This window comes from Klebsiella sp. BIGb0399 (assembly GCF_003752615.1).
Taxonomy (GTDB): domain Bacteria; phylum Pseudomonadota; class Gammaproteobacteria; order Enterobacterales; family Enterobacteriaceae; genus Klebsiella; species Klebsiella lignicola.
Window position 1 is genome coordinate 158,675 of record NZ_RKHT01000005.1, and the last position, 230,686, is coordinate 389,360.

Genomic DNA, 230,686 nt, shown 5'->3' on the forward strand with positions numbered 1-230,686 from the left:
CAGTACTGCCTGCGACCGGAAATTGGCAAGGTGGAAATCGCGCCGTTCGCCTATATGCGCGGACGTACATTTGAAAATGCCGTGGTGATTCTGGACGAGGCCCAGAACGTGACGGCTGCGCAAATGAAAATGTTTTTGACCCGCCTCGGGGAGAACGTCACGGTCATCGTCAATGGCGACATTACCCAGTGTGATTTACCGTCTGGTGTGAAGTCTGGCCTGGTCGATGCGCTGGCACGTTTTGAGGAAGACGAGATGATCGGTGTCGTGCGCTTTACCGCCGATGATTGCGTCCGTTCGATGCTCTGCCAGCGAACGCTGAAAGCTTACTACTAGCGGCTAATTAGTGTGCAAAGCCCGGGGGCAGTCCAAACCCGGGCTTTGTTATTTTGCGGTCCGCGTGAACCATCTTTTGCTCAGTATCGTGGGTTAGCCAATGGCGCCCAGCGCATCGTCATTCCCCTGGCTTTTCGGCAACAGGAACAGAGTGGCGAAAATATCCAGCAGGTACAGCAGGGCCAGCAGGGTGATGGCGGCGGTAAATGACCAGTGGCTGACGAACAGACCGATCACCAGAGGACCAAAGCCACCGACGCCCCGACCGAGGTTAAACAGGACGTTCTGCGCCGTTGCGCGGACCTGCAGCGGGTAGGTATCCGAGATCAGCGCGCCGTAACCGCCGATCATCCCGTTGACGAACATACCCATTAACGCCCCGGTAAACAGCATAACGGTAGGGTCACGCAGTTGGGCGTAGATAATCACCATCACGACCGCACCGGCCTGATAAATCAGGAAGATTTTCCAGCGTGCGAAACGGTCCGCCAGCACGCCAAACAACCAGATGCCGAAGGTCATCCCTACCACGGTGACGGCGGTCCAAACGCCCGATTTGGTCAGCGAAAAACCAAAGTTCGACGACAGATAGCTCGGCATCCAGATCATCAGGCCGTAGTAACCAAAATTCTGTACCGAGCACAGAATAAAGATACCGAGACTGGCCTTCGAGGTGGCGCGATCGGAGAACAACATTTTGATTCGCGACGAGAATGAGAGCTGCTGGGTGGTATCGATATCTTTGGTAAACGCTTCCGGTTCGCCCATGCCGCGGCGGATGGCAAATGACACCAGCGCCGGCAGCAGGCCGACGAGGAACATCCCGCGCCAGCCGATAATATCCAGCAGCAGCGGGGTGATAAAGGCGGCCAGCAGAACGCCCAATTGCCAGCCGATGCCCACCCAGGCAGACGCCCGGTTGCGTTTGTGTGCCGGCCAGACTTCGGCGATCAGCGCCATGCCAATGCCGAATTCACCGCCTAACCCCATTCCCGCCAGCGTGCGATAGGCCAGCAGATCCCAGTAGCCCTGGGCGACGGCGCACAGGCCGGTAAAGACCGAGAACATCAGAATGGTGAAAGTCAGGACGCGAATACGGCCGAGACGATCGCTCAGGTGGCCGAAGATAATCCCGCCCAGCACCGCCCCGATCAGCGTCCAGGTCACCAGGGAGCCGGCCTGCGAGGTACTGAGGGCGAGTGAAACGCTGATGGCCGGTAACATAAAGCCGAGGATCAGCAGATCAAAGCCGTCCATTGCATAGCCGCTGATGGCGGCGACCATGGCTTTTGCCGGGGTAACGCCGCGTTTAGTTTGTGGAGAAGAGAACGTCATGTTCAGGCCTTTGGCAGTCAATTTGGCGGCAAGTATAGATTTGTCAACGAATGCGATCTACACGGCAAAGGGGGCGTTGCGGGCGGTGTGGATGGCATTAACTTTATGTTTTTATGGTTACGATGGTGTAAATGACTGGGTTTTTGTTTTAAGTATTAGTGGTCATGCTTAATGGGTAAATAGCGATGACGTAATATGCTGACGATAAAAAACGGCGATTGTCGGATTTTTGCTTCGCGGGGCTGGGGCTGCTGGTCACCCGGACGAGGCATACGGTCTGTCCAACTGGTGTTGGTAGCCCGGGCGAGGCATTTATGCCGACCCCCGGGAGAAACGCGCACCGTGCTGACAGGATGACTGGTGCAACAGCGAAGGTAGCCCGGGCGTGGCGTACAGTCTGTCCAACTGGTGTTAGTAGCCCGGGCGAGGCATTTATGCCGACCCCGGGAGAAACGCTCACCATGCTGACAGAATGACTGGTGCAACATGCGAAAAAAAGCCCGTGACTGCGTACGAGCTCTTCTTAAAATATGGCGGTGAGGGGGGGATTCGAACCCCCGATACGTTGCCGTATACACACTTTCCAGGCGTGCTCCTTCAGCCACTCGGACACCTCACCATATTGTTTCGCTGCTCACCTTGGGTGGGCAACGGGGCGCTACTATAGGGAGTTGCGCTAAAACGGTCAAGCAGTATTTATTCTTTCTTTACCGTTCGGTCAAGCAATGAACACTGCCCCACCGAAAACCGGCGGGGCAGTGATTTTAACGCAGAGAATCAAGCTGTTTGCCATGCTTTAACACTACGCTGGCAGGCCAGTAAGGTGCTGATGTCAGATCTGGCCGAAGCGCCCGCTGTTAAAATCGCTAACGGCTTCGGCGATCTGCTGCCGGGTATTCATCACAAACGGACCGTAACCCACAATGGGCTCCTGTAACGGCTCGCCGGCCAGCAGCAGCACTTTGGCATTCGTCGTTGCCTGGAGATGAATCGCTTCTCCCTGCTGGCTCAATACGACCAGCTGTCCTTCACGTGCCTGCTCGGCACCGTTGACCGCAATCTCACCTTCAAGGACCACTAATGCGCTGCTCCAGCCGTCAGGCTGACGGAGCGTAATGTCATGGCCCTGATTCAGCTGCATATCCCAGACGTTCAGCGGCGAGAAAGTATGCGCAGGACCAGACACTTCACCATAGCTGCCGGCGATAACCCGGATATTTCCCGCGCCGTCCGGCAGGGCGACGTCAGGGATAACATCCGCAGTAATGCTCTGATAGCCCGGATGAGCCATTTTGTCTTTGGCTGGCAGATTGACCCACAGCTGGATCATCTTCAGTTCGCCGCCGGTGCGGGTAAACTCCGCCGAATGAAACTCTTCATGCAGAATGCCGGCACCCGCGGTCATCCACTGCACATCGCCCGGGCCAATGACCCCACCTTTACCCGTCGAGTCACGGTGCTCAACTTCACCGGCATAGACGATGGTGACGGTTTCAAACCCACGGTGCGGATGTTCGCCAACCCCACGTCTGCCAGTTCCCGCCGGGAAGTGGTGCGGACCAGCATAGTCCAGCAGCAGGAACGGGCTTAACGGTTCGCCATGAGTCTGGTAAGAGAACAGCGAGCGGACCGGGAAGCCATCCCCCACCCAATGCTGGGCCGGTGCGGTGTAGACGCCTGTAATCTGTTTCATGGTGCTCTCCTGTGTTGCGATTTCTGATGACCATAAGCGTATATGCGCGGCCAATAAAGCGGTAGATAGCAAAAATAGCCTATACTGTTCTGAAAATGGAACAATGGAGGAAGGATGCTGGATCTCAATGACTTAGCCTGGTTTGTCCAGGTCGTCGATCATGAAGGATTCGCCGCGGCGGGCAGGGCGCTCGATCAGCCGAAATCAAAATTGAGCCGTCGGATCGCCCAGTTGGAAGAGCGGCTTGGCGTACGGCTGATTCATCGCACGACCCGCCAGTTCGTGGTCACCGAAGTGGGGCAGACTTTCTATCAGCACTGCAAAGCGATGCTGATAGAGGCCGAAGCGGCGCAGCAGGCGGTGGAGACGCTGCGTTCAGAACCTCGCGGCAGCGTCAAGCTCACCTGTCCGGTGACCTTACTCCATGCCCACGTCGGGCCGATGCTGGCGCGATTTATGCTGCGCTACCCCGGCGTCAATGTGCAGCTGGAGGCCACCAACCGGCGGGTGGACGTTGTCGGCGAAGGGATTGATGTGGCGATCCGCGTGCGTCCGCGCCCGTTTGACGATAGCGATCTGGTGATGCGGGTGCTGGCCGACCGCGGGCAACGGCTGGTCGCCAGCCCGGCGTGTATTGCGCGAATGGGGCGGCCGCAGGCGCCATCGCAACTGAGCACGTGGCCGGGACTGAGTCTCGATGCCGGAAAACATCAGCATAAATGGCAGCTGAGCGGACCCGAGGGGGCCAGGGCGGAAGTCTATTTTGCGCCGCGGATGGTCACGACGGATATGCTGGCATTGCGCGAAGCGGCGATAGCCGGCGTGGGGGTGGTACAGCTTCCTTTATTAATGGTGCGCGATCAGCTGGCGGCCGGGACGCTGGAGGTGGTGCTGGATGCGTGGCAGCCGCAGCGGGAAGTCATTCATGCGGTTTTTGCTTCGCGCCGTGGCCTGCTGCCGTCGGTAAGGGCGCTGGTGGATTTTCTCAGTGGGGAATATCAGCGGATGGAAGAGGACTGATGTTTCCGTGCCCGGTGGGGCACGGAAATGACCTCAATTAAAACGACATGGTGACCCCAGCGTAATAAGCACGGCCCGGTTCATTATAGGTAGAAGCACCTTCATTCTCGCGGTAAACACGTTTATCAAACAGGTTGTTGATACCGGCATTGGCGCGCAGACTTTTTGTGATGTCATAATTGAGGTTTAAACCGACGATGGAATAAGGACTAATCTCCTTCTGGGAAAGCCCATTATCGTTTTCAAGTTTGGTTTCGGCGTACTGGCGTGGTTTCTGGCGACCATATTGCGTCCAGTTAATGTCGGTACTCAGGTCCTGAGTCACTTGCCATTCCAGTTGGGAGTTGATGGTAAATTCCGGGATGACGGACAGCGGATTACCCGTTTTTTTGCTTTCAGAACGGAACATGTAGGTCGCGTTGGTGCGCCATTCCAGCGTATCGGCAATCAGAGGAATGGCCAGGTTACCCTCGAGCCCTTCAACGATGGCTTTACCGCCATTCTCCCACTGCAATACGTTATAGGTGCCATTGCTATAAATAGCAGACGTCCCTGACACGATTTTATTCTTATAATCATTGCGGAAGTAGGTAATACCGGCAGTGTAGCCTGCATGGCTGAATTCTATTCCAACTTCTTTGTTGACGCTAATTTCAGGATCGAGGTTATCGTTACCGAGTAAATAGCACTGGCTCAGACCAATCGGGCAGCCGTTGCCACGGGTGGACAGGAGATAGCCTGGCGTTGATTGATAAAGGTTGGGCGCTTTAAATGCGCGCGCGATACCGGCTTTTAAGACGAAATATTCGCCCAGCCCTTGCGACATATTCAGGCTGGGGCTCCAGTTAGCACCGAATTGATCGTGATAATCAAAGCGCAGGCCCGGAATAATCTCGGTGCTGTCGGTTGCCGCAATATTATCTTCGAAATAGAGCGAGCTGATGGTGGCGGAGTTTTTGCTGCTGCGTTGGGAAGGATCGCCTGAGCTACCTGGCAAATAAAAGTCTGTGTTTGCGGATTGCATGGAGGCGGGATCGTTGAGCTCATCGCGGTTCCATTCCGCCCCCAGGGTCACCGTTTGATCAACCAGCAGCTGCAGAGGGAAGTTTATTTCCCCGCCCGCGCGATAACTTTCCAGACGGCTGGTCGAATTCTCATCGCTATTAATCATGCCTTCGGTACTGCCGCCGGTACCTTCTTTTAAGCGCGTGTTATTGGTTTTTTCATAGTTAAAGTTAAGCCTGGACGTCCCCCAGTCCCAGATACCGTTATGAGTGATACCGTAGTTTTGACGGTATAAGCGGTTTGTTTCGCTGCCATATAACGATTCAACCAGACCGTTCGCGCTGCTATTACTATTGCTGTTTTGAGTATCACCAGCGTAGATATTTCCCTGACGGCTGTAGTCATAGGAGAAATCAACGATCTGGGTTGGCGTCACTTTCCAGGACAGTACACCGCTGATGTCTTTATTACGCACGCCTTCACGGCCCGCGGCATAGGAGCCGTTTTGTGCGGTATTGATGTCAAAGGCATCGGCATCGGTGCGGTTGAGGTTGCCGTACAGACGCATCGTCAGCGCGTCGCCTGCCAACGGGCCACTGAGGTTGAAGTTAGCGCGACGGGTGTCGCCTTCTTTGCTGTTTTCAGGCTGGTTGGTGTAGAGAGAGAGTGAACCGTGCCAATCGTTGGTAGGGCGCTTGGTGATGATATTCACCACACCACCGGCTGCACCTGAACCATAACGGGCGGCTGCCGGGCCACGAATCACTTCAATACGTTCCACCATTTCCGCCGGCACCCAGTTGGTATCGCCGCGAGAATCACGTTCGCCACGCCAGTTGTAGCGAACGGAGTTACGAGAACTCACCGGCACACCATCGATCAGCACCAGGGTGTTTTCCGGCCCCATGCCGCGAATATCGATTTGGCGGTTGTTACCGCGGCTGCCGCTGGCACCGTTGCCGGTCAGGTTGACGCCGGGCATTTTACGGATGATGTCAGAAAGATCGTTCACCGGAGGGCTTTTTTGAATGTCTTCTGCTGTGATAATCGAGACGCCTGGTTGCTGTTTTAGCTCCTGTTCAGCGGTGACCAGCATGACTTCATCATCAGCGAGATTTTCTGTCGGTTCGGCAGCCAAAGCAGGAGTGGACAGTAAGCTGGCAAAAAGCAGCGTTATCGGACGCTTTCTACCATAAAAAGTAACATTCATTTTCATTATCTCCATAATATGCAGGAATAAGGCGCAGATGCGGATGATAATGAGATTGATTATCATTGTATATTGCGTGCGGTGTTTCTCCTTTTTTTCTACATTGTTCGTCAATTTTTGGTTTTTGTGTAAGAGGATGTAAAAATTTGCCGCTGGGGATGTCGATGCTGAGAGGAATGTGATCTGGCGCGCTGTTATTCATAACACATTGATAAATATGGCTAGTAACACCTTTTAACAATGTGGTTGTTTTTTGTGCTCACGGTTTGGCTCTAAACGCAACTCCTGTGGCAGCGAAAAATAAGGAGAAATGGTGTTATTCGCAATACAAATATTTACATTCAATATCATCCGAAAATGCAATTTCAGACTATGCGAATGTCATCAGGCGATTCATTACATCAGCCGGTGTTGTAACGCTTTGTTAACAAATATTGCGTCATCTGCCAGAGAGTGGATGGCAGCGTGGGGATGCAACGGCGAGGGTAGCGATAGTAGCCCGGGTGAGGCATTTATGCCGACCCCCGGGAGAAGCGCACACCGTGCTGACAGGATGATGGGTGCAACAGCGATGGTAGCCCGGGCGTGGCGTACGGTCTGTCCAACTGATGTTAGTAGCCCGGGCGAGGCATTTATGCCGACCCCCGGGAGAAGCGCGCACCATGCTGACAGGATGGCAGGTGCAACATGCGAAAAAAAAGCCCGTACTTTCGTATGAGCTCTTCTTAAAATATGGCGGTGAGGGGGGGATTGACTCGCTTCGCTCGCCGTTACTCGGCCCATCCCTGGGCCTCGCCCCTTCGGGGCCAACGCAGGCGTTGTTCAAAAATGCTCCCGGCATTTTTGTGCGGGCAGCCCGCTCGCAGGCTCGCGGTCTGTCCAACTGGCGATGCCAGTTGTCGAACCCCGGTCGGGGCTTCTCATCCCCCCTGGTGGGTTGCAACATGCGAAAAAAAAGCCCGTACTTGCGTACGAGCTCTTCTTTGAAGATGGCGGTGAGGGGGGGATTCGAACCCCCGATACGTTGCCGTATACACACTTTCCAGGCGTGCTCCTTCAGCCACTCGGACACCTCACCATATTGTCGTTCCCGTTGCTGCTGGGAACGGGCGCTAATTTAGGGAAATACGTATCTCTCGTCAATCAACTTTTTCAAAAAAACGCGCGTTTAGCCAAACTTCGCGCAACTTGCGTTTTAAATGCGCGACAATCGATTTTTTTGTCACCACTCTCTTTTTACTCGATAGAAAAATGAAATTTGTTATGCTGACAAACCAATAGAAAACAACAAATAAAACACGACGCGTCAGCTATCAGGAGCCACGATGGACATTATTTATTATCACCCGACATTTGATACCGCTTACTGGATTGCAGAGCTGGAAAAACAGCTGCCAGGCGCGTGCGTCCGCGAATGGAAATCCGGCGACAACCAGCATGCCGATTACGCGCTGGTCTGGCACCCGCCGGTAGAAATGCTTAAAGGGCGGGATCTAAAAGCGGTCTTTGCCCTTGGGGCGGGTGTCGACTCGATCCTCAGTAAACTGCGCGAGCACCCGGAAATGCTGCCGATGTCGATCCCGCTTTTCCGCCTCGAAGACACCGGAATGGGTCAGCAGATGCAGGAGTACGCGGTCAGCCAGGTATTGCACTGGTTCCGTCGCTTTGATGACTATCAGGACTTAAAGCAACAAGCGCGCTGGCAACCGCTGGACGACTATCCGCGAGACACCTTTACTATCGGGATTATGGGTGCGGGCGTACTCGGTGCGAAAGTCGCCGAAGCGCTGCAGGTATGGGGCTTCCCGCTGCGTAGCTGGAGCCGCAGCCGCAAAGCCTGGCCGCAGGTGCAAAGTTTTGCCGGAGCAGAAGAACTAGGGGCGTTTCTCGGCGAAACGCGGGTGTTGATCAACCTGCTGCCGAACACGGCGGAAACCGCCGGGATTATTAACCAGCAGCTGTTGGCGCAGCTTCCGGATAACAGCTATGTTCTCAATCTGGCGCGTGGCGTTCACGTTGTTGAAGATGACCTGCTAGCGGCGCTGAATAGCGGCAAGCTCAAAGGGGCGATGCTGGATGTCTTTAGTCGTGAACCGTTACCGGCAACAAGCCCGCTGTGGGCGCACCCTCGGGTAGCCATGACCCCGCACGTGGCCGCGGTCACGCGTCCGCTGGAAGCCATTACCTATATTGCCGGCACCATCGGCCAACTGGAGCGGGGCGAAACGGTAAGCGGGCAGGTCGATCGTCAGCGCGGATACTAAGACATAACCCCGCTGCGGCGGGGTTTTTGCTAATCATAGGCCCTGATTCCTGCTATCCTTGCCACAAACAGAGAAGGAGAATGTGATGTATCCTGTTGACCTGCACATGCATACCGTCGCCAGTACCCACGCCTACAGTACCCTGCACGATTATATTGCTGAAGCAAAGCGCAAAGGGATCAAACTTTTCGCCATTACCGACCACGGTCCGGACATGGCCGACGCGCCGCACTACTGGCATTTCGTCAATATGCGCATCTGGCCGCGAATGGTGGACGGCGTCGGCATTTTGCGCGGCATTGAAGCCAACATTAAAAATACCCAAGGCGAAATTGACTGCACCGGGCCGATGCTGTCGTCGCTGGATCTGTTCATCGCCGGTTTTCATGAACCAGTGTTCCCGCCGCAGGATAAAGCGACCCATACTGAAGCGATGATTGCTACCATGGCCAGCGGCGCGGTACACATTATCAGCCATCCGGGTAACCCGAAATTCCCCGTCGATATCCCGGCCATCGCCGCGGCTGCGGCAAAATATCAGGTGGCGCTGGAAATCAATAACTCATCCTTTGTCTCCTCGCGCGTGGGCAGTGAAGATAACTGCCGGGCCATTGCCGCCGCGGTCCGCGATGCTGGCGGTTGGGTGGCGCTGGGATCTGATTCGCACACCGCCTTTACCCTCGGCGAATTTTCTGCGTGTCGTAAGATCCTTGATGAAGTGGGCTTCCCTGAGGATCGGATCCTTAACGTTTCTCCACGTCGGCTGCTGAATTTCCTTGAGTCTCGCGGGATGCCGGCAATCCCTGAATTTGCCGACCTTTAATGTGAATAACTGGAATAATTGAATGAACGAGTTTTCAATCCTCTGCCGCGTACTGGGCTCTTTGTACTATCGCCAACCTCAGGATCCGCTGCTGGTGCCGCTGTTTACCCTGATTCGTGAAGGGAAACTGGCGGCAAGCTGGCCGCTGGAACAGGATGAGCTGCTGGAACGCCTGCAAAAAAGCTGCGATGTACAACCGCTGGCCGCGGACTATAACGCACTGTTTGTCGGGGACGAATGCAGCGTTCCACCGTACCGCAGCGCCTGGGTTGAAGGGGCGAGTGAAGCCGAAGTGCGTGGTTTCCTGAGCGCTCACGGCATCCCGACCGGAGAAGGCAAAGCCGACCATATCGGTTCCCTGCTGCTGGCTGCCTCCTGGCTGGAAGATCACGCAACCGAAGACGAAAGCGAAGTCCTGGAAACCCTGTTCGCAGACTACATTCTGCCATGGTGCGGGACCTTCCTCGGGAAAGTCGAAGCCCATGCGGAGACGCCGTTCTGGCGCACCATGGCCCTGCTGACGCGCGAAGCGATCTCTGCGATGTGGGATGAGTTAGAAGAAGAAACTGAAGAGTAATATGTGATTTAAATCACATATTAATTGCAAGTGAAAATGGTTGCTTGCATATAACGTGCTTCAGATCTCATTTGAGCGGTGCGTATCTGGTATGATACGCGCCATGAACATACTTCTCGCAATTGCAATAACGACAGGCATTCTCTCCGGTCTCTGGGGATGGGTGGCGGTCGCGCTTGGCCTGCTGAGCTGGGCGGGTTTCCTGGGCTGCACGGCCTATTTCGCCTGCCCGCAGGGCGGTCTGAAAGGGCTGCTGATCTCCACCTCTACGGTGATGAGCGGGGTGGTGTGGGCGCTGGTCATTATCTACGGCAGCGCGCTGGCGCCGCATCTTGAGATCCTGGGCTATATGATGACCGGCGTTGTCGCCTTCCTGATGTGTATTCAGGCGCGCAAGCTGCTGCTCTCTTTTGTCCCCGGCACCTTTATTGGCGCTTGTGCCACCTTTGCCGGCAATGGTGACTGGCGAGTGGTGGTGCCTTCTCTGGCTCTGGGACTGGTCTTTGGCTACGCGATGAAAAATTGTGGGCTGTGGCTGGCTGCGCGAGCGCAGAAGAATAAAGCTCCTTTAGTGAATGAAACGCCCGACCGGGCGCGATCTTAACGACTCGCAATACCCAAACAGGACCTCAGGTCCTGTTTTGCTTTCTACACGTTTACCCCGTTTGCCGTGCGGTCAGTCCGCCTCATTCTCTTGCCGTGCTGCGCTGGTCGATTGCCCGTGGTCGTATACACAGACTTTCGTCCTGGGGACTATCGTGCCATATTAGCCACAATGCATTATGTAAAGACGTAAGCCGACAGGAGGCAAAATGACGGTTAAACCTGAGGTGATTCTCGGTGATATCACCACGCTGGAGGTCGATGTTATCGTCAATGCCGCTAACCCTTCACTGCTGGGTGGTGGGGGCGTCGATGGTGCCATTCATCGCGCTGCCGGGCCTGAACTTCTTGCCGCCTGCAAGGTGGTCCGCCAACAGCAAGGGGAGTGTCCCCCGGGCCACGCGGTGATTACTACGGCGGGTCAGCTGCCAGCCAGCGCGGTTATTCATGCGGTCGGGCCGGTCTGGCACGGAGGCGAACAGCATGAGGCGCAGATCCTCGCCGATGCTTACCGCAACAGCCTGCTGCTGGCATCAGCCAACAGCTATCGGTCGATTGCTTTCCCGGCGATCGGTACCGGGGTGTACGGTTATCCAAAACAGGCCGCGGCAGAAATTGCGGTGCAGACGGTGAATGCCTTTCTGGTCCGTTATAACCCGCTGGAGCGGGTCTTTTTCGTCTGCTTTGATGATGAAACCGCGGAGATTTACCGTCGGTTATTGCAGCCGCAGTAATCACGGCGAAAGGGGAGTGCCGCTCGTTCACTGCCAGATATAAGCAGGTGAACGAGCGGGCATGCGCATTGAGTTAGCTGGCAGAAACCTGCGGTTTAGCGGGTTTGGTCTGGAACTTCCCCGAGAAGAGAAAGCGTAGCAGGGGGATGCGCAGGTGAATTTCATACAGCACCACGGCAATACCCACCACAAAGATTAAGCCAGTCACAAAGCCGAGCGCGTTCGATTTTATCGCCGGGGCAATCCAGGCGCCGTAGAGCAGGGTCAGCGGATGGTGCACCAGATAAATGAACAGTGAGGCATTCACAAAATAGGTCACGCGTGCCGACTGAAAGTTCAGCAGGCGGTGGCCAAGCGAAAACACCACGTTGACCATCCACAGTCCCAGCACCATGGTGATGACATATTCGACTTCGTACATCCAGCCGTCACCGGAGCCATACTGCTGATTCAGGCGATAGGCAATAAAGCCCAGCAGAGCACCCGCGAAGCACCACGGCGATGGGGTGGTGAACATCGCTTTTAAGCGCGTATTGATAAACACCTGGGCGCCAAGAATAAAGAACGGCAGATAAAACAGGGTCTGCATAACGATAAAGTTAAACAGGCCATTGCTCAGCACCGGCGCGTAAACCACCAGCAGGGTGCGGCGGATCAGGGCGTAAAGCACGCCGAGCGCGAGGAAAATCATCGACAGCTGGCCTAATGTGACAGTGTCACCAAAAGTGTGACCATCCCCGGAACGACGGCCAGTCAGCCATTTAAACAGCACTACCCCAAGGGTTGTCAGGACCACCAGCACCAGCAAAAACCACAGGTGCGAGATCAATTCCCACGCCAGGGTATTAAACTTGTCATAGCCCGAAAGCGTATGCCAGTTGTCGGCCTTGCCGTTCACGTACTGCAACATGATGAACTGCGGGAGCGTCAGCAGCGGAATCGCCGTGAGCATCGGGATACCGACGCGTTCCACGCGCACTTTCCACCATTTTTTGAGCGGATAGCGCAGGAACAGCATGTAGGAGAAATAGCCGGAAATAACAAAGAAGACCTGCATGCGGAACGCATGGATAAAGTCGTTGAACAACGTCAGCCACCAGGACGGCTCGACGCTATTCACATGCCAGCTGTGGCTGGAGTAAATCAGCGATATATGAAAAGGGATCCCCAGCAGCATGAGCCATGCGCGGATGCTATCGAAGAAGTATTCACGTTGTGCTGGCGCGTTATTCATACAATATCACTACATTCTCAGACAATTCGTCTTATCACTCAAGGTGATAACGTTTAAATTCCCAGCAACCCTACATCAACTCAGGGTATCTGTCTCCAGGATAAGTACGCAAAGTACAAAAGTGGAGTTAACAGTCTGTTACCTGCACCGCTGAGATGAACAAAGCAGGGATTATGTTGTCGGATTGCCTGAATTACCATTAAAATAGATCGGATCGATTTAAGCACACAAAGGGGGAAGTGCTTACTTATATGAAACTTAAACCACAGATGATGAAAATGCGCTGGTTAAGCGCAGCCGTAATGTTGTCCCTGTGTACTTCATCTGCATGGGCGTTTAGCATTGATGACGTTGCAAAAGAGGCCAAAGCGTTAGCCGGGAAAGGCTATGAAGCCCCTAAGAGCAACCTGCCCTCCGTTTTCCGCGATATGAAATACGCGGACTATCAGCAAATTCAGTTTAATCACGACAAGGCTTACTGGAACAATCAAAAGACGCCGTTCAAGCTTGAGTTTTATCATCAGGGTATGTACTTCGACACGCCGGTGACCATCAATGAAGTCACCGTGAACAGCGTGCGTAAGATTAAATATAGCCCGGATTACTTCAATTTTGGCAGCGTCCAGCATGATAAAGATACGGTGAAAGACCTCGGCTTCGCCGGCTTCAAAGTACTGTACCCGATCAACAGCAAAGATAAGAACGACGAAATTGTCAGCATGCTCGGCGCCAGTTACTTCCGCGTTCTCGGTCAGGGCCAGGTGTATGGATTATCCGCTCGCGGTCTGGCTATCGATACCGCGCTGCCTTCCGGCGAAGAATTCCCGCGTTTCCGTGAGTTCTGGATTGAACGTCCAAAAGCTACGGATAAGCGCCTGACAATTTATGCACTGCTGGACTCTCCGCGAGCCACCGGCGCCTACCGCTTTGTGATCATGCCGGGCCGCGATACCGTGGTTGACGTGCAGTCCAAGGTGTATCTGCGCGACAAGGTTGGCAAACTGGGTGTGGCGCCGCTGACCAGTATGTTCCTGTTTGGCCCTAACCAGCCTTCTGCTGCGTCTAACTTCCGTCCGGAGCTGCACGATTCCAACGGTCTGTCGATTCTTGCCGGCAACGGCGAGTGGATCTGGCGTCCGCTGAATAATCCAAAACATCTGGCCGTCAGCAGCTATGCGATGGAAAACCCGCAGGGCTTTGGTCTGCTGCAGCGTGGCCGCCAGTTCTCCCGCTTTGAAGACCTCGACGATCGTTACGATCTCCGCCCGAGCGCGTGGATCACCCCGAAAGGCGACTGGGGCAAAGGGAAAATCGAGCTGGTTGAAATCCCGACCAATGACGAAACCAACGATAACATCGTGACCTACTGGACGCCGGATCAGCTGCCGGAACCGGGTAAAGAGATGAACTTCAAATACTCGATTACCTTCAGTCGCGATGAAGACAAATTGCATGCGCCGGATAACGCCTATGTGATGCAGACTCGCCGTTCCACCGGCGATGTGAAGCAGTCAAACCTGATCCGTCAGCCGGATGGCACCATTGCGTTTATCGTTGATTTCACCGGCGCTGACATGAAAAAAATGCCGTCAGACACGCCGGTAACGGCGCAGGCGAGCATCGGTGATAACGCGGAGATCGTTGAGAATACCGTGCGTTACAACCCGGTGACGAAGGGCTGGCGTATGGTTCTGCGCGTGAAAGTCAAAGATCCGAAGAAAACCACGGAAATGCGCGCTGCACTGGTCAATGCTGATCAGCCGCTGAGCGAAACCTGGAGCTATCAGCTGCCTGCCAATGAATAAGATAACGAAGTACATTGACGCATTGCCGCTGTCCGATGCTGAAAAAGCGGCGCTTCCGGATACCAGCCTGCAGGCGGTACACCAGGCGCTGGATGCGGAGCATCATACTTTTGCTCGTGAAGACGATTCCCCACTGGGGTCCGTTAAATCACGCCTGGAACACAGCTGGCCAGACTCCGTGGCCGCTGACCAGTTGATAAAAGATGATGAAGGCCGCACGCAGTTACAGGCAATGCCGAAAGCTAAGCGCTCCTCGATGTTCCCGGACCCGTGGCGCACCAACCCGGTGGGCCGCTTCTGGGATCGTCTGCGTGGCCGCGACGTGACCCCGCGCTATCTCTCTCGCCTGACCAAGGAAGAGCAGGAGAGCGAGCAGAAGTGGCGTACCGTCGGCACCCTTCGTCGTTACACTCTGCTGCTGCTGACTCTGGCGCAGACCGTCGTCGCGACCTGGTATATGAAAACCATTCTGCCGTATCAGGGCTGGGCGTTAATCAACCCGGCAGATATGGTCGGGCAGAACCTGTGGGTCTCCTTTATGCAGCTGTTGCCATACATGCTGCAAACCGGGATTCTGATCCTCTTCGCCGTGCTGTTCTGCTGGGTTTCGGCAGGCTTCTGGACGGCGTTGATGGGCTTCCTGCAGCTGCTGATGGGGCGAGATAAATACAGTATTTCCGCCTCTACCGTCGGTGATGAACCGCTGAATCCTGAGCACCGCACCGCGCTGATCATGCCGATCTGTAACGAAGACGTCGATCGCGTCTTCGCCGGGCTGCGAGCGACCTGGGAATCGGTGAAGGCCACGGGCCAACAGCAGCACTTTGACGTCTATATCCTCAGCGATAGCTACAACCCGGATATCTGTGTTGCTGAGCAGAAAGCGTGGATGGAACTGATTGCCGAAGTGCAGGGCGAAGGGCAGATTTTCTACCGCCGTCGTCGTCGTCGTGTGAAGCGTAAAAGCGGGAACATCGATGACTTCTGCCGCCGCTGGGGTAGCCAGTACAGCTACATGGTGGTGCTGGACGCTGACTCGGTGATGACCGGTGAGTGTCTGACCGGGCTGGTGCGTTTGATGGAAGCGAACCCGAATGCCGGGATCATCCAGTCCTCGCCGCGCGCCTCCGGAATGGACACCCTGTATGCGCGTTGCCAGCAGTTTGCGACTCGCGTCTACGGTCCGCTGTTTACCGCAGGGCTGCATTTCTGGCAGCTGGGTGAATCGCACTACTGGGGTCACAACGCCATTATCCGCGTGAAGCCGTTTATCGAGCACTGCGCGCTGGCGCCGTTGCCGGGCGAAGGCTCCTTTGCCGGGTCGATTCTGTCGCATGACTTCGTCGAAGCGGCGCTGATGCGTCGTGCCGGCTGGGGCGTGTGGATCGCTTACGATCTGCCGGGTTCTTATGAAGAGCTGCCGCCAAACCTGCTGGATGAACTGAAGCGTGACCGCCGCTGGTGTCACGGTAACCTGATGAACTTCCGCCTGTTCCTGGTGAAAGGTATGCACCCGGTACACCGTGCGGTGTTCCTGACCGGCGTGATGTCCTATCTGTCGGCGCCGCTGTGGTTCATGTTCCTTGCCCTGTCCACCGCGCTACAGGTCGTTCATGCGTTGACGGAGCCGCAGTACTTCCTGCAGCCGCGTCAGCTGTTCCCGGTCTGGCCGCAGTGGCGTCCGGAACTGGCGATTGCGCTGTTTGCCTCGACGATGGTGCTGCTGTTCCTGCCGAAACTGCTGAGTATTATTCTGGTGTGGTGCAAAGGCTCGAAAGAGTATGGCGGATTTTTCCGTGTGACCCTTTCTCTGCTGCTGGAAGTGCTGTTTTCCGTGCTGCTGGCGCCGGTGCGTATGCTGTTCCACACCGTGTTTGTGGTCAGCGCGTTCCTCGGCTGGGAAGTGGTCTGGAACTCTCCGCAGCGTGATGACGACTCCACGCCGTGGGGTGAAGCCTTCATGCGCCATGGTTCGCAGCTACTGCTGGGTCTGGTGTGGGCGGTTGGTATGGCCTGGCTGGATCTGCGTTTCCTGTTCTGGCTGGCACCGATTGTCTTCTCGCTGATCCTGTCGCCGTTTGTCTCGGTGATCTCCAGCCGGGCGACCGTGGGACTGCGTACCAAACGCTGGAAGCTGTTCCTGATCCCGGAAGAGTATTCGCCGCCGCAGGTGCTGAAAGATACCGATGCTTACCTGACCCTGAACCGTCAGCGTTCGCTGGATGATGGCTTTATGCATGCCGTGTTTAACCCATCGTTTAACGCGCTAGCGACAGCGATGGCAACGGCACGTCACCGTCACGGACATATTCTGGATATCGCCCGTGAGCGTCACGTTGAGCAGGCGTTGAACGAAACGCCGGATAAGCTCAATCGCGATCGCCGTCTGGTGTTGCTGAGCGACCCGGTCACTCTGTCTCGTCTACACTATCGCGTGTGGGCAGCACCGGAGAAATACTCTTCGTGGGTGAGCGCGTATCAGCAGACGACACTCAACCCGCTGGCGTTGAAGACCAAGTAAGCCGTTTGTTAAGGAAAAATACCGGCAATAGTGCCGGTATTTTTTTATCTGAGAATTGAGGGTAGAGATGAGAGTGTTACTGATTGTCGCCATGACGCTGCTGCTTAGCGGTTGCGGCAGCATTATTAGCCGTACGGTGCCAGGACAGGGGCACGGAAATCAGTATTACCCCGGCGTGCAATGGGACGTCCGTGATTCATCATGGCGCTATATCACCATTCTCGACCTGCCGTTTTCGCTGGTCTTCGATACGCTGCTGCTGCCACTGGATGCCAGTCACGGCCCGTATAACTGATCAGCGCTCGTCCCATTCGTCGGCGGCAGTCTGACCCTCTTCGGTGTCCAGAGAGGGTTCCAGCTGGAATTCGCCTTCGTCCCATTCATGCAGTGTATTCTCTTCCAGCCACTCCTGACGCAGTTCTATCTCGTCATAATCACCGTCAAACACGCTCTGCGCCGCCTCGCCGCTTAACATGGGCAGGCATTCACCTTCTTCATCTTCGTCGGCAAAAAATTCAGCCTGCCAGGCGATATCGCCATCCTGCAAAACGTACTTCTGAATATTCAACTGCTCAACGTTGGCACTCTCCTCGTCGCTATCCGGATTATTGACAAGGAACTCTTCACGGGCCGCATCGATAGCTTCTTCGAGCGTGGCGTAGAAAATCGAATCCTTTGGCATGGCTAACCCCCTAAGAAGAATGAAAAATGGACACGATTCAATCTATAGAAGGCAGTCAGCAATGCGTCAAGGGGATGGCCCCATGTTGAACTTAATTTACCGAACTGTCGCGGGTATCGGTACGTGGCGCCGAGTTATCGCGGTTGGGACGTCGCAAGCTGAAGGTGGAATAAAGAGCATTGAACAGCACCACGGCGGCCGTCACCAGGAATACCGAGCGGAAACCGTAGCTGGCGGAGACCGAGGCGCCGATCAACGGGCCGGTGACGTTGCCAATATCGCGGAACGACTGGTTATAACTGAAGATCCGCCCGGCGATCTGGCTGGTGGAGTTGTAGACCAGCAGCGTCTGCACCGCAGGCAGCAGCGCACCGTCGGCGGCACCCAGCAGGAAGCGCAATATCCCGAGCTGTAGCGGCGTCTGGACGAACGACATCGGGATCAGCAGCAGTACAGAGACCAGTAAAGCAACGATGAGGATTTTTTCCGGACCGATACGATCGCCGAGCTTGCCGAGCCTGGGCGCGCTGATCAGTGCCGCAACGCCGGGCACGGAGGCGATCATGCCGCTGATAAAGGCAATATTGCCAACATCTCCCGCCAGGTCACGCACGTAGAGCGTCAGAATCGGGGCAATTGACCCGGTGGCTACCTGAATAATCATGGTGGTCACGAACAGGCTGAGGACCAGCTTTGGGCTCTTCAGGGAGGAGAACACCGCTCGGGCGTTGAGCATCTCTTTTTTTGCCACCGGTACAAACTGTTCACGGATGAGCAGCAGCGTCAGGATAAAGCAGATGAGTAACACGCTGGCGGTGAGGAAAAAGACCATGCGCAGGCCCCAATGGTCAGCGAGAAATCCGCCCGCCAGTGGGCCGAGCAGGGCGCCACTGACTGCACCAGTTGAAAGCGTGCCCAGCGCCCAGCCGCTCTTCTGACGGGGAATTTGGGTGGCAATAAGCGCATTGGCATTCGGAATAAACCCGCCCAGCAGCCCCAGCAAGGCCCGCAGCACCATAAACTGCCAGATATTTTGCGCCAGCCCCATCAACATCATGACGATAGCCATCCCCAGGGCCGATCGCAGCAGCATGATTTTACGTCCTTTGCGGTCGGCCAGTCCGCCCCAGAAGGGGGACGCGACGGCTGAGAATAAGAACGTAATGCTGAACACTAACCCTGACCACATATTCAGGGCACTGTGGCCGGTGACGCCGAGCTGCTCGACATAGAGCGGGAGAAAGGGCATGACCAGGCTGAAGGCGGCGCCAGTCAAGAAACAGCCAAACCAGGTAACAGTGAGATTTCGCTTCCAGTTAATCGGGGTATCTGCAGACAACATAGGCTTCCGGTGGCCTGCGAGGCAGGTCAGAAAAGTGGAAATATGAGCCTGCTAATTATGCGCCTGAGAAATGATCATCGCAATAAAGGCGAGTGATTAAAAGCGGGGGAAAGGGGGGCTCCTCCGGCAGGCTGATGCCACCGGAGGGAGGGCAACTTAGTAGCGTGAAGGCATACCAGGCGGACGAGTTTTAAAGCGGCGATGCAGCCACATATACTGCTCCGGCGCCATCAGAATGCACTTTTCGACGATATGGTTCATCCACGCCGCGGTGGTTTCAGCGTCATCCAACGGTGGGTCGCATTCCGGCGGCAGGATAATCAGTTCATAACCCTGGCCATTGGGCTTGCGGCGCGGAACGAAAGGCACGATGCAGGCTTTCGACATTTTCGCCAGCATCCAGGTCCCGGAGGTGGTGGCGGCCTGGTCGACGGCGAAAAACGGTACAAAGACGCTGGCGGTAGGGCCGTAGTCGTGATCGGGGGCATACCAGATGACGTCACCTTTCTTCAGCGCACGGATCATGCCCTTCAGATCTTTACGGTCGATCATGTCTTTGTTGGAACGCAGGCGTCCCCAGGTTTGTAGCCAGTCGATGACCGGGTTGTCATTCGGCCGGTAGACGCCGATGCCGGGTTCATTCATGCCAAACATTCGGGCCCCCATTTCCAGGGTCAGAAAGTGGATGCCGATCAGCAGAATTCCGCGATGCTGGGCCTGTACCGCTCTGATATGCTCGACCCCGATAGAGTCGGTCCAGCGGGCGATACGGTGGGCCGGCCAGAACCAGGCCATCCCGGTTTCCATTAATCCCATGCCGACGGATTCAAAGTTTTGCACCACCATCTGGTGACGCTCTTCTTGCGTTTTGTCCGGGAAGCACAATTCCAGGTTGCGGTAGGCGATTTTAGCGCGACGTTTCATAAAGCGCAGTGCCATGCGGCCAATAGCGGTGCCAAGGCGGTAAATCAGCGGATAGGGCAGTTGGACAACCAACCACAGCAGACCAATACCTGACCACAGTGGCCAGTAACGCGGATGCAGCAACGCCACAGAGAATTTAGGTAAATGGGTCATCTCATACCTGTTCAAGTAAGCAACTCGTTCTATTATCGCATTATTTAGTGCATCAGCCAAAACGACTGTCCCAGGTGGCATTTATTGTTAAACGGCAACCCAGGGGCGTGAGGGAAATGTAGCGCAAAATGAGGGGATGTAAATTTTGGTTGTTTGCTATATGATGCCGGCCGTTTATTTTACTCATTTCCTATGCCGAGCAGGTACACCATGCCAGTGTTACACAACCGCATTTCAAATGAGACGTTAAAAGCGCAGATGTTAGCCGAGAGCGAACCGCGTACGACGATCTCGTTTTATAAATATTTCACCATCGTAGATCCGAAAGCGACGCGCGATGCACTGTGGATTGCCCTCACCCGATTAAACGTCTTTGGCCGCATCTATCTGGCCCATGAAGGGATCAACGCCCAAATTAGCGTGCCGGAAAGCCAGGTGAATGCCCTGCGTGAGTTTCTCTACGCCTTCGACCCGGCGCTGGATGGCCTGCGGATGAACATTGCCCTGGACGACGACGGTAAATCCTTCTGGGTACTGCGGCTGAAGGTCCGTGATCGCATCGTGGCGGATGGTATCGACGATCCGACGTTCGATGCCTCAGACGTGGGCGATTATCTGAAGGCCGCAGAAGTGAATGCGATGCTGGACGATCCTGACGCGGTCTTTATCGATATGCGGAACCACTACGAGTATGAAGTCGGTCATTTTGAGCAGGCGCTTGAAATTCCGGCGGACACCTTCCGCGATCAGCTGCCAAAAGCGGTTGAGATGATGCAGGACCATAAAGATAAAAAGATTGTGATGTACTGCACCGGCGGGATTCGCTGCGAAAAAGCCAGTGCCTGGATGAAGCATAACGGCTTCAGCAAAGTCTGGCATATCGAAGGCGGGATCATTGAATATGCACGCCGTGCCCGCGAGCAGGGGTTGCCGGTCCGTTTTATTGGCAAAAACTTTGTATTTGACGAACGTATGGGTGAGCGCATTTCCGATGATGTGATTGCGCACTGCCACCAGTGCGGCACGCCGTGCGACAGCCATACTAACTGCCTGAACGACGGCTGCCATCTGCTGTTTATCCAGTGCCCGAGCTGCGCCGAAAAATTTGCCGGCTGCTGTAGCGAGGCGTGCATGGAAGAGCATAAGCTCCCGGAAGAAGAGCAGCGTCAGCTGCGTGCCGGGCGGGAAAATGGCAACAAGATTTTCAATAAATCACGCGGTCGTCTGAATACCAAACTGGGGATCCCAGACCCTGACCTGTCAGAAAAACCATAACCAGATGAGATCGATGATCGCCAGCAGAAGCCACAGCGCGAGGTAAATCATAAAGTGCTCGCGGACGTTGTTGACCAGTAATTCATACAGGCGACGCATAATCTCTCTCGGTATTCCATGGCCTCTGTTGAGGCCGTTTTTTTATCTGTGATGTCCAGGCCGCGTCTACACGGCCTGAAAAGCCTGCAGTCTGACTAAAAGCGTGACAGTGAGAAGGGCGTCAGATCAAAGGCCGGCGTCTCTCCACGGGCAAACTGGGTGGCAATCTCACCCAATACCGGCGCAAATTTGAAACCGTGGCCGCTTAGCCCGCTAATCAGCAGGGTATCCGGGTGGCCGGGCAGGGTATCAATAATAAAATCTTCATCTACCGTATTGTCGTACGTGCAGGAAGCGCCGTGCAGGCAGCCGCCAATGCCGGGCAGGACATTTCGCAGGAAATTAAACGATTCAGAGCCATCGGTAGCCACGGCGCCAAACGGCGTACGCTCTTCCGGCGCGGAGATCGGCTGGCCGCCGTTGTGCTTGCCAATCTTCAGTTCATTATCTTCCGCCGGGAAACCATAGAACTGATCGCCGTTCGGCAGCTCGCCGGTAAAGGCCGGGAAGTTGTTTTTGCTGCTGTAGCGCCCGTCAGCCTGGAACCAGGCAAAGATTTTACGCACCGGCTGGATCGGCAGGTTGGGCAGCAGACGAGTCACCCAGGTCCCGGCGCTGACCAGCAGCTTTTTACCGTGGTAGGTGCCGTCAGCGGTCTCGATGGATACGCCATCTGCATGGTGATGGATGGCGGTTACCGGGCAGTTGAACAGCTGTGCGCAGCCGGCTTCACGCGCCAGGCGGATCCAGGTTTTGATCGCCAGCTCGCTGCGTAACACACCGGAGGCGGGTTCGAAGATGCCGCGGTAATCTTGCGGTACGCGAATTTCAGGCCAGCGGGCCATGATCGCCTGGGCATCGAGTTCCTCGGTTTCCAGCTGAAAGGTGCGGGCGCTGTGGGCGGCGTTAGCGAGGAACGTCGAGTCTGCCGGGCCCAGGTTAATGACCCCGGTGCGTTCGAACACCGCTTCGCCGCTGCTGGCGGCGAACTCATCCCACAATGTCTGGGCGCGCAGGACCAACGGGACATATCTTTCACCTTCGCCATAGGCGTGACGGATAAGGCGCGTATTACCGTGATGGCTGCCTTCCTGGTGCGGCGGCTGGTGCGCGTCGGTCATCAGCACGTTAAGTCCCGCCTGGCGGGCATAATAGCCAGCGGCAGCACCCGTTGAGCCGCTACCGATAATGATGAGGTCGTATTGCATGATATGTTCCGGTTTTTTGTTTTAATAAGCAGGGTAATTAACCGTCTGCACTTATACAAGCGCGAAAATAAATCAGGCACCCGACGGGTGCCTGTTTAGTGAGTGTATTTTGTGTGCGGCATAATCTTTAATGCCTGCGGTACTCGTTTGCCTGGTATTCACCTGATTCAATCTTGGCAATACCTGCTTCCAGAATAGAGATAAATTGACGTGCGACTTCCGTGGTGAGCCATAGCGTCTGGCCAATTTCAGCTTCGTGACTGCTTTCTTGAGTGGGGTTTTGGTAGTGCAGGCGCAACATCATGGCATCGTAGCTATCAACGGTGCTGATGTCCCATCCGACGAGGGGATGGGTCTGGATGACTTCATTATTCTTTTCCATCATAACCCCTTATTCACATGTTAAAAGACAACAATTCTCGAGGTTTAATGCATGTTTTTTGAAGCAAGTTAATTATATCAGGAGTTAAGAATAAACTCGAGAAATTAACGTAAACAGAGCGAACACTCCTCTGTTTGCCGCTTTTTTGCACAAATATAGTGTCGTGAAGGGTTATTTTTAAAGGAAATAATCATGAGAGGAATGAAAAGTCTGAATTTTACCGGGATAAAAAAAGCCGGGGCGACCCGGCAAAAAAAGCACAATGAGGGAGCAAATGTTATTTGCTGTACCTGTCACGCTTCAGACAACCTTGATACGAGCACGAGATTAACTCACGCTGAGCACGCGCGTGAAACACGTATGCGGCTTCAGGTTGCCGAAAGGGCATCAGGATATGTCATGGATAAACCAGTCATCGGCGCTTTCCCAGGTCTCTTGCAGGATTTCGCTTATCCGGTCTTTATCTTCTTTGAGGCCACCAATCACAGACAGATTGTTGCTGGCGGCAAAGCGCACGGTGACCTGGCTTGGGTTAGTCGGGAATTGTTGTTCAATGCGTCGGGAGAGTTCATTGTTTAGCGCTTCTAAGGCGCCGTTGGGTAAGGCTGTAGTTTTGGCGATAGACACTTCAATACGCATGATTGCCCCCTGTGTAATATACTGTTTATTTATACAGTATGCATTTGGCGTTTACAACAGGGGGCACCATTTTATTTTTTCATCGTCCAGCGCACGGTTTCACCGGCAAGGAACGGCACCAGCGTATCGCCCGAAAGCGCGATGCTCTCGACGACGGTGCTCTCTTCGCGCACCAGTTCAACGAAGGTCTCATTGACCGGCAGGCCGTAGAAGCGCGGGCCATTCAGCGAACAGAATGCCTCAAAGTGCTGCAGGGCATTCATCTCTTCAAATACCGTCGCGTAGCTGCCCAGAGCCGTCGGGGCATTGAAGCAACCGGCACAGCCGCAGCTGGCTTCTTTACGATGACGGGCGTGTGGCGCCGAATCCGTGCCGAGGAATGCGCGGGTAAAGCCGCTGGCGACCAGTTCACGCAGCGCCTGCTGGTGAATATTACGTTTCAGAATGGGCAGGCAGTAAAGATGCGGACGCACGCCGCCAACCAGCATGTGGTTACGGTTGAACATCAGGTGCTGCGGGGTAATGGTGGCGGCCAGCAGGTCATTACCATCCCGAACGTACTCGGCGGCGTCCTTGGTGGTGATGTGTTCAAACACCACTTTAAGACCCGGTAAGCGCTGGCGCAGAGGTTCCATCACCGTTTCGATAAAGCGCGCTTCGCGATCGAAGATATCGATCTCCGCGTGGGTCACTTCACCGTGAACCAGCAGCGGCATGCCCAGTTTCTCCATGCGCTCAAGCACCGGCATAATCGCATCGATGCTGGTGACGCCGTGGCTGGAGTTGGTGGTGGCATTGGCCGGGTAAAGCTTGGCTGCGGTGAACACGCCCGCGTGGAAGCCGCGCTCCAGCTCTGCCGGATCGAGCGTATCGGTGAGATAACAGGTCATCAGCGGCGTGAAATCGTGCCCGGCCGGTACCGCATCAAGGATGCGCTGGCGATAGCTGATGGCGGCCTCGACGGTGGTGACAGGCGGTACCAGATTCGGCATCACGATCGCCCGGCCATAAAACTCACTGGTGTAAGGCACGACGGTCTTCAGCATATCGTCATCGCGCAGATGAATATGCCAGTCGTCAGGGCGGCGGATTTTCAATACCTGGGGTTGTGCTGTCATGGAGAGCTCCGGCTAATAGGGTCAGTCATCAGGGCTGTTTTTGCCGGGCACTAAGGATAAGCGTAAACGTTTCCCTTTGCATCAATTTCTGTAAAAAAACGGGCGCTAATGCGCCCGGAGTGTTAATTGGTGAACGGGATGATAATTTCCCCAGGCTTCACTTCTATGCCTTTGGCGTATTTTTTCGCCAGCGCCTCGCCGGTGCTGGCATCTTCGCGCAGGACGTAGGCGGGTTGCTGGTTAAAGTAGCTGCGCAGAGATTGATTCAGATAGGGGATTAGCGTCTGCACCACGGACTGCAGCTTGTCGGGCGATACTTTGGCATCAACCACTTCCATCTCCTGCAGGAAGATAGCCCCTTTCTCTTTATTAAAGACCGGCAGCGCTTTCAGTTTCAGGTCGATGGTGGCCTTCTGGTTGCCAAACAATGAGTTCAGATCCAGATTGGCGATACCGCTCAGGGTGATTTTATTGGGTTCTTCACGGCCGATGGCGCTGGTCAGATTGTGTAATTCAATGTGTGCATCCGCCACGCCGGGCAGGCCGATATCCTTGGCGAAGTGGTTACGTTTCTGCAGCGCCTGGTTAATTTCCTGCTCGCTCACCGAGTACTGCGTGAGCTGATTACAGCCGCTCAGAAGGCCGCTAACCATGAGCGCGGCCACGATAAACATCTTTTTCATTGGTTTCCTTAACGGTCGTGCCATGCGCTTATCCTGACATAAAGCAGCATGGCCTGCCAGTGCCGAAAGGAACAGCAGAACAGGCTGAAAATGCACTTCAGCCTGAATGTTGGTCAGGTCCGGGGCTCCAGCATACCGGATGTGGAGCGTTTCTGGCTGAACTGCCACCACAAGGCAATGAAGGTAATAAAGCCGATAATCCCCAGCATCAACCACGGCAGTTCCGGTTGATTCAGCGCTTTTCCGGAGTCGAACAGCCAGCCGCCGCCGGCGTAGCCAAAGGCGCCGCCGAAGGCCAGACCCAGCCGGCTAAACCCCATATAGCTGCCGCGTGCGCGGGCGTCAGCCAGCGATGCGCCGAGGGTCTCACGAGCCGGCTCTGCGATGATCGAGCCAATATAGAACAGGCAAATCAGGGTAAACAGCTGTTGTAAATTGCTGGTCAGGCCAATCGGCAGCATGGCGGCGGTCATCACCAGCAATCCGGCCATCAGCCGGTGCTCCAGGCGAAAACGCTGTTCGCTCCAGCGGGCGATGGGGTAGAGCAGGGTCAGAGATATCGCCGCTTCAATGGCATACATCCATTTCACCGCGGTAGGCGAGCCGGCGATATCATTGACCATAATCGGCAGCATCAGCATCACCTGAACGGCCAGCATGTAGTAGCCGGTGAGCGTCAGCACGTAGGTCACAAAGCGTTTATCGCGCAGCACCCGGCCGAGCCCTTCGCGTACCGGCGTTTTCACCGTCGATAGTTTCCACGCCGGGAGATACCAGGCGTTGAAGGCGGCGCAGGCAATAAACATTGCCGCTCCCACGCTACACACCAGGCGGAAGTCGTATTGCAACAGCCAGCTGCCGAGCAGGGCGCCGATCACCGCCCCGGCGCTATCCTGCATCATCAGGATGGAGAAGAAGCGCCCGCGCTGATGCGGACGTACCAGCTTGACCACCAGCGCCGCACGCGGCGGATCGAACAGGGTGCCACCCAGGCCGGAGAGAATACAGGAGAGCCACAGCACCCACGGTTCATGGGCGACGGCCATCGCTGCGAAGCCGGCCGCGCGCATCAGCATGCCGGTGACGATCATCGGTTTGGCACCAAAGCGATCGGCGACCGCCCCGCCAAAAATGCCCAATCCCTGTTGGACTAACTGGCGCAGACCGAGGGCAATGCCGACCATCAACGCGGCCCAGCCCATCTGATCGACAAAGCGAATGGAAATGAGTGGAAAGACGACAAAAAAGCCAAGCACCACCAGCATGTTGTCGACTAACAGGAAATATTTACCCAGGTTCCTTGCCTGCGATACGCGGGACATTTCCCCTCCTGGGAAAATAAAGAGTTGCCCGGATAGTGTGCGGGGAAGCGGCAGACTTTCCCAGCTTCCCGGTGACAATATTTTTTTATCAAAATGCAAGATCGATAGAGTCTATTCATCGAAAAGTGGAGATGGTGCAGAAAATGGTATGTTGCTGTTTTCACACAATCGTTCAGGACAGGTATAGTGAAGGGAGCAGGGTAATCAGTCAGGGGAACAGGAGAAGGGAATGTTTGGCTATCGCAGTAACGTGCCAAAGGTGCGTTTGACGACGGACAGGCTGGTAGTGCGGCTGGTATACGATCGTGACGCCTGGCGTCTGGCCGATTATTACGCGGAGAATAAAGGGTTCTTAAAACCCTGGGAGCCAGTGCGCGATGACAGCCACTGCTACCCCTCTGGCTGGCAGGCGCGCTTGTCGATGATCTCTGAGTTTCACAAGCAGGGGACAGCCTTCTATTTTGCGCTGCTCGATCCGGAAGAAAAAGAGATCATCGGTGTGGCGAATTTTTCCAATGTGGTTCGCGGGTCATTTCATGCCTGCTACCTCGGCTACTCGATTGGCGAGAAATGGCAGGGGCAGGGGCTGATGTTTGAAGCATTGACCTCGGCGATTCGTTATATGCAGCGCACGCAGCATATCCATCGCATTATGGCCAACTACATGCCACATAATCAGCGCAGCGGCGGTTTACTGGCGCGTCTCGGTTTTGAAAAAGAGGGTTATGCCAAAAATTACCTGCTCATTGATGGGCAGTGGCGTGACCATGTACTGACGGCGTTAACGACACCGGACTGGACTCCGGGTCGCTAAGGAGAAAGCATGAAATATCAGTTAACCGCACATGAAGCGCGCGTTATTGGGTGTTTGCTGGAAAAGCAGGTGACCACGCCAGAGCAGTACCCGCTGTCGGTAAATGCGGTGGTGACCGCCTGTAATCAGAAAACCAACCGTGAACCGGTGATGTCGCTCAGTGAAAGTGACATTCAGGATCTGCTGGATACCTTAGTGAAACGCCACTATCTGCGCACGGTCAGCGGGTTTGGCAATCGAGTCACTAAATATGAACAGCGCTTCTGCAATTCTGAATTTGGCGATCTGAAGCTGACGTCGGCGGAAGTGGCGGTGGTCACAACGTTGTTGCTGCGCGGCGCACAAACGCCGGGCGAGCTGCGCAGCCGCGCCCAGCGGATGCATGACTTTAGCGATATGGCTGAAGTTGAAGGGGTGCTTGAGACGCTGGCCAACCGCGACGACGGCCCCTTCGTGGCGCGCCTGCCCCGTGAGCCAGGGAAGCGTGAATCCCGCTATATGCACCTGTTCTGTGACGACATGGACTCGCTGATTACCGCCGTGGAGGCCGTCTCGCCACCGGCGGACGATCTGGTCAGCAGAGTGGCGGCACTGGAAGATGAAGTGGCTGAACTCAAAGCCCGGCTGGACTCATTGCTGGCACATTTGGGAGATTAATCGTGACGACATTACGTGTTGGCGTGGTGGGGCTGGGAGGCATTGCGCAAAAGGCCTGGCTACCGGTGCTCGGCGCCGCGGATGGCTGGACGCTGCAGGCCGCCTGGTCGCCAGGCAAAGAAAAGGCGCTGCGTGTTTGCGATACCTGGCGGATCCCCTATGCGCAATCGCTGGAGCAGCTGGCGGCGCAGTGTGATGCGGTCTTTGTCCATACTTCGACGGCCTCACATTTTGAGGTGGTCAGCCGTCTGCTGAACGCCGGGGTGCACGTCTGTGTCGATAAACCGCTGGCCGATAAACTGAACGAGGCGGAGTCGCTAGTTGAGCTGGCCGCGCGTCGTAAGCTGACGCTGATGGTAGGGTTTAACCGCCGTTTCGCACCACTCTATCGCGAACTGAAAGCCCAACTGGGCAGCGGCGCGTCGTTGCGGATGGATAAACATCGCGCCGACAGCGTGGGCCACGATCTGCGTTTCACACTGCTGGATGATTATCTGCATGTGGTGGATACCGCGTTGTGGCTGGCGGGCGGCAACGCGCGCCTGAGCGGCGGTACACTGCAGACGACGGCCCAGGGTGAGATGCTCTATGCCGAGCACCATTTCAGCGCCGGACAGCTCGAAGTGACCACCAGCATGCACCGGCGTGCCGGCAGCCAGCGGGAGTGGGTGCAGGCCGTTACCGATGGCGGGCTGTATGAAGTCCGCGATATGCGTGAATGGCAGGAAGAGCGTGGGCAGGGTGTGGTGCAGCGCCCGGTGCCGGGCTGGCAGACCACGCTGGAGCAACGCGGTTTTGTCGGCTGCGCCCGGCATTTTATCGAATGCGTGCAAAATCAGACGGTTCCCGAAACCTCGGGCGAACAGGCTTTGCTGGCCCAGCGCATCGTTGAAAAACTCTGGCGCGAGGCGATGAGTGAATAATTGGTTGTAACAACTGGGAGTAGTAATTCATCACGAACCCGGTAGACTATCGCCACTTTCCAGCGCCCGCCATTGCGGGCGTTTTACTTCAGGGTTGTGGAATAACACGTTAATGAACCTATTAAAATCACTGGCGGCAGTCAGTTCGATGACGATGTTCTCGCGCGTTCTCGGGTTTGCGCGTGATGCGATCGTCGCCCGAATTTTTGGCGCCGGGATGGCGACGGATGCCTTTTTCGTGGCGTTCAAATTACCCAATTTACTGCGGCGTATTTTTGCAGAAGGGGCATTCTCTCAGGCATTTGTCCCGATTCTGGCGGAGTATAAGAGCAAGCAGGGCGAAGATGCGACCCGGGTGTTTGTGGCCTATGTTTCTGGCCTGCTGACGCTGGTGCTGGCGCTAGTGACCGTGCTGGGTATGCTGGCAGCGCCCTGGGTTATCACCGTGACCGCGCCGGGCTTTGCCGACAGTCCTGATAAATTTGCATTGACCACCCAACTACTGCGGATCACGTTCCCGTATATTCTGCTGATTTCGCTGGCCTCATTGGCCGGGGCGATCCTCAATACCTGGAACCGCTTCTCCGTTCCGGCGTTTGCTCCGACGTTCCTCAACGTCAGCATGATTGGCTTTGCGCTGTTCGCCGCCCCGTATTTCCATCCGCCAATGCTGGCGATGGCCTGGGCGGTGACCGTCGGCGGCGTGCTGCAGCTGGCCTATCAGCTGCCGCACCTGAAAAAAATCGGCATGCTGGTCCTGCCGCGTATCAGCCTCAAAGATGCGGGGGCGATACGAGTAGTAAAACAGATGGGGCCGGCGATCCTCGGCGTCTCTGTCAGCCAGATTTCTTTAATTATTAACACCATTTTTGCTTCATTCCTGGTGTCGGGCTCCGTGTCGTGGATGTATTACGCCGACCGTCTGATGGAGTTCCCGTCCGGAGTGCTGGGCGTGGCGCTAGGGACGATTCTGCTGCCGTCGCTGTCAAAAAGCTTCGCCAGCGGTAACCATGATGAGTATTGCCGCCTGATGGACTGGGGCCTGCGCCTGTGTTTCCTGCTGGCGTTGCCGAGCGCGGTGGCGCTGGGGATCCTCGCCAAGCCGTTGACCGTGGCGCTGTTCCAGTACGGGAAATTCAGCGCCTTTGATGCCGCGATGACCCAGCGCGCGCTGGTGGCTTATTCCGTCGGGCTGATGGGATTGATCGTGGTTAAGGTGCTGGCGCCGGGGTTCTACTCGCGTCAGGACATCAAAACCCCGGTGAAGATCGCCATCGTGACGCTGATAATGACCCAGGTGATGAACCTGATCTTTATCGGGCCGTTAAAGCATGCGGGTCTGTCGCTGTCTATCGGCCTGGCGGCCTGTCTTAACGCCGGTTTGCTCTACTGGCAGTTGCGTAAGCAGAAGATTTTCACCCCGCAGCCGGGCTGGTTCTCGTTCCTGCTGCGTCTGGTAGTGGCGGTGCTGGTGATGTCCGCGGCGCTGCTCGGCATGATGTATCTGATGCCTGAATGGTCGCTGGGGTCAATGCCGTACCGTCTGCTGCGTCTGATGGCGGTGGTGGTGGTGGGCGTGGTGGCTTATTTCGCCACCTTGCTGCTGCTGGGCTTCAGAATCAAAGAGTTTGCCCGACGCACCGCCTGAAACGATGCGTCAGAGTGAAAGAGACCCGTTCCGCTTTGCGGAGCGGGTTTTTTTATGGGTTTACCCGCTGAGCGGCAGCCAGACTGGCGCTTTCACGCAGGCGGATGGCGAGGGCGATGGCGCCGGTCACCACGGCCAGAATCACCACGCCGTTCCAGCCAGCCAGCACGTACAGCTTACTGCCAAGGACTGAACCGAGCGACATGCCGATAAATACGCCGGTGAACAGCAGGGCGTTCAGTCGGCCGCGGGCCTGTGGTTCCAGGCTGTACACCAGGTTCTGGTGCGCCACCAGGCTGGACTGCAGGCCAAGGTCAAAACCGATAGCCGAAAGCCCGATCAATATCAACTGGCCATGCGGCGGCAATGCCGGCATCAGGAGCATCAGGGCAAACGAGACGGTCACCAGCCCGGCACCCAGTTGGGTCACTCTGGCGGCGCCATATTTATCGGCCAGCCCGCCGGCCAGCGGTGCGGCTAACGCCCCGGCGGCCCCGGCGATACCGAATCCTCCGGCGACGGCGCTACCCATCTGATAATGTTCGAGCAGCATCACCGCCAGGGTTGACCAGAAGGCGCTAAAGGCGATAGATAAAAAGCCTTGAGCCACGGCGGCGCGACGCAGGGCGGGGTAGCGTCGCCAGAGGTGCGCCATCGATGCCATCAGTTGCGGATAGCTCAGGGTAGAGTGGATCGCAAAGCGGGGCAGAATGCGCCACATCAGCAACCCAATAAGCGCGATGCTTACCGCCGCGGCCTGATACATCACGCGCCAGCCGAACAGCGCCCCGACGAGGCCACTGACGGTCCTTGAGAGTAAAATCCCCAGCAGCAGGCCGGTCATCACCGTGCCAACCATTTTCCCCTGTTTTCCCGCCGGCGCGAGAATCGCCGCGGCCGGGACAATATCCTGCGCCATCGTGGCGGCCATACCGATCAGCAGGCTGACCACCAGCAGTGAGGTCAGTTGCCCCGTCAGGCTGCACAGCAGTAGCAATACCGCCAGCGCCGCGCTTTTCATCAGGATCAGCGTCCGTCGATCGTGACGGTCGCCGAGCGGCAGCAGGAACAGAATGCCCAGCGCGTAGCCCGCCTGAGTCAGGGTCGGGACCAGCCCCATCCCTTCAACGCTGAGATGCAGATTGGCTCCCATTAAGGGCAGCAGGGGCTGAGCGTAATAAATGGACGCGACGCTAAAGCCAGCGCCAAGGGCGAGTATGAAAATAATCCAGCCTGCCTCGCGGGAGGATAACGGCGTTGGAGTCATGATGAAGTCCTCGTAGATGAGATGGCGCTATTGTTCCCTGAATACGGCTGGCGCGGTAGATAGCGTGGTGGTAAAACGGTTATACGTAGAACGTATAGAGAAAAGACGATGAAAAAGTCGGAGCGTATAGATCGGATTGAACTGATGCGGACCTTTATTCGCATTGTTGAGGCTGGTTCGCTTTCCGCAGCGGCGCTACTGTTGGAGACGACTCAGGCGACGGTGAGCCGCCGCCTGCAGTCGCTGGAAGGGATGCTCGGCAGCAAGCTGATCCTGCGCACCACCCATGCGATGAAACTGACCGAAGATGGCGAGCGTTGCTACCAGCACGCGCGGCAGGTGATGGATGCGTGGCTGGCTCTGGAAGATGATTTGAGTATTGCGGACGACCGGCCGGTGGGCATCTTGCGGGTGCGAGCGCCTCATGCCTTCGGCCAGCAGCAGCTATTAGATCCGTTGGTCAGCTTTTTGCAACGTTATCCGCAACTGGCGGTGGAGTGGATGCTCAACGACAAAACCGTCGACTTCCTCAGTGACAATATCGATTGCGCGATTCGCGTGGGCGCGGAAGTTGACCCGGCGACGGTGTCGGTGTTGTTAGCAGAAGTCCCGCGCAGTCTGGTGGTTTCGCCCGCGCTGCTGGCGCGTTATCCGGCATTAACCCGGCCCGAGGATCTGTCACAGCTGCCGTGGGTTGCTATCAGCACGTTCTACCAGCATGAAGTGAAGCTGCAGCAGGAGGATGGCCAGGAACTGACGTTTGGCATTGTCCCCTGTCTGAGTACCGATAGCGTGTACGTGGCGCGCAATACCGCGCTGGCGGGGTTGGGGGTGGCAATCGTGTCTAGCTGGGCGGTGGCCGAGGATATTGCCGCCGGGCGGCTGGTTGAGCCGTTTGCCTCGTGGCGGGCGGCTTCACTGCCGGTACATCTGGTCTATCCGTGGGCACGTTATTATCCAACCCGCCTGCGGAAATTTCTCGATCTGATGCGGGAGGTGATGCCGCAGGTGGCCGGGATGAAACGGCCAGAAGGAGAATAATGGTAAATAAAATAGCCTGTAGGGTAGGCGCAAAAAAAAACCGGCCCGAAGGCCGGTTTTACAGGTGATGTCGCGCTTACTCGACAGGCTGTGGACGGGTTGGTTCCGCCGTTGCCTGGTGGGTCGCGCTGTGACCGCCTGCGGCACCTTTGCCACCGAAGTCAAAGGACGGGCGAACCCAGTCGCTGTGACGCGGTGCTTCTGGCTCATACGCCGGAGCCGGTGCGCGGGTCATCGGTGCCGTAGCATGGTGGTTGGCAACGCTCGCCACGGAGGCGACCGGCGCGGCTTTAACAACCGGGGCGGCTTCAACAACCGGGGCTGCTTCAACAACCGGAGCGGCTTCGACAACCGGAGCGGCTTCAACAACCGGAGCGGCTTCGACAACCGGAGCGGCTTCGACAACCGGAGCTTCTTCAACAACCGGGGCTGCTTCGACAACCGGAGCTGCTTCGACAACTGGAGTTGCTTCAACAACCGGAGTTGCTTCAACAACCGGGGCTGTTTCGACAACCGGGGCTGTTTCGACAACCGGGGCTGTTTCGACAACCGGGGCTGTTTCGACAACCGGAGTTGCTTCAACAACTGGGGCTGCTTCAACAACCGGAGCTGGTTCAACAACCGTGGCGGCTGCGACAGGGGCAATAGCCTCAGCAACGACTTCAGCAACCTGCTGCTCTTCCTGCTGATCCTGCGGACGAACCACCGGGTAGCGGATCCACACTTTACCTGAAGCCATTTCCGGGGATGCGCAGGCAACCGTCAGCGGCATGGCTGACTGGCTCGGGTAACGCTCATCGCGGTAACGACGACGACGCTGGCCGCTGACGCGCAGATGGCGCGGCGAACGACGTGAGCGGCGCGGCATCCCGTTGGATTCACGTGCTTCGTTGCTATCGTCATGCTCAGCGTGGTTTTCGACAACGGCTGGCAGGTCGACTTTCGCCAGAGCGGTGCGCGGAGCAGCGACTTCCGGTTGGGCAACGGCAGCGGTTTCAACAACCTGTTCAACCGTTTCAGCCGCAGCTGACTCGATGCGAACCTTCTGGGCTAACTGACGCGGTTTACGACGCGACAGGGTCTGAACACGCTCTTCCTGCTCGGTTTCCGGCTGAACAACCGGCTCGTCACGGGTTTGCGCTTTCGCTTCCTGGGATACCTGACGCTTATCGTCGTTACGACGACGGTTACGCTCGCGACGCGGTTGCTGCTCATCGCGGGTTTTGCCTTTATCAGCATCGTCGGCCGTCGCTACACGAGATTCACGCTGCTCGACGTTCTGCTGCGGTTTCTCGCGACGGTTACGGCGGTTTTCCTCGCGGGATTCACGCGGCTCACGACCTTCGCCATTTTCTGCGCGGTTGTCACGGTTATCGCGGTTGTCACGATTATCGCGGTTATCACGACGATCGTTGCGATCGCGGCGGTTGTTGGAACGCGGTTTACGGCGTTCCTGCTGACGTTCTGGTTTCTCTTCAGCTTTCTTCTCAACCTGCTGCGGTTCAGCCGGTTTGGCTTCTTCCGCGCCGGAGAAGATGTTTTTCAGGGCGCCGAAGAAACGCGAGAGCAGGCCAGGCTGAGCTGGTGCGGCAACGGTAGCAGACGCGGCGGCAGCTTTTGCAGCAACCGGAGCATCAACAGGCGCTGCTGGTTCTGGCGCTGGCGGGACGTCTGGCATCACGAAGGTCGCCAGGGCCGGTTGCTCAGGACGTTTACGCTCTGCCGGTTCTTCATCGGCTGGCAACGCCATCTCTTCTTCGTGCAGTTTCGGCAGCAGATAGCTCAGGGTTGAGGTCTCTTCGCCTTTACGGACGCGTAGAACAGAGTAGTGCGGCGTTTCCATCTGATCGTTCGGCACGATGATCACGCGAACGTCGCCCTGACGGGTTTCGATGGCGCTCACAGCGGCACGCTTTTCGTTCAGCAGGTAGGACGCAATCGGCACCGGCACGATAGCGTGAACTTCCTGGGTATTCTCTTTCAGCGCTTCTTCTTCAATCAGACGCAGGATAGAGAGCGACAGCGATTCGTTGTCACGCACGGTACCGGTACCGCTACAGCGCGGGCAGACGTGGTGGCTGGATTCACCCAGTGACGGGCTCAGACGCTGACGTGACATCTCCAGCAGACCGAAGCGGGAAATGTGGCTGATCTGAATGCGTGCACGGTCCTGGCGGACGGCTTCGCGCAGACGGTTTTCAACCGCACGCTGGTGGCGAACCGGGGTCATGTCGATAAAGTCGATAACGATCAGACCGCCAAGGTCACGCAGACGCAGCTGACGGGCAATCTCATCGGCCGCTTCCAGGTTGGTGTTAAACGCTGTCTCTTCGATGTCGCCGCCGCGGGTTGCGCGAGCGGAGTTGATATCGATAGCGGTCAATGCTTCGGTGCTGTCGATAACGATAGAGCCGCCGGAAGGCAGGCGCACTTCACGCTGGAAAGCGGATTCGATCTGCGATTCGATCTGGTAATGGCTGAACAGCGGGATTTCACCGGTGTACAGTTTAATTTTGCTGCTGAAATCCGGACGACCCAGCGCGGCAATGTGCTGGCGAGCCAGCTCAAGCACTTTCGGGTTATCGATCAGGATTTCGCCGATGTCCTGGCGCAGGTAGTCACGGAATGCGCGCACGATGACGTTGCTTTCCTGGTGGATCAGGAACGGCGCCGGGCGGCTTTCTGCGGCTTTCTGGATAGCTTCCCAGTGTTTCAGGCGGAAGCTCAGGTCCCACTGCAGGGCTTCGGCTGATTTGCCGACGCCTGCGGTACGTACGATAAGCCCCATCCCGTCTGGCAGCTCAAGGCTGGCCAGCGCTTCTTTCAGTTCAGTACGGTCATCACCCTCGATACGGCGTGAGATACCGCCAGCGCGTGGGTTATTCGGCATCAGAACCAGATAGCTTCCCGCCAGGCTGATAAAGGTAGTGAGCGCAGCACCTTTGTTGCCACGTTCTTCTTTATCTATCTGAACAATGACTTCCTGACCTTCACGCAGCACATCCTTTATGTTCGGACGACCATGAGAATTGTAATTGGCAGGGAAGTATTCGCGGGCGATTTCTTTGAGGGGGAGGAAACCATGACGCTCGGCACCGTAATCGACAAATGCCGCTTCAAGGCTAGGTTCAATACGGGTAATTTTGCCTTTGTAGATGTTCGCTTTTTTCTGTTCGTGCCCGGGGCTTTCGATATCCAGGTCGTACAGGCGCTGCCCATCAACAAGGGCGACGCGCAACTCTTCCTGCTGAGTTGCGTTGATTAACATTCTTTTCATCGTAACTTACTCATTATTCTTACATTGACGACTAAGCTGCGGGCAGAGTATTGCCTTGCCGGGGAAAACCGATGGCCTCGTGTCTGTTTCACGTCGCCAACCTCACGGTTGTCGCGCGCTTAAGAGGCGCAGAGTGTCGGTCGCCTGTATTTCAAACGGAAACACAGCGCAATTAGCAGGGGAACAGCCTGGGATGTATCACCAGAGAAGATTCCATTTATACGCGTCACTTTTCAGGTTGCTTCTGCGTCGGCTATGCTCGTTCACCCCTGCCACTGACGAGGTCAGTATCGGGGTTTCTCTTCTTTCGCCGCCTTGACGCATCCTGAATCACGTTGCGTATATCTCGTCGTCTTTCACGTTGCAGAGGTAGTGGCTTAACCCGCTCATCTCAATCAGTGGACTGAGAAGAGCACCCGGGAATACCCGGAGTCGACGCCTTCCTGCGACGTGAAATCCATAGAGGCCTGTACCGGTAAGGACTGCAACCCGCAGCCCGCTAACTGTCTGAAAGATCAATACGTCTTACGCCATTGCTGCGTGGATGATCGGTCAGACAAAATTGGTCATTCCGCTAATTTCTTGTTCTAACAAGATTCAACACGGAAAACAGCATCATTATTCCATTGCTAAGCTTGTTATAGCAAGTTGACTTTTACCTTTTATCACCCGGTTACTCACAGTTTTTTCACCAGCTCATTGAGATTGTTCTAATAACAAACAAAACGACGATGAAGCATCCACTCGAAACCGGATAATGATAAATATAAGCATATAAAAATGAGTGGCGCTAATGCGTCGGGCTATTTAGAATCGCGCACCATGAAAACTGAGACTCCAAGCGTAAAAATGATTGCCATTACCGCCGATGAAGCGGGGCAACGTATCGATAACTTTTTGCGTACGCAGCTGAAGGGCGTACCGAAGAGCATGATTTATCGCATCTTGCGTAAAGGCGAGGTGCGGGTGAATAAAAAACGCGTTAAGCCGGAATACAAACTGGAAGCGGGCGACGAGGTTCGGGTCCCACCGGTTCGGGTCGCCGAGCGTGAAGATGAAGCGATCTCTCCGCATCTGCAGAAGGTCGCCGCGTTGGCGGACGTGATTCTGTATGAAGATGATCATATTCTGGTGCTCAATAAGCCCTCCGGAACCGCGGTACACGGCGGCAGCGGTCTGAGCTTCGGCGTGATTGAAGGCCTGCGAGCCCTGCGCCCGGAAGCGCGCTTCCTTGAGCTGGTGCATCGCCTTGACCGCGATACCTCCGGGGTGCTGCTGGTGGCGAAGAAACGTTCTGCACTGCGTTCGCTGCATGAACAGCTGCGCGAAAAAGGCATGCAAAAAGATTACCTGGCGCTGGTGCGCGGGGAGTGGCAGTCGCACACCAAAGTGGTGCAGGCGCCGCTGTTGAAAAATATCCTGCAAAGCGGCGAACGTATTGTCCGCGTCAGCCAGGAAGGTAAGCCGTCAGAGACCCGCTTTAAGATTGAAGAGCGCTATACCCATGCGACGCTGGTACGCTGTAGCCCGGTGACCGGGCGTACCCACCAGATCCGTGTGCATACGCAGTACGCGGGCCACCCGATCGCCTTTGACGATCGCTATGGTGACCGTGAGTTCGATAAGCAGTTAGCGGGTACCGGCCTCAACCGTCTGTTCCTGCACGCCGCCGCGCTGAAATTTACCCATCCGGGAACGGGTGAGGAAATGCGCGTCGAGGCCCCGCTTGATGGCCAACTCAAGCGCTGTCTGCAGGTGCTGCGTAAAACCAAGTAATTCTCCCGGCGGGCCGTCGGTCCGCCGCTGCAGGCTACGGCGTCGTTTCGTTAAGACTAACGGCGACGCTCTTTTCTTTAATCGGTAAGTTCACCAGCGCCGCCAGCAGGGCCAGAGCGATATCCGCATACCATACCCAATCCAGATTACCGTTGTGCTCCATCGCCAGTCCGCCAAGCCAGGCACCGAAAAAAGCGCCAATCTGATGGCTGAACAGGGTGAAGCCAAACAGGGTCGCCAGATAGCGCGTGCCGAACAGCTTCCCGATGATCCCGGCGGTCGGCGGCACGGTCGCAAGCCAGGTAAAGCCAATCGCCGCGGCGAAAATATAAAAGTCGAGTACGCTTTTGTCGGAAACCAGGAACAGACCAATCAGCACCGCACGTGAGGCATACAGCACGGCGAGGATATATTTCATCGGAAAATGCTTGCCGAGATAGCCCGCGAAGATACTGCCGGCAATATTACATAGACCAATCAGCGACAGGCTGACCGCCGAGACCGAGGCTTCGTGCCCACACAGCGTGACTTCACCTGGGAGATGGGTAGTCAAAAAGGCTACATGGAAGCCGCAGGTGAGAAATCCGGTATGCAACAGCAGGTAGCTACGATTGCGAAACGCCGCATGGATCTGCTGCTTCAGCCCTGGTTCAGGTACGCTGGCGTATGAGGTATCGGCCTTTTTCACGCTATCCCGGCACAGCAACCACGAGGGGAACAGCGTCGCCAGCGCCGCCATCGCCAGAAAGATCAGCCCGGAAGCCATGCCGCGCAGGCTGACGATCAGCTGCACCAGCGGCGCAAAAATAAATTGCCCCATAGAGCCGCCGGCGTTAATCAGCCCGCTGGCCATCGAACCTTTATCGGTCGGCAAACGCCCGGCGACGATACCGATCAGGACGGAAAAGCTGCCTGCGGCCGCACCCGCCGGGCTGAGCAGGCCCTGGGCCAGGGTCAGCGAGGAGAAGGAGGTCGCCCACAGCGTCGCCAGCTGCCCGAGGGCTATCAGCAGAGCGCCGATCACCAACACACCCAGCGCGCCGCGTTTGTCGGCCCAGGCGCCAAACAGCGGCTGAAATGCGCCCCACATCAGTTGACCAATCGCCAGCGCCATACTGATTTCGGCGATATTCATGGTGGTTTCGCCCATCAGCGGATGGACGAACAGGCCGACGGTCTGACGAATGCCCATGGTGATGAGCAATATCAGGCTGGCGAGCGCAATAGGTAGCCACATCCTGGCGGCGGCAGGTTTTGCTGAAAGTGAGTCCACGATGAGTTTTGGTCGGCAAAGGGGGAATAAATGGAGAGTACTGGCAGCGCGCTGAAAAAGCTATGACGAAAAAGTGATGACCGGCAGCAGGGCCAGAGCGGCGACTCCGGCCCGAAAAAGGGAGGGACTAGCTTAACAGCGGGTTACAGCCTTCCCGACGCAGCATCTGGCACAGCGCAATCAGCGGCAGGCCCACGAGGGTATTGGGATCGCGCCCCTCAAGGCGTTCAAACAGCGTAATACCGAGTCCTTCACTTTTAAAACTTCCGGCACAGTGCAGCGGGTTCTCTTTGCGGACGTAATGGTCGATCTCCTGATCGCTTAAATGGCGAAAATGGACATCAAAGGGTTCACACTCGGTCTGTAAATGACCGTTCGCTGAATTATAGAGTGCCAGCCCGGTATAGAAGGTAACAATCGTCCCGCTCGCGGCACGCAGCTGGCGTCTGGCATTCTCCTCGGTGTGGGGTTTGCCGGTGATCTCACCGTCCAGAACGCAGACCTGGTCAGAGCCTATAATTAAGTGATTCGGGTAACGTGCGGCCAGAGCCTGGGCTTTCGCCTGTGCCAGACGAACCACCAGCTGGCGAGCAGGTTCGCCGGGATGTGGGGTTTCATCGACATCAGGCGCCGCGCAGTCAAACGGCATCGCCAGCTTTTCCATCAGCATGCGTCGCCAGGGCGATGTCGACGCCAGGATAATCTCAGACATATTTTTTCATCCACATATAGCGCTTCGAAGAGCATCATTTTAAACTATGGGCCGCAATGTGTGCGAATAAATGGCGAAAGGCAACCTGAGGCTGCCTTTTTCTTTGACTCTATGACATTACAAAGTTAATATGCGCGCCCTATGCAAAAGGTAAAATTACCCCTGACTCTTGATCCGGTCCGCACGGCTCAAAAACGCCTCGATTACGAAGGTATTTATGCCCGTGATCAGGTTGAACGTGTAGCCGATTCTGTAGTCAGCGTGGACAGCGATGTGGAATGCAGCATGTCGTTCGCTATTGATAATCAGCGCCTTGCCGTTATTACCGGTGATGCAAAGGTGTCAGTAACCCTCGAATGTCAGCGTTGCGGGAAACCGTTCCCCCGTCATGTCCACATAACGTATTGTTTCAGCCCGATCAAAAATGATGAGCAGGCTGAGGCACTCCCGGAAGCGTATGAGCCGATTGAGGTTAACGAATTCGGTGAAATCGACCTGCAAGCGATGGTCGAGGATGAAATCATTCTCTCCTTGCCTGTAGTTCCGGTGCATGATTCTGAACACTGTGAAGTGTCCGACGCGGACATGGTGTTTGGTGAACTGCCTGAAGAGGCACAAAAACCAAATCCATTTGCCGTATTAGCCAGCTTAAAGCATAAGTAATTGAGGAGTAAGGTCCATGGCCGTACAACAGAATAAACCAACCCGTTCCAAACGTGGCATGCGTCGTTCCCATGACGCTCTGACCGCAGTCACCAGCCTGTCTGTAGACAAAACTTCTGGTGAGAAACACCTGCGTCACCACATCACTGCCGACGGTTTCTACCGCGGTCGCAAGGTCATCGCTAAGTAATCACGCACTACTCCATGGATTTTCGTGACAAGAAAGCGCAAGCGACTTGTTGTGTAAAAGACAAAGAGTAAAAGCGTGATGAAGCTTAGCGAGGATATCCCCAGGCAACTGGGGAATAACCGAAGCGGGCAGCGACGATACCTTGACACGTCTAACCCTGGCGTTAGATGTCATGGGGGGCGATTTTGGCCCCACCGTGACAGTGCCTGCAGCACTGCAGGCACTGAACTCTAATTCGCAACTCACACTTCTTTTAGTCGGCGATCCCGACACCATCACGCCATTACTTGCCAAAGCTGATTTCGAACAACGTTCGCGACTGCAGGTCATCCCTGCGCAGTCAGTTATTGCTAGTGATGCGCGGCCCGCACAAGCGATCCGCAGCAGTCGCGGAAGCTCAATGCGCGTGGCGCTGGAGTTAGTAAAAGAAGGCCGGGCGCAAGCTTGTGTCAGCGCGGGGAATACCGGTGCGCTGATGGGATTGGCAAAATTATTACTCAAGCCCATTGAGGGGATTGAGCGTCCGGCGCTGGTGACGGTTCTGCCGCATCAGCAGAAGGGCAAAACGGTGGTGCTGGATTTAGGCGCCAACGTCGATTGTGATAGCACGATGCTGGTGCAGTTTGCAGTGATGGGGGCGGTGCTGGCAGAAGAAGTGGTCGGAATTGAGAATCCTCGCGTCGCGCTGCTGAATATCGGCGAAGAAGAGATGAAAGGGCTCAGCAGCATCCGCGATGCTGCCGCAGTGTTGAAAACGCTGCCGTCACTTAACTATATCGGCTATCTTGAAGCTAACGAATTATTGACGGGCAAAACCGATGTACTGGTTTGTGATGGATTCACGGGCAACGTCACATTAAAAACTATGGAAGGTGTTGTCAGAATGTTCCTTTCGCTGCTGAAATCGCAGGGTGAGGGCAAAAAACGGTCGTGGTGGCTGCTGTTATTGAAGCGTTGGTTACAAAAGAGCCTGGCCAGGCGATTCAGTCACCTCAACCCCGACCAGTATAATGGCGCCTGTCTGTTAGGATTGCGCGGTTCCGTGATTAAGAGTCATGGTGCTGCCAATCAGCGCGCCTTCAGCGTGGCGATAGAGCAGGCAGTGCAGGCGGTGCAGCGGCAGATTCCTCAGCGGATTGCCGCTCGCCTGGAATCTTTATACCCAGCTGGTTTTGAACTGCCCACGGGCGACAGCAACGGCAACTCCCGTCAGCAAAGCGGGACGAGCCTGCAAGACTGACGCACCAGCGGTTCGAACAAGGCGGGTATATTACCCTAGAGTGACTGAGCGTACATGTATACGAAGATTATTGGTACCGGCAGCTATCTGCCCGAGCAAGTGCGTACTAACGCCGACCTGGAGAAAATGGTAGATACGTCTGACGAGTGGATTGTCACCCGTACGGGTATCCGTGAACGTCGTATTGCTGCACCGAATGAAACCGTTGCTACGCTGGGTTTTGAAGCGGCAAAAAATGCGCTGGAGATGGCGGGCGTTTCGCCGGAGCAAATTGGTCTGATCATTGTTGCGACCACCTCCGGGACTCACGCGTTTCCAAGTTCAGCCTGTCAGATTCAGTCTATGCTGGGTATTAATGGTTGCCCGGCCTTCGACGTTGCAGCAGCCTGCGCAGGGTTTACCTATGCGCTGAGCATTGCCGATCAATATGTCAAAAACGGGTCAGTCGATTATGCGCTGGTGATTGGCGCTGACGTTCTGGCTCGTACCTGCGATCCAACCGATCGCGGGACGATCATCATCTTTGGTGATGGTGCGGGTGCCGTAGTGCTGGGCGCGTCTGAAGAGCCAGGCATTATCTCTACTCATCTGCATGCAGATGGTCGTTACGGCCAGTTGTTGACGCTGCCAAACGCCGATCGCGTGGATCCGGAAAACCCGATCTATCTGACCATGGCTGGCAACGAAGTATTTAAAGTGGCAGTGACCGAGCTGGCGCGCATTGTTGATGAGACGCTGGCAGCGAACAATCTCGAACGCTCCGCGCTGGACTGGCTGGTGCCGCATCAGGCGAACCTGCGCATCATCAGCGCGACGGCGAAAAAACTGGGAATGTCGATCGATAATGTGGTTGTGACGCTTGACCGTCACGGCAACACTTCTGCGGCTTCCGTTCCTTGTGCGCTGGATGAAGCGGTACGCGATGGCCGCATTCAACGTGGTCAGCTGATTCTGCTGGAAGCCTTTGGTGGCGGTTTCACCTGGGGTTCCGCGCTGGTTCGTTTTTAGTATAAGGATTTAGACATGACGCAATTTGCTTTTGTGTTCCCGGGACAGGGTTCTCAGACCGTCGGTATGTTGTCTGACATGGCAGCAACCTCTCCGGTTATTGAAGAGACATTTCGCGAAGCCTCTGCGGCGTTGGGCTACGATCTGTGGGCGCTGGTTCAGCAGGGCCCGGCAGAAGAACTGAACAAAACCTGGCAGACTCAGCCTGCACTGTTGACCGCTTCCGTGGCGCTGTATCGTGCCTGGCAGCAGCAGGGCGGCAAAGCCCCGGCACTGCTGGCTGGTCACAGCCTCGGTGAATACTCCGCGCTGGTTTGCGCCGGGGTGATTGATTTTGCTGATGCCGTGCGTCTGGTTGAGCTGCGCGGTAAATTCATGCAGGAAGCGGTACCGGAAGGCACCGGCGCGATGTCCGCCATTATCGGCCTTGACGATGCGTCCATTGCGAAAGCCTGTGAAGAGTCTGCTGAAGGGCAGGTGGTTTCTCCTGTAAACTTCAACTCTCCGGGTCAGGTGGTCATTGCCGGCAACAAAGAAGCCGTTGAGCGTGCTGGCGCTGCCTGTAAAGCGGCGGGCGCTAAACGTGCGCTGCCGCTGCCGGTGAGCGTGCCTTCCCACTGTGCGCTGATGAAACCAGCGGCAGAGAAACTGGCGCTTGAACTGCAGAAAATCACCTTCAACGCACCGGTTATTGCCGTTGTGAACAACGTTGATGTGAAATGTGAAACGGCACCTGATGCGATTCGTGACGCTTTGATTCGCCAGCTGTACAGCCCGGTTCAGTGGACCAAAACCGTTGAGTTTATGGCATCCCAGGGCGTAGAGCACCTGTATGAAGTCGGTCCGGGTAAAGTCCTCACCGGTCTGACTAAACGTATTGTTGACACCCTGACCGCTTCCGCGCTTAACGAGCCTGCAGCGATGTCTGCGGCGCTTGAGCAATAAAAGAGGAATACCATGAGTTTTGAAGGAAAAGTCGCGCTGGTTACCGGTGCAAGTCGCGGTATTGGCCGCGCAATCGCAGAGACCCTCGTCGCCCGTGGCGCGAAAGTGATTGGTACTGCCACCAGCGAGAGCGGTGCGCAGGCGATCAGCGATTATTTAGGTGCGAATGGTAAAGGTCTGCTGTTGAATGTGACCGATCCAGCATCTATCGAATCTGTTCTGGGAAATATTCGCGCAGAGTTTGGTGAAGTTGATATCCTGGTTAACAATGCCGGTATTACTCGTGATAACCTGTTAATGCGGATGAAAGATGACGAGTGGAACGATATTATCGAAACCAACCTGTCATCAGTTTTCCGTCTGTCAAAAGCAGTAATGCGCGCTATGATGAAAAAGCGTCATGGCCGCATTATTACTATCGGTTCTGTGGTCGGTACCATGGGAAATGCTGGTCAGGCCAACTACGCTGCGGCGAAAGCGGGTCTGATTGGTTTTAGTAAATCGCTGGCACGTGAAGTCGCGTCCCGCGGTATTACGGTTAACGTTGTTGCTCCGGGCTTTATTGAAACGGACATGACGCGTGCGCTGTCTGATGATCAGCGTGCGGGTATTCTGGCGCAAGTTCCGGCGGGTCGCCTCGGCGATGCAAAAGAAATCGCCAGTGCGGTTGCATTCTTAGCTTCTGACGAAGCAGGTTACATCTCTGGTGAAACCCTGCACGTCAACGGCGGAATGTACATGGTCTGACCGAGATTTGCACAAAACGTTCAGGAACCGCGCAGTCTGTGCGATCCCTCATACTGTTTTGTGCAAAATGATTTGCGTTCTGAGGGCAAACGGCCTCAAAATAGCGTAAAATCGTGGTAAGACCTGCCGGGATTTAGTTGCAAATTTTTCAACATTTTATACACTACGAAAACCATCGCGAAAGCGAGTTTTGATAGGAAATTTAAGAGTATGAGCACTATCGAAGAACGCGTTAAGAAAATTATCGGCGAACAGCTGGGCGTTAAGCAGGAAGAAGTTACCAACAATGCTTCCTTCGTTGAAGACCTGGGCGCTGATTCTCTTGACACCGTTGAGCTGGTAATGGCTCTGGAAGAAGAGTTTGATACTGAGATTCCGGACGAAGAAGCTGAGAAAATCACCACTGTTCAGGCTGCCATTGATTACATCAACGGTCACCAGGCGTAAGTGAACATCTCCAGGCGGTCATTCGACCGCCTGAGTTTTATCTTTTTGTCCCACAAGAATCTATTTTCCCTCCCTGGAGGACAACCGTGTCTAAGCGTCGTGTAGTTGTGACCGGACTGGGCATGTTGTCTCCTGTCGGCAATACCGTAGAGTCTACCTGGAAAGCTCTCCTTGCCGGTCAGAGTGGCATCAGCCTGATCGACCATTTCGATACTAGCGCCTATGCAACAAAATTTGCTGGCTTAGTAAAGGATTTTAACTGTGATGACATTATCTCGCGCAAAGAACAGCGCAAGATGGATGCCTTCATTCAATATGGAATTGTCGCTGGCGTTCAGGCCATGCAGGATTCTGGTCTTGAAGTAACGGAAGAGAACGCAACCCGCATCGGTGCCGCTATTGGTTCCGGTATTGGCGGCCTCGGCCTGATCGAAGAAAACCATAGTTCTTTAACGAATGGTGGCCCTCGTAAGATTAGCCCGTTCTTTGTACCGTCTACAATTGTTAACATGGTGGCCGGGCATCTGACCATCATGTTTGGTCTGCGTGGACCAAGTATCTCTATCGCGACAGCTTGTACTTCAGGCGTACACAACATTGGTCAGGCCGCGCGTATCATTGCGTATGGCGATGCTGACGCAATGGTGGCCGGTGGTGCAGAAAAAGCCAGTACCCCGCTTGGCGTGGGTGGCTTTGGTGCTGCACGTGCGCTCTCTACCCACAACGAAAACCCACAGGCTGCGAGCCGTCCGTGGGACAAAGATCGCGACGGTTTTGTACTGGGCGATGGCGCGGGTATGGTGGTGCTGGAAGAGTACGAGCACGCGAAAAAACGCGGCGCGAAAATCTACGCAGAAATCGTCGGCTTTGGCATGAGCAGCGATGCTTACCATATGACCTCTCCGCCGGAGAACGGCGCGGGTGCTGCGCTGGCGATGGTTAACGCTATCCGCGATGCCGGGATTGAAGCGGGTCAAATCGCTTACGTCAATGCACACGGTACCTCCACGCCGGCTGGCGATAAAGCAGAAGCGCAGGCTGTTAAGTCGGTCTTCGGTGATGCAGCAAGCCGCGTGATGGTCAGCTCAACCAAATCAATGACCGGGCACCTGCTGGGCGCCGCCGGGGCAGTAGAATCTATCTACTCCATTCTGGCGCTGCGCGATGGCGTGGTTCCGCCGACCATCAACCTGGATAATCCGGATGACGGTTGTGACCTGGACTTCGTGCCACACGAAGCGCGTCAGGTTGCCGGTATGGAATACACCCTGTGTAACTCCTTCGGTTTTGGTGGGACTAACGGGTCGCTGATCTTTAAAAAGGTCTAAGCGTCTGGCTTAACCCGCTGACTTCTCTCAGGCCTGCATTTTATGCAGGCCTTCTTTTTTCTTCAGCTTTCTCTGCTTGTCCCACGACATTCATCCTGAGACACTGACAGGCCATCGATAAGGAGCCGCTATGTTCTTGATTAATGGCATTGAACAGAACACCCTGGCCGCCAGTGACCGGGCCGTACAGTTTGGCGACGGCTGCTTTACCACCGCGCGTATTGCCGGGAATCAGGTACACATGCTGCCCGCTCATCTGCGACGTTTACAGCAGGCCTGTGAAAAACTGCTGATCCCCTACACGCAATGGCAAACGCTGGAAGCGGAAATGCAGCAACTCGCCCGTGCGCAGCAAAGCGGCGTGCTGAAAGTCATTCTGACCCGTGGTGCCGGCGGTCGCGGCTATAGCGGTACGGCATGCCAGGCGCCGACGCGTATTCTGAGCGTTTCGCCTTACCCGGCACACTATTCCCGCTGGCAAGAGACCGGCATTACCCTGGCGCTTAGCCCGATTCGGCTGGGACGTAACCCGGCGCTGGCCGGGCTGAAGCACCTGAACCGGCTGGAGCAGGTGCTGATCCGGTCTCATCTTGAGCAGACGGAAGCCGATGAGGCGCTGGTTCTTGACAGCGACGGGTGGCTTACGGAATGCTGTGCCGCGAATCTGTTCTGGCGCAAGGGGACGACGGTCTTTACGCCGCGCCTCGATCAGGCGGGGGTCGACGGCATTATGCGCCAACACTGTATGGCGCAGCTGGCACAATCTCCGTTTCGCGTTGTCGAAGTCACAGCGGAGCCCGATGCGTTGCGGGAGGCTGACGAAGTGCTGATTTGCAACGCGCTGATGCCGCTGGTACCGGTTCGCCGCTGGGACGACACATGTTGGTCCTCGCGAGAGCTTTATCATTTTTTAGCCCCACTGTGTGAGCTGTCTGGTTAGTCATGAAGAAAATGTTACGTTTTATCCTGTTGTTGGTAGTGGTGCTGGGCATCGCTGCTGGCGCGGGCATCTGGAAGGTTCGCCAGCTGGCGAGCAGCACGCTGTTGATTAAAGAAGAGACCATCTTCACCCTGGAGGCCGGCACCGGACGCATGGCGTTAGGGGAACAGCTCTATAGCGACAAGGTGATTAACCGACCACGCGTATTCCAGTGGTTGCTGCGCCTGGAGCCTGAACTATCCCACTTTAAAGCCGGTACTTACCGCCTCACGCCATCCATGACGGTGCGCGAGATGCTGCAGCTGTTGGGCAGCGGCAAAGAGGCGCAGTTCCCGCTGCGTTTCGTCGAGGGGATGCGGGTCAGCGACTATCTGCGCCAGCTTCGCGATGCGCCTTATGTCAAACATACGCTGGCCGACGACAGCTACGCGACGGTCGCCAAAGCGCTGGATCTTGAACATGCGGACTGGGTTGAAGGCTGGTTCTGGCCGGACACCTGGATGTATACCGCCAATACCAGCGATGTCGCGATCCTCAAACGTGCGCATCAGAAAATGGTTACTCAGGTCAATAAGGCCTGGGAAGGGCGGATGGATAATCTGCCGTACAAAGATCAGAATCAGCTGCTGACGATGGCATCGATCATTGAGAAAGAGACGGCGGTTGCGGAAGAGCGCGACCGCGTGGCGTCGGTGTTTATTAACCGTCTGCGGATTGGCATGCGGTTGCAGACCGACCCGACGGTGATCTACGGGATGGGTGAGAGCTATAATGGCAAGCTGAGCCGCAAAGATCTTGAAACGCCGACGCCTTACAATACCTATGTGATCGCCGGCATGCCGCCAGGGCCTATCGCCGCTCCGGGAGAGGCATCGCTGAACGCAGCGGCCCACCCGGCGAAGTCGCCGTATCTCTATTTTGTTGCCGATGGCAAAGGCGGGCATACGTTTAATACTAATCTGGCCAGCCACAACCGCTCGGTACAGGATTATCTGAAAGTACTTAAGGAAAAAAATGCGCAGTAATTATATTGTCATCGAGGGCCTGGAAGGCGCGGGAAAGACCACGGCACGCAATCTGGTCGTGGAGGCGCTGCAACAATCGGGCATCAGCGATCTGGTGTTTACCCGGGAACCGGGCGGGACCATTCTCGCTGAAAAACTGCGCAGCCTGGTACTGGATATCCAGTCAACCGGCGATGAAGTCATTAATAACAAAGCCGAAGTGCTGATGTTTTATGCCGCCCGCGTACAACTGGTGGAGACGGTGATTAAGCCAGCGCTGGCCAGTGGACAGTGGGTGATTGGCGACCGTCACGATCTGTCGACCCAGGCCTATCAGGGCGGTGGTCGTGGTATTGACCAGACCATGCTCGCCACTCTGCGTGACGCAGTACTGGGGGATTTCCGTCCGAACCTGACGCTGTACCTGGATGTGACGCCGGAAGTCGGGCTGAAACGCGCACGTGCCCGCGGCGACCTCGACCGTATTGAACAGGAGTCGCTGGATTTCTTCAACCGTACCCGGGCGCGTTATCTCGAGCTGGCGGCGCAGGACCCGACGATTCGTACCATTGACGCCACGCAGCCGCTGGACGCTGTCGCCCGTGATATCCACGCGCTCATCAGCCAGTGGGTGGCGGAGCAACGCGCATGAAATGGTACCCGTGGTTACGCCCGTCATTTGAGCAATTAGTCGCCAGCTATCAGGCTGGACGGGGTCACCATGCGTTACTGCTTCAGGCACTGCCTGGCATGGGAGGCGATGCGCTGATCTACGCGCTGTGTCGTTATCTGATGTGCCGACAGCCGGAAGGGAACAAAAGCTGCGGACATTGCCATAGCTGCCAGCTGATGCAGGCGGGCACGCACCCCGATTACTATACCCTCGCGCCGGAAAAGGGCAAAAGCGCCCTCGGGATCGACGCCGTGCGTGACGTCAACGAAAAGCTGTATGAGCGCTCGCGTCTGGGCGGCGCCAAGGTGGTGTGGATCGCTGACGCCGCGCAGTTAACCGATGCTGCGGCTAACGCCTTGTTAAAAACCCTGGAAGAGCCGCCGGAGAATACCTGGTTTTTCCTGGTCAGCCAGGAGCCTGCGCGCCTGCTGGCGACGCTGCGTAGCCGCTGTCGTCTGTATCACCTGATGCCGCCGGCGGAATCCTATGGGCTGGCGTGGCTGGAGCGTGAGGTGTCCTTGCCGCAGGAGGCGCTGCTTTCGGCACTGCGCCTGAGCGCCAATGCGCCCGCCGCCGCGCTGGATCTGCTGCAGGAGAGCCACTGGGCTGCCCGCCAGCAGCTGATCGCCGCCCTGGAAAATGTCTTAACCAGCGGCGACTGGCTGTCGCTGTTGTCTATCCTGAATCACGAACAGGCTGCAGTTCGTCTGCACTGGCTGGCATCGCTGCTGCTGGATGCACAAAAACGGCAACAGGGCATCACCCAGGTGAGCAACCCTGATGCCTGGGCGCTGGTCAACCAACTTGCCCGGACGCTGCCTGCCGCTCGTTTACAGGCCATTGCGCGCGATGTCAGTACCTGCCGCGATCGGCTGCTGAACGTCGTCGGCGTCAACCGCGAACTGCTGCTTACCGAGCGCCTTCTGCGCTGGGAACATTACCTGCAACCCGGGACGGTACTGCCCGTATCCCACCTCTGAGCGAGACATTATGTTTTTAGTCGACTCCCACTGCCATCTGGATGGTCTGGATTATCAAACGCTGCATAAAGACGTGGACGATGTGCTGGCAAAAGCCGCCGCGCGTGACGTGAAGTTTTTCCTCGCCGTGGCCACGACCCTGCCGGGCTACCGCGGCATGCGCGAGCTGGTCGGGCCGCGTGACAACGTGGTTTTCTCCTGTGGCGTTCACCCGCTTAATCAGGACGAGGAGTACGACGTCGACGAACTGCGTCAGCTGGCGGCGGAAGAGGGCGTTGTCGCGATGGGCGAAACCGGGCTGGATTATTTTTACACGCCGGAAACAAAACCCCGCCAGCAGGCCTCTTTCCGCGACCATATTCGCATTGGCCGCGAACTCAATAAACCGGTCATCGTTCATACCCGTGACGCCCGTGCCGATACCCTGGCTATTTTGCAGGAAGAAAAGGTGACGGATTGCGGTGGCGTACTACACTGTTTCACTGAGGACAGGGAGACCGCGGGTAAATTGCTGGATATGGGCTTCTATATCTCGTTTTCCGGCATCGTGACGTTCCGTAATGCCGAGCAGCTACGCGATGCTGCGCGCTATGTGCCGCTCGATCGCCTGCTGGTGGAAACCGATTCGCCGTACCTGGCGCCGGTTCCGCATCGTGGCAAAGAGAACCAGCCGGCCATGGTACGCGACGTTGCGGAGTACATGGCGGTGCTGAAGGGCGTTTCGCTCGAACAGCTGGCACAACAGACCACAGAGAACTTTGCCAGCCTGTTCCACATTGACCCCTCCCGGCTGTAACCTGTCGATCTTTCTATTATTTTAAGGCTCGTAATTAATACGCAAAGCGAGTAAAGTTCACCGCCACAAAACAGGCGGTGAATGGCTTTTTGCAACATCCAGATACAGCTTATGTAAGATGGTGTAAATTTTTCAGCGCTGACTGATTGAAACGTGATAGCCGTCAAACAATCTTTTCGGTAATTATTTTACTCTGTGTAATAAATAAAGGGCGCTTAGATGTCCTGTCCACGGCACGGTTCTCCCCCCGGGCCAATGCGTGAAAGCGTAAAAAAGTACCAAATACTCAGGAGCACTCTCAATTATGTTTAAGAATGCATTTGCTAACCTGCAGAAGGTCGGTAAATCGCTGATGCTGCCGGTTTCCGTACTGCCTATCGCAGGTATCCTGCTGGGCGTCGGTTCCGCAAACTTCAGCTGGCTGCCAGCCGTTGTTTCTCACGTCATGGCAGAAGCGGGCGGTTCAGTCTTCGCTAATATGCCGTTGATCTTCGCTATCGGTGTGGCGCTTGGCTTCACCAATAACGACGGCGTTTCTGCGCTGGCTTCCGTTGTGGCTTACGGCATCATGGTGAAAACCATGGCAGTCGTTGCACCGCTGGTTCTGCATTTACCTGCTGAAGAAATTGCGGCCAAACACCTGGCAGATACTGGTGTACTTGGCGGTATTATCTCTGGTGCTATTGCAGCCTACATGTTCAACCGCTTCTATCGCATCAAGCTGCCAGAGTATCTGGGCTTCTTCGCGGGCAAGCGTTTTGTTCCGATTATCTCCGGTCTGGCCGCTATTTTCACCGGCGTGATCCTCTCCTTCATTTGGCCACCGATCGGTAGTGCTATTCAGACCTTCTCTCAGTGGGCTGCGTATCAGAACCCGGTTGTGGCATTCGGTATCTACGGCTTCATCGAACGCTGCCTGGTACCGTTTGGTCTGCACCACATCTGGAACGTTCCTTTCCAGATGCAGATTGGTGAATACACCAACGCCGCAGGCCAGGTCTTCCACGGCGATATCCCGCGCTACATGGCAGGTGACCCGACTGCAGGTAAACTGTCTGGCGGCTTCCTGTTCAAAATGTACGGTCTGCCGGCTGCCGCTATCGCTATCTGGCACTCCGCTAAACCGGAAAACCGCGCGAAAGTGGGCGGTATCATGATCTCCGCAGCGCTGACCTCGTTCCTGACCGGTATCACCGAGCCGATCGAGTTCTCCTTCATGTTCGTTGCGCCGATCCTGTACATCATCCACGCAATTCTTGCAGGTCTGGCATTCCCGATCTGTATCCTGCTGGGTATGCGTGACGGCACATCGTTCTCGCACGGTCTGATCGACTTCATCGTTCTGTCCGGTAACAGCAGCAAACTGTGGCTGTTCCCAATCGTCGGTATCTGCTACGCCATCGTTTACTACGTTGTTTTCCGCGTGCTGATTAAAGCACTGGATCTGAAAACGCCGGGCCGTGAAGATTCGACTGAAGACAGCAAAGTCGGTGCGACCAGCGAAATGGCGCCAGCACTGATTGCCGCCTTCGGTGGTAAAGAAAACATTACTAACCTCGACGCATGTATTACCCGTCTGCGTGTCAGCGTTGCTGACGTAGCAAAAGTTGATCAGGCTGGCCTGAAAAAACTGGGTGCTGCAGGTGTGGTTGTTGCAGGTTCAGGTGTTCAGGCTATCTTCGGGACTAAATCCGATAACCTGAAAACTGAAATGGATGAGTACATCCGCAGCAACTAAGTGGTAATGTGGGGAGACTAAGGCAGCCGAATGGCTGCCTTTTTTATGTGTGCCGGGCATGTCCGACAGCTCGGGGGTGAAAGTCCCCTGTCCAGCCTGATGGTGGCGAAGGACTAGAGAAACGCAAGGGCGTCATCGTGAGGTGGGGTCTGAAGGAAGCGTGGAGCAAAACCATGACCTGACGAACAGAAACCTGATACAAGGCTCATCCGATCGGCAGAGCGAGCATATGATCGCGAAGGCCATAGCCATCAAGGGTCGTATGAGTAAATCAGGCAGGTGTGTGGTGAAGGCGGTCGGACTTACCCCGGGAGGTCTGTATAGCGTCCTGCATTCAGGACTGAGTGCATCGTGAGATGCGCTGATCGTTATGCAGAAGTCAGCAGAGGGCATAGTAGGGAAAACCCGAAGGCCCGAACAGTAATGAGCGGTGGATCCCACCAGAGGTTCTGAACGGTCATGCAGCAGAAAACGCAATGCGACCCCGATGAGAGCAGAAGGGGTGAAGCCCCGAGTCCTGCCCCGTCAGGGGCTGAAACCGCGCAGACACCGCAGGAACGGGAAAGCCCGTCGTCCGGGGATAGCCTTATGGAGGTTATCCTCAGCCAGGAAAATCTGAAACAGGCGCTGAAGAGAGTGAAAGCCAACAAAGGCGCGCCGGGTGTGGACGGAATAAGCGTGAGCGAACTTCCTGAGCATCTGAAACGTCAGTGGCCGGAACTTCGGAGCAGTCTGCTGGCTGGCAGATATAAGCCTCAGCCAGTCCGCAGGGTGGACATACCGAAACCCGGGGGAGGCACCCGACAACTGGGTATCCCGACGGTAACGGACAGGTTCATCCAGCAGGCGGTGATGCAGGTGCTGCAAAGCCAGTGGGATCCGACCTTCAGCGACAACAGCTATGGGTTCCGCCCCGGGAGGTCAGCACATCAGGCAGTGAAGCGGGCAAAGACGTATGTGGAAGAAGGCCGCCACTGGGTGGTGGACATTGATCTTGAAAAGTTCTTTGACCGGGTAAACCACGATGTGCTGATGAGCCGGGTGGCAAAGCGGATAAAGGATAAGCGGGTGCTACAGCTAGTCCGGGCCTTCCTGAATGCAGGAGTTATGCAGGCAGGTCTGGTCAGCCCGCAGACAGAAGGGACACCGCAGGGTGGTCCGCTGTCGCCGCTGCTGTCGAATGTGTTGCTGGATGAACTGGATCGCGAGCTTGAAAAGCGAGGTCTGAAGCATGTCCGCTACGCAGACGACAGCAATATCTACGTCAGAAGTGAAAGAGCCGGTAAACGAGTGAAGGAAAGCGTCACACTCTGGCTGGAGAAGAAGCTGAAACTGAAGGTAAACGAGCGGAAGAGCGCGGTGTCCCCACCGGGCGAACGTAAGTTTCTGGGTTACAGCATCAGCGCCGGCAAAGGGAGAGCGTGGGTTCTCATCGCTCCGGAATCGATGAGACGGGCGAAATCCTGCCTGAAAGGAATAACGGGGCGAAGCCGGGGTCGTAGTCTGGAACAGGTCATCGGCGAGCTCAGGTCGTATCTGACGGGATGGAGGAACTACTACAGTCTGAATGAGCTGCCGTCGCTGACGCGCAGCCTGCTGAGCTGGGTAAGAAGGAGACTGCGCAGTCTGCTGTGGAAACAGTGGAAGAAAGGACGAACGCGCTATAACGAGCTCAGAATAAGGGGTGTAAGTAAGGACCTTGCCGCCCAGACCGTAGGTAGCTGCCACAAGCAATGGCGGGTCAGTCAATCGCCAGCGTTGTGCATAGCCCTGCCAAATAAGTTGTTCAGAGAAATGGGCCTGCCAGATATATAAGACAGGCGACGATAAACATAGCTGAACCGCCGTATACGGACCCGTACGTACGGTGGTGTGGGAGGAGGCTGATCGTGAGATCAGCTCCTATCCCTATTGCCTGAAATAAAGTGGAGACCCGGGCGCGATGTCGGCCCGGGAGAGGGAAGGTTAGAAATCGTAGCTGGCTGACACCGAGACGTTCAACGGGGCGCCGTACACCAGGTAGGAGCCGACATAGTCGTAGTACTCTTTATCAAACAGGTTGTTGATATTCGCCTGCAGAGCAAAGTTTTTGGTCACCTGATAGCGGCTGAAGAGATTCACCAGGCCGTAGCTGCCTTGATCAATGTAATCCCGACCGTTTGGCCCGCCGCTCACATCATTCCAGATCTTGCTTTGCCAGTTAACCCCACCACCGACGGTCAGCTCCGGCATCATCGGCAACTGATAACGGGTGAACAGCTTCATGGTGGTGCGCGGCTGGTCAGAACTCACCGCATTACCGCTCTTGTCTTCGGCGACATAGCGGGTCGCGCCAAAGGTGAGCTGCCAGTTATCGGTCAGCGCGCCGTTCAACTCGAACTCCACCCCTTTACTGACCACGCCATCCAGCGACTCATAGATAGACTCGCCGCTCGGCAGGTAGGTATAGGTATTGTTGGCCACGTTATCCTGCTCGATGCGGAAGATAGCCAGCGAGGTGGTCAGGCGGGTGTTAAACCAGTCGGCTTTGACGCCAGCTTCGTAGCTTTTCCCGGTTGTCGGGTCGAGATAACGACCGTTGGCATCACGCTTATCCTGCGGCTGGAAAATCGAGGTGTAGCTCGCATAGGCCGACCAGGCGTCGTTGATGTCATACACCACGCCGGCATACGGGGTCACGTCATCTTTGGTGCTCTCGAGACGCGTCTGCGGCGAACCGGCAGGGTTATAACGAATGTTATAGCTGGTATAGCGGGCGCCAAGGATAAGGTGCAGCGGGTCGGCCAGCGAGAAGCGGGCCGAGGTATAGGCCGATGACTGACGAATGTCGTCCTTGCTGTATAGCTGCCAGTCGGTCCACTGCGGGTCGGCAATATTGCTGTTCCAGTTACGGAAGCTGCCGACATCAACCATCCCGTACAGCGAATCCGGGAGCGAGTTATCGTAGTGGTTGCGCTGACGGCTGAGGCTGCCGCCGATCATCATTTCGTGCTGGCGGCCAAACAGGTCAAAGCCCCCGCGCAGGAAGGCATCAACCGCGTCCTGTTTACGTTCGCCGCGGTTCCAGCCGCCGTATCCCACCATGCCATTTCCGGTGTCCTTATCCGGGTAACCGTACATGTACATCATTTTGGTATCGAAGTTTGTCTCGGTGTGCATACCGTTAATGTGCGCTTCCCAGCCGTTATCGAAGCGCTGGGTGAAGTTAGCGAACACCTTTTTGCTGTCTTTATCGGAGTATGCCCAGTTCGGCGCAACGGTATCGCTACGGTTGTAATGGGTTTTGCTGCCATCGCTATACCAGGTCGGCAGTCCGCCCCAGGTTGGGTCTTCGGTGGTGCTTTCCTGATACTCATAGCCCAGCGAAAGGGTGGTGCTGTCGGTGAGGTCGGCATCTACCACGCCGTAGAGGAATTTCTTGCGGTAGTGATAGTTGTCGACCCAGGAGTCGTTATCCTGGTAGCCGGCAATCATGCGTCCACGCACGTTGCCTGATTCGACCAGCGGCGCCTGCAGATCCAGCACATAGCGCTGCTTGTCCCAGCTGCCGTAGCTGGCGGAGACATTCCCTTTGAACTCACGGCTATCGGCGTGTTTACGCACCATATTGACGTAGGCCGATGGGTTTCCGGAGCCGCTCATCAGGCCGGTGGCGCCGCGCACCACTTCGATACGGTCATAAATCGCGGTATCGGTGGTGGTATCGCCAAAGTTCCATACTTCGCTGATGGAGGTCGGGAGGTCGTCGTAGGCGTAGTTACTGACAAAAAAACCGCGGGAATAAAAGACCGTACGGTCGCTATCCTGCACCTGCTGCGTGATCCCGGTGGTGTTGCTCAGCACCTGGCCGATGGTCTGCAGGTTTTGATCTTCCATGCGTTGCTGGCTGATGACGCTGACGGATTGCGGGATATCCCGCGGCACTAACAGCAGTTTGGTGCCGGTAGTGGTGGTTTTGACGCTGTAATCCTGCTGCTGCGCCTCAGCGCTGGTGTCCGCTGTGCCTTCTACAATAATAGTATCTTCAGTGTTGTCGGCGGCGGAACTGAGGGAGGGGTGCAGCGCCAGCGCAATGCCGACAGCCAGCAGGGAAGGCGCGAGGCGCCATTCCCCGGAATGGAGAGTGGGAGACATCATGAACCCTTAATCGAATGGTTATTGTTATGCGCCGGGGCTCTGCGGCCACGGTCATCGTTGTGTTAAAGCGCACTGCATTCTTAATGAATACAAATGAGAAATATACGCATTAGTATTTAATGTGTAAACAAGCGTAAGAAAAGTTCTCAACAACGCGCGTCAGCACGCCAGCTGAAAGGTCATCACCCACGATATGCTTAATCCGCCAGCAGCCAGCGGCGTTGTGGCATAAGAAAAAGCGCAATCAGGTTGAAAGAGAGGGAGTAACTCGCTCATACTCTTAGGCGAATCCTGTGCATCCGCGTTTATCTGCAGAGGCAGGCCAGAGCACGGTATAAAAATTTATAAGGAATCAGTCATGGCAGAAGAAACGATTTTTAGCAAAATCATTCGCCGGGAGATCCCGTCGGATATGGTTTATCAGGACGAACTGGTGACCGCATTTCGCGATATTTCCCCTCAGGCGCCAACCCACATTCTGATCATCCCCAATATCCTGATTCCGACCGTCAACGATGTGACCACTGAACATGAACTGGCGCTGGGCCGCATGATGACCGTTGCCGCGAAAATTGCGCGTGACGAGGGTCTGGCCGACGACGGCTATCGCCTGATCGTCAACTGCAACCGCCACGGTGGTCAGGAAGTTTACCATATCCACATGCACCTGCTGGGCGGTCGCCCGCTGGGTCCGATGCTGGCACACAAAGGTTAATCGATGCGCGCAGCTCATTTCGGCACACTTCTGGCGGCGGTACTCCTGGCCGGGTGCGGTTCACATGCGGAAATCCCGGTAGGTGAACAGCAGACGCTGGTGATGGAATCCAACGTGCTGGCGGCGGGTATCAGCGCCGATCCACCGTCGGTCACCGCGTCTGAGATTCAGGCCACCGCCACCTCCCGGCTGTTTAATGAACGGTCGGAGCCGATCGTCGTGCATTACCGCTTCTTCTGGTATGACGCACGAGGGCTGGAAATGCATCCGCTGGAGCCGGCTCGTAGCATCACGGTGCCAGCACGCTCTTCCGTCACCTTATACGGCAGCGCAAATCTTCTGGGGGCGCACAAAGCCCGCCTTTATCTTTATCTGTAAGGGGTAATTGTAATGATTAAAATGTGTCGCTATGCGTTAATCACAGCACTGGCGATATTCCTTGCTGGGTGCGTCGGGCAACGTCAAGAGCCTGCTCCCGTCGAGGAGGCGCAGCCGAAGCCTGAGCAACCCGCTCAGCCTCAGCCAACGGTTCCGACGGTACCGTCCGTGCCGACTATTCCTGAACAGCCGGGGCCGATTGAACACGAGCAGCAACCGGCACAGCCGGCACCGCGGGTGCGTCATTACGACTGGAATGCCGCAGTTCAACCGCTGGCGGCGCAAATGCTGCAGGCCGGTGGCGTCAATGCCGGAAGCATTCTGCTGGTCGACAGCGTGAATAACCGTACCAACGGTTCCCTCAACGCTGCCGACGCCACCAGCGCACTGCGCAATGCCCTGAGCGGCAATGGCAAATTTACCCTGGTCTCCGCGCAGCAACTGAACGTGGCAAAACAGCAGCTTGGTTTGTCGCCGCAGGATAGCCTTGGCAGCCGCAGTAAAGCGATGGGCATTGCCCGCACCGTCGGCGCGCAGTACGTGCTGTACTCTAACGCCACCGGCAACGTCAATTCGCCGGAGCTGAAAATGCAGCTGATGCTGGTGCAAACTGGCGAGATTATTTGGTCAGGTAAAGGTGCAGTTCAGCAACAATAAACTAACGCGCGACGAGGTACTGTCGCGCTATTTTCCCCGCTATTCACCTGTCGCCGACCCGGGCCAGCAAGGCCTGAGCGGCGGCAGTTGTATTATCAGCGATGGCGTCAAACGGCTGGTGCTTCGCCAGCCGCACGACCCTGAAGCCCCCGCCAGCGACTTCCTTCGTCAGTACCGCACGCTGTCTCGCCTGCCGGTGACCATCGTTCCTGCGCCGCGTTTTTATTCGCCGAACTGGATGGTGGTGGATTATTGCGCGGGCGAGATAAAAAGCGCGCTGCCGGGCAGTCCGCAGCTGGCAGGATTACTGTATCATCTACACCAGCAGCCGCGTCTGGGCTGGCGCATTGCGCTGGCGCCACTGCTTACGCGCTACTGGCAGCAGGGCGATAGCGCGCGGCGGACGCCATTATGGCTGCGCTGGCATCGACGTTTGCTGCGGCGCGGTGAGCCTCGTCCTCTGCGTCTGGCGCCGTTACATATGGACGTGCACGCCGGCAATATCGTCCACGCTGGAACGACCTTGCGGCTGATCGACTGGGAATATGCAGGCGATGGCGATATCGCGCTGGAGCTGGCGGCGGTATGGATCGCCCCTGAGGTGCATCGCCAGCTGGTGCGCGATTATGCCCGGCAGGCGCGTATTGATGAGCGCCAGCTGTGGCGACAGGTTCAACGTTGGCGCCCGTGGGTCATCTTATTGATGGCGGGCTGGTATGAGCGTCGTTGGCAGCAGACCGGCGACCGGCAATTTATCACGCTGGCAGATGAAACATGGTGTCAGTTAGACAAAGAATAAACGGATAAGAGAGGTCAGTGTGGGTCCGGTAATGTTGGATGTCGAAGGGTTTGAACTGGATGCAGAAGAGCGCGAGATTCTGGCGCATCCACTGGTAGGCGGCTTGATTTTGTTCACCCGCAACTACCACGATCCGGCGCAGCTGCGGGAACTGGTGCGCCAGATCCGCGAGGCTTCACGCAACCATCTGGTGGTCGCGGTCGATCAGGAAGGGGGCCGCGTTCAGCGCTTTCGTGAAGGCTTTACCCGTCTGCCTGCCGCGCAATCTTTTGCCGCACTGCTGGGGATGGAAGCCTGTGGCGCCCTGGCGGCCGAGGCCGGTTGGTTAATGGCCAGCGAAATGATTGCGATGGACATTGATATCAGCTTTGCGCCGGTGCTGGACGTCGGGCATATCAGCGCCGCCATTGGCGAGCGGTCCTATCATGAGGATCCGCAGAAAGCGTTGGCCATTGCCCGTCACTTTATTGACGGGATGCACGACGCGGGCATGAAAACCACCGGCAAACACTTCCCGGGACACGGCGCGGTGACCGCCGATTCCCATAAAGAGACGCCGCGTGACCCGCGCGCAGAAGCTGAGATCCGAGCTAAAGATATGGCGGTATTTCGCACCCTGGTGGCGGAAAACCGCCTCGATGCCATTATGCCGGCACACGTTATCTACAGCGACGTCGACCCTCGCCCGGCCAGCGGATCGGCACATTGGCTGAAGACGGTACTGCGCGGCGAGCTGGGGTTTGACGGGGTGATTTTCTCCGACGACCTGTCGATGGAAGGGGCGGCGATTATGGGCAGCTATGCTGAACGCGGGCAGGCTTCTCTGGATGCCGGTTGCGATATGATCCTGGTCTGCAATAATCGTAAGGGTGCGGTCAGCGTGCTGGATAACCTGTCGCCGATCAAAGCAGAGCGTGTTACGAAATTGTATCATAAAGGTTCATTTACCCGTCAGGAGTTAAGGGATTCTGCCCGTTGGAAGACGGTTAATGCGCAGCTGGAACAGCTCCACGCGCGTTGGCAAGAGGCGAAGTCTGCGTAATTGACCTGAAGTCTGGTGAGGATGCGATGATTATCTATTTACACGGTTTTGACTCAAACAGCCCCGGCAACCATGAAAAGGTGCTCCAGCTGCAGTTTATCGATCCCGATGTGCGCCTGATAAGTTACAGCACGCGGCACCCGAAACATGATATGCAGCATTTGTTAAAAGAGGTCGACAAAATGCTGCAGCTCAATACCGACGACCGGCCGCTGATTTGCGGTGTCGGGTTGGGCGGTTACTGGGCTGAGCGGATCGGCTTTCTGTGCGATATCCGTCAGGCGGTTTTCAACCCTAATCTGTTTCCGGCTGAAAACATGGAAGGCAAGATTGACCGGCCTGAAGAGTACGCGGATATCAGCACCAAATGCGTGAACAACTTCCGCGAAAAAAATCGCGACCGTTGCCTGGTGATCCTCTCTCGTCAGGATGAGGCGCTGGACAGCCAGCGTTCCGCCGACCTGCTGCATCACTACTATGAGATAATCTGGGATAACGAGCAGACTCATAAATTCAAAAATATCTCACCGCATCTGCAGCGTATAAAAGCCTTTAAGACCCTCGGTTGACCCCTCCCCACAACCCGTTGTATGACCATACAGCGGGTTTTTTTATGCCATTTTTATTGCCCGCTCAAAAAACATGCGGTAAAACTTGATGCATATCAATTTTGGTATGACCAATGACCCGTTCATGGTATTCTCAATATCGCTGAATGGTTTCACTGCTGTAACTTGTTGTTAAATAAGAGCTATTTTTATAACTTTTAATTAACAATTGGTTAATAATTTTAGGGGGTCTCGTGACTACACCATTGAAAAGAATCGTCATCGTAGGTGGCGGCGCTGGCGGGCTGGAACTGGCGACTCAGCTGGGGAGAAAGCTGGGACGTCATAAAAAAGCGAAAATCACGCTGGTCGATCGTAACCATAGCCATTTATGGAAGCCGTTGCTGCATGAAGTGGCGACCGGTTCACTCGATGAAGGTGTCGATGCGCTGAGCTACCTGGCTCATGCCCGCAATCACGGCTTCCAGTTCCAGCTGGGTTCGGTGGCGGATATCAATCGTGAAGCCAAAACCATTACCTTGTCGGAATTACGTGACGAGAAGGGCGATCTGCTGGTGGCGGAACGTAAGCTGCCGTATGACACCCTGGTGATGGCGCTGGGCAGTACCTCCAACGATTTCAACACTCCGGGCGTCAAAGAAAACTGCATTTTCCTTGATAACCCGCACCAGGCGCGTCGTTTCCATCAGGAAATGCTGAACCTGTTCCTGAAGTACTCCGCCAACCTGGGTGCTAACGGTAAAGTGAATATCGCTATCGTCGGCGGCGGGGCGACCGGCGTTGAGCTGTCTGCTGAGCTGCATAATGCGGTGAAACAGCTGCACAGCTACGGGTACAAAGGGCTGACCAACGAAGCGCTGAACGTGACGCTGGTGGAAGCCGGCGAGCGTATTCTGCCGGCGTTGCCGCCGCGTATTTCCGGCGCGGCGCATAGCGAACTGACCAAGCTTGGCGTGCGCGTGCTGACCAAAACCATGGTAACCAGCGCCGACGCCAACGGCCTGCACACCAAAGATGGCGAGTTTATCGATGCCGACCTGATGGTCTGGGCTGCGGGGATCAAAGCGCCTGATTTTATGAAAGAGATCGGCGGTCTGGAAACCAACCGTATTAACCAGCTGGTGGTGCAGTCAACCCTGCAGACCACGCTGGACCCGGACATCTATGCCATCGGCGACTGTGCCTCCTGCGAGCGCCCGGAAGGTGGATTCGTACCTCCACGTGCGCAGGCTGCGCATCAGATGGCTACCTGCGCGCTGAACAATATTCTGGCGCAGATGAAAGACAAGCCGCTGAAATCCTACGTCTATAAAGACCATGGTTCCCTGGTGTCGCTCTCCAACTATTCGACGGTCGGCAGCCTGATGGGTAACCTGATGCGCGGTTCGATGATGGTGGAAGGGCGTATCGCGCGCTTCGTCTACATCTCGCTGTACCGCATGCACCAGATTGCGCTGCACGGGTACTGCAAAACCGGGCTGATGATGCTGGTAGGGCGTATCAACCGTATTATTCGCCCGCGTCTGAAACTGCACTAATGTCCTGAAGTCTCAGCGTCCGGAGCAGGCCCACAGGTCTGTCCGGAGCGATAACCCGGCGAAGCGTCGATGCGCCGGGTTATTTCCAGAATATCCATCTGCTTTGCTCGCTATATCGTCTCAGATTCCTCTGAATCCCCGCTATTTGCCGCTGCTTCTCGCATTTTTCATCCGCTTTCTCATTTGCAAGGTTCCCTGCGCGATCGCAAAATTAGGGTTATCAGCAACAAGGGAGGATGTCCCGTGAATAAATCAATGTTGGCGGGTATAGGGATTGGCGTCGCTGCCGCGCTGGGCGTAGCAGCCGTCGCTGGTCTGAACGTGTTAGATCGCGGCCCGCAATATGCCCAGGTGGTTTCCAGCACCCCCATTAAAGAGACGGTGAAAACCCCGCGTCAGGAGTGTCGTAACGTCACCGTGACCCACCGTCGTCCGGTGCAGGATGAAAACCGCATTGCCGGTTCGGTGCTGGGCGCCGTGGCGGGTGGTGTCATCGGTCACCAGTTTGGTGGCGGTCGCGGTCGTAGCGTGGCGACCGTCGCGGGCGCGCTGGGTGGCGGCTATGCCGGCAACCAGATCCAGGGCGCGATGCAGGAAGGCGATACCTACACCACAACGCAGCAGCGCTGCAAAACGGTGTACGATAAGTCGGATAAAATGCTGGGTTACGACGTCACTTATAAAATTGGCGGTCAGCAGGGCAAAATCCGCATGGATCGCGATCCCGGCACGCAAATTCCGTTGGACAACAACGGCCAGTTAATTCTGAACAATAAAGCGTAAAAAAGATGCCATTCACCATAAGCCCCCCATCCGTTCAGGCTGGGGGGCTTTTTTTATCAGAAGCTCAGGGCGTAGTTCAGACCAAAGGTGCGTCCGCGTCCTTTGTACTCATACAGTGAACTGCTGCCGTAGGTCGGGCTATACAGCAGCGGCGCTCGTTGACCCCAGATGGTGACATAATCTTCATTCAGCAGGTTCTCAATGCTGAAGGTCAGCTTGCCCAGCGGCAGTTCATAACTGCCGATAAAGTCGACGGTATTGTAGCCATCCAGCTTGTTGCCGCTGGCATCACTCAGATCGAAGACCTGCTGAGTCTGTACGCGCAGTGACCACGGATCCGGCGCCCAGCCGACCCAGGCGGTGGCTTTCGATGGTGAGGCGAGGGTGACATCCCATTTCTGCCAGCTGCCGTCCGTCTTCACCTGTGATTTCAGGACGTTGAAGTTCGCTCCGGTACTCCAGTCGCTCTGCGGGAAGGCGTAGTCGACCGCGCCTTCCACCCCGTAAATGCGTCGCTTGTCAGACTGCACGTCGATGGTCATATCGGTGCGGTTAACGACGATGGTTTTGTCTGAGGTGGAATAATACGCCGCCAGCTGCGTGCGCAGGTTATCGCCGGTGTAGCGCCAGCCCAGCTCGTAGGAGTTGACCTTGATCCCCTGCAGCGGCGAGTCGCCGACGTTGACGCTCGACAGCAGCGGGTAGTTGCCGTTTACCGCCGCGCCATATTTACCGATGCCGTAGTATTTCCCCGGATCCGGAAGCTCGACCCCTTGCGAGAAATTAAACCAGGTCTGCTGGCGGTCGGTGAGGTGGGCAACAATCCCGGCGTTAAACAGGAAGTTATCGTAATCGGTTTTGCCGCCTGGAATGGCATCGGCCGAGTTGACTTTGCCGTTGGCCACGTCCTGCTGCTGGGCATAGCCGACAAAATCGTTGACCCGGTTCTCCGTCCACTGGTAGCGCACGCCGCCGCTCAGGGTGAAGATCTCATTGAGGTCATAACTGCTTTGCAGGAACGGCGCCAGGTTGGTGATGCTGTAGCCCGGATAGCGGCCGGTGGTGTAAATCGCGTCGTTGTGCAGGCCGCCGGATGCCATCGAGGTGTTAAGGTCGAAGAACATCTGGTTGGCGTTGAAGGTCTCGTGATCGGCATCCAGCCCCCAGGTCAGGTCCCAGCCGTCAAGCGGTTGGCTGTTGAGGGTGATTTTCGCCCCGTACTGATCGGTATCCTGTTTTGAGGAGGAGAAGCTGCTGACCTGGCCTTTGCTGAGGGTCGGGAAGGGGTAGAAGCTCAGCGACTCGTCGCGGTAGTAGATCTGGCTGACCAGGTTCTGGCCGTAGAAATCGGCGTCGGAGTATTGCAGGCTAATCAGATGACGTTCGGTACCGGGAACGCGGTCGGAGTCCAGCCCGTTGGTGGTGTAGGCCTTCCCGTCGCCGGTGACCGCCGACATATTTTTGCCAAGATAGAGGCCGTAATCGTCGCCCTGGCTTCTGTAGTATTGCGTCACCAGCTGCAGCTGGCGGTTTTCGTCGATGTTAATCGTCCCGGTGCCCATGACATCCAGGCGGTCAGAATGCTGCAGGCCGGTCTGGGTGTTATCGAGGATCAGCGCATCGTTGTTGCCGTCATACCAACCACCGAAGCGCTGATAGGCGACCGATAAACGCCCGGAAGCGTGATCGGTTCCGCCGCTGACCGCCGCCGCCACCCGTTCGTCATGGTCGTTGCTGTTGGCAAAACCGGTTTTACCGCCGAGCTCCAGATCCACCTGGCGCTCCTGCTGGCCTTTTTTGGTGACGATATTGATCAGGCCGCCGGTACTGCCGCCGCCGTACAGAGAGGTGGCGCCAGAAATCACTTCAATGTGTTCAATATTGAACGGGTCGATAGAATCCAACTGGCGGCTGTCGGTACGAGATGAATTAAGGCGCACGCCGTCAATCAGTACCACGATGGCCCGGCCACGCATGTTCATGCCGTAGTTGGTGCGTCCCTGGCTGCTGACGTCAATGCCGGGGATCAGTTGGGCCAGAACGTCTTTAAACTCCTTGCCGCCCTGCACCTGCTGTTCAATTTCCTGACCTTCGATAACCCAGGTGGTTTGCGCCATTTCGGCGACGGTGCGATGGGTTCGGTTGGCACTCACGATAATGTTTTCTTCATCGACCTGAGCGGCAAACGCGGGCAGGGCAGTAGCCAGCAGCAGTGGGTTAAGCACCCAGAGACGCGTGTTCATTCGCATTCCTTTTATGAGTAATTACAGCGTTGTTTTTGTTATTCCGGGGCAGACGCGCCGGTGGTTACAGACTGAAATATTTTGAAAAGCAAATGCGAATTTTGCACACATTGATTATCGTTATCAATATCATTTACAACAAAATAACGACTTAATAATATGAAAACATTAATAAAAATAAGGTTAAAGCTGGAGGGGAGAACGTGAAGGCCCGGTGGCGAGTGTCACCGGGTGGCAGCGCAGATTAGTGCTGAAGGATTTGCGGCCACAGCCGCAATGTGGTGTCGGCGATGCGCATCAGTTTCTCGAAGTCGGCGCCTTCGCGCGCGCTGATAGACATCCCTTGTAAAACGCAGTTTAAAAACTGCGCCAGCTGCTGGACGTCACCATTTTCCGCAAGCTCGCCGCGCAGCTGACGCTGCTGCAGAAACTGGGCCAGGGTCTGCTCCTGCTTCGCATGGCGCGATTTGATGGTGTTGGCGATATCGGTTGATGAGGCCGCCAGCGCCGCAGAGGTGTTGATCATAAAACAGCCCGCCGGCGTATCTTTGCTGGTAAAGCAGGTCGCGATGGCGGTGAAGTAGTCGCGCAACGCCTGGTCGACAGATTTATCCTCGTCAAACAGCACCGCTTCGTGCCGGGCGGCGAAACGCGAAATGTAACGGTCGAGTACCGCCAGGAATAACCCTTCTTTGTTGACGAACTCCGCATACAGCGTCGGCGCCTTTGCCCCGGTCGCTTCTACAAGATCGGCAAGAGAAGTTGCCTCGTAGCCGTGCTGCCAGAAAAGTGCCATGGCCTTATCCAGCGCCGCTTCCTTGTCGAACACTTTTGGTCGGCCACGGCTTTTTTTTGTGCAACTTTGAACGTCAGTTGTCATGGTGCCGCTGTACCTATGTTGGTTTGTTGAGTGGGCATTATAAAAATAAACGCCGCAACCTACCAGCGCCGAACCCGCAAAAATAAATAATTCATATATATATGAATTTTAAGTTGTTTATAAATAAATAAACGATCGTTATAAAAATGATTTGACGTGTGATATGGATCACATTAATATTTACCTATCGATCGTTAAGTTAATTCTTGCGACCCTACTAAAATCATCTGCATAGGTATAATAATCATGAAAACCATCAAAACTCTGACGCTGGCCGCTGTGCTGAGCTCTCTCTCTTTCGCCAGTTTTGCTGCTGTTGAAGTGCAATCCGCTCCAGCTAACCAACACAAAATTGGTACCGTTTCCGCGACCGCTGGCACCAACTTAGGTTCTCTGGAAGATCAGCTGGCACAAAAAGCGGAAGAAATGGGCGCTACCTCTTTCCGTATCACTTCCGTCACGGGCCCGAACACCCTGCACGGAACAGCTGTTATCTATAAATAAGTTTGTTTTACCCCTGTCATGCCACTGACAACACGCGAGCCTGACCCCTTTATCAGCTCGCGAGCAGTACGCTGTAAGATGTTCCTTGCTATGCCACAGACGTGAGGCGGTCTTCACCCCTTTATGAGACCGCTGCATGTCGACCTTTCGCGTTATCTTGTTTGTTAGATATCCATAAAAAAACCGCCTGTCAGGTTACCTGCAGGCGGTTTTTTTTATGTCGGTAATCCGACCGATTGCCCTTACATTGCTTGCTCGTGCGCCACATGGTGGCGGGTCACGTTAATCGGCATGCCTGAGCGCAGTTCCATGGCGTGGTTCATGACGTCCTGGTTGGTCGCTGGTGACTGCTTAAAGCTCTCCATTGTGCTGTTCAGAACGATCGGCAGGGTTTGCGGATCGTCATCCAGATGTTTGGACAGCGGTTGATGGATCTCCACCAGACGCGTGCCGTCCGGCTCAACGGAGGCCTTAATCGGCGTGTTGATGATGTTGACTCTGGTGCCCGGGGTAATCTTGTCAAACAGCGTTTTGATGTCATCATCGCGCAGACGGATGCAGCCGGAGCTGACGCGCATGCCAATACCAAAATCAGCATTGGTACCATGCAGCAAATAGACACCGCCGTAGGCCGCGAGGCGAATGGCGTGATGTCCCATCGGGTTTTCCGGCCCGGCAGGCACCACGGCAGGAAGATCTATTCCCATCGCTTTATAGCGGGCCCGAATGTTGGCGGTTGGCGTCCAGGTCGGGTTGGCGCGCTTGTCGGAAACGGTGGTGACCATGGTGGGCGTAATCGTATCGCCCCCCAGTTGGCCGATACCGATAGGGTAGACGGTAACCTCGTTTTTACCCGGCGGGTAATAATAGAGGCGCAGCTCGGCGAGATTGATCACCAGCCCTTCACGCGGCGCATCGGGTAACAGGGTCTGTAGCGGAATGGTCAGGACGCTCCCGGCCCGCGGCACAAAAGGGTCGACGCCAGGATTGGCCTGCAGCAAGGCCAGGAATCCGACGTTGTAGCGCTTGGCGATAGCCTCCAGTGAACCGCCGTTATTCTGCACGACGTGAAACTGGTTCTGCCCCACGACGCGGCTGCCCGCCGGCGGTAGCGGCCAGGTATTGGCGCGGGCGGGCAGCGCCATGACGACAGCGACGGCCATCGCTGCCAGCCAGAGAGATAAACGCGATACGGAAATAGTCATAATAAATAAGTGGTTATTTTTTATGCGGAAACAGACGGGAATTATCGCGTGGGTGAATGTGGGGAAACCCTGGTATATTGCAAAACATTTGTAAAGGTTGCCGGGGATGACAGAAACCGGCGGCCAAAGGGCAGGGATACGGTGCGCGTTACCGTATCCCTGAGGTGATTACGCTTATGCTGCGGCGTTCTCTTCGAGCTGGCGCATAAACTGACGTACCCACTCCATACGGGTTTTACGTTCGCCCAGGTCCTGCATAAACTTCAGGCGGGTCGGCCCGTCGAGGCGGAAATGCTGCGGCTGCTTCTGCAACAGGCCAATCAGCCATACCGGGTTGACGTTGTTCTTTTCATTGAACTCAATCACGCCGCCTTTCTCGTTGCCTTCCAGCTTACGGATACCGAGCTTCTGCGCCTGTTGTCGCAGGCGAGCGATGTCCAGCAGGTTTCTCGCCGCATCCGGCAGCAGGCCAAAACGATCGATCAGCTCGACTTTAATCTCTTCCAGATCGTGCTCATGCCTGGCGCTGGCAATCCGTTTGTAGAACGACAGGCGGGTATTGACGTCAGGAATAAAATCATCCGGCAGCAAGGCCGGCATCCGCAGCTCGACTTCGGTCTGCTGGCTGGTGAGATCCTCAAGGGAAGGCTCACGCCCGGCTTTCAGCGCATCGACGGCATTTTCCAGCAGCTCCATATACAGCGAGAAGCCGATGGTGGTCATCTGTCCGCTCTGATCTTCGCCCAGCAGTTCCCCGGCCCCGCGGATCTCGAGATCATGGGTGGCCAGTGCGAAGCCGGCCCCGAGATCTTCCAGCGAGGCGATGGCTTCGAGGCGCTTTTGCGCATCGGTGGTCATGGCTTTCGGATGCGGCGTTAGCAGCCAGGCATAGGCCTGGTGATGTGAACGCCCGACGCGCCCGCGCAGCTGGTGCAGCTGTGCCAGACCGAAGTGGTCAGCCCGCTCAATGATAATGGTGTTGGCGGTCGGGATATCGATCCCGGTTTCGATAATGGTGGTACACACCAGCACGTTGAACCGCTGGTGGTGGAAATCGTTCATGACGCGCTCCAGCTCGCGCTCGCGCATCTGTCCGTGACCAATGGCAATGCGCGCTTCCGGCACCAGCTCCGCCAGACGGTCGGCGGCTTTCTGGATGTTTTCCACGTCATTGTAGAGGTAGTACACCTGGCCGCCACGCAGCACTTCACGCAGGATAGCCTCGCGCACCACCAGCGAGTCGTACTCGCGCACGAAGGTCTTCACCGCCAGGCGACGGGCCGGCGGAGTGGCGATAATGGAAAGATCGCGCATTCCGCTCATCGCCATATTCAGGGTTCGCGGAATTGGCGTGGCGGTCAGGGTCAGGATATCGACATCGGCGCGCATGGCTTTGATGCGCTCCTTGTGACGGACCCCGAAGCGGTGCTCTTCATCGACGATCAGCAGCCCAAGATCGCGCAGTTTGACCTCATTTTGCAGCAGCTTGTGCGTTCCGATAAGAATATCGATTTTGCCTTCCGCCGCCTGCTCAAGGATCTGCGCCTGCTCTTTTGCGCTACGAAAACGCGATAGCATTTCGATGCGAACCGGCCAGTTGGCGAAACGGTCGCAGAAGTTATCGAAGTGCTGCTGAGCGAGCAGGGTGGTCGGCACCAGCACCGCGACCTGCTTGTGGTTCTCAACCGCCAGGAAGGCGGCGCGCATCGCCACTTCGGTTTTACCGAAGCCAACGTCGCCGCACACCAGGCGATCCATGGCCAGCGGCTGGCACATATCGCTGAGCACGGCGTTGATGGCCTGCGCCTGATCCGGAGTGGTTTCAAAGGGGAAACCGTCGCAAAACAGCTGATACTGTTCGCGATCGTGTTTGAAGGCAAAGCCGGATTTTGCGGCACGCTGGGCGTAGATATCGAGCAGTTCCGCTGCCACATCGCGGACTTTTTCCGCCGCTTTCTGTCGCGCACGGGTCCAGGCATCGCCGCCGAGTTTATGCAGCGGCGCGTTCTCTTCCGCGCCGCCCGCGTAACGGCTGATCAGGTGCAGAGAAGAGACGGGCACGTACAGCCTGGCATCATTGGCATAGATGAGCATCAGATACTCAGCGGTGATGCCGCCCGCCTCCAGGGTGGTCATTCCGGCATAGCGGCCTACGCCATGCTCGAGGTGCACCACCGGTTGGCCTTCATGCAGCTCTGCCAGGTTGCGGATTAAGGTATCGGGGTTGATGGTGCGCCGGGAATCCTGACGGCGACGCGCCACGCGCTCGCCCAGCAGGTCGCTTTCGCAAATCAGCGCCAGCGAATGTTGCCCATCGATAAACCCGTGCTCAGCCGCGCCAATCATCAGATAGCGGCCGTTGCCGCTCGCCTCTTCCAGCCGCAGAATATGTTTCGGGGCGATTTTGATGCGCGCCAGTACTTCACCGAGGGCTTCACGGCGGCCTTCACTTTCTACCGAGAAGATCACCGGGCCATCAAAAGATTCGAGGAAGCGGCGTAGATTATCCAGCGGCGCTTTGCTCTGCGCCTGGATGGAGAGGTCCGGCAGCGTCTGATAACCGAGGTTGGTGTTGGCGGCTTTTTCGGCCAGGCGCTCGGTTTTGAGCTGCACGCGCGGCCACTTTTTCAGCTCGCTGAACAGCTCATCGACCCGCAGCCACAGTAGTTCTGGCGGCAGCAACGGGCGCATAGGATCAACGCCGCGGCTCTCGAAGCGCGTGCGGGTTTCATTTTGAAAACGCTCGGCGCTGGCTTCCAGATCGCCGGTGTTGACCACCAGGGCGTTCGCCGGGAAGTAGCTAAACAGCGGCGGCAGCGGTTCATTGAAGAACAGCGGCTGCCAGTATTCGATCCCGGTCGGCAGCGTGCCTTTGCTGACCTGCTGATAGATGTGTTCGGCATCGCGTTTCACTTCAAAACGATCGCGCCACTGGCTGCGGAACAGCTCGATGGCGGTCTGATCGGTCGGGAATTCGTGGGCAGGCAGCAGATTGATGGCCTGCACTTCTTCCAGCGTGCGCTGGCTGTCGACGTCGAACAGGCGCAGGCTGTCAATTTCATCATCGAAGAAGTCGAGACGATAGGGCTGTTCGCTACCCATCGGGAACAGGTCAAGCAGGGCGCCGCGAGTAGCATACTCGCCGTGCTCCATCACCTGATCCACATGGCGGTAGCCGGCGCTGTCCAGCTGCGTACGCAGACCATCGCGCGACAGGCGCTGGCCTTTTTTCATCACCAGCGCATGCCCGTGCAGGAAGCTGTGCGGACAGACGCGCTGCATCAGGGTGCTGACCGGCACGATCAGCACGCCGCGTTGCATAGTGGGTAACTGGTAAAGGGTGGCGAGGCGGGAAGAGATAATATCCTGATGCGGCGAGAAGCTGTCGTACGGGAGGGTTTCCCAGTCCGCCAGGCCGATCACCATGCTGTCGGTAAACTGGCGGATTTCATCATTCAGACGCAGGGCATTTTGCATATCCGGGGCGACGAGTATCACCGGTCCGGCGTGGCGTTCGGCCATTTCCGCCACCAGAGTGGCGCAGGCCGCACCGGTTAATTCGCCGAGGTGCCGCTGATCGCCGGGCTTCACCGGCAGTGCGTATCGATAGTGTTGAGACATAGCTGTTATCAGGATCCCTTCGTGATTCGCTCTATGTGGATACCGTACATTCAATGATGATGATTATCCGTGATTGACCCGCATTCGCCAACCCGATTGACGGCAGGCGAGGGCATCCAGGGGAAAGATTCTGATAGATAAGCGCGGAGGAATCAAATATCCAGTTGATTTTTCATTGTTTTTTCTTCTCTCTGCGACAAAAACTTACCGTTTCAGTGATTTACGCGTTGGGTGATGACATATATACTCGTGCATCGGCTATCAGCAACCAGATGGATTACATGTACCAACCTGCCGCACTTTTTATTGGCCTGCGCTACATGCGCGGCCGTGCAGCCGACCGCTTCGGTCGTTTCGTCTCCTGGCTATCCACCATCGGCATCACGCTCGGTGTGATGGCGCTGGTCACCGTGCTATCGGTTATGAACGGCTTTGAGCGCGAGCTGCAGAACAACATTCTGGGGCTGATGCCGCAGGCCATCCTCAGCGCCCAACAGGGCTCGGTGAACCCTCAGCAACTGCCGGAAAGCGCTGTCAAATTACAGGGCGTAACCCGCGTGGCGCCGATCACCACCGGCGATGTGGTGCTGCAAAGCGCCCGCAGCGTCGCGGTGGGCGTGATGCTGGGTATCGACCCGGCACAAAAAGATCCGCTCACCCCGTTCCTCGTTAACGTCAAGCAAAGCGATCTCACCGCCGGGAAATATAACGTGATCCTCGGCGAACAACTGGCGGGCCAGCTCGGGGTAAATCGCGGCGATCAGATCCGCGTGATGGTGCCTTCTGCCAGCCAGTTTACGCCGATGGGACGGGTGCCCAGCCAGCGCCTGTTTAACGTCATCGGAACCTTCGCCGCCAATAGCGAAGTGGATGGCTACCAGATGCTGACCAATATCGACGATGCCTCGCGCCTGATGCGCTATCCGCTGGGGAATATTACCGGCTGGCGCCTGTGGCTCAGCCAGCCGCTGCAGGTCGATACCCTCAGTCAGCAGACGCTGCCGCAGGGAACCAAGTGGCAGGACTGGCGCGAGCGTAAAGGCGAGCTGTTCCAGGCCGTGCGCATGGAAAAAAATATGATGGGGCTGCTGCTGAGCCTGATCGTTGCCGTGGCGGCGTTTAACATCATCACCTCTTTAGGGATGATGGTGATGGAGAAACAAAGCGAAGTGGCGATCCTGCAAACGCTGGGGCTCACGCCGCGGCAGATCATGGTGGTCTTTATGGTCCAGGGCGCCAGCGCCGGGATCGTCGGCGCGCTACTGGGAGCGATCCTCGGCGTGCTGCTTGCCAGTCAGTTAAATAATTTAATGCCGGTGATCGGCGCGTTCCTGGATGGCGCGGCGCTGCCGGTGGCTATCGAACCGTTACAGGTCACGATTATCGCCCTGGTCGCCATGGTGCTGGCATTGTTGTCTACGTTGTATCCTTCCTGGCGCGCTGCCGCCACTCAACCCGCTGAGGCTTTACGTTATGAATAATATCCTGCTGCAATGCGACAACCTGTGCAAACGCTATCAGGAAGGCAACGTGCAAACGGACGTATTGCACAATGTCAGCTTCAGCATTAATGAAGGGGAGATGATGGCGATTGTCGGGACTTCGGGATCCGGCAAAAGTACCTTGCTGCATCTGCTCGGCGGGCTGGACACGCCAACCTCCGGCGACGTGGTGTTCTCCGGGCAGTCGATGAGCCAGCTTTCAGCCGCCGCCCGTGCCGACCTGCGTAACCGCGAGCTGGGCTTTATCTACCAGTTCCACCATCTGTTACCTGATTTCACCGCCCTCGAAAACGTGGCGATGCCGCTGCTGATCGGCAAACAGAAGGCTTCGGATATCGAGCGCCAGGCAAAAGCGATGCTGCACGCGGTAGGGCTCGAACACCGTAGCCACCACCGCCCGTCTGAGCTTTCCGGCGGCGAACGTCAGCGCGTGGCCATCGCCCGTGCGCTGGTGAACAAACCGCGTCTGGTGCTGGCGGATGAACCGACCGGTAACCTCGATGCGCGCAATGCTGACAGTATTTTCCAGCTGCTGGGAGAACTGAACGTTGCCCAGCGCACTGCGTTCCTGGTGGTGACCCACGATCTGCAACTGGCACAGCGTATGAACCGCCAGCTGGAGATGCGCGACGGGCGCCTGAACGCGGAACTGACCCTGATGGGGGCCAGGTAATGACTGCTCCGTTATCGTTATTGATTGCCCTGCGTTTTAGCCGCGGTCGGCGACGTGGCGGCATGGTGTCGCTGATTTCGGTGATTTCGACCATCGGCATTGCTCTCGGGGTGGCGGTATTAATCGTCGGCCTCAGCGCGATGAACGGCTTTGAACGTGAACTGAATAACCGCATTCTGGCGGTGGTGCCTCATGGCGAAATTGAGCCGGTCAAACAGCCCTGGACCAACTGGAACGAAGCGCTGGTGAAAGTTGAGAAGGTGAAGGGCATCGTGGCCGCCGCTCCTTACATCAACTTTACCGGGTTGGTGGAGAGCGGCAGCAACATGCGCGCGATCCAGGTGAAGGGCGTTGATCCACAACAGGAGAGCCGCCTGAGTTCGCTGCCGCAATATATCCAGAATAACGCCTGGGCCAGCTTTAAAGCCGGCGAGCAGCAGGTGATTCTGGGCAAAGGGGTTGCGGATGCGCTGCACGTGAAGCAGGGCGACTGGGTGTCGATTATGATCCCCAATTCCGACTCCGAACATCAGCTCCTGCAACCTAAACGCGTCCGTTTGCATGTGACCGGGATTTTGCAGTTAAGCGGTCAGCTCGATCACAGTTTTGCGATGATCCCGATGAGCGATGCCCAACAGTACCTGGATATGGGTAGCAGCGTCACCGGGATTGCGATTAAAGTCACCGATGTCTTCCACGCCAACACGCTGGTGCGTGACGCGGGGGAAGTGACCAACAGCTACGTTTACATCAAGAGCTGGATCGGGACGTACGGCTATATGTATCGTGATATTCAGATGATCCGCGCCATTATGTACCTTGCGATGGTGCTGGTGATCGGCGTGGCCTGCTTTAACATCGTCTCGACCCTGGTGATGGCGGTGAAAGATAAAAGCAGCGATATTGCGGTCCTGCGCACGCTGGGGGCCAAAGACGGCCTGATCCGCGCCATCTTTGTCTGGTATGGTTTACTTGCCGGTTCGGTCGGGAGCCTGATTGGGGTGGCGATCGGCGTGGTTGGCGCGCTGAAGCTGACATCGGTGATTAACGGGATCGAATATCTGATTGGGCACAAATTCCTGTCCGGCGACATCTATTTTATTGACTTCCTGCCGTCTGAACTGCACTGGCTGGACGTCGTTTACGTGCTGGTGACGGCACTGTTGCTGAGTTTGCTGGCCAGCTGGTATCCCGCCCGCCGCGCCAGCCGCATTGACCCGGCGAGGGTGCTGAGTGGCCAGTAATTTATCGTCATAACCGGCTTTGCTGGTTAACAAGAGGAATTGCTGAATGTACTACGGATTTGACATTGGCGGCAGCAAGATAGCACTGGGTGTCTTCGATCAAGAGCGGCGACTGCGTTGGGAAAAGCGCGTTGCCACACCAAAAACAGGTTATGAGGATTTTCAGCAGGCGGTGGAGTCGCTGGTACGTGAAGCGGACAGCCGTTTTGACTGTGAGGGAACGGTGGGCATTGGTATTCCGGGAATGCCGGAAACGGCGGACGGCACGCTGTACGCCGCCAACGTTCCCGCCGCCAGCGGCCAGCCGCTTCGTGCCGACCTCAGCGCTCGTCTCGGGCGCGAGGTTCGTCTGGACAACGACGCTAACTGTTTTGCCCTCTCAGAAGCCTGGGACGACGAGTTCACTCAATATCCGCTGGTGATGGGGCTGATCCTCGGCACCGGCGTTGGCGGTGGACTGGTACTCAACGGTAAATCGATTACCGGACATAGTTATATCACCGGCGAATTTGGCCATATCCGCCTGCCGGTTGATGCCCTCGAGGTGGTGGGGCGTGATTTCCCGCTCACCCGCTGCGGCTGCGGCCAACTGGGCTGCATTGAAAATTATCTTTCCGGCCGCGGTTTCGCCTGGCTGTATGAACACTTTTATCAACACAGCTTAACTTCCCCCGAGATCGTCGCCCAGTGGCAACAGGGCGAGGCGCGGGCGCGTGAGCATGTTGAGCGCTATCTTGACCTGCTGGCGGTCTGTCTGGGGAATATTTTAACCATTGTCGACCCGGATCTGCTGGTGCTTGGCGGTGGGTTGTCTAACTTTACAGCAATAAGCGAAGGGCTGGCGCAGCGCCTGCCGCGTCATTTACTGCCGGTTGCCAGGGTGCCGCGAATTGAACGCGCGCGTCATGGCGATGCTGGGGGTATGCGCGGTGCGGCCTTCCTTCATTTGACTCGTTAACCACAGGGGTAGCTATGTTGTCGCGCCGCTTACACCGATTGAGCCGTTTTCGCCGTAACAAACGTCGCTTGCGTGAACGTCTGCGCCAGCGGATTTTCTTTAAAGAGGATAAGACGGCGGTGGATACAATGGATAAACCTAAGGTTGTGGTGCTGACCGGCGCTGGGATTTCGGCGGAGTCCGGTATAAAAACCTTCCGTGCTGCCGATGGCTTGTGGGAAGAGCACCGGGTTGAAGATGTGGCGACGCCGGAAGGTTTCGCCCGTGACCCCGCGCTGGTGCAGGCGTTTTACAACGCCCGTCGCCGACAACTGCAAGGCCCCGATATTGTTCCAAATGCGGCGCATCAGGCGTTGGCGAAACTGGAATCGGCGTTGGGCGACAACTTCCTGCTGGTGACGCAGAACATTGATAACCTGCACGAACGCGCCGGGAATCAGCGGGTGATCCACATGCATGGTGAGTTACTCAAAGTCCGCTGTTCGTGGAGCGGGCAGGTGCTGGAGTGGACCGGGGACGTCACCGCAGAGGACAAGTGCCACTGCTGTCAGTTCCCGGCGCCGCTGCGCCCGCACGTGGTCTGGTTTGGCGAGATGCCGCTGGGGATGGATGACATCTACAGCGCGCTGGCCGATGCCGATATCTTTATTGCCATCGGCACCTCCGGGCATGTCTATCCGGCGGCCGGTTTCGTCCACGAAGCCCGTCTGCAGGGAGCGCATACGGTGGAGCTAAACCTTGAACCGAGCCAGGTGGGCAGCGAATTCGCTGAAAAACACTACGGGCTGGCGAGTGAAGTGGTTCCGGCATTTATTGAGCAACTGCTAAAGGATCTGTAAGCGCCGGGGCCTTACCCGATAATAAAAAGCGATTGCCTGGGTGGGCAATCGCTTTGATCCTGGCGTCGGGCGTGACGAGAATTAGTGACTCATGGCGTCTTTGGCCATTTTGTCTTTCGACATTGAATCTTTGGCCATACCGTCTTTGCTCATCGTGTCTTTATGCATGCTGTCCTTCGACATGCCATCTTTCTTCATCCCGTCTTTGGCCATGCCGTCCTTCGACATACACTCTTTTTTCATGCTGTCTTTGGTACAGTCATGGGACATTTTGCCCATACTGTCTTTCGCCATATTGTCCTTGGCCATATTGTCAGCCGCGTTGGCGCCGGCCATTCCAAACAGCAAAGCAGAGCACATCAGCAGGGTATTGAGCTTTTTCATTTCGTCATTCCTTCATGAGTGTATACGTTCTGGATCAATCACAGATGATGACCACAGTGAATTAGCTACCGCCGAACCAGTTATAGCCCTGGTCCTCCCAGTAACCGCCGGGGTAGCGATTGGTGATTTCAATAGCCAAAATATGTTTGGGGTTTTTATAGCCCAGCTTGGTAGGGATCCTTATCTTCATCGGGAAGCCATATTTGCGAGGCAAAATCTGACCGTCGTAGGTTAATGCCATCAGGGTCTGCGGGTGGAGGGCGGTTGCCATATCAATACTGGTGTAGTAATCATCCGCGCAGCGGAAGCTGACGTAGCTGGCATTCAGGTCCGCCCCGATCGTTTTGAGAAACAGGGCAAAGGGTACGCCGCCCCATTTACCAATGGCACTCCATCCTTCCACACAAATATGCCGCGTAACCTGGCTGACCTGCGCCATGTTATGCAGTTCGGCAAGGCTCCAGGCACGTTTATCGCTCACGCGCCCGGTGACTTCCAGACGATAATCGCTGCCATCGATCGTCGGCGCCTGATCCTCGCTATAAAACGCATTAAACGGGAAGGGGCGCGTTATCATGCTTTCGGGATATACCGGCGCGAGACCATCAGGGTTAAATAACCATTGTTGAACACGATCGTTAAATCGGGAAATACGGCTCAGGGTATTTTCGACCGAACTGTTATTACTGATGTCGCATCCGGTCAACATCATTAAACCGCCGAGGGTTAAGCCCTGTTTTAAAAAACGACGACGGCCTTCGGCAGACAGTTGTTTATTTATTTCCCGACTGGCGTCCTGGATAATGATGTTCTTATCGGCAGTCGGCAGTGATTTATCACGTTGGCTCATCAGAGACCTCTTATCGTCCACGGAGCATGGCGAGTAATGTTTTCGGTACTAACAGCACCATGATCAGATGAATCACCACAAAACCCACTAGCGCCGACATTGCCAGAAAATGGATAACGCGGGCGTTGTCATAACCGCCAAGTAATTCTCTCAGCAGGGGAAACTGCACAGATTTCCAGATAACCAGGCCAGATAGCGTCAGAATAATGCTATCGACCATCACGAACAGATAAGCCAGTTTCTGGACGTGGTTATATTGTCCGGCATGGTCATGGGCCAGCTTACCGCGCAGGGCCGAAAGTAAATCCTGCACCAGGCCTCGCGGCGACAGCGGCCAGAACTGGTGTGTTAATCGCCCGCTGCCGATATTCAGTGCCAAATACGCCAGGCCGTTCAACGCAAATAACCACATAGCGAAGAAATGCCATTGTAATGCCCCGCCGAGCCAGCCGCCGAGGGTAATAATATCCGGAATGTCGAAAGCAAATAGTGGCGATGCGTTATATATACGCCAGCCGCTGGTGACCATTATTAATATCGCGAGGGCATTCACCCAGTGACATATTCTTAACCATAAAGGATGAATGGTCGCGGGCTTAACCTGAAACGTTGGCGTGTTCATTGTTATATTCCCGGTCAGTGCGTTAAAAACAGTGTGGCTCAAAAGTGGTCCCCGATGTATCACAAAACCTTAAATTAATTGTGATAATTCCCGCCGGAAACTTATCCGCTGCCTGACCGGTTTCACCCGACCGGTTGCCAGTCGTAAGCTGTTGTAAAAAACCAGCTTCCATCACATTCCCCAGCGCCAGAGGGCAATTGTTGTGCGTCAACGCTAAATTTTGCACATCTCTTTTGGTCGGTTCTGCGGGTTGTTGCCAGATTTAGTGGTAGCCCAACACACAACATAATCAGCCAGTCGCGGAGTATCATTCATGCATCCATCGATGATGTATCAGGATTTAACGACCCGAGCGCTACTCGAACATGCCGCGCGCTATCACACCGATACCGGTATTGTCTCGGTCGGGACGTTAGCAGGACGGGAGTACAGCAGCTGGGGGCAGGTAGCGGAGAATGCGCGGCGTCTGGCCAGTGCCATGCAGCGCCTGGGGATAACGCAAGGTGCCCGCTGCGGCACGCTGGCGTGGAATAATCGCCGGCATCTGGAAATCTATTTTGGCGTCAGCGCCGGCGGGTGGGTGACGCACACTATCAACCCGCGTCTGTCCGTTGAGCATCTGGTGTTTATCATCAATGATGCTGCCGACGAGGTCCTGTTTTTCGACTATACCTTCCTGCCGCTGATCGCCGCGCTGCGTCCACACTTACCGACGGTGAAACATTTTGTTGTGCTGGAACCGCGCAACGAGGCGGCGCTTGCCACCGTGGACTCGCTGCTGTTCTTTGATGACCTGCTCGCCGAGGCGGACCCACAGTATCGCTGGCCCGATCTCAGCGAGCAGTCGCCCGCCTCGCTGTGCTACACCTCGGGAACGACGGGAAAGCCGAAAGGGGTGCTGAACACCCATCGTTCGCTGGTGCTGCATGCCCTCAGCGGCAATCAGCCAGATGCCGCCGGTATTTCGGCGCAGGATTCGCTGTTGCCGGTGGTGCCGATGTTCCACGTCAATGCCTGGGGAACGCCGTTTATCGCCGCCATGGTGGGGGCGCGACTGGTGCTGCCGGGGCCGAATCTTGATGGCGAAAGCCTGCTGCGGTTGCTGAGTGAAGAGCAGGTCAGCGTGGCGTTCGGCGTCCCGGTGATCTGGGCCGGCCTGCTGGCGGCGCTGCGCAAATCGGAGATTCGCTTGCCGCATTTTAAACGCTCTTTTGTTGGCGGCTCGGCTTTGCCGCCGTCGATGATTGAGGTGTTCCGCCGCGATTATGATATTGAGTTGATCCACGCCTGGGGCATGACGGAAACCTCGCCGATCGGCACGATCAACACGCCGTTAAGCAAACACAAGGCGTTGCCTCAGGCGGCGCAGGATAAGCTGGGTCACGGCCAGGGGCGGGCGATCTTTGGCATCGAGCTGCGGGTGGTGGATGTGGACGGCCAGCCGCTGCCCGACGACGGTGAGACTCAGGGATATTTGCAGGTGCGCGGCCACTGGGTGGTCGCCAGTTATTATGGCCGCCCGGAGAGCGCCATGACCCCGGACGGCTGGTTCGATACCGGCGATATTGGCACGATCAATCAAAATGGCTATCTGGTGATTCAGGATCGGGCGAAAGATATTATTAAGTCCGGCGGCGAGTGGATCTCCACGGTAGAGCTGGAGAACATTGCCATCGCTCACCCGGCGATTCGCAGCGCGGCGGCGATTGCGGCGCAGCATCCACGTTGGGATGAGCGGCCGGTAGTGCTGTGCGTCAGGGAGGAGGGCGGCGAGATCGAAGAGCATGAGCTGCTGGCCTGGTATCAGCAGCGAATACCGAAATGGCAGCTTCCGGACCGGATTCTGTTTATCGACAGCCTGCCGGTTAGCGCCACCGGTAAGGTACTGAAGAATCAGTTGCGTGCCGAGTTCGGTCAGATTCTGATGGGCGACGAAGCATAAATAAAAACGCCCCGGCGCTCAGGCCGGGGCGGCGTTGCGGCGGCGGATTAACGGCCCGCTTTCAGCTTCTGGTAATACTCTTCATACAGCGTGCTGGCGCTGCCGACATCATTCTGCCATTCGCCTTTGGCGATGGTTTCGGCATCTGGATACAGCGATTTGTCGTTGGCGACTTCCGGGCTCAGCATCTTGCGCGCCGCCAGGTTAGGCGTCGGGTAGCCGATGGTCTCCGCGACCTGTTTAGCCACTTCCGGGCGCAGCAGGAAGTTGATCAGCTTCAGCGCGCCGTCGACGTTTTTCGCATTGGCCGGAATAGCCAGGCTATCCATCCAGAAGATCCCGCCTTCTTTCGGCCAGACCACTTCCAGCGGCGTGCCGGCCTGACGAGCCACCCAGGCTGAGCCGTTCCACACCATCCCGAGATTCACTTCGCCTTCCATGTACGGGTTGGCCGGGTTATCGGAGTTGAACGCCGCGACGTTAGGCATCAGCTTTTTCAGCTCCTGGTAGGCCGCTTCAATCTCTTTCGGGTCGGTGGTGTTGCCGGAATAGCCCAGTTTGCGCAGGGCAATCTGGAACACTTCACGCGCATCATCGGTCAGCAGCAGGCTGCTTTTGTAATCCGGCTTCCACAGGTCGGCCCAGCTGGTAACGGTTTTCGGGTCGATGGCATCGCTGTTGACGCCAATAGCGGTGGCGCCCCAGATGTAGGGAATCGAGTAATCGTTGCCTGGATCGAACGGTTTATTGAGCATTTCAGGGTCGAGATTGCCGAAGTTGCTCAGCTTGCTCTTGTCGATCTTCTGCAGCATGCCCTCTTTACGCATCTTATCGACGAAGTAGGTGGACGGAACCACCAGGTCGTAAGCGCCGTCTTTGTAGGTTTTGAGCTTGGCATACATAGTTTCATTCGACTCGTAGGTCGAATAGATAACCTTGATCCCGGTCTCTTTGGTGAACTGCTCCAGCAGTCCCGGCGGCACGTATTCGGTCCAGTTGTAGAAGTAGAGCGTTTTGCTGTCATCGGCGTGCGCAGCACCCATTCCGAGCACCAGCGCCGCGGCGGCGAGCATTTTTTTCATTTCGATGTCCCCTGAGATTTCGTTTTATCACGAGCAACAATCTGGCTGGCAACGACCATAACCAGAGAAAGCAGTAACAGAATGGTCGCCAGCGCGTTCACCTCCGGTGAGACGCCCACTTTGACCATTGAGTAAATCTTAAGCGGCAGAATTTCATACCCCGGCCCGGTAACGAACGAAGAGACCACCACGTCATCCATCGACAGCGTAAAGCTGAGCAGCCAGCCCGCCGCCACCGCCGGCATCGCCAGCGGCAGAATGATTTTGCGCAGGATCGTCAGCTCACTGGCGCCGAGATCTTTCGCCGCTTCCAGCATCCGCACGTCAAAGCCTTTGAGGCGCGAATAGACCGTCACCACCACGAAAGGCAGGCAGAAGGTGATGTGCGAGAACAGCAGCGACCAGAAGCCAAGCTGAATGCCGATCAGCATAAACAGCACCAGCAGCGAGATCGCCATGACAATATCCGGCGACATCATCACCACAAACAGCATCCCGCTGACGAACGGCTTGCCGCGAAAGCGATAGCGATACAGCGCCACGGCGGTCAATGAGCCGATAAGCGTCGCAAAGGTCGCCGACAGCACCGCCATGGTCAGCGAATGCTGGGCCGCCTGCAACAGGCTATCGTTGTTCATCAGCAGGCCATACCATTTGCTGGTGAAGCCCTGCCAGTTGATGCCGAAACGCGAACTGTTAAACGAATTGACGATCAGAATAATGATCGGAATATAAAGATAAGCATAGATGGCGGTCATAAAGCCGCCGCGCAGCAGTCGACCGATCATTCGAGTTCCACCTTCTTATTCAACAGGCTTGCTGCCCGCCAGTAAACCAGCAGCATCAGGCCCATCACCAGGGTCAGCGTAATGCTGGTGGCGGCGCCAAACGGCCAGTCGCGAATATTCAGGAACTGGCTCTTAATGACGTTACCGATCAGCAGGTTCTTCGCGCCCCCCATCAGGTCTGAGACGTAGAACAGCCCCATTGCCGGCAGCATCACCAGCAGGCAGCCGGCAATAATGCCCGGCATGGTCAGCGGAATGATAATGCGGATAAAGGTTTGGAGCTTGCTGGCGCCGAGATCTTTCGCCGCTTCCAGCAGCGGGCGATCCAGCTTCTCAATGCTGGAGTAGAGCGGCATCACCATAAACGGCAGCAGAATGTAGACCAGGCCGATGATAACCGCCGACGGGGTGTACATGATGCGCAGCGGCGTATCGATGACCCCCAGCCACAGCAGGAACTCGTTGAGATAGCCTTTGGTACTGAGGAAGATTTTCAGCCCGTAGATGCGGATCAGTGAGTTGGTCCAGAACGGCACAATCAGCAGAAACAGCAGCAGCGGACGCACTTTCTCCGGCAGTCGGGCCAGAAACCAGGCGAAGGGATAGCCCAGCGCCAGGCAGGCCAGCGTCGCCAGCAGCGCCATATTCAGCGAGTGCAGCAGCACATCGTAATAGAGCGGATCCAGCAGGCGCGTATAGTTATCCAGCGTAAAGACCATTTTGACGAAACTGGCGTCGTCGCGGGTCAGGAAGCTGGTGGCGATGATCATCAGGTTGGGCAGGAAGACAAACAGCACCAGCCAGCCGACGATCGTGGCGATCACCACATTCTGGAATTTACTGGTGTTCTTCATCGGCCAGCACAACCTCCCAGCTCTCTACCCAGTTAATGGCCATTTTCTGGTCCAGCGGGTGGTCAAAATCGGGGTCGTCTTCATTAAAGAATTCGCTGACCATCACCATTTTGCCGTTTTCCAGTTCGACAACCGATTCCAGGGTCATCCCTTTGTAGTTGCGCTCGCGGATATAGCCGATCAAGCCGTCGGCGTCGTTGCTGTGGTGAACTTCATCGACCCGCAGATCTTCCGGTCGCAGCAGGACGTTGAGCCGCTGGCCCTTCTCGACGGGGAAATTGACGTAGATGTTGCATTCCCGGCCTTCGACGCTGGCGCGCACACGTTGCGCGTCAAGGCGTTCAATGACCGTGGCGTTGAAGAGGTTGATTTCGCCGATGAAGCTGGCGACGAACAGATTTTTCGGCTCTTCGTAAATTTCACGCGGCGTGCCGTCCTGTTCTATCTTCCCGTCGCGCATGACCACGATGCGGTCGGACATGGTCAATGCCTCTTCCTGATCGTGGGTGACAAACACGAAGGTGATACCGAGCTTACGCTGGAGCGCTTTCAGCTCGTTTTGCATCTGCTTGCGCAGTTTGTAATCCAGCGCCGACAGTGACTCATCGAGCAGCAACAGCCGCGGTTTATTGACGACGGCCCGGGCAATGGCGACACGCTGCTGCTGGCCGCCGGAGAGCTGATGGGGTTTACGTTGGGCAAACTCTTCGAGCTGCACCATCCGCAGCGCCTCGATGACGCGAGGGGGGATGTCTGCCGCCGGCGTTTTCTGCATACGCAGACCAAAGGCGACGTTTTCGAAGACGCTCATGTGGGGAAACAGGGCGTAGCTTTGAAAGACGGTATTGACGTGGCGGTCTTCCGCCGGAACATGGGTGATATCCTGGTCTTCGAGGTGAATTCGCCCGGTGTCGACATTTTCTAACCCGGCGATAAGACGAAGAACGGTGGTTTTACCGCAGCCAGAGGGGCCAAGCAGGGTGAGAAATTCACCATTGTTGATGGTCAGGTTGAGATCGGCGATGACCATTTTTCCATCAAAGCTTTTGCCAATTCCCGCCAGCTGCACCAGCGGAGAAAGCGAACGCGGTTGTATATTCAATTTTTGACTCTGTCCCGTGTAGACGCAACGAAATACGGGTCGTTGCGGGGTTTGTGGTTAACCACCTTTGGCGCTGCACATGATTATTTAAGGGCCAACATTCTACGGCAAACGTTAACGATAGCCAAACCTTGTCGCATACAGAAGCATGACCTTTACAACTTTACGCCGGTTAAGGTATTAAATTCTTATTTGCCGGGTTAAAAATGACCTGACGCAATATTTGTCTTTTCGGGCTTATGAATAATGTTGTCACAAAAGAAGAGGGTGGCTACATGGATAAATTGCTTGAGCGTTTCTTACAATACGTTTCTCTGGACACACAGTCGAAGCCTGGCGTGCGTCAGGTACCAAGCACGGAAGGGCAGTGGAAGCTGTTACGCCTGCTACAAAAGCAGCTGGAAGAGATGGGGCTGGCCAACGTAACGCTGAGTGACAAAGGGACGGTAATGGGAACGCTTCCGGCAAACGTCGCCGGCGATATTCCAGCCATCGGCTTTATTTCTCACGTTGATACGGCACCTGATTTCAGCGGCAAGAATGTGAACCCGCAGATTGTCGAAAACTACCGCGGCGGTGACATCGCGCTGGGGATTGGCGATGAAGTGCTGTCGCCGGTGATGTTCCCGGTGCTGCATCAGCTTCTGGGGCACACGCTGATTACCACCGACGGCAAAACATTACTTGGCGCCGACGATAAAGCCGGTATCGCCGAAATTATGACTGCTTTGGCTACGCTAAAGGCCAAACAGATCCCCCACGGTGATATCCGCGTGGCCTTTACGCCGGACGAAGAGGTGGGCAAAGGGGCGAAGCATTTTGACGTTGCGGCCTTTGATGCCCGCTGGGCCTATACCGTTGACGGCGGCGGCGTGGGCGAACTGGAGTGTGAAAACTTCAATGCGGCGTCGGTGACCATCAAGATTGTCGGCAACAATGTCCATCCGGGGACCGCAAAAGGGGTGATGGTGAATGCGCTGTCGCTGGCGGCCCGCATCCATGCTGAAGTCCCGGCCGATGAGGCACCCGAAACCACCGAAGGTTATGAAGGGTTTTACCACCTGGCGAATATCAAAGGCACGGTTGACCGCGCGGAGATGCATTACATCATCCGTGATTTTGACCGCAAGCAGTTTGAAGCCCGCAAACGCAAGATGATGGAAATTGCCAAAAAGGTCGGCAAAGGGCTGCACCCGGATTGCTATATTGAGCTGGTGATTGAGGACAGCTACTACAATATGCATGAAAAAGTGATAGCCCATCCGCATGTGGTCGAAATTGCCCGTCAGGCGATGGTGGATTGCGATATTGAACCGCAGATGAAGCCGATTCGCGGCGGTACCGACGGCGCCCAGCTGTCGTTTATGGGGCTACCTTGCCCGAACCTGTTCACCGGTGGCTACAACTACCACGGTAAGCATGAGTTCGTGACCCTGGAGGGCATGGAGAAAGCGGTGCAGGTGATTGTTCGTATTGCCGAGCTAACGGCAAAACGCGGCGCCTGATCTTCGCAGAATCCCGGATAGCGTTGCGCTTATCCGGGCTACCCGCTACTTATCCCCTTCGGTATCCCGGCCAGGGCGCAACGCGCCGTCAGCCGGGACGGGGATAGCGCAGATTTAGTCTTCGAAGAACCAGTATCCGCTGTTGACCAGCGCGGCCAGCATGGCGAGGAACGACGGGTCTTCCAGCGCATCGCCAAAATGCTGGGCATGCAATGACAGATGCGTCGCCAGGGCGTCCAGCGCCGGGCGGTGCGGAGAGTTGATTTTCTCGCCGTTGACGAAGACCTCGCCATCAATGCGCAGCACCCGCAGCCCGCCGAGACGTACCAGACGATCGCCTTGCTGCAGCGCGTCGTAAATCTCATCCGGCTGATACGGTGGCTCTGCAGGGGCGACGTCCAGTTCATGACGCGACTGGGTAATAAACTCGCCAAACCACTGTTTGAAATGTTCTGGCTGGTTGATCAGATCCAGCATCATGTCCCGCAAACGATCCAGCTCTGACGGCAGAATATCCGCAGGATGATCGCGCGCCGGCACGTCCGGGTCGGCGTAACGCTGGCTGCCCAGTTCACGCTGCAGAATATAATCGGCAAAACCGCTGAACAGCTCACGGGCGTTAGGCGAGCGATAGCCCACGGAATAGTTGAGCGAGTTTTCCAGCGAATAGCCTTCGTGCGGGAATCCTGGCGGGATATAGAGAATATCGCCCGGCTCCATCTCTTCATCGATGATGGCGTCGAAGGGATCGACCTGCAGCAGGTCCGGATGCGGGCAGTGCTGTTTCATCGGCACCTTCTCGCCCACGCGCCAGCGACGACGCCCGGTTCCCTGGATGATAAACACATCGTACTGATCGAGGTGCGGGCCTACGCCACCGCCGGGTACGGAGAACGAGATCATCAGATCGTCGATTCGCCAGTCGGGCAGGGCGCGGAACGGATGCATCAGCGCAGCCGTAGGTTCATGCCAGTTGTTTACCGCCTGAACCAGCAGCGACCAGTTGTTTTCGCTCAGGTGATCGTAGCTTTCGAAGGGACCATGGCTGACCTGCCATTTTCCATCCTGATGGCTGACCAGGCGGCTGTCGACTTCGCTTTCCATCGCCAGACCGGCCAGCTCGTCCGGGCTAATCGGATCGATGAAATTGGCAAACCCGCGTTTCAGTACCACCGGGCGCTTTTGCCAGTAGCGTTCGATAAAGTCAGGCCAGTTAAGCGTTAATTGATAATCCATTTTATTTATTCCACAGCAGGTGTTTGTTTGGGATTATACACGCCATCCTTCAAACTGCCTCTTTGTTGACGGCGATTGTCCTGCGCAGTCACAGAGTTCAGTAACCTCAGCTGCACAGCGGGTCAACTTTGGCTATCGTCCGGCAGCTGGCGACCAAAAATCACTTCCATGCAGGCACCGCCGAGCAGGCTCTCACTGGCAATAATCTCACCGTCGTACTGCAGGACAATATCACGGGCCACGGAGAGTCCGACCCCTTGTCCTGGCCGCAGCGTATCGGCGCGCTGGCCCCTGTCAAACACGCTGTCCCGCAGGCTCATCGGGATGCCGGGGCCGTCATCTTCCACCAGAATATGCAGATGATGGTCGTTGGTCTGACGCACGGACACCTCGACAAACTCCAGACAATATTTACAGGCGTTATCCAGCACGTTGCCCATCACTTCCATAAAGTCATTCTGTTCGCCGACGAAGCTGGTTTCCGGCGAGATATCGAGGGTGATATTCACCCCTTTACGCTGATAAACCTTATTGAGGGCCGATGTCAGCTTGTCGAGCAGCGGGGCCACTGGGTGCAGTTCACGGCTCAGGAGCGTACTGTCGCTGCGCATGCTGGCGCGGTGGAGATAGTAACCAATTTGCTGCGAGATACGGCTGATCTGCTCGAGCATCACCGGCTCTGCCTCTGTGACATCGAGCTTCTGGCTGCGCAGAGAGCGTAGCGTGCTTTGCAGCACCGCCAACGGCGTTTTCAGGCTGTGGGTGAGGTCGGTTAAGGTGGTGCGATATTTGTCATAACGGTCGCGCTCGCTTTTCAGCAAGCGGTTAAGGTTGCTGACCAGGCGGGTCAGTTCGCGGGTGGTGTTCGGGTTGAGCATCTCGCGGTGGTGCTCTTCGAGTTCACGCACCTCTTTTGCCAGCGACTCAATCGGCCGCAGGCTCCACCAGGCGGCCACCCACAGCAGCGGGATCACCAGCAGCAGGTTGGCGACCAGCACGTAGATAAACCAGCTCCACACCATGTAGGAACGCTTCAGTTCGACCGGGATGGTATCGACCACCACGATACTCAACTGCGGCATCTTATCGGTCGCCGGATAGATATTGATCGCCACCGAGTGGGTCATTTCTGAATCGTCGTCCTGCTGGCGCAGCTCATCCAGCTGCTCCTGGACTTCCTGATTATTACGCAGCAACTTGCTGCTGCTGTCGACGTCGGATTCGATTTCGTGGAAGCCGTTGCTTTTGAGCCATTCGGGCTGAATACGCTTGGCCAGCCACCCGACATCGCGCTGCATCCACAGCAGGTTGCCTTTGACGTCATAAATTAAAGTGACCGTCGGGCTCTGCATATTGAGATTTTCGGGGATATCAACATCGATGCGGCCGTCTTCCCACTTGGCCAGCATATAGAACAGGTTGCTTTCCCCGCGCAGCAGGCGGAAGGTGGTTTTATCGAAGCTGACGCTGTAGCCCACCAGCGCGACCATACCGTAAGCCAGTGAGAGCACCAGCACCACGGCAGCTGTCGCCAGTAAAAAGCGAACGCGTAAAGACAGCGGCAAAATATGCCGTAGCGGGCCTTTCATCCGCGGAGTTCGAATAAATAACCCTGGCCGCGTACCGTCGTAATTACATCATTCGGGTGTTGCGCCTGGATTTTTTTCCGCAGTCGTCCCATCAGGACATCGATGGTGTGGCTTTCGCGCAGCTCGGCGTCGGGATAGAGCTGGAGCATCAGGGAATCTTTACTGACCACTTTTCCGCGGTTGCGGATCAGGGTTTCCATGATGGTGTATTCAAACGCGGTCAGTTTGATCGGCTGGTCGTTAATCGACAGTTCGCGACGTGACAGATCGACCTGGAAAGGCGGCAGAGAGATGACCTGCGATGCCAGGCCGCTGTTACGGCGCAGCAGCGCCTGCATGCGCGCGGCAACTTCTTCAATGTGGAATGGCTTGGTGACGTAATCATCCGCCCCGGCGCTCAGCACTTCGACCTTATCCTGCCAGCCTTCGCGGGCGGTGAGCACTAGCACCGGCACCGACACATCATGGCTCCGCCAGCGGCGAATCAGGGACAGACCGTCTTCATCCGGCAGACCAAGGTCGACGATGGCGATATCCGGCACATGTTCACCGAGATAATAGTCTGCTTCTTTTGCATCTTCCGCGGCATCTACCTGGTGTCCCAGCTCCTGCAGCTGAACTTTCAGGTGATGGCGCAGCAGAGCGTTGTCCTCAACCACGAGTACGCGCATGCCAGTTCTCCCTTTCATTTTTGATTTGAATAGTTTAGCGCTAATTATACACGTTGAATATAAACAGCTGTTAAATAACGAATTTCAATTAACGCTCCGCGTGTTTCCCTGCTGAAATGCCATTTTGCTACCAGGTCATTGATATGCTGGCGGAATACGTGAAACAGGCGGTGTCGACCGTCATTCGTCTGCCTGCACCTTGCATACTTCGGTTGCTGAAGGTAGCAGCGGAGTGCCGTCCTCAGCAACCGGCGCCATTAGCGGAACCGCCTGCCGGGTGCGCTTATCGATCAGCACAGAATGAGGCTCGCCGCTGGCGAAAAGATAGTGCTCTCCCCACTGGCGCAGTGCGACCACGAGAGGAAACAGGCATTCTCCTTTTGCTGTCAGGACGTACTCCTGATAAGCGCTGCCATCCGAGGCCGCCTGGGTCCTGAGGATGCCGGCATCAACAAGCTTATGCAGACGGTCGGAGAGAATATTGCGCGCCATTCCCAGGCTGCGCTGAAAGTCGCTAAAGCGGCTCATGCCATCAAAAGCGTCGCGCACGATCAGCAGCGACCAGCGGTCGCCGATAATATCCACGCTGCGGGCGACGGGACAGGGTTCGTTTTTCATTATTTTACTCGGCACAATGCGCGCTCCTCGCTGTCATGAATCTAGTTGCATTTTAAAACTACATGCTCTAGCCTTCAACCAGTTTTGTTTTGAAACCAGGTTGCCGGAGCAGAGAATCATGAAAACATCCATCGTATCGCTTTCACCTTCCGGCCCGGTCGTGGCTATGCCCACCGGCCTGGTATGGTTGTTCGCTATCGCCAGTGGCCTCAGTGTAGCAAACGTCTATTACGCCCAACCGTTGCTTGATGGGCTGGCACGGGAGTTTGCTATCAGCGCCGCCTCCGTCGGAGGCGTGATAACGGCAACCCAGATCGGCTGCGCTCTGGCGCTACTGCTGCTGGTGCCGCTTGGCGATCGGCTGAATCGCCGTCGGCTGATGGGCACGCAGCTGATCCTGCTGATCGGCGCGCTGATTACGGTAAGCGCGGCATCTTCTGCGGCGATGCTGCTGGGCAGCATGCTGGCGGTGGGACTGCTGGGCACCGCGATGACGCAGGGCCTGATCGCCTATGCCGCCAGCGCAGCCAGACCGCACGAGCAGGGGCGGGTGGTCGGTGCCGCGCAGAGCGGCGTATTTATCGGGCTGCTGCTGGCTCGGGTATTCTCTGGCGGCATCAGCGACCTCTTCGGCTGGCGCGGGGTCTATCTGTTCGCCGCACTGCTGATGCTGAGCATCGCCGTTCCGCTGTGGCGACGGTTGCCGGTGCTCACGGTAGCAAAGAGTACGCTGAGCTATCCGCAACTGCTGGCATCGATGCTGACCCTGCTGCGTCAGGAGAAAATCCTTCAGGTTCGCGGCGTGCTGGCGCTGCTGATGTTCGCCGCCTTCAATATTTTCTGGTGTGCGCTGGTGCTGCCGCTGAGCGCGCCGCCTTATGATTTTTCCCACACTGCTATTGGTGCTTTGGGGCTGGTTGGGGTGATCGGGGCACTGGCTGCCGGGCATGCCGGAAAGTGGACTGACATGGGCTACGGGCAACGTACCAGCGCCGCGGCGTTGGTGATACTGCTACTTGCCTGGTGGCCGCTGTCGCTGATGGCGTGGTCGCCGGTAGCGTTGCTGATCGGGATCGTGCTGCTGGATTTGGGGGGACAGGCGCTGCATGTGACTAATCAGAGTATGATTTTTCGTACCCGACCCGAAGCCCACAGCCGGCTCGTGGGACTCTATATGTTGTTTTATGCTGTTGGCAGCGGACTGGGTGCTGCCGGTACGACGGCGGTTTACGCCGTTGCCGGATGGCAAGGGGTGTGCGTGCTGGGGGCGGCCGTCAGCCTGCTGGCGCTCATTTTCTGGTTTGCAACCCGCCGCGTGGCGTCTGGCAAATAAACAGGCAGGCGTTCTATAGAAAAAACAGGGGAAGGGTTCCATCCAGATGTCGGGGGACGCTGGCGCCGGACAAATTTGTAAAACCCTCTTCCCTTGCGGAAAGAGGGTTGTGGGGCTTACTTCAGCTCGTCAACCATCGTGGTAGCGCGGCCGATGTAGTTGGCCGGGGTCATCGCTTTCAGACGCACTTTTTCCGCGTCCGGCAGCGGCAGGCTGTCGATGAAGTGCTGCATTCCTTCGGCATCAACGCGTTTGCCACGGGTCAGCTCTTTCAGTTTCTCGTACGGTTTTTCGATCCCATAGCGGCGCATCACGGTCTGGATCGGCTCGGCCAGAACTTCCCAGTTGTGATCCAGTTCGTCCAGCAGACGATCGCCGTTCAGCTCCAGCTTGCTAACGCCTTTCAGAGTGGACTGGTAGGCAATCAACGCATAGCCGATACCGACGCCGAGGTTACGCAGTACGGTGGAGTCCGTCAGGTCACGCTGCCAGCGGGAGACCGGCAGTTTGCTGGCCAGGTGCTGCATCATGGCGTTAGCCAGACCGAGGTTACCTTCGGAGTTTTCGAAGTCGATCGGGTTAACTTTGTGCGGCATGGTGGAAGAACCGATTTCGCCGGCGATGGTTTTCTGTTTGAAGTGGTTCAGGGCGATGTAACCCCACACGTCACGATCGAAATCGATCAGAATGGTGTTGAAACGCGCGATGCAGTCAAACAGTTCGGCAATGTAATCGTGCGGCTCGATCTGGGTGGTGTACGGGTTCCATTCGATGCCCAGCGAAGTGACAAACTCTTCGCTGAACTGGTGCCAGTCAACTTCCGGATAGGCGGCGATGTGGGCGTTATAGTTACCGACCGCGCCGTTGATTTTGCCCAGGATTTCCACCTGGTTCAGCTGGCGATACTGGCGCTCCATGCGGTAAGCGACGTTCGCCATCTCTTTACCCATAGTAGACGGCGTTGCCGGCTGGCCGTGAGTACGGGACAGCAGCGGGACGTCGCGGTACTGAACCGCCAGCGCTTTAATCGCGTCAATCAGCTGGCGCCAGTAAGGCAGCACCACTTCGTCACGCGCGGTTTTCAGCATCAGCGCATGGGAGAGGTTGTTAATGTCTTCGGAGGTGCAGGCGAAGTGGATGAACTCGGACACCGCGTGCAGTTCAGCGATATCGGCCACTTTTTCCTTGAGGAAATATTCGACGGCTTTCACATCATGGTTAGTGGTGCGTTCGATGGTTTTGATGCGCTGAGCATCTTCCACGCTGAAGTCGGCAACGATTTTATCAAGGTAACCGTTTGCGTCGGCAGCAAAAGCAGGAACTTCCTTGATCGCTGCGTGCGCGGCTAACTTTTGCAGCCAACGTACTTCAACCTGTACACGAAATTTCAGCAAACCGAATTCGCTGAAAATTCCGCGCAGCGCGCTGACTTTATCGCCGTAGCGTCCATCGACAGGGGAAACGGCGGTCAGTGAGGATAATTCCATAGATCACAACTCCGGGGTTAAATGAGCAAGAATTTGTTTTGCCTGGTTAACCAGACGATTACGAGAAAACATAAGCTGCATGCGGCCACCGCCGACCTGATGCCAGAGCACGGCGGCGCGAATGCCTGCCAGCAGAGAGGCGCGAACTTTCGCCTGAACCTGCGGGCTTTGCAACACGGCCGGTGAGCCGGTTACCTGAATACGTGGGCCTAACGGACTGATCACATCAACATAAATCCCGGCCATGGCGCTGAGCAACGTTTCTGACTGCAGGTCGAAATGTTCCAGTTGGCGGCGCAGGCCGGAAATACGGTTGCCGAGGGTGTCCATCGCCCCTTTGCTACCGTCAAGCTTACGCTCCAGCACCATCAGGCTCAATGTGTAGCGGGTCAGTTCTGCATTGAGGCCCTGACGACTGCCGCTATTGAGTACGCCGAGCATGGTTTCCAGCCCGAGGCGAAGATTAGCTTCACTGCCACCGTACACTGCCAGCGTGGAGTTCGGGTTGAGATCGATAATGCTGTTCAGTGAAACGTGCAGGGCATCGCTGTCGCAATGGCCCTGATGCGCCAGCTGCTGTACCAGACGGGCGGCCTGGCAAATACCGGCTAGCGCCAATGTGATGTCATAATAATTCTTCGCCACACATACTCCTTGTAAACCGTCGGCGACGGACTCTGCCGCACCGGCGGTAAAAACGGTCTGTCAGGACTGCAGCGGCAGACGCTGCTCGATCACGCCACCACCGAGGCACACTTCACCACGATAGAAGACCGCGGACTGGCCAGGCGTAACGGCCGCAACCGGCTCGTCAAAGATAACTTCAATGCGCTCGTCATCCAGGGCATTCACCGTGCATGGGATGTCGGTCTGACGATAACGGGTTTTCACCGTGCAGCGCAGGGTACCGGTAACCGGCTGGCGGTCAACCCAGTGCAGCTGTTGAGCTATCAGGCCTTTTGACATCAGACGCGGGTGGTCGTGGCCTTGTGCCACCACCAGAATATTGTTTTCGACGTCTTTATCGACAACGTACCACGGATCTTCGCTGCCTTCTTTGGTCCCGCCGATACCGAGGCCTTTACGCTGCCCCAGGGTGTGGTACATCAGACCCTGGTGCTCGCCGATTTCGTCGCCATCAACGGTGACGATTTTGCCTGGCTGGGCCGGGAGGTAGCGACCGAGGAACTCGCGGAATTTACGTTCACCGATAAAGCAGATCCCGGTGGAGTCTTTTTTCTTCGCGGTGATAAGGTCAAGATCTTCGGCGATTTTACGCACCTGCGGCTTTTCCAGCTCACCTACCGGGAACAGGCTTTGGGCGATCTGTTCGTGGCCGAGGGTGTAGAGGAAGTAGCTCTGATCTTTGTTGCCATCCAGGCCGCGCAGCAGCTGGCTTTTACCGTCGACATCGGCACGGCGCACGTAGTGGCCGGTGGCAATATAGTCGGCGCCGAGATCTTCGGCGGCAAACTCCAGGAAGGCTTTAAATTTGATCTCTTTGTTGCACAGAATATCCGGGTTCGGCGTGCGCCCGGCTTTATATTCGGCCAGGAACAGTTCAAACACGTTGTCCCAGTATTCTGCGGCAAAGTTTACGGTATGAAGCTCAATCCCGAGCTTATCGCAGACGGCTTGCGCGTCGGCGAGATCGGCAGCGGCGGTGCAGTATTCCTCACCATCGTCTTCCTCCCAGTTCTTCATGAACAGGCCTTCTACCTTATAACCTTGCTGAAGCAGCAACCAGGCAGAAACAGAGGAATCGACGCCGCCGGACATGCCGACGATCACTTTTTTTTGGCTTTCTGACATTGGAATATTCACCACATTGAACTTCAAGGCGGCATATTCTAGCACGCACTAGCGGCTCAGGCACCCCCCAGGAGCGGCCAGTTAAACGCACCAATCAGTGACAGCGGCTGACGCGGGTCCTGTTGATAGCTGCGGATGCTCTCGGCAACCAGTTGGGAGCGCAGATTTGGCGCGTTGAGGATCTCCTCCGCGCTCAGCCACAGGCAGCGGTCGATATCGCTGTCGTGAGGTTCAGTGGCGCACATATCGTTAAGTTCAATGGCGAACAGAAAGCGCAAAAACGGCGTTTTGTCGGGGGCTATCCACTGATGCATGCGGATAAAGTGCTGCGGCGTTGCGCGAATACCGGTCTCTTCCCACAGCTCGCGTTCGGCGGCCTGGACCAACGTTTCATCGGCTTCGAGGTGACCGGCGGGCTGGTTCCACAGCGCTTTACCGTTGATGGTTTCCTCAACGATCAGAAATTTGTCCTGCGCATGGACGATGCAGGCGACGGTGACGTGCGGTTTAAACATGCGGTGGGTTCCTTTTGTGATTACTCAACCTGACGCCACTCACCGTTAGCGATACCATCGAGCGTGTAGCCACCCATGGCATAACGAATCAGGCGCAGCGTGGGATATCCCACGTGAGCGGTCATGCGGCGAACCTGACGGTTGCGCCCTTCATAGAGGGTGATCTTTAGCCAACTGGTGGGAATCGCTTTACGTTCGCGGATGGGCGGGTTTCGCGCCCACAGCCAGGCGGGTTCCGCCACCCGTTCGATACCGGCGGGCAGGGTGGGGCCATCGTTGAGGGGGACGCCATCGCGCAGCGCGCTCAGGGCCTGGTCTGTTGGCTGGCCCTCAACCTGGACATAGTAAATTTTGCCGGTGCGTTTGCCCGGCTGGGTCAGCTGCGCCTGCAGTGCGCCATCGTTGGTGAGCACCAGTAGCCCCTCGCTGTCGCGGTCAAGGCGACCCGCAGCATAGACGCCGGCGACCGGAACAAAATCTTTTAGGGTGCTGCGTCCGGCTTCGTCTGTAAATTGCGGCAACACATCGTAGGGTTTATTAAACAAGATGACGCGTTTTGGCTGGTGTTCTTTACGTTGTCTGGCACTTTGTTGTGAGCTGAATCGCTCAACGCGATGTTTTCTAAATGAAGTTTTCTGCATGGTATTTTCAGATCCTGGCAATTGCCGCATTATAGCCTAATTACGAATGCCTTTCATGGACGCAAACATTCAGGTAGTATTGACATGCTCATCACAATTTTTTAACAAAAATATTGCTCAAACTGATTCGCGCTACTAGAAGGCGGCACGGACGCGAATCTCCGGTTAGCGGGATGACCCGGTGGCGGGAGTGGGCGGATAAAGCCAACGCTCGGTTAGTGTGAAAAGGAAGAGCAGAACCAGAAGCGCTCGAAGGAGAGGTTAATGGAAAGCAAAGTAGTAGTTCCGGCGGAAGGTCAGAAAATCACCCTGCAAGATGGCAAACTGAATGTCCCTAACAACCCGATCATCCCGTTTATCGAGGGTGATGGTATCGGTGTTGATGTGACCCCAGCGATGCTGAAAGTGGTGGATGCCGCCGTTGAGAAAGCCTATAAAGGCGAGCGTAAAATTTCCTGGATGGAAATTTACACCGGCGAAAAATCGACCCAGGTTTATGGCCAGGACGTCTGGCTGCCTGCCGAAACTCTTGATCTGATTCGTGACTATCGTGTTGCTATCAAAGGCCCTCTGACGACGCCAGTTGGCGGCGGTATTCGTTCTCTGAACGTTGCGCTGCGCCAGGAACTGGACCTCTACGTCTGCCTGCGTCCAGTACGTTACTACCAGGGCACCCCGAGCCCGGTTAAACATCCTGAACTGACCGACATGGTTATCTTCCGTGAAAACTCCGAAGATATCTATGCAGGTATCGAGTGGAAAGCAGACTCTGCTGACGCTGAAAAAGTTATCAAATTCCTGCGTGATGAGATGGGCGTGAAGAAAATTCGCTTCCCGGAACATTGCGGTATCGGCATCAAGCCGTGCTCTGAAGAAGGCACCAAGCGCCTGGTTCGTGCGGCTATCGAATACGCTATCACTAACGATCGCGATTCGCTGACTCTGGTACACAAAGGCAACATCATGAAGTTCACCGAAGGCGCGTTCAAAGACTGGGGTTACCAGCTGATTCGCGAAGAGTTCGGTGGCGAACTGATTGACGGCGGCCCGTGGCAGAAGATCAAAAACCCGAACACCGGTAAAGAAATCATCATCAAAGACGTTATCGCTGACGCCTTCCTGCAGCAGATCCTGCTGCGTCCGGCTGAGTACGATGTCATTGCATGTATGAACCTGAACGGTGACTACATCTCTGATGCTCTGGCGGCACAGGTTGGTGGTATCGGTATCGCTCCGGGCGCAAACATCGGTGACGAATGTGCACTGTTCGAAGCGACCCACGGTACTGCACCGAAATACGCAGGTCAGGATAAGGTGAACCCAGGTTCTATTATTCTGTCCGCTGAGATGATGCTGCGCCATATGCAGTGGTTCGAAGCCGCAGACCTGATCGTTAAAGGCACCGAAGGCGCTATCGCCGCTAAGACTGTGACCTATGACTTTGAACGTCTGATGGAAGGCGCTAAACTGCTGAAATGTAGCGAGTTTGGCGACGCGATCATCGCGAACATGTAATCCAGTCTCTGGGTTAAACAATAACGGGAGCCGATTGGGTTCCCGTTTTTTTTGCCTTTAAATCGTCGCCTGCCGGTAGACGTACACCGTCTCACTTCTGAAAACTCATTGTTCAAATAATAAATATTTACATTTTGAAATGTGTTTCGTATATTCATTTTTCTTTTGGATGAAGTTTATTTTTTACAGGAGTTAAAATGAAAGATCTTTTGGGTTTTGACCATTTAATTACCCCTAAAGTACTCGTGTTTCTGTATTGGCTGTTAATGGTCCTTATAATCGTCGGCGGCGTTTTTTCGATGTTTAACGGGCAGTTCATCGCCGGTTTTTTTGGCACCATTTTCAGTTTGATCGGTTGTCGCGTCACTTTTGAACTCATCATGATTGCTTTCAAGAATAATGAGTATCTGCGCCGTATTGCTGAGAATATCGAACAGCCAAAGTAATAGTTTTCCAGCTTTAAGAGTAATCCCTTTAACAGGGCGATGCGTATTCTCGCCCTGTTATCGAAAGGGGGAGGTGTTATTTTTTCGGCAAATATATTCTGTCATTTTATTTATGAAATAAATGTACGGAATATTTCGTTTATCTCATTTATTCCATGATGTCATTACTGATGTCATCCCGCAGCCGTTCAACCTCCTGTCTCCCGCCATTATAGTTTCCCTTAAGTCATAACTAACCCAGGAAACTACAATGAAAACGAAAACAGTCGTCGTCACCGGTGCATCAAGTGGTATTGGTTTTGCTATCGCTCAGGCCTTTGTACAGCGAGGTGACAATGTGGTGGCGAATGCTCCTACACGTCAGGGGCTGGAAAAGGCCGCACAGGCGTTAGGCTCGCCGGATAATTTGCTGCTGGTTGCCGGTGATATTTCGCTGCCAGAAACTGCAGAAGCGCTGTTTACGCAGGCGGAGGCCCGTTTTGGTCGGGTTGATGTGCTGGTCAATAATGCCGGCGTATTTATCTCCAGACCGATCGCCGACTATACGCCCGACGATGTCGAAACGATGCTGGCGGTGAATATGAAAGGTTTCTTCTACACCTCCCAGCGCGCAGCACAGCATATGCGCGCCCAGGGTGGCGGCCATATCATTGCCATTACCGCGGCGATTGCCATGCAGCCTAATGTGAATGTTCCCGCGCTGCTGCCGATCATGGTCAAAGGCGGGCTTAATCATGCCGTAAAAGGCCTGGCGCTGGAGCTGGCTGATGCCGGGATTATGGTCAATGCGATTGCTCCCGGTATTATTTCCACCCCGATGCATTCACAAGACCCGCAGACGCTGGAAGCCCTGAAAACGATGGCGCCAACCCGGCTGGTCGGTGACGTGCAGGATATGGTGAACGCCGTGATGTATTTAACGGATTCGCGTTTTGTCACCGGTAGCGTGATGGTGGTGGACGGCGGCGCCACCTCGGGCAAATGGTAATTTGGAGGACGCGATGCCTTACATTAATATCAAAGTGACGGATGAAAAGGTCACCGCCCAGCAGAAACGCCAGTTAATCGAAGGCGCCACTGTGCTGCTTGAGCAGGTGCTGAATAAACCTCGGGCGACGACCTATGTCGTGATTGACGAAATCAGCACCGACAATTGGGGCGTCGGAGGGGAAACGGTCAGCGCACTGCGTCAGCGCGCAGAGCAGCGTTGACCCCGGGATTTCGTATATCATAGCGATGTTTACTGCCCGCCAATAAGGACTCTGGACCACTATGCCGCAGCGTTTGAACGACATCATGATTAGCAGCATCGATTTGTTTTGTCTTGCTGCCGAGCACCAGAGCTTTACCCTGGCGGCGCAGGCCGCCGGGATCTCGCCTGCGGCGGTGAGCAAGACCATTATGCGGCTCGAGGAGCGTCTGGGTATTCCGCTCTTTATCCGCAGCACCCGGCAGGTGAGGTTGACTGACGCCGGCAGGCAGTACGCGGCGCAGTGTCGTGCGGCGATGGAGCTGCTGCATCATGCTGAGCTTGAGGCGACTGGCGAACAGCAAACACCATCGGGTTCCGTGCGTATCAGTCTGCCAGCGGCATACGCGCACTGGCGGCTGTTCCCATTAATCCCACCGTTCCAGCAGCGTTACCCGCAGATCGATCTGGCGTTTCATATCAGCACGCACAGCGTCAATTTTGCGCGCGAAGATTATGATTTGGCGATTCGGGGGAGCGAACTGGATGATTCAACATTAATCGCCCGCAAGCTGGAAGACGCCGGGCTGGTGATGGTTGCTTCCCCAGACTACCTCCAGCAGCACCCGCCGATCGCGTCGGTGCAGGATCTCGCGTTACATCAGTGTATTCGGTTTGTGTTGCCCGGTACGGGGCGTCCTGCGCCGTGGCTGATACGTACTGACGGGGAACAACAGGAGATCCACCTGAAGGGCAGTCTGCTCTGTTCGGAAGACTATCTGGCCGGTGTGTCTCTGGCCAAAAATGGTGCCGGGATCTACCAAATCTATCGTTATGTTGTGGCGGATGCACTCGCTCGCGGTGAACTGTGCGAAGTCTTACCGGCGGTGAATGGCGCGACACGGCCATTCTACCTGGTCTATCCCCAGACACAGCATATGCCGCATCGGATCCGCGTTTTGGTTGAATTCATCGTGGAGAATCTTCGCCAGGGCGCACGGGCAGGAAATCAGTAACGTGTATCCGGGGATATCTGAAATAGCCTGTTGATGACATGGCCTATCCTGGCCCGAAATATATAACCCACCGAACAGCAACAACGCCTTTATTCGGCTGTTTTAATTGAATTAAATTCAATGAAACATCTGTTATGGCTAAACAATTACGGCCAGTTTGTCGTGTATAGTTTAATTCCGCTCAACATTATCATCAATGATCTTCATATCTACCGGCACAGCGATGGCAGGATGGGTCGTGATGAGCAATCGCGCAATTCACTCTATGTTTTATACACGGGAGATGTTTCAGCAATGAACTGTCAGACTGAAAGTATTAACGACGCAAAAGTTATTCCCCCATCGGGTCTGTTGCCCGCAATGCTCGCGCTAGGCGCTGGTGGACTCTGTATCGGTACCGGTGAATTTGCCCCGATGAGCCTTTTGCCTGATTTGGCTGCGGGTACCTCAGTGTCGATACCGGCAGCTGGCGCGTACATCAGTTCCTATGCCGCTGGAGTGGTCATCGGTGCGCCTTTACTCGCGGTGATGGCCGCGCGCTGGCCGCGCAAAACCCTGCTGATCATTTTATTAATCATCGCGGTAGCAGGTTACACATTAAGCGCGGTGGCATGGGATTATTCCTCTTTGATGGTGGCCCGGTTTATCTCCGGCCTGCCACACGGTGCCTGGTATGGTGTCGCGGCATTGGTTGCGGCCTCAATGGTGCCAGAAAATCAGAAAGCACAATATATCGCCTATGTGATGCTTGGCCTCGGGGTGGCGAATGTTGCCGGGGTCCCTCTGGTCACGTGGGCCGGGCAGGCGCTTGGGTGGCGGATGTCGTTCACCTTCGTCTGTATTGGAATTGTGCTTACAGGGCTGATGGTGTCGGCTTTTATTCCCAAAATCCCACCGCAGAAAAGTGCATCCCCCCTTAAAGAATTAAGCGCGCTGCGCAGCCCGCAGGTTTTAATGGCGTTTGGGGTGGCCTCTGTGGGGTTCGCCGGCATGTTTGCGGTCTACAGCTTTATTACGCCAGTGCTTACCGAAGTGAGCGGCTTCGATCTCAAACAGGTTCCCTGGATACTTGTGCTATGGGGTTTAGGCATGGTCACCGGCAATATTGTGGGAGGGCGACTGGCTGACCGGGCTCTGATTCCATCGATCTATGGCATGATTATCTGGAATATCGTCTTCCTTGCGGTATTTGCCGTTGTCGCACAATGGAAAGTTTCGACTTTAATTACCATCTTTTTGCTTGGCAATGGCTTTGCCCTGGTTCCGGCGCTGCAGGCCCACATGATGAACATTGCCGGAGAAGCGCAAACCCTGGCGTCATCCTTAACACATAGCGCATTTAATATTTCAAATGCGCTGGGTGCCGCGTTCGGCGCGCTTGCGATTTCATGCGGAGGATCCTGGGTATCGACAGGGTGGGTCGGGGTTTGTTTTTCACTCATCGGCCTGGTTCTTATGTTTTTATCCGTCAGAGTGATGAATAAAAAATAAACGTGAATGACGTCTTTAATCATGATGACTAACTGCCGTGAATAATGAAATGCGAAGTTGTGCTGCGAGGTAATATTATGCGTGTTGCTGAAGTGATGAATAACCATCCAGGGGCTATATTAAGTGATGATGAGGTGGGTCCGGTGGCCCACCTCAAACCCGTGTCAGGTGAGATCGTTGTACGCCGATCTCAACACTTCGATAAATTCCTTCAGTCCTTGAGGCACCTGACGGTGTCCCGGATAATACAGATGCAAAGCGGGTTCCATCGGTGACCAGTCAGGCAGCACAATGTGCAGTTCACCCCTCTTAATAAATTCGGCGACCCGTTCTTCCAGGCAATACATAATACCAACATCTTTTAATGCCAGCTCGATACCGAGGGTGGTTTCGTTGACACAGACCTGCCCTGGTACTTCGATCGTCCTGTGGTCATCACCTTTTTCAAAATCCCAGCGATAAATGACCCCTTGCCCGGTTCTAATTTGGATGCAGTTATGCGATTTCAAATCTTCAGGTATCACCGGCGTCTGTTTACGGTAAAGATAGCGGGGCGAGGCGACCGCAACCCATCTGAGCTCTGGTCCTAATTTAACGGCAACGAAATCCTCGGGTACCGTGCCGCCAAAGCGAATCCCGGCATCAAAGCCCGCCGAGACGATATCGACCATTTTGTCATCGACCGCGACTTCAACTTCGACGTCTGGATAGCTCTGGACAAATTTTGGTAAAAGCCGCGACACGATTAACCTTGCGCCGTCAGCCAGCACGTTGATACGTAATCTGCCAACGGGCCGGTCACGCATCAGGTTGATTTCATCCAGTGCCTCACCAATTTCATTGAACCCAATCTCTAAGCGTCTGGCGAGATTAGCGCCCGCATCGGTTGGAGCGACCGTTCTGCTTGTTCGGTTGAGCAGACGCACGCCTAACCTGGCTTCCAGATTACGCACCGAATGGCTAAGCGCGGAGGTGGTGATGCCCAGCTCAACGGCGGCTTGGGTAAAACTTCGCAACCTCTCAACCGTTCTGAAGGCATTTAGATCAGCGAGGTCACTACGTGATAGTTTTGCTATAGGTCTTACAGGCATACGAAATTCTCATCAACCGTGAATATAGCTCATTGCAATATTGCATTTAATTCAACAATTATTGCCATAATTAAGTGTTATTTTTAGTTTAATTCAACAATCTTGTCTACGGCCGGTGTCACATCCGATTTGATTGATGAGAAGCTCTCAATGTTCATCACATAAGGAATGCTTTGCGTGTTTCATCTTTGGACTTTACTCCCGGCACTCTATATTGGGGTCAGGCTGGTTTACCCTCGTCAGATCTCGTGGTTATTGCGATGCCTGATATTTATCGCGCTTGCCATGGTTGCCGATTTTCATCTTCTCAGCAGGATGCTATTTGGCACGATGTTTTCACCGGAACTGCCGCAATCGGTGATGACGTTTTTAGGCTGGGGTTTCGGCTGTATCGTCATCCTGTTCGTTCTGCTTATTGTTCGTGATGTTTTGATGCTTGCTCGTTATCTGATAACGCGGCATCGATATGCGTCTTTGAAAGTCGATGGGGCGCTGGTCATTATCGCGGCGCTGCTTTCCGGCATTGGGGTGTACGAATCGTTAAAAGTGCCTGACGTTCGTGAAGTAAAGGTCGTTATTCCGGGGTTGTCGAAAGAGTATGACGGCTATCGCGTTGTCCAGCTTACCGATCTCCATGTTAGTCGTCTCCTGACAGGGGCGTGGTTGCGTCAGGTTGTTGAGAAAACAAATGCCTTAAATGCTGACCTGATATTGCTTACCGGAGATATGATTGACGGCACCGTAGCCAACAGAAAAAATGATGTCAGCTCGCTTGCTCTGCTGAACGCTCATGACGGTGTATATGCCGTTACCGGTAATCACGAATATTATTTTGATGCAGACGCATGGACCACTGAATTTACCCGTCTGGGTTTGCATTTTCTGAACAATCAACACCTCGTGCTTTCACGAAACGGTGCGCGATTAGTTATTGCGGGTATTACTGACGATGTGGCCGCCGAATATGGCAGTGCGCCGCCGGATTTATCTTCAGCCCTTTCAGGTACCGCCCCATCCGATAAAATCATACTGATGAGTCACCGTCCAGGACATGCCCGGGAAAGCGCCGACGCCGGGGTGTCATTGCAATTGTCAGGTCATACTCACGGGGGGATGATCTACGGCCTCGATAAGATAATTGCGCCCGCCAATAACGGTTACGTCTCCGGGCATTATCAGGTCAACGCGATGTCTTTATATGTGAGTAACGGAACCGGGCTCTGGAATGGCTTCCCGTTAAGACTAGGCAAACCAGCGGAAATAACATTGCTGACATTAGATTCAGAAGGATGAATTTAATTCAATAAGGCATCTGACTGACGTAAACAACGTTATGCCGGTCTTCGGTTATAGTTCGGATAGCCTTGAATAAACAAGGTTATCCGAAAAGTTGGGAAAATGAATATCGCCTGGAGGTGAAAAATGACGAATCCCGTGATCGCAAAAGGGCGTACGGCCGTGATAACTGGTGCAGCAAAAGGAATTGGCGCAGCGGCAGCAAAACGATTATCCCGGGAAGGGATGAACCTGTGTCTTTTCGATCGAGATGAGCAGGCTCTGCAGGCATTATCCAACACGCTGGAAACGGAAGTCCGTCTGGTCGCCGGGGATGTCAGACATCCCGAGGATATTCAAAAGCTGCTTAATATCACCCTGCGCGAATTCGCTGATATCGCCTTGTTGATGAATAATGCCGGAATTTCGCACCCTGTTGGACCGTGGGGCGATCCTGATGACTGGCGGATCCAGCTCGAAGGTAATCTGCTGTCTGTTATTAATGTTCAGCATATCTTCGTGCCGGCGATGTTATCGCTAAATAAGCGTAGCGCGATCGTGAATCTCGGCTCTAAACAAGGCATCACGACGCCGCCAGGCAACAATGCTTATAACGTTTCAAAAGCCGGCGTCAAAATTGTTACCGAGCAGCTTGCGCATGACTTATTAAAAGAGTGCGGAAACAGGATTTCGGCGCATTTGCTGGTGCCGGGCTACACCTGGACACCGATGAACTTCCCTGGGATGAACGAGAATACTGATATTCAGCCAACCGGCACGTGGACCTCTGAGCAAGTCATTGACTATTTTGTCGAACGTTTCTCTGACGGTGATTTTTATATTATCTGTCCGGATGCGGCAGTGACGCCGGAAATGGACGCGAAGCGCATTACCTGGGCCTATCAGGATATTATTCAAAACCGGCCCGCGTTGTCTCGCTGGCATCCCGACTGGAAAGCGGCGTTTGAAACCTTTATGAAGTCCTGAACCTCTCAGGCCGATGTCGTCAGCTTCGTGAAGGAAATGACCATCGTTGGCGCTAATTTCTAGCAGGTCAACTAAGCTGATGCCGTACACGCTTTTACCTACCCGAAAGCCGATGTACCTGGAAAGATGGAGTATATGTCATTGGGCATTCTGCCAGATTGCCGCCACCTTACAAGACAGTCTGGTCTGACACAGCGAACATTGCCGCGGGGTAACAGGGGTTTATGCTGATAGCACAGGTTTCAGATATTCATGCGTCACCGGACAATGAACACCTGCTTCGGTTTGACCGGGTGTTGACATGGCTTGCCCATGTGCGGCCGGATGCCCTGGTGCTAAGCGGCGACCTGACGGACGATCGCTGGCTGGAAGGCTATCAACAGATCGCGGCCCGTCTGGAGCAGCTAGATTATCCTTCGCTGATCCTGCCGGGCAACGCTGACGATCGTCAATTGATGCGCGCCACATGGGGTGAAAGTCGATGGACGCAGGATGCATCCACGAGGGCGTTACATGCTGTTCATCAGGCCGGGGCATTGCGCCTGATTGGACTCGATTCGACGGTCGAGGGGGAAGATTATGGCGATCTGAGCGAGCATGGCGCGTGGCTGGATAGCCAGCTCCATCACGCAGGCGACTCCCCGGTGCTGCTGTTTACCCATCATCACCTGTTCCCATCGGGCATCCCGACTCTGGACCCGTTGATGTGCAGGGGGCTAAGCGAGCTGGAGCACGTGATAAGAAACTCGCCAGCCAGGCTGCTGGCCATTTCTGCCGGGCACGTGCACCGACCGGTAGTGGGTACTTTTGCGGGTGTGCCGGCGTATATCTGCGGCTCCGTTTGTCCGGCAAATCCCGTATGGTTTGGAACCGTCAACGTGCCGCCGGTCAGCGATCCGCCGACGCTGATGCTTCACCGCTATATCGACAACGTGCTGACGAGCCATCACGTCGGCGTATAGCTGGCGCGTTTACCGTTGCAGCTGAAGCTTTATCTCATTGACCAGCAGCGGATTGAGCGTTGCGCTGGCCGCATTTTCCCGGGAGATCACGACGACCTCCAGCGACGGTAACGCCGGGAGTTTCTCCGAATGGATGATGTGCAAATGCTGCGGGACGCTGCAGCGCGTCAGTACCGCGACCGCCATTCCACTTTCGACAACGGCAATCTGACCAGCAACATAGGGACTGCTGTAGGCGATTCGGTACCCCGAAGGTAACTGTTCAAGCGCGGCCAGTACCTTTTTCCGCGCTTCGCTGCCATATTCATAAACGGCAACAGGCAAGGGGTGATCCTCCTTGATGAGCGTGCTTTTTATCCCCGTCCATACTAGCTGTTCGCTGAACAGCAGCTCGCCGCGCCCGGAGATATCCCGGGTGACAATCGCCACATCCAGCATCCCGGACTCGATTTTCGGAATGAGGGTCAGGGAAGGCTCGCAGAAAAGCGATATCTCAATCGCCGGATATTTTTCCCCGAAGGCCTTCAGCACCTGGGGCAGGTAGCGCACGGCGTAGTCATCGGGGATCCCGAGGCTGATTTTCCCCTGCACGTTCGACCCCGTCAGGCTCTGCATAGCTTCGGAGTAAACTCCCAGCAGGCGCTGGGCATGGAGCAACAACTCCTGACCTGCGGGCGTCAGGGTAAGCCGTCTGACCTCGCGATTGAACACCTTGCGGCCCAGCGTCTCCTCGATTTTTTTGATGTGCATACTGATTGCCGATTGAGAGCGGCACAGCGACGAGGTGGCTTCCGTCATCGAACCTGTGCGGGCCACGGTGATAAAGGTCTTTAGCCAGCTAATTTCCAGATGGGGTTCGGTCATATCACCTATCCGATTATCGAATGCTAATGCAGTGTATTATTCATTTTACGGGTAATCTTCTGCCGGGTAAATTCGCCTTACGGCTAATTGAGGTGAAATATGGGCAACGTCAGAGCTTATCTCGCCATCCAGGCATGTACGGTTTTGTTCGGTTTATCGGCGCTGATGGGGGAGCAAATCCAGAGTGATATTACGGCGGTAGTATTGGGAAGAGGGGCGTTCGCACTGCTTTTTCTCGGCGCGTTGCTGTGCCTGTTCGACAGGTCGCGCACATATATTCCCTGGCGCGACAGAAGCAAGCTGCTGCTGAATGGCGCATTGCTGGCTGGCCACTGGTTTTGCTTTTTTATGGGCGTTAAAGCCGGGGGCGTGGCGATCGGCACGCTCGGTTTTGCGACATTCCCCGCTTTTGTCATTATGATTGAGGCGGTGCTGTCGCATAAGAAACCGGCGCTTTTCGATATGTTATTGGTGACGATGATCGTTGCTGGCGTCTACATACTTGCGCCGATGCGGACTGAAAATGCCGGCAGCCTGACGGGGCTACTCTGGGCGCTAGGATCGGGGTTTATCCATGCGCTGGTGATTATATTTAATCGCTACCTGCGCATTCGGGCATCGGCAATACAGTCCTCCTGGTGGCAGTGCGCGGGCTGCGCGCTGGTGACGCTTCCCGGCGGGCTCGCGGGCCTGGTTCACAGCAGCGGCCACGATCTGGTTTTCATTGGTTTACTGGGCATTCTGTGTACTGGCCTGGCATACTGGATGCTGACCTGGGGCTTGCGCACGCTGCAGGCGAGTACCGTATCGATGATGATTGTGCTGGAGCCGGTGTATGCTGTGCTGCTGGCCTGGATTTTCTTGCATCAGCAACCCGGCGGGCAAACCCTGATGGGAGCGGTGTTAATTATTGGCGCGTCGGTATTATCCGTCTGGTTGCCGGCGCGTCGTCGCGGCTTAACGAATTAATTCTTCTGTAGAGTGAAATATGACAACTGAACCGTTTTATCCCATCGGTACGCCAGGGCAGCCCTGGTCCGAGACTGAAAAGCAGTTGTGGCGAGAGCGCCAGACCCGCGTCAGATACTATAAAAATGATGTCCTTGACGTTCTGCACTCGCTCAATGACCGCTACGATCTTGTTCAGTATGGCGAGCTACATTATGGCGATGACCACTATCCGTTAATGGCGGCCAGGTCTAAAGCGTGGGATCCCAGCCTGCCTGTGGCGCTGATTACCGGCGGTGTCCACGGTTACGAAACCAGCGGCGTTCTGGGCGCGCTGGAATTTTTATCCCATTATCAGAACGACTATTCCGACGCGGTTAATCTGCTGGTTATCCCCTGTGTCAGCCCCTGGGCGTACGAGCGTGTTGCCCGCTGGAACTACCATGCGGTGGATCCCAACCGGCAGTTTTTCCCGGAAGGTAAAGCGGAAGAGTCGTTAACGTTGATGGCATTTATCGCGCAGATACCAGAACGCATCCTGGTGCACGTCGATTTGCATGAAACGACGGACAGCGATGAAAGTGAGTTCAGCCCGGCGCTGGCCGCCAGAGATGGCCGACAGTACGAGCCAGAATGCGTGCCGGATGGTTATTATCTGGTCAGCGATACGCGCAACTCCAGGCTGGACTTCCAGAGCGCAATTATCTCCGCTGTGGAAGCGGTGACGCATATTGCCCCGGCAGACCAGAAAGGCAGCATGCTGGGTTATCCGGTGGTGACTCACGGGGTGGTTGAGTATGACAACGGCGCCTGGCATTTATGCGCCAGCATGACCAACGCGCCCTTTACCACGACCACGGAAGTCTATCCCGACAGCGCATCGACTACGCCGCAGGAGTGCACCCGGGCGCAGGTTGTCACGCTCCACCGGGCTATCGAATTCGCGATATCACAGTGAATGTACTGGCCGGGAGCCTGTCCAGGCTATCCCGGCTATCTATGTCCGCGACGTGTTTAAAATTCAGAAAGCATGAGATTGTTAAGGGTATTGCCTTAACCTATATTCTCATCGTGTACTTCACCTCACGGAATAAACAGAATGCTAAAGCGTCGAACCCTCAAAACCGCGCTTGCGGCTATGATCTCCCTCGCCGTGCTGGCCGCGCCGGTTTATGCAAACCCAGGCAACGGCAACGGCAACGGCAATGGGCACGGTAATAGTGGCAACAGCGGTAATCACGGCAATAATGGTAACAAGGGCAATAATGGTAACAATGCCAGTAACGGCCAGGAGAAGGGCAAGTCGAATGCCGATCACGGTAGCCGTAAAAACTATGGCAAACCGGACCACGTTGACTCCGATATCAGCTTCACCCGCGCGCGTTCGCTTGCGGTGAATTACGGCCTCGTCGGATATAAAACGCTGCCGCCGGGTATTGCAAAAAATCTGGTACGCGGTAAGCCGTTACCTCCGGGAATTGCCAAAAAAACCTTACCAGCGTCGATGATCAACGATTTGCCTTATTATCCGGGTTACGAATGGCGCGCCGTTGGCGATGACCTGGTGCTGATTGCGTTGAGCACCGCCATTGTGACCTCAATCATCAACGGTGTTTTCGATTAAACCAGCCGCATTACGATAAGCCCCGCGGTTGCGGGGCTTAGTTGTTGAGCACTATCACGCCATCTGAGATTACCGCTGCATTAAGGCAAAAACACCCCAGCCGAAATACTCCCTCGTCCAGCGGACATGACGCTCCGGCGCGGTCGTTAACGTCGTACGCACCTCCGGTGCAAAGTCATCTTCTGGATGTTGCTCCAGCCAGCGGCGCATCGTGAGCCATTTAGCTGCTTCGTATCGGTCCCAGCCCTCCTGATCTGCCAGCACCATCTCCACCAGGTCATAACCCTGCTCGTCAAACGTGGCGACAAGGTCGGGAAGGGGCAGGAAATCGGCCACGGTGCTGACGCCACAGGCTTTGGCGATCGCATTTGTCGCGGGGATCTGTCGCCAGTAAGGCTCGCCGATAAGCAGGATCCCGCCGGGCTTGAGGCTCTTTGACAGCAGTTCAATGGTCCCGGCGACGCCGTTAGCAATCCAGGTCGCGCCGATGCAGGCCGCCACATCACATTTCTCATCAGCAACGTAACCGGCGGCGTCGTGATGGATAAAATGCACCTGTCCGCTGACGCCAAGTTCCTCCGCGCGCTGCTTCGCCTGGGCGGTGAAGAGGGGGCTCAGGTCGATGCCGACGCCGTGAATACCATGATCGCGCGCCCAGGTGCAGAGCATCTCGCCCGAGCCGCTGCCGAGATCGAGAATGCGTGCATCCGGCGGTATGCGTAACACGCGGCCCAGCGTGGCGTACTTTTCTGGTGTGAACGGGTTATGGATCCGGTGTTCACTTTCGCTAACGGTAAAAATACGTGGGATATCCATTATCCTCTCCTTAACGGTTATCGGGCTGAGCGCGAACCTGGCTCAATCCGGTGGTATTGATGCGGTAGGGCTGACCATTCACGGACTTAATCAGCTTTTTGGTTCTGAGTTTTTTGAAGACAGCGAGCGTGCAGTCGGAGAGCAGCAGCCCTTCGCGGCTGTAGCATTCAACGGAAGTGACGCGGCCAGATACATCGCGGACGTGCGTAATACGTCCACCTTTGGCGAGTACGTGTAAGGTACGTTGTTCCTGACGGGATAAATTCATACTGGAAAACCTGTTTCATCATCATGTGCAAAACGTGCAAACACACAGCGGTGTCCGCATTCGATTTCAGCGCAGTGATAATCAGTCCGGCCTGAAAAGGTCGGGGGAGCTGATTATCAGATGATGACATTCTCCAGCATCAAAGCCTCGGGTTGAGTTGAAAGATATTTACGCGATGAATAGTAACACACAGTTTTTACCAGTGTATTCGGGAGGGGAAAAATGTGACCTGGTTCAACAACTGCGACATCATCAACCCCCGGCCCATACTGACTCTTGCGATATGGTCTTTGCCAACAAGTTGCTTTACCTCGTCGTGGGTGAACTTACCTTATAAGACCTGCGTGTACTGGTGGTTCTGACGCTTAAAAAATAGCGATAAACCGGGGGTTATCAGCCAACATGGCGGCTGACAGGCCGGTTTTTCTGACCTATACTTGCCTGCAAGGTGATGGCGTTCCACCTTTCCCAACCGCCCCGTTCGGGGCTGATGACGCCTGATATGACTCTTGATTTCCAGGAGGTATGTCAGGCCGTTGAAAATCCTTTCCGGCCTGTGTACTTCCCTTAAGCGGGGATACACCATTGATTAATGTATTTGGTCACCTAAACCCAGACAGCGATGCTATCTGCACTGCCACCGTGACGGCGGACTGGCTGAACCGCTGCGGTCGTCCGGCCCGGGCGTGGCGGCCCGGAGAGGCGAACCCTGAAACGCGCTTTATTTTTGACGCGGCCGGGCTGGCCCTGCCACCGCTCCTTGATATTCCCCTGATTGATGAACCGGTATGGCTGGTGGATTTTACCGAACCGGCGCAGGGGCCTGCAGACCTTCAGCAGAGCAATATCATCGGCGTTATCGACCATCACCGCCTGGGCGGGCTGGTCACGCAGCTGCCGCCGGAAGTGTGGGTTAAACCGGTTGGGAGCAGCGCAACGGTACTCTGGCTGCTGATGGATCCAGAGATGCGCCGCACGATACGCCCGGCGCACGCGATCCTGCTGCTTGGCGCGTTGCTCAGCGACACCGTCAATCTGCGCTCACCCACGACCACCGAAGATGACATCCGTATCGCCACTGAGCTTTGCGCCCTGGCGGGAGTAGCGCGTGAGTCGTTTGTTCACCAGCTGCTGGCTGCCAAAACCGATATCAGCGGACAGTCTGCCGGGCAGTTACTCAATAAGGACCTCAAGGCGTTTTCGCTCGCCGGTACCGATGTGCGGATTGCGCAACTGGAGGTGGGGTCACCCGAGCAGGTCGCTCCTTTACTGGCAGAGCTGCAAAGCGCGATGGCGCAGATGGCGGTAACCACCGGCGCCGGGCTGATCGTCCTGATGGTGACCGATATCCGTGAATGCAGCTCCACACTCTATTTTGCCGGGCCGGAGGGAAACAACGTGGGTTCATGTGACCAACCGGGCATGGTCAGCCGGAAGAAGCAGCTGCTGCCGTGGCTTGACCACTTCCTCAGCCAACGCCGGAGTCAGTGAGTAGCCTATGTGGTGCGGACTGCTGGAGCGTTCATTTAACCCGCTTCCCCGTGTGGTCCACCACGGCTTCGCCATCCTCTTTGGCAAACGCGCCTTGCTGGCCTTCGGGAAGAATATCCAGCACCCTTTCCGAGGGACGGCAAAGGCGGGTGCCAAGGGGAGTGACAACCACAGGGCGATTCATCAGTATCGGGTGCTGAAGCATAAAATCGATCAGCTGCGCTTCGGAAAACGTATCTTCATCAAGTCCCAGCTGTTCATAAGGCTCGACATTCTTACGCAGCAGCTCCCGTGCGGTGATACCCATATCGGCAATCAGCGTAACCAACTCGTTGCGTGTCGGCGGCGTTTCAAGGTACAGGATCACTTCCGGCTCCACGCCGCTGTTGCGGATTAATGCCAACGTGTTACGCGAGGTACCGCAGGCCGGGTTGTGATAGATAATAATGTTGCTCATTTCAGTATCTCACGACAAAGTGACAGAGAGCCGCCAGGCCAGCGCGGCCAGGGTAACAAACAGCACCGGCAGGGTCATGATGATGCCGGTGCGGAAGTAATATCCCCAGGTGATAGTCATATTTTTCTGTGCCAGCACATGCAGCCACAGCAGGGTGGCCAGGCTGCCAATCGGGGTAATTTTCGGGCCTAAATCGCAGCCGACGATATTGGCAAAAATCATCGCGTCTTTGATGACCCCCGTCGCCGTGCTGCCGTCAATCGACAGTGCGCCAATCAGAACCGTCGGCATATTGTTCATCACCGACGACATCAGCGCGGTGAGAAAACCGGTGCCAAACGTTGCGGCCCATAACCCCTTGTCGGCCAGATGGTTCAGCACCCAGGACAGATGCTCCGTCAGCCCGGCATTGCGAAGTCCATACACCACCAGGTACATGCCCAGCGAGAAAACCACGATCTGCCAGGGCGCACCGCGCAGGACTTTCCCGGTATTAATAACATGGCCTTTCTTCGCCACCGCCATAAGCACCGCCGCGCCGGTGGCGGCTATCGCGCTGACGGGGATCCCCAGCGGTTCCAGAATAAAGAAGCCCACCAACAGGAATAACAGGACTACCCAGCCCGCCCTGAACGTTGCCGGATCCTTGATCGCACTGGCCGGCGTTTTCAGCAGCGTAACGTCATACGTTGCAGGGATATCCTTGCGAAAGAACAGATGCAGCATGATCAGCGTGGCGGCAATGGCGGCCAGGTTCACCGGGACCATCACGGAGGCATACCGGGTGAAGCCCAGATTGAAGAAATCTGCCGAGACGATATTCACGAGGTTAGAGACAATCAGTGGCAAACTGGCGGTGTCTGCGATAAAGCCCGCCGCGATAACAAAGGCCAGCGTGGTCCCGGTGCTGAATCCCAGCGCGAGCAGCATGGCGATGACAATCGGCGTCAGGATCAACGCCGCACCGTCATTGGCAAACAGCGCAGCAACGGCAGCACCGAGCAGCACTATCCAGGTAAACAACAGCCGGCCTCGTCCGTTTCCCCAGCGGGCGACGTGCAGCGCGGCCCATTCGAAGAAACCGGACTCATCAAGCAGCAGGCTGATAATGATCACCGCGATAAATGCCGCCGTCGCGTTCCAGACGATATTCCAGACGACGGGGATATCCCCAACCTGGATGACCCCGGTGGCCAACGCCAGCGCGGCTCCAATACTTGCACTCCAGCCGATACTGAGGCCTCTGGGCTGCCAGATAACCAGCACCAGAGTCAGTAAAAAGAGGCTTGCGGCCAAAAACATGTCGGGCTCCAGTATATATGATTATGTGTATGTGATTAACCTGCTTAGCAGGAGCTACAGGCCGATGTTGCCAACCGCTCGCGCACATCTTCCCGCAGGCATTGCCAGGCGGTTGCGATCACCTCCGCGGCCCATGCCGGCATATGGGGGGACAGGCGATAGTGGATCCATTTACCTTCCCGACGGTCGAGCACCAGCCCGGACTCACGAAGAATCGCCATGTGTCGCGATATTTTGGGTTGTGACTCGGCAGTGACCGCGCAGATGTCGCAGACACAAAGCTCTCCGGATTCCCGGAGAAGCATGATAATAGCCAGACGTGTTTCATCGGCCAGAATTTTGAAAAGCTGAACAGGTTGTAGCATTTCTCACTCCGCTCCCTTTAGTATTCACATATGGTAAATCATATATGATGAGTTTGAAATCACCTTTTGGTTGAAAGGGTAGGGTGAATATCGGGCAGGCTGCTACAGCGAGCGAAAGGACACGCACGAGGCGTTTTTACGCCCCTTTGGCGCAATGTCGCCTGGCGGGCTCGCGATGGGCGGTGAATTCACAGTGGGGCGAGGTTTACCGGTCCAGCTCAACAAGAGCCAGCTCTGCGACGTGGCATTGAATTGAAATGGGGGCGTTAATATCGAGTGACCATGTTGCAGAAAGCCCACACCACGCGATTATCCACATCAGCAGTCGTTCTCTGTCTAACTCCGCCATCTCGCTGACGATCTCCAGCCGCTGTTTAAATATGTCGGGCACCACGGCCGTTCGCGGAAGCGGATTGCTCAGGTCAGGGTTGGTGAAAATGTTGGCGTAATCAAATCCGCGCTCACCTTTAATCCCTTTTGGATCAATCGCCAGCCAGCCCGACGGGCCAAAATCGAGAGCATTTTCATGATGTAAATCACCATGTAAAACGACTTCATCCTGCGAGGTTGCTAGCAACGCGTCCGCGATGTCGGCACTTCGGGTCAGGATTCCACCGTGTGTTCGCGCCGCTGGTTTGAGCGGGCGAAACCAGTCATGAAGAGACTCAAGCTGTGGTAACGGTTTCTTGCGGGGGCGATGTAGCTGATTGGCGGTCCGACACATTATGCGGCAGGCTTCGGCGTCGTGGCCGTCTCTGGACATCATGGACAGCGAGGCGGAACCCGTTGCGCGTTGCAAAAGAATCGCGCCCTTTTCATGATGAATAACCCGGGCTGCGCCATTCCCTTCCCACCACGCCATCAGCGCACAGCCGAGCCGTTCAGACTCATCGTGGGTGATTTTGAGCATGGCCTTCAAGCCATCAGCAGCCATTTTTACCGGGAGAAGCTGGGATGTATGCGTGGCAAGCGGCGGGCCATCCGGGATGAGCTTCCAGCGCTCCAGCCAGTATGCGAGCTCACCGTTATTCGTTATTGCTTCCTGGATGGTCATAAAATATCCCTGTCGTCTCTAAAAACGTATTGTGGCCGGGGAAGGTGGCTCTCTAGTAATGCACAAGCCCGCCATCTACGGCGTACTGGCTGCCGGTTACGTAGGATGCATCATCAGAAAGCAGAAAGAGTGCAACAGCAGCGGCTTCTTCAGCTGTTCCTGCCCTGCCAAGAGGGACCTGGCTGACAACAAAATCCTCAAACTGCTGGCGTGATTCTTCCGGCATAAAATGTCTGAAGTTCGTTTCAATCGGGCCGGGGACCAGGGTATTGGCTCGAATACCGCGTACGGCCAGCGCTGCGGCCCAGCTTTTAACCATTGCGACAACGGCGCCTTTAGTTGCTGCATAGAGGCCTGTCATTGCGGCACCTTCATAAACCGAAGAAGATGAGGTTACAAGAACAGATGCTCCTGAATTGAGTGAGCCGGAGAGCGCGGCCAGCTGCAGCATGGGACCACGGACGTTAGTATTCATCATGTTGTTGAAAGCATCAGCCGTCACCGATTCCGGAGAACCGACCTCCGCAAAGCCGGCATTAAGCCATAGCCCGTCAAGCGAGCCCCAACGGCTGATCTCTGTTTGCAGCTTATTGATATCCGCTTCGCTGGCAGCATCACTTTTGAGGATAAGTGATGTCTCAGGTAGCAGGCTGCGGGCATGTTCAAGCCGTTCTTCATTTAGCCCAGTGATGGCCACATGACCGCCCTCACTGACAATACGCTGCGCACCTGCGAATCCCATGCCGCTGGTACCGCCCGTGATAAGTATGCGTTTACCCTGAAATCTGCTCATGATTACCCCGTCGGTGTCTTTCGAATCATCACTTACCTTACGAAGATAGCTATCGGTCGTCATCTGTTTCATCACGCAACAGTGCCATTACTGTTTTCTATGTCTGAGTCTGGCATTTAACTGACCGCTGTGAAGATCTGCTTTGAGCGAGGAATGGAAGTTGGATTGCCATATGTAGTCTAGATGTAAATAATATGGTTATGCGGGAAACTTTTAAAGCCCCAATGCTAAAACAACATATCTATAATTTAGTCTGACAATCCATGATATCAGTTTAAATATTGAAGTTGAGAATGACCGTTTCTTTGCCCGCGTTACTGAATGAAAATGGGAAAAGGCTTTTTCCCTCAATATGGCGGAGTAAATCCCTTTTTAAACGTCTTAACGATATTTCCTTAGAAATCCGTCCGGTAAGGTAAAAATCAAGCGATTCTTTACGACAAATTGCTCGAGCCATGCCTTCGATGCCAGATTCATGCAACATTTCTGCGCGCTCACGACTAATTCCATTAATGAAGAAGACTATATCATCGATTATTGCTGTCAGCATTTTGATTGCGGCGACACTATTTCCTACAGAAGCGTGTTTCCAGATAGGTTCATGGTGTGCAACTCTATTTCTCAACTCTTTGATAGGTAATAATTTATTATGAACACCTCCATGTCGGCGCTCTGATGGCAATAAATTTGGAAAAACCATCGGTTCTAAATGTGGCCATAATCGATCAGATGTATTGAGATCATGATAGTTTTTCTCAAACATGCCAACCCAAAAGCCAAGCATCAGTTCTGCAACAATTGCATCTGCATGCTGAGGCTTATGACCACTGCTCAACTTTTCTTTTGCTTGTTTCAGCATGCTTTCATGCCGTGATGTCCATACCTTTTTGTTCTGACGGCTTCCGCTGCTTATGCCTTTTCGATAGAAATTATTTGACAAATGAGGGTATTGAGTCATGAAGGAGTTAAAATAATCATGTCCAGCCAGCTTCGTTAAAGGATCAAACCAAGCAGGGTTGTTAAAGTGGGAAGAGGCTGCATTATGAATGCCGTTTCTCAAGGTTACCTCAAGGCATTGCAAGAGGGGAAAAAGTGCAGCGCCTACGCGTTTGTTCCAGACATAGGCTCCGATGCACTCTCCAAGAGTGGCATTGTTTGTTAGAGCAACGTACGATTTAAGTCGAGCCTTAGATATGTAGGCTTCAATTGCGAGATTGTTGTGTAGTTGCGAAGTCCCCCCTCTACTGGTACAGTTTACCGTAATGAACGCGTATGTTATTCCCTGTACTTACATAATACATATGCAGAATGCGGTCAGATACATGAATTTAGTAGTGTGTTTGCCCGACAACAAAAGCGCCTTTTGGCGCTTTTGTTGTTTCTATAGCCAGCATCTTCACCAGAAGTTGTTGCATCGGTTGAATGTCTGCTCCTGGCACGGAGCGGACGATCTAACTCAGCTAAAGGTCCGCCATGCACGAAGAACGGACCTTCACATTCAGTTTGAATGAACATGGATTGCTGATTAACTGCCTCTGTTACCTTCCCTAAGAGATTCTGAATAATTCTGGTGCAGCATTGCCACCAGAGGCATCAGATGATTTTCTGTCAGGGGGGCCAGTAACAGAGATTTCGAACCGTCAGTGGGATACCAGATAACTTCTTCTATCTCCGCCGCTGGCTGAATATCGCTGGCAGTCAGGACGCTGTGATAAATTTCAGCAATAACGACGCGTCCTGGCTCGTTTATCGCCTTGTCCGTGAAACGCCCAACGTAGCTAAAGTCCTGGCCCATCAGGTTAAGATTCAGCTCCTCTTGCAGCTCTCTCGTTAGGGCTGCGACGGGGGATTCATTCGGTTCCATTTTACCGCCTGGCTGAATAAAGTGGGTCGTGCCACGCTTCCTGACCAGCAGACAACGCCCGGATTCGTCAGTAAGAATGGCAGCTGCAATGCAAATATCTTGATTGTTGCTCATGGTTCTCTCTTTAGGGTAACTGGGTGAGTAAAATCGCGCGGCGTTGCATCTAAAATGGAGCGAAAAGCAGCAGTAAATGCGGCTGGACATGAGAAACCCAGCTGGTAAGCAACCTGTTTAATTGGGATGCCATTCGCCAGAAGATCTAACGAGGCACAAATTCTGGCTCTCTGCTTCCAGGCTCTGTAACTAAAGCCAGTATCTTTAATAAATAATCGTGAAAATGTACGTTCAGACACAGCCGCGATATAAGCAAGCTCACTCAGCGATGCGTCCCAGCGCTGATTAACCAGTAACTCTCTTGCGGCACTGAATAATCTCTCATCATGCGGCATTGGAAGCTCTGTCGTTAAGGGGGGAGCCTCGCTGAGAATTTCCAGAAGCAACAGCGCCATTTTCCGTTGACTCGGTCTGTTGTAGTCCTCACTGAATAGCCCGGCTATCAGCTCTTTCACCAGTGCCGTAGCTGTAATCACATGCACCTGATTACTCTTCATAAAGTTCGAGCATTCTTCGATGAGGCTGCTGCTGAAATAGATGGTCCGTAGGTCGGTTTGTGAAAGCAGGTGATAGCTATGGATTTGAAGAGGCGGTAGCCATAATGCACGCTGAGGAGGTATTACCCAGCGGTCATTCTCTGTTTCAACCAGCATAACACCTCTGGTGGCAAACAGTAGCTGTCCCTCAACATGATGATGTGGAGGATCCGCCTCTCCACGTTGATAGCTTATCGCTGTGCTTGACCAACCTGTTGCTGCATCATGTCTTGGCGCCTTATCTATACTACCTGGCATTTCAGATTTAGCCCCTGCAATTATGATCGAAGTTGGAATCACCCGCAGTATAGCCTTAATGGATGAATGAGTGATTTTTAATTCAAATTATCATAGAGATTACAGGAACATATCCTAATGCGAGTCCACTTTATCGTACATGAAAGTTTCGAAGCTCCAGGGGCTTATGAAACATGGGCAAGAAAGCAAGGTCATGATGTGACGTACTCACGTGTGTACGCAGGTGAGGTGCTGCCAGCAGACGCCGAGGGCATCGATTTCCTTATCGTCATGGGCGGTCCGCAAGATCCAGTGACTACCCTGAAAGCATGCCCGCACTTTGATTCCAAAGGTGAACAGGCGTTGATTGTTGCTGCAATTCAAACGGGTAAGGCCGTGATCGGTATCTGCCTCGGCTCACAGCTCATCGGTGAAGCGTTGGGTGCGCCATTCGCTCACAGCCCTGAAAAAGAGATTGGTAAATTCCCGATCACACTGACTGAAGACGGCAGCAAGGATGCGATGTTCTCTCATTTTACGAAAACGCTTGAAGTCGGTCACTGGCATAACGACATGCCCGGTCTGACACCGGAAGCAAAAATTATCGCTTATAGCGAAGGTTGTCCGCGCCAGATCGTTTCATACTCAGAGCGTGTCTTTGGTTTTCAGTGCCACATGGAGCTTACATTGGACGTTGTTGAACTGCTGATCGCCAATTCTGAACAAGAGCTGAGCGGTGCCGCAAAATACCGTTTCGTTAATACTCCTGAAGAACTCCGGGCGCATGATTACAATGAAATGAATCAGGTGCTTTTTGGATTCCTGGATAAGCTGGAAGCACATTACAAAGCAGTTCAAGAATGACGTTATGCCCGGTGATGCGAATTACCGGGCATAATGGGCTATCTCAAGTACTCTCTGCTTAAGCCTGAGAATCGCTATCCGTTGAACGTGTCAGTGTTTCCCATTGCTCAATTTCTTTCTCTAACGCCGCGAGTTTTTGCCGCACTAAACTCAATGCATCGCTGCCTAACAATAAATGTGTGGGTGGGTTGTGGCTCTCAATGATCGCCAGCATGGCGCGGGCGGCCTTCACGGGATCGCCCAACTGCTTGCCGCTTTTTTCCATCCGCGCCTGCCGAATGGGTTCGAACAGGGCATCGTAGTCCGGGATGCTGCGAGCGCTGCGTACCATTGAGCGCCCGGCCCAGTCGGTGCGAAACGAGCCGGGCGCCACGGCGGTCACGTGGATATTGAACGGGGCCAGCTCTTTGCTTAACGTTTCCGATATGCCTTCCAGCGCAAATTTGCTGCCGCAGTAGTAGCTGATGCCGGGCAGGGTAATAAAACTGCCCATCGAGGTGATATTAATAATATGGCCGCGACGGCGCTGGCGCATGCCCGGTAATACGGCTTTGATCATTGCGACTGCGCCAAACACATTCACTTCAAACTGCTGGCGCATCTCTGCGAGCGTGGATTCTTCCATGATGCCTTCATGGCCGTAACCGGCATTGTTCACCAGCACATCAACCGGACCGATGGTCGACTCAACTTCAGCGACCACCTCCGCAATTCGCTCAGCATCCGTAACATCCAGTAAGCGGCCAAAAGCCCGATGCGCATCGAGCGCTTCGAAAGCCTGCTTTGCGTTGTGGTTACGCACGGTCCCGATGACCTGATGTCCCGCGGCGAGTGCTTCCTGCGCCAGCGCCTGGCCAAAGCCGCTGCTGACACCGGTGATTAAAATCGTTTTGACAGATGGCATAAAAAGAACTCCCATGAACAGTGAAGGTTGCATGGTATTCTCTATATTGCCGTATTTTGAGGCCAAATCTTCTCTTTTTATTGCCTGATTTTATGAGGTGCTGTGATGTCCGGGATGATGACCTTGATGAAAGCACTGGCCGTGCAGGAGGGGTACAACCTGACGGCGTTGCCTGATGTGCGGATCTTGCGCGCCGACCGGCCGCTTGCCAGAACCCCCGTGCTGTACGATCCGGGGATCGTGATTGTCTGCCAGGGCAGCAAACGCGGCTATTTCGGCCAGCAGACCTATCTATATGATGAGCAGCACTACCTGGCGGTTTCGGTACCGGTGCCGTTTGTGATGGAAACCGACGCTTCGGCGGAACACCCGTTGCTGGCGATCTATATGCATCTGAATTTTCAGCTTGCCGCTGAACTGATGTTGCAAATTGAGCAGCATGGCGCCCCGCAGCCTCCTGCTGTGCCGCAAAGCATGATGTCGAGCCCGATGGACGACGCGGTAAAAACGGCGGTGCTGCGCTTGCTTGAAGTTCTGAACAACCCGCTTGAGGCAGCGATCCTCGGTCCTGCGCGGGTGCGCGAACTCTATTTCCGCGTCCTGACGGGCGAGCAGGGCAATGCGATGCGTGCCGCGCTGGCCTTGCAGGGGCAGTTCGGCAAAATCGGTAAAGTGCTACAGCACATCCATGCCCTCTACGCTGAGCCGTTAACGTTGACGCAGCTGGCGATGGAAGCCGGCATGAGTGTGCCGACGTTCCATAGCCATTTCAAAGCGATAACCCGGATGCCGCCGATGCAGTATGTGAAGTCGGTCCGCCTGCACCAGGCGCGGATGCTGATGGTGCGCCAGCAGATCACCGCCAGCGCCGCCAGTTACGCCGTCGGTTATGAAAGCCCGTCTCAATTTAATCGCGAGTTTAAACGCTTATTTGGCCTGCCGCCGGCGGAGGAGATAAAACGCATGCAGCGTCATTTCGCCGTTCCGCCAGCCCAGCAAGCGTCGGTATTTATTTCATCGCATTAAGCGCCGGGCCCATCAGGCTATAAGGCTGATCAGCCATGAATCAGAGGGCAAATACCGTTTCGATCTCAATCTTGAGGTCGGGTGAAAAGAGGCGGCTGATTTCCACCAGCGAACTGGCAGGCAAGTGATCGCCGTAATGTCGGTAGAGCACCTCGCGCAGCGCGTTGATCTCTTCAAAAGAGGTAATGAAAATGGTCACTTTAATCAGGGACGAGAAATCAGCTCCCTCGGCGCTGACGATTTTCCGAATCTGACTGAATATTTCCTCTGCCTGTTCAGCGATACCTGATTGCTGTGCGGGCGTGCCAAATGCGGTTAGCCCTGAAATATACAGCGTGTCGCCATGTCTCACTGAGTGAATGTAGGGGGCTTTTACCTCACCTAATTCAGGATAATTTTTGCGAATCACCTTATTCATTATGGGTTCCTTAATGGGGCTGAACAGAAATCAATCCTCGAATACATTGCAGGTCTGGTGATGAGTGAAAGGGGTTGGCGCTTTAGCTTTGCTTGTTTTGGTACAGATCCCAGCGGTTGCCAAAGATGTCTTCAAATACAACCACCGTGCCGTACTCCTCTTCGCGTGGCTCCTCGCAAAACGTAACCCCTTTTGCTTTCATGGCGTTGTAGTCGCGCCAGAAATCATCGGTTTGCAGGAACAGAAATACCCGTCCGCCGCACTGATTGCCGATGAAGCTTTCCTGCCTGTCGTTGGAGGCGCGGGCCAAAAGCAGGTTGCAATCGCTTTGCGGATTCGGGGTCACCACCACCCAGCGCTTCCCTGGTTGCGGCGTATCCTCAACGAGGGTAAAGCCCAGCTTGTTGGTGTAATACTCAATGGCGCGATCGTAGTCATCAACCACGACGGCCACATACCCCATGCATCGCTTCTGCGTTCTCATTTCCTGCTCCGTGAAGTGGTCAACATAAATGTCTGGAAGATCCTTTTTAGCATAAACAAAACGGTTTCACCGCCTGGAATGGTTTACAGAATCGACGTCCATTTTTGGGATGTGGGAGAGTGCGGGCAGGGCGGCGGGTCTGCACTGGGCGAGAAGCGGAACTTGTCATGGTTATTACTCTGTCATGGCCTTGAAGTTCAAACGCATCGCTACGCGCCGTGCCGGATTGAAACCCATTTTAACTTCCTTTGCTTTCTGGATCATCAGGTGCGGCGGACACGATTGTCCTTCCACAATCTCAAAACCTAACGCTGCGTAAAATTTGGCATTAAAGGCGGCCATATTATCTGTCGTGAGTGTGGCGCCGGCCAGGCCGCGTTGCTGCCCATGAACCAGGATCGCTTGCATTAATAATCTGCCTGTTCCGCGACGCTGCCAGTCAGGATGCACATCAATTTCAGCAATGTGCATCCATATGTTTTCATAATTACCAGCAACGAACCCTACAGGGGTTAAATCAGCCGCAAAGGCTGCAAGCAGCAGGCCATCTCGGCTGAAATCATGAAATTCCTTTAGGCTATTTGCGACAGCCTGACCCGTTACCGCACCTGCTTCACGAAGTGTTTCAAACGCCGCTAATTCAATGGCGCGGAGTGAAGAAAAATGTTCAGGCTTCGCAGCACTTATCGTCATGTCCAAAAATCCGTTCTCCATTTTTCTTTTTTAGTTTCAATACTGCTATGCGCGAGGAGCAAACACTCGCTGTTCAAACGACTCCTCGCTGCAGGTTTCTTTTATCAGAATTGATACGCAACGGTCACTGAAACATTACGCGGCTCACCGTAGACATAGCCACTCATATAGGTGTAGTACGTCCGGTCAAACAGGTTATTCACGTTAGCCTGTACCGAGACCTGTTTATTAACCTGATATTGGGCAAACAGGCTAGCCAGTGGATAACTGCCCTGGTAAACCCGCTGGGTGCTGCCATCGGGGGCGGTAACATCCTCAAACACACGGTTTCGCCAGTTGATTCCCCCGCCAATGGTCAGCGCCTGGAGCATCGGCAGGCGATAACGGGTAAACAATTTCAGGTCGGTCTGAGGCTGATCCGGGTTATAGCGACCCTCCGAATCACGTGCGACATAGCGGGTCGCGCCAAAGGTCATTTGCAGGTTATCGGTGAGTGCACCGTTCAGCTCAAACTCGGCTCCTTTGCTGCGGGCCCCTTTGGTTGGCGCGTAAGCCTGCTCGCTGCTGTTATTGACAAAACTGCCATCAACGGCCTGACCAACATTATTTTGTTCTATGCGGAAGACCGCCACGGTTGCGGTGAGGCGGCCGTCAAACCAGGCCGATTTCAGACCAGTTTCATAGCTTTTCCCCGTGACAGGGGCCAGATATTTTCCACTGCTGTCGCGATAGGTCTGCGGTTGGAAGATAGAGGTGTAGCTGGCATAAGCAGACCAGGTGTCATTGATGTCATACACCGCGCCAGCGTAGGGAGTGATGTTGTTTTTTTCCATATTGCCGCTCGTCCCATCGGTGCTGTACCTGGTATAACGCGCACCGACAATGAGCGACAGCGGGTCGCTCAGGGAGAAACGCACCGCGGTGTAGGCCGATTTCTGGCGCACTACGTCATCCGCGTTCTGATACCAGTCACCCCATGTTGGTTCGGCAATATTGCCATTCCAGTGATTGTTGAAGATGCCGATATCGCTGGTGGCAATATCACCGGCATCTTCATCCGTGATGCCGTTGCTACTGTTGGTCACATTATGCTGGCGGCTGTAGCTCATACCCGCCATCAACTGATGCTCACGCCCGAACAGCTCAAACGGACCGCTGGCGTAACCATCCACGGAGGTCAGTTCACGCTTGCCCCGGTCCATGCTGCCAAAACCATCGGCACCTTCGCCGGTGTCCTGATCCGGGTATGACAAATAGCCCACATAAAGTAGCTTATCGCTGAAGGTGTTTTCAGCATGGGTACCGTTCAGGCGGAACGTCCAGCCGTTATCAAAGTTATGTGTCAGGTCGGCATACACTTTGCGCGCGGTTGTATGATAGTAGGTCCAGTCGGCGGCTGAATTCAGGCTGCGCGAGTAATGGGTCAGGGCGCCATTGCTGTAGAACACCGGGTTGCCACCCCAGGTGGGATCGTTGGTATCGGCATCCTGATAATCGTAGCCAAGCGATAACGTGGTGTTATCGGTAATATCCGCATCCACCACGCCATAGAAGAATTTGGTGTTTTTACTATACCGATCCAGCCAGCTGTCCTGATTCTGGTAACCGGCAATGACGCGGCCGCGCACCGATCCTGATGCATTTAATGGGGTGGACACATCGGCGACATAACGCTGTTTATTCCAGCTGCCGTAACTGGCGCTGAATGAACTGGTAAACGCTTTGCTGTCAGCATGCTTACGCACCATATTGACGGAGGCTGCCGGGCTACCCGCTCCGGTCATCAGGCCCGTGGCGCCACGAACCACCTCGATACGGTCATAAATTGCCGTGTCTGAAGCCGCATCGCCATAGTTCCAGGCATCACCCACCGTGGTAGGAATACCGTCAAAGGTAAAGTTGCTCAGTTGAAATCCACGCGAGAAGTAGTAGGTTCGCTCACTGTCAATCGCATTACTGGTGATGCCCGTGGTGTTATTGAGAACGTCATTGACCGTCTGCAGTTGCTGATCCTGCATACGTTGCTGAGTGATCACGCTGACGGACTGCGGAACATCGCGCGGTGTCAGCAGTAGTTTTGTCCCTGCACGTGTGGTTTTCACCTGGTAATCGGTCTTGTCCTGAGCTGCCGTGGCGTCGCTATCAGCATTGGCATTCACGACCATGACTTCCGGCGTTTGCGTTTCCTCTGCCGCCAGGGCCGGGTTGAGGAAGGCGTGTATCGCCATGGTCAGAAATGAGATGGTGAAGGTTTTACGCAGGCGTGGCTCGGCCGAACCCGCACAGATTTCTCTGCGATCCAAAAACATAGTATTTCCCGCCAAAAAGAGTGTTGTTGTGTCAATTCTTATTTTTAAGTGCAGCGCTACGCGTTCTCGTCTGGCCAACCCAATGAACGCATCAGCGCAGAGCGGTTTCGTAGCGGCGCGATTTCTCACGCAAGTTTTGCGGGGGGATGTCACAGCGACGGCATGTGCCCAAATATTTTTGTATTACGCACGATGCTGCGGCATTTAATGCTAAGAACCGCACTTGTTGAGAAAGCCAATGATAATCATTTGCTTTAAAAAAACTAAAAATGTCTCATTTAATTGTGTAACCAGTTATGTAAATTACTGTAAATCAATATATAGCAGTGAAATCGACACGTTGGTTGTCGATGTTCAGACTTTTATCGCCGTGAATTCATTGCCAAATTTGGCCGTTTTCAGCTTAAAAAACGTGTTTATGCTGTGAATTGGCAGGGCACAGGAATCTGTGGTTTTCCGCACATTTGCGTCATTTTGGTTAATGCGTATTATTCTCATTCTCTCTTCGGTCCTCCGGTTAAGGCAGCCACCTACCGGGATCCCTTTTTCCATCGATGGAGTTAAGAATGAAATTGTTTTTCAGCCCGCGTCAGGTTCCCCTTGCCGCTGCGATCATCGCCGCCATTAGCCTGACGGCTTGCCAGGCACCGGCCAAAAAAGCAGAAGTGCCTGCCGGCGTAGTGAAGCCAGTCAATACGCAGTTGACTCAGCGTGTACTGGGGGATGGCCTGTATGAACTGGCTTATTCTCCTGCGGAGAAGGCGTTGTATGTCGCCAGTGCTCAGGGCTTTAAAAACGTCAATGGCGGTATGATTTACCGCCTCGACCCCGTGACTCTGGAGACTCAGGCTGAAACCCACACCGATCTGAAAAACTTTGGTATGGCGATGACAGACGACGGTCGCGTCTTCTACACCACCAATTCGCTGGACGGCGGCGTGTCGCAAGTTGATGCGCAGAGCGGCAAGGTGCAGAAACGCCTGATGCTGGGCGGCAAGAAAGACAAAGATGGCGATGTGCCAGGTGCACGTGAAATGCTGTTGCAGGGAGACGAATTATTCGTGGGTCGCGTAGCCGATCCTGGATTTATCTCGGTGGTGGATACCAAAACGTTCACCTTGAAAACGACCATCAAGAATGCCGGTAAATGGGTAACGGGCTTGATTTACTCCCCGGTAACCGAACGCGTTTATGCCGCTAATGGTGCGGGTGAAATTTTGGTCATTAACCCACGGACCTACAAAATTGAACGGCGCTGGACGGCAGGTGATGGAAAGGAATATCTGTTCCTGAATATGGCGGAAGATCCGTCTACAGGTCGCCTGTTCGTCACCGACGACTCTAAAGGCAAGGCCACTCTGGTCTTCGACGAACACACTGGCAAAGTAATCAAACGTCTTCCGGGCGATGCGCTGGGTATTAAGTTCAACAGTAAACGTAATGAGATCTATATATCTCAGCGCGAGTCGAAGAAAGTGCTGCAGCTTGATGCTACCACTTATGCCGTGAAAAACAGCTGGTCCTTCGACACCAATCCGAACAGCCTGCTGGTCTCGGCGGATGGTCAAACGCTGTATGTCTCGCTGAAGCAGGCATTTAATGAAGATAGCTCCACACAGGGCAAAGATAGCGTGGCGCGCATTGCACTTAAGTAAGCGCTGCTGAGCGTAGCAGCGCATTGAATTGCGCTGCTTGCGCTAAAACTGCGGTCGTACCCCTGGTTTTACCTCAGGGGTCGTTGATTCAGTCGACATTACCAGTTTTCCAGCACTCGCCGGCGAACGTCTTCGGGATAACCTTGCTCAAATGACGCATGCAGATGTCGGGTGGCCTGGAGTGTATCGAACACCACTTTGGCCCCTTTACCTGCGACATACTCTTGTTCTTCATAGCACTGTGGCAGACGAATGACGCGTTGATCATCGAACACCACGCGGCGCCCAACCGGGTGGACGCGGGTTGAGAGCGCCCATACCACTTCCCGGAGGTTGGTGGGGTCGAAATCATCGTCCACCACGTAGACTTTTGGAATAAAGACCATCGCGTCGGTACGGAACAGCACGTCGCCGATACGCTGGGACAGTTCGTGACTGGTGACCCCAGGCAAGCGTTCATGCCAGTCCTGCGGTACCACCACCAGCAGCCAGTGCACCGTGGAGTCTTCCGGGATCCAGGCGGTTTTGATCGGTAGCCCGGCGTCACGCAGATGTGTTAACGCGTCAGCGGCAAGACCCATCGCCCACAGGGTATGAGACTCATCCGTCGGGCGGCCGGTAATGGACATTGGCCAGATGGGATCGTCCCTATGGGTGATGGTCTCCACGTGGAAGGTTGGCTGCGCCGATGATCCTTCGCCCAGATAACCGCCATATTCACCATATGGGCCTTCCTGACAATCCCGGTGGATGGAGACATGCCCTTCGATAACAATTTCCGCCGTGGCAGGCACGTCCAGATCAATACTGACGGCTTTCACGACGGGAACCGGTGCGCCAGCCAGCGTGCCGATATAATCGGCTTCGTCAGCATGCGCCGGGATCGGAATGCCCGAGACGCAGGAGATGGCCGGAGCAGGCCCCTGAACCAGCGCATACGGCATTGGTTTGCCAGCGTTTACCCACTCGGTCCAGATCTGCCCGATATGCTGGCTGGGCACAATCAACCCCACCATGCGCTTGCCGTCAACCTTCATCACCCGCGCGATCGACCAGTTAATCCACTTGCCGTCCAGCGATTTAACAATCAGCGTGCCCCAGGTGTTGGCATAGCGGCCGCCGTCTTTATCATGGGCAAAGGGGATGGGGAAGCTGTCCAGCGTGGCATCATCTCCGCGCAAGATGTTTTGCTGGCAAGGCGCGGCAGCAGAATCAACCCGCACGGGCGGAATGCCGGGCTGGCTGCGTGCCGCCGAGAGCGCCTCAATAATTTGTGGTCCGCTGGATCCCGGAGCCAGCCCCAAAGACATGGCGACGCGGGCATAAGGCATATCGGCACGTGAGGAGAGACTGGCCGGGGCGCCAAACAGGCGAAAACCGGGAGCAACGCCCGCCACCTTATGGAACAGGGGCGCCGGAGACTGGATTTCATAACTGCGGCGGGTGATGGCACTGGGTTCGAAATCGCCGTCAACTTCGCGGGTGACATGCATGATGTCGCCCATGTCATCAAGCGCATCAATAAAACTTCTTAAATCATCATAATACTTCATGCGGCACTCCTCAGGCCGAAGGGGAAGACGAGTGGGGCTGGCCCCAGCGTTTTGTTAAATCGTTATCGAGGCCAAACTGATCCAGAATGCGCGACACGCAGTGATTGATGATGTCATCAGTGGTGGCTGGTTTGTTGTAGAAGGCGGGCATCGGCGGCAACATTATGGCGCCCATGCGCGTCAGGGCGAGCATGTTCTCCAGATGGATGGTGTTAAGCGGCGATTCGCGCGGTACCAGCACCAGCTTGCGTTGCTCTTTGAGCGTGACGTCCGCTGCCCGGGCAATCAGCCCGTCGCCGTAGCCGCAGCGGATGGCGGCCAGCGTTTTCATGCTGCAGGGGACCACAATCATGCCATCGACGCGAAAAGAGCCGCTGGAGATGGCCGCCGCCTGATCGTGTTCACTGTAAGTCTTCGAGGCGAGAGCGATAACGTCCTGTACACTGTAGGGCGTTTCAAGTTGAATCGTGGCACGTGCCCATTTGGAAATGATCAGATGCGTTTCAACGTCGAGCTCTTTGAGCGCGGCCAGAACGCGAATACCAATTGCAGCGCCGGTAGCGCCAGTCATGCCTACGACAAGCTTCATGAGGGTTCCTTTTAATCGAACCTTTGAGTTATAGTTTGAGTTCAAACTGTTTGTGCTCGAACTATAGTTTTATCGTTTTCAGGAGTCAATACAGCCGATGTCAGAAAATCACGATCTCATTGTTGCCGCGCCGCTCTGGCCACACGGAGACAGTTCGCTAATGCATTTGATGCGTCGGGCAGGGCAGCACTCATCGATGTGCTGGACACAGTGCGTCGATACCGGGTTATCGGCGGTGCAGTACGCCATACTGGTGGTATTAGCCGAAGAGACCACCTGCGATCAGCAAACGCTGGGTAACCGGGCAGGGTTTGATAAAGCGACCGGCACCTATGTGATCGACCGTATGACCAAAAGCGGGTTGCTGGATGTCCAGATCGATCCGCAAAACCGCCGCCGCAAGCTGGTGAGGATGACCGCGAGCGGCGAAGCGATGCTCGCCCAGATGATTGAGCAGGCAAAAAGCGCGGAAAAGATGATTACGGCAGGGCTGGATGCGCAGGATATCAGCGATCTGAAACGCCTGCTGAGCAAGCTGGGTGGACTGAAGGAGCATGATGAATGCCTTTGACCCACGTTGAGCCGAAACCAGATTTGACCATCGGCTTTTTGCTGATGCGTCAGTTTACCCTGGCATCCGTTGCCGGGCTGGTGGAGTCTTTGCGTTTTGCGGCGGATGAATCCTTCTCCAGCCGACAGATTTTTTGTCGCTGGGAGTGGATGACCTGCGACGACGGGCCGGTAACGGCCAGCTGCGGGCTGCCTGTCTCGCCGACGGCAAAGCTGGATTTCACAAAAGCGTGGGACTACTTCGTGGTGGCGGGTGGGTTGCTCGAAGAGACGCGTCATTCGCCAGAATGGTTATTGCAGGCGCTGCGCGAACTGCATGCGCGAAACATACCTATCATCACCCTGTGCAGCGGGGCGTTTGTGGCGGGCAACGCGGGCCTGCTGGACGGGCGTCGCTGCGCAATCCACTTCACGACCCGCGATGAATTCCGGATGCGCTTTCCAAAAGCTATTCCGGTGATCGACAAGACTTACATTAAAGACGGCGGGATTATCTCGTGTCCCGGCGGCACGGCCATTGACCTCGCGGCGGATCTCATCCGTCAGCACTGCGGGGTGGTGCGCTCCCAAAAGGTGCTTAAATATCTGCTGGTCGATAACGCCACGCAGTCGACCGCCAGGACCCGGCACAACGCCCCGCTCAACGCGCCGGACGTCTATGAAAACGAGCTGATCGGCAAGGTGATTGGGTTTATGCAGCATCACCTTGATTCGCCGATCCCGCTGGGAGAGGTCGCGGATTTCGCGGGTATCACCTTCCGCCAGCTAAACCTGATGTTTACCCGCTGTACCGGCCATTCGGCGGCGGTGTACTGGCGCAGCATGCGCCTCGAACAGGCGCGTAAGCTGATGGCGGATTCGAGTAACAGCATCAATGCCATCGCGACCGCTACCGGATTTTCGGATGCTTCACATCTGATTTCATGGTTCCGTAAACAGTATGGCGAAACGCCGAGCGCATTCCGCAAGCGGCGCAGGGAAGTTGAAAAACTGGTGAAGAAATAGAAAAGGGCTGCATCGTGCAGCCCTTTGCGTCTCAGAGACTCTGCCGTTTTGGCATCGATGCCTGCATGGTCATCTTTTCACGCGGACGATCGTCGTCCAGAGAGGAAGCATCTTCCAGGCTGCGGGCGTTGGTCTCCGGCGCCAGGAACCACGACACCACCAGGCCAAAGAAGGTGATTGCCGCCGCGATATACATCGTCGGGCCGATGCCAATGCTCTGCAGAGAAACCGGCACCAGCCAGGTACCGACCGCCGCCCCAATTCGCGACAGCGATGTGCCGACGCCCACCGCGCCGGCGCGTATCTCCGTGGGGAAAATTTCGTTTGGATAGACCAGCTGCAACACCTGTGCGCCGCCAATAAACAGCGCGTACAGCCCGAACATCAACAGGATCGCCGCAGACGGCCCATCGCGCAGCAAACCTAACAGCAGCAGCGCCAGCCCCGACCACAGGAAGCTATGCAGCAAGAGTTTACGACGCCCGAGGGTATTCACCAGGCGGGTGGCAATGATGCAGCCCACCACGAACAGCAGGGTGATGGCCACCGACCCGTAGGAGGCCCAGCCGCCGGTCAGGTGCAGCGCATCCAGCACCTTCGGTGCAAAGGCGTAGACGGCAAATACCGGAATGACGGAGCAGGTCCAGAAGATCGTGACGAACGCCATACGCTTGCCGTAGCCGGAGTGGAGCAGGTTGGCGAAAGAGAGATTCTTGCTTTCAGCCTGCGCGGGTAAGTTGTCCAGGCCAAACTCAGGGCCATAAACGCGGCGAATAACCGCTTCGGCCTCGGCGTGTCGGCCTTTGCTTATCAGCCAGCGCGGGGACTCCGGGGTGCCCATGCGCACAATGAACAGCAGGGCGCCAATGATGGCAGTGCTGGCCAGGGTCAGGCGCCAGGCATCAGGGCCGCCAAAATTCAGCAGCGCTTCACCGATCAGATAAGCTGCGGCTGCACCTGCGAACCATAAGATGGTCAGCGTAGCGAGGCACGGCCCGCGATTTTTCTTCGGCAGAAACTCCACCAGGAAGGCGGTGGCGACCGGGTATTCAATCCCCACGGCAACCCCGTTCATAAAGCGCAGCGCAAACAGCATTTCGCCACTTTGTACCCAGTATTGTGCCACGGAGCAGACGACGAACAGCGTCGGGCCAACGAAATAGAGAACGCGACGTCCAAGACGGTCAGTCAGAGCGCCGCCAATAAAGCCGCCAAAGAAGATGCCGATCAACGCCGAAGCGGCAATCAGACCTTCCCAGAAAGCGCTGAGGCCCAGGGCAGGGGAGACTTTCATCATGGCAATGCCGATGATGCTCAGCACATAGCCATCAACAAAGGATCCCCCGCCTGAACGCACGGTCAGCAGCCGATGGAAGCGGTTAAGTGGAACGTCTTCTACAGAAATAGTATTTGACATGGTTACTCCGGTCTTTCTCCGATGACGTTGAATTAACTGTGGTAACACGCCTTATTTACGATGGCGACGTATTACAGACACGCGAAACCGGTGCCGTTATTCAAACGATCGCAGAATAAATGTAGGTCAGGTAAAAAAGTTAAAATGTTATCCAGCGCAGAGATAGCGATCTGGATAAATCAATAAATAGTCATTTGTGGTAATTCATGGCAAATACTCCTCCGGTGCAGGATAGTCGGATAAGATGTTTTTTATTATCGGGTGCTTACTTACTTTCAGTTACTACAGATTCATTTTTTGGCGCCACGCTGCGGGTAGACCGCCAGCAGATTAACGAGCCCAGGCTCACCATGGCGGTGCCCTGCCAGAAGGCGAGGGTCAGCTGTGAATTCAGCATAAAGGCGGCCAGTACCGCCGAGATGATCGGGATGAAGTACGAAGCAGCAGCCAGCACGGTCACATTGCCGTGTAAAATCCCGACGTTCCAGGCCGCGTAACCAAAGCCCATCGCGATGGCGGCCAGCACCAGGCTAATCCCCGCGTGCCAGGAAAGCACAAACTCCGGTTGCGGTGCTAACAGATATTTCAGCCATAATGTCAGGGCGGTTAAAATAAAGAACAGGGTAATGCCGTTATTGCCGTTGGCGATAATTTTGGTTACCACACAATATATTGCCCAAATAATCGCGCCGCTAAAGGCCAGACCGTAACTGAGCGGGTTTTCCATAATGTTGCTGGTCATCTCACTGAACGCGAAGCCTTTATCGCCGCCCAATACCAGGCATATTCCGGCAACAGCTAAAATAACCCCCAGAATAATAAGCGGGCTGGTCTTTTGGCGGTTGACGATAACCGCCAGTAAAATGGTCATGCTCGGCCAGAGATAGTTCACCATTCCGACCTCGATGGCCTGGCGGCCCGAGTGGGTGAAGCCCAGCGAGAGCGACAGACAGAGCTCGTAGCACACAAACAGGATGCTGCCGACGATCAGGTAGAGTGACGGAAACTGCCGCAGTTTCGGAAAGCCAATGGTGAACAGCAGCAGAATGGCGCTACAGGTGTAGATCAACGCCGCGCCTCCCACCGGGCCAAAACCCTCACTCACGCTTTTAATCAGCCCAACAATCGCGCTCCACAGGAGGATTGCTATGAGTCCGATGAGCGTCGCTTTCTTCTGGGGCATACCCTGTACCTCTGTTTACATTAAGTTCACAACTGAGTCGTCTGACGTGGCGTTCTGTTAATGGCTAGTTAAATCCTGCCTTAAAACTATGCCTCCAGATGAACGCTGTAAATACGTTCTGATGGGTAATTACACCGGAATGTGATCGCTATCTGAAATCATGTAGAAAATAACTACGACGAAAATGTATTTATAAGTAATTGATAATAAATGATTAAAATTACATCTCTCGTATAAATATCCTACTATTTGGTATTTACGTTGTATTTTCTGTGTATACAAAAAATATTCAACCATTGACCTCTTTCACAACCACGTGCAAATTTTTAACAAACGCAGCCTGGTGGGCTGCTGAACAGACTGTCATGGTCGTGAATTCCCCCTGGAGGTTATCGTGTTGACATTTGAAGGTATCTACACCCCGGCAATTACCCCTTACGCAGCCGATGGCAGCATTGATTTCACTCGTTTTTCCGAGGTACTGGAGTCGCTGATTGAAGGCCGCGTACACGGCATCATCATTGGAGGTTCGACTGGTGAATACTACGCCCAGAGTCCGGAAGAGCGTAAGGCGCTGGCCGAGCACGCACGTCAGGTCATTGGCAACCGTCTGCCGCTGATTGTCGGCACCGGCGCCATCCGCACCGAGGACGCGGTGGATTACGCAAAGCATGCCCGGGAAATTAAAGCCGACGCGATCCTGGTTACCTCTCCGCCCTACGCGTTGCCGACCGAACTGGAAAACGCCCATCATGCGTTGACGGTCGATAAAGCCGCGCAGCTGCCGATCATGCTGTACAACTACCCGGGCCGCATGGGCATCACCATGGGGGAGACCTACTTCCGCGAAGTGAGCCGCTCGTCCAACATCGTGGCCATCAAAGAGAGCTCGGGGGATTTCAATAACCTGCACCTGCTGGCCTGCAAATTCCCGAACATTGCGCTCTCCTGCGGCTGGGACGACCAGGCGCTGGAGTTCTTTGCATGGGGCGCGCGCAGCTGGGTGTGTGCCGGCTCCAACTTTATTCCACGTGAACACGTGGCGCTGTATGAAGCCTGCGTGGTGGAAAAAGACTTCGAAAAAGGGCGCAAGATCATGGCCGCCATGATGCCGCTGATGAACTTCCTCGACGGTGGCAAGTTTGTGCAGTCCATCCGTTACGGCTGCGAGCTGAACGGTCTGACTTCCGGTCAGGTCCGCGCCCCGCTGCAAAACCTCGATGAAGACGAGAAAGCGCAGCTGAAAGCGGTGATTGCCGATGTGAAACGGAACGTGGCTGCGGTCACGGTGGTGTAAGGGGGCAGAATGAAACAGCTTCAGACGCTTAATGACGTCACGCGCCTTGCGCACGATCTCCCGCTTCCTGACAAGGCGTTTATCAACGGCCGTTTTGCCGCCGCGCGTTCCGGTAACACGCTGACGACGTACAATCCGGCGACCGGTGAGGCCATCGTCAATATCGCAGCCTGTGATATTGACGACGTTAACGCGGCGGTAAGCGCCGCAAGAACGGCCTTTGAGGCCGGTAGCTGGAGCAAGCTGGCGCCGGGCGAGCGTAAGTCCGTGCTGCTTAAGCTGGCGGCGCTGATGGAACAGGAGCTTGAGTCGCTGGCGGTGCTGGAAAGCCTCGACAGCGGCAAACCGGTTAGCGAGTGTCTGGCCGTGGACGTGCCGGAGACTATCCATGTGCTGAAGTGGCATGCGGAAGCGATCGACAAGCTTTACGATCACACGGCGCCGGCCGGTAACGCCATGGCGCTGGTGGTGCGTGAGCCAATTGGCGTGGTGGGCTGCGTCCTGCCCTGGAACTTCCCGCTGTTGATGCTCGCCTGGAAAATTGGTCCGGCGCTGGCGGCAGGCTGTTCGGTGGTGGTGAAACCGGCTGAGCAGACCTCTCTGACCTCGTTGCGGGTGGCGGAGCTGGCGTTTGCGGCAGGCGTACCGGCGGGCGTGCTGAATATTGTCACCGGTACCGGGCAAGCGGTGGGCGAGCCGATAGGTTTGCATGCCGATATCGATATGGTGAGCTTCACCGGCTCCACGGCAACCGGACGCCGTTTTCTGCATTATGCGGCGGAGTCCAATCTTAAAAAGGTGGTGCTGGAGTGCGGCGGCAAAAACCCGGCGCTGGTCTTTAATGATGCCGATGATATTGCTGCGGTAGCCGGACACGTACTTAACGGCGCATTCTGGAACATGGGCGAGAACTGTTCTGCCACCTCGCGTCTGCTGGTACAGGAAGAGGTAAAAGAAGCGCTGCTGGCGGAGATGGCGAAGCAGATAGGCGGCTGGACGATGGGCAACCCGCTCGATCCGCACAACCGGCTTGGCACGATGGTTTCCCCGGAACACTTCAGCAAGGTGAGCAGCTACCTCGACACGGCGCGTCAGGAAGGCTTGCGCGTACTGCATGGCGGTGACACGGAGCAGGGCGCTTACGTGCAGCCGACGGTAATCGACGGCGTCACCCCTGAAAGCGCGCTGTTCAGGGAGGAGATTTTTGGACCGGTGCTGTGCGTGACCACCTTTAAAACCGAAGCCGAAGCCATTGTGCTGGCGAATGACACGCCGTATGGCCTGGCAGCGTCGGTCTATACCAGCAAGCTTAATCGCGCGATCCGCGTATCCCGCGCGATTCGCGCCGGAACGGTGACCGTGAACTGCTTTGGGGAAGGGGATGCCACCACGCCTTTTGGCGGCTATAAGCAGTCCGGCTTTGGTGGGCGTGATAAATCGGTGTTTGCCCTCGATCAGTACACCGAACTGAAGACCATCTGGATTGATGTTGCAGAACACGACGCCTGAAGCCGGATCCAACGGCCTGGAAGCGAGAATGCCTTTCTGATTCTGTCTTCTGGTGGCGGCGAGCCTTAAGAGAACGCAGGGACGCATCTTCTCTCACCGGCAGAACACCGCCTTTTTCACCCGCGTGTCAGCAGTGAAATGGGCAGAACGTGATCCCGGCGGTGGATAATTTTTGCTGTAACGCCCCTTTATCTGTAGGTTAAGCAGCATAACAGGTTGATATTCAGGAGGCGGTAATGGGAACGGGGAAGGCAGCGCTGTATGAGGATCTCAAGCGGCACATCTTAACGATGGAACTCGATCCGGATGAGCTGCTGGATGAAGCCAGCCTGACCGCGCAATACGGCCTGTCACGCACGCCGGTGCGCGAAGTATTTCAGCGCCTGGCGGGTGAAGGCTATCTTGAGATTGTCGAAAAGCGCGGCGTTCGCGTTATCCCCATGAGCCATGCGACGCTGCGTAACTTTTTCCTGGTGGCGCCAATGATCTACGCGGCCACCGGACGTCTTGCGGTACAACACTACAAGCCGGCGCAGTTAAAGGCGCTGAAAGAGACGCAAAAGCGCTTTCGCAAAGCGGTACACAGCCATGATGCAGAAGCGCTGGCGCTGGAGAACAACCGCTTTCACGAAATTATGGGCGAGATGGCGGCCAACCCCTATCTGCAGCCGAGCCTTGGGCGTTTGCTGATTGACCATTGCCGCATAGGTCATACTTTTTTCCGGCCGCGGAATGAGGATATGGAGCGACGTCTGCAGCTTTCTGCCGATCATCACGATGCTTTTATTGCCGCACTGGAGGCGCGCGATGAGCAGGCCGTGGTGGATTTAGTGTTTGAACACTGGGAGCTGTCGCGGGAAAACATGGAGATGTTTATTGCCCCTCAGGGATTGAAAGCCGATGAGCGTGTGCAGTCTCCCGAGTAACCCCGCATAAACACCAGCCTGCAGGCATCCGCCTGTAGGATTTAACAGTACCAGAAACAGCCTTATCGCCGCACGTGCGGGGGCTTTCGCACGTCTGAATTAACCTTGATTTAACTAAATTTATACTTGTTGTATGCATGAGATATACATCACGTATTCATTTTTTTAGCCTGGCTAACATAATCCCAGCCTCGCATTTCAAGCGAACAAGCAAACATGACAGCGTACCGGAGTAATTAACGTGCAAAAGATCACCTCTCTTCCTGCCGATGACGCCCTGCCAGGGTGGTATCACACCAGTCCATCGCGCACCCCGCGTCCTACCCATGTGGGGCAAAAGCATGCGCGTTGGGCAATCGTTGGTGCCGGGTTAACCGGGCTTGCTGCGGCGCGTCAGATGGCGCTTAACTTCCCTGATGATGAAATCGTGTTGATTGAAGCGCAGGAGGTGGGGTTTGGTCCTTCCGGGCGTAACGCCGGTTTTGCTATCGACGTGCCGCATGACATTGGCGCGAAGGACTATATCGGCGATGTGAAAACCGCCAACCTGATACTCAAGCTCAACACCCTGGGGCAGGACTACCTGCGCGCTATCGTGAAGGAACAGGGGATCGCCTGTCAGATGTCCGAGTCCGGAAAATACCAGGCGGCGGTGGGCGAGCAGGGCGTGGCGATTCTGGAGGCCTATCGCCGTGGGCTGGAGAAGATTGGCCGTGAAACGCAGATGATTGCAGGCAGAGATCTCCCGGAACATATCGGCACCTCGTACTATAAACAGGCGCTCTATATTCCGGGGACCATTCTGCTCCAGCCGTCTGCGCTGGTAAAAGGGTTGGCAAACAGTCTGCCTTCGAACGTGACGCTTTACGAACATACGCCGATCGCTTCCATTGATTACGGCGATAAAATCACGCTGGTGCATGATAACGGCTGCATCACAGCAGATAAGCTGATCCTGGCGAATAACGCTTTTGCATCGCACTTTGGCTTCCTGCGCGGACGGCTGTTGCCCACCTTCCTGTACGGCAGCCTGACCCGTCCGCTGACGACCGACGAGCAATCCTTGCTGGGCGGCAAGCCGGTGTGGGGCGTGATCCCGGCGCATCCGTTTGGCAGCACCGTGCGCCGCACGATGGATAACCGCATTCTGATGCGTAATAGCTTTAGCTTCCACCCGGATGGCCGCCCGCGGGAGTATCACCTGAAGAACTTTATTGCCCGGCACCGTAAATCTTTTGAGCGGCGCTTCCCCACGCTTAATCAGGTCGATTTTGAATATTCCTGGAGCGGGGCCATTTGTCTGTCAGAAAATCATGAAGGCTTCTTCGGCCAGCTGGCCCACAACGTCTACGGTGCACTGTGCTGTAACGGCCTGGGGATCACGCGCGGCACGGCCACGGGCAAACTGCTGGCGGATATGATTGCGGGCGAAAACAATGAATTAATTCAGTTTCTCAAGTCATCACCAGGGCCAAATAAAACGCCGCCGGAGCCGTTTTTGTCGATTGGCGTCAATTCGGTGTTGAAATGGGGACAATACAGAGCAGGGCTTGAGGTATAGCCTTTACCTCATTGATAACACAATGGTTTATGCGCTAACAGGGTTGCTGAAGCAACCCTGAAACAACATCACAAAAGCACCTGCCAGGTAGATGCTTTTGGCCAACTAATATGCGTTAGACTTTGCCAAGCAGAATATTCAACATGCGGCGTAATGGTTCCGCCGCTCCCCACAATAGCTGATCGCCAACCGTCAGAACCGAGTAGACAGGGTCATTGTTTAGCGCCATTTTCTTGTAACGGCCAATACCAACCTGAAGCGAACCGCTGATATGAGCCGGGGTCAATTTACTGACACTTTCATCCTTGGTATTGGGCACATAGTTAACCCAGGGGTGGGAATGCGTGATTAACTGTGCAAATTCTTCTTCGCTAACTTCACGCTTGAGCTTCAGGGTTATTGCAGCACTATGGCAGCGGATCACGCCGACACGAATACACAAACCATTTACCGGGATCGTACCAGGAGCAAGACCCAGAATTTTGTTTGTTTCTGCCTCACCTTTCCATTCTTCACGGCTATTACCATTCCCTAAATCGCTGTCAATCCATGGAATGATGCTACCCATTAACGGTGCGCCGAAATGGTGGATGGGCATGTCAGCACTTTTAATCAGTTCACTGACCTTATTGACTAACGGAAGCACGGAACCTGAAGATGCCAGTTCATCGGAGGTTAAATGCTGACTTATAAATGCGCTTTGAGCGATTAATTCCCTAACATATTGAGCTCCTGCACCGGATGCAGACTGATAGGTCATCACACTCATCCATTCGATCAAGTCAGCCTGTATCAACCCTGCTAGTCCCATCAGGCTCAGCGTGATGGAACAGTTGCCGCCGACAAAAAGTTTAATTCCCTCTTTGACTGCGCGATCAATAGTGGGGCGATTGACGGGGTCGAGAATAATGCAGGCGTTGTCATCCATCCGTAGCGCAGAGGCCGCGTCAATCCAGTAGCCTTTCCAGCCTTGATTAATTAAAGCTGGGTATATTGCTTTAGTATAATCACCCCCCTGGCAGGTTATGATGATATCCATTTCGGCCAGGGCACTTATGGAATTAGCATCCTTGAGTGTGTAGCTGACGCCGCCAATGACGGGCCCGGCGGCACCGGCACTTGAAGTACTGTAAAAATGAGCAGAAATATGGTCGAAGTCGTTCTCTTCGACCATTCGCTGCAACAAAACAGAACCCACCATACCTCGCCAACCAACAATGCCAACCTGCTTCATGTTCTTAGCCTTAATAACGTTATGAGAATGCTCGTTTTTTAGAAATACTTTATATCGCATTCCAAAATGAAGGTCATTACGAATGACATCAAATCCCTTCATTATTAAAATGTTTCATATGGTATCAGCGATTTTTATACCTGGCTCATAGAATAACGATACTAGCCATCTAATATAAAAAACAAAATAAATTGAGTCGATGCTTAACGATATAAGTATTAAAAGGAAAGGATACGTACCAATGAAACCGAATGCGTGTCTCTCAGATACACACTTTTGGTAACAAAGGGACTTCCCTTCCAAATTCGTATGACTCATCATTATTTACCACGGCGGGCATACTTTATACTGCCTGCAAAATTGCAGATAGTTGAACTACAAAATCATGCCAGGGGAATGTCTTCAAGACTGGTATAAATGACTAGTCCATGTTTTCGTGCTATTTCAATATCCATATCAGCCCCTTTAGAAGCACCTTCAATTCGGTAAATGGCATCACATTTAGTGATAAGCCGGTGCGCAACCGGATAGATCATGGACTCGCCTATCTCATCGTCGATAGATTCAGAACCTGCAGATCTCGCCAGGGGTAATGCCAGCCATTCGCCGATAACGGGAATGTGTCCTCGCTGGTATACCGCCAGCGCTGCAGTTTCCAGTCGAGCGAGATTAGCATCGATCAGTTCTTGCTTCCCTTCAGTTCCGCTACGGTATGGGCCAGCAATCAGAATGAGTTGTTTAGTCATGAGAACCTCATAAAACGCCTTTCAGGGCTACGTGATAAAGTAACATGATGGTTTTACCATCAACAATTAGACCACTTTCTACAGCGGCATGATTTGTATCGAGGGGAAGCTCCAGCACGTCGATATCTTCACCTTCCGCTTTTATGCGGCTTTTTCAGGCCACACCATCAGTTAAAAATCTTTTACTTTCAACGAAATATCTTTGTTTATCTTTCATAAAAACAGGAAAGCGAAACTGACACTGCCAGTCACCGTTTTGTCGCCGAATCTCAACGTCTATTTTTTAGCGCATATCCGTTACCGGAAAAGATCTGGCTTTGACGATCCGTACTTATGCACGTTTTTTCGCATTATGGCCCCTGAGCACGATGAGGTAACATCATAAACGGCGGTATCGTGCATAATCAAGATAATTCGTGCATTAAAATGAAAAATTACATGCTCACCAGTCAACGGAGATAACTCATCCTTGAACATCTTCTGGTCGAAGGACGAGTTGACCTGCCCCCAGTATTAGATACAACCTTCAGTTAGTAATGTCGGTTGGTTTTCCTTCATATTTCCCGTTTCGCCAGTCCGCTGCAAATTCAGCTGGCGTCTGGTAATCCAGCGATGAATGTGGACGGCACTCGTTATAATCCTGCCGCCAGTCATTAATCGTTTTCCTGGCATAAGCAATATCGCTGAACCAGTGCTCATTCAGACATTCATCGCGAAATCGTCCGTTAAAACTCTCGATAAATCCGTTCTGTGTCGGCTTGCCCGGCTGGATAAGCCGTAGTTCCACACCATGCTCAAAGGCCCATTGATCGAGCGCGCGGCAGGTAAATTCCGGTCTCTGATCGGTTCTTATCGTAGTCGGATAACCGCGAAACAACGCGATACTGTCCAGAATACGCGTGACCTGTACGCCTGATATTCCGAATGCGACAGTAACTGTCAGACACTCCTTCGTGAAATCATCCACGCAGGTCAGGCACTTGATCCTGCGACCGTTGGACAGTGCGTCCATAACGAAATCCATCGACCAGGTCAGGTTCGGCGCATCGGGGCGCAGAAGCGGAAACCGTTCGATCGCCAACCCTTTACGGCGTCGTCTGCGCTTTACGCTCAATCCATTAAGGTGGTAAATGCGGTATACCCGCTTGTGATTGACGTGAAGGCCTTCCCGACGTAGTAGTTGCCAGATGCGCCGATAACCAAAACGTCTGCGTTCAAGTGCCAGTTCAGTGATACGCCCTGATAAATGCGCATCAGCAGATGAGCGCTGAGCATCATAACGGCAGGTCGACAGAGACAAACCTGTAAGCCCGCAGGCACGACGTTGCGACAGACCAGTCGCATCACACATCAATACCACGGCTTCCCGCTTCTGGTCTGTCGTCAGTACTTTCGCCCAAGAGCCACCTGAAGCGCCTCCTTATCCAGCATGGCTTCGGCAAGCAGCTTCTTGAGTCGGGCGTTCTCCTCTTCAAGCGACTTCAGGCGCTTCACCTCAGGAACTTCCATGCCACCAAACTTCTTGCGCCAGGTGTAGAAAGTGGCATCGGAAATGGCGTGCTTACGGCAGAGCTCACGGGCAGAAACTCCGGCTTCCGCTTCACGGAGAATACTGATGATCTGTTCGTCGGAAAAACGCTTCTTCATGGGGATGTCCTCATGTGGCTTATGAAGACATTACTAACATCGGGGTGTGTTAATCAACGGGGAGCAGGTCAGTTGGAATGCTAGAGACTCCCTAAAAGTTGATGGTTCGTTTTGCTGGGATACTTACATCAGAACCCGTATGGGAGGCGTCTTTGGGTGGGAAGATAAGCTTTTCGAGAGCATCAGGTGTCACTGACTCAGGTAACGGCCACGCCAGTAATGTTGAGTTAAAACGGGAGATGACTTCAAAGACCATCGATGGACTGATATTCAACGTCAGTGCGATACAACGGTGAGTCAACTTCTGGCCGAACTTAAGCTGTAAGATTTTAAAACACGTTTCCATAGAACTCCGGGATTTTCTCTTTTTAGACATCGATGTCTCCACTGGGATAAAAAACCAGCAATGAAAGACCGTGTTAGAAAGAATTAATTCCCGGGATGATCGGCGAACGCGAATCGGTGATCGGTCGCCATGCGAAAACGTGTTCGGACACGATGCGAATAAGTGATCGATTCAGCCGCGATTTTGCAGATATTGACTGATCAGACGATAAGCGTATTTATTGGCTCTACCGTAAACATGGGCTGTCGCTTCGGCTTAAACGCTCACACCGCAATAAATCCGCACTGAAACGGCAACCACAGCCTAAGGGACTCTGGCCGAACCACGTCTGGCACATGGATTTTGTCTCTGATGTGTTGTTTGACAGTCGCCGGCTCCGCCTACTGACTGTCATTGGCCTCTACACGCGTGAGTGTCTGGGGATCTGCGTGGGCCAGAACCTGCGGTCTGCAGAAGGGGCTGAGATGCTGAACACTATTGCGCTGAGGTGCCCGTTACAGAAACGACTGAAAATAGATAACGGACTACCGTTTGAATTAACAGTTTTTGCACACACGGATAATACCAAGGTGGAATCGTTCAACAGCAGGTTGCGACAGAAGTGCCTGAACGAGAACTGGTTCATATCGCTGGAGTTAACACTTGCGCCAGTACTGATAACGCAGCTGCTCCAACTGGTGGAAAGGCGAGTCTTTGTATCATTGCGGCCATCGTCCACCTGGAGATGAAGAATTGTGTCGGGGTCTATGTAAAATGTGGGCGGCGGAGGCTGTCGCCGCTGCAAGAAACCGCCGTCCTCAGCGCGACGGGTGGCTTTTATTTAAATAAATTTTAAATCCAGATTGTCCAGCTCCATTTTTAAGGAACGATGATAGTGGATATAGCATTCAAATTGCATCTCCAGCCCCGCCGGTGGCGCAAAGGACTTTAACGGAAAGACGTTCTGCAGCGGTGCAACGAAAACTTGCGGAATAATCATGATTGAATCACTGTTGGCGCACAGATAGGCCATCGTCAGTAAATTAGGACTTTCCCAGGAAATTTTTCGCTTGAGAATAAGCGCATCCGTAGGATCCATCCCGTTAATCATGCTGGTAATACTGCCTAAATCCCGGCGCCAACGTAGATGGGTATTCTCATGCCAGCCGGTGAGGGTAAATTTGTCATGAATCGACGAGTGGTTTTCACTGACCAGAATGGTGGTGTCAGATTGAAGATATTTTTTAGATATAATAGAGATATCGTCCGGCAGCTTTCCACCAATATCAATATCGACTTCTCGTTGCTTCAGTTTACTTAAACGTTCGTTCTCGCAGGTATCCATGGTAATAAAGTGAAATAACGTCCCGTCTTCCATATTGTGCAGCGAATCTGCCAGTAAAAGTTCAATTAATGAATAGGTGGCAATGATAAATTCTTTTCTGCTGGTATTGAGCGCCACGATCTCACGATAGCGTTCCTGCAGGGCCCACGCGGTATCATCCGGCTTTAAGCCCGACCTGGTGCGGATAAAAATATCAGCGCCTAGATATTTCCTTAGACTTTTGATAGTGTAGCTAATTGCTGAAGGCGAAATATTCAGCTGGGTTGCTGCTTTGCTGGCACTCTCGCACTCAATAACCGCGTTGACGATCTTTAATTTTTGCAGGTTTATTTTATTCATTTTTATTCCTTTCAGAGGGTGAAACTAAGTTGCCTGAGCGGTAAAGGTTGATTTGACGGAGTTGATAATGTCATCAATCAAACGGGTCATCACGGGATTGTCGGTAATTTTATTATTAAAGTGCATATAGCAATCATGCTTCATTATTAGTTGCGCAGGAAGTTCAAGACGCTTAACCGGAAAGGCATTGATCAGCATAGGAATGAAAACATCGGGGATCAGCATGATACAATCGCTGCGTGAGCAGAATTCTACCATATTAATAATGCTGCCAGAGACAATCGCCACTTTGCGTTCCTGAACATATTTCTTCACAGCGCTGGAAATCTGCATATTTTCACAATAGTAATCCCCAAGGGAGGACCAGACCGCATGCTTGAGATGATATAAATCTTCACAGGTTAAGTTTTCTGGAATGGTGGTGTTATTGATGCTGGCTAGGATCGAAATGTCCGAAGTAAATAATTTTACTTTACTAAATGCCTTATCCTGTGGGAGTTCGGCACCGATATCAATATAGGCATTCTGATGCACCAGATTGTCCAGTCGCGCATTAACATTGATTGTATAAGGCAAATAGACATAGCGATACTTATGCGAATTTTGGCTTAATCCGGCGATCGATTCTGATAGCAGCATCTCTACCGGGGAGTAGGTCATAATCGTTAGCTTCTTTTCGTCCTGATGATTTTCTGGTGCCTGTTCTTCAAAATCAGAGGCAAAATACTTTTGATATCTCTGGCTGAGTTCATAGGCCGTAGCGTTGGGTTTCATTCCGCTACGGGTGCGAATGAAAAGGTGTTCCCCGGTAATGTTGCGGAGTTTCTTTAACGAGTAGCTGATCGCCGCAGGGCTTAAGTTAAGTAACTTTGCTGTCGTTTTCACGCTGCCACAAACAACCAGAGTATTGATGATTTTTAGTAATTTTAGTTCGATTGTCTGTGGCATGCTTTAATACTCCATGAAGATCTCGGTTGCCGGGTAAATATACTCACAGGGCGAGGTGTGAAATAACGTATGATAAATAAGAACTATCCTGCATGAAATGTAGTGTGAAAAGGGATGTCAAACAATACATAAAAAAATCTGGATAACGGTACTGTAGAATTGTGCTTTTAAGAAAAATCTTAATCCATTGTTTTGTTTGTGGTTTTGGCCTTTATTTAGTTTGTTTAAAAAGTGAAATAGAAAATACTAAAATACAATATATCGGCAATCGGGGTCCTGATTCTGTCGCCAGATTCGGAATTTAAAATTAAATTTTTTCAGCCGATAGCGAGGCGAGCATGAGGCGATCAAATGGCGGCGTCGCTCTTTTATCCGCAAAATCAAATGTTCAGCCCATTTACTGCTACTATGGCTAGATTATCGCTAACCTGATGTGTTCGTTAATAGCGAGTTGAAAAGGCCTGGCTGGCGGTTTAAATTTATGTGGGGCGAGGAGGGGAGAAGTGGCGCAAAAATACGGCTCACCGGCCTGTCGAGGAGCGAGGTGACATGAGCTTAGAACTGGATATCAAAATACTCAGAGCCATCCATACGTTGAGTACGGCTGGCAGCGTGACGAAAGCGGCGGAGATGTTACAGGTCACCCCCGGTGCGGTGACCTACCTCATCAATAAAGCGCGGAAAACCACCGGTTCAGCGCTTTTTTTCCGCACCCGGGAAGGGATGAAGCCGAATACGCTGGCGACTGAACTCAGTCAGCGCTATCAAAGCATGATGGCCGACTATTTTCCCGAGGAGTCCGCGTCATCGGCACTTAACAGGGCCTTTATTGTCAGTACCTATTCTTTGGTGGAGTTTTTGCTGGCGTTGGCGTGGGGGAAATCTGCGCCAAAAGAGGCGGATCTGAGTTTTGTCTCTACCGTTGGTGACGATACGCAGCGTCTGGCAGGACTGCGAAATAAAGAAGTCGATATTGATATTGGCTCCCGGCTGCCGGTGGATAGTGCGATCGTTCAGGTGAAACTGTTTTCCTCCGAAGTTGGCATGATTGCGCGCAAAGACCATCCGACGATTAACGAAAAATTTACCACCAAAGACTGGCATGAGAATGGCCATGTTTTATGGTCGCACGGGATGCATTTTATCAGCGAGGACATTGCCCAGACCCTCGACTTCCGCAACCTGTTCGATCGGCAAAACAAGGTATGGGTTTCGAGTAGCTCGTTGAATGTTACGCTGCTTTGCGCCTATACCAATGCGATTAGCCGCATGCCGGTACGCATTGGTCGTAAGCTGGAGGCGGTGCTGCCGGTCAGGATCTTCAGCCTGCCGGACGATTTGCATATGACCTATGAATGCTACCTGCATTATCACCAGGCTTTTGCCAACGATCTGACATTTCAACGGGTTATTGAAAGAATTCAGCATTCGCTGTAACACTATCTGCCAGGCGCCACGCAGCGCGCTCACCGCGTGCTGTCGATGTTATCGGGCAACGATATCGCGACGCTGTTGCGGCATCACCCGACCATAGTCATTAATCCCTTGCCAGCGAATGGCGCATGGCGTTGCCGGTTGGCAGCCGCTGATTTTGCGCTGGCTGAACGGCGCCACCATGCCCGCGTTGCGTCTCTCCTGACCATTCACCTGCAGGCTGGAAATCGTCACGTAGTAGGGGGTTGGGTTCTCAATCAGTAGTTGATGACCGGTCCTTGACCAGCGCAGTTGCCGATAGGCGTTCTGCGCCGAACCTTGCAATCCCGCCGGGCGATAAAAGAGCTTCAGCTGCGAACGCACGGCAATCTGCACGCTGTGGTCGTTGGCCTGCCCGGAAGGGATGGTCGCGATACTCAGGGTAAACAGACTTTCGCGATCGCGCGGCAGATCGGCGCCGGTATAAATAAGACGCAGCGTGCTGTCTCGCCCGGCTTTAAGAGCAAACAGCGGAGGCGTTATCACAAACGGCGCGTTTGCTGACGTAGGCGTACTGCCCGCCCAGGTACCCCCCGCCGAGATCTTACTGTTAATCAGCCAGGTAAAAGGGCTGTTGTTACGCAAAGGCACCGTGACGCTGCTTTGCTTCGCGCCATACACCACGCGGGTGCCGCCGATGACCACACCCGCCTGCACACAGACGCTGCAGCAAAGGCAGCACAGGATAAGGATAAGGATAAGATTACGCATAATTGAGCATAAAGGTGGCCGATGCATTGGCCGGGCCGGAAGAGACCGTCTCGCCGTTGGCCAGGTAGCGGGCATAAAATATCAGCGCCACGCTGGCCTGGTTCGGGATCAGGTCGGTACCACCGCCGGGCTGGTCGAGGGGGATCAGGTTTTTCTCACGGTCGTAGAGCGCGATCGCCATGCCGGTGGCTACCCCCACGCCAGGCGTCAGAGCGAGCAGGTCGGGATTATGATCATCGGCGTTACCGCTAAAGGTCACCGTGACATTGCTGGCGCCGGCCCCGCACTTCTCCAGATTTATGGTAAAAGGCTCGTAGCGGGTGCCATCCCCGGCACGGGCAAAGGTCTTACTGCTGACGTCGCCAAACTTCACCAGCAGAGTGGTTGAGTCCGCCGACACGGCACAGGTCTTATCGACAATGGTGCCGGTAATGTTGACCGTACCGTCGTGTCCGGCGCCGTGGGCTGCCGACAGGGCGAACAGGGATAGCGCGGCGCAATGGCTCAAAAGGGGGCGCGTCATCAGTCACTCCTTATTGGTACTGCAAATCAAAATACATCACCGCCGTAGCGTTGCCTGCGGTGACCACATCCTGAGTGGATTTATAGCGCAGGTAAAAGGAGAGCGTATTATCGCCGGGCTCCAGGGCATAGAAGGGCGGTGAGGGACTGTTTATCGCCAGCGTCTGCTGTTTGCTGTCGAGGATTTCAACGCCGATGCCGCTGGCCATGCCGCCCGCGGCGGCGGTATCAGAAAGCGCCAGCAGGGATGGATTATTTCCGTCGCTGGCGCCGGAAAAACTGAGCAGGGCGCCGGTGGCGGCGGAGCCGCAGCCGGTCAGCTTGATATTAAAGGCTTTTGCCGCGCTGACGCTACCGGCGGCGCTAAAATCGCGGGCGGCAAACTGGCCGATATTCACCGTCTGCGTTTTACTCTCCACTTCGCAGGTGCGGGAGAGAATAATCCCGGTCATCTGCAGGTTATAGGTTGCAGCGCTGGCGCTTGCCGTCAGTGCGAATAGCCCGGCCAGAGGGAGGGGACAGAGGTATTTGCGTTTCATCTTCCCGTTCTTCCTCAGGCAAAGTCGACGCGCAGCAGCGCGAGAGTGGTGAAGGTGCCCTCGGCAGGCGGCTTTCCGGTGGTATTTACCGGATAGGCCTCCAGCGTCACCGTGGTCGAGTAATTATCTTCATCAACCTGGTTGAGCTGTAACGGCAACGCGCTGTTGAGGTTGTTGGGGGCCAGGATAGTGCCGCTGTCGTCGGTGACGATCACACCGACATCCGGGTTATTGGACTGCAGGGCGTTACTGTTGTCCGCAGAAGCGGTGCCGTCAACGCGCAGGGTCAGGTTGGCCAGCGAAGCGCCATAGTTACACTGGATCGGAAAGCTGAACGATTTCGGCGTGTAGTTGGCCGGCTTCTCTCCTGGCGCCTTAAAGTCTGAGGCATAGACCGTTCCCAGATCGACACTGATAATGGTGCCAGCGTTAACGGTGCAGTTTTGCGGTACCGAGATGATGCCGTTTAAATAGACTTCGGCAATCGGGTTCGGGCTGTAAACACCGCTTTTATGTGACAGGAACACGTCGGCGACATGGATATTGTCAAACGAGGTGGTGCCGACAAACGGCCGCACGATTTTCAGATCGATAACCCCGGAAGAGCCGGCGCTCATTTGCGTCCCGCCATTAGAATCGTTGCCGCTTGCCGTGTAGAGATTTTTGAAAGGAATATAGCGCAGACCATTTGCATTGATCTTGATGGCCGTATCAAGATACTCATTAACCCGGTACCAGGTACGGGTGCCGTCATTTGAGCTGACCGGCAAGGGGGATGTTGCAGTAAAACGGCGCCCTGATGCGGAATTTGGCGTATCGCATCTGACCGGAATTTTTTTGCCGGTATTCCAGCTCGCCGCCGCATCAAAGGTCTGACCCGCGGTATTCTGGGTGGGGTCGCTGATGGTGACGGTGCCAAAATCGCCGGCCAGATTAGTAGGGGTGCCGCTTTTCGGTTCACAGGTGTAGGTATAGGCCCAGGCCCTGCCTGCCAGCAGCATAAGCAGCGCCAGCAGGCAGCGATTTATGACAGAGTAACGATTCATGACAGACACACTCGCGTTAATTTGTTGATGGCGTTACTGGCGGCATCATCCGGCAAGGTGTAGGTCGCAACGCACTGCCGCGCGGCGCCGTCCCCCCAGCGTACCGTCAGCTTGCCCTCCAGCGGCAGGCCGGAGAGATAAACCTGCCCGTCATCGCCGACGATGCTGCTGTTTCCTTCCGCGGCGCTGACCATGGCGCCAAACGGCACGGCTTTACCGTTATGGGTCAGCGTCAGCAGGACGCGGGCGCCAACGTGGGCGGCGAACTCAGCGCGCACCAGCGCGCCGCGGGTGGGAACGACGCTGACCACGGTATCTTCCAGGTCGACGTTATCCGGCAGCGAAGTGGTATCCAGCTCCATACGGTTACGGCGATAGGTGGTGGCATAGGGCACCACGGCGTAGCCTCGCCAGTCGGTACGCAGTCCAGCGTTGCCCTCCACTTTGACATCGGCGGCGCCGGGGGCGGCGATCAGCACATTGGTTTCGCCCAGCGGTTGGGAGAAGGTCACGCCGTTACGGTGGGCGACAATGGAGCCATTTAGCCCGTAGTTGACCTGCTGATAGTCGCCGTTATCGCTGTAGTTGTAGCCTGCGCTGGCGCTACCCCATGCACCATCGTAATTGACGCCGACGGAACCGCTGGCGCCGCCGCCCTGGTTCTGGTAGCCCTGCTGGATGGTGTAATTGAGGTTGTCATCGTCCAGTAATGTTCCGCTCAGGCCGGCATTTTGCGTGGTGTGGCCGCGGGTATCGTTGCTGATGTTATAGGTGGCGTATGCGTTATGCTGCTGCCGGGTGATATCTCCCGCCGGCGCCAGCCACTGGCTCAGCGGAATGGAGATCCCCAGCGCGAGGCGATTATCCGCCTCGTGCCGTCCGGGGATTTTGTTATAGCTGTAGTTGAGCGTCCAGGAGACGCCGTACAGATTGCCGCTGTAGCCAGTCTGCAGGAGCGTGTTGACTTCGCCGGTCCGCCAGTAGCTCTGACGGCTGCCGTTAATATAAATCGAGCCGCTGCTGCCCAGCTGCTGCGAGATATTGAGCTGGACTTTGTCGCGCTTGTTGTTACCCAGGTTGTAATAATCGGTCACGGACGAGGCGTTCTGCCTCTCGTCCTGCTGGGATGTGCGCACATAGCCGCTCATGCGTTTCCAGGCGCTCTCTTCAAGGGTATAAAACCCTTCGGTCGAGTAGCGATAGCCAATCAGCTGGAAGTTGGTGCCGGTACTGTTAAGCGATTTGCCGTATAAAAAGCGCAGCGACGTACCGCTGTGCTTACTCTCATCTGCCAGGGTGCTGTTGGCCTGAGTCACATCCAGCGATAAGGCGCCGAATGAGCCGATGTTCACGCCCATGCCGAGGGCGAAGGCGTTATAGTCATCCGCCAACTGCGTCCCTCCGTAGGCGGTAAAGCCAGCCGGCAGGCCCCAGATCAGCGTCGACTGAGCAAAGTTGATGTCATTCTGCTGGTCCGAGCTGCTGCGATATTTCCCGGCGGTGAGGGCATATTTGATACGCCCTTCACGTTGCAGCACCGGCACCGAGGCGTAGGGGACCGTATAGACGTTAATGCTGCCATCGCTCTCTTTCACCTCCACGACCAGGTCGCCGCTGGACGATGTCGGGAACAGGTCGTTGATTTCAAACGCGCCGGGCGGGACGTAGCTTTGATAGATGGTGTAGCCGTTCTGGCGGACTGTCACCTGGGCATGACTGCGGGCGATACCGCGAATGGTCGGGGCGAAGCCGCGCAGGCTATCCGGCAGCATATTGTCATCGGAAGCCAGCTGTACGCCGCGAAAAGCAAGGCTATCGAAAACGTCGGACGGCGTGGTGCTGTCGCCGATCGCCAGTTCGCTGCGTAATGGAACGATCGCCCGCTCAAGCCAGGTATTAATATGCTGCCAGTCGCTGCGACTGTGCTTGCCGCTGTTGTTGTAGCTCCAGGTGGAATAATCGCGCAGACGCCACGGGCCGAGATTCAGACCGCTATTGAGACCGAGAAAATAGTTGCTGCTGGAACCACTGTGGCGGTCGTCGCTGTCTGACCCGGTAAAGTTATAGTTCAGCATCAGGGCGTTAATCCCTTCATCCCACTGGGACGGTGGGATATATCCGCGGGCGGAATTGTTCATCATTGCCTGCGGGACGCTGATATCCAGGCGCAGCTGCTCAAAGCTAAACCGGGTAGTGGCCCCTTCAATGGCCGTCGTAATATCCAGGCAGGCTTCCGGGTCGGCCTGCGCCAGCTCAGGCTTACCTGCGGTGTTAACTCCCATGGCGGTGAGCATTGCCGACGTCAGACAGGGCGTCAGGCCGGTGTCATCTGCGCTGGCAGAGGGAAGGGTTTTGCTGGCAAGGAACTGGGTATCCTTTCGGCCCTGAAAAGTCTCGTTCAGATAGATATCAACGCGATAAATCCCGGGGGCCTGAGTGCCCCCTTCAAAACGGGATAAATCAGCGACGGCAGCGGGGTTGTCGGATAAGAACGCCGGGTTAAAGTATTCGTCAGCGTATCCGCGAGCAGAAGCTATTGCGATCGTAATAGCCAAAGGCGCTATCTTATAATATTTATTTCGCACTGACATATGGTCCCTTTCTTCCCGACATCGCCGCTCGCGGGTGATACCTTAAGGCGTTAACTTTCCTTGCTGTTGTTCTGAGGGGTATCAAGCGCCACAGGACTGTTTTGCCGTATTTGCGCCGTAGTCATTGACCGTCTGAAAACTCACCGCGCCGTTTTTATGCCCCGGGACATCTACCGTCAGCGAGCCTTTCGGCGAAACCATTGAGTTAGGTAATTTCTGCCCGCCGACATACAACTGCACCAGGCTGACGTAATAGGGGGAGGGGTTTTTTACCGTCACCCGACCGCCTTCAACCCGACAGGTCAGGCTTTTTGGCGCATCCATTGAGGTGGATGGCAGGTTCTTCGGGCGGACAAATAATTTGATCACGCTTTGGGTGGCAATCTGCAACGTATTGCCTTTCAGGCTGTTCTTATCAACGGACGGGATAGCTTTGCTGTTGAGAAAAAATACGCTTTCCCGGTCGGTGGGCAACCCCGGCCCGGTATACATAATGCGCAGCGTGTTCTCTTTTTTCGGTTTCATGGTGAACAGCGGCGGCGTCAGGACAAAGTCCGCTGATTTGCTACCGTTAGCATTCGCCACCCATGACTGAATGAGATAGATATCTTTCGTCGAGGTATTGGTCAGCGATAGTGATGCTTCTCTGGCGCCCTGCGGGTAAATCACCCGGGTTGCGCCGAGGGCAATACCGCCTGCGCTGGCGGAGGAGACCATCATCAGTGCCAGCAGGCCGCCGGAACAGAATGTGGCTATCGATTTTTGGCAAAACGTCATTCGGTTATTCATATCTTTATCTGTCTTCATCGGTGTTCTCCCTTTGCTGCTTATCTACTGATTCCTGGCCCTCCGTATGCAGAGTCCAAAACACCCTCCGCGCGCGGCGCGGAGGTGTGCAATCAATCAGGAATAGTTGACGCTGAAGGTGGCGGTAGCGGCGACGTTACCGGCGGTGGCGGCATCACCGGTCGCGACATAGTCAACGCTGAACGGCAGCACGTTCTGGCCATCATTCAGGGTCACGGTTGAAGAAGCGGTTCCCAGCGGCAGTTCGGCGCCATCCGGGCCATACAGCTGCAGGGCTACGTTGCTGGCAGCGCCGGCGCCGGCGGTGTTCGCCAGTGCGGTTGCATTGTCAGTGTCAGCCTGGCCGCTGAAGGTCACGCCCGCATTGGCGCTTACGGTGCTGTCGCAATCTTCCAGCGTGATGCTGAACGGCTGCTGCTGACCTGCGGCCTGACCGGCAGTGGCCAGTTTTGATGCCTGAACCTGATCCAGGGTGATGGTCTGGTTGTCAGATTGAGTGGAGACGGAGCATGCTGCATCAACAACCTGACCTTCGAAATTAATGGTCCCGCCAGAAACGGTGACCGGAGCGGCATGCGCGGCGCCGGCAGCGAATAAGGCGGCAGTCAACGTGGTGTAGACAATTGCATTCAGTTTCATAATAGATCCTTAAATATTATTAGATTTAACATCCGGGTTGTGGCTTATTCTATTAACAGCATCGGAGAAGCCTTTAATAGAAGAAGAGTAGTGGCGTAAATGATAACGACTTAAAGAGTTAACTCCGCCTGATACCTACAGCGGAGATATTACGAAAAACAACTTAGGTTATGCAAATTAGAAATTATCAGATAGCTTCTGTGTGGTTGCTAGATCAATTGTAATTACATGAAATAAAAGGATTGAGTGTAGATTTAAAATGAGTTGATTATGTAATTAAGAAAAATGGAAAATATCAATACCGGCACTTTGATTGCAAGAATAGAACTTTCAGGCTTTGTTGAATAAATCAGATTTGGAAGCATATTCGTAGCCGGTTGCAGTTGTCAGATAATACGCCCGCTTTCTGGCATGCCTGCCTTCGTCATTTTGTTCAGCGCACGCACCATGGCCAAAGCCTCTGCAACCTGACCATCGTAGTCACGCAACGTCAGCGAACCACCGAACAACTGCTTTACCCTGTACATCGCCGTTTCCGCTATCGACCGACGGTTGTAATCTGTTGTCCATTTCCACCGCGCTCAGCCGTTGATTCGCAATAGCACGATTGCGGTCTGCATACTCATCAGGCCAGTAGCCCGCTCCCTTTCGGGGAGGAATGAGCGCGCTGATTTTCTTGCGACGCAGTTCGTCATGACATCGCCGCGTATCGTAAGCACCGTCCGCAGCAACTGACCTGATTTTTCGGTGGGTCTGCCGGATAAGTCCCGGGAAAGCTTCAGCGTCCGTGACGTTGTTCAGCGACAGGTCCGCGCAGATGACTTCATGCGTACTCGCATCAACAGTCAGATGCAGTTTTCGCCAGATACGACGGTGCTCTTTGCCGTGCTTTTTGACTTTCCACTCACCTTCACCGAAGACTTTTAGCCCTGTTGAATCAATCACCAGATGCGCAATCTCACCCCGGGTGGGGGTTTTAAAACTGACGTTAATCGACTTTGTCCGCTTGCTGACACTGGTTAATCCGGACAGCGAAGAGGAACACCCATCATGGCAAAAATGGAATCAATAAATCCCTGCGCAGCTCGCAGGGTCAGGCGGTATACACGTTTAACGACAAGGACGGTGGTGATGGTGAGGTCAGAATAGTGCTGAGGCCGTCCCCGCGATGAGTGTATAGCGGGCTCATACCCGGCCTGAATAGCCTCGTCATCAAGCCAAAAAGTGACGGAGCCGCGGTTGATGAGGGCTTTGTTGTAGTTGCGCCAGTTGGTGATTTTAAACTTCTGCTTTGCCATGGGACGGCCAGTGTTGCCGGATGATGCGTGATCTGATCCTTTAACTCAGCAAAAGTTCGATTGATTCAACAAGGCCGAACTTTCATTGAAATTTCAAGCGTGGCATTTGATAGGATTTTATTTTTGCGATCCAGGTCAAGCTGATGGCGGAAACTCAACATCAACAACAAAGATATTTCCCTGAACCAAACAAATAAATTTTAATTTCTTTAATAATAAAGTTAAAAAAATTTCCGATTGATATGTTTTGTAATAAAAATGACTGGGGGTAAGTGTGGTTTTATTGATTTGTTTATTTAATTTTTTAACAAATTGCCATGAAAATATTGATAAATCAATTGATTGTTTTTTTGGCGGGGTGAGGTATCGCGCTATTATTTTTTTAGGCCCAACAGAGTTTATGACTTTAATATAGAAGGATAAGGTATTGATATATATAATGATGTTCGTTAATGGTTTTTTAAGCGTTTTACGGTTGACTATTCTGATTGATTCAGATGCTAAAAAAATCCCATGCTGATTTTTCTGGTGTTCAGAGTATTTTTATCTAATTGATAGGCAATCAATGATTGTGTTACGATTTTACCAGCATAATTCAACAGGTGTAAAAGTGGGGGCTTACGTGAATAGACAATGATCTGACCAAGGTTAATTCTGTGTTTTACTTTTCCGCTGAGGTTGATGATGAAGGTAATGATTAAGCATGAGAACCAGTACTTTAATAAAGGTATCGAGATACTATTACGGGCTCTTTATCCCAAGGAGCAACTGGTAATTAAAACGGTATCCAGACTGGAGGTCAATACGTTGCAGAGCGCCGATATTGCGATCCTGCAACTTGCTCCCGGGGATGGATTTATCTGCAATACAAAGCTAATGATGCACTATCCTCGGTTACTAGTGGGGGTAGTGAATAATAAATTTCGATACAGTCGATTGACGCATTGCATGAAGGATATGCTTATCATCCAAAGTAATGAACACATAGATTCGGTGGCGAGAAAGATAAATCAGTCGCTAAGGTATAATGAAAAAAATAAGGGAGGGAATGTTGAGGATAAATGTCGTAACTGCCAGCATTATAAGCTGTCGAACAGGGAGGAAGAGATTGTAAAGCTGATCTTTGATAACCTGTCTGTACGTCAAATTGCCGAACGACTCTACATAAGTAAAAAAACGGTCTATTCCCATAAGCAGACAATGAAGAGTAAATTCAACTTACAAAATAATTATGAGTTAGTTCAATTATTACATAGCCTGAATGTTAAGTAAGATTTCAGCTGAGTGATGGTAATCCCCCCCAAAAAACCGGTGTGTTTATAAGTAGAATTTTCTCGTAATCTGAACCGGGGAGATCTCTATGAAAAAATCACGTTTTACTGACAGCCAGATCATGTCCATCCTGAAGCAAGCCGAGGCCGGAACACCTATGGCCGAACTGTGCCGCGAGCATGGTATGAGCAATACCAGTTTCTATAAGTGGCGTTCTCGCTTTGGCGGTATGGATGCCTCCATGATGACCCGTCTGAAAGAGCTGGAAGACGAAAACCGTCGCCTCAAAAAAATTTATGCTGAAGAACGGCTCAAAGCCGAAATCATTCAGGAGGCCATGGCAAAAAAGTGGTGATGCCATCGCGTCGAAAGCAGATGGCACAGGACGCGGTCAGAAACCGAAACGTCAGTGTGCGTTTTGCCTGCCAGTTGTTTGTTCTCAGCGAAAGCTGTTATCGCTATCAGCCTCATCTGAATGAAGAAAATGACCTCATTGCTGACTGGCTGATAGTCACTGCCCGGAGCCAGTGTGCCGCGCCCGGGCGGACACGGGACGGGCGGCTTTTCCGCTCCTGTCCGGCGTCGTTGTGATTTTACGCCGTCCACTCGCCTTTTGAGATGTGCCCTTCAAGCCGCTTTCGCGGCATAGCCTCGCCTTCGGAAAGACTGACGGCTGCGGTATTCCACGGTCAGCTTGAACCGTTAGCCACCATCGAAAGGCTAGGGTTTTAGAATGACTGACAATCTCAAACTGTTTCAACGCCTGACAAACAGCAGAATGATGATTAGCGATGTAAGAGAATGCCTGAAAATGCCGCAATCTGATTTTCTCACAATGCTGTGCGAAGGCGCAGAATCATATTTGGGGTCCGCTTGGAAAACGGAAAATATCCTACGCTAAGCCTGTTTTTTAAGCAGGCATGACAGGCAGCTTTGAGCTGTGAGCGAAGAGCAGGCATTGATTACTTGCTCAATGAATGGTCAATTAGCATCGGTGTTGCAACTGAAATAAAACTAAATCCGGACTCTCATTTGTGAATGACGAGTCTGCGACAGGCGTGCCAGCCAGCCCTCTGTATATTTCATTAGACTAAAAAGAGGGAAGGCTGTACTCAGGATTAACCCGTCTTCCCGATGGATTGCGGTACAGGCAGGGCAAATCGATTTTCCAGGGCCAGGGCAATACCGTCCTCCGTCAGTTGTTGCGTTTCGATACCCTCTGCGGTGATCGTCTTCAGCAAATTACCTAGCAAAATCAGGCGACCCTCGGGGGCGTGCTGCACGATCAGTAACTTCTGCACAAAGATGGCATCAGGATGGGTGGAATTGAGGTAGTTGGCTGGGACGAAATCAATCCACTCCTGGGGGGACAGATCAAAACTGTATTGATTAGCCCATGCACCCTCCACCTTCGCTTGTAGCAGGTACTCGTTATTAACGTCACGGATAAGTCGAAAAGTGTCGAAATCCTGTTCGATATCGGTATCTGTCATGTCTATGGCGAGCGGCGCGCGAATGCCATAGCTGCCGAACCCCAGGTCGCAAAGCCACAGGCGGTCATCAACTTCAGCAATTAATGCCATATGCGTTTTAGGTCGGCGTGCCGGGTAGAACATCGGGCGAGCGGCAACGAAACGGTAGGTAATACCTAAAGCGTCCAGTGCCATGGCAAATAGCCCATTAACCTCATAGCAGTATCCACCACGGCCTCGGTGTAGCAGTTTATCTGCAATGTCTTCGGGTACCAGGGATACGACTTTGCCAGCCTGTACATCCAGATTCTCGAAGGGTACCGAAAAGAGTTGATGGCGCATGAGCGCGTGCAGCGTGGCGGTATCGGCGGCTGCATGCCCGGTGTAGTTTATGCGACGGAAATAAGCAGAAAGATCGAAGTTATCGCTATGCATAATGCCTCCTTGATTGAGCGGGTTCGGCACCACTATAGAAGGGCCACATCATTGTTTGTATAGTCAGATCTATCGAAAATCAGACTGTACAGTTCGCAATGTCCGCTCCACGTCTGTTGTCCCCACATTACCGCCGCATTGCTGAAATGCTGCGCCTTACCCTTGCATCAGGTGTATTGCGAGTCGGCGACAGGATGATCTCCGCGCGTAAACTGGCCGAACGAGAGCAGGTTAGCCTCCCAACGGCACTGGAAGCACTCCGTTGTCTCGAGGCCGAGGGCCTGATTGTTGCGCGTCCGCGTTCGGGCTACTTCGTTTGCCAGATAAACACATCTCAGAACATGCCGTCTTCCCAGGATTTACCTGGCCCAGTCCCCGTGACAATGTCAGCATTAGCCCGTTCACTATTTAGTAGCGCAGAAGCCCGTCTGGTGCCGCTTGGTGCAGCGCTGCCCGATCCAATATGGTTGCCAACAAACACGCTACAGCGGGCGCTACAGACTGCAACCCGTCGCCTGGACGCGCACGGGCAGAGCTACAGCCTGCCGCCGGGAAGGGCAGACCTGCGCAGAAATATAGCCGTACGCGCTGCACAGTGGGGAGCCCGTTTTGGTTCGGATGATCTCGTCATCACGGCTGGAGCGACGCAGGCACTGCGTCTGGCTCTGCGGGCTGTAAGTCAGCCTGGTGATGTAGTGGCAATTGAACAACCTGCCTACTTCGGTACGCTCCTGCTGCTTGAGGACTTAGGCCTCAAGGCATTGCAAATTCCCACGGATCCTGCTGAAGGCTTGTTGCTGGCATCTCTGGATGAAGCTATTCAGCGCCACCGTCCTGCCGCCGTGCTGGCTTCGCCCACGGTGCAAAACCCACTCGGCGCCAGTATGCCCGTCACCCGCAAGCAGCAACTTGTTGCTCTGATTGAACGTGCAGGCATCCCTTTAATCGAGGACGATGTGTATGGTGATCTGGCCGGTGAAGGGCAGCGTCCTCCGGCCTGCAAGGCGTTCGACCAGAGCGGGAGTGTGATCTACTGCAGTTCATTATCCAAAACCCTTGCCCCAGGCTGGAGAATAGGGTGGGTTGCGGCAGGACGCTATCACACTCAGGTATTGCATGCTCGCATGGCCGGGGACTGGGCTGGCGCACCGCTGCTTGAGGCTGCCGCGAGCGATATACTGGCAAGTGGGGATTACGAGCGTCATTTGCGACGCTTGAAGTTCCGGATCTCAGAGGGGGTACAAGCCGTTATCGCCCGGGTCAAGGCCAGCTTCCCGCAGGGCACTCGTGTTACCGTGCCGACAGCCGGTTTCTTGTTGTGGATAGAACTCCCGCATCCGCTGAATTCATTGGTGGTACACCGTCGCGCGTTGGCGCTCGGCATTGGTGTCAGTCCTGGCCTCCTGTTTTCTCCAGGGGCTGAGTTTCAGAACTTCCTGCGGTTAAATTGTGCGAATGAACCCTCGTCCACGCTGCTCAATGCCGTTGAAAAGATCGGTGCGCTTTGTCATGAACTGGCAGGTCAGCGCAAATAACGAATGCCTGCCTAAGTCCAGACTTAAAGAATATAAACATGGGACTGTGGGGCCGCACTACTATAGGCCAGGAAAAACGCCATACGATGAATCACCCACACATCCATCGGTTGAACTCACAGCGAGGAGCGGACGGAATGTCATCGTTCAGCATTGGGGCTGGTGAGAGTATTAATTTCAGCAAGCAGCCAGCGTTCAAAACTTTCCAGCGCAGCCTCATTGATCCCCGTTTCCGTCGGTTTTACTAAACAGAATTTTTTGCTCAGGCATCCTGAGGCTGGCCAGGGCGAAACTAGCATACCGCAACGTAATTCATTCTCGACATACATACGTGGAACCAATGCTACGCCTTGTCCTGCGATGACCGCAGCGATAGCCATTTCATGTAGATCGTAGCGCACACCCTGAGCCGGATTATCGAGGTGTATTTCACATTCCCGGGCATAGTGATGCCATGCATCAGGGTTCTGTCTACGGTGAATACGCGGAAGTTCGTTTAACTGTCGATTGACGTCATTATTTGTTAGCAGTGCGGGATTGCAAACCGGCAGCAGATTTTCCTGAAACAGAAATTGCATACGCATGCCTGCCCATGCGGAATGTTCAAAATGAATGACGGCGTCAAAGCCACTTCCAGGCAAAATGAACGGATCCGTTCTCGCCGCAATATTTAACGTTATGTCCGGGAACAAATAATGAAAGCCGCTCAGGCGGGGAATAAGCCAACGGCAGGAAAAGGTCGGCAGGACGGCGATATCCAGACTCCTGCTGCCCTCAGGCATGCCAATGATGTACTGCGTATCTCTTTCGAGCCGTTCGAGCGTTTCACGCACGCAATGCGCATAGCGCGCACCGACAGGGTTAAGCTTTACCCGGCTTCCCATACGGTCAAACAGTTTACAGTTCAGCAACGCTTCAAGACGCGCAATTTGACGGCTAATCGCCCCTTCCGTTAACGATAACTCCTCTGCGGCCCGGACGAAATTACCGTGTCTTGCGGCGGCATCAAAAGCATGCAGAGACGCACTGCTGGGTATTTTTTTGCGCATAAATGTGTTCCTTACTCAGTGCCTACAACATGCTCTCATTGACTTAATGTCACTGACTCGTGACATATTATCGTTTTTAAGCGGGATAACCAGCCTGTAGCATGATGAAAAATCATTGAGCAAATAGTATTTGCTTGCGTGTATCACTCATGTGGAGATGGGCTGATGTTCTATACCGTGGAATGCTCTTATAACGACCCTGAAAGCGAAGCAGAATGGAATGCCTTTTACAGCCAGCAAAAACTACCCGCATTGATATCTGTTGCTGGTTTCACAACCTCTCAACGCTTTCGCGCCGTCAAACCCGGCTGTCCTGTTTACCTTGCCATTCACACTATTAATGATGCGGATATTCTCAGCAGTGAGGATTACCGTTTAAAAGGTGGTGGTAATTTCTCTCGCTGGCAGGGTTGCATTACTGACTGGCATCGTAACCTCTACGGAGGTGAAAGCCTTGCTCCAGCGATCTCTTCTGATGAAATTCTGCTATTGAGCGCAATGCCAATAGACTTTGTAGAGACAGAACTGGGATATCGGAGTCTGGAGATGCAGGCGGTGGGGCTGGATAAGTGCCCTGACTATCGCATTGCATATGTCTTGCCTGTGGAGATGGCCTCGCTGTTTACAGATATGTCTGGTGTGCATCTCTACCAGCCTCTGACACCGCAGTTGCTGAGTTCTGAAGAAGGGAAGTGATAACATCATGCCTAATCTTACTTTTTATATTTCTGAAAAACATTCTGACAAGTTTCAAAACCTTGATGATTTTACCAATAAATGCAGCGCTCTCTGCTGTGACATTCTCGGTGCAGAACCCAAAAACGTGCATATCATTTTTGTCGACGTTAAGCCGGGATGCGGTCAACCGGTCTATGCCGAGCTCTTTTATCGTCTGACAACATTGCGAACCCATGAAGTCATGGAGAACTTTATGCGAGAACTGGATTTTGCAACTCAACAGGCCTCTGGTCTGATGGCTCGTATTCGCTGTTTTGGCTCCCTGGACGAACACCTGTTCGCCCGCAACTAATCCCGAGGTAATGATGAGCCATCCCTTTCCTTTTCGTCAAATTGGAGATTTTCAAATAACAGCGCTGAGTGACGGCAATATGACAGCCAGTCTGGATTTACTCTCAGGCATTGAAAGAGCTGATGCGCACGTTATTCAATGCAGTGCCGGAATCAGTGAACCCGGTAATATCCATATAAACTGTTACCTTATTCGCGGCCAGGGACGAATTATTCTGGTTGATGCAGGCACAGGCCCGCTGAACAACATGGCGGGACAACTCAACGCAAACCTTGCAGCAGTGGGTGTCAGCCCTGACGACGTCGATACTGTTTTATTAACACACTGTCATCCGGATCATATTGGAGGCCTGCTGGATTCGGAGAAACAGCCCGTTTTTAAACACGCGGAAATTCTTCTTCATCCTCTCGAAGCGCAACACTGGCAGGATGATGAAAAACTCAACATAGCGAATGAGCGCGGGCAACGTAATTTTTGGCTGGTCCGTCAAACCTTAGACGCTTATGCCCGGCAGGTGCGTTTTTTTAACGGCGACAAAATAGCAGACGGTATTCTGCCGGTATGGCTACCGGGTCATACGCCCGGGCATACCGGTTTTCGCATCAATGCGGATGATAAATGTTTATTAATATGGGGAGACATTGTCCATTATCCTCATATTCAGTCAGCGCAACCGGCAGTTTCTATTTTATTTGACACAGATCCAGCTCTGGCTGAGGAAACAAGAAAGATAATGATGGAAAAAGCCGTCAGCGAAAAACTGATCGTTGCGGGCATGCACTTAGGTCAGGCGGGGTTTGCCAGCGTTCTCAGGACAGGCAATGGATACTGCATTTCCTACTCTGAAAAAGCCTGACGGGGCTGTCACTGGTTAAAGGGCTGTAAGCCTTGATGCAGGCGCAGGAGATCACTTGTTATCCTGTGCGCAAACCCCTGCACAGTTGACAAGAACCTTCGGAAGATCGGCGGAAGTAATGAATCACTGACCTGCTCGCTGTTAGTTCGGTCGCCATTTGCTGGCGACCGATTTGCGCAAATACTACCTTTAGTTACTTCCTCAGAATCTGTCCAACGTCTATCCGATTTCCATCCGGATCAGCGAAAACAAATGCCCGAATGCCGTATTCTTTATCCTGTAGGCCTTTGATAATTTTGGCACCGATATTCTGACATTGGGAATAAAATGCATTTGCGTCATCTACAAGAAGGTGCGCGACTGGAAAGGAAGGTGCTTTGTGGTGTGGTTGCAGAGTCAAATGTAGCTCAGCGTCTTCACGCTTTAATATCATGAAGCCCACAGGGTCTCCATTTGTAAAAACAGCATTGAAATTCAGTCCATTGATGTAGAACTCGCTGGAAATTTTGATGTTTTTTACTGGTATTACGGCTGCTATACGACCAAATATAACGGGATGCGGCATGATCAACCTCGTGGTTGTTAATCAATAGCATAGCGATGGGCGGTGCCGTAGCTAAGCAACTGGGCGGTGCCAGGTTGTTGATAAAATTATGATATTTTTTTCATAAATGGAAATGAAATTTTTAAGTGCAGTAAAAAATACTTATGCGCTAACTATCTGTTGCGATATTAACGTCCGTTTATGGCACTTAACTGACCGCTGCCCAGGACGGTTTTGAACGAGGCGCGAAAGTAAAAACATACTCTTCCAACCGGCTACACTGCAAACCAGCCCACCGCATTTGATAATCCAGGGAAGCAAGGGCTTGGCGCAATCCACAAGTGAGGAAATTACGCCATGCCTGCCACAGATGTGCCGCTATGCTTTTCTCTTGCTCTCGTGATTTGCCAGTTGCCGAATAAACTCTTCAGCCGTGCAACCTTGTTGTAACGCTTCAAGCAACAGCTGCTGCTGTGTTTTTGGCACCAGACCACCCAGCGGCGGATCGGTATCAAGATTGGTCGGGAAGGAATAGCCTTCACCGCTTGCTGCCACAACCGCTTGTAACTGCTCATCGGTTAATGGTTTCTTCCGCAAAATGGGATAAATCGCCTCCATGACTTTGACGTGATTCACTTTTTCCATTGTTTTGCCAAATGCGGATGAGACCTGCAGCAAATTAGCCGTACGCACATGGTCCTGCGTAACGTTATTCCCCGCAGCATGGAACAGGGCCGGATTGAAGAATAACCCGTCGCCTTTTTTCAGTGGCAACTGAATGGCATGCTGCTGGAAAAATTCAATAAAACGCGGATCGCGCCATGCCAGATATCCTTCGGCATATTGCTGCGACCACGGTAAAAGCTGCGTCGGTCCTGACTCTACCGGCATATCGCTATGGGCGACCGCCCCCTGAAGCGTCAGGTATTGCGACAGAATCTGCAGAGGCAACGGGAAGCGGGCGACCACCTCATTAATCTGGAAACCGAGATGGTAATCCCGATGCGGCTGTTGCGCTTTGCCGCCAGGGCGGACCTGATTCACCTGTGCCGTGATTTCATAGCCGGGGCCAACCCAGGCTTCGCAAATCAGGGCCAGTAAAGGATTGCTGTAGTAGTCGACGAAGGCATCGGCATCACGCTCAGCGACTTTTTGCAGCGCGTTCCAGATACGTCCATTGCTGCCGGCTTTGGCAAAGTGATCGCCACCGCCACCGTCTGCCGCTTCACTGACGAGAATATCGTCAAACACCTTATTGCTGCTGTCTATGGCAGAGACATCGCGGTATAAGCCCTGAACCACGAATACGCCTGGCCCGCCTGACAGTGCGCGATGCAGTTCACCCAGCATGGTTTGACGATCTGCTCTGGCTGCTGCAAGCAGATCATCATGATAATAGATCAGTACGTTTTTATCGGTGGAACGCGCCAGCGGGAAATCGTCCTTACGCAAGGTTTGCGCGCATAGCGTGGCGAACTTATCGAGAGAAATATGGCTGTCATTAATATAGGGCGTATTCATTTTTTACCTCACAGCGTCAGGGCATGTGGTGGCTGAAAACCGCCGTTGTCACCGCAACCGACCACGCTTTGATCAAAATCGATCACCGCGCCTGTCATCATTCCCGACTCCTCTGAAAGGAGAAATGCTACGCCACGCGCGACCTCGTCAGGCTTCAGCAATCGGCCAAAAGGCTGGGCCTGCTCAGCTCTGGCAAGCCAGTTTTCTTCAGCATCATGATATTGCCGCTGGATGTCGTGTTCATGCGGCGTGTCCATCCAGCCAATGTTGAGGCCGTTTACTCGTATCCGGTTGCGCATAACGCTGAAGGCCACATTTTTTGTCAGCGTAACCAGGGCGCCTTTAGATGCCGCGTAGGCGGTCAGGAAGCTCTGGCCGCCGTGGGAAGTCATGGTAATGATATTAACAATGCTGCCTTCTACGCCCCTGGCAATCATCAGTTTGATCGCCGCCTGCATCAGAAAAAAGGGCGCGCGAGTGTTGACCGCCATGATGGCGTCAAATAATTCCGGAGAGGTATCAAGGATGGTGCCACGGTCGGACATGCCTGCACAGTTCACCAGTCCGTGCAGCGTGCCAAACGCCGATTCTGCGGCTCCTACCACTTTTGTGCAGGCTTCTGGCGAGCTGATATCCGCTTCGACAAATATCACTTCGCATCCGGCATGGCTAAGGGTTTCCGCCTGTTCGCGCCCGGCTTTCGCGTTACGACCGCAAATTACGATGCCCCGCGCCCCGCGCTCTACCAGCAGGCGGGCAACCGCTGCGCCGAGCCCCTGGGTTCCGCCGGTAACGACGAACACTTTGTTGTTAAAACCACCGCTTTTACTCATGTCCATTTGCTGTCCTTTCTTATTGAGGAGAGATCGGGTTTGTCCGCTTGCTTACCCTGACCTTAGCAGTTACATTCAGTTAACAATATGGATACATAACCTCAAAAAGACCTCAATTTATGACCAGGTCATTTTCCATCAAACAAATCGCAGCCCAGTCTGGCGTCAGTAAAGCCACGGTTGACAGAGCGCTGCACCAGCGCGGCAGCGTGAGTCCCCGCACAGCCCGACGCATTGCGCAGGCAATCAGCGATCTGGAATTACAACAGCGCACCAGCCTTGCAAGCGGCCGCACGTTGCCGATCGACCTGGTGATGCACACGCCGGAACGCTTCAGTTCACTGACCGTCGCGGCGCTGCTCAGTCAAATTAAAATCTTTTCACCGTTTCGCCTGACGCTACGCTGCCACATTTTTGAAGAGATCACCCCTGAGGAGTTGCAGCGTGAGCTGCGTCGCTGCGGCAATGACAGCTACGGCGTGTTGCTTAAAGCCAGCGATCATCCGTTGCTTGAAATCACGATTGCGGAACTGGCGGAACTTAACGTTCCGGTGGTCACGCTGGTCACTGACCTGCCGCACAGCAGACGTATCCGTTACGTGGGAATGGATAATGCGGGGGCGGGGAGAACAGCTGCATGGCTGCTGTCGCGATGGCTTTTGAAAGAAGCGCAAACGGTCGCAGTCGTGCTCAGCAGTAAGGATTTTCGCGGCGAAGAACAGCGCATGGCAGGCTTCATCCAGGCGCTAAGCGAGCGGGCACCGTATCTGAAGACCATCGCCGTCAGTGAAGGATATGGTATCGATACGCTGACTTTTACGCAGATGCGCAAAGCGCTGGAACAGGACCATTCAATCCAGTCTGTTTACAGCGTGGGCGGGGGAAACTGCGCTATTTTGCGGGCTTTTGCAGCGATGCAACGAGAGATAAAAGTCTTTATTGGCCACGATCTGGATGAGGAGAACCGCAGTCTGCTGGCTGCTGAAGAAATGGATGCGGTGATTGATCATGACCTGTGTGAAGACGCACGCTCAGCATTTAGCGCGATCCTGCGTTTCCATGGCTTTTTGCCGGAAGCAGAGAATGAAATAGCGTCATCGCGTATCATTGTTGTCACACCTTATAATATTTAAATTAACTGGTTGTTTATAAAGGAATTCGACGCCCCGTGATTTTTTATAAGCGGGGCGTTTTTATCTTCAGAACCTATTAAATCCAGCCTTGTTTACTACGACGGATATAAGGTAATACGGATAATAAAGCCAGAACCGCTAACACCAGTCCAATCCATAAAGCTGAACGTAAACCGAATCCAGATGAAATTGCCATTCCACCTAAATAAGAACCGCCACCTAATCCAATATTGATAACGGAAGTATGAACGGCATTGACCATTGGCCCTGGATGCGCCACGCTGACAATTCTTGCCATCATTGCCGGATTCATTGGCACGCCTGACAAACCGATGAGTATGACAGCCAGAATAGCAATTGCCTGATATTGAACAAATAGCGCCATGCCGAGCAAAGAAATACTCAATATGGTTAAGCCGACAACCATAACAGCTAAACTATGGCGATATGCAAGACGTCCCGTTATCATATTCCCAATGATGTTGGCTAGCCCATAAAGCATCAGAATGAAGGGGACCGTCTGCATTGTAAATTCACTGACATCAGTCAGTACGGGAACAAAATAACTGAATGCCGCAAAACTTGCGCCTAAAATTAAACAACTGGTTGCACAGGCTTTCCAATAGGCTTTATTTTTAAATGCCTTAATCTCTTCAGCCATCTTGATAGCACCGCTGCCGTTCATATGTGGCAATAAGCGTACTAATGCTAACAGGCATATGAAAACCAGGACCGCGACCAACCCAAAACTCATTTTCCAGCCCCAGTGCTGGTCAATTATTGTCGCGATAGGTACACCAAAGACATTGGATACCATAAAACCTGCTATCACTATTGATGCGGCACGAGGGCGATTTTCTACAGTTACAAGAGCCATACTTGTCGCGAGAGAAAGACTTAAACACCCGGCACACAAAATACCGGTCACGATTCGAATAGCAACTAACACATTGTAATCAGAAACAAAGACGCTTAATCCTTGTACGATAACATATAACCCTAACAGCCATAATAACGTTGAACGATAGGGGGCTTTAAACTTAAGAAAGGCGTAGGTTAAAACCGGGCCTCCTAGCATTACACCGAATGCATAATATGAAATCAAATGCCCGACTTCGCCGACTGTAACACCAAATGCTTCAGATAGCGTGGTCATCATACCCGCCACCATTAACTCTGCTGTACCTAATGAAAAAATGGCTAACCCTAAAATATATACGACTAATGGCATGGTTTTTTATTTTCTCCTTGTATTGGAATGATCGTTACAAAAATGGGTGCAAGTAAACAATGACCTATTGCACTTAAATTTATAAATTGATTAACAGACCAGCGACGACATCTTCGAGGATTTTTCTATCTGAAATGTTTTTATTCAGTACACGTAAACCGTAATAGCCTGCCATAAAGCCTCTCGCCATTTCGACGGCTGATGCTTTATTGTTTAGTTCGCCGCTTCGTTGACCTTCGATGAATACCGTCACCAGCGTTTGTTCTAAATGCTGACGATATTCATTATTCAGGCTTGCAACGGCTTCATCTTTACTGCCCATCTCCAGGGCTGAAAATAAGACCATCGCATCGTGCTGCTCTGGCTGAGAAAGATCTTCGGCAATACCCCAGAGCAGAAGGGTATGCAATCGCTCTTTTACCAGACCTGGTTGTGTGAGAATGGTTAACTGTGCTGACATAGTTTGTTCGTGGCTGCGCAACAAAGCTTGCTCGTACAGGGCTTGCTTGCTTCCAAAGGCATTGTATAGGCTTCCCCGCCCTAATCCCGTACCATTGCATAAATCTTGCGCAGAGGTGCCTGCATAACCATTGGCGCTGAAAACAGCGACGGCAGCATCAATGACATCCTGATCTTCGAACTTTCGTGGACGACCTGGAAAGGTTGGTTTTTCAGCACTCATAGGGATGTGGGACTTGAAATGAGTTGAGGCGGCATAGTATTGATTATGGAACGATCAGTCAAATAATTTTCATAAAAAAATCAGCGGTGATGCGCCGACAGATTTTCTTATGAGAAGCAGACATTTGCGATTTGTGGGCTAGCGTTTTGACCAAACCTGCGTGGCATTATTTCAATAATTTTGACATAAGCTCAAAAAACCCAGGCAGGTCACGGCTAAAAGAGAAGGACGCGTTTATGGCTTTGCGGGCGATTAAACCATCGATAAAGGCAAAAAGGATAATCGTGGTTTCCTCCAGGCTAATGTCCCGGCGAAACTCTCCCGCAGCAATACCGTCTGCGATAATCCCTGCAATACTTTGCCGCATGATGGTATCACTGGAAATATACGTTTTTTGCAATTCAGGGTTCCGCGCAGACTCCGCGATGATTTCAACCCACAGTTGATGCGTGACTGGGTATCCTACATCGCTGATGCACGAAGTCACCTGCTCGCAAAGGCGGTCGAAATAAGTGCCGTCAGATGGCGCATTATGGGCTGTTAACGCCGAACTCTGCTCTTCAAGAACGATAGCCTTGATGAGGTCATCCTTGCTTTTGAAATACGTGTACATCGCTCCCTGACTGATGCCAGCCCGGGTAGAAATTTCACGCACGCTGGTCGCACTAAAGCCTTTTTCAGCAAAGCAGGCAGCAGCAGCGGTAATCAGCTTATGGTAGGTTTCGGTTTTCTTTAACATGTCGTCTATGATGTTTAATCCTGTGCCCGGACTTTAACGCTGTTTTCTTCCTGGAGCCAGAGTTGAACTCTGTCGTCTGGCTCCCGGCATCAGATGTTACTTCATCAGCGGTAGCGCACTGAGCATATTCTTGAGGTTCAGCATATCCCACGGCAGATGTTCAGCAATCGTCAGGCCGACTGGTGCGGCTTTTGAAGTAGCCTGAGCTATCAGGTTGAGTACATCTTCAATAGTCAGTTTGCCTTCTGCCACATCACCAAAGTCGTGCTCTCCTCTGCCAGGCCTGGCGAAAAGAACAGAACGGAAAAGTGACGGATCGAGAACGTCCAGATCCAGGTGTATCGCCAGATACTCAATACCTTCCCTCTCAATCCATTCCATGACGTCTTTCCCGTCTTTTTTGACTTGTTCAGGGCCGATAGCCGCAATGTGATGACGAGCAAGATATTCAGCTTCATAAGCCAATGGATCGTGAATACCTGCAATCATTATTTTTGAGGGATTGAGCCTGGTGGTGACGTGAGCAACTAAATCTTTATCACCCGTTCCAATGAGTGCGCCAAGAACATGGGCATGGGCGTTTGGATATTGTTGAGCCGTCTGCACGTCAGGGTGAGAGTCGATCCAGAGCACACCCAGTTTATCACCGTATTTATTGAGCAGATGTGAAAACGGAGCCAGCGACACCAGGCAATCGCCACCAAACACGACAATGGAATCGGGATCATGTTTCTCAATCAGAGAAGCTGCATCGTTGAGCTGCCTGATAATTTGAGGTTTAGCGGTAATGCCATCCACTTCGGCCTGCGGCGCCGTTGTGGGCTCATCGACCGCAACAGACTCAACAGGGCCATCCGATTCGGGGGAAAGATACGAGAGGAGAAGCGACCCAAGGTGATAGGGGGGATTATTACCACCTTGCCATTGAGGAAATAAAAGTCTGAGCGTTTTGCTGGTCATAGTTTGCCTTTGCATGTTTTGACAACGGACTGATTTGAGTAAATCATAATCCGATAATGAATGAACGTTCATTCATTTTTGTATAATCAGTGTTCTTTGGCAAGCTGCACGGCACGTTAAGTTAATGGCAAGGAGCAAAGTCATTTTTCAGGCCAGTTTCAGGCTATGTCCGCTTCCTGGCACGGAGCAGACATGACTGGCCTTGCAGATTGACGGCTGACTGACGCGAGCGTTTAGTGGCTCACCAGCAGGGTGGAAAGACGCGCCTGCACATCGGCACACCCGGCCAGCACCAGATTGCCGTTTACCAGGCCATTATCGGCAAGAAAGGCATTGCTGGTACCGCCCGCTTCAACAATGATCAACATTCCCGCCAGCGCGTCCCAGCTGTTCATGTGCTCCTCGTAATAGGCATGCACCTGCCCGGTAGCAACGTGGGCGAGCATCAGCGCCCCGGCACCAAAGCGGCGATACTCCATGCCGGCATTGAGCACGTGGGCAAGGGTGCGGGTATAGTTTTCCACCGGCGCGCGGCTGGAGCGGCCCATACCGATAACTACCGTTTCTGGATCCGGCTCGCGGAGCGTCAGACGCTGGTCGTTAAGAAACGCCCCTTCACCACGGCGGGCGAAGAAAAATTCATGACGATCCGGGGCGTAGATAATTCCCAGCTCCGTTGTGTTCTCGCGAACGTAAGCCAGTGAGATGCACCAGTAATCCATCCCCTGAATATAATTGGTCGTCCCGTCGATAGGATCCAGCACCCAGGTACCGTGTTCACCGGTCTGCAGCCCGCTCTCTTCCCCGAGAAAGCCATCCTTTGGACAGTGGGCGTTCAGCCAGTGTTTGATCTCTTGTTCCACATACAGATCGGCGTGTGAAACAAAATCCTGACGCGCTTTTTTATCCACCTGTAATCCGGCATTACGCAATGCCTGTGCTTCTGCGCCCAACTGGCGAATCAATGCGCATAGTGACTGGTGTTGTTGTTCGGTCATAGCCTGCTCTTATTGAGGTAATGGCGACGTGCGCCGGGAAATGAGTTGCACATCCACCCAGGTGGTTCGCGAGGGTTGCAACGGATCGTCGGCGCGTTCCAGCAGGCGGGTTAATGCCTGACGGGAAATCTCCTCGACGTCCTGGTGCAGGGTGGTGAGCTGGTAACTGTATTGCGCCGTTTGCGGCGTATTGTCAAAACCGATGAGCTGAAAATCGCCCGGACTGTGTCTGCCGCGCTGGCGCATCCCGTCAAGAAAACCGCAGGCGAGCTGCGCATTGGCACAGAAGATGCCCTCAAGAGTCTCATCCGCCCCGACGGCGGCCTGAAACCCACCGTCGTAGCCTTCGATGGGGGCGATAATCGATTGCAGATTGCGGGCGGTGTCGACACCTAAGGTCTGTAGCGCCTGATAAAAAGCATCGCCGCGCATGCGACCGGCCCAGGTGGAGTGCGCGGTATTGAGCCAGCCGAAACGACGACAGCCGTTGCGCACCAGCTGCCCGGCGGCGAGGGTTGCGCCGTAGACGTTGTCCGAGCAGACGTAATCCACGAAGGGGATATCCGGCTGGCGGTTGATACCCACCACCGGGATCTGCTGCGATACGCACTCGTTCACCAGTGATTCCGGGGGCTGACCCGAGGTCACGATCGCCCCGGACACCCGAAACTGGGCAAAACGACGCAGCGTGTGGGCCAGATCCTTTTCGCTGTGAATTTCACTCACCAGCGCCTGAAAACCACACCGCTGGATCTCGCTCAGCAGGGCATCCAGCAGGCTACTGCGAAACGGGTCGCTGATGCGCGAGACAATCACGCCGACCAGATGACTGCGGCGACGGTTTAACCCTTGCGCGAGAAAGTTAACCTGATAACCAAGCTCCGTTGCCGCGCGCAGGACTCGCTCCCGGGTGGCGGGAGAGATACTGCCGTTGTTGCTTAGTGCTCGTGAGACCACCGCCCGTGAGACGCCCGCCCGGTAGGCGACATCCTGCGCGGTAACGCTCTGTTTACGGGAGACGGAACTCATGCCGGGCGTTCCTCGCTGGAAATCACGGGGGTGTTAAGCGTGCATTGCAGACCGTCATAGCTGACGAACAACCCGTTGCCGGGCTGGCAAGCGCGCTTGAGGTCATGCACTATCGCGTCGTTACAATGATAGAGCCCCAGTGCCGGGAGATTCAGGCGCTGAAACAGCGCCAGGCAGGAGGGAAAATCACCGTGGGATGCATCATCGCTGAGTGCCGTCAGTGACGCACATTCCTGGAAAGCGAGACCGGCCCCCTCCATCAGTGCCACAGATTCTGGCGTTGGGCGACCGTCGCCGCTGTAAAACAACGTCTGCTCACCCTGGGTGATACGAATGGCGCGGTTGGCGAGTTCATGCCGGGTTTCGGCGGTCTGGATATGCCAGTCGTGCCACGTCCATGCGTCGGTGGTGTCGCGCCAGTCGAGATCAAAACACAGCGTGGTCTGCGGCCAGTTGGCGAGCGTGGCCAGCTGCATCAGCACGGGGCGCTGCTGCGGCTGACTGTAAATAATCAACGCTTTCTGGCGCGAGAAGCTGTGCCAGTGATTCAGCAGCGCCGTCAGCCCGGTACAGTGGTCCGGGTGGACGTGGGTAAAATAGACGACGTCGATATCATTGACGTCGCCATCACGCTGCCACAATGCCCGTGGAATCGTGGGGCCGCAGTCAATTAACCATTGTCGGTTCTTCTCATCGATTATCCGCAGCGCAGAGGTATTTTGTTCGCGGGAGAAGGCGCTACCGCACCCAAGCACATCTATTTTCATGTTCTCACCAAAAATGTTTGATGCTTAATTAAATTGTCACAAATACCCGACAAAGTAGGCTCACATAATGTCGAGTCAACATTGCATTTTTTTTACATTCAAATGAACACGTGTTCATTGCAGTAAAAAAAGTCAACACAGCGATTTTTGGGTAATAAAAATGAGTTATTTACGGATAGCCGGGCTTAAAATTAGCTATGGCGAAAAGGTGGTGTTGCATAATATCGATCTGCATGTCGAGAAAGGCGAGATGATTGCCCTTTTGGGGCCATCCGGCTGCGGAAAAACCACGCTTCTCAATGCGCTTTGCGGGTTTATTGCGGTAAAACACGGAGAGATTACCGTTGCCGGCCGTGATATTACCCATAGTGCGCCGGAGCAGCGCAATATCACCATGGTATTTCAAAGCTACGCCCTGTGGCCGCATCTGACGGTCGCGCGCAATATTGGCTATGGGTTGAAACTGCGCAAATGGCGTCGTGACGATATTGACCGCCGCGTTGCGGAACTGCTCAGCATCGTTAATCTGACCGGTCTGGCAGATGTGAAGGTCACCGAGCTTTCCGGCGGGCAGCGGCAACGTGTTGCGCTGGCGCGGGCGCTGGCCATTGAGCCGGACGTGCTGGTGCTGGATGAACCCCTGTCGAACCTTGATGCCAAAGTGCGTCTCAACGTGCGCCATGAAATTAAATCCCTGCAAAAGCGCCTCGGGTTTACCTCATTAATTGTGACCCACGATCAGCAGGAAGCGCTGGTTATGGCCGACCGTATTGCGGTGTTAAATAATGGCCACATAGAGCAAATAGGGACGCCGGAAGATATTTACCAGCGACCGGCAACGCCATTCGTTGCTGATTTCATGGGCGCGGACAATAAAATCAACGTTAATGACTTCTTCGCCAAAGAGAATATTTCCCCGAGTGCGCAAGGGGAATCTTATGCCGATGATTTCCGTGACTGCACCCTTTATTTTCGTAGCGCCGATGCAGCACTTTGTGCATTAACCGACCGCGCGCCGGAGGCGGGGATAACCCTTAATGGCGTGGTCGAGCAAAGTGCTTTTCTCGGTAATTTATACCGCCATAGCGTGCGCTGTCGTGAGCGCGTATTGCTGGCGGATTCAACCCAGTGCTGGCCGGCGCAGTCATCCGTGCGGCTGCACGTTCCGGCTGCTGCTTTACATATTTTTCCATCGTCTCAAGCAAGTTGACTTCATCGTGTTCATTTTGGGGATAGACCATGTTTACTAAAACGAAAGCTGCGGTAGTGACGGCATTGTTTCTAAGCTACGGCGTGCAGGCCGATACCATTCTGAACGTTGCCACAGCAGGCGATCAGAATATGGTGGATTACGTAAAAACCTGGCTGGGGCCGAAGTTTGAAGCGGCGCATCCAGGCGTGAAAGTGCAGGTGGTGGGCACGGGGCCAGGAGATGCTGGCTCGAATAAAATCATCGAGAAACTGAGCGCGCAAAAAGAGAGTGGAGCGAAGACCTGGGATATAGATGTGGCAGTCGTTCATCAGAAAGCCGGTGGTGAACTCGTGGAAAAGGGGCTGCTGGAGAAATATCGCCAGCAGATTAGCACCGGCAGCATGGTGAGCGCGGATAACGCGAAAAATGCCCTCGGCGTGAATGTCGATGGCTACGTGATGCCGATGTTCTTAAGCCAGACCGCCATCGCCTGGAACAGCGAAGCCATCAAAACGCCTCCGACGTCTTATGACGAGCTGGTGAGCTGGGCGCAGAAAAACCCGCAGGCTTTCGGCTATAACGGCATCAAAAACGGCATGTCCGGAGTGAGTTTTGTGGTGGGCTGGATGTACGCCTACGGTACGGACGCCGGACGTCTGTCTGCGCTGCCTTACGACAAAGGCGTGGAGAAAAACTGGAGCCAGGCGTACGAGAAGCTGAAGGCCTTCAATAAGAACGTGACCTTTACCCCAGGCAATGCCGGTACGCTCGATATGCTCAGCCGCGGGGAGATCACCATGGGGCCGGTGTGGGTGGATATGTTCTACAGCTGGAAAGACCAGGGCAAGCTGCCGCCGTCAATCAAACTGGCGCTGCTGTCGCCGGGTATGCCTGGGCAACCGATGTACTACGTAACCCCGGCGAAGGCGGCAAACCCGCAGCTGGCGCGTGAGTTTATCGAGCTGGCAACCAGCCCGGAGGTGCAGGCGCAGGGGATCGTAAAACAGTTTAACTGGTATCCAGGTATCGATGCGGAGCACGTGAAGCCGAAGCTGGATCCGGCAACCTGGCAGAAGCTGTTCGCGGAAATATCCCCGCAAGCGCTGGCGGATCACGGCAAAAGCTTCCCGATCGCCCCTTACTTTGACGACATAAAAGAAGGCTACGAAAGCCAGGTCGCCAATTAATTATCGCTCATGCTCAGGTTCAGCATGACGCCGTCCTGAGCGTTTCTTTTTCTGATGTCAGGTTTGCTATGCGCCGTTCGTTGAAATATCTGTTACTGGTAGTCCCCGCCGCGCTGATGATCGGCGTGCTCTTTTTGTACCCGCTTGGGTTCTCACTGATTGCCGCGTTTACCAACGATGCGGGGCAACTGACCCTGGCCCATTTCACTAAGGTTTATACCCTCTATTCCAGCGACATCGCCTTTACGGTGGTGATTGTGCTGATCTCCGTGGTGCTGCTGGCCGTCATTTCCATCACGCTCTCGGCGGTCATCACGTTGTCACCCTGTCGGCCAATTGTGCGCATGCTGGGGTTCTTGTATCGCCTGCCGCTGTTTATCCCGTTTATTGTGGCAGCACAGATGATGCGCACCTTTCTGGCCAAAAACGGCCTGATGAACAATGCGCTGGTGGCCACCGATCTGTTTACGCCGATGGAGACGATTTCCTGGCTGGGCTGGAAAGGGATCATCATTACCTTTGTCTGGAAACAGCTGGCGTTCGCCACGCTGCTTATCTGCGGCGCAATGGCGGCGCTGGAGCAGTCGCAAATCCTGGCCGCACGAAATCTCGGGGCCTCGCGCCCGGGCATTCTGTTCGACATTATTCTGCCGCAGGTGCTGCCTGCTATCGGCGTGGCGCTGGTGCTCTCCACCGTGACCATGATGTCGGTGCTGTCCGTGCCGTTGATGATTGGCGTCGGCACGCCGACGATGATGACCGTGGACATGGCGTTTCGCGTCAACTCTTACGGCGACTACGCGGTGGCCAATGCGCTGGGCGTGGTGTCACTGCTGATTTGTGGCGCTCTGTCGTGGTTCTACCTGCGCCACAGCCTGCAACAGAAGGGGAGTGACTTATGAAAGAGGTGAGTATGACTTTGCCGAAAACGTGGCTGGCGAAAGGGCGTCGAAAACTGAGCGCCAGTCTGCCGCTCCAGACGCTGCTGTTGATTTTGATGCTGCTGGCGATGTTTGGCCCGCTGCTGAACTTGCTTATCTGGACGGTAGCAGAGAGCTGGTTTTTCCCCCATGCGTTGCCGAGCCAATGGGGGTTGAAATACTGGTATCAGGTGTTCAGCCCCTACAGTGATGTATCCGGCTCGATGCTGACCAGCGTGCTCATTGCAGTATTGTCGGTAGTGGTGTGCCTGGTGATTTCAGTGCCGGCAGGTTATGCGCTTTCACGGCGGGGGATGCCGCTGCGGGTGCTGTTCATGCTGCTGTTTTTGATTCCGCAGGCGTTTCCGAATCTGACGGTGTACATGAATATCGCCCGGCTTTTCTACCAGTGGGGGCTAAACGGTACGATTGCCGGCGTGGTGCTGGTGCACAGCATGCACGGCCTGATGTACTCAGTATGGATCTGCGTGGCGGCCTTTTCCGCCGTAGACCCGCTGCTGGCGAGGGCATCGCGTAACCTCGGCGCCGGGCCGATTTACACCTTCTGGCATATTGTGCTGCCGCAGGCCTCGCCGGGCATTATTGCCGCCAGTATTTTTGTCTTCCTCGAATCGCTGGATGAATTTACCGGTACGTTTTTCGTTGGCGCACCGGACATCAGCACGCTACCGCTGCTGCTGTACAACGCCAGTATGTCGGGGAATTATCAGGTGTCGTCCATTACGGCCCTGATTCTGCTGGTGCCGTCGCTGGTGTTTATGCTGGTCATCCATAAGTTTATGCGCCCGGACATGCTGTCGAAGCTGGGTAAAGGGTGAGGGGGGCGTATCGCGCTTCTGAAGCCAGCTATGACGAATCTTCCCCTCGGTTGCGATGCGCCTCAAACCAGGCGTATTGCAGGTTGTTGCAGGGAATCACCGTGCTTATACTTCGCCACTCCTGCTGATGGCTGCATTGCTACATAGCAATAATTGATTTATGCGAGCAATGCCTGCATTTAGCACCCGGCGGCCAGGCTAAATGGGCTGAAGGTCCGCTATGGGTGAGAGCTGACATTCGGCTCTCTGCCGTTTGTCATGACAGAGAGCACGCCAGAAATGAAGGGGTAGTTCTAGTTCGCTTTACTGTTTTGTCGGGATGTGACAAGCGTCATCGCTGCCGCCCCCAGGAGTAAGAAACCGCTCAAGCCAAAAGCACTACGCCATCCCAGAGTGTCGAACACTAACCCTCCTGCCGTTGAACCCAGTGCAATCGAGAGCTGGATCACCGCAACCATTAGGCCACCACCTGCCTCTGCATCTTCGGGTAACGCCCGCGCAATCCATGTCCACCATCCCGTTGGCGCAGCCGTTGCCAGTAGTCCCCACAGGCTCAGCAACACGGCAACAGCCCAGATGCTGTGTCCAACCAGCAGTAACGCGCCGGCAATCGCTGCCATAAGCAGGGGTATCATGATTAAGGTCTGATAAAACCTTGCGTTCAGGAATATTGATACGGCCAGTGTGCCGACAAAACCCGCCACGCCTATTGCGAGCAAAATCAGAGAGAGACCAGAAGGACCTACGCGGGTCACGGTTTCAAGAAAGGGGCGCACGTAGGTAAATAAGGCAAACTGCCCTATGAAGAAGAGCCCGCAGGCCAGAAGTCCCGTAGGGACAAGGGTGATGCGGAACAGACGATGCACAGATCTCTGGGATTTTTGTTTTTTATCGCTTTCCATCGATGGCAGGCTGATCCACTGCCAGATGAACGCGGCTATAGCCAGGGGAACGAGGCATAAAAAAGCCCCGCGCCAGCCCACTGTCGTCCCCAGATAGCTGCCAAGCGGTGCCGCGACAACGGTAGCCAGCGCATTCCCACCGTTAAAAATCGCCAGCGCGCGGGGAACCTGACGCTGCGGAACGAGCCGAATGGCGGTTGCAGCCGACATGGACCAGAATCCACCAATGGCCACCCCAATCAGGGCTCTCCCCAGCATATAAACCGGATAGCTGGGTGCCAGGGCGATGACTATCCCCGATATGGCCATTAAAACCGTCAGCCCCTGCAGGAGATATTTTCGGTTCAGATCTCCGGCAACATGAGAGATAGTCAGGCTGGTCATGACCGCCAGTGCGCCAGAGATTGCAATCCCCTGGCCAGCCAGCCCTTCGGTAATGTGTAAATCACTGGCAATAAGCGTAAGCAGGCTGACCGGCATAAACTCGGAAGCGATCAGCACAAACACGCAAAGCGTCATGGCAAACACGCCTCCCCACTGCGCATGGTTTTTTTCGTAAGGTGGTTTTAGTCTTAATGTGGACATTATCAGATCCCTTAATATCAAATCGGCCAGATTCAGGCGCAGTCCGGACAGACGTCATTCAGGGAATCACGTCAAAACATGGGTGAAAATGATGCGCAGGCTATTTACAGCCGCCTGCATATATCAGGCGGCTTGGGACGATTATCTTAGGTTGGTTTTGAAAAACTGCTCAAATTTAGTAAACGGAATCTTACCCGCAACGTTGTCATACAGATCAACATGATTTGCCCCCGGAACAATTACCAGCTCTTTCTCGTTGCTGCCGATCGCCTTAAAGGCATCTTCAGCAAAATAGCGTGAATGGGCTTTTTCACCGGTCACGATAAGCGTAGGGATAGTCACTTCATTGGCGTAACTCAGCAGCGGCATATTCATAAATGACAGCGGCATCGTCGCATTCCAGGCCCCGGTTGAGTTGACCGAGCGCGCATGGAAACCACGCGGCATGCGATAATAATCAAAGAATTCTTTCAGAACCGGATTGGGATTGGCGGGTAATGTTTCTGGTAGAATACGTTTCGACGTACTGACGTTCCCCTTTTCATCAACATAAATGTCATGCCCGCCGGGCGCGAAAGCTCCGTTCTTCGCATCTTCCCAGCGCTGTGCATTCAGATACTGTAATACGGCGCGACGATCCGCAGTGGTATAACGGTCTTTACCATCACCCACGCCATGCCCCATCGCACGGCTCATGTCATACATCACGCTGGTCGCCACCGCTTTCACGCGGGTATCCATCGCGGCGTCGTTTAAGGCCATCCCGCCCCAGCCGCAGATACCCAGTAACCCGATACGATTTCGATCGACCTCTTTTTGCAGGCCCAGGAAATCAACAGCCGCGCTGAAATCCTCGGTGTTGATATCCGGAGAGGCAACGTTACGCGGATAGCCACCGCTTTCCCCCGTATATGAAGGGTCAAAAGCCAGGGTAACAAACCCCTGCTCAGCCAACGTCTGCGCATACAGACCGCTGGACTGCTCTTTCACCGCGCCGAAAGGCCCGCTGACGGCAATGGCCGCCAGTTTGCGCTCGCCGCGATCCTTTGGAATGTAGAGATCACCGACCAGGGTGATCCCGAAGCGGTTCTGAAAGGTCACTTTACGATGATTCACTTTCGTACTTTCAGCGAAGGTTTTATCCCATTTCTCGACCAGAGAAACTGGCGCGTTCGGATTGGTTGTATCGGCATAGCTCATCGTTGTGACTCCACTTAATGATGCGCAGAGCAGCATGGCTGGTATCGCGGTTGTCAGTTTTTTGGTGAAGGCAGTCATCAAAATCCCCTCATAAAGCGTGATAGGTACAGGTTTCATACGGACAACACTGCTGTGCTTTGTTGCAATGCGGGCATTATAGTGAGCAGAAATAGTGCTTATTAGAGGGGTAAAATTGCTAGAATTAATACCATATTGTTATAAATGGTGATGCGATAGCGAGGGAAACGTGATGGCGAAACGGGAAAACTATAATGATTTATACCTGTTCATGCAGGTGGTGCGGGAAGGGAGTTTTACCGCTGCGGCGCAACGACTCGGCCTGGCACAATCAGGTATAAGCCGTTCTGTACGCGAACTTGAAGAAAGACTGCGCGTTCAGCTTCTGGCACGTACCACACGCAGGCTATCGCTCACCCATGCTGGCGAACAACTCTACCGGACCATTGAGTCAGGATTCGACGCTTTAGATATGGGGCTCGCCACGCTGGCCCATTATCGCCAGTCCCCGTCAGGTACGGTACGGATTAATGCCAGTCAGCACGCTATTGATAAACTGCTCCTGCCAAAGCTTGCGGTGTTTAAGCAACGCTACCCAGACATCCGGCTGGAACTCATCAGCGAAAGCCGGTTTGTCGATATTATTGCCGAAAGATTCGATGCCGGTGTACGTCTCGGGCCGGAAGTTGGCGGTGGCATGATAGCGGTCCGTATATCCCCCGACATGGAGATGGCCATTGTCGGTACGCCAGAACACTTTCGCCGCTATGGCTTTCCGCAAGTCCCGACAGATTTAGCGGTTCATCCGTGCATCGCTTATCAATTTGGCGATGGGAGCCTCTATACATGGGAACTGCAACAGGATGGTAAAAAAATAACGCATCAGCCGCAGGGACAATGGGCTTTCGCTGACAGCTATATGGAAGCCAAAGCCGCCAGACTGGGACTGGGGCTGGCTTATGTTCCGGAAGAACTGGTGTCCGATGATTTAGAGCAGGGCTCGCTCATCAGAGTTTTACAACGCTACAGTCAACGCCTGGAAGGCTCATTTCTCTATTATCCGCACCGCAATGTGTCTCCCGGTCTGCGAGCGGTTATCGATACACTGAGAATTTATGAATGAAGACCAGGCTGTATCCGTGCCAGGGTAGCTGGTGTGCTCCTGGCACAGGGGCTGACGGAAGTGACGACTCTGAAGGTCTGCTGTGAGCTGTGAGTTCAACGGGTCGTTGCAACGCTATCCTTAATCAAGGGGGACGTCATGTTTTACCAGACAGCCTTAAATCAGGTGTCGCCATTTACTCATCAACATGAACTCGCTCGCAGAGCAAACCCCTTACGGGCGCTTAGCCATGCGAGAAACGCTAATCCGAGTGCGATAAACGACAGGATTGCCCCCGCCCAGTTTGGCGAAACCAGACCAAAACCGGCAGCAATAGTGGCTCCGCCAGCCCATGCGCCTAAGGCATTTCCCAGATTAAACATGCCGATATTCACGGAAGCGGCCATCGTAGGGGCTCCGGCCTGGCTGGCGCGATCCATGACCAGTTTCTGAATGGGTGAGACGGTAGCAAAACCGAATGCGGCCATCAGGAATACCGACGTGCCGGCAATGAACGGGTTTTCAACGCCAGTCCAGAAGACGAGCAGGACAATCCCTTGTGCAGCCAGCGTGACGAACAGGGTGCCAAACAGCGAGCGGTCTGCGAAGCGTCCGCCAATCCAGTTGCCGACTGCCAGTCCCAGGCCAAAAAGAACCATTAACCATGCAATGCCCGCATCTGAGAAACCTGCCAGCCTGGTCATCATCGGCGCGATGTAGGTGATTGAGGTAAAAAATGCCGCCGGACCAAAGACCGTAATGCCCATAACCAATAGAACCTGAGGGTCAACAAAAGCACGGAGTTCCGTCCGTAACGCTATGGATTTTCCCTTTTCGATAGGTGGCACAAGCAGGGCGATAGCGGCGATCGTAAGCAGACCTATACCGGCAATCACCCAGAAGACAAGCCGCCAGTTGAAGGCCTGAGCGAGCCAGGTTCCAGCGGGTACGCCAACCAGATTGGCCAGCGTCAGCCCGGAAAACATAAAGGCAATAGCGCTGGCCTGGCGACCTGGTGCAACCAGCGAGGCCGCGATAATGGATCCAATACCGAAGAAGGCGCCGTGATTAAAGGAGGTGATGATACGGCCTGTAACGGCAACAGCCAGTGATGGTGCTGTCGCGGTAACGAGATTACCGAGGGTAAAAATTATCGCCAGCGTTATCAGCATGGTCTTGCGAGGTATTCGCGCGCCCAACACCGTCATAAGCGGCGCGCCGACAAAAACACCCAGCGCATAGGACGTGGCCATGGTACCGGCTGATGGGATACTGACGGCGAAATCATCGGCTAGCTGGGGGAGAATTCCGGCGATAACGAATTCGGTCAGACCGATACCGAATGCGCCGACGGCGAGTGCTAAAAGTGCGATGGGCATGGAAACTCCAGTTGCTGTTCTTGCTGAATTTTATTAGGTGAAATAAATTATATTCATACTTTTATTCAGTCAGGAAAGGCTTGTGAGCGCATTTGATAAAGAAAAAGATGGTATTAGGCAGGCAAGACATAAACCTGCTGAACTCGACGCAATTGACCGAAAAATATTAGGTGCGCTGGCAGAGGATGCCGGTCGCAGTTACTCCGAACTGAGTGAGATTGTGAACCTATCGGCGCCGGCGGTGCACGATCGTGTAAAGCGGCTAAAACGTGATGGCGTCATAAAAAGGACGGTGGCGATACTCGACGGCTGCCGGCTTGGCAGAACATTGCTGACGTTTCTTGTGGTGGATACCAGCAGCTATCAGGCGACGCGCGCGCTGCTGCAATTTACCAACCGACGGGAAGTTGAAGAACTACATACCGTAGCAGGTGACGGATGCGTACTGATTAAGGTTCGTGCCGCAGATACCGAATCGCTGGAAAATTTTCTGATGGAAATTCAAAGCGTGGATGGGGTGCGATCGGTGCGAAGTTATATTGCACTCTCTACCTTTTTAGAACGTGGGCCATCGCCGGACTGAATCACGGGGCGCGCATAATATTTCAGTTATACCGACGGAGGGGTCATTAAAGGCGAGCGTGCTGGTTCCATGGACAGCCATAACACAGTCACACAGGCCTGTTTTCCTGGCGTAGACCGCATGATATCAACACGTTAATCTGGGTGTAATTTAGGGCGGACGGAGAAGGTATATGGAAATTATTTTAATGCGTCATGGAAAACCCAGCTTCATTGGCAATTCGAAAGTGACCAGCCGTGAAATGACCGACTGGATTACACAATATAACCTCTCTGAGATTGGCCGTGATACGCCGCCAGAATCAAGCGTTGCATTGGCTTTCAACGCATTACGGGTCATCAGTAGCCCTCTGCCGAGAGCCATTTCATCACTCAATGCCTTGGGCTGGCATGTGGGTTTAAGCGATGACATATTCCGGGAAGCAGACCTGCCGGTCTACTTTATTCCTGGGGTGCGGTTATATCCTGCGCATTGGGCAATATTATTTCGCATAATGTGGCTCTGCGGCATGTCCCGCGAGGTCGAAAGCCTGGCGATGGCGAAAAAGCGTGCCGACCAGGCCGCCGATATACTGATAGGTATGGTGCATAAATATAACGGCCCGGTATTGCTCATGGGCCACGGTATAATGAACCGACTAATCGCGAGAGCCCTTATATCGAAAGGCTGGAAAGCGCATCGCCGTGCCGGAAACACTTACTGGAATGCCGGTGTTTATCACATTGAGTGAATGAATAGCGTGTTGCGTCCGCCCCAGGCATGGCGCGGACATTCACCCTCATGCCACTCTCACTGTACTATTAACGAACCTCAATCATCAGATCCAGATTCTGCACGGCGGCGCCGGAGGCCCCTTTGCCCAGGTTATCGAAGACTGCGGTCAGCAGTATTTGCCCGTTGTCGGGGTTTGAAAACACACCTAATTCCATGTCGTTGGTGCCATTCAATCGTTCAGGATTGAGGCGCTGCGCGTCGTCGGCGCTGAGGGATTCCAGCACCCTGACGTGGCGGCTCTCGCGGTAATGCTGCGTGAGGCAGGCATGTATCGTGGCGGCATCGGCGTTTTTTGCCAGCAGGTGCTGTTGTAACGGCACGCTCAGGATGATCCCCTGGCGATAGGCGCCGTAGGCGGGCAGGAAGAAGGGCGGGGCAGAGAGCCCGGCGTAACGCGCGATTTCCGGCACGTGTTTATGCTTCAGGCCCAGGCCATACACCTGAAACGTTGGCCCGGCAGTGTCCTCGCTTTCGTAACTATCCACCGCCGCCCGGCCACCGCCGGAATAGCCGGAAACCGCATGAATGCTGACCGGGTAATCGGCGGGCAGCAGTCCGGCGTTCACCAGCGGGAACAGCAGACCAATCGCACCGGTAGGATAACAGCCGGGATTGGTCACTCGCTTTGACGCTCTGATGCGATCCGCCTGGTCGGCGCTCAACTCCGGAAAACCATAGGCCCAGCCGGGGGTGACCCGGTGCGCTGAACTGGCATCGATCACCCGGACATGCGGGTTTGCAATCATCGCCACCGACTCGCGCGCCGCCTCATCCGGCAGACACAGGATCGCAATATCGCAGCCGTTCAACATCTCAGCCCGCAGGCGCTTGTCTTTACGCTGCGCAACCGGCAGCGTCATGAGGCTGATGTCTGACCGGTGGCGCAGACGATCGTGGATTTGCAAGCCTGTCGTACCCTGCTCGCCATCAATAAACAGGTGGGTCATCGTTCTCTCCTGGGATCGGATCGTCGGTGAAAACCATGATGTTGTGCCAGCTTTCAGAATTGGTAAAGTTGAATTACTCTAACGTCAAATTCAGTTTTTCTGAGGTACGTGTATGCGTGAGATTAACCTCGATCAGCTCCGCACCCTGATGACCATCGCCGAGACCGGCTCGTTCAACGAGGCCGCCCAACGCCTGCACCTGTCGCCGCCGACGGTTAGCCTGCATATCTCTGAACTGGAACAGCGGGTGGGGGCGAAACTGCTGTCCCGCGCCCGCGGGAATGTCAGGCCCACGGCGATTGGGGAAAATCTGGTCGCCCATGCGCGTCGCCTGCTGGCGGATGCCGCCTATGTGCTCGACGATATCTCACGCCAGGCCAGAGGGCTGACCGGGCGCGTCAGATTTGGTGCGTCGACCGGCGCGATCGCCAATCTGCTGCCGCGGGCGATTGAAAAACTGGCGCAGTCGCACCCCGGTATCGATGTCCACATCGCGGTGCTCACGTCGCAGCAGACCCTTGAGCAGTTGAAATCCGGGGCGCTTGATATCGGTATTGTGGCGCTGCCGCAACCGCGCTGCGCCGGTCTGAATATTGAGACCTGGCGCCGGGACCCGGTTGTCGCTTTCCTGCCGCAAAACTGGCCGACGCCGGAGGTGGTGACGCCGGAGTGGTTGAGCGAAAAACCCCTGATTTTGAACGGTTCGGGCACCCATTTATCGCAGCTGACCGGGAACTGGTTTGCCGACTCGGGCCATCGGCCAACGCCGCGGATTACCCTCGACTACAACGATGCGATCAAAAGCCTGGTGGGGGCAGGGTATGGCGCGACCTTGTTACCGCTGGAATCGGGGACGCCCGCCTCAGCGGATAGCCGTATCGTCACTCGCGCCTTAAAACCGGCGCTATGGCGAGAATTAGGCCTGGCTTATCGGCAGAACGACAACGAACAATCAACGCAGCACTTGCTCAGGGTACTGCGTGAACTGACTCAGGACTGACGAGATCTAGACATAAAGTTCCTGCCGCGCAGCGGCGTGGACGCACTCGCTCAGCTGTTCTAATAATGTGAGTTTCAGGCTCCAGCGATGCCAGTAAAGGCGAGTATCAACGCAATGATCCGCGGCGACGTCGACGAGGCGGCCCTGTTCACACAGCGGCGCCGAGAGATGTTCGGGGAGCATTCCCCAGCCCAGTCCGCGTGAAACGGCGAGAAGATAGGCGGAGGTCGAAGGGATAAATTGCGCAGGCGGCGTAATATCCGAGGAGAACAAGCTCTGAATAAATTTGTTCTGCAGGTCATCCTTATGATTAAACATAATCACCGGCGCATTTCTTAATGCGGCTTCGCTGACGCCGTCGCGAAAATAGGCCTGATAATACTCGGGCGAGGCGTAGGCTTTATATTTCATGGTGCCGAGATACTCCACTTTGCATCCCTGAAGCAGAGCGTCATCGGCGCTCACCGCAGCCATCACTTCACCGCTCTGGAGCAATGTGGCGGAAAAGTCCTGATCTTCGATGCGGATATCCACCACGATGCCATATTCGCGAAAAGCGCAGGAGATGGCGGTTAAAAACCAGCCGTCAACGGAATCGGCGTTCACCGCCACCACGGCTTTGCCCTGATGTTTTTTCTCCTGAACGGAGAAAAAGTCATTTTCCAGAAACTCTATTTTTTCCGCATAGCGGTAAAGCTCTCTCCCCGATTGCGTTGGCCGACACGGGCTGCCTCTGACGATAAGCACCTGGCCTATCTCTTCCTCAAGCGCCCGAATTCTCTGGCTCACGGCGGAAGGGGTGATATGCAACTTTCTGGACGCCATCTCAAAACTGCCGCCGCGGATGATTTCCATAAACGTTTCTAAGAACGAGTAATTTAATTTCATATTAAGTAAAACTTACGCATCGTGATTTTAATTAATTTGCCTTACTTTGAAATATTCATCAACCTGTCTGCGGTGAATATCTGACAACACAGGACGGCATAATGACGACAACACTTACCTGTTTTCAGGGACGGGCGGGCGACCATAACGATCTGGCGATGCCGGGGGCACGTTCGCTGGCCGATTATCTTTCCCGCATCACGCATTTACCGCCGGTCGGGATTGCTGAACCGGAGCCGGCGCTGAACCGAGACTGGTCAACCGAACTCCAGGCGGCTTTACCGGCATTAAAAGAGATGCAAAACCATCTGGCGGCCATTTACGCCGCTGGTGGGCGTTCGCTCGCCGCGACCAGCCGCTGCGCGGTTTCGCTGGCGACTTTGCCGGTGGTGGCACAGCATCATCCCGAGGCCTGCGTGGTATGGTTTGATGCCCATGCCGACCTCAACACGCCGGCGTCCAGCGCGTCGGGATATCTGGGGGGATTAGCGTTATCAGGCCCGGCAGGCCTGTGGCAGTCCGGGCTCGGTGATGGTCTGGTGCTGGGGTCGATTATTCTGGTGGGGCAGCGCGATCTTGATCCCTTTGAAAAGCAGCTGATCGCCGAGCAGGCTATCACCTGTATTCCCTTCGCCGACGGTTACCTTGAGCGATTGCGCGAGGCCATTAACCAGCGTCCGGTTTATATGCATCTCGATTGCGACGTTCTCGAACCGGGTATTGTGCCGACCGACTATAACCATCCGGGCGGCATGGGGCTTAACGATCTGCAACAGGCCTGCGCGGTGCTGGCAGAGTCAGAGGTGATCGGCGTGGAAATTGCCGAGTTTCAGAATGCCTGGGATCGGCAGTCAGAACCGGTTTCGCCTGCTGAGCTCATCCGCGCGCTACGGCCAGCCATCGACAGGCTGCTGGGGTAATGTGAGAAGGCGTTAGCTTACCTGGTTCATCCAGCGATAAATTGCATCCAGTTGGTTAATCCTGGCGCGGAGCGTCTGTTCATCAGCGCTACTTAAGGTAAATGATGACCAGATGGTTAAATGAGGCGACACTTGCATGGTCCGCAGCTGGTGGTCGCCATCTTTTTTGATAACGGTGACCGCTTGCTGGCTGCGCTTTTGATAATGATGGGCTTTTTCCAGGCACTCCAGCGCTTCTTTTAATACGCCTTGCCATTGCCCGGCGGTTAATTCACTCAGCGTGAAGGATTTGCCGCCGATATATTTCTCTTTGATCTCAGGTCTCGAGGCAACCTGCCAGGCATCCCGGGCAAATGTCATCGACACTTCATTTGCCGGGTCCAGCTCCTGGATAACGTCTAACAACCGGGGCGTTGATAATTCTGACTGGATAAGCCGCGAGATTGGCCAGTTCTTGTACATTAGCCCTTCAAGATTCACCCCGATCCGGGCAATGTTGTCCTGTGGCCGCAACGAGATATTCCACTGGACGCCCTCATGGCCATCGCTCATGCCAAAAAACGGCTTATTCAACTGACCAAAAGGCCGGCCTTTTATTCCCAGGATAGTGCAAAAAGATTGCAGCAAAGCGCTGTATTCGGCGGCATCATGCCGGGTAGTGAAGGTGTGCTGCGGCCTTTTTGTCTTTTTGGTTTTCATCTCAGGATTCTGTATTGCAGAAGGGGCTACGTCGGCGAGAGTGATGGTTTTTATGTCTTGCTGCGACTCAAGGATCGACACGATGGCTTTACAGGCATCGTCAGCGCCGAGATTAAAAAACTCTCTTCGCTTCTGGCGTAATGGCGTGAGCTTGTGATGAATCAGGCGCTCAAATTTCTGGCAATCATTTACCGCGAACGAATAGGCCACGGACCAAATAAAATCGCCGGTGGAGCTTTTATTTATTTCCTGGCAGCGGGCAACGGGGTCTCGGGTGGTCATGCCAATTTTGCAGACCGGTAAGTCAATATCCGCAACCTCGAGGATATAAACGTAGCCACTGAGTGTATTCGTCATGGTATTCCGTGTTAATCGCGCGTTATATTCGCCTGGGTTTTTATTGCGCAATATAATACAGCGTATTTTTGGCAAGTAAAAAGCCTTCATGAGTGGTTAGCGGTAAACAACAAACACGAGCGCGCGGTGCGACGCTGGTGTTTGCTGCTCATTATGACTAGAGGATGACTACCGGTTTACGCCGTTGTTAGCCCAGATGGGGCCAGAGCAATATGGCCGCCATATAAACGACTCCCACCCACATCATCATGACCACGGTGTAGCCCATAATGCTCTGTAATTTCAGTCTGGAAATGGCCAGCGCTGGCAGCAGCCAGAACGGTTGAACCAGATCATTCCAGGCATTCCCCAACATCACGGACATCGATGTCTGGGCCAGCGATGCCTGCATCGATTGCGCCGCGTCAATCATAAAGGGTCCTTGCACCACCCAGTGGCCGCCGCCGGAAGGGGCAAAGAAATTAATAAAGAAGGAGCTGATCAGCCCCCAGAACGGCAATGTCTCCGGCGTTGAGATCTGGACAAACAGTTCCGCAATGGTTTTTACCAGCCCTGAAGCCGCCATAATTGCCATGATCCCGGCATAAAACGGGAACTGCAGAATAATGCCGCCAATCGTGCGGATACCTTCGTTGAGTTTCTCGACATAATTGAGTGGCGTCCCCAGCAAGATCACGCCGAGGAAAAGAATAAAGTAATTGATAATGTTCAGGTCCAGTACGCCGCCGCTGACAAAATGCCCGACCACATACACCATTCCTACCGCACCGATGGTGTAGCTGGTGAGCTTGCTGTGGTTTAACTTTGCCGCGAAAGTGGCGTGACCCGTCAGATCGTCATGCCCACTGCTTGTGGGGGCGACCGGCGCTTCTGGTTCATGGTATTCGGCGATCTTTTCCCCCTGGCGCGGATGGAGTGACGCATTGAGCAGGGGCAGGGTCACGAGCAGCACGGCGGTGGTCAGCAGCATCGGCAGTGAAAATATCGTTTCACTCAATGAAATAATGCCCATTTGCGCTTCCAGGGCGTGATTCTGCGTCGATATCAGCAGCGGGATAGTGGCGGAAAATCCCAGGCCATAAAAAGTGAATCCACTGTATGCCGCCGCAATAATCAATGGGTAATGGACGCCCGGAATACTGCGGGCCAGCTTTTTGGCAATAATGCTGCCAATCACCAGCCCGAATCCCCAGTTCAGATAGCTACCGATGGAGCCGACCAGGGTAGCAACAATAATCGCCGTACGTGGAGTATGCACGTGGCTGACGATCCGGTTAAGAAAGCGGTCCACCAACGGGGCGGCGGCTAAAACGTAACCCATCGCCAGAATCACCGCCATTTGCGTGGTGAAACTTAATAACTGCCAGAAACCGTTGCCCCAGTCCATGGTGGTCTGCAAGGGCGAACGGCCCTCGATCACAAAAGCCAGCGCCATGGTCAGCAGGGTTAACAGAATGGCAAAGACAAAAGGATCGGGCAGATAGCGGCGCATCAGTTCTGTGAAAAAGTGGGTGATTTTACTCATGTGTATTTACCGGATTACCCGGAGGCTCCTTGCAATATCAGATGTTTTTATCTGCCAGGCAGGTCTGTCGGAAAGCAGCCTGGGTGGCAGTGCGCATGGCATTTCTTGTTGTGTTGCGAGTTGCGGTTGCGATGAGTCCACGTGCGATGACGTCAGTCATGCATTTTCAGAGAGAGGGTGACTGACGCAGACCGGCGCCTGAGCGCTGAGCCCGGCGTTAACCTGTAGGGTAATGGGCTCACAACCGCTACTGACAATAGGAGGGCGGGAGAGCGGCGGTCAATGGCGATAATCGAAAATACGTGCGATTATCGCCCGTTATCGACGGTTTCGCTGAAATCTGTGATCCGACTGGGACAATGTGAACGCGATGACCGGTTCGTGCTATTCGCCGCTGAGGGCAGATAAGATCGGTTTATCTTCCCGGCGCAAAAGCTGATAAAATAAGGAAAACTTCTACAACCGTGAAGGCTTATGCTCAGGAAAAAATTGCATCTGCGCACTCTGATGTTGATGTTGTCAGTCGGAGGGATCCTGCTGACTTCTCTGCTGCTGCTCAGTGCCTTGACGCTTTTCCAGAAGGGTAACATCGAAGACCGTTTACTCGAGAATAACCTTGCATACGCCCGCAAGCTGGCCGACACCACGGACCGCTACCTGGTGACCGCACAACGCGAACTGGCCTACAGCGCGAGTCAGATAAAAGGCCTTACCGATACGCAATACCTGAGAAACGAAGTCGACCGACTGCGCCTGCAGTCCGGTTTTTTCAACTCGGTGGTGATTGTGAACGCCCATGCGGTGATCGCCGCCGCATCCCCTGAAAGCCTCGGGCTGATAGGGGTGAAACTCCATTCGAATGCCAGCCTGAAAGCCATTGCGGAAAAGAAACTCTTTATCTCTGAGCCGTTCATCTCGGCTGCCGGCAACTATGTGGTGTTTGTCTCTCAGCCCTTATTTAATCAGGCCGGCGAGTACATCGGATTTATTGGCGGCAGTATCTATCTGCAAAAAGAAAGTATGCTCAGCGACATCCTCAGCATGCATTTTTATGACAAATCCACCGATGTCAGCGTGATTAATAATGACGGTAAGATAATCTTCAATCGTGACCCGAAATTAGTCGGGGGTGGCTATCAGTCGGTCCCCGGACTGCAGGAGCAGGTGGTCAGGGAACAGAGCGGGCACTTTTTTGGCGATGATAAACGCGGCGGCAGCCTGGTGGGTTATGCCAGCCTGAAGCAGGCCGACTGGAAGGTGGTCATTTCGGGCGCCTCGGAAAGCGTGTCGCGTATTCTGATGCAGACGGTGGTCAATGCCTTCTGGTTTACTCTGGCTATCGTCCTGTTAACGATCACGGTGGTGACGCTGTTTGCTGCCCGCATCTCCTCCCCACTTGAGAAGCTGGCGGAGTTTACCCAAACCAACGACAGCGAAGCCACCCTGAAAAAACTAACGCACATCAGCGTGTGGTACAAAGAGGCGGAGCGTCTTAAAGAAGCCCTTAGCCTGCATCTGCAGACCATGACCCGCAGGGTCAATGCCCTCAGCGATGAAACCATGACCGACCCGCTGACCGGGTTGTATAACCGCCGGGGGTTTAACGCGCTGATTAAACAGTTAGACCCGTCGACGGAGCAGTGCATCATCGCCATTGATATCGATCATTTCAAAACCATTAATGACCGGTATGGGCACGACGGCGGCGATGCGGTACTGGTGACATTCGCTGATACCTTACGCCGGCTCTCTACTCGCGGTCAGATTATCAGCCGCTTTGGGGGCGAAGAGTTTATCGTGTTACTGCCGGAAACCGCAGTGGCCGAGGCGGCCGTGGTGGCCGAACATATCCGTGCCGCCATCGAAAATGCCGACTTCCCGCATGGCGAAAAGGTCACTATTTCGCTCGGCGTCGCCGGATTCAATGACAACGGTAATGACGTTTACGCCGTCCTGCGTAAAGCGGATCTCGCCCTGTATGAAGCCAAGCGCAAGGGGCGAAATACCGTTGTCGTCAGTCAGGCCCAGAGGCTGTTCGACGTCTGAAGCGTCAGCACGTGCAGGCCAGGCTTGCAGAGAGCACAGAAAAAAAGAGACAAGAATGCTATTATCGACGGCTGATAATAGAGGCTGTTATGCACACCGGCATTAAACCAGGGGCTAGTTATGAATAATGAAATACCACTCAAATATTATGACATCGTCGACGAGTATTCGACGGAGACCGCCAACCCGGTCAGCGAGGCGGAACGTGACTCCCTGGCGCGTTATTTTCAGCTGCTGATCACCCGGCTGATGAATAACGAAGAGATCGACGAGGCGGCGCAGCATGAGATGGCCCTTGAAGCGACCGTTGACGCCGGGCGTATCGATGATATCGCGAACTTCCTCAATCAGTGGGGCAATGAGTAGCCGCTAACGGGCCACATCAGCGTAACCAATGAAAATCCTGTTGGTCAGACATGGCGAAACGGCATGGAACCGCGTCAATCGCCTCCAGGGCCAGCTTGATAGCCCGGTAACCGAGCGCGGGCGCGCTCAAATCGCGGCGCTGGTCGGCGCACTGGGTGATGAAAAGATAGAGCAAATTATCTCATCCCCCTCTGGCCGTGCCGTGGCGGCGGCCAGACAGCTCGCCGATCACTTTTCCTGCCCGACGCGCCTTGATGCCCGCTTGAATGAACGGGGATTTGGCGTGTTGGAGGGGAAGATTTACGCCCAGTTAAACCCGGACGAACAACGGCTGTTTGACCGTATCTACTCCGCGGATCCTGACGTGACGCCGCGGCACGGCGAGTCGCTCACGGCAGCGGCCAGCAGAACTCTGGCGGCGCTGCTGGCGATTGGCGCGTCGGCCGAGCGCTGCGTCTGCGTGGTGTCCCACGGACATGTGATTCAGGCGGTTATCTCCTGCCTGAATCACGCCGGTCCCGAACGCTTTCAACACTATGCCCATCCCAACGGCAGCTACTCGATCCTCGACTATGCCGAAGGAAAGCTCTCACTGGTGAAATGGGGCATCGCCACCCACCTGCTAAAACAGCGATAAACGAGTTATCGCCGTCTGGCCGTTATCCCGCTTCCAACATGCCAAAGCTGACGATGCGCGAGCGGCCCTGTTCTTTAGCCCGGTACAGCGCCGCATCGGCGGCCCGCAGCAGGCTATCGCTCTGGGCATGCTGCGGGAAGCTGGCAATGCCAATGGAGACGTCTACCTGACCAAGATCGGTCGGACCATAGCGCAACGTCAGGCTGCGCACGTGGTTGTAAATCTCCTGGGCGCAGGCCCGGGCTGACTCTTCATTGCTGCCGCCCAGCAGCACCAGAAACTCTTCTCCGCCGTAGCGGAACGCCATACCAATATCGCGGACTTCACGTTGAATAATCGCGGCCACGTTTTTGATCACCAGATCGCCGGCTTCATGGCCGTATTGATCGTTGATCGCTTTGAAATGATCGATATCGATCATCAGGCAGCTCAACGGGGTATGGTTATTCACCGCAAGGCTGATTTGCGTATGCAATGCATCATCCAGATGGTGGCGGTTGCGTAGCCCGGTGAGCGAGTCGAACAGCGCCTTTTCCAGCAGCGCGCTGCGTAAGCGCTGGTTCGCCAGGGCCAGGCCCAGCGCTTCGGCCATCAGTTCCAGATAGGCGCGAGACGGGGCGGATTCAGCGGTCACTTTGCTAAACGTCAGCAGGCCGATGGCTTCCCCCTGGGCAATTAACGGGACGCACAGCGACTGGCCGACAGACGACGCATGCAGGTGGTCGCAGGCGACATCAGGCTCGCCGTTCACCGGCGGATGGCTCTGGCCACGCCGCACCGCCCAGCAGTTGTCGGGATAAAATACCTCGGGTTCATCCGGTGGAGAGAGCCACTGGGCGGCACAACGTAGTTGCCAGGGATCGGTCTCCAGAATATACAGCCGTCCCGGAATGCCTGGCGCCACGTTAGGGGCAAACAGCTCCGCGACTTTAACCACATCGTCGAAGGACTCGCAGCCCTGCAGACGTTGCGTCATCCGCGCCAGCAGCTCCCTGATGGCCCAGTCGGCATCGCGCTCTTGCTCCAGACGCTGACGCGCCAGGCCGTTTTCACGGAAGATGCGGATCGCCTGCGCCATATCGCCAATCTCATCGATCTGAGAAAACTGGGGCGCTTCGACGGCATAATCCTGCGAGGCAAGCCGCTGCACCACATCGCTTAAGCGAACGACCGGGTACAACACCCGCCGCTGCAGGATAAAACCCAGCACAAACAGAAACATCAATGCTGTCAGGGCGACCATCACCTCTGATAGCGTGCGCCAGGTATGCGATTTTTCCGTCGCCTCGACGATAGCGTTGTTAGCCCGTCTCTCGAGCATCAAGCGAAAGTGATCGATCTGGGTCTGAACCCGATCCAGTTCCTGTTCAAAGGTGTCGCCGTAGAGCAGGGCGATCGCCTCTTTATCTGCGCCCCGGTCGATGCTGGCGAGCGCGCTCTGTTCTTCGTCGCGAAGCTCATCGGCAATCTGTAGCCCGTCGCGCAACAGCGCCAGCTCCTGGGCGGTGGCGCCCTGATCTTTCAGTTTCGTCAGGCGCTGCTCGATGGTGGCAAGCTCCCGCGCTTTCTGGCGATACTCCTGCAACACTTCCGGGTCTTTGTTGATAACGAACGCGCGAGCGAGGCCGGAGAGGGCCCAGGTGTCGGTTTCCACCGCTTCGGTTAAGCGATCGAATTGTTGCATCTGTTGAACGGCCTGGCGTTCACTTTTTTCTGCGTTGGAAGCCATCAGCATGGCAATGCCGGAGGTAATAGTCAGGCACACGGTGATCCCGTACGCCCAGTTGGTCATGGTGGCGATTCTCACCGGAATATTCCTTGCGTGCAGATGAATAAAAAATGATGTTATTGCTTATTATAGACCCCCGACCCGTCAACTCGCGGGCAGGGGATTAGCGGCGCTGTATCCTGATGATATCGCGATGCAGTTCCGCTGCATGCTGGCGTAAGGTGCAGAAGACATCCTTATCCAGCGCGCCCTTTATAACATCATTTTCGATCAGCTGTAATGCATCCTGGTAGCTCATGGCGACGCGGTAGGGACGGTCTTCCGTCAGGGCGGTGAAAATATCGGCGACGGCGATAATGCGGTCGGGCAGATGCAGATAATCCTCATTCAGGTGCAGGGGATAGCCACTGCCATCCAGTTTTTCATGATGGTTTGAGGCCCAGTTAATAATTTCGCCGAGTTCGCTAAAGGCGCTGAGCATCGCCCCGGTCATGTAGCTATGTTCGCGAACCTGCAGGAGCTCATCGCGGGTTAACTCGCCCTGTTTTTCCAGAATTGCCAGCGGGGTATAAATTTTACCGATATCGTGCAGATAGCCCGCCACTTCGATTTTTTTACACTCAATTTCCGGCAGCTGCATACAGGTGGCGAGCTGGCGGGATATTTCCCCAACCATAATGCTGTGGCTGGCGGTGAAACTGCTGTAGGTATCGACAATTTTGGCAATTAATAAGCAAAAATCTTTCAGGCCATCAATATCGATGTACAGGTCGTTAATCGGCCCAATGATTTCCAGCATGCGCTGGATATGTCCGGGATGAAGGTGCAACCAGAAATGCTCTTTCTCTGCGAGTTGACACAGGGTCTGGCAGAGCGTGGGGTCAATCTGATAATACAGCGCGCGGAACGCCTCGACGATCGCCCCCGATTGCCGCTCGGTGGTGATATTGCTTGTGGATAACAGACGTTCAAACGCATCGGCAAAAAAGACGATGTGCTCTTCGAGGCTGCCTTTATAGTCGGGGCTAAAATGGTGGTGGCGAATGATCGGCAGCAGCGGCGCGAGGGAGGATAACCCCTCAAGCATTTCCGCCCCCCGGTGCTGGTGGGGATCTTCAATATTATCAATATCATTGAGGGTGGTGACGACCCGCTTGTCGCCGAGCACCCCAATATCGTGAAGCAATGCGGCACAGAAGATCGTCTGCTGCTGCGGACGCGGCAGCTTTAAGGCCAGCGACAGTTCGAGGGCAATTAAGGCCGTGCGCTGCATATGCAGTTGCAATACCGGGTTGATAACCTGGATAACGCGCGTAGTAAGTATTAACGCTGATTTTAAGGCGAGACGCATCGTTTTGCTCCCTTCGCGAGCCCCGGAGAAATAGCTTGATTCTGGTTGTCGGTATCCTGATAACGTCGCTGTCGTGCAGGATAAAATGACAGATGAGTGAATACCAGAGTATGTACATTTTCACCCACGCCCAATACCGACACGCATTGTGCCAAAACACGTGTCATGGCGAAAAATCTGTAATGGCCGCTAGTTAATCATTTTGTCCATAAAAAGAAAATAAACAGCGGAAGGCCGCGGTATTAATTTAGCGTCACTTTGATACATATCTATTTTCGCGATAAGCCCTTAGCTATTTTAGAACAGAACTGGCGATCGCTGCACAGAGAATAGCCATTTCAGATTCTTCGTGGTTCACTCGGATAATTAGCATGGCCGGGCGACACCAGCTGGTTATTTCACCACGCACATTGGGTGTTGGGAAATCGGGTCAGGGTGGACTTCGGCATCCAGGCTGAAAACGTCGCGCAGCATGGCGGGCGTCAGGACACTCTCGGGCGAACCCTGGGCTTGCACTTTGCCGCTATTCAGTACCACCAGATGATCGCAGTAACGGCTTGCCTGATTCAGGTCATGCAACACGGTGACGACCGTTTTGCCAGCCTGCTGCAACTGGCGCATTAGCTTCATCAGTTCCACCTGATGGTTGATGTCCAGCCAGGTGGTCGGCTCATCCAGCAACACCAGCGGAGTATCCTGGGCGAGGATCAGCGCCAGAAAGGCTCGCTGTCGCTGGCCCCCAGACAATGCGCTGAGCTGCTGTTCTGCAAACGACGCCATGCCGGTTCGCTCAAGAGCGTCGCTGACAAGTCGCCGGTCGCTCTCCGAGAGTCGTCCCCACAGCGGCAGCCACGGGCTGCGGCCATAGCCGACCAGCTCACGGACGGTGATCCCCTCAGGTGTCAGATGCTGCTGGGGCAGTAGCGCCAGATGGCGAGCCAGCTGCCGGGCGCTCAAGGCCGTCAGCGGCCGTTCACCCAGCCAGATCTCGCCTGTCGTAGGAGCCAGTAAGCGTGAAAAACACTTCAGTAACGTCGATTTACCGCAGCCGTTCGGCCCCAGCAGGGCGGTGATTTTCCCGGCAGGAAGCGTCAGATTGAGCCCGTTCAGGATCGGTTTGGCGCCATACCCGGCACGCAGATTTTCCGTTCTTAGTTCCATTTAACGCATTCTCACAAGTAACCAGATAAACCACGGGGCGCCGATAATGGCGGTTAACACACCGGCCGGAAGCTCCATCGGGGGATGGATCGTCCGTGCCAGCAGATCCGCCAGCAGCAGAACCAGCCCGCCCACCAGGGCGGAGAAGGGCAGCACATAGCGATGGCTGCCCCCGGTCAGGCGGCGGACCAGATGCGGCACCACCAGGCTGACAAAGGCTATCGGGCCGCACACCGCGACGCTTACCGCGGCCAGCGCCACTGCCAGCGCCAGGCCGTAGCCGTTGAGCCTGCGGATATTCACCCCCAGGGTTCCGGCGCGTTCGTTGCCCAGCGCCAGCAGGTCGAGGTCACGACTGAACAGCAGGCTCAGCGGCAGCAACAGTGCCAGAAGCGGCAGGGCCACCATGACGAAGGCGCTGTCACGCGACCACAGGCTGCCCGTCAGCCATAACAGCGCGTTGTTGATCTCCTGAGGCTGCGACAGCAACAGGTAATCGGTGATGCTGGCCCAGCACGCGGAGAGCGCGACCCCGGTTAGCGCCAGGCGCATCGGGCGAGTGAACCCTGCCAGGGCGATCAGCATCAGCATTGCCGCCATGCCGCCGACAAAGGCCAGCACCGGCAGCCACAACAGCGGCAGCGACGGCAGGAAAGCGAGTGTCGCAACCGAGGTCAGGCTGGCCGCGTGATTGACGCCAAGAATATCCGGCGAGGCTAGCGGATTGCGGACGATCCCCTGAATCAATACCCCGGAGACGGCCAACGCCGCGCCGATAATCAGCGCCAGCACCACGCGCGGCAGGCGATATTGCGTGAGGACATAATGATATTCGCTGCCGCTGCGCCAGCCGTCGAGCAGGGCATGCCAGGGCAGGGCAATCGCCCCCATCCGCAGCGACAGCACGGCTAAGATAATCAGCAACAGCAGCAGGCTGAACAGCCGATGTTTCATCCCCGCCTCCTGACCAGCCAGACAAAGCACGGCGCGCCAGCCAGCGCCAGCACCACCCCGGCCGGCAGTTCGCCGGGCCAGGCCAGAGCGCGGGCGATCACATCGGCCAGTAGCATAAACATCGCCCCGAGCACCACGCTCATCGGGAGCAGGAGCCGGTGATCGTGACCGACCCACAGACGGGCCAGGTGCGGCATCAGCAGGCCGATAAACGCCACCGGACCGGCAACGCTCACGCAGGCGCCGGTCAGCAGCAGTACCGCCGCGTGAATCAGCAGCCGCAGACGCGGCAGGTTTATGCCCAGCGAATGGGCGGCGGTATCGCTGACGTTGAGCAAGTTCAATGAATGGGCGAAGAGGCAGACCAGCGGAATAATCAGCAGCGTAAAGGGAAACAGCTGCCAGAATTCTGCCCAGCGCACATGCGATACGCCCCCGGCCAGCCAGTATAAAATGCCGTAGGCGTGATCTTCCGTCAGCAGCAGGGTGATGCGGGTGAGCGCCATGCACAGCGCCGACAGCGCGATCCCGGCCAGAATCAGGCGGTTGCGATCCAGCTCATGGCGCCAGCCGCCGCCGGCGGTCATCACCAGCAGCCAGCTGATACCGCCGCCGCAGGCCGCGATAAACGCCAGTGAGTAGCCGGCCAACGGTGCCGGGCTGAACGCGCTGGTCAGGGACATCGCCAGCGCCGCGCCGCTGTTAATCCCGAGCAGCGACGGCGAGGCCAGGGGATTATGGGTCAGCGTTTGCAGCAGGGTTCCGCACAGCGCCAGGCTGGCGCCCAGCAGCAGTGCCACCAGGCTGCGCGGCAGCCGAATATTCAGCACCAGCGCCTGGGGCAGAGACGGCGAGTCGGGGGCGAGCAACGCGCGTAGCGCATCCAGCGGCGTAATCGGGATCGCGGAATAGCAAAACAGGCTCAGCCAGAACAGACCGGCCAGCATCAATAGCGGCGTAAACCAGCGCAACAGGACACCACGAGAAGGCTTCATTGCGGCACGTCAACCGCCTGGTGGTGAACCATTTTTACCATGTCGCTGGCAATGCGTTCGGCGGCAAAAATACCGCGCATCCGCGCCCAGCTGTTGCTGTCCACGGCGACGACCTGATGCTGTTGCTGCGCCTGCAGCATCTGCCATAGCGGGTCCTGCTGCCATTTGCGCACGATGCTTTCTGCCCGGTAGTGGGCCACCAACAGCCATTGCGGGTTGATCGCCAGCAGTTGCTCGAGGTTGATGGTCGCCATCGGCGCGCCGTTGATGGCCTGCGGCACCGTTAGCCCCAGCGCAACCAGCACGCTGCCGGTATAGGTGTCGCGGGAGTGGAGCGTAAACTGCTGCTCGCGGGAGGTGCCAAACAGGACGTTTGCCCCCGCCGGGAGCTGACGGGCAAAATCGGCCATCCGCTGATGATGCAGCGCCAGACGCTGCGTCATGGCGGTTTCCTGGCCAATCACCTTGCCGATAATGGCCGCTGAATGCAGGTTTTCCTGGTAGGTTTCGTTACGGGATTTCAGTAACAGCACCGGGGCAATCTGCCGCAACGCGCCATAGATACCGCGGTGGCGGCTACTGTCGGCAATGATCAGGTCCGGGTGCAGGGCGCTGATGGCTTCCAGCGAGGGCTGCGCGCGGGTGCCGACCGATTGCCACGGTTTCAGGTGCGCGCGGACTTCCGGCAAAATACGCGACGGGTCGTTATCGTCGGCAATCCCAACGGGCGAGACGTCCACCGCCGCCAGCGCATCGGCGAAGGAGAGTTCCAGCACCACGATACGCTGAGGAGTGCGCTCGAAGGTTACGGTTCCGTGTTCATCCTGAACCGTGACGGCGAAAACCGGGCCGCTGAACACCAGCAGCATAGCGATGAAAAGACGCAAAACGGACGGCATACGAGCTCCTGTAAATGACAAGGCCCGGCAGATGCCGGGCAAGCAACAACACCCCGCAGCGCCGCGATATTACGGCGCTGCGGCTGGCGGATCAGAACTTCATTGATCCTTGCAGATACACCGTGCGCGGCTGACCGGCATAAAGACCTTTGTTGTTATCGTCGTAAGAGCGGGTGTAATAGTCGTGGTCGAAGATATTCTTCACCCCCAGCGCGAGGTTGAGATTGGCCATCTGTGGGCCAAAGTCGTAGCCGACGCGCGCCCCCCACAGCATATAGCCGGGGATCCGCCCGGTGCTGCCGTCGGCGCTCTCTTCCACGGTATTGGCGTTATCAGCAAACTGGCTGGACTGGAAATCGCTGTTGAGGTTAAAGGTCCACTGGCCCGGCTTGTAGTCCACGCCAAGGGTTCCTTTATGCTTCGGTGAAAACGGTACCTGGTTGCCGTAGGTGTCACCTTTTTCCCGAATAACGGCGTTGACGTAGGCGTAGCTGGCGTAGACCGACAGGTTTTCCAGGCGTGGGTTGAGATCCCCAAGATCGTAGCGCGTCTGGGTTTCCAGGCCGCTGTGCCGGGTTTTGCCGCGGGCGGTCACGGTATCGTTGGTCTGGTTGGAGTCGTACTGATTATTAAAGTTAATCAGGAACAGCCCCATTTCGGCGCTTAACGCGCCGTTGTCGTAGCGGGTACCGAGCTCCCAGGTGCGGGCTTTTTCCGGTTCCACATTGCCGCTTTGCACAGCCTTGCCAATTTGGCTGTACTGTACGGTTCCGAACGATCCTTCGGTGTTGGCATAAAGATTCCAGCTGTCGTTGAGGTGATACAGCACGTTCAGGGCCGGCAGCGGTGCGTTGTAGCTGACCTGCTCGTGGGTGCCTTTGAGGTTATTGTCCTGGTAGGATTCGATGTGCTCAAACCGCATTCCGGGGGTGATGGTCCAGTCGCCAATATCAATACGATCGTCGATGTACCAGGCGTGCGCTTCGGTACCAGAGCGTGTATCGCGATCGTAGGGGCTGGCGGTGGTCGGCAGCTCGCCGCTGGCGGTGGTGGTGTAGTAGCGCATTTCGTGAGTGGCTTCATTCACGTAGCGGTAACCGACGCCGACTTCATGGGCGGAAGGGCCAATCATAAAGCTCTGGCTGTAGCGCGGTTCGATGCCGCGTACCCAGTATTCACGTGGGGAGAGGGTAGTGCGTTTTCCTTGATCCAGATAGCCGCTGCGCAGGGTGTGAGTGTAGAAACCCTGAATGTTGAATTTATGCTGGGCATCCGGCTGATACTGATAGCCGAGACTGGCGAGCTGGCGGCGTCCCCAGAAGCGGTCATTGGGACGGGTAGATTGCCAGCGGTCGGCGTTATAGTCGGCGCGTGAGAGGCCGCCGGGCATGTCCGCTTCGCCGTCGTAGTATTGCAGCAGGCTGTTAAAGGTATGCACTTCGTTTGGCGCATATTTGCTTTTCAGCATCACGTCATCGATCCGGGTGGCGCTGTGTTCGCGCCAGTCGCTGCCGCGGGTGCCGGAATAAAGCAGGGCGCTGCCGAAACCGTTGTCCGCGGTGCCGCCGATCATCAGGTTGTGCGTCTCTTTCGGATTGTTTTGCGAAGAGGTCGGGCTGAGCTGACCTTCAATGCCGGCCGCCATACCAAAATCCTGCGGAATGGCGCGGGTCACGAAGTTCACCACGCCGCCGACGCTCTGCGGCCCGTAGCGCACCGCGCCGCCGCCGCGTACCACATCGATAGCATCCATATTGCCGAGCGACACAGGGGCCAGCGACAGCTGCGGCTGACCGTAAGGAGCGAACGGTACCGGAATGCCGTCCATCAGTACCGTGGAGCGGCTGGCAAGGCGCGGGTTGAGGCCGCGAATACCGAAGTTCATCGCCAGATCGTGGCTGCCGGTCCCGTTGTTCTCCGGGGCGTTAACGCCTGGGATACGGTTCAGTACCTCGCGCATGGTGGTGGCCCCGGTTTTGGCGAAATCATCCCGACGGATAACGTCGCGGGCGCCGGCGTGCTCAAACACATCGTTTTCCCGAGCGTCGCCCAGCCAGTCGCCGACCACCGTCAGCGTCGATTCCGTGCTGACCGGCGCGGGCTCGAGGGTCCAGGCATTATTACCCAACGATTTCAGCTGCAGGCCGCTGCCGTCGAGCAGGGTTTGCAGACCCTCTTCAACGTCATAGCTGCCGTGCAGCCCGTTGCTGTGTTTACCTCGCGTCAGGCTGGCATCCGCCGATAAGGCGATGCCACTGCGCGCGGCGTATTGATTCAGTGCGTTGTCTAAATCCCCGGCAGCAATGTCAAACTGAGCAGCGGCAAATACCGGTGCCACGGCCAGCGCCGCGAGCGGCAGCAGGCTTAAACGGATGGCCATCACCAGAGGCATCGGTTTGCGTAAAACGCGGAAAGGCGTCATGTGTTCTCCATGATCGTTTTTGGTTGTCTTCATCTGTTAAGTCGAACGAGGAGATGAAAAGGGACAATGGAGAATGAGAATTTTTTGTATTTTTTTCTCAGGCGGCGATAACGGTGACCCAGTAGCGGGTGGCGAACTGCAGTTTCACCGGCAGCGTTTGGGCGATGATGTGCAAAATCACGTCGGTATTGCCCAGCGGGAAGGTGCCGCTCAGCCGTAAATCGCCGACCGCAGGATCGCAGCGCAGAATGCCGGGTCGATAGCGGGAGAGGGTGGCGATGACCTCGCGCAGCGGCCGGTCGCGGAAGCTGAGCACCCCTTCGGTCCAGCTCTCTTCGCTGCGGTTTACCGGCTGCAGCGGGGAGAAACTCTCGCGGGTAAAGCGTTGGCTTTCACCGGCGTGAATAATGGTGTTCAGGCCGTTGGGCAATACGACTTCTACCGCGTGCTGTTGCACCGTCAGGCGTGTCTCAGCGGTAAACTGACGGACGATAAACTCGGTCCCCAGCGCGGTGAGTAAACCGTCGCGAGTCTGCACGCGAAACGGTCGCTGCTGTGTATCGCGTGCGGTGGTAATGGCAATTTCGCCGTAGCGCAACTGGACCAGCCGCTGGCGGGCATCAAAGCGGACATCGGCGGCGCTGTCGGTATTCAGCGTGAGCAGGGTGCCATCATCGAGGGTATGGCGCAGCGGCATGCCTTTCGCCGTACGGTAATCGGCACGGTACCCGCTGGCCAGCTCGCTGTTCCAGATCTGCCAGCCGCTGCCGCCGGCAATCAGCAGCATCACCCCTTTCAGGACCTGACGGCGAGTCAGGCGGCTGTCGTTGAGGGTGCGGCTGGCAAGCGTGCCGGGGAGTTGCCCCATCTGCTGGCGCAGATTCTCCACCTGCTGCCACGCCCACTGGTGGTCGCGATCCTGTTCATACCATTGCTGCCAGCGCGCCTCCTGCTGCGGATTCGCCCGGCCGTCGCTCAATACCGCGTACCAGTGTGAAGCCGAACGTAGCGCCTGACGACGGGACTCGCTTAATGACGTGTTCACAGGCCGTTCTCCAGGCGGAACAGCAGGCAGTGTTCGGTGGCTTTGGCGATATATTTTTTGATAGAGCTGACTGAGACCCCCAGTCGAACGGCAATCTCGGCGTAGGTCAGGCCTTCAAGCTGCGACAGCAAAAAGGCCTCGCGGGCTTTGCGGCTCAGGCCATCGAGCATGGCATCTATCTGCTGTAATGTTTCGAGCTGGCTTTGCTGTAATTCCGGGGGCGGGGCCAGTTCCTCAGGTAGCTGGGCCATCATCTCCAGCCAGGCGCGTTCCAGGGCGTTACGGCGGAACAGATCGATCATCACCCGTTTTGCCACGGTGCAGAGAAAGGATTTCGGATCGCGGATGGTGGCTAACGCCTCGCCACTCATTAACCGTAAGAATGTATCCTGGGCGACGTCGTCAGCGTCATGGGCAGATTGCAGCTTCCGGGTAAGCCACGTTTTCAGCCAACCGTGATGGGCCTGGTAAAGCGACGCAAACGTCAAAGGTGCGCTGGTGGCGGAAAGCTGAGACATGACCGGGTTCGAAGCAAGTTATCAATAAGGTTTATGTTAATATGAGAATGGTTCTCATTTCAATTGAAATGCGGCTAAAAAGGCGCTAACGGGCAATAATTTCAATAAGTGATTGTTGCGATTGATGAATTGATCTGCATTCGGTGTATCAGACCATGAAGTGCGCCGCCAGCAGGGCATCCTCGCTGGTTTAAGGTAAAGAACGATAATTATTCGTTATAATCGAGTAAAGGATCGTTTATTTTGTGAGAGTAAAAAGCATTAGCATAATTTATAAAATTGAGGGGATTCTTATTTCATAGATAAAAAAGGAATGAAAAGATCCGCGCCCTGAAATTTTCAAATGAAATTGCGGCGACAATAGCCAGTAGCTATATTCCGCAGCTATTTTATGACCACCCTTTATTGTTTTAATGATCTGGCGCATCGACAACGGTGAGGGCGGGCGGTCTCTGCCGCTAGCCTAGTCATAGCGGGGCCTGCGGTAGCGGACGATCGCAGAAGATGCAAGTTGATTTAATAATGTGCAATCAGATTAACGACATAATTAGCGAATAAAGTATTGGCACGGTAAATAATTGTAATCAACGCTTCTTTTTTATTTTACATTCTGTTACAGTTGTGGCGTTATTATGCTTTTTTCACGCCAGCGGCGTTTTTTACTTGCCCGAGTGAATTTAGCCGGATTACTATTGTCATAGTTGCTATACGTACCGCCTAACGACTGATGAAGGGACTTCGTTTTTTCCTTAAGCGTTACCCCATTTATAGACGTTTACAGGAAAAATCATGCCTTGCGCTTTTAATAAAAGTCTACTTCACCCTCGCAACTGGGGGACCTGGTTTGGCCTCGCCATACTCTGGTTAATCGTGCAATTACCTTATCCACTTCTCCATACTATTGGTACCAGCGCGGGTAAGGCCTCACGCCGTTTTCTCAAGCGCCGGGAACATATTGCCCGACGCAATCTTGAACTGTGTTTCCCGGACATGTCCGCCGAAGCACGAGAAAAAATGATTGAACAGAACTTCATGTCGCTGGGTATGGGACTTATCGAAACCGGTATGGCCTGGTTCTGGAGCGACGAGCGGGTCAAAAAATGGTTTGACGTTGAAGGCTTCGATAATCTCAGCAAAGCGCTGAGTGCCGGGCAGGGCGTGATGGTGGTTGGCGTACACTTTATGTCGCTGGAACTTGGCGGTCGTACTATGGGACTGTGTCGGCCAATGATGGCGACCTATCGTCCGCACAACAGCCCGCTGATGGAGTGGGTACAGACCCGCGGACGGTTGCGTTCGAATAAAGCGATGATCGATCGGCGTAATTTGTCTGGCCTGGTGCATGCGCTGAAAGCCGGCGAAGCGGTATGGTTTGCCCCGGATCAGGACTACGGCCCGAAAGGCAGCGTGTTTGCGCCGTTCTTCTCTGTCCCGCAGGCGGCGACCACTAACGGTACCTATGTGCTCTCTCGCCTGTCAGGCGCGAAGATGCTGAGCATCAGCATGGTGCGCAAAGCCGACAGAAAAGGCTACACCTTATATATCAGCGATGTGCTGAACGATTATCCTGGTGAAGATAAACAGGATGCCGCCAGCTATATCAATAAAGTGATCGAAAAAGAGATTCTGCGCGCACCGGAGCAATATCTGTGGGTGCACCGCCGTTTCAAAACGCGTCCGCTGGGTGAAGGTTCACTCTACTAATTCAACAAGCACGGTAAGCGCTTTCAAAATCGCAGCAGTTGCGTTAACGTGAGCGCGATCATGTTTTTTGTTGAAAGCGAAGGAGTGCAGCGTGTTCGCTGAGTTTGGTGTACTGAATTATTTAACCTACCTGGTCGGGGCTATTTTTATCATCCTGGTTCCCGGCCCTAATACCTTTTTTGTTCTGAAGACCGGGATTGCTCACGGCGTAAAGAAAGGCTATCTGGCGGCGGCCGGGGTGTTCATTGGTGATGCGATACTGATGATGCTGGCTTTTGCCGGCGTCGCGACACTGATTAAGACCACGCCGGTGTTATTTAATATCGTTCGCTATCTGGGGGCGATTTACCTGCTGTGGCTTGGTGGCAAAATGTTGTACGCCGTGCTGACCCAGCGGGACGGGCATGCCGACACCAGTGCCGAGCCGGGGAGCGCGATCCTGAAACGCTCGCTGACGTTGAGCCTGACCAATCCGAAAGCCATCCTCTTCTATGTCTCGTTTTTCGTGCAGTTTATTGACGTGAGCGCGAAAACGCCGGGACTGGCATTCTTTATTCTGGCGCTGACGCTGGAGATCATTAGCTTTATGTATATGAGCTTCCTGATCCTCTCCGGTTCGTTCGTGACGCGCTATGTGAAAACGAAAACCAAGCTGGCTAAAATCGGTAACAGTCTGATTGGCCTTGTTTTCGTCGGCTTTGCCGCGCGGCTGGCGACGCTGCAATCCTGATCGGCAGGCCGGTAACCATTCCGGCCAGCCAGTGGTAATCACTGCGTTGTAACAAAAACCCTTCAATTTTTATTGCATTGATGTTACATATACAGCCGATTATCGGTCAGTCAAAAGGGAACCCGGATGATTCTGCAAAAACTCATCAGCAATAAAAACAGCAAGAAATTCTTCTTGTCGATAGGGATTGTGTTTGCCATCGCGCTTACCGTGGTTGGGCGTGCGACGTTCGGCGGCGTGGTCAGCGAATACAATATGCCGTATTCGGAGTGGACGGTGTCGATGTTCTTCCTGCAAGGGGCGATGGTGACCGTTTACAGCACCGTGTTCACGCTGCTGTTCTCTATTCCGCTGGGGTTCTTCTTTTTAGGTTCCGATCGTCAGGACTGATTGCCAGTCTCGATAAAACGGGGCGAACCGACGTTCGCCCTGCTTGATGCTTCGCTCGCTAATCCCTCAATTACCAACCGCGACCATCATAATGATGGTGGTGGCGCCCGTGATGATAGCCATCATGCACGATACAACCCGATAACAGCGTGCATAGCGTAAGTAGCAACGTTAACACGATCGGTTTTTTCATCTCTCACTTCTCCGCTGGTCCACCGTCCGCGGGCAAAGGGCCTGCGGAATCGGCTGATGAAGTGAGTGTATAGCGTTAAGTTATTGAGTGGATAAGACAACTCTGCAATTTCAGCCGGGTAAAAAATACGATTACCACCAGCCGAACTGCACGCCTGCCAGCGCAATAATAGCGACGATAAGCATAATAATGGTGCTTTTTTTCATCACGCGCCTCCCGGCGACGCGTAACCGCCGACAAAAAACCAACCGAGAAAAATAACGGCGACGATAAAGATGGCCACCGGGAAAAGAATACCCAATCTCATTGTGTTACCTCTGGGGCCAGACATCCTGCCCGTAATATAAGAGTCCATTAAGAGCCTATCCCATTAGGCTATTTTATTTGCCATTTTGGTCCTGGGCAGTGCTCACCATCCTCACGTACTGCGTGTACGCTCCGGTGGTTCCGCGCTGTCCGCGGCCAAACTGGCTGCAACAATCTACGCCTACTGGGATAGGCTCTAAGCCGCGCTATCATACCTTAATCAAGATACAGGAAGGTTTCTTTGCGACGGGATTTTTTATCCTGATACATGGCATCATCGGCGGCACGTAAAGCGCTTTCGACATCCTGGTTATGAGGATTAACGTCAATAACGCCAAAGCTGGCCCCAGGATAATCGATCCGGTGGCCGGCGAGATGATACACCCCGCTTAAGGCCTGGCGCAGCGTGGCGACAAAGGCCAGCTGCTGCGCGGCATCCCGCTCGGCGCCAACCACTAAAAACTCATCGCCGCCCAGTCGTCCCACCAGATCGCCAGGCTCAAGGCGGGCAGTTAAGCGTTCACCAATCTGAATCAAGAAGCTGTCGCCGCACTGGTGACCGAAGCGATCGTTAATCGCTTTAAAATCGTCAAGGTCGATAAAGACCATCAGGATATTACGCTGCTGCTCACGGGCGCGGGGAAATATCGACGTCAGGTGTTTAAACAGCGCCCGACGATTCGCCAGCCCGGTGAGTTCATCGGTATAAGAGTGCATCTCTAACGCGACGTTGGCCTCGCGCAGTTGGTCAACCAGCGTCTCTTTCTCAATATAGTGAGAGATTAAATTCGCAAACAGCCCCATGACCTGCTCACCCTCAAGGTTGTAGGGCTGCTTGTCGCGGCTGGTGGCGCACAGCGTGCCGTACAGCGAGCCGTCGGCGAGGCGCACGGGGATGCTGAAGAAGGTCATGATCCCCAGGTCTTGAGCGGCAATGCACGAGCGCCAGCGATGGTTGACATCATTGCTGAACTGGCAGTTATCGTCGATGGCTCGTTTGCATAATGAATCATTCCAGGGCACGGAAAACCCTTCCGGGATCTGCATAACGCTGCTGTTATGTGCATACATAATAAGCTGACGCTGTGCTTCAAAATCAATACGAGTCAGATACGTCGACTCCATTCTGGTCACCAGCTCCAGCATCTCAAGCAACTGCCGAACTAATAATTCCAGGGAATGTTCGTTGGCGAGTGTTTGCGAAACACGAGCAAGAATAAAATCTGACATGAATGTACGGCTCCCGATCGCGAGTGAAGACAGCCAGCAGATCCAGCTGGCGACGGCTACCCACGAAAAGTAAACATAGATACATCAAATTTAACACATTAATTCGGGGAATACCTGCGATCGCAGCGGGGAAAAAAAAGCCCCGTCGGGGGCGACGGGGAAAAACTCATTGATTATGGAATGATCTGTTCTCTGGTCAGTTCGAGAACAAGGCTACTCTACCGGGCAAAAGTGTAGGTAAAATGGAGAAACCATGAAGAATCAGGGCGAATACGCGCTCTGTACAAAAAAGGAACCGACATGAAGTGGATGACGATGATGCTGCCGCTGGCCCTTGCCGGCTGTGCTCAGCAACAGGATGCGCCGCCACCGCCGCAACAGATTGGCATGGCCAACCCGGCTGCCGTTTACTGTACGCAGAAAGGCGGAACGCTGATCCCGGTGCAAACTCCGCAGGGTGCGCGTTCGGACTGTAAACTGCCAGGCGGCGAAACAATCGACGAATGGGCGCTCTGGCGTCGCGACCATCCTGACAAATCCTGATGAACCGCTATCAGGCCAGCGTCTCCAGCCACTGGGCCAGCACCAGCGCATGGTTTTGCCGGGTATCTTTGGCACCATACAGCAAGGTTAACGGCTGCTGGTGAGCCAGCGTGGCGAGGCGCAGTCCCTCGTCACGGTGGGTGTCGAGTTCGTCGCGATATTGCTGACTGAAATGGTTAAAGTCGATCACCCCGCCGTGCAGCGCTTGACGTAGCGCCGTGGACGGGGTGAGCGTTTTACACCACTCATCGTGCAGCAGGGCCTCTTTTTTGATCCCGCGGGGCCAGAGTCGGTCCACCAGGACACGATAACCATCGCTGGGGTCTGCCGGATCGTATACTCGTTTACAATGGATCATCGTTGTTCTCTCTTGCCGCCATCCAGGCGAGGAGTTGGGGTACCTGCCCGTCGGAAAACACTGTAATACCGTGCTCGCGCAGCAGGGCGGCGGCGACGCCTGAGCCCGGCTTTCGCTGTCCGCTGAAGGTGCCATCATAGATAAACTGACTGCCGCAGGTTGGGCTGCCATCGGTTAATAACGCGGCATCGCAACCGGACTCCTGGGCGGCCCGCAACGCCAGCCAGGCGGCCAGCTGATAGTGCGCCGTGACATCCTGACCGCTGCTTTCAACAATTTGCGCCCGACCCTGCATTACCTCTGCTCCCTGGGCGCTGACAATTTCGGCAGGAAGCCGCGGAGTCGGCAGCCCGGCGGCCAGCTCCGGGCAGTGGATCACCAGCCGGTTATCCTGCTGCCAGCGCGCCAGCATCCCGGCAAGCTGCGCTTTTCCACTGCCGTTATAACGCACCTGAAACCCCATCAGGCAGGCGCTGACCAGAATCTTGCTCTTCATACTTCGTCCGCCGGTGTTGTTCTGCGCTATACCATAACGCCTTCAGCTGGAAATTACCCGCAGGAAAGCGCCCCAAAAATGGCAGGAGGTCCGCGCAAAAATAGGGATTGTGTTCTGCGCCCGAGATCGCTAACCTGAGCGTCCTTGTGTTGCCCGAAAATCGCTATGACATAAGGAACCTGCTATGAACTCCCCCCTGCGTATTGCCCTGGTTGGTGACTACAATCCTGACGTGATTGCCCATAAAGCGATCCCCCTTGCTATCGATGATGCCGCCGCCGTCATGGAACTGCCGGTACGCTATGACTGGCTGGCAACCCGCGATATTCACGATGCCGATGCGCTCGCCGACTACGATGCGATTTGGGTGGTGCCCGCCATCCCGTACCAACACGCCGAAGGCGCGTTTACCGCTATTCGATTTGCCCGTGAAAACAGCGTGCCGTTCCTCGGAACCTGCGGTGGTTTTCAGCATGCGATTATCGAGTATGCCCGCAATGTGCTGGGCTGGCAGGATGCGGCGCATGCGGAAACCGACACCGAAGGGCGGATGGTCATTGCGCCATTAAGCTGTTCGCTGGTGGAAAAAACGGACACGATTGAACTGCGCGCCAACACCCTGATTGCGCGCGCCTATGGCCGCGATAATATCGAAGAGGGTTACCACTGCAACTACGGTATCTCTGAGAGCTTTGCGGCTGAACTGGAGCAGGGCGATCTGCGGGTTACCGGCTGGGATGACGAAGGGGAAATCCGCGCGGTGGAACTGGTCACCCATCCGTTCTTTGTGGCGACCTTGTTCCAGCATGAGCGTAACGCCCTGGAGGGCCGCCCGTCGCCGCTGGTGCAGGCGCTGTTACATGCGGCGATCCATTAACCTCGCCATCCGACGTGAAGATGCCGCCAGCATGCTGGCGGCTTAGCAGGAGAGTGGCGGGTTATCCGGCTATCTCCCGGTTACGACCGGCGAGGGCGCCAAACACCGCCATCACCACCGAAATCAGCGCCACGGCGAGCAGCGGAATCTGCCAGTTGCCATTGGCGTCATGTATTCTCCCCATCAACGGTGGCCCGCAGGCTGCCAGCAGATAGCCGACCGCTTGCGCCATACCCGACAGCGCCGCCGCCTGATGCGCGGAACTGGCGCGCAGACCAATAAAGGTCAGTCCGAGGATCATCGTTGCACCGGAACCAAACCCAAAGATCAGCGTCCACAATACCGCTTGTCCGGGCCAGAACCACAGGCCGCCGGCGCTGATGGCGCACAGTAAAGCCACCAGAATCGCAATCCTGCGCTGATCTTTCAGCCGATGGAGGATCAGCGGAATCGCCAGGCCCGGTACGGCGGTGGCCAGTTGCAGCAAGCCGTGCAGGGAGCCTGCCTGCGCTTCGCTATAGCCGAGGCTCTGCAGGATGGCGGGCAGCCAGCCAATAATCACGTAATACACCAGCGAGTTGATGCCGAGGAATAGCGTCACCTGCCACGCCAGCGCCGAGCGCCAGATCCCGCGATTATGCATCGCGCCGGAGCCGGTCAACGGCGCGACCGACGGCTTACGCGATTGCGGCAGCCAGAACAGCAACGCCAGCAGCGGGAAGATCATCAACATCAGGAGCGCGCCGCGCCAGCCATAGCCGGCCATGGCCAGCGGGACCACCATCGCCGAACCCAGCGCCGCCGCACCGCCCATGGTGAGCGAATAGGCCCCGGTCATTCGGGCAACGTGCTGCGAGAAATCGCGCTTGATTAAGCCCGGCAGCAGAACGTTGCCCAGGGCAATACCGCAACCGATGATCGCCGTCCCGCCAAACAGCAGGAAGGTTGAAGGCAACGAACGCAGGCCGATACCGAGGCAAATCAGTATCAACGCGACCAGCAGGCTACGTTCGATGCCGAAGCGTCGGGCGACGCCGGCAGCCAGCGGCGAGATCAGGCCAAAGGCCAGCAGCGGCAGCGTGGTGAGCATCCCGGTTTGTGCAGTAGTCAGCGCATATTCAGCGCGAATGGCATCCAGCAGCGGGGCGGTGCCGGTAAAGGTGACCCGCAGCGTGGCGGCAATCAATAAAATACCGGTAATCAGCAGCAGATTGCGGCGGCCGGTAGCAGAAGATAAAACAGAACTCATAACGTTCTCTGGCGAATAAACAGGGCGCTTACCATAGCGCGTTTGCTCGCTGTTTAAATCAAGCTAAAATGACAGATTATCGCTAATATCGGACAAAATGATGATTGGACTCGGTCTCGACGGCTACGACCCCGACAGCGGTCACGAAGCGGCCCTGGCGTTTCGCATTCAGGTGGTGGAGGATGAGCAGTTTATTGCGCAGCATCAGCACCGGAAAGGCCAGCTGATTCTCGCGCTGCACGGCGCGCTCACCTGCGAGGTGGAAAACGCCATGTTGATGGTGCCGCCGCAGTATGCAGTGTGGGTTCCCGGGCTGATGCCCCACAGCAACCGCGCCACGCCCGGAGCGCAAATCAGCTTTCTGTTTATTGAGCCTGAGGCGGCAGCGATGCCGCAGCACTGCTGTACGCTAAAAATCTCGCCGCTGGTCCGTGAATTGATTCTGGCGCTTGCCGCCCGGAGTGGGGCGGAGTTAACCCATCCGACAACTCAGCGGCTGGTTCAGGTGTTATTTGACGAGCTGCCGCAGCAGCCACAGGAGCATCTGCAGCTGCCGGTTTCCGCCCATCCGCGGATCCGGCAAATGGCGGAGGTGATGGCGGTTGATCCGGCGCGCTGGCAGACTCTGGGGCAGTGGGCCGCAGAGTTTGCCATGAGCGAACGCAACCTGGCGCGTCTGGTGGTGCGAGAAACCGGGCTGAGCTTTCGTCGCTGGCGCCATCAACTGCAGCTGATCCTGGCCCTGCAAATGTTGATTCGCGGCCAGACGGTGCAGCAGACGGCGCAAACCCTCGGCTACGACTCGACCACCGCCTTTATTACCATGTTCAAAAAGGGGCTGGGGCAGACACCAGGACGCTACCTGGCGAGCCTGACTACGACTTCCCGATAAACAGCGAGATAATCCCGGCGGCAATCAGCGGACCAACCGGTACGCCACGGAACAGCGCCACCCCCAGCACCGTGCCGACCAGCAGCCCGGCCACCAGTTGTGGCTGCGAGCCCATCAGCGCCACGCCGCGTCCGCCGAGCCACGAGACAAACACCCCGACGGCAATGGCAAGCAGCGATTTCCAGTTCACGAATGAGTGCAGGAGCGTCGACGGCGGCAGGGTGCCGCTGGCAATCGGCGCCATCACGCCAATAGTCAAAATGATAATGCCGATCGTCAGCCCCTGTTTTTCAATCCACGGGAAAAAGACGTTGAGCGGGGTCACGCGGACGATAATTAACACGAGGATAGAAATGGCGACGGTGGTGTTATGGCTAACAAAACCCAACGCGGCCAGCCCCAGCAGAATAAACAGGGTGGTATCGAACATAAAAAGGGATCCTTGCCAACAGAATAAGCCTGTCTACTTTACGCGTAATAGCGTGAGTAAACAGGCTTTTTTTACTTTCTGGCCGTGTATTCATGCATCTGCATAACAATCACCAGCGGCACGCCAGAGCCAGCGTCAGGCTTCGCGACGAAACGCCAGCAGCTCCGGACGGGCAATGCGCAGATAGTCGGCGGTATTGAGGATGATGGATTTCTCCAGCAGGCCGGCATTAAACGCAATTTCGCCGTAGCGGTCGAACAGCAGCGGATCGGCGATCAGCCGCAGCGCAGGATGGAAGCTGAAAGGCGGAATGGCGCCAAAAACGCAGGCGGTAAGGGCATCGACCTCGGCCGGGCTGGCCAGTGAGGCTTTGCGCGCGCCAAGATGCTGCGCCAGACGCGACAGGTCGGCCTGCTGGTCGGCGGCGAGGATCGCCAGCACATGTTGATTCACGCCATTGCCTTTGACTTTGCAGACCAGCGCTTTTGCGCCCTGGCCCAGCGCGGTGCCGCGAATTTCTGACACGGCTTCGCACTTGCCCACGGCATCATGTTCTACCACCCGATAGTGCGCCTGATGGTTATCAAGCAATTCGAGCAACTGACGATGGGTATCCTGTTTTTCCGGCTCGTTCATTTTGTGACGTCCACCCTGGCAAAACCATCAGCATAAGCTTCTTCTTAACAGATGAAAACCTTTGGTGGCGGCAATCGCCATCTGAGTGAGGTGGCATTAATAACCTGCGGTATTATTCGTAATTAATTCATAATTTACTCATTTTGTCTCCAAAGGAAAATGCTGGAATGCTGCTGGCGTAAGGATTTATATTACGCAATCGAACTTTTCTCATTTTATTTAGTCCTTAACAAAACCAGCAGGAATGTTATTGATTGTGGTTACGAGGTTATGATGAAAGCAAACACGCGCGGTGCGCGTATCCCCCCGAAAATTCAAAAAAATAAGGGAGCTGAACAGGCGCCGTAATTACTTTACTAAGAAAGTTCGCAATGTTATGCGTGTTTATATTGCGAAAACGTTATGGGACAACCACAAGCGCAATGACACCGCATTATCACCGGCGAAAACGGTGCTGCTGATGCGCAATGAAGGGGCAATAGGCGATGTCGTTGTCGATTCGGCGCTGGTGAAATGCCTGCATGAGTCGGGCTATATCGTCGATTTTCTGCTGACCAAATCGAACAGCCTGGTCATGAAAAATCATCCCGGTATTCGTCGGATCTATGAAGCAGAAAATGTATCCTCAAGCGATTTCCTGCGAAAATTCACCCATAACGTTCCTAAGTCTGTTATTAATGAGCTGGCGAATAATAAGTACGATATTGTTATCGATCCTTCGTTATTCGATATGCCCATACACCGCATGCTGTTACTGCGTCAAATAAAAGCCAAATCGGTACTGGGTTTTAATAAATGGGCATCGATTAACCATTACACCAAATCATTTGCCTTTGACTGTGAAAACTGGCACGTCAGCAAAACCTTTACCTTTATTGCCGACTATCTGCATCTTGATGCCAGCCACCTTGAGAGATATGACCTGCATATCCCTGCGGATATTAATCAGCAGGTCCGCGCTTATCTCGACGGTTTAGCCGGGAGAAAGGTGGTTATTAATATTTTTGCCGGCCATGCCGACCGCAGTTTGTCGCAGGAGCAGCTGGCGGTCATCATCGACAGGCTGCGCGAAGCCTATCCTGACGTGCACATTATTTTGCTCGATCACCGGAATGAAATCCGCCTCCCGTTACCGGAAGGGGTAAGCATCAACCCGTTTAAGACCCTGCATCACGCGATGGCGTTAATTGCCGGCGCCGACCTGATTATCTCGCCGGATACTTCGGTCGTGCATATGGCCGCGGCGTGGAAGAAGCCGCTGATCGCCATCTATAAAGACGTGTTGATGAATAACCGACTGTGGGCACCGGGCTACGATAATGCGCGGCAGATTATTCTGCAGTGCGGCAAGGTGCATCAGCATGCCGACATTGCCGGCCTGGTTATGGCGGAGATGAAGCGCGGGGTGCTGCCAGAACGCGCCAGTATCGAAACGGCCTGACGGCCGGAGACGTTGCTGGCGGCCTGGGCATTATCGTCAACGGCTCACGGTACTATACCGCGGGCCGTTTTTGTTAATGGGGGCTCAGAGCGCTATAGAGCGAGCAGAGCTCCTGCAGGCTTTTCGTTCCCGTGCGTTTCATCAGGCCATTGCGTTGGACGCTCACCGTCGTCGGGCTGACGCCCCGGATGCGGGCAATATCTCCCAATGAGTGCCCGCGTATCAGCAGCCTCATGATCTGTTGTTCCGCAGTGGTAAATTTGAAGGTATGGGGCAGATAGCCCGCCGTTTTGTTCTGCTCGGCTAACAAGCGCATCACCCACAGCGCCTGCCGTAATGCGTCGACGCCCAGCCTTTCCGGCAGATATAATTTTATTAATCCCGGGAAAAGTCGGTTGATCGTATCAAAATAACGCTCCGAAGTTATAAATACAGAGTGGTGCACTGGCGGCCTGGTAAATAACAATGAGTATATTTCATGCACCTCCATGCCGGAGGTGACATACACATATGGTTGTTCGTTATTAGCGTATTCACTTCCTTCAGGATGTAACTCTTTCAGAATTTTCTCTATCCCATAGAGGTAAAAACTGTCCTTTCCATAGATAGTCATAGTGAGACTCCAGCGGTCGTGGTGCGGTTATTTTCTGCGTTCACCGCAGATGTATCCCTGAGTGTTGTGTTGTTGCCTCAATAAATCAATCCTGACAGTAGGATGGTTTGTCTTTCGTTTAGCCTGCAGCGTCTGTCAGCCGTAAAGTTATCTGACAAGCTTACGGCATTTTATTGTTCGCATCTTCTCTTTTAGCCAGGATGATTTTTACTTTTTTTAAATTCTTGTTCTTAACTTTTCAGATAATTAAATGACCAGTCCCTGGTGATTTTTCGTAACTCTTTGTATTTATTGATTTGCATTCTTAGGATTATCTTTATTAAAAGCGTATGAATTAATTTTAATTTGCGAATAAATAATTGGATCGCGATCTCAAAATGATATTTCAATTTATGTGAAAGTGTAATCCATAAAATCATGTGGTCATTGCCTGATGTTTCTAATACAGGTAAAAGAATTATGTGTGGTGAATCCCCCTATGCGGAGGGGTCATGCTGGCATGAGAGTATCCTCTGATGACGTTTCTATTTTATGGACGAATTGGTGTTTCAGCGCCCAATTCACCGGGAGGCACCCGGCACCACACACCCCATTATTAAAATGATTTTATTCATTCACCTGCCAATGCGCAGGGGATTTCCCTTACCTTTGGAATATAAAAATATAGAGGGTTATATGTTGCGTCCGTTTTTATTACTTACTGCTTCACTTTTAAGTATTTCGGCTCATGCGGTGACTTTTGACTATCGTCACGAGATTAACGATAGCGGCGGTAATAACCATAAAGACCGGTTGTTAATGTCGCATCGCTTTGCTAATGGCTTTGGTCTGTCGTTGGAAGGCAAATGGAAGGGGGCACAGAAGAAAGATAAAGCTTTGCATGAGACCGTCAGTAACGGTACAGAAGCGATCGCCAGCTATGTCTATAAAATCAATGACACCTTTCAGGTTGAACCGGGTTTTTCGCTGGATAGTAGCTCAACCTCAAATAACTATCGCCCCTATCTGCGTGGTAAGGTCAACCTGAGCAAAGATGTCAGCGCGACGCTGCGTTATCGCCCGTACTTCAAGCGTAACTCCACCAACATCGGTACCCAAAAGGACACCTCAGAAAACGGCTATAACCTGACCAGCGTCCTGTCATGGAAATTCTTCAATGACTATCAACTGGACTATGAGTTCGACTATAAAAAGGCCAACTCTGCCGGGGTGATTCTGTCAGATAATGAGAGCTATGAGTGGACTCATGATTTCAAACTGACCTACAAAATCGACAAGAACTGGTCGCCGTATATGGCTATCGGCAACATCTCAGGCAGTAAAGTGACGGATGAGCGGCAAACGCGTTATCGCGTCGGTGTGAAATACAACTTCTGATGCGCAATGCCGCATCAAGGCGTTAAATCCCATGGTCTGCCGGTGCAGGCCATGGGGCGTTCATCAAAGGTGCATGTTGCCGGGGGAAGGGGAAGGCAAAAAATCAGCCAGAAACGTCGCGTCGCTGGCCGATCTGCGGGTTAGTTTTTCACTTCTGTACCCTGCTTGTGGAACAGTTCACGGAAGACCGGGTAGATATCTTCCTGATCGCGGATATGCTGCATGGCGAAGTTGTCGAATTTCTCCTGCAGATGCTCGTATTCACGCCACAGCGTCTGGTGCGCCCGGCGGGTTATCTCGATGTAGCTGTAGTAACGCACCACCGGCAGGATGTTTTTCGCCAGCAGTTCGTGACACAGCGGTGAGTCATCGGCCCAGTTATCCCCATCCGAGGCCTGTGCCGCATAGATATTCCACTGCGACGGGTCATAGCGCGCTTTCACCACTTCATCCATCAGCTTCAGGGCGCTCGAGACGATCGTGCCGCCGGTCTCCTGCGAATAGAAGAACTCATGCTCGTCGACTTCTTTGGCCTGGGTATGGTGGCGAATATAGACCACTTCGACGTTTTTATAGGTCCGGCTGAGGAACAGATACAGCAGGATATAAAAACGCTTAGCCATATCTTTCGTCACCTGATCCATGGAACCCGACACGTCCATCAGGCAGAACATCACCGCCTGGCTGGAAGGCTCAGGCCGCTTTTCGTAGTTCTTGTAGCGCAAATCAAAGGTATCAATAAACGGTACCCGGTCGATTTTTGCCCGTAGCTCGGCGATCTCCTGGCGTAGACGCTCTTCCTCCAGCAATTGCGCTGGCTCACTTTTGCTGATGGTGTCGAGGTCCTCCTCCAGCGCCCGCAGCTCGCGGCGTTTGCCAGCGGTCATGGCGGTACGCCGCGCCAGCGAATTCTGTAGTGAGCGGACAACGCTAATGTTGGCCGGCACCCCGTTGGCGGTGAAGCCCGCGCGGTGGGTTTTAAACTCGGTGAGCTGACGTTGCTGGTTTTTCTTCAGATTCGGCAGGGCGAGATCCTCAAACAGCAGATCAAGGTACTCGTCTTTGGAAATCTGAAAGACAAACCCGTCCTGGCCTTCGCCATCGGCGCTGGCTTGCCCTTGTCCGCTCCCGCCGCCGCCTCCGCCGCCCTGAGGGCGTTCGATGCGGTCATTCTGGACGAAGTGATCGTTGCCGGGGTGGACGCGGTTGCGCAGCCCCCCGCGACCCTGATGAAACATCGGTTCGTTGATATCGTCCGTTGGGATGGAGACGGACTCTCCACTGTCAATATCGGTCACCGAGCGCTTGTTAATTGCCTCGGAGATCGACTGTTTTATCTGCGCCTTATAACGGCGCAAAAAGCGCTGGCGGTTCACCGCACTTTTATTTTTCCCGTTCAGGCGCCGGTCTATGAACCAGGTCATATGCCCTCCTGTACCGCAATTGCCAACTCTGCCGTTCATCACTCAGGCTTCGGCGGTCCGCTTTCCGGGCCGCTGACACTGGGCGCTTCCCACGCCCATCGCCGATTGATTACGGGCATACGCAGTTGTTATATACCCGGCAGTGACGTCACTGCCGGGCTGCTCCGTCAGGACGATTTACGTACACGCAGATACCATTCGCACAGCAGACGGACCTGCTTGCGGGTATAGCCTTTCTCCATCATACGGTCGACAAAATCGTCGTGCTTTTTCTGCTCGTCGGTTGAGGTTTTGGCGTTGAACGAAATGACCGGCAACAGCTCTTCGGTATTCGAGAACATTTTCTTCTCGATAACCGTGCGCAGTTTTTCGTAGCTGGTCCAGTTTGGATTGCGGCCGTTGTTGTTGGCCCTTGCACGCAGCACGAAGTTGACGATCTCGTTACGGAAGTCTTTCGGGTTGCTGATCCCGGCAGGCTTCTCAATTTTTTCCAGCTCCCCGTTCAGGGACTCACGGTCAAACAGCTGACCGGTATCCGGGTCACGATACTCCTGATCCTGGATCCAGAAGTCCGCATAGGTGACATAACGGTCGAAAATGTTCTGCCCGTATTCGGAGTAGGATTCCAGGTAGGCGGTCTGGATCTCTTTGCCGATAAACTCGGCGTATTTCGGGATCAGATAGCCTTTGAGGAATTCCAGATAGCGTTCCGCTTGCTCCTGCGGGAACTGCTCACGCTCGATCTGCTGCTCCAGCACGTAGAACAGATGCACCGGGTTGGCGGCGACCTCGGCGTGGTCAAAGTTAAACACGCGTGACAATATTTTGAAGGCGAAGCGGGTGGACAGACCATTCATGCCTTCATCAACGCCGGCGTAATCGCGATACTCCTGGTAGGATTTCGCTTTCGGGTCGGTGTCTTTCAGACTTTCACCGTCATAAACGCGCATTTTGGAGTAAATGCTCGAGTTTTCCGGCTCTTTCAGGCGCGAGAGAATAGAGAAGCGGGACAGCGTCTCCAGGGTGCCGGGCGCGCAAGGCGCGTGGGTCAGCTCACTATTATTGAGCAGTTTTTCGTAAATACGCATCTCTTCGGAAATGCGCAGGCAATAAGGCACCTTGACGATATACACGCGGTCGAGGAAGGCCTCATTGTTTTTGTTATTACGGAATGTCACCCATTCTGATTCGTTCGAGTGGGCGAGAATTATGCCGTTGAACGGCAGGGCGGAAATGCCCTCGGTGCCGTTATAGTTACCTTCCTGGGTGGCCGTCAGCAGGGGATGCAGCACCTTAATTGGCGCTTTAAACATCTCGACGAACTCCATAATCCCCTGGTTGGCGCGGCACAGGGCGCCGGAGTAGCCATAGGCGTCCGGATCGTTCTGGGCATAGTGCTCCAGTTTACGAATGTCCACTTTACCGACCAGCGCCGAGATATCCTGGTTGTTTTCATCACCGGGTTCCGTTTTGGCGATGGCAATCTGCTCAAGGATGGAGGGCCAGACTTTGATGACGCGGAATTTGGTGATGTCGCCGCCGAACTCATGCAGACGTTTTGCCGCCCACGGCGACATAATGGTGCCGAGGTAGCGGGTCGGTACGCCATACTCTTTATCCAGAATCTGGGCATCTTCCTGCGGGTTAAACAGGCACAGCGGATGGTCATTGACCGGGCTACGCTCACCGTTAGCGCTGAGAACGTAAATCGGTACGCGCTGCATTAAGGACTTCAGACGTTCGGCCAGCGATGATTTACCCCCGCCGACCGGCCCCAGCAGATACAGGATCTGTTTCTTCTCTTCCAGGCCTTGCGCGGCATGTTTCAGGTAAGAAACGATCTGCTCAATAGCATCTTCCATACCGTAAAACTCTTCAAATGCCGGATAGCGTGCGACTACCCGGTTTGAAAAGAGACGGGACAGCCGTGGCTCCAGGGCCGTATCGACCATAACTGGTTCACCAATAGCCATCAGTAGCCGTTCTGCCGCGTTGGCATAAGCACTGCGATCTTGCCGGCAGATGGTAAGAAATTCCTGCAGTGTGAACTCTTCGTCCTTGGCAGCTTCATAACGCTGGCGATAGTGATCGAATATATTCATGGCATGCCGTCCTTTCGTTTTTAGCACAAGTTGAGAGCCGTTCATATGAATAGTGGGAGCTCCCGGAAGAGGTAAACTGCACGACGTTCACTGATTCTCCAGCAACCCTTATGCCAGGTTGTTGGGGGGATAAAGATCGCGTGCGGCAGAAAGACGTCTTCTAAATTAAAGCGTAGATGCATTTAGAAAACTTGCATGGCGCCAAAATACAATTTCAATGACATATCAATAACTCATCCGGAAAAGTGCGGCTATTTCGCATCTATTGCCAGGCGCTGTCATCGTGGTGTCATTTCCCTGCAAGCGAATGGTCACAGGTTGATGCCAGATTGAATGGTTTTATGTAATGACGGGTAAAGAATTTGAGGCATGAGGTCTACGACGTTAAACTGCCGGGGCGTATTATTTGACAAACGGGAAAATGGATTGTGAATAAGATCAAACCGCTGGCACTCAGTGTGTGCCTTGCAGCATCTGTTTCAGCGGCCCACGCTGAAGGGAAATTTACGTTAGGGGCCGGCGTGGGTATCGTCGAAAGCCCGTATAAACAATATGATGTCGATGTCTATCCGGTCCCGGCCATTAGCTATGAAAGCGACAGTTTTTGGTTTCACGGCTTAGGTGGCGGTTACTATTTATGGAATGACAACAGCGACAAACTGTCTATTACCGCCTACTGGTCGCCGATGTACTTCAAGCCGGGCGACAGCGACAGCGAGCAAATGCGCAAGCTGGACCGCCGTAAAACCACCATGATGGCCGGGCTGACCTATATCCACAACACGCAATATGGCTTTCTGCGCACCACTCTCGCGGGCGATACACTGGATCAGAGCAATGGTATCACCTGGGATGCGGCCTGGTTGTATCGCTACACCAACGGTAACCTGACCGTGACGCCGGGCATTGGCCTTGAGTGGAACAGCGACAATCAGAACGAATACTACTACGGTGTGTCACAGCATGAGTCAAATCGTAGCGGTATGCGTAGCTATGACCCGGACAGCAGCTGGAACCCTTACCTTGAGCTGTCGGCAAACTACCGTTTCCTCGGTGACTGGAGCGTCTATGGTGTCGCGCGCTACACCCGCCTGGCCGATGAAATCACCGATAGCCCGATGGTGGATAAATCCTGGAGCGGCCTGATCTCCACCGGGATCACCTACACCTTCTGATTGGCAGCCGTTGTGCACCATAACGAAGAATTTCATGCATCATAACGGGGCGTTACGCCCCGTTTTGCATTACGGTGGTGCAACAACCTAACCCGAGGAGTCGATGATGGGAAAAACAGTGCGTTTTGGCGAGGGTGCGGCGGTTCCAGCTATTGGGCAAGGCACCTGGTTTATGGGCGAAAACAGCGCCCGGCGCTCGCAGGAGGTCGCTGCACTACGTGCGGGCGTTGAACGAGGGCTGACGCTGATCGATACCGCCGAAATGTACGCCGACGGCGGGGCAGAAGAGGTGGTGGGCGAGGCGATTCGCGGCCTGCGTGACCGGGTGATGCTGGTGTCCAAGGTCTACCCGTGGAATGCCGGTGGGCAAAAAATGGTGACCGCCTGCGAGGCCAGCCTGCGCCGTTTGCGTACCGACTATCTTGATATGTATCTGCTGCACTGGGGCGGTGAGTTCACCTTTGCCGAGACCGTTGAGGCAATGGAAAAGTTGGTCGCGCAGGGCAAAATTCGCCGCTGGGGCGTATCAAACCTCGACGTAGACGAGATGCAGGCGCTGTGGCAGGTGGCTGACGGTTCCCGCTGCGCCACCAATCAGGTGCTCTATCACCTCGCGTCACGGGGCATCGAGCACGACCTGCTGCCATGGTGCCAGCAACAGTCGCTGCCGGTAATGGCCTACAGCCCGCTGGCTCAGGCGGGGCGCCTGCGCAATGGCTTAATGAATCATCCTGCGCTGAGCAAACTGGCGATGCAAAAAGGCATTACCGTGGCCCAACTGTTATTAGCGTGGGTCATCAGCCACCAGGGTGTGATCGCGATTCCAAAAGCGGGAAGTGTGGCCCACGTCGAAGAGAACGCCGCCGCGCTTGAGGTGGTGCTGAATGCGCACGATATCGCGCTGATGGAGCAGGCCTTTCCGGCACCGGGCCACAAAACGCCGCTGGATATGGTGTAAAAGAGAACTATTCAGCCTAAAAACGTTGGCGCTTTGTTGATGAGAATCATGGCTCAGTCGTGAGTATCCCCTTAAAGATACAAGAAAAAGGAGATACATATGACTGAACCTACTCAGCCTCTGGATGTGAAGCTGGCTTTCCCGCTGTGGAAAGCCGTTCTGACAATACTCTTCGGCGTGATTATCTGGTTTACTCCACCACCCGATGGGCTCACCCTCCACGCCTGGCAGATGTTTGCCATTTTTGCCGCCACCATCTTTGCCATTATCCTGAAAGTGCTGCCGATGGGCGCGGTGACGATGATTGCGTTGATCGTCTCCGCCTTTTTGGGCGTGACGCCTCTCTCGCCGGGTAAGAGCGATAAAGTCGCGGCGTTATCCGGGTTTGCCAACGGCACCATCTGGCTGATTGGTATCGCGATGTTCATCTCCCGGGCGGTGATCAAAACCGGGCTGGGCAAGCGGGTGGCGCTGTGGTTTATCTCTAAGTGCGGATCCAGCATGTTGGGCGTGGCCTACGGCCTGGCCTTGTCGGACGTGGTTCTCGGGCCAGGGATCCCCTCGGCGTCCGCGCGAGGCGGCGGAATTATGTACCCGATTACCCAATCCATTGCCACCGCCTACCAGTCCGAACCGGGGGCGACGGCGAGGAAAGCCGGGGCGTTCTTGATGATCTGCGTGTCGCAGATCGATGCCATCGTCTGTACGATGTTTTTAACGGCCATGGCCGGCAATCCGCTGGTGGCTGAGCTGGCGAGAAGTCAGGGAATCGAGATCACCTGGACGACGTGGTTTGTCGGGGCCATCGTGCCGGGGATTGCCTCGCTGATCCTGCTGCCGCTGGTGATCTACGTGATTTATCCGCCGCAGTTGAAGAAAACGCCGGAAATCCCGGCTATTGCCCGCGAAGAGCTACGTAAAATGGGGCCGATGTCGCTGGCAGAGAAAATCCTCGCCTTTGATTTCGTGTTGCTGATCTTGCTCTGGACCGTCGGGGATATCTTCTTTTCCATTCCCGCCACGCTCTCGGCGTTTATTGGGCTGATGGTGCTGCTGATCAGCAACATCATGTCGTGGAAAAACATCATTGAAGAAAAAACCGCCTGGGACACCATGTTCTGGTTCGCGGTGCTGGTGATGATGGCCAATGCGCTCAACAAATATGGCATGATCAAATGGATATCGGAGCGCATTGTCGGCTATGTCGGGCACTTTGAATGGATCACCGTATTTTTACTGCTGGTGGTGGTCTATTTCTATACCCGCTATTTCTTCGCCTCGGCGATGGCGCATATTTCCGCGATGTATCTGGCTTTCCTGGCGGTGGCGGTTTCCGTCGGCGTACCGCCGCTTTTTGCCGCGCTGGTGCTCGGATACACCTCTAATCTGTCGATGGGTCTGACGCAATACTCGGGTGGCCCGGGGCCGGCGCTGTTTGGTTCGGGCTATAACACCACAGGGCAGTGGTGGAGCGTCAGCTTTGTGGTTTCGCTGGCGTCTATTGCTATCTGGTTAGTGTTGGGCGGTGCGTGGATGAAGCTGGTGGGATTCTGGTAACGGACGTTCGTCAGCCATAAAAACAGGGCGATATCGCCCTGTTTTTGATCCGGCGTGTCCCGCATTGCGGGAGGGCAGGGATTATCCGCGTTTCACGACACGAATAGTTTGCGCCAGGCGAGAAGGTTTCTCTTCGCTGGTTTTCTGCGGTTCGGTCACGCAGCAGGTTTCCACGCAAACGAAGGTCTTGTAACCATCATCCGGCATATCGCCCATGCTCACGGACAGCGCCGGGCCAGGGTTCCAGCCGACCACGTTGCTGTGATGATGATGAACAACGTCGATATTGCGGTTCAGCGCATCGTCGTGGATCACGCTGCAGGCTTCGGCATTGAGGTAGACGCGGTCGGTACGGTCCGGGAAGGTCTGTACGCCGTCGCTCAGCACGCCTTCTTCGGCATTTTTGACTTTATCGATGTAGCGATCGCCCAGGCCGCTGACTTTAACGGCAGCGATATCGCCGACGTTGAAGTAGGTGTGCAGCGCGGAGGTGGTTTCAAACTCGCCGTGCGCTTCCAGTTCGATCTCGCAGGTTTTACCCAGTTTGAAGCGCGCATAGAGGGTGAAGTCATGCGGCCAGTATTGACGGGTCTCATCGCTGCTTTGCAGTTCGAAGGTCAGCATCACGCCGCTGTCATCTTCATCATGGCCTTTCAGCGTCCACGCCAGGTTACGGGCGAAGCCGTGGGAAGGCAGACCTTGCTGTGCCGACGGGCCGAACCACGGCCAGCACACCGGTACGCCGCCGCGCAGCGCAACGCCGGTTTTGAACGGCGTGTTCCCGCTCAGCCACAGGACTTCTTCTTCGCCGGCAGGTTTCCACGACAGCAGGTGGGCGCCCTGGAAGGCAACGGAGGCTTTGACCTGCGGATGGTCAACAACAATCAATTCCAGCTCATCGAGCTGACGGCGGGACAGAACAGGCGAGATTTCTTCAATAACCGGGAGAGCAAAAATTTTATTAATCATGGTGCAATCCTTCGTTAGCGTGACACCTCCATCCCCCAGAAGACAGCCAGTGCACAGGCTGCGTGCGGGGTGGCGTGTACATAAAAAAAGGCGACCGAAGTCGCCTTTTTGGATCAGATTCTCATCTCAACTTATTTGGAGATGTGAGCGATCAGGTCCAGAACTTTGTTGGAGTAACCAGTTTCGTTGTCGTACCAGGAAACCAGTTTCACGAAGTTGTCGTTCAGTGCGATACCAGCTTTAGCATCGAACACGGAAGTGCAAACTTCACCGTTGAAATCGGTAGATACAACGTCGTCTTCGGTGTAGCCCAGAACGCCTTTCATTGCGCCTTCGGAAGCAGCTTTGATTGCTTTCTTAATTTCTTCATAAGAAGCAGCTTTTTCCAGACGAACGGTCAGGTCAACAACGGATACGTTCGGAGTAGGAACGCGGAACGCCATACCAGTCAGTTTGCCATTCAGTTCTGGCAGTACTTTACCTACTGCTTTAGCAGCACCGGTAGAGGACGGGATGATGTTCTGAGCTGCGCCGCGGCCGCCGCGCCAGTCTTTGTGAGACGGGCCATCAACGGTTTTCTGAGTTGCGGTGGTCGCGTGAACAGTTGTCATCAGACCTTCGATGATGCCGAAGTTGTCGTTGATAACTTTAGCCAGCGGTGCCAGGCAGTTGGTGGTGCAGGATGCGTTAGAAACGATGTCCTGGCCTTCGTATTTGTCAAAGTTAGCGCCTTTAACAAACATCGGAGTGTTGTCTTTGGACGGGCCAGTCAGAACGACTTTTTTCGCGCCAGCAGTGATGTGTTTACGAGCGGTTTCGTCAGTCAGGAACAGACCAGTTGCTTCTGCAACAACGTCAACACCTGCTTCGTTCCACTTCAGGTTAGCCGGATCACGTTCAGCGGTAACACGGATTTTTTTACCGTTAACGATCAGATGACCGTCTTTCACTTCAACGGTACCGTTGAAACGGCCGTGAGTGGAGTCATACTTCAGCATGTATGCCATGTAGTCAGCGTCTAACAGGTCGTTGATTGCAACGATCTCGATGTCAGAACGTTCCTGAGCAGCACGGAAAACAATGCGACCGATACGGCCAAAACCGTTGATACCTACTTTGATAGTCATATATTCCACCAGCTATTTGTTAGTGAATAAAAGGTTGCCTGTAAAATTACAAAAACCTTACGCAGCGTCAAGCGGAATCGTGTCAATCATTGCGACAAATCAATACTGAGCATACCTTCGCACCATTGATCTGCCTCACTCTCCCTTTGAGCCCAATTCCATATTGGGGCTGCGCCCGGAATTTTAAAGGTCGGTAAAGATAAAAATGTGATGTAAATCACAATTATCTGGGCTGCCTTTTGGCATCGAATAAGTTTAGAACAAAAGTCCACGCTTCATTGTTAATGTTTTGTTAGAATCGGCCGGTAACGTTGTCCTTTCACAGTGAGAAGCATGCACATGGCGAATAAACCCTCCTCAGACGAACTCAAAAAAAATTTGAGTGAGATGCAGTTTTACGTGACGCAGAATCACGGTACTGAGCCGCCGTTCACCGGACGACTGCTCCACAACAAGCGCGACGGCATCTACCACTGCCTGGTATGCGATGCGGCGCTGTTTCGCTCAGATTCGAAGTATGACTCAGGTTGCGGTTGGCCGAGCTTCTACGAGCCGGTCAGCGACGAGGCAATTCGTTATCTGAATGACTACTCGCACGGCATGCAGCGCACCGAAATTCGCTGCGGAAATTGCGATGCGCACCTCGGGCATGTGTTCCCCGACGGTCCGCAACCTACCGGCGAGCGTTTTTGCGTAAATTCGGCGTCATTAAGCTTCAACGACGACGATAACGGCGAGCAAATTAAAGGTTAGAGAAACGATTCAGCAAATTATTCCAACGTGGAGTCGAGCGGACCATGGAAATCGAGCAAATGATAGACAGCATGACCCCCGAAGTTTACCAGCGTCTGGTGACCGCGGTGGAGCTGGGAAAATGGCCGGATGGCGTGGCGTTAACCGAGGCCCAGAAAGAGAACAGCCTGCAGCTGGTGATGCTCTATCAGGCGCGGCATAACAGCGATGCTCAGCATATGACCATCGATACCAACGGCCAGATGGTGATGAAGAGCAAGCAGCAGCTGAAAGAAGATTTCGGCATTGCACCCAAGCCGATCTCCACGTTTAAACTGCAGTAACCGCCCGGACGACCCGGTGACGGTTGGCACCAGTCCATCCCCCGTCAAGCAACGCGCGACCGGGGGATGAACTGATGAGCACAGTTCACGGCAGGATTAAGGCTGCGTTTCCTGCCAGTCGTCAGCGGTATACAGCGTGGCGCCAGCGGCGGCCATCTCCATAAAGGCGTGGGCGCTGTCCTGCGGCTGAAGGTTGACCCCGCGGCAGCCGTCGGTGATCACGTTCACGACATAGCCCAGCGCCAGCGCGTCCAGCACGGTAAATTTGACGCAGTAATCGGTCGCCAGACCCAGGACGATGAGTTCGCTGATGTCGCGTTCCCGCAGCCACGCATCCAGCCGGGTTTTCTGGCGATGTCCGTTATCAAAAAAGGCGCTGTAGCTGTCGATCGCCGGATTTTCACCTTTATGGAACACCTCGCTGATAGCCTGCTGCTTCAGCAGCGGATGCAGCGCCGCACCTTCGCTGTTCTGCACGCAGTGATCCGGCCAGAACGTCTGCGCCAGGCCGTCAAGCTGACCCTGGGAGTAGGGTTCAACCTGATGCTGGCTGGCGAAGCTGCCATGATCCGCCGGGTGCCAGTCCTGGCTGGCGACAACGGGCTCACCCCGGGCCAGGCACGCGTCGATTAGCCGGTTAGCGACATCAATGGTGCTGTCACCCTCCGGTACGGCCAGCGCGCCGCCGGCGCAAAAATCATTCTGTAAATCAACCAACAAAAGTGCGCGATGGGTCATCGGTTCTCCTTACTCGTCAGGGGTCAGCTCGCCGCGCAGATTTTCCTGCATCAGCTGGCGGATGGCCTCGACGCTGAGATTCTGGCTCAGCAGATAGTGTAGCTTGGTCAGCGTCGCCTCGACGGTCATATCGAAACCGCTGATAACTCCGGCCTGGGCGAGGGCGTTGCCGGTAGCATAGCCCCCCATATTGACTTTACCCGACATGCATTGAGTCAGGTTGATCACCACGATCCCGCGTTGACTGGCTTCCGCCAGCACCGCGATAAACTCACCGTTTTGCGGGGCGTTGCCGACGCCGTAAGAGCGCAGGATCAGCGCTTTGACCGGCTGGCGCAGGAAGTTACGCACCACATCGGCGGAAATCCCTGGGTAGATCGTCACCACGCCAATGGGCTGCGGGGTAATCGGGTGGACAATCAGCTCACCGTTACCCTGTGGCGCAGGCGGCGTACCGAGGCGTCGAATATGGATCCCGGCTTCCAGCAGCGGGGCCAGGTTCGGGGAGGCGAAAGCATTGAAACCGTCGGCATGAGCTTTGGTGGTGCGGTTGCCGCGATACAGTCGGTTGTTGAAAAACAGCGACACTTCATTGATGGGATAATTGGCGGCAACGTAGAGGGCATTCAGCAGGTTGATTTGCCCGTCGGAACGCAGCTCGGCCAGCGGGATTTGTGACCCTGTCACAATGACCGGTTTCCCCAGATGCTCCAGCATGAACGACAGCGCTGATGCGGTGAACGCCATGGTGTCGGTGCCGTGCAGAATCACGAAACCGTCGTACTCGTCATAATGAGCGCGAATGTCGTCAGCAATATGCTGCCAGTCTTCCGGTGTCATATCAGAAGAGTCCATCAGCGGCTCATATTCATGAATCGTAAAATCCGGCATCTCCGGACGGTGGAACTCAGGCATCAGCGCAAGCTGGCGCTGCAGGTGGCCGGAAACGGGGATATAACCGTGTTCAGAGCGCTGCATACCGATGGTCCCACCGGTGTAGGCAACGTAAATCGATTTCTTTTGCATATCATCGCTTAGGTTGTACGTAGACAGGCGCAGTATAAAGTGACGTATCGAAAATTACACATACTTCAGGTCACAGCTGCATTGGCCGGGGGGCGTTCTGACTAAGATTGCTGGCGCGGGTTCGCCCCGCTGACATCGATAACAACGTCAGTGGGGCGTATCTGCCGGGAAAGGATTAACGAATGTTGGCGCAGGTCAGGCAGAAGGCGTAACGGTTTTGTGGATCGTTAAACGCGGCAAGCTTATCGCTCTCCGCTTTGACCACATTGGCGGCAGCGGCGACAGGTGCCGGCAGCCAGGCCTGTATTGCGGCCGGCAGCGAAGCACGCACCGAACCGGTCAGGCTATCAATCACCATTGAGAAGAAGGTCGGATCTTCCTGGTAGTAATCGATATGCCACTGCTTCAGCTTCGCCAGTTCAGCGGCTTTTGCCACCGCATCGTCAAAGTCGCCGAGGCTATCGACCAGCCCGTTGGCCTTCGCATCTTCACCCGTCCAGACGTGACCCTGAGCAATCTGGTCGATTTTCTCCGGCGTGCTGTGACGTGAGTTAGCCACCAGCGTGATAAAGC

218 protein-coding genes, 2 tRNA genes, 5 pseudogenes and 1 riboswitch (2 of these 226 cut by a window edge) are annotated in these 230,686 nt (G+C 54.7%); of the genes and pseudogenes, 104 read left to right on the top strand and 121 right to left on the bottom strand.

Annotated features, from left to right (window positions below):
- On the top strand, positions 1-336 hold the end of the coding sequence (gene phoH / locus EDF82_RS01045; RefSeq protein WP_174510337.1) for a phosphate starvation-inducible protein PhoH. It extends 453 nt beyond the left edge of the window; the window shows 336 of its 789 coding nt (coding positions 454-789); the start codon falls outside the window, past its left edge; the stop codon is at positions 334-336.
- Positions 337-429: 93 nt separating this feature from the next.
- Here the strand turns inward: phoH and EDF82_RS01050 are convergent, their stop codons facing one another.
- The 3 genes from EDF82_RS01050 to EDF82_RS01060 form a co-directional block, all read right to left on the bottom strand.
- Complete coding sequence (locus tag EDF82_RS01050; RefSeq protein WP_123753784.1) at positions 430-1,671, bottom strand: MFS transporter; 1,242 nt, start codon at positions 1,669-1,671, stop codon at positions 430-432.
- A 531-nt stretch (positions 1,672-2,202) separates the two neighbouring features.
- Positions 2,203-2,290: transfer RNA gene (locus EDF82_RS01055), tRNA-Ser, on the bottom strand.
- Positions 2,291-2,503: 213 nt separating this feature from the next.
- Positions 2,504-3,364 carry a pirin family protein gene (locus EDF82_RS01060; RefSeq protein WP_123753785.1) on the bottom strand — a complete coding sequence of 287 codons (861 nt, stop codon included), beginning with the start codon at positions 3,362-3,364 and terminating at the stop codon, positions 2,504-2,506.
- 114 nt (positions 3,365-3,478) lie between these two features.
- Between EDF82_RS01060 and EDF82_RS01065 the strand changes: the two genes are divergently transcribed.
- Positions 3,479-4,384 carry a LysR family transcriptional regulator gene (locus EDF82_RS01065; protein WP_123753786.1) on the top strand — a complete coding sequence of 302 codons (906 nt, stop codon included), beginning with the start codon at positions 3,479-3,481 and terminating at the stop codon, positions 4,382-4,384.
- Positions 4,385-4,421: 37 nt separating this feature from the next.
- Here EDF82_RS01065 and EDF82_RS01070 read toward each other — a convergent pair whose 3' ends face one another.
- Together EDF82_RS01070 and EDF82_RS01080 are read right to left on the bottom strand one after the other, a co-directional pair.
- On the bottom strand, positions 4,422-6,599 hold the full coding sequence (locus tag EDF82_RS01070; RefSeq protein ID WP_123755437.1) for a TonB-dependent siderophore receptor: 2,178 nt from the start codon (positions 6,597-6,599) through the stop codon (positions 4,422-4,424).
- Between the two features lie 990 nt (positions 6,600-7,589).
- Positions 7,590-7,677: transfer RNA gene (locus tag EDF82_RS01080), tRNA-Ser, on the bottom strand.
- A gap of 247 nt (positions 7,678-7,924) precedes the next feature.
- Between EDF82_RS01080 and ghrA the strand changes: the two genes are divergently transcribed.
- The 5 genes from ghrA to ymdB all read left to right on the top strand — a co-directional run bounded on the left by ghrA (position 7,925) and on the right by ymdB (position 11,600).
- Positions 7,925-8,863, top strand: a complete 939-nt coding sequence (gene ghrA / locus EDF82_RS01085) for a glyoxylate/hydroxypyruvate reductase GhrA (RefSeq protein WP_123753788.1) — start codon at positions 7,925-7,927, stop codon at positions 8,861-8,863.
- Between the two features lie 85 nt (positions 8,864-8,948).
- The gene (locus tag EDF82_RS01090; RefSeq protein WP_154145269.1) at positions 8,949-9,686 is read left to right on the top strand and encodes a phosphatase; all 738 of its coding nucleotides are present in this window, start codon (positions 8,949-8,951) and stop codon (positions 9,684-9,686) included.
- A 22-nt stretch (positions 9,687-9,708) separates the two neighbouring features.
- Positions 9,709-10,263, top strand: a complete 555-nt coding sequence (locus EDF82_RS01095) for a molecular chaperone (protein ID WP_123753790.1) — start codon at positions 9,709-9,711, stop codon at positions 10,261-10,263.
- Between the two features lie 103 nt (positions 10,264-10,366).
- Positions 10,367-10,867 carry a DUF1097 domain-containing protein gene (locus tag EDF82_RS01100; protein ID WP_123753791.1) on the top strand — a complete coding sequence of 167 codons (501 nt, stop codon included), beginning with the start codon at positions 10,367-10,369 and terminating at the stop codon, positions 10,865-10,867.
- A 208-nt stretch (positions 10,868-11,075) separates the two neighbouring features.
- On the top strand, positions 11,076-11,600 hold the full coding sequence (gene ymdB / locus EDF82_RS01105; protein WP_123753792.1) for an O-acetyl-ADP-ribose deacetylase: 525 nt from the start codon (positions 11,076-11,078) through the stop codon (positions 11,598-11,600).
- A gap of 73 nt (positions 11,601-11,673) precedes the next feature.
- On the opposite strand, the gene mdoC is transcribed toward ymdB, so the two are convergent.
- Positions 11,674-12,834, bottom strand: a complete 1,161-nt coding sequence (gene mdoC / locus EDF82_RS01110) for a glucans biosynthesis protein MdoC (protein WP_123753793.1) — start codon at positions 12,832-12,834, stop codon at positions 11,674-11,676.
- 251 nt (positions 12,835-13,085) lie between these two features.
- On the opposite strand from mdoC, the gene mdoG reads away from it, so the two are divergent.
- From mdoG to EDF82_RS01125, 3 genes are all read left to right on the top strand, one after another.
- Positions 13,086-14,639: a glucans biosynthesis protein MdoG gene (mdoG, locus tag EDF82_RS01115; RefSeq protein ID WP_187042909.1), complete on the top strand. Its 1,554-nt coding sequence runs from the start codon at positions 13,086-13,088 to the stop codon at positions 14,637-14,639.
- Entirely contained in the window at positions 14,632-17,160 is a 2,529-nt protein-coding gene (mdoH, locus tag EDF82_RS01120) for a glucans biosynthesis glucosyltransferase MdoH (protein WP_123753794.1), read from the top strand. Before mdoG ends, mdoH begins: the two co-directional genes overlap by 8 nt.
- 67 nt (positions 17,161-17,227) lie before the next feature.
- Positions 17,228-17,455, top strand: coding sequence for a YceK/YidQ family lipoprotein (locus EDF82_RS01125; RefSeq protein ID WP_123753795.1), 228 nt, complete (start codon positions 17,228-17,230; stop codon positions 17,453-17,455).
- On the opposite strand, the gene EDF82_RS01130 is transcribed toward EDF82_RS01125, so the two are convergent.
- The 3 genes from EDF82_RS01130 to EDF82_RS01140 form a co-directional block, all read right to left on the bottom strand.
- Positions 17,456-17,842, bottom strand: a complete 387-nt coding sequence (locus EDF82_RS01130; protein WP_004860482.1) for a MysB family protein — start codon at positions 17,840-17,842, stop codon at positions 17,456-17,458. It abuts the gene before it with no gap.
- A 91-nt stretch (positions 17,843-17,933) separates the two neighbouring features.
- Positions 17,934-19,184 carry a multidrug efflux MFS transporter MdtG gene (mdtG, locus tag EDF82_RS01135; protein WP_123753796.1) on the bottom strand — a complete coding sequence of 417 codons (1,251 nt, stop codon included), beginning with the start codon at positions 19,182-19,184 and terminating at the stop codon, positions 17,934-17,936.
- Between the two features lie 156 nt (positions 19,185-19,340).
- On the bottom strand, positions 19,341-20,261 hold the full coding sequence (locus tag EDF82_RS01140; protein ID WP_123753797.1) for a Kdo(2)-lipid IV(A) acyltransferase: 921 nt from the start codon (positions 20,259-20,261) through the stop codon (positions 19,341-19,343).
- A gap of 210 nt (positions 20,262-20,471) precedes the next feature.
- On the opposite strand from EDF82_RS01140, the gene EDF82_RS01145 reads away from it, so the two are divergent.
- Positions 20,472-21,536, top strand: coding sequence for a rhodanese-related sulfurtransferase (locus EDF82_RS01145; RefSeq protein ID WP_123753798.1), 1,065 nt, complete (start codon positions 20,472-20,474; stop codon positions 21,534-21,536).
- On the opposite strand, the gene EDF82_RS01150 is transcribed toward EDF82_RS01145, so the two are convergent.
- The 7 genes from EDF82_RS01150 to mdtH all read right to left on the bottom strand — a co-directional run bounded on the left by EDF82_RS01150 (position 21,522) and on the right by mdtH (position 26,987).
- Complete coding sequence (locus EDF82_RS01150; RefSeq protein ID WP_123753799.1) at positions 21,522-21,635, bottom strand: DUF2770 family protein; 114 nt, start codon at positions 21,633-21,635, stop codon at positions 21,522-21,524. The two genes, EDF82_RS01145 and EDF82_RS01150, sit on opposite strands and share 15 nt — an antisense overlap.
- 95 nt (positions 21,636-21,730) lie before the next feature.
- Positions 21,731-22,843 carry an N-methyl-L-tryptophan oxidase gene (solA, locus tag EDF82_RS01155; protein WP_123753800.1) on the bottom strand — a complete coding sequence of 371 codons (1,113 nt, stop codon included), beginning with the start codon at positions 22,841-22,843 and terminating at the stop codon, positions 21,731-21,733.
- 127 nt (positions 22,844-22,970) lie between these two features.
- Entirely contained in the window at positions 22,971-23,225 is a 255-nt protein-coding gene (gene bssS, locus EDF82_RS01160; RefSeq protein WP_123753801.1) for a biofilm formation regulator BssS, read from the bottom strand.
- 387 nt (positions 23,226-23,612) lie between these two features.
- Positions 23,613-23,864, bottom strand: coding sequence for a DNA damage-inducible protein I (gene dinI, locus EDF82_RS01170; RefSeq protein WP_123753802.1), 252 nt, complete (start codon positions 23,862-23,864; stop codon positions 23,613-23,615).
- 71 nt (positions 23,865-23,935) lie between these two features.
- Positions 23,936-24,982: a dihydroorotase gene (gene pyrC / locus EDF82_RS01175; protein WP_123753803.1), complete on the bottom strand. Its 1,047-nt coding sequence runs from the start codon at positions 24,980-24,982 to the stop codon at positions 23,936-23,938.
- Positions 24,983-25,104: 122 nt separating this feature from the next.
- Positions 25,105-25,665 (bottom strand): lipoprotein, encoded by a 561-nt coding sequence (locus EDF82_RS01180; protein WP_123753804.1) that lies wholly within the window; start codon positions 25,663-25,665, stop codon positions 25,105-25,107.
- A gap of 113 nt (positions 25,666-25,778) precedes the next feature.
- Positions 25,779-26,987, bottom strand: coding sequence for a multidrug efflux MFS transporter MdtH (gene mdtH / locus EDF82_RS01185; protein ID WP_123753805.1), 1,209 nt, complete (start codon positions 26,985-26,987; stop codon positions 25,779-25,781).
- A gap of 229 nt (positions 26,988-27,216) precedes the next feature.
- Here mdtH and rimJ point away from each other — a divergent pair, with 229 nt between their 5' ends.
- The 4 genes from rimJ (at position 27,217) to murJ (ending at position 31,029) form a co-directional block, all read left to right on the top strand.
- A complete protein-coding gene (gene rimJ / locus EDF82_RS01190; RefSeq protein ID WP_123753806.1) occupies positions 27,217-27,801 on the top strand; it encodes a ribosomal protein S5-alanine N-acetyltransferase in 585 nt (194 codons plus the stop codon).
- Positions 27,802-27,810: 9 nt separating this feature from the next.
- On the top strand, positions 27,811-28,458 hold the full coding sequence (locus tag EDF82_RS01195; protein ID WP_123753807.1) for a YceH family protein: 648 nt from the start codon (positions 27,811-27,813) through the stop codon (positions 28,456-28,458).
- Positions 28,458-29,381 carry a Gfo/Idh/MocA family protein gene (locus EDF82_RS01200; RefSeq protein ID WP_123753808.1) on the top strand — a complete coding sequence of 308 codons (924 nt, stop codon included), beginning with the start codon at positions 28,458-28,460 and terminating at the stop codon, positions 29,379-29,381. Before EDF82_RS01195 ends, EDF82_RS01200 begins: the two co-directional genes overlap by 1 nt.
- 112 nt (positions 29,382-29,493) lie before the next feature.
- Positions 29,494-31,029, top strand: coding sequence for a murein biosynthesis integral membrane protein MurJ (gene murJ, locus EDF82_RS01205; RefSeq protein WP_123753809.1), 1,536 nt, complete (start codon positions 29,494-29,496; stop codon positions 31,027-31,029).
- A gap of 52 nt (positions 31,030-31,081) precedes the next feature.
- Here the strand turns inward: murJ and EDF82_RS01210 are convergent, their stop codons facing one another.
- Positions 31,082-32,296 carry an MFS transporter gene (locus EDF82_RS01210; RefSeq protein ID WP_123753810.1) on the bottom strand — a complete coding sequence of 405 codons (1,215 nt, stop codon included), beginning with the start codon at positions 32,294-32,296 and terminating at the stop codon, positions 31,082-31,084.
- A 16-nt stretch (positions 32,297-32,312) separates the two neighbouring features.
- On the opposite strand from EDF82_RS01210, the pseudogene EDF82_RS01215 reads away from it, so the two are divergent.
- A pseudogene (locus EDF82_RS01215) lies at positions 32,313-33,337 on the top strand (LysR family transcriptional regulator).
- A 76-nt stretch (positions 33,338-33,413) separates the two neighbouring features.
- Here the strand turns inward: EDF82_RS01215 and rne are convergent.
- Entirely contained in the window at positions 33,414-36,614 is a 3,201-nt protein-coding gene (rne, locus tag EDF82_RS01220) for a ribonuclease E (RefSeq protein WP_123753812.1), read from the bottom strand.
- Between the two features lie 822 nt (positions 36,615-37,436).
- On the opposite strand from rne, the gene rluC reads away from it, so the two are divergent.
- Positions 37,437-38,390, top strand: a complete 954-nt coding sequence (rluC, locus tag EDF82_RS01230; RefSeq protein WP_187042905.1) for a 23S rRNA pseudouridine(955/2504/2580) synthase RluC — start codon at positions 37,437-37,439, stop codon at positions 38,388-38,390.
- 34 nt (positions 38,391-38,424) lie between these two features.
- Here the strand turns inward: rluC and EDF82_RS01235 are convergent, their stop codons facing one another.
- Both EDF82_RS01235 and EDF82_RS01240 read right to left on the bottom strand, forming a co-directional pair.
- Positions 38,425-39,663 carry an MFS transporter gene (locus EDF82_RS01235; RefSeq protein WP_227540086.1) on the bottom strand — a complete coding sequence of 413 codons (1,239 nt, stop codon included), beginning with the start codon at positions 39,661-39,663 and terminating at the stop codon, positions 38,425-38,427.
- 127 nt (positions 39,664-39,790) lie between these two features.
- Positions 39,791-40,375, bottom strand: coding sequence for a nucleoside triphosphate pyrophosphatase (locus EDF82_RS01240; RefSeq protein ID WP_123753815.1), 585 nt, complete (start codon positions 40,373-40,375; stop codon positions 39,791-39,793).
- A 141-nt stretch (positions 40,376-40,516) separates the two neighbouring features.
- Here EDF82_RS01240 and yceD point away from each other — a divergent pair, with 141 nt between their 5' ends.
- The 15 genes from yceD (at position 40,517) to ltrA (ending at position 54,889) form a co-directional block, all read left to right on the top strand.
- Positions 40,517-41,038 carry a 23S rRNA accumulation protein YceD gene (gene yceD, locus EDF82_RS01245; protein WP_123753816.1) on the top strand — a complete coding sequence of 174 codons (522 nt, stop codon included), beginning with the start codon at positions 40,517-40,519 and terminating at the stop codon, positions 41,036-41,038.
- A gap of 16 nt (positions 41,039-41,054) precedes the next feature.
- On the top strand, positions 41,055-41,228 hold the full coding sequence (gene rpmF / locus EDF82_RS01250) for a 50S ribosomal protein L32 (RefSeq protein WP_000290724.1): 174 nt from the start codon (positions 41,055-41,057) through the stop codon (positions 41,226-41,228).
- A 142-nt stretch (positions 41,229-41,370) separates the two neighbouring features.
- Entirely contained in the window at positions 41,371-42,468 is a 1,098-nt protein-coding gene (gene plsX, locus EDF82_RS01255) for a phosphate acyltransferase PlsX (RefSeq protein WP_123753817.1), read from the top strand.
- A gap of 54 nt (positions 42,469-42,522) precedes the next feature.
- Positions 42,523-43,476 carry a beta-ketoacyl-ACP synthase III gene (locus EDF82_RS01260; protein ID WP_123753818.1) on the top strand — a complete coding sequence of 318 codons (954 nt, stop codon included), beginning with the start codon at positions 42,523-42,525 and terminating at the stop codon, positions 43,474-43,476.
- Between the two features lie 15 nt (positions 43,477-43,491).
- Entirely contained in the window at positions 43,492-44,421 is a 930-nt protein-coding gene (gene fabD / locus EDF82_RS01265) for an ACP S-malonyltransferase (RefSeq protein WP_123753819.1), read from the top strand.
- 12 nt (positions 44,422-44,433) lie between these two features.
- Positions 44,434-45,168 carry a 3-oxoacyl-ACP reductase FabG gene (gene fabG / locus EDF82_RS01270; protein ID WP_123753820.1) on the top strand — a complete coding sequence of 245 codons (735 nt, stop codon included), beginning with the start codon at positions 44,434-44,436 and terminating at the stop codon, positions 45,166-45,168.
- Positions 45,169-45,378: 210 nt separating this feature from the next.
- On the top strand, positions 45,379-45,615 hold the full coding sequence (gene acpP, locus EDF82_RS01275) for an acyl carrier protein (protein WP_000103754.1): 237 nt from the start codon (positions 45,379-45,381) through the stop codon (positions 45,613-45,615).
- 86 nt (positions 45,616-45,701) lie between these two features.
- Positions 45,702-46,943, top strand: coding sequence for a beta-ketoacyl-ACP synthase II (fabF, locus tag EDF82_RS01280; RefSeq protein WP_123753821.1), 1,242 nt, complete (start codon positions 45,702-45,704; stop codon positions 46,941-46,943).
- 130 nt (positions 46,944-47,073) lie between these two features.
- Entirely contained in the window at positions 47,074-47,883 is an 810-nt protein-coding gene (gene pabC / locus EDF82_RS01285; protein WP_123753822.1) for an aminodeoxychorismate lyase, read from the top strand.
- Between the two features lie 2 nt (positions 47,884-47,885).
- Entirely contained in the window at positions 47,886-48,908 is a 1,023-nt protein-coding gene (gene yceG / locus EDF82_RS01290; RefSeq protein ID WP_123753823.1) for a cell division protein YceG, read from the top strand.
- On the top strand, positions 48,898-49,539 hold the full coding sequence (tmk, locus tag EDF82_RS01295; RefSeq protein ID WP_123753824.1) for a dTMP kinase: 642 nt from the start codon (positions 48,898-48,900) through the stop codon (positions 49,537-49,539). Before yceG ends, tmk begins: the two co-directional genes overlap by 11 nt.
- Complete coding sequence (gene holB / locus EDF82_RS01300; protein WP_123753825.1) at positions 49,536-50,540, top strand: DNA polymerase III subunit delta'; 1,005 nt, start codon at positions 49,536-49,538, stop codon at positions 50,538-50,540. Before tmk ends, holB begins: the two co-directional genes overlap by 4 nt.
- Before the next feature lie 10 nt (positions 50,541-50,550).
- Positions 50,551-51,336, top strand: coding sequence for a metal-dependent hydrolase (locus EDF82_RS01305; protein ID WP_123753826.1), 786 nt, complete (start codon positions 50,551-50,553; stop codon positions 51,334-51,336).
- Between the two features lie 304 nt (positions 51,337-51,640).
- Positions 51,641-53,074: a PTS glucose transporter subunit IIBC gene (gene ptsG / locus EDF82_RS01310; protein WP_123753827.1), complete on the top strand. Its 1,434-nt coding sequence runs from the start codon at positions 51,641-51,643 to the stop codon at positions 53,072-53,074.
- A gap of 588 nt (positions 53,075-53,662) precedes the next feature.
- Positions 53,663-54,889, top strand: coding sequence for a group II intron reverse transcriptase/maturase (gene ltrA, locus EDF82_RS01315; protein WP_227540087.1), 1,227 nt, complete (start codon positions 53,663-53,665; stop codon positions 54,887-54,889).
- A 150-nt stretch (positions 54,890-55,039) separates the two neighbouring features.
- On the opposite strand, the gene fhuE (EDF82_RS01320) is transcribed toward ltrA, so the two are convergent.
- Positions 55,040-57,211: a ferric-rhodotorulic acid/ferric-coprogen receptor FhuE gene (gene fhuE / locus EDF82_RS01320; protein WP_199733649.1), complete on the bottom strand. Its 2,172-nt coding sequence runs from the start codon at positions 57,209-57,211 to the stop codon at positions 55,040-55,042.
- Between the two features lie 358 nt (positions 57,212-57,569).
- On the opposite strand from fhuE (EDF82_RS01320), the gene hinT reads away from it, so the two are divergent.
- The 8 genes from hinT to EDF82_RS01365 all read left to right on the top strand — a co-directional run bounded on the left by hinT (position 57,570) and on the right by EDF82_RS01365 (position 63,692).
- A complete protein-coding gene (gene hinT / locus EDF82_RS01330) occupies positions 57,570-57,926 on the top strand; it encodes a purine nucleoside phosphoramidase (protein WP_123753830.1) in 357 nt (118 codons plus the stop codon).
- Between the two features lie 3 nt (positions 57,927-57,929).
- On the top strand, positions 57,930-58,304 hold the full coding sequence (locus EDF82_RS01335; RefSeq protein WP_123753831.1) for a YcfL family protein: 375 nt from the start codon (positions 57,930-57,932) through the stop codon (positions 58,302-58,304).
- Between the two features lie 21 nt (positions 58,305-58,325).
- The gene (gene lpoB / locus EDF82_RS01340) at positions 58,326-58,961 is read left to right on the top strand and encodes a penicillin-binding protein activator LpoB (protein WP_174510096.1); all 636 of its coding nucleotides are present in this window, start codon (positions 58,326-58,328) and stop codon (positions 58,959-58,961) included.
- Positions 58,942-59,760 carry a thiamine kinase gene (gene thiK, locus EDF82_RS01345; RefSeq protein ID WP_123753833.1) on the top strand — a complete coding sequence of 273 codons (819 nt, stop codon included), beginning with the start codon at positions 58,942-58,944 and terminating at the stop codon, positions 59,758-59,760. Before lpoB ends, thiK begins: the two co-directional genes overlap by 20 nt.
- Positions 59,761-59,791: 31 nt before the next feature.
- Positions 59,792-60,802, top strand: coding sequence for a beta-N-acetylhexosaminidase (gene nagZ / locus EDF82_RS01350; RefSeq protein ID WP_199733650.1), 1,011 nt, complete (start codon positions 59,792-59,794; stop codon positions 60,800-60,802).
- A gap of 26 nt (positions 60,803-60,828) precedes the next feature.
- Positions 60,829-61,371, top strand: coding sequence for an alpha/beta hydrolase YcfP (gene ycfP / locus EDF82_RS01355; protein ID WP_123753835.1), 543 nt, complete (start codon positions 60,829-60,831; stop codon positions 61,369-61,371).
- Between the two features lie 233 nt (positions 61,372-61,604).
- Positions 61,605-62,909: an NAD(P)/FAD-dependent oxidoreductase gene (locus EDF82_RS01360; RefSeq protein ID WP_123753836.1), complete on the top strand. Its 1,305-nt coding sequence runs from the start codon at positions 61,605-61,607 to the stop codon at positions 62,907-62,909.
- A 243-nt stretch (positions 62,910-63,152) separates the two neighbouring features.
- Positions 63,153-63,692 carry a glycine zipper 2TM domain-containing protein gene (locus EDF82_RS01365; protein WP_123753837.1) on the top strand — a complete coding sequence of 180 codons (540 nt, stop codon included), beginning with the start codon at positions 63,153-63,155 and terminating at the stop codon, positions 63,690-63,692.
- A 56-nt stretch (positions 63,693-63,748) separates the two neighbouring features.
- Here EDF82_RS01365 and EDF82_RS01370 read toward each other — a convergent pair whose 3' ends face one another.
- Positions 63,749-65,935, bottom strand: coding sequence for a TonB-dependent siderophore receptor (locus EDF82_RS01370; protein ID WP_123753838.1), 2,187 nt, complete (start codon positions 65,933-65,935; stop codon positions 63,749-63,751).
- Positions 65,936-66,179: 244 nt separating this feature from the next.
- Entirely contained in the window at positions 66,180-66,815 is a 636-nt protein-coding gene (locus EDF82_RS01375; RefSeq protein ID WP_123753839.1) for a TetR/AcrR family transcriptional regulator, read from the bottom strand.
- A gap of 246 nt (positions 66,816-67,061) precedes the next feature.
- On the opposite strand from EDF82_RS01375, the gene bhsA reads away from it, so the two are divergent.
- A complete protein-coding gene (gene bhsA, locus EDF82_RS01380) occupies positions 67,062-67,319 on the top strand; it encodes a multiple stress resistance protein BhsA (protein WP_123753840.1) in 258 nt (85 codons plus the stop codon).
- A 242-nt stretch (positions 67,320-67,561) separates the two neighbouring features.
- Here the strand turns inward: bhsA and EDF82_RS01385 are convergent, their stop codons facing one another.
- Positions 67,562-68,524 (bottom strand): L,D-transpeptidase family protein, encoded by a 963-nt coding sequence (locus tag EDF82_RS01385; RefSeq protein WP_123753841.1) that lies wholly within the window; start codon positions 68,522-68,524, stop codon positions 67,562-67,564.
- 174 nt (positions 68,525-68,698) lie between these two features.
- Entirely contained in the window at positions 68,699-72,145 is a 3,447-nt protein-coding gene (gene mfd, locus EDF82_RS01390) for a transcription-repair coupling factor (RefSeq protein WP_123753842.1), read from the bottom strand.
- Positions 72,146-72,426: 281 nt separating this feature from the next.
- Between mfd and lolC the strand changes: the two genes are divergently transcribed.
- The 5 genes from lolC to cobB are packed head-to-tail and all read left to right on the top strand — an operon-like array spanning position 72,427 to position 77,361.
- A complete protein-coding gene (gene lolC / locus EDF82_RS01400; RefSeq protein ID WP_123753843.1) occupies positions 72,427-73,626 on the top strand; it encodes a lipoprotein-releasing ABC transporter permease subunit LolC in 1,200 nt (399 codons plus the stop codon).
- Positions 73,619-74,320 carry a lipoprotein-releasing ABC transporter ATP-binding protein LolD gene (gene lolD, locus EDF82_RS01405; protein ID WP_123753844.1) on the top strand — a complete coding sequence of 234 codons (702 nt, stop codon included), beginning with the start codon at positions 73,619-73,621 and terminating at the stop codon, positions 74,318-74,320. Before lolC ends, lolD begins: the two co-directional genes overlap by 8 nt.
- The gene (gene lolE, locus EDF82_RS01410; RefSeq protein ID WP_123753845.1) at positions 74,320-75,564 is read left to right on the top strand and encodes a lipoprotein-releasing ABC transporter permease subunit LolE; all 1,245 of its coding nucleotides are present in this window, start codon (positions 74,320-74,322) and stop codon (positions 75,562-75,564) included. Before lolD ends, lolE begins: the two co-directional genes overlap by 1 nt.
- A 46-nt stretch (positions 75,565-75,610) precedes the next feature.
- On the top strand, positions 75,611-76,522 hold the full coding sequence (gene nagK, locus EDF82_RS01415; RefSeq protein ID WP_123753846.1) for an N-acetylglucosamine kinase: 912 nt from the start codon (positions 75,611-75,613) through the stop codon (positions 76,520-76,522).
- A 14-nt stretch (positions 76,523-76,536) separates the two neighbouring features.
- Positions 76,537-77,361, top strand: a complete 825-nt coding sequence (cobB, locus tag EDF82_RS01420; protein ID WP_123753847.1) for a Sir2 family NAD+-dependent deacetylase — start codon at positions 76,537-76,539, stop codon at positions 77,359-77,361.
- Between the two features lie 81 nt (positions 77,362-77,442).
- Here the strand turns inward: cobB and EDF82_RS01425 are convergent, their stop codons facing one another.
- The 3 genes from EDF82_RS01425 to EDF82_RS01435 form a co-directional block, all read right to left on the bottom strand.
- Positions 77,443-77,745: a pentapeptide MXKDX repeat protein gene (locus tag EDF82_RS01425; protein ID WP_123753848.1), complete on the bottom strand. Its 303-nt coding sequence runs from the start codon at positions 77,743-77,745 to the stop codon at positions 77,443-77,445.
- A gap of 61 nt (positions 77,746-77,806) precedes the next feature.
- Entirely contained in the window at positions 77,807-78,595 is a 789-nt protein-coding gene (locus tag EDF82_RS01430; RefSeq protein ID WP_123753849.1) for a molybdopterin-dependent oxidoreductase, read from the bottom strand.
- Positions 78,596-78,605: 10 nt separating this feature from the next.
- Complete coding sequence (locus tag EDF82_RS01435) at positions 78,606-79,217, bottom strand: cytochrome b/b6 domain-containing protein (RefSeq protein WP_123753850.1); 612 nt, start codon at positions 79,215-79,217, stop codon at positions 78,606-78,608.
- Positions 79,218-79,530: 313 nt separating this feature from the next.
- Between EDF82_RS01435 and EDF82_RS01440 the strand changes: the two genes are divergently transcribed.
- Positions 79,531-81,159, top strand: a complete 1,629-nt coding sequence (locus tag EDF82_RS01440) for a long-chain fatty acid--CoA ligase (protein ID WP_123753851.1) — start codon at positions 79,531-79,533, stop codon at positions 81,157-81,159.
- A 47-nt stretch (positions 81,160-81,206) separates the two neighbouring features.
- Here EDF82_RS01440 and potD read toward each other — a convergent pair whose 3' ends face one another.
- The 4 genes from potD to potA are packed head-to-tail and all read right to left on the bottom strand — an operon-like array spanning position 81,207 to position 84,985.
- Positions 81,207-82,241 (bottom strand): spermidine/putrescine ABC transporter substrate-binding protein PotD, encoded by a 1,035-nt coding sequence (potD, locus tag EDF82_RS01445; protein WP_123753852.1) that lies wholly within the window; start codon positions 82,239-82,241, stop codon positions 81,207-81,209.
- Complete coding sequence (gene potC, locus EDF82_RS01450; protein ID WP_123753853.1) at positions 82,238-83,029, bottom strand: spermidine/putrescine ABC transporter permease PotC; 792 nt, start codon at positions 83,027-83,029, stop codon at positions 82,238-82,240. The genes potD and potC overlap by 4 nt, the downstream gene beginning before the upstream one ends.
- A complete protein-coding gene (potB, locus tag EDF82_RS01455) occupies positions 83,026-83,883 on the bottom strand; it encodes a spermidine/putrescine ABC transporter permease PotB (protein ID WP_123753854.1) in 858 nt (285 codons plus the stop codon). Before potB ends, potC begins: the two co-directional genes overlap by 4 nt.
- A complete protein-coding gene (gene potA / locus EDF82_RS01460; protein ID WP_123753855.1) occupies positions 83,867-84,985 on the bottom strand; it encodes a spermidine/putrescine ABC transporter ATP-binding protein PotA in 1,119 nt (372 codons plus the stop codon). Before potA ends, potB begins: the two co-directional genes overlap by 17 nt.
- A gap of 275 nt (positions 84,986-85,260) precedes the next feature.
- On the opposite strand from potA, the gene pepT reads away from it, so the two are divergent.
- Complete coding sequence (pepT, locus tag EDF82_RS01465) at positions 85,261-86,490, top strand: peptidase T (protein WP_123753856.1); 1,230 nt, start codon at positions 85,261-85,263, stop codon at positions 86,488-86,490.
- Positions 86,491-86,604: 114 nt separating this feature from the next.
- On the opposite strand, the gene EDF82_RS01470 is transcribed toward pepT, so the two are convergent.
- The 4 genes from EDF82_RS01470 to EDF82_RS01485 form a co-directional block, all read right to left on the bottom strand.
- Positions 86,605-87,726, bottom strand: coding sequence for a cupin domain-containing protein (locus EDF82_RS01470; RefSeq protein ID WP_123753857.1), 1,122 nt, complete (start codon positions 87,724-87,726; stop codon positions 86,605-86,607).
- A gap of 122 nt (positions 87,727-87,848) precedes the next feature.
- Positions 87,849-89,315, bottom strand: a complete 1,467-nt coding sequence (gene phoQ / locus EDF82_RS01475; protein ID WP_123753858.1) for a two-component system sensor histidine kinase PhoQ — start codon at positions 89,313-89,315, stop codon at positions 87,849-87,851.
- On the bottom strand, positions 89,312-89,986 hold the full coding sequence (gene phoP / locus EDF82_RS01480) for a two-component system response regulator PhoP (protein ID WP_123753859.1): 675 nt from the start codon (positions 89,984-89,986) through the stop codon (positions 89,312-89,314). The genes phoQ and phoP overlap by 4 nt, the downstream gene beginning before the upstream one ends.
- A gap of 180 nt (positions 89,987-90,166) precedes the next feature.
- Positions 90,167-90,604, bottom strand: a complete 438-nt coding sequence (locus tag EDF82_RS01485) for a helix-turn-helix domain-containing protein (protein ID WP_123753860.1) — start codon at positions 90,602-90,604, stop codon at positions 90,167-90,169.
- A gap of 118 nt (positions 90,605-90,722) precedes the next feature.
- Here EDF82_RS01485 and EDF82_RS01490 point away from each other — a divergent pair, with 118 nt between their 5' ends.
- Entirely contained in the window at positions 90,723-91,937 is a 1,215-nt protein-coding gene (locus tag EDF82_RS01490) for an MFS transporter (RefSeq protein ID WP_123753861.1), read from the top strand.
- Between the two features lie 116 nt (positions 91,938-92,053).
- On the opposite strand, the gene purB is transcribed toward EDF82_RS01490, so the two are convergent.
- The 5 genes from purB to rluE are packed head-to-tail and all read right to left on the bottom strand — an operon-like array spanning position 92,054 to position 96,422.
- Complete coding sequence (purB, locus tag EDF82_RS01495; RefSeq protein WP_123753862.1) at positions 92,054-93,424, bottom strand: adenylosuccinate lyase; 1,371 nt, start codon at positions 93,422-93,424, stop codon at positions 92,054-92,056.
- A gap of 3 nt (positions 93,425-93,427) precedes the next feature.
- Entirely contained in the window at positions 93,428-94,069 is a 642-nt protein-coding gene (hflD, locus tag EDF82_RS01500; RefSeq protein ID WP_123753863.1) for a high frequency lysogenization protein HflD, read from the bottom strand.
- Between the two features lie 60 nt (positions 94,070-94,129).
- Positions 94,130-95,236: a tRNA 2-thiouridine(34) synthase MnmA gene (gene mnmA / locus EDF82_RS01505; protein WP_148060366.1), complete on the bottom strand. Its 1,107-nt coding sequence runs from the start codon at positions 95,234-95,236 to the stop codon at positions 94,130-94,132.
- Between the two features lie 56 nt (positions 95,237-95,292).
- Positions 95,293-95,751: an NUDIX hydrolase gene (locus EDF82_RS01510; RefSeq protein WP_123753865.1), complete on the bottom strand. Its 459-nt coding sequence runs from the start codon at positions 95,749-95,751 to the stop codon at positions 95,293-95,295.
- Positions 95,752-95,771: 20 nt separating this feature from the next.
- Positions 95,772-96,422, bottom strand: coding sequence for a 23S rRNA pseudouridine(2457) synthase RluE (gene rluE / locus EDF82_RS01515; RefSeq protein WP_123753866.1), 651 nt, complete (start codon positions 96,420-96,422; stop codon positions 95,772-95,774).
- Between the two features lie 234 nt (positions 96,423-96,656).
- Here rluE and icd point away from each other — a divergent pair, with 234 nt between their 5' ends.
- The 6 genes from icd (at position 96,657) to EDF82_RS01545 (ending at position 102,049) form a co-directional block, all read left to right on the top strand.
- The gene (gene icd, locus EDF82_RS01520) at positions 96,657-97,907 is read left to right on the top strand and encodes an NADP-dependent isocitrate dehydrogenase (RefSeq protein ID WP_123753867.1); all 1,251 of its coding nucleotides are present in this window, start codon (positions 96,657-96,659) and stop codon (positions 97,905-97,907) included.
- Between the two features lie 197 nt (positions 97,908-98,104).
- Positions 98,105-98,353 carry a DUF4282 domain-containing protein gene (locus EDF82_RS01525; protein WP_123753868.1) on the top strand — a complete coding sequence of 83 codons (249 nt, stop codon included), beginning with the start codon at positions 98,105-98,107 and terminating at the stop codon, positions 98,351-98,353.
- Between the two features lie 250 nt (positions 98,354-98,603).
- Positions 98,604-99,341, top strand: a complete 738-nt coding sequence (locus tag EDF82_RS01530) for an SDR family NAD(P)-dependent oxidoreductase (protein ID WP_123753869.1) — start codon at positions 98,604-98,606, stop codon at positions 99,339-99,341.
- Between the two features lie 13 nt (positions 99,342-99,354).
- A complete protein-coding gene (locus tag EDF82_RS01535; RefSeq protein WP_123753870.1) occupies positions 99,355-99,564 on the top strand; it encodes a 4-oxalocrotonate tautomerase family protein in 210 nt (69 codons plus the stop codon).
- A gap of 61 nt (positions 99,565-99,625) precedes the next feature.
- On the top strand, positions 99,626-100,558 hold the full coding sequence (locus EDF82_RS01540) for a LysR family transcriptional regulator (protein ID WP_123753871.1): 933 nt from the start codon (positions 99,626-99,628) through the stop codon (positions 100,556-100,558).
- A gap of 120 nt (positions 100,559-100,678) precedes the next feature.
- Positions 100,679-102,049 (top strand): MFS transporter, encoded by a 1,371-nt coding sequence (locus tag EDF82_RS01545; RefSeq protein WP_227540088.1) that lies wholly within the window; start codon positions 100,679-100,681, stop codon positions 102,047-102,049.
- 164 nt (positions 102,050-102,213) lie between these two features.
- Here EDF82_RS01545 and EDF82_RS01550 read toward each other — a convergent pair whose 3' ends face one another.
- A complete protein-coding gene (locus EDF82_RS01550) occupies positions 102,214-103,140 on the bottom strand; it encodes a LysR family transcriptional regulator (RefSeq protein WP_123753872.1) in 927 nt (308 codons plus the stop codon).
- 177 nt (positions 103,141-103,317) lie between these two features.
- Here EDF82_RS01550 and EDF82_RS01555 point away from each other — a divergent pair, with 177 nt between their 5' ends.
- The 3 genes from EDF82_RS01555 to EDF82_RS01565 all read left to right on the top strand — a co-directional run bounded on the left by EDF82_RS01555 (position 103,318) and on the right by EDF82_RS01565 (position 106,364).
- A complete protein-coding gene (locus EDF82_RS01555; protein ID WP_227540089.1) occupies positions 103,318-104,433 on the top strand; it encodes a metallophosphoesterase in 1,116 nt (371 codons plus the stop codon).
- Between the two features lie 129 nt (positions 104,434-104,562).
- Complete coding sequence (locus EDF82_RS01560) at positions 104,563-105,402, top strand: SDR family oxidoreductase (RefSeq protein WP_123753874.1); 840 nt, start codon at positions 104,563-104,565, stop codon at positions 105,400-105,402.
- Positions 105,403-105,626: 224 nt separating this feature from the next.
- The gene (locus tag EDF82_RS01565) at positions 105,627-106,364 is read left to right on the top strand and encodes a metallophosphoesterase (protein WP_123753875.1); all 738 of its coding nucleotides are present in this window, start codon (positions 105,627-105,629) and stop codon (positions 106,362-106,364) included.
- 9 nt (positions 106,365-106,373) lie between these two features.
- On the opposite strand, the gene EDF82_RS01570 is transcribed toward EDF82_RS01565, so the two are convergent.
- Positions 106,374-107,228 carry a LysR family transcriptional regulator gene (locus EDF82_RS01570; protein ID WP_123753876.1) on the bottom strand — a complete coding sequence of 285 codons (855 nt, stop codon included), beginning with the start codon at positions 107,226-107,228 and terminating at the stop codon, positions 106,374-106,376.
- Between the two features lie 99 nt (positions 107,229-107,327).
- Here EDF82_RS01570 and EDF82_RS01575 point away from each other — a divergent pair, with 99 nt between their 5' ends.
- From EDF82_RS01575 to EDF82_RS01585, 3 genes are all read left to right on the top strand, one after another.
- Complete coding sequence (locus tag EDF82_RS01575) at positions 107,328-108,197, top strand: DMT family transporter (protein WP_123753877.1); 870 nt, start codon at positions 107,328-107,330, stop codon at positions 108,195-108,197.
- Between the two features lie 19 nt (positions 108,198-108,216).
- Positions 108,217-109,134, top strand: coding sequence for a M14 family metallocarboxypeptidase (locus EDF82_RS01580; protein ID WP_123753878.1), 918 nt, complete (start codon positions 108,217-108,219; stop codon positions 109,132-109,134).
- 141 nt (positions 109,135-109,275) lie between these two features.
- Complete coding sequence (locus tag EDF82_RS01585; RefSeq protein WP_123753879.1) at positions 109,276-109,800, top strand: anti-virulence regulator CigR family protein; 525 nt, start codon at positions 109,276-109,278, stop codon at positions 109,798-109,800.
- Between the two features lie 69 nt (positions 109,801-109,869).
- Here EDF82_RS01585 and EDF82_RS01590 read toward each other — a convergent pair whose 3' ends face one another.
- Positions 109,870-110,616, bottom strand: a complete 747-nt coding sequence (locus EDF82_RS01590) for a cyclopropane-fatty-acyl-phospholipid synthase family protein (protein WP_123753880.1) — start codon at positions 110,614-110,616, stop codon at positions 109,870-109,872.
- A 10-nt stretch (positions 110,617-110,626) separates the two neighbouring features.
- On the bottom strand, positions 110,627-110,884 hold the full coding sequence (locus EDF82_RS01595; RefSeq protein WP_123753881.1) for a YjhX family toxin: 258 nt from the start codon (positions 110,882-110,884) through the stop codon (positions 110,627-110,629).
- Between the two features lie 438 nt (positions 110,885-111,322).
- A riboswitch (Fluoride riboswitch) is annotated at positions 111,323-111,391 on the top strand.
- Positions 111,392-111,469: 78 nt separating this feature from the next.
- Between EDF82_RS01595 and EDF82_RS01600 the strand changes: the two genes are divergently transcribed.
- Positions 111,470-112,375 carry a DHHA2 domain-containing protein gene (locus EDF82_RS01600; protein WP_123753882.1) on the top strand — a complete coding sequence of 302 codons (906 nt, stop codon included), beginning with the start codon at positions 111,470-111,472 and terminating at the stop codon, positions 112,373-112,375.
- Positions 112,376-112,406: 31 nt separating this feature from the next.
- Here EDF82_RS01600 and arsC read toward each other — a convergent pair whose 3' ends face one another.
- The 8 genes from arsC to EDF82_RS01640 all read right to left on the bottom strand — a co-directional run bounded on the left by arsC (position 112,407) and on the right by EDF82_RS01640 (position 119,118).
- Positions 112,407-112,832, bottom strand: coding sequence for a glutaredoxin-dependent arsenate reductase (gene arsC / locus EDF82_RS01605; RefSeq protein WP_123753883.1), 426 nt, complete (start codon positions 112,830-112,832; stop codon positions 112,407-112,409).
- A gap of 9 nt (positions 112,833-112,841) precedes the next feature.
- Positions 112,842-114,134: an arsenic transporter gene (locus EDF82_RS01610; RefSeq protein WP_123753884.1), complete on the bottom strand. Its 1,293-nt coding sequence runs from the start codon at positions 114,132-114,134 to the stop codon at positions 112,842-112,844.
- Between the two features lie 44 nt (positions 114,135-114,178).
- Positions 114,179-114,499 (bottom strand): metalloregulator ArsR/SmtB family transcription factor, encoded by a 321-nt coding sequence (locus EDF82_RS01615; protein ID WP_123753885.1) that lies wholly within the window; start codon positions 114,497-114,499, stop codon positions 114,179-114,181.
- A gap of 205 nt (positions 114,500-114,704) precedes the next feature.
- A complete protein-coding gene (locus tag EDF82_RS01620) occupies positions 114,705-115,553 on the bottom strand; it encodes an aminoglycoside phosphotransferase family protein (protein ID WP_123753886.1) in 849 nt (282 codons plus the stop codon).
- 52 nt (positions 115,554-115,605) lie between these two features.
- Positions 115,606-116,346, bottom strand: coding sequence for an SDR family oxidoreductase (locus EDF82_RS01625; protein ID WP_123755440.1), 741 nt, complete (start codon positions 116,344-116,346; stop codon positions 115,606-115,608).
- 274 nt (positions 116,347-116,620) lie between these two features.
- The gene (locus EDF82_RS01630; protein WP_123753887.1) at positions 116,621-117,625 is read right to left on the bottom strand and encodes an Abi family protein; all 1,005 of its coding nucleotides are present in this window, start codon (positions 117,623-117,625) and stop codon (positions 116,621-116,623) included.
- Positions 117,626-117,871: 246 nt separating this feature from the next.
- Complete coding sequence (locus EDF82_RS01635) at positions 117,872-118,324, bottom strand: NUDIX domain-containing protein (protein WP_123753888.1); 453 nt, start codon at positions 118,322-118,324, stop codon at positions 117,872-117,874.
- Positions 118,321-119,118: a helix-turn-helix transcriptional regulator gene (locus EDF82_RS01640; protein ID WP_123753889.1), complete on the bottom strand. Its 798-nt coding sequence runs from the start codon at positions 119,116-119,118 to the stop codon at positions 118,321-118,323. Before EDF82_RS01640 ends, EDF82_RS01635 begins: the two co-directional genes overlap by 4 nt.
- Before the next feature lie 117 nt (positions 119,119-119,235).
- Here EDF82_RS01640 and EDF82_RS01645 point away from each other — a divergent pair, with 117 nt between their 5' ends.
- Entirely contained in the window at positions 119,236-119,961 is a 726-nt protein-coding gene (locus tag EDF82_RS01645) for a type 1 glutamine amidotransferase (RefSeq protein WP_123753890.1), read from the top strand.
- Positions 119,962-120,019: 58 nt separating this feature from the next.
- On the opposite strand, the gene EDF82_RS01650 is transcribed toward EDF82_RS01645, so the two are convergent.
- Entirely contained in the window at positions 120,020-120,865 is an 846-nt protein-coding gene (locus EDF82_RS01650; protein WP_123753891.1) for an oxidoreductase, read from the bottom strand.
- A gap of 105 nt (positions 120,866-120,970) precedes the next feature.
- Between EDF82_RS01650 and EDF82_RS01655 the strand changes: the two genes are divergently transcribed.
- Positions 120,971-121,891, top strand: a complete 921-nt coding sequence (locus EDF82_RS01655; RefSeq protein WP_123753892.1) for an AraC family transcriptional regulator — start codon at positions 120,971-120,973, stop codon at positions 121,889-121,891.
- A 40-nt stretch (positions 121,892-121,931) separates the two neighbouring features.
- Here EDF82_RS01655 and EDF82_RS01660 read toward each other — a convergent pair whose 3' ends face one another.
- From EDF82_RS01660 to fhuE (EDF82_RS01675), 4 genes are all read right to left on the bottom strand, one after another.
- On the bottom strand, positions 121,932-122,309 hold the full coding sequence (locus EDF82_RS01660) for a RidA family protein (RefSeq protein ID WP_123753893.1): 378 nt from the start codon (positions 122,307-122,309) through the stop codon (positions 121,932-121,934).
- A gap of 82 nt (positions 122,310-122,391) precedes the next feature.
- Complete coding sequence (locus EDF82_RS01665) at positions 122,392-122,793, bottom strand: VOC family protein (protein WP_123753894.1); 402 nt, start codon at positions 122,791-122,793, stop codon at positions 122,392-122,394.
- 174 nt (positions 122,794-122,967) lie between these two features.
- The gene (locus tag EDF82_RS01670; protein WP_227540090.1) at positions 122,968-123,486 is read right to left on the bottom strand and encodes a GNAT family N-acetyltransferase; all 519 of its coding nucleotides are present in this window, start codon (positions 123,484-123,486) and stop codon (positions 122,968-122,970) included.
- A gap of 104 nt (positions 123,487-123,590) precedes the next feature.
- Positions 123,591-125,795: a ferric-rhodotorulic acid/ferric-coprogen receptor FhuE gene (gene fhuE, locus EDF82_RS01675; protein WP_123753895.1), complete on the bottom strand. Its 2,205-nt coding sequence runs from the start codon at positions 125,793-125,795 to the stop codon at positions 123,591-123,593.
- Positions 125,796-126,361: 566 nt separating this feature from the next.
- Here fhuE (EDF82_RS01675) and EDF82_RS01680 point away from each other — a divergent pair.
- Positions 126,362-127,450 (top strand): YncE family protein, encoded by a 1,089-nt coding sequence (locus EDF82_RS01680; protein ID WP_123753896.1) that lies wholly within the window; start codon positions 126,362-126,364, stop codon positions 127,448-127,450.
- Between the two features lie 98 nt (positions 127,451-127,548).
- On the opposite strand, the gene EDF82_RS01685 is transcribed toward EDF82_RS01680, so the two are convergent.
- Positions 127,549-129,003 carry a UbiD family decarboxylase gene (locus EDF82_RS01685; RefSeq protein ID WP_123753897.1) on the bottom strand — a complete coding sequence of 485 codons (1,455 nt, stop codon included), beginning with the start codon at positions 129,001-129,003 and terminating at the stop codon, positions 127,549-127,551.
- Between the two features lie 10 nt (positions 129,004-129,013).
- Positions 129,014-129,592, bottom strand: a complete 579-nt coding sequence (locus EDF82_RS01690) for a non-oxidative hydroxyarylic acid decarboxylases subunit B (RefSeq protein ID WP_123753898.1) — start codon at positions 129,590-129,592, stop codon at positions 129,014-129,016.
- A gap of 97 nt (positions 129,593-129,689) precedes the next feature.
- On the opposite strand from EDF82_RS01690, the gene EDF82_RS01695 reads away from it, so the two are divergent.
- Entirely contained in the window at positions 129,690-130,163 is a 474-nt protein-coding gene (locus EDF82_RS01695; protein WP_123753899.1) for a MarR family winged helix-turn-helix transcriptional regulator, read from the top strand.
- Entirely contained in the window at positions 130,154-131,167 is a 1,014-nt protein-coding gene (locus tag EDF82_RS01700; protein WP_123753900.1) for a GlxA family transcriptional regulator, read from the top strand. The genes EDF82_RS01695 and EDF82_RS01700 overlap by 10 nt, the downstream gene beginning before the upstream one ends.
- Positions 131,168-131,198: 31 nt before the next feature.
- Here EDF82_RS01700 and EDF82_RS01705 read toward each other — a convergent pair whose 3' ends face one another.
- Both EDF82_RS01705 and yddG read right to left on the bottom strand, forming a co-directional pair.
- Entirely contained in the window at positions 131,199-132,584 is a 1,386-nt protein-coding gene (locus EDF82_RS01705; protein WP_123753901.1) for an MFS transporter, read from the bottom strand.
- A gap of 265 nt (positions 132,585-132,849) precedes the next feature.
- Complete coding sequence (gene yddG, locus EDF82_RS01710; RefSeq protein WP_123753902.1) at positions 132,850-133,767, bottom strand: aromatic amino acid DMT transporter YddG; 918 nt, start codon at positions 133,765-133,767, stop codon at positions 132,850-132,852.
- A gap of 394 nt (positions 133,768-134,161) precedes the next feature.
- Here yddG and EDF82_RS01715 point away from each other — a divergent pair, with 394 nt between their 5' ends.
- From EDF82_RS01715 to EDF82_RS01730, 4 genes are all read left to right on the top strand, one after another.
- On the top strand, positions 134,162-135,064 hold the full coding sequence (locus EDF82_RS01715) for a dihydrodipicolinate synthase family protein (RefSeq protein WP_123753903.1): 903 nt from the start codon (positions 134,162-134,164) through the stop codon (positions 135,062-135,064).
- A gap of 9 nt (positions 135,065-135,073) precedes the next feature.
- Positions 135,074-136,573 carry an aldehyde dehydrogenase gene (locus EDF82_RS01720; protein WP_123753904.1) on the top strand — a complete coding sequence of 500 codons (1,500 nt, stop codon included), beginning with the start codon at positions 135,074-135,076 and terminating at the stop codon, positions 136,571-136,573.
- A gap of 236 nt (positions 136,574-136,809) precedes the next feature.
- A complete protein-coding gene (locus tag EDF82_RS01725; RefSeq protein ID WP_123753905.1) occupies positions 136,810-137,499 on the top strand; it encodes a GntR family transcriptional regulator in 690 nt (229 codons plus the stop codon).
- A 241-nt stretch (positions 137,500-137,740) separates the two neighbouring features.
- Positions 137,741-139,060, top strand: coding sequence for an FAD-binding oxidoreductase (locus EDF82_RS01730; RefSeq protein ID WP_123753906.1), 1,320 nt, complete (start codon positions 137,741-137,743; stop codon positions 139,058-139,060).
- Between the two features lie 115 nt (positions 139,061-139,175).
- Here EDF82_RS01730 and asd read toward each other — a convergent pair whose 3' ends face one another.
- From asd to EDF82_RS01770, 7 genes and pseudogenes are all read right to left on the bottom strand, one after another.
- Positions 139,176-140,294 carry an aspartate-semialdehyde dehydrogenase gene (gene asd, locus EDF82_RS01735; RefSeq protein ID WP_123755442.1) on the bottom strand — a complete coding sequence of 373 codons (1,119 nt, stop codon included), beginning with the start codon at positions 140,292-140,294 and terminating at the stop codon, positions 139,176-139,178.
- A gap of 383 nt (positions 140,295-140,677) precedes the next feature.
- A complete protein-coding gene (locus EDF82_RS01740; RefSeq protein ID WP_123753907.1) occupies positions 140,678-141,040 on the bottom strand; it encodes a DUF4406 domain-containing protein in 363 nt (120 codons plus the stop codon).
- Between the two features lie 7 nt (positions 141,041-141,047).
- A pseudogene (locus tag EDF82_RS25340) lies at positions 141,048-141,185 on the bottom strand (GDP-mannose pyrophosphatase); the annotation flags it as partial.
- A 381-nt stretch (positions 141,186-141,566) separates the two neighbouring features.
- Positions 141,567-142,687 (bottom strand): IS3 family transposase gene (locus tag EDF82_RS01750; RefSeq protein ID WP_123753908.1). Its coding sequence is split into 2 segments (ribosomal slippage): positions 141,567-142,429 and positions 142,429-142,687, totalling 1,122 coding nucleotides; the frame shifts between segments, so codons are not numbered across the junction.
- Positions 142,688-142,829: 142 nt separating this feature from the next.
- Positions 142,830-143,033, bottom strand: a pseudogene (locus EDF82_RS25095) (IS21 family transposase); the annotation flags it as partial.
- Positions 143,034-143,853: 820 nt separating this feature from the next.
- Complete coding sequence (locus tag EDF82_RS01765) at positions 143,854-144,696, bottom strand: LysR family transcriptional regulator (protein WP_123753910.1); 843 nt, start codon at positions 144,694-144,696, stop codon at positions 143,854-143,856.
- Between the two features lie 24 nt (positions 144,697-144,720).
- Positions 144,721-145,644 carry a LysR family transcriptional regulator gene (locus EDF82_RS01770; protein WP_123753911.1) on the bottom strand — a complete coding sequence of 308 codons (924 nt, stop codon included), beginning with the start codon at positions 145,642-145,644 and terminating at the stop codon, positions 144,721-144,723.
- 549 nt (positions 145,645-146,193) lie between these two features.
- On the opposite strand from EDF82_RS01770, the gene EDF82_RS01775 reads away from it, so the two are divergent.
- Positions 146,194-147,081 carry a LysR family transcriptional regulator gene (locus EDF82_RS01775; RefSeq protein ID WP_123753912.1) on the top strand — a complete coding sequence of 296 codons (888 nt, stop codon included), beginning with the start codon at positions 146,194-146,196 and terminating at the stop codon, positions 147,079-147,081.
- Positions 147,082-147,129: 48 nt separating this feature from the next.
- Here EDF82_RS01775 and EDF82_RS01780 read toward each other — a convergent pair whose 3' ends face one another.
- The 8 genes and pseudogenes from EDF82_RS01780 to EDF82_RS01815 form a co-directional block, all read right to left on the bottom strand.
- On the bottom strand, positions 147,130-147,828 hold the full coding sequence (locus tag EDF82_RS01780; protein WP_227540091.1) for a fimbria/pilus periplasmic chaperone: 699 nt from the start codon (positions 147,826-147,828) through the stop codon (positions 147,130-147,132).
- Positions 147,821-148,351: a fimbrial protein gene (locus EDF82_RS01785; protein WP_123753914.1), complete on the bottom strand. Its 531-nt coding sequence runs from the start codon at positions 148,349-148,351 to the stop codon at positions 147,821-147,823. The genes EDF82_RS01780 and EDF82_RS01785 overlap by 8 nt, the downstream gene beginning before the upstream one ends.
- Positions 148,352-148,361: 10 nt before the next feature.
- A complete protein-coding gene (locus EDF82_RS01790) occupies positions 148,362-148,889 on the bottom strand; it encodes a fimbrial protein (RefSeq protein WP_123753915.1) in 528 nt (175 codons plus the stop codon).
- A 14-nt stretch (positions 148,890-148,903) separates the two neighbouring features.
- A complete protein-coding gene (locus EDF82_RS01795; RefSeq protein WP_123753916.1) occupies positions 148,904-149,935 on the bottom strand; it encodes a fimbrial protein in 1,032 nt (343 codons plus the stop codon).
- Positions 149,932-152,526, bottom strand: a complete 2,595-nt coding sequence (locus EDF82_RS01800; protein ID WP_123753917.1) for a fimbrial biogenesis usher protein — start codon at positions 152,524-152,526, stop codon at positions 149,932-149,934. Before EDF82_RS01800 ends, EDF82_RS01795 begins: the two co-directional genes overlap by 4 nt.
- Before the next feature lie 81 nt (positions 152,527-152,607).
- Positions 152,608-153,246, bottom strand: a complete 639-nt coding sequence (locus EDF82_RS01805) for a fimbria/pilus periplasmic chaperone (protein WP_227540117.1) — start codon at positions 153,244-153,246, stop codon at positions 152,608-152,610.
- Positions 153,247-153,429: 183 nt separating this feature from the next.
- Positions 153,430-153,972, bottom strand: a complete 543-nt coding sequence (locus EDF82_RS01810; RefSeq protein ID WP_123753918.1) for a fimbrial protein — start codon at positions 153,970-153,972, stop codon at positions 153,430-153,432.
- A gap of 386 nt (positions 153,973-154,358) precedes the next feature.
- Positions 154,359-155,335 (bottom strand): annotated as a pseudogene (locus tag EDF82_RS01815) (IS5 family transposase).
- Between the two features lie 628 nt (positions 155,336-155,963).
- Here EDF82_RS01815 and EDF82_RS01820 point away from each other — a divergent pair.
- Entirely contained in the window at positions 155,964-156,542 is a 579-nt protein-coding gene (locus EDF82_RS01820) for a LuxR C-terminal-related transcriptional regulator (RefSeq protein WP_158613260.1), read from the top strand.
- 88 nt (positions 156,543-156,630) lie between these two features.
- Positions 156,631-157,052: pseudogene (locus EDF82_RS01825) on the top strand (transposase); the annotation flags it as partial.
- 608 nt (positions 157,053-157,660) lie between these two features.
- On the opposite strand, the gene EDF82_RS01830 reads toward EDF82_RS01825, so the two are convergent.
- Positions 157,661-158,449, bottom strand: a complete 789-nt coding sequence (locus EDF82_RS01830; protein WP_123753920.1) for an arylamine N-acetyltransferase — start codon at positions 158,447-158,449, stop codon at positions 157,661-157,663.
- A 98-nt stretch (positions 158,450-158,547) separates the two neighbouring features.
- Between EDF82_RS01830 and EDF82_RS01835 the strand changes: the two genes are divergently transcribed.
- Complete coding sequence (locus EDF82_RS01835) at positions 158,548-159,984, top strand: PLP-dependent aminotransferase family protein (RefSeq protein ID WP_123753921.1); 1,437 nt, start codon at positions 158,548-158,550, stop codon at positions 159,982-159,984.
- 140 nt (positions 159,985-160,124) lie between these two features.
- Here the strand turns inward: EDF82_RS01835 and EDF82_RS01840 are convergent, their stop codons facing one another.
- The gene (locus EDF82_RS01840; RefSeq protein WP_123753922.1) at positions 160,125-161,033 is read right to left on the bottom strand and encodes a LysR substrate-binding domain-containing protein; all 909 of its coding nucleotides are present in this window, start codon (positions 161,031-161,033) and stop codon (positions 160,125-160,127) included.
- A gap of 165 nt (positions 161,034-161,198) precedes the next feature.
- Between EDF82_RS01840 and EDF82_RS01845 the strand changes: the two genes are divergently transcribed.
- The 3 genes from EDF82_RS01845 to EDF82_RS01855 are packed head-to-tail and all read left to right on the top strand — an operon-like array spanning position 161,199 to position 162,919.
- Complete coding sequence (locus EDF82_RS01845; protein WP_123753923.1) at positions 161,199-161,729, top strand: sugar ABC transporter; 531 nt, start codon at positions 161,199-161,201, stop codon at positions 161,727-161,729.
- A gap of 7 nt (positions 161,730-161,736) precedes the next feature.
- Entirely contained in the window at positions 161,737-162,063 is a 327-nt protein-coding gene (locus tag EDF82_RS01850) for a hypothetical protein (protein ID WP_123753924.1), read from the top strand.
- A 13-nt stretch (positions 162,064-162,076) separates the two neighbouring features.
- The gene (locus EDF82_RS01855; RefSeq protein WP_123755444.1) at positions 162,077-162,919 is read left to right on the top strand and encodes an MBL fold metallo-hydrolase; all 843 of its coding nucleotides are present in this window, start codon (positions 162,077-162,079) and stop codon (positions 162,917-162,919) included.
- Positions 162,920-163,112: 193 nt separating this feature from the next.
- On the opposite strand, the gene EDF82_RS01860 is transcribed toward EDF82_RS01855, so the two are convergent.
- The 3 genes from EDF82_RS01860 to EDF82_RS01870 all read right to left on the bottom strand — a co-directional run bounded on the left by EDF82_RS01860 (position 163,113) and on the right by EDF82_RS01870 (position 165,823).
- Entirely contained in the window at positions 163,113-163,484 is a 372-nt protein-coding gene (locus EDF82_RS01860) for a VOC family protein (RefSeq protein ID WP_123753925.1), read from the bottom strand.
- Positions 163,485-163,841: 357 nt separating this feature from the next.
- Complete coding sequence (locus EDF82_RS01865) at positions 163,842-164,984, bottom strand: phytanoyl-CoA dioxygenase family protein (RefSeq protein ID WP_123753926.1); 1,143 nt, start codon at positions 164,982-164,984, stop codon at positions 163,842-163,844.
- 8 nt (positions 164,985-164,992) lie between these two features.
- On the bottom strand, positions 164,993-165,823 hold the full coding sequence (locus EDF82_RS01870; RefSeq protein WP_123753927.1) for an SDR family oxidoreductase: 831 nt from the start codon (positions 165,821-165,823) through the stop codon (positions 164,993-164,995).
- A 113-nt stretch (positions 165,824-165,936) separates the two neighbouring features.
- Here EDF82_RS01870 and EDF82_RS01875 point away from each other — a divergent pair, with 113 nt between their 5' ends.
- The gene (locus EDF82_RS01875) at positions 165,937-166,950 is read left to right on the top strand and encodes a LacI family DNA-binding transcriptional regulator (protein WP_123753928.1); all 1,014 of its coding nucleotides are present in this window, start codon (positions 165,937-165,939) and stop codon (positions 166,948-166,950) included.
- 76 nt (positions 166,951-167,026) lie between these two features.
- Here EDF82_RS01875 and EDF82_RS01880 read toward each other — a convergent pair whose 3' ends face one another.
- From EDF82_RS01880 to EDF82_RS01910, 7 genes are all read right to left on the bottom strand, one after another.
- Positions 167,027-168,181, bottom strand: coding sequence for an MFS transporter (locus tag EDF82_RS01880; RefSeq protein WP_123753929.1), 1,155 nt, complete (start codon positions 168,179-168,181; stop codon positions 167,027-167,029).
- Between the two features lie 79 nt (positions 168,182-168,260).
- On the bottom strand, positions 168,261-168,863 hold the full coding sequence (locus EDF82_RS01885; RefSeq protein WP_123753930.1) for a TetR/AcrR family transcriptional regulator: 603 nt from the start codon (positions 168,861-168,863) through the stop codon (positions 168,261-168,263).
- Between the two features lie 166 nt (positions 168,864-169,029).
- Positions 169,030-169,602, bottom strand: coding sequence for a TetR/AcrR family transcriptional regulator (locus EDF82_RS01890; protein WP_123753931.1), 573 nt, complete (start codon positions 169,600-169,602; stop codon positions 169,030-169,032).
- Between the two features lie 96 nt (positions 169,603-169,698).
- Positions 169,699-170,562, bottom strand: a complete 864-nt coding sequence (locus EDF82_RS01895) for an arginase family protein (RefSeq protein WP_123753932.1) — start codon at positions 170,560-170,562, stop codon at positions 169,699-169,701.
- Positions 170,563-170,795: 233 nt separating this feature from the next.
- A complete protein-coding gene (locus EDF82_RS01900) occupies positions 170,796-171,560 on the bottom strand; it encodes an inositol monophosphatase (protein ID WP_123753933.1) in 765 nt (254 codons plus the stop codon).
- Between the two features lie 9 nt (positions 171,561-171,569).
- The gene (locus EDF82_RS01905) at positions 171,570-172,589 is read right to left on the bottom strand and encodes a LacI family DNA-binding transcriptional regulator (RefSeq protein WP_123753934.1); all 1,020 of its coding nucleotides are present in this window, start codon (positions 172,587-172,589) and stop codon (positions 171,570-171,572) included.
- Positions 172,586-173,356 carry an MBL fold metallo-hydrolase gene (locus EDF82_RS01910; protein ID WP_123753935.1) on the bottom strand — a complete coding sequence of 257 codons (771 nt, stop codon included), beginning with the start codon at positions 173,354-173,356 and terminating at the stop codon, positions 172,586-172,588. The genes EDF82_RS01905 and EDF82_RS01910 overlap by 4 nt, the downstream gene beginning before the upstream one ends.
- A gap of 160 nt (positions 173,357-173,516) precedes the next feature.
- Here EDF82_RS01910 and EDF82_RS01915 point away from each other — a divergent pair, with 160 nt between their 5' ends.
- The 4 genes from EDF82_RS01915 to EDF82_RS01930 all read left to right on the top strand — a co-directional run bounded on the left by EDF82_RS01915 (position 173,517) and on the right by EDF82_RS01930 (position 177,494).
- A complete protein-coding gene (locus EDF82_RS01915) occupies positions 173,517-174,566 on the top strand; it encodes an ABC transporter ATP-binding protein (protein WP_123753936.1) in 1,050 nt (349 codons plus the stop codon).
- A gap of 29 nt (positions 174,567-174,595) precedes the next feature.
- Complete coding sequence (locus tag EDF82_RS01920) at positions 174,596-175,735, top strand: extracellular solute-binding protein (RefSeq protein WP_123753937.1); 1,140 nt, start codon at positions 174,596-174,598, stop codon at positions 175,733-175,735.
- Positions 175,736-175,803: 68 nt separating this feature from the next.
- Positions 175,804-176,637: an ABC transporter permease gene (locus EDF82_RS01925; protein ID WP_123753938.1), complete on the top strand. Its 834-nt coding sequence runs from the start codon at positions 175,804-175,806 to the stop codon at positions 176,635-176,637.
- Positions 176,634-177,494 carry an ABC transporter permease gene (locus tag EDF82_RS01930; protein ID WP_199733652.1) on the top strand — a complete coding sequence of 287 codons (861 nt, stop codon included), beginning with the start codon at positions 176,634-176,636 and terminating at the stop codon, positions 177,492-177,494. Before EDF82_RS01925 ends, EDF82_RS01930 begins: the two co-directional genes overlap by 4 nt.
- A gap of 293 nt (positions 177,495-177,787) precedes the next feature.
- Here the strand turns inward: EDF82_RS01930 and EDF82_RS01935 are convergent, their stop codons facing one another.
- Together EDF82_RS01935 and EDF82_RS01940 are read right to left on the bottom strand one after the other, a co-directional pair.
- Positions 177,788-178,981, bottom strand: coding sequence for an MFS transporter (locus EDF82_RS01935; RefSeq protein ID WP_123753939.1), 1,194 nt, complete (start codon positions 178,979-178,981; stop codon positions 177,788-177,790).
- Between the two features lie 141 nt (positions 178,982-179,122).
- Positions 179,123-180,259, bottom strand: coding sequence for an alpha/beta hydrolase (locus tag EDF82_RS01940; RefSeq protein WP_123753940.1), 1,137 nt, complete (start codon positions 180,257-180,259; stop codon positions 179,123-179,125).
- Between the two features lie 172 nt (positions 180,260-180,431).
- Here EDF82_RS01940 and EDF82_RS01945 point away from each other — a divergent pair, with 172 nt between their 5' ends.
- Positions 180,432-181,322: a LysR family transcriptional regulator gene (locus EDF82_RS01945; protein WP_123753941.1), complete on the top strand. Its 891-nt coding sequence runs from the start codon at positions 180,432-180,434 to the stop codon at positions 181,320-181,322.
- A 182-nt stretch (positions 181,323-181,504) separates the two neighbouring features.
- Here EDF82_RS01945 and EDF82_RS01950 read toward each other — a convergent pair whose 3' ends face one another.
- Positions 181,505-182,680, bottom strand: a complete 1,176-nt coding sequence (locus EDF82_RS01950; RefSeq protein WP_123753942.1) for an MFS transporter — start codon at positions 182,678-182,680, stop codon at positions 181,505-181,507.
- Positions 182,681-182,762: 82 nt separating this feature from the next.
- On the opposite strand from EDF82_RS01950, the gene EDF82_RS01955 reads away from it, so the two are divergent.
- Together EDF82_RS01955 and EDF82_RS01960 are read left to right on the top strand one after the other, a co-directional pair.
- Positions 182,763-183,263 (top strand): Lrp/AsnC family transcriptional regulator, encoded by a 501-nt coding sequence (locus tag EDF82_RS01955; RefSeq protein WP_187042869.1) that lies wholly within the window; start codon positions 182,763-182,765, stop codon positions 183,261-183,263.
- Between the two features lie 172 nt (positions 183,264-183,435).
- Entirely contained in the window at positions 183,436-183,993 is a 558-nt protein-coding gene (locus EDF82_RS01960) for a histidine phosphatase family protein (RefSeq protein WP_227540092.1), read from the top strand.
- Positions 183,994-184,063: 70 nt separating this feature from the next.
- On the opposite strand, the gene argC is transcribed toward EDF82_RS01960, so the two are convergent.
- Positions 184,064-184,984 (bottom strand): N-acetyl-gamma-glutamyl-phosphate reductase, encoded by a 921-nt coding sequence (argC, locus tag EDF82_RS01965; RefSeq protein WP_123753944.1) that lies wholly within the window; start codon positions 184,982-184,984, stop codon positions 184,064-184,066.
- 112 nt (positions 184,985-185,096) lie between these two features.
- Here argC and EDF82_RS01970 point away from each other — a divergent pair, with 112 nt between their 5' ends.
- The gene (locus EDF82_RS01970; protein WP_123753945.1) at positions 185,097-185,984 is read left to right on the top strand and encodes a LysR family transcriptional regulator; all 888 of its coding nucleotides are present in this window, start codon (positions 185,097-185,099) and stop codon (positions 185,982-185,984) included.
- Positions 185,985-185,990: 6 nt separating this feature from the next.
- Here the strand turns inward: EDF82_RS01970 and EDF82_RS01975 are convergent, their stop codons facing one another.
- Positions 185,991-186,872 (bottom strand): LysR family transcriptional regulator ArgP, encoded by an 882-nt coding sequence (locus EDF82_RS01975; RefSeq protein WP_123753946.1) that lies wholly within the window; start codon positions 186,870-186,872, stop codon positions 185,991-185,993.
- A 101-nt stretch (positions 186,873-186,973) separates the two neighbouring features.
- Between EDF82_RS01975 and EDF82_RS01980 the strand changes: the two genes are divergently transcribed.
- Positions 186,974-187,792: an arginase family protein gene (locus EDF82_RS01980; protein WP_123753947.1), complete on the top strand. Its 819-nt coding sequence runs from the start codon at positions 186,974-186,976 to the stop codon at positions 187,790-187,792.
- Between the two features lie 12 nt (positions 187,793-187,804).
- On the opposite strand, the gene EDF82_RS01985 is transcribed toward EDF82_RS01980, so the two are convergent.
- On the bottom strand, positions 187,805-188,923 hold the full coding sequence (locus tag EDF82_RS01985; protein ID WP_227540093.1) for a GIY-YIG nuclease family protein: 1,119 nt from the start codon (positions 188,921-188,923) through the stop codon (positions 187,805-187,807).
- A 112-nt stretch (positions 188,924-189,035) separates the two neighbouring features.
- The gene (locus EDF82_RS01990; RefSeq protein WP_123753949.1) at positions 189,036-190,373 is read right to left on the bottom strand and encodes a short-chain fatty acid transporter; all 1,338 of its coding nucleotides are present in this window, start codon (positions 190,371-190,373) and stop codon (positions 189,036-189,038) included.
- Positions 190,374-190,847: 474 nt separating this feature from the next.
- Between EDF82_RS01990 and EDF82_RS01995 the strand changes: the two genes are divergently transcribed.
- The 3 genes from EDF82_RS01995 to EDF82_RS02005 all read left to right on the top strand — a co-directional run bounded on the left by EDF82_RS01995 (position 190,848) and on the right by EDF82_RS02005 (position 193,422).
- A complete protein-coding gene (locus tag EDF82_RS01995) occupies positions 190,848-192,419 on the top strand; it encodes a sensor domain-containing diguanylate cyclase (RefSeq protein ID WP_123753950.1) in 1,572 nt (523 codons plus the stop codon).
- Between the two features lie 120 nt (positions 192,420-192,539).
- Positions 192,540-192,785, top strand: a complete 246-nt coding sequence (locus EDF82_RS02000; protein ID WP_123753951.1) for a YmjA family protein — start codon at positions 192,540-192,542, stop codon at positions 192,783-192,785.
- 28 nt (positions 192,786-192,813) lie between these two features.
- Positions 192,814-193,422, top strand: a complete 609-nt coding sequence (locus EDF82_RS02005) for a histidine phosphatase family protein (RefSeq protein WP_123753952.1) — start codon at positions 192,814-192,816, stop codon at positions 193,420-193,422.
- 22 nt (positions 193,423-193,444) lie between these two features.
- Here the strand turns inward: EDF82_RS02005 and EDF82_RS02010 are convergent, their stop codons facing one another.
- The 9 genes from EDF82_RS02010 to fecI all read right to left on the bottom strand — a co-directional run bounded on the left by EDF82_RS02010 (position 193,445) and on the right by fecI (position 204,496).
- Positions 193,445-195,229, bottom strand: coding sequence for a sensor domain-containing diguanylate cyclase (locus tag EDF82_RS02010; RefSeq protein WP_123753953.1), 1,785 nt, complete (start codon positions 195,227-195,229; stop codon positions 193,445-193,447).
- 85 nt (positions 195,230-195,314) lie between these two features.
- Positions 195,315-196,502, bottom strand: a complete 1,188-nt coding sequence (locus EDF82_RS02015) for an HD domain-containing phosphohydrolase (protein WP_123753954.1) — start codon at positions 196,500-196,502, stop codon at positions 195,315-195,317.
- A gap of 393 nt (positions 196,503-196,895) precedes the next feature.
- The gene (fecE, locus tag EDF82_RS02020; protein ID WP_123753955.1) at positions 196,896-197,663 is read right to left on the bottom strand and encodes a Fe(3+) dicitrate ABC transporter ATP-binding protein FecE; all 768 of its coding nucleotides are present in this window, start codon (positions 197,661-197,663) and stop codon (positions 196,896-196,898) included.
- On the bottom strand, positions 197,664-198,617 hold the full coding sequence (gene fecD, locus EDF82_RS02025; protein WP_123753956.1) for a Fe(3+) dicitrate ABC transporter permease subunit FecD: 954 nt from the start codon (positions 198,615-198,617) through the stop codon (positions 197,664-197,666).
- Positions 198,614-199,612: an iron-dicitrate ABC transporter permease FecC gene (gene fecC / locus EDF82_RS02030; RefSeq protein ID WP_123753957.1), complete on the bottom strand. Its 999-nt coding sequence runs from the start codon at positions 199,610-199,612 to the stop codon at positions 198,614-198,616. Before fecC ends, fecD begins: the two co-directional genes overlap by 4 nt.
- Positions 199,609-200,511 carry a Fe(3+) dicitrate ABC transporter substrate-binding protein FecB gene (locus tag EDF82_RS02035; protein WP_123753958.1) on the bottom strand — a complete coding sequence of 301 codons (903 nt, stop codon included), beginning with the start codon at positions 200,509-200,511 and terminating at the stop codon, positions 199,609-199,611. Before EDF82_RS02035 ends, fecC begins: the two co-directional genes overlap by 4 nt.
- Positions 200,512-200,602: 91 nt before the next feature.
- Positions 200,603-202,933 (bottom strand): TonB-dependent Fe(3+) dicitrate receptor FecA, encoded by a 2,331-nt coding sequence (gene fecA / locus EDF82_RS02040; protein ID WP_123753959.1) that lies wholly within the window; start codon positions 202,931-202,933, stop codon positions 200,603-200,605.
- 97 nt (positions 202,934-203,030) lie between these two features.
- Positions 203,031-203,978 carry a ferric citrate uptake sigma factor regulator FecR gene (gene fecR / locus EDF82_RS02045; RefSeq protein ID WP_123753960.1) on the bottom strand — a complete coding sequence of 316 codons (948 nt, stop codon included), beginning with the start codon at positions 203,976-203,978 and terminating at the stop codon, positions 203,031-203,033.
- Positions 203,975-204,496: a ferric citrate uptake sigma factor FecI gene (fecI, locus tag EDF82_RS02050; protein WP_123753961.1), complete on the bottom strand. Its 522-nt coding sequence runs from the start codon at positions 204,494-204,496 to the stop codon at positions 203,975-203,977. Before fecI ends, fecR begins: the two co-directional genes overlap by 4 nt.
- Positions 204,497-205,285: 789 nt before the next feature.
- Here fecI and lpxP point away from each other — a divergent pair.
- From lpxP to EDF82_RS02065, 3 genes are all read left to right on the top strand, one after another.
- Entirely contained in the window at positions 205,286-206,200 is a 915-nt protein-coding gene (gene lpxP, locus EDF82_RS02055) for a kdo(2)-lipid IV(A) palmitoleoyltransferase (RefSeq protein ID WP_123753962.1), read from the top strand.
- A 91-nt stretch (positions 206,201-206,291) separates the two neighbouring features.
- Positions 206,292-206,930 carry a leucine efflux protein LeuE gene (gene leuE, locus EDF82_RS02060; protein ID WP_123753963.1) on the top strand — a complete coding sequence of 213 codons (639 nt, stop codon included), beginning with the start codon at positions 206,292-206,294 and terminating at the stop codon, positions 206,928-206,930.
- A gap of 126 nt (positions 206,931-207,056) precedes the next feature.
- Positions 207,057-207,320 (top strand): DUF2534 family protein, encoded by a 264-nt coding sequence (locus tag EDF82_RS02065; RefSeq protein WP_123753964.1) that lies wholly within the window; start codon positions 207,057-207,059, stop codon positions 207,318-207,320.
- A 70-nt stretch (positions 207,321-207,390) separates the two neighbouring features.
- Here EDF82_RS02065 and EDF82_RS25345 read toward each other — a convergent pair whose 3' ends face one another.
- From EDF82_RS25345 to EDF82_RS02085, 3 genes are all read right to left on the bottom strand, one after another.
- Entirely contained in the window at positions 207,391-207,513 is a 123-nt protein-coding gene (locus EDF82_RS25345) for a hypothetical protein (RefSeq protein WP_227540094.1), read from the bottom strand.
- Between the two features lie 205 nt (positions 207,514-207,718).
- The gene (locus EDF82_RS02075; RefSeq protein ID WP_123755447.1) at positions 207,719-207,820 is read right to left on the bottom strand and encodes a YoaK family small membrane protein; all 102 of its coding nucleotides are present in this window, start codon (positions 207,818-207,820) and stop codon (positions 207,719-207,721) included.
- Positions 207,821-208,035: 215 nt separating this feature from the next.
- Positions 208,036-209,049 carry a sensor domain-containing diguanylate cyclase gene (locus EDF82_RS02085; RefSeq protein ID WP_123753966.1) on the bottom strand — a complete coding sequence of 338 codons (1,014 nt, stop codon included), beginning with the start codon at positions 209,047-209,049 and terminating at the stop codon, positions 208,036-208,038.
- Between the two features lie 300 nt (positions 209,050-209,349).
- Here EDF82_RS02085 and EDF82_RS02090 point away from each other — a divergent pair, with 300 nt between their 5' ends.
- Complete coding sequence (locus EDF82_RS02090) at positions 209,350-209,592, top strand: DUF333 domain-containing protein (protein WP_123753967.1); 243 nt, start codon at positions 209,350-209,352, stop codon at positions 209,590-209,592.
- Between the two features lie 10 nt (positions 209,593-209,602).
- Here the strand turns inward: EDF82_RS02090 and EDF82_RS02095 are convergent, their stop codons facing one another.
- Both EDF82_RS02095 and EDF82_RS02100 read right to left on the bottom strand, forming a co-directional pair.
- Positions 209,603-209,950: a DUF488 domain-containing protein gene (locus EDF82_RS02095; RefSeq protein ID WP_123753968.1), complete on the bottom strand. Its 348-nt coding sequence runs from the start codon at positions 209,948-209,950 to the stop codon at positions 209,603-209,605.
- Entirely contained in the window at positions 209,937-210,446 is a 510-nt protein-coding gene (locus tag EDF82_RS02100) for a DUF523 domain-containing protein (protein ID WP_123753969.1), read from the bottom strand. Before EDF82_RS02100 ends, EDF82_RS02095 begins: the two co-directional genes overlap by 14 nt.
- Positions 210,447-210,630: 184 nt before the next feature.
- Here EDF82_RS02100 and EDF82_RS02105 point away from each other — a divergent pair, with 184 nt between their 5' ends.
- The gene (locus EDF82_RS02105) at positions 210,631-211,323 is read left to right on the top strand and encodes a CTP synthase (RefSeq protein ID WP_123753970.1); all 693 of its coding nucleotides are present in this window, start codon (positions 210,631-210,633) and stop codon (positions 211,321-211,323) included.
- Between the two features lie 61 nt (positions 211,324-211,384).
- Here EDF82_RS02105 and EDF82_RS02110 read toward each other — a convergent pair whose 3' ends face one another.
- Positions 211,385-212,572 (bottom strand): CynX/NimT family MFS transporter, encoded by a 1,188-nt coding sequence (locus EDF82_RS02110; RefSeq protein ID WP_123753971.1) that lies wholly within the window; start codon positions 212,570-212,572, stop codon positions 211,385-211,387.
- 97 nt (positions 212,573-212,669) lie between these two features.
- Between EDF82_RS02110 and EDF82_RS02115 the strand changes: the two genes are divergently transcribed.
- Positions 212,670-213,464 (top strand): helix-turn-helix domain-containing protein, encoded by a 795-nt coding sequence (locus tag EDF82_RS02115; protein ID WP_187042829.1) that lies wholly within the window; start codon positions 212,670-212,672, stop codon positions 213,462-213,464.
- Here the strand turns inward: EDF82_RS02115 and EDF82_RS02120 are convergent.
- Together EDF82_RS02120 and EDF82_RS02125 are read right to left on the bottom strand one after the other, a co-directional pair.
- A complete protein-coding gene (locus EDF82_RS02120) occupies positions 213,448-213,894 on the bottom strand; it encodes a DUF441 domain-containing protein (protein ID WP_123753972.1) in 447 nt (148 codons plus the stop codon). The two genes, EDF82_RS02115 and EDF82_RS02120, sit on opposite strands and share 17 nt — an antisense overlap.
- 135 nt (positions 213,895-214,029) lie before the next feature.
- Positions 214,030-214,530 (bottom strand): YbaK/prolyl-tRNA synthetase associated domain-containing protein, encoded by a 501-nt coding sequence (locus tag EDF82_RS02125; RefSeq protein ID WP_123753973.1) that lies wholly within the window; start codon positions 214,528-214,530, stop codon positions 214,030-214,032.
- Between the two features lie 376 nt (positions 214,531-214,906).
- Here EDF82_RS02125 and EDF82_RS02130 point away from each other — a divergent pair, with 376 nt between their 5' ends.
- Positions 214,907-215,971: a glycosyltransferase family 9 protein gene (locus EDF82_RS02130; RefSeq protein ID WP_227540095.1), complete on the top strand. Its 1,065-nt coding sequence runs from the start codon at positions 214,907-214,909 to the stop codon at positions 215,969-215,971.
- 73 nt (positions 215,972-216,044) lie between these two features.
- On the opposite strand, the gene EDF82_RS02135 is transcribed toward EDF82_RS02130, so the two are convergent.
- Positions 216,045-216,584 (bottom strand): helix-turn-helix transcriptional regulator, encoded by a 540-nt coding sequence (locus tag EDF82_RS02135; RefSeq protein WP_123753975.1) that lies wholly within the window; start codon positions 216,582-216,584, stop codon positions 216,045-216,047.
- 675 nt (positions 216,585-217,259) lie between these two features.
- Between EDF82_RS02135 and EDF82_RS02145 the strand changes: the two genes are divergently transcribed.
- Complete coding sequence (locus EDF82_RS02145; protein WP_123755450.1) at positions 217,260-217,961, top strand: oligogalacturonate-specific porin KdgM family protein; 702 nt, start codon at positions 217,260-217,262, stop codon at positions 217,959-217,961.
- Positions 217,962-218,101: 140 nt separating this feature from the next.
- Here the strand turns inward: EDF82_RS02145 and EDF82_RS02150 are convergent, their stop codons facing one another.
- Together EDF82_RS02150 and yeaG are read right to left on the bottom strand one after the other, a co-directional pair.
- Entirely contained in the window at positions 218,102-219,385 is a 1,284-nt protein-coding gene (locus tag EDF82_RS02150; RefSeq protein WP_123753977.1) for a YeaH/YhbH family protein, read from the bottom strand.
- 167 nt (positions 219,386-219,552) lie between these two features.
- Positions 219,553-221,487 carry a protein kinase YeaG gene (gene yeaG, locus EDF82_RS02155; protein ID WP_123753978.1) on the bottom strand — a complete coding sequence of 645 codons (1,935 nt, stop codon included), beginning with the start codon at positions 221,485-221,487 and terminating at the stop codon, positions 219,553-219,555.
- Between the two features lie 428 nt (positions 221,488-221,915).
- On the opposite strand from yeaG, the gene EDF82_RS02160 reads away from it, so the two are divergent.
- The 3 genes from EDF82_RS02160 (at position 221,916) to EDF82_RS02170 (ending at position 225,177) form a co-directional block, all read left to right on the top strand.
- Positions 221,916-222,662: a MipA/OmpV family protein gene (locus EDF82_RS02160; RefSeq protein WP_123753979.1), complete on the top strand. Its 747-nt coding sequence runs from the start codon at positions 221,916-221,918 to the stop codon at positions 222,660-222,662.
- A 103-nt stretch (positions 222,663-222,765) separates the two neighbouring features.
- Positions 222,766-223,620, top strand: coding sequence for an aldo/keto reductase (locus EDF82_RS02165; protein WP_123753980.1), 855 nt, complete (start codon positions 222,766-222,768; stop codon positions 223,618-223,620).
- A gap of 99 nt (positions 223,621-223,719) precedes the next feature.
- Positions 223,720-225,177, top strand: coding sequence for an anion permease (locus EDF82_RS02170; RefSeq protein ID WP_123753981.1), 1,458 nt, complete (start codon positions 223,720-223,722; stop codon positions 225,175-225,177).
- 81 nt (positions 225,178-225,258) lie between these two features.
- On the opposite strand, the gene EDF82_RS02175 is transcribed toward EDF82_RS02170, so the two are convergent.
- On the bottom strand, positions 225,259-226,146 hold the full coding sequence (locus EDF82_RS02175; RefSeq protein WP_123753982.1) for a D-hexose-6-phosphate mutarotase: 888 nt from the start codon (positions 226,144-226,146) through the stop codon (positions 225,259-225,261).
- Between the two features lie 131 nt (positions 226,147-226,277).
- Positions 226,278-227,273, bottom strand: a complete 996-nt coding sequence (gapA, locus tag EDF82_RS02180; protein WP_004860805.1) for a glyceraldehyde-3-phosphate dehydrogenase — start codon at positions 227,271-227,273, stop codon at positions 226,278-226,280.
- 339 nt (positions 227,274-227,612) lie between these two features.
- On the opposite strand from gapA, the gene msrB reads away from it, so the two are divergent.
- On the top strand, positions 227,613-228,026 hold the full coding sequence (msrB, locus tag EDF82_RS02185; protein WP_123753983.1) for a peptide-methionine (R)-S-oxide reductase MsrB: 414 nt from the start codon (positions 227,613-227,615) through the stop codon (positions 228,024-228,026).
- 44 nt (positions 228,027-228,070) lie between these two features.
- Positions 228,071-228,349, top strand: coding sequence for a YeaC family protein (locus tag EDF82_RS02190; protein ID WP_123753984.1), 279 nt, complete (start codon positions 228,071-228,073; stop codon positions 228,347-228,349).
- Positions 228,350-228,445: 96 nt separating this feature from the next.
- Here EDF82_RS02190 and pncA read toward each other — a convergent pair whose 3' ends face one another.
- From pncA to sppA, 3 genes are all read right to left on the bottom strand, one after another.
- Complete coding sequence (gene pncA / locus EDF82_RS02195) at positions 228,446-229,087, bottom strand: bifunctional nicotinamidase/pyrazinamidase (protein ID WP_123753985.1); 642 nt, start codon at positions 229,085-229,087, stop codon at positions 228,446-228,448.
- A gap of 9 nt (positions 229,088-229,096) precedes the next feature.
- Positions 229,097-230,113 carry an asparaginase gene (ansA, locus tag EDF82_RS02200; RefSeq protein ID WP_123753986.1) on the bottom strand — a complete coding sequence of 339 codons (1,017 nt, stop codon included), beginning with the start codon at positions 230,111-230,113 and terminating at the stop codon, positions 229,097-229,099.
- A 175-nt stretch (positions 230,114-230,288) separates the two neighbouring features.
- Positions 230,289-230,686, bottom strand: the 3' end of a protein-coding gene (gene sppA, locus EDF82_RS02205) for a signal peptide peptidase SppA (RefSeq protein ID WP_123753987.1). The gene runs 1,456 nt beyond the window's last position; 398 of the gene's 1,854 nt are visible here — the last part of the coding sequence; its start codon lies off the right edge, out of view; it ends in the stop codon at positions 230,289-230,291.

Coding starts and splice junctions, on each gene's coding strand:
- EDF82_RS01565 (WP_123753875.1), top strand. CDS start 105,627: ATGCTGATAGCACAGGTTTCAGATATTCATGCGTCACCGGACAATGAA.
- EDF82_RS01425 (WP_123753848.1), bottom strand. CDS start 77,745: ATGAAAAAGCTCAATACCCTGCTGATGTGCTCTGCTTTGCTGTTTGGA.
- potC (WP_123753853.1), bottom strand. CDS start 83,029: ATGATCGGTCGACTGCTGCGCGGCGGCTTTATGACCGCCATCTATGCT.
- EDF82_RS01665 (WP_123753894.1), bottom strand. CDS start 122,793: ATGAGAACGCAGAAGCGATGCATGGGGTATGTGGCCGTCGTGGTTGAT.
- EDF82_RS01640 (WP_123753889.1), bottom strand. CDS start 119,118: ATGCCAGGTAGTATAGATAAGGCGCCAAGACATGATGCAGCAACAGGT.
- EDF82_RS01765 (WP_123753910.1), bottom strand. CDS start 144,696: ATGAATAAAATAAACCTGCAAAAATTAAAGATCGTCAACGCGGTTATT.
- cobB (WP_123753847.1), top strand. CDS start 76,537: ATGTTGTCGCGCCGCTTACACCGATTGAGCCGTTTTCGCCGTAACAAA.
- EDF82_RS01560 (WP_123753874.1), top strand. CDS start 104,563: ATGACGAATCCCGTGATCGCAAAAGGGCGTACGGCCGTGATAACTGGT.
- EDF82_RS01065 (WP_123753786.1), top strand. CDS start 3,479: ATGCTGGATCTCAATGACTTAGCCTGGTTTGTCCAGGTCGTCGATCAT.
- nagK (WP_123753846.1), top strand. CDS start 75,611: ATGTACTACGGATTTGACATTGGCGGCAGCAAGATAGCACTGGGTGTC.
- EDF82_RS01950 (WP_123753942.1), bottom strand. CDS start 182,680: ATGCCCATCGCACTTTTAGCACTCGCCGTCGGCGCATTCGGTATCGGT.
- nagZ (WP_199733650.1), top strand. CDS start 59,792: ATGTTGGATGTCGAAGGGTTTGAACTGGATGCAGAAGAGCGCGAGATT.
- EDF82_RS02130 (WP_227540095.1), top strand. CDS start 214,907: ATGCGTGTTTATATTGCGAAAACGTTATGGGACAACCACAAGCGCAAT.
- EDF82_RS01900 (WP_123753933.1), bottom strand. CDS start 171,560: ATGACCGAACAACAACACCAGTCACTATGCGCATTGATTCGCCAGTTG.
- fecD (WP_123753956.1), bottom strand. CDS start 198,617: ATGAAACATCGGCTGTTCAGCCTGCTGCTGTTGCTGATTATCTTAGCC.
- ptsG (WP_123753827.1), top strand. CDS start 51,641: ATGTTTAAGAATGCATTTGCTAACCTGCAGAAGGTCGGTAAATCGCTG.
- fhuE (WP_123753895.1), bottom strand. CDS start 125,795: ATGTTTTTGGATCGCAGAGAAATCTGTGCGGGTTCGGCCGAGCCACGC.
- EDF82_RS01150 (WP_123753799.1), bottom strand. CDS start 21,635: ATGCGTCGCCTGTATGAATTACTGGTCAACAACGTCCGCGAGCACTTT.
- EDF82_RS02135 (WP_123753975.1), bottom strand. CDS start 216,584: ATGACTATCTATGGAAAGGACAGTTTTTACCTCTATGGGATAGAGAAA.
- potD (WP_123753852.1), bottom strand. CDS start 82,241: ATGAAAAAAATGCTCGCCGCCGCGGCGCTGGTGCTCGGAATGGGTGCT.
- EDF82_RS01540 (WP_123753871.1), top strand. CDS start 99,626: ATGCCGCAGCGTTTGAACGACATCATGATTAGCAGCATCGATTTGTTT.
- EDF82_RS01335 (WP_123753831.1), top strand. CDS start 57,930: ATGCGCGCAGCTCATTTCGGCACACTTCTGGCGGCGGTACTCCTGGCC.
- EDF82_RS02110 (WP_123753971.1), bottom strand. CDS start 212,572: ATGAGTTCTGTTTTATCTTCTGCTACCGGCCGCCGCAATCTGCTGCTG.
- EDF82_RS01725 (WP_123753905.1), top strand. CDS start 136,810: ATGGGAACGGGGAAGGCAGCGCTGTATGAGGATCTCAAGCGGCACATC.
- EDF82_RS01615 (WP_123753885.1), bottom strand. CDS start 114,499: ATGCTACAACCTGTTCAGCTTTTCAAAATTCTGGCCGATGAAACACGT.
- EDF82_RS01785 (WP_123753914.1), bottom strand. CDS start 148,351: ATGACGCGCCCCCTTTTGAGCCATTGCGCCGCGCTATCCCTGTTCGCC.
- ltrA (WP_227540087.1), top strand. CDS start 53,663: ATGGAGGTTATCCTCAGCCAGGAAAATCTGAAACAGGCGCTGAAGAGA.
- EDF82_RS02000 (WP_123753951.1), top strand. CDS start 192,540: ATGAATAATGAAATACCACTCAAATATTATGACATCGTCGACGAGTAT.
- EDF82_RS01920 (WP_123753937.1), top strand. CDS start 174,596: ATGTTTACTAAAACGAAAGCTGCGGTAGTGACGGCATTGTTTCTAAGC.
- pepT (WP_123753856.1), top strand. CDS start 85,261: ATGGATAAATTGCTTGAGCGTTTCTTACAATACGTTTCTCTGGACACA.
- EDF82_RS01580 (WP_123753878.1), top strand. CDS start 108,217: ATGACAACTGAACCGTTTTATCCCATCGGTACGCCAGGGCAGCCCTGG.
- asd (WP_123755442.1), bottom strand. CDS start 140,294: ATGAAGCAGGTTGGCATTGTTGGTTGGCGAGGTATGGTGGGTTCTGTT.
- dinI (WP_123753802.1), bottom strand. CDS start 23,864: ATGCGTATTGAAGTGTCTATCGCCAAAACTACAGCCTTACCCAACGGC.
- EDF82_RS01780 (WP_227540091.1), bottom strand. CDS start 147,828: ATGCGTAATCTTATCCTTATCCTTATCCTGTGCTGCCTTTGCTGCAGC.
- EDF82_RS01635 (WP_123753888.1), bottom strand. CDS start 118,324: ATGAGCAACAATCAAGATATTTGCATTGCAGCTGCCATTCTTACTGAC.
- EDF82_RS01050 (WP_123753784.1), bottom strand. CDS start 1,671: ATGACGTTCTCTTCTCCACAAACTAAACGCGGCGTTACCCCGGCAAAA.
- EDF82_RS01545 (WP_227540088.1), top strand. CDS start 100,679: ATGAAACATCTGTTATGGCTAAACAATTACGGCCAGTTTGTCGTGTAT.
- EDF82_RS02085 (WP_123753966.1), bottom strand. CDS start 209,049: ATGTCAGATTTTATTCTTGCTCGTGTTTCGCAAACACTCGCCAACGAA.
- lolE (WP_123753845.1), top strand. CDS start 74,320: ATGACTGCTCCGTTATCGTTATTGATTGCCCTGCGTTTTAGCCGCGGT.
- EDF82_RS01990 (WP_123753949.1), bottom strand. CDS start 190,373: ATGAGTAAAATCACCCACTTTTTCACAGAACTGATGCGCCGCTATCTG.
- EDF82_RS01840 (WP_123753922.1), bottom strand. CDS start 161,033: ATGCGCAAAAAAATACCCAGCAGTGCGTCTCTGCATGCTTTTGATGCC.
- EDF82_RS01860 (WP_123753925.1), bottom strand. CDS start 163,484: ATGCCGCATCCCGTTATATTTGGTCGTATAGCAGCCGTAATACCAGTA.
- EDF82_RS01370 (WP_123753838.1), bottom strand. CDS start 65,935: ATGAACACGCGTCTCTGGGTGCTTAACCCACTGCTGCTGGCTACTGCC.
- EDF82_RS02105 (WP_123753970.1), top strand. CDS start 210,631: ATGAACTCCCCCCTGCGTATTGCCCTGGTTGGTGACTACAATCCTGAC.
- EDF82_RS01090 (WP_154145269.1), top strand. CDS start 8,949: ATGTATCCTGTTGACCTGCACATGCATACCGTCGCCAGTACCCACGCC.
- argC (WP_123753944.1), bottom strand. CDS start 184,984: ATGACCCACCTGTTTATTGATGGCGAGCAGGGTACGACAGGCTTGCAA.
- EDF82_RS01590 (WP_123753880.1), bottom strand. CDS start 110,616: ATGGATATCCCACGTATTTTTACCGTTAGCGAAAGTGAACACCGGATC.
- EDF82_RS01835 (WP_123753921.1), top strand. CDS start 158,548: ATGTCCGCTCCACGTCTGTTGTCCCCACATTACCGCCGCATTGCTGAA.
- EDF82_RS01490 (WP_123753861.1), top strand. CDS start 90,723: ATGAAAACATCCATCGTATCGCTTTCACCTTCCGGCCCGGTCGTGGCT.
- EDF82_RS01740 (WP_123753907.1), bottom strand. CDS start 141,040: ATGACTAAACAACTCATTCTGATTGCTGGCCCATACCGTAGCGGAACT.
- EDF82_RS01910 (WP_123753935.1), bottom strand. CDS start 173,356: ATGAAAATAGATGTGCTTGGGTGCGGTAGCGCCTTCTCCCGCGAACAA.
- solA (WP_123753800.1), bottom strand. CDS start 22,843: ATGCAATACGACCTCATCATTATCGGTAGCGGCTCAACGGGTGCTGCC.
- EDF82_RS01970 (WP_123753945.1), top strand. CDS start 185,097: ATGCGTGAGATTAACCTCGATCAGCTCCGCACCCTGATGACCATCGCC.
- EDF82_RS01435 (WP_123753850.1), bottom strand. CDS start 79,217: ATGAACACGCCAACGTTTCAGGTTAAGCCCGCGACCATTCATCCTTTA.
- rpmF (WP_000290724.1), top strand. CDS start 41,055: ATGGCCGTACAACAGAATAAACCAACCCGTTCCAAACGTGGCATGCGT.
- EDF82_RS01595 (WP_123753881.1), bottom strand. CDS start 110,884: ATGAATTTATCCCGTCAGGAACAACGTACCTTACACGTACTCGCCAAA.
- EDF82_RS01940 (WP_123753940.1), bottom strand. CDS start 180,259: ATGACTGCCTTCACCAAAAAACTGACAACCGCGATACCAGCCATGCTG.
- EDF82_RS02035 (WP_123753958.1), bottom strand. CDS start 200,511: ATGCCGTCCGTTTTGCGTCTTTTCATCGCTATGCTGCTGGTGTTCAGC.
- fecE (WP_123753955.1), bottom strand. CDS start 197,663: ATGGAACTAAGAACGGAAAATCTGCGTGCCGGGTATGGCGCCAAACCG.
- EDF82_RS01670 (WP_227540090.1), bottom strand. CDS start 123,486: ATGACGATAAGTGCTGCGAAGCCTGAACATTTTTCTTCACTCCGCGCC.
- EDF82_RS01100 (WP_123753791.1), top strand. CDS start 10,367: ATGAACATACTTCTCGCAATTGCAATAACGACAGGCATTCTCTCCGGT.
- EDF82_RS01095 (WP_123753790.1), top strand. CDS start 9,709: ATGAACGAGTTTTCAATCCTCTGCCGCGTACTGGGCTCTTTGTACTAT.
- EDF82_RS01485 (WP_123753860.1), bottom strand. CDS start 90,604: ATGAAAAACGAACCCTGTCCCGTCGCCCGCAGCGTGGATATTATCGGC.
- tmk (WP_123753824.1), top strand. CDS start 48,898: ATGCGCAGTAATTATATTGTCATCGAGGGCCTGGAAGGCGCGGGAAAG.
- lpxP (WP_123753962.1), top strand. CDS start 205,286: ATGCCTTGCGCTTTTAATAAAAGTCTACTTCACCCTCGCAACTGGGGG.
- icd (WP_123753867.1), top strand. CDS start 96,657: ATGGAAAGCAAAGTAGTAGTTCCGGCGGAAGGTCAGAAAATCACCCTG.
- EDF82_RS01790 (WP_123753915.1), bottom strand. CDS start 148,889: ATGAAACGCAAATACCTCTGTCCCCTCCCTCTGGCCGGGCTATTCGCA.
- ansA (WP_123753986.1), bottom strand. CDS start 230,113: ATGCAAAAGAAATCGATTTACGTTGCCTACACCGGTGGGACCATCGGT.
- EDF82_RS01905 (WP_123753934.1), bottom strand. CDS start 172,589: ATGAGTTCCGTCTCCCGTAAACAGAGCGTTACCGCGCAGGATGTCGCC.
- ymdB (WP_123753792.1), top strand. CDS start 11,076: ATGACGGTTAAACCTGAGGTGATTCTCGGTGATATCACCACGCTGGAG.
- EDF82_RS01305 (WP_123753826.1), top strand. CDS start 50,551: ATGTTTTTAGTCGACTCCCACTGCCATCTGGATGGTCTGGATTATCAA.
- rluE (WP_123753866.1), bottom strand. CDS start 96,422: ATGCGGCAATTGCCAGGATCTGAAAATACCATGCAGAAAACTTCATTT.
- EDF82_RS01995 (WP_123753950.1), top strand. CDS start 190,848: ATGCTCAGGAAAAAATTGCATCTGCGCACTCTGATGTTGATGTTGTCA.
- rluC (WP_187042905.1), top strand. CDS start 37,437: ATGAAAACTGAGACTCCAAGCGTAAAAATGATTGCCATTACCGCCGAT.
- rimJ (WP_123753806.1), top strand. CDS start 27,217: ATGTTTGGCTATCGCAGTAACGTGCCAAAGGTGCGTTTGACGACGGAC.
- mdoG (WP_187042909.1), top strand. CDS start 13,086: ATGAAACTTAAACCACAGATGATGAAAATGCGCTGGTTAAGCGCAGCC.
- EDF82_RS01125 (WP_123753795.1), top strand. CDS start 17,228: ATGAGAGTGTTACTGATTGTCGCCATGACGCTGCTGCTTAGCGGTTGC.
- fabG (WP_123753820.1), top strand. CDS start 44,434: ATGAGTTTTGAAGGAAAAGTCGCGCTGGTTACCGGTGCAAGTCGCGGT.
- ycfP (WP_123753835.1), top strand. CDS start 60,829: ATGATTATCTATTTACACGGTTTTGACTCAAACAGCCCCGGCAACCAT.
- fecA (WP_123753959.1), bottom strand. CDS start 202,933: ATGACGCCTTTCCGCGTTTTACGCAAACCGATGCCTCTGGTGATGGCC.
- EDF82_RS01575 (WP_123753877.1), top strand. CDS start 107,328: ATGGGCAACGTCAGAGCTTATCTCGCCATCCAGGCATGTACGGTTTTG.
- ghrA (WP_123753788.1), top strand. CDS start 7,925: ATGGACATTATTTATTATCACCCGACATTTGATACCGCTTACTGGATT.
- EDF82_RS02065 (WP_123753964.1), top strand. CDS start 207,057: ATGATTCTGCAAAAACTCATCAGCAATAAAAACAGCAAGAAATTCTTC.
- rne (WP_123753812.1), bottom strand. CDS start 36,614: ATGAAAAGAATGTTAATCAACGCAACTCAGCAGGAAGAGTTGCGCGTC.
- EDF82_RS01925 (WP_123753938.1), top strand. CDS start 175,804: ATGCGCCGTTCGTTGAAATATCTGTTACTGGTAGTCCCCGCCGCGCTG.
- EDF82_RS01845 (WP_123753923.1), top strand. CDS start 161,199: ATGTTCTATACCGTGGAATGCTCTTATAACGACCCTGAAAGCGAAGCA.
- EDF82_RS01830 (WP_123753920.1), bottom strand. CDS start 158,449: ATGCATAGCGATAACTTCGATCTTTCTGCTTATTTCCGTCGCATAAAC.
- msrB (WP_123753983.1), top strand. CDS start 227,613: ATGGCGAATAAACCCTCCTCAGACGAACTCAAAAAAAATTTGAGTGAG.
- EDF82_RS01525 (WP_123753868.1), top strand. CDS start 98,105: ATGAAAGATCTTTTGGGTTTTGACCATTTAATTACCCCTAAAGTACTC.
- EDF82_RS01060 (WP_123753785.1), bottom strand. CDS start 3,364: ATGAAACAGATTACAGGCGTCTACACCGCACCGGCCCAGCATTGGGTG.
- holB (WP_123753825.1), top strand. CDS start 49,536: ATGAAATGGTACCCGTGGTTACGCCCGTCATTTGAGCAATTAGTCGCC.
- acpP (WP_000103754.1), top strand. CDS start 45,379: ATGAGCACTATCGAAGAACGCGTTAAGAAAATTATCGGCGAACAGCTG.
- EDF82_RS01440 (WP_123753851.1), top strand. CDS start 79,531: ATGCATCCATCGATGATGTATCAGGATTTAACGACCCGAGCGCTACTC.
- mnmA (WP_148060366.1), bottom strand. CDS start 95,236: ATGTCAGAAAGCCAAAAAAAAGTGATCGTCGGCATGTCCGGCGGCGTC.
- EDF82_RS01875 (WP_123753928.1), top strand. CDS start 165,937: ATGACCAGGTCATTTTCCATCAAACAAATCGCAGCCCAGTCTGGCGTC.
- EDF82_RS01385 (WP_123753841.1), bottom strand. CDS start 68,524: ATGACTATTTCCGTATCGCGTTTATCTCTCTGGCTGGCAGCGATGGCC.
- EDF82_RS01510 (WP_123753865.1), bottom strand. CDS start 95,751: ATGTTTAAACCGCACGTCACCGTCGCCTGCATCGTCCATGCGCAGGAC.
- EDF82_RS01890 (WP_123753931.1), bottom strand. CDS start 169,602: ATGTTAAAGAAAACCGAAACCTACCATAAGCTGATTACCGCTGCTGCT.
- EDF82_RS01855 (WP_123755444.1), top strand. CDS start 162,077: ATGAGCCATCCCTTTCCTTTTCGTCAAATTGGAGATTTTCAAATAACA.
- EDF82_RS01530 (WP_123753869.1), top strand. CDS start 98,604: ATGAAAACGAAAACAGTCGTCGTCACCGGTGCATCAAGTGGTATTGGT.
- EDF82_RS02115 (WP_187042829.1), top strand. CDS start 212,670: ATGATGATTGGACTCGGTCTCGACGGCTACGACCCCGACAGCGGTCAC.
- EDF82_RS01430 (WP_123753849.1), bottom strand. CDS start 78,595: ATGAGCCAACGTGATAAATCACTGCCGACTGCCGATAAGAACATCATT.
- EDF82_RS01210 (WP_123753810.1), bottom strand. CDS start 32,296: ATGACTCCAACGCCGTTATCCTCCCGCGAGGCAGGCTGGATTATTTTC.
- mdoH (WP_123753794.1), top strand. CDS start 14,632: ATGAATAAGATAACGAAGTACATTGACGCATTGCCGCTGTCCGATGCT.
- EDF82_RS01240 (WP_123753815.1), bottom strand. CDS start 40,375: ATGTCTGAGATTATCCTGGCGTCGACATCGCCCTGGCGACGCATGCTG.
- EDF82_RS01610 (WP_123753884.1), bottom strand. CDS start 114,134: ATGTTTTTGGCCGCAAGCCTCTTTTTACTGACTCTGGTGCTGGTTATC.
- EDF82_RS02075 (WP_123755447.1), bottom strand. CDS start 207,820: ATGAGATTGGGTATTCTTTTCCCGGTGGCCATCTTTATCGTCGCCGTT.
- EDF82_RS01130 (WP_004860482.1), bottom strand. CDS start 17,842: ATGCCAAAGGATTCGATTTTCTACGCCACGCTCGAAGAAGCTATCGAT.
- EDF82_RS02190 (WP_123753984.1), top strand. CDS start 228,071: ATGGAAATCGAGCAAATGATAGACAGCATGACCCCCGAAGTTTACCAG.
- EDF82_RS01700 (WP_123753900.1), top strand. CDS start 130,154: ATGCCTTTGACCCACGTTGAGCCGAAACCAGATTTGACCATCGGCTTT.
- EDF82_RS01865 (WP_123753926.1), bottom strand. CDS start 164,984: ATGAATACGCCCTATATTAATGACAGCCATATTTCTCTCGATAAGTTC.
- EDF82_RS01915 (WP_123753936.1), top strand. CDS start 173,517: ATGAGTTATTTACGGATAGCCGGGCTTAAAATTAGCTATGGCGAAAAG.
- bssS (WP_123753801.1), bottom strand. CDS start 23,225: ATGGAAAAGAATAATGAAGTCATCCAGACCCATCCCCTCGTCGGATGG.
- EDF82_RS01805 (WP_227540117.1), bottom strand. CDS start 153,246: ATGATGGTCTCCTCCGCCAGCGCAGGCGGTATTGCCCTCGGCGCAACC.
- EDF82_RS01685 (WP_123753897.1), bottom strand. CDS start 129,003: ATGAAGTATTATGATGATTTAAGAAGTTTTATTGATGCGCTTGATGAC.
- mdtG (WP_123753796.1), bottom strand. CDS start 19,184: ATGTTGTCTGCAGATACCCCGATTAACTGGAAGCGAAATCTCACTGTT.
- EDF82_RS01930 (WP_199733652.1), top strand. CDS start 176,634: ATGAAAGAGGTGAGTATGACTTTGCCGAAAACGTGGCTGGCGAAAGGG.
- fhuE (WP_199733649.1), bottom strand. CDS start 57,211: ATGATGTCTCCCACTCTCCATTCCGGGGAATGGCGCCTCGCGCCTTCC.
- EDF82_RS02095 (WP_123753968.1), bottom strand. CDS start 209,950: ATGATCCATTGTAAACGAGTATACGATCCGGCAGACCCCAGCGATGGT.
- yceG (WP_123753823.1), top strand. CDS start 47,886: ATGAAGAAAATGTTACGTTTTATCCTGTTGTTGGTAGTGGTGCTGGGC.
- EDF82_RS01070 (WP_123755437.1), bottom strand. CDS start 6,599: ATGAATGTTACTTTTTATGGTAGAAAGCGTCCGATAACGCTGCTTTTT.
- lolC (WP_123753843.1), top strand. CDS start 72,427: ATGTACCAACCTGCCGCACTTTTTATTGGCCTGCGCTACATGCGCGGC.
- EDF82_RS01775 (WP_123753912.1), top strand. CDS start 146,194: ATGAGCTTAGAACTGGATATCAAAATACTCAGAGCCATCCATACGTTG.
- purB (WP_123753862.1), bottom strand. CDS start 93,424: ATGGAATTATCCTCACTGACCGCCGTTTCCCCTGTCGATGGACGCTAC.
- EDF82_RS01145 (WP_123753798.1), top strand. CDS start 20,472: ATGCCAGTGTTACACAACCGCATTTCAAATGAGACGTTAAAAGCGCAG.
- EDF82_RS02005 (WP_123753952.1), top strand. CDS start 192,814: ATGAAAATCCTGTTGGTCAGACATGGCGAAACGGCATGGAACCGCGTC.
- mfd (WP_123753842.1), bottom strand. CDS start 72,145: ATGTCTCAACACTATCGATACGCACTGCCGGTGAAGCCCGGCGATCAG.
- EDF82_RS25345 (WP_227540094.1), bottom strand. CDS start 207,513: ATGAAAAAACCGATCGTGTTAACGTTGCTACTTACGCTATGCACGCTG.
- EDF82_RS01550 (WP_123753872.1), bottom strand. CDS start 103,140: ATGCCTGTAAGACCTATAGCAAAACTATCACGTAGTGACCTCGCTGAT.
- EDF82_RS01795 (WP_123753916.1), bottom strand. CDS start 149,935: ATGAATCGTTACTCTGTCATAAATCGCTGCCTGCTGGCGCTGCTTATG.
- EDF82_RS01535 (WP_123753870.1), top strand. CDS start 99,355: ATGCCTTACATTAATATCAAAGTGACGGATGAAAAGGTCACCGCCCAG.
- lpoB (WP_174510096.1), top strand. CDS start 58,326: ATGTGTCGCTATGCGTTAATCACAGCACTGGCGATATTCCTTGCTGGG.
- yceD (WP_123753816.1), top strand. CDS start 40,517: ATGCAAAAGGTAAAATTACCCCTGACTCTTGATCCGGTCCGCACGGCT.
- EDF82_RS02090 (WP_123753967.1), top strand. CDS start 209,350: ATGAAGTGGATGACGATGATGCTGCCGCTGGCCCTTGCCGGCTGTGCT.
- EDF82_RS01720 (WP_123753904.1), top strand. CDS start 135,074: ATGAAACAGCTTCAGACGCTTAATGACGTCACGCGCCTTGCGCACGAT.
- EDF82_RS01470 (WP_123753857.1), bottom strand. CDS start 87,726: ATGGATTATCAATTAACGCTTAACTGGCCTGACTTTATCGAACGCTAC.
- gapA (WP_004860805.1), bottom strand. CDS start 227,273: ATGACTATCAAAGTAGGTATCAACGGTTTTGGCCGTATCGGTCGCATT.
- phoP (WP_123753859.1), bottom strand. CDS start 89,986: ATGCGCGTACTCGTGGTTGAGGACAACGCTCTGCTGCGCCATCACCTG.
- lolD (WP_123753844.1), top strand. CDS start 73,619: ATGAATAATATCCTGCTGCAATGCGACAACCTGTGCAAACGCTATCAG.
- EDF82_RS01620 (WP_123753886.1), bottom strand. CDS start 115,553: ATGACCATCCAGGAAGCAATAACGAATAACGGTGAGCTCGCATACTGG.
- EDF82_RS01695 (WP_123753899.1), top strand. CDS start 129,690: ATGTCAGAAAATCACGATCTCATTGTTGCCGCGCCGCTCTGGCCACAC.
- arsC (WP_123753883.1), bottom strand. CDS start 112,832: ATGAGCAACATTATTATCTATCACAACCCGGCCTGCGGTACCTCGCGT.
- EDF82_RS02120 (WP_123753972.1), bottom strand. CDS start 213,894: ATGTTCGATACCACCCTGTTTATTCTGCTGGGGCTGGCCGCGTTGGGT.
- EDF82_RS01895 (WP_123753932.1), bottom strand. CDS start 170,562: ATGACCAGCAAAACGCTCAGACTTTTATTTCCTCAATGGCAAGGTGGT.
- fecI (WP_123753961.1), bottom strand. CDS start 204,496: ATGTCTCAGCTTTCCGCCACCAGCGCACCTTTGACGTTTGCGTCGCTT.
- murJ (WP_123753809.1), top strand. CDS start 29,494: ATGAACCTATTAAAATCACTGGCGGCAGTCAGTTCGATGACGATGTTC.
- EDF82_RS01650 (WP_123753891.1), bottom strand. CDS start 120,865: ATGCCATCTGTCAAAACGATTTTAATCACCGGTGTCAGCAGCGGCTTT.
- EDF82_RS02125 (WP_123753973.1), bottom strand. CDS start 214,530: ATGAACGAGCCGGAAAAACAGGATACCCATCGTCAGTTGCTCGAATTG.
- EDF82_RS01195 (WP_123753807.1), top strand. CDS start 27,811: ATGAAATATCAGTTAACCGCACATGAAGCGCGCGTTATTGGGTGTTTG.
- EDF82_RS01585 (WP_123753879.1), top strand. CDS start 109,276: ATGCTAAAGCGTCGAACCCTCAAAACCGCGCTTGCGGCTATGATCTCC.
- fecC (WP_123753957.1), bottom strand. CDS start 199,612: ATGAAGCCTTCTCGTGGTGTCCTGTTGCGCTGGTTTACGCCGCTATTG.
- EDF82_RS01180 (WP_123753804.1), bottom strand. CDS start 25,665: ATGAAAAAGATGTTTATCGTGGCCGCGCTCATGGTTAGCGGCCTTCTG.
- bhsA (WP_123753840.1), top strand. CDS start 67,062: ATGAAAACCATCAAAACTCTGACGCTGGCCGCTGTGCTGAGCTCTCTC.
- phoQ (WP_123753858.1), bottom strand. CDS start 89,315: ATGAAAGGCCCGCTACGGCATATTTTGCCGCTGTCTTTACGCGTTCGC.
- EDF82_RS01810 (WP_123753918.1), bottom strand. CDS start 153,972: ATGAAACTGAATGCAATTGTCTACACCACGTTGACTGCCGCCTTATTC.
- EDF82_RS02145 (WP_123755450.1), top strand. CDS start 217,260: ATGTTGCGTCCGTTTTTATTACTTACTGCTTCACTTTTAAGTATTTCG.
- EDF82_RS01660 (WP_123753893.1), bottom strand. CDS start 122,309: ATGAATAAGGTGATTCGCAAAAATTATCCTGAATTAGGTGAGGTAAAA.
- pabC (WP_123753822.1), top strand. CDS start 47,074: ATGTTCTTGATTAATGGCATTGAACAGAACACCCTGGCCGCCAGTGAC.
- EDF82_RS01980 (WP_123753947.1), top strand. CDS start 186,974: ATGACGACAACACTTACCTGTTTTCAGGGACGGGCGGGCGACCATAAC.
- hinT (WP_123753830.1), top strand. CDS start 57,570: ATGGCAGAAGAAACGATTTTTAGCAAAATCATTCGCCGGGAGATCCCG.
- potB (WP_123753854.1), bottom strand. CDS start 83,883: ATGAAGAACACCAGTAAATTCCAGAATGTGGTGATCGCCACGATCGTC.
- EDF82_RS01850 (WP_123753924.1), top strand. CDS start 161,737: ATGCCTAATCTTACTTTTTATATTTCTGAAAAACATTCTGACAAGTTT.
- EDF82_RS02150 (WP_123753977.1), bottom strand. CDS start 219,385: ATGACCTGGTTCATAGACCGGCGCCTGAACGGGAAAAATAAAAGTGCG.
- EDF82_RS01960 (WP_227540092.1), top strand. CDS start 183,436: ATGGAAATTATTTTAATGCGTCATGGAAAACCCAGCTTCATTGGCAAT.
- EDF82_RS01570 (WP_123753876.1), bottom strand. CDS start 107,228: ATGACCGAACCCCATCTGGAAATTAGCTGGCTAAAGACCTTTATCACC.
- EDF82_RS01375 (WP_123753839.1), bottom strand. CDS start 66,815: ATGACAACTGACGTTCAAAGTTGCACAAAAAAAAGCCGTGGCCGACCA.
- EDF82_RS01625 (WP_123755440.1), bottom strand. CDS start 116,346: ATGAGCAGATTTCAGGGTAAACGCATACTTATCACGGGCGGTACCAGC.
- EDF82_RS01645 (WP_123753890.1), top strand. CDS start 119,236: ATGCGAGTCCACTTTATCGTACATGAAAGTTTCGAAGCTCCAGGGGCT.
- mdtH (WP_123753805.1), bottom strand. CDS start 26,987: ATGTCCCGCGTATCGCAGGCAAGGAACCTGGGTAAATATTTCCTGTTA.
- yeaG (WP_123753978.1), bottom strand. CDS start 221,487: ATGAATATATTCGATCACTATCGCCAGCGTTATGAAGCTGCCAAGGAC.
- EDF82_RS01705 (WP_123753901.1), bottom strand. CDS start 132,584: ATGTCAAATACTATTTCTGTAGAAGACGTTCCACTTAACCGCTTCCAT.
- EDF82_RS01655 (WP_123753892.1), top strand. CDS start 120,971: ATGTCCGGGATGATGACCTTGATGAAAGCACTGGCCGTGCAGGAGGGG.
- pncA (WP_123753985.1), bottom strand. CDS start 229,087: ATGACCCATCGCGCACTTTTGTTGGTTGATTTACAGAATGATTTTTGC.
- EDF82_RS01820 (WP_158613260.1), top strand. CDS start 155,964: ATGATTAAGCATGAGAACCAGTACTTTAATAAAGGTATCGAGATACTA.
- pyrC (WP_123753803.1), bottom strand. CDS start 24,982: ATGACAGCACAACCCCAGGTATTGAAAATCCGCCGCCCTGACGACTGG.
- EDF82_RS01770 (WP_123753911.1), bottom strand. CDS start 145,644: ATGCCACAGACAATCGAACTAAAATTACTAAAAATCATCAATACTCTG.
- EDF82_RS02015 (WP_123753954.1), bottom strand. CDS start 196,502: ATGCGTCTCGCCTTAAAATCAGCGTTAATACTTACTACGCGCGTTATC.
- EDF82_RS01800 (WP_123753917.1), bottom strand. CDS start 152,526: ATGTCAGTGCGAAATAAATATTATAAGATAGCGCCTTTGGCTATTACG.
- EDF82_RS01140 (WP_123753797.1), bottom strand. CDS start 20,261: ATGACCCATTTACCTAAATTCTCTGTGGCGTTGCTGCATCCGCGTTAC.
- fabD (WP_123753819.1), top strand. CDS start 43,492: ATGACGCAATTTGCTTTTGTGTTCCCGGGACAGGGTTCTCAGACCGTC.
- EDF82_RS01870 (WP_123753927.1), bottom strand. CDS start 165,823: ATGGACATGAGTAAAAGCGGTGGTTTTAACAACAAAGTGTTCGTCGTT.
- EDF82_RS01680 (WP_123753896.1), top strand. CDS start 126,362: ATGAAATTGTTTTTCAGCCCGCGTCAGGTTCCCCTTGCCGCTGCGATC.
- EDF82_RS02170 (WP_123753981.1), top strand. CDS start 223,720: ATGACTGAACCTACTCAGCCTCTGGATGTGAAGCTGGCTTTCCCGCTG.
- EDF82_RS01885 (WP_123753930.1), bottom strand. CDS start 168,863: ATGAGTGCTGAAAAACCAACCTTTCCAGGTCGTCCACGAAAGTTCGAA.
- EDF82_RS01690 (WP_123753898.1), bottom strand. CDS start 129,592: ATGAAGCTTGTCGTAGGCATGACTGGCGCTACCGGCGCTGCAATTGGT.
- mdoC (WP_123753793.1), bottom strand. CDS start 12,834: ATGAATAACGCGCCAGCACAACGTGAATACTTCTTCGATAGCATCCGC.
- EDF82_RS02100 (WP_123753969.1), bottom strand. CDS start 210,446: ATGAAGAGCAAGATTCTGGTCAGCGCCTGCCTGATGGGGTTTCAGGTG.
- yddG (WP_123753902.1), bottom strand. CDS start 133,767: ATGCCCCAGAAGAAAGCGACGCTCATCGGACTCATAGCAATCCTCCTG.
- EDF82_RS01975 (WP_123753946.1), bottom strand. CDS start 186,872: ATGAAATTAAATTACTCGTTCTTAGAAACGTTTATGGAAATCATCCGC.
- EDF82_RS02165 (WP_123753980.1), top strand. CDS start 222,766: ATGATGGGAAAAACAGTGCGTTTTGGCGAGGGTGCGGCGGTTCCAGCT.
- EDF82_RS02175 (WP_123753982.1), bottom strand. CDS start 226,146: ATGATTAATAAAATTTTTGCTCTCCCGGTTATTGAAGAAATCTCGCCT.
- EDF82_RS01260 (WP_123753818.1), top strand. CDS start 42,523: ATGTATACGAAGATTATTGGTACCGGCAGCTATCTGCCCGAGCAAGTG.
- EDF82_RS01935 (WP_123753939.1), bottom strand. CDS start 178,981: ATGTCCACATTAAGACTAAAACCACCTTACGAAAAAAACCATGCGCAG.
- EDF82_RS01945 (WP_123753941.1), top strand. CDS start 180,432: ATGGCGAAACGGGAAAACTATAATGATTTATACCTGTTCATGCAGGTG.
- EDF82_RS01880 (WP_123753929.1), bottom strand. CDS start 168,181: ATGCCATTAGTCGTATATATTTTAGGGTTAGCCATTTTTTCATTAGGT.